Consider the following 230686-nt stretch of genomic DNA (forward strand, 5'->3'; position numbering starts at 1 on the left):
GCATGCGCCTTGTGGGGCGTTGAACGAGAACAGGCGCGGCTCGATCTCGGAGATGGTGAAGCCGCTGACCGGACAGGCGAATTTCTCGCTGAACACGATGCGACCGTCGGGGGCGTTGTTGCCGAGGATCTCGGACTTGGGGGTGTGCGGCTCGACCGGGTCGGCGGGGTCGACATAGGCGAGGCCGTCGGCGAGTTTCAGCGCGGTTTCGAACGATTCCGCGAGGCGCGTGGCGATCTCGCCGCCGACGACGAGGCGGTCGACGACGACTTCGATGTCGTGCTTGTACTTCTTGTCGAGCGCGGGGGCTTCGTCGATGTCGTGGATCGTGCCGTCGATCCGAACGCGCGCGAAGCCTGCCTTCTGCCACTCGGCGAGTTCCTTGCGGTACTCACCCTTGCGGCCGCGGACGACGGGGGCGAGCAGGTACAGGCGCGTGCCTTCGGGGAGCGCCATGACGCGGTCGACCATCTGGCTGACGGTCTGCGCCGCAATCGGTTCGCCGGTGGCGGGCGAGTACGGGATACCGACGCGCGCCCAGAGCAGGCGCATATAGTCGTAGATCTCGGTGACGGTGGCGACGGTCGAGCGCGGGTTGCGCGATGTCGTCTTCTGCTCGATCGAGATCGCGGGCGACAGGCCCTCGATGTGGTCGACGTCGGGCTTCTGCATCAGTTCGAGGAACTGGCGGGCATAGGCGCTGAGGCTCTCGACGTAGCGGCGCTGGCCCTCGGCGTAGATCGTGTCGAAGGCGAGGCTCGACTTGCCCGAACCCGAGAGGCCGGTGATCACCGTGAGCGTGTCGCGGGGGATGTCGATGTCGACGTCCTTGAGGTTGTGCTCGCGCGCGCCGCGTACGGAAATCTTTGTCAGCATGAGGCTGGTTCTACTTCTGTTCTGATCGGGAGACTAGTGGGAGAGATAGGAATGCATGAGGCCGGGTGCCAGTTCATCCGGGACGATCGATTGCGCGGCCGATTGCGCGGCGGGCGATCGAGGCGTCGACGCGGCTTGCAACCAGGCGGCGTATTTTGGAGAACCGGCAAACGTGACGGGGTGCAAGGGGATGATGCGATGACGAGTATTTCCGGATGCCGCTGATGCTGGGGCTGGCCGCCGCCGCGGCGCTGGCCGAGCCGACCGCGGCCGCGCCGTTGACGCCGGCGGGCAAGTGGAACATCGATTTTGGCGCGACCGCCTGCATGCTCGGCCGCACCTATGGCACCGGCAAGGCGGAGACGATTCTCGCGCTGCGTCGGCTGCCGCTGGCGTCCACGCTCGAGCTGATGGTCTACACCAACGATCGTGGCGTGACGATGCGGCTGGGCCAGGCGAAGATCGGCATAGTCGGCGGGGGATCGGATGACAGCCGGTACGAGAGCTATCCGACGCAGGCTTCAGGGAAGCGGATGACGCGCATGCAGGTCGATGCCACGCTGTTCGAAACGCTGCCCGCCGATGCCGTCCTGCGCATCGCCCCGGACAAGATGTCGGGCTGGGCGTTCGCGATGCCGAATGCGAAGGCGGCGTTCGAGGCCCTGGCCAAATGCAATGATTCGACGGCGAAGCAGTGGGGGATCGACCCGACCGAGCGTGCGCGGATCGCCCAGCCTGCCAAGGCGACGACGCGGCCCGAATACTGGATCGGGCCCGACGATTACCCGAGGACGATCGTCGGCAAGGGTGCGCAAGGGACCTCGACGGTCCTGTGGACGATCGGCCTCGATGGGCGGGTTGCGGATTGCCGGCCCGTGGTGACGAGCGGCGAGGTCGAACTCGACAAGGCGGCCTGCAGCGCGATCATGCGGCATGCGCGCTACACGCCGGCGCTTGGCTTCGACAGCAAGCCGATGGTCAGCCACGCGACGCAAAAGGTGACGTGGCGATTGCCGGGCGCGTGGTCCGGCAACTGAGCGACCGTCGCGGCTGGACGGGGCGAAGGCGCCGGGGTTGCACTCCGGTATCGGTGTATTATCTTGTTCGTACACACAGACGCGGAATGGCACAGAGGACGACATGGGCAAGAAGAAGGACGAGCGGAAGCGGCGCGAGCGCGAGGCCGAGATGGCGGCGGCTCAGGGGCACTCGGGTGCTGGGCATGAGGGCCATGAGGGCCATGCGCATGACGCGCACAAGCATGGCGCGCACAGGCATGAGGGCCGGAAGCACGAGGGTCGCAAGCATGAAGGCGGCGCGCCGTTCGCGGGGATCGCTGCTACCATCGCGCGGCAGATGGGGACGCCGGTCGGGCGGCAGATGATCGCGGCGGGGCTGATGGCTGCGGCGACGGCTATCTCGAAGCACGACGCGAAGTCGAGCGCCCGGCCTACGCCGCCGACGCCCCCTGCCCCGCCTTCCCCTGCCTCGTCCTCGGCACATGCTGAGCCTGCAGCGTCGAAGGTCGAGCCGGACGTGGCGACGGAGTCCACCAAGCCGCAGGGCAATGGTCCGTTCGCCGGGGAGACGCGGGAGCCGCCACGGAGCGACACGAACGCGCTGCCGCCGGAGTTCGCGAAGGTGCTGGACTCGGTTACGGTGGGGTTGGAGCGGTTGTTCGTCGGGTTCGGCAAGCCGACCGCGAAGAAGGACCCGCCTGCCGCTTGAGTGTGCAGGGCCGCGACGCCGCGCGTGGCGTTGCGGCCCTTTCGGGGCGATCCGAAACGCGCGGCTCAGGCTGCCTTTATGTAGATGGCCGGTTGGCGGCGGTCGCCCTTTGCGAGGTACATCGCGCGGTCTGCGCCTGCGATGAGGTCGACGATCGGCGTGTCGGGCTCGCCTTCGACGACGCCGATGCTGACGCCGAGCGTGCCATGCGTGGCCATGCGCGGTGCCATGGCCTGCGCGAACCGGGTGGCGATACGGTTGCCGATCATGGTGGCCTGCGCCGCCGGGATGTCGGGCAGCACGCAGACGAACTCGTCACCGCCCCAACGGATCAGGTGGCCTTGTCGGCCGACGGCGTCGTGGGCGATCTCTGCAAAGCTGCGGAGTGCGGCGTCGCCGGCGGCGTGGCCGAGCGTGTCGTTGAGCGTCTTGAAGCGATCGAGATCGAGCATCATCACCGTCAGCGTGCGTGGCGCATGGCGGCCGGCGAAGGTCTGCGCGATGCGGTCCAGGCCAGCGCGGTTGAACGCACCGGTGAGCCAGTCGCGCTCCATCTGATCGAGCAGCAGGTTCTGGCCACGCTCGGCCTGGAGGATCAGGAGCGAGAAGGCGCGGAAGATGATGAAGGCGATCTGGCCGGCCGCGAGCCAGGCGCCGAGATCGTCGTGACGGCCGGTCAACTGCGTGCCGATGCGGTCGCCGTAAGCGAGCCAGGCGCGGCCGAGGAACATCGGTATGGTGACCGCGAACAGCGCGGCGACGATCCAGCCGGTCTGTAGCGAGTCACGGCGCGCGAGACGGATGGCGACGATCACCACGACGAGGTCGAACCCGGCGCGGATGACGCTGAGATAGGCGACGCGGAGGTGGAAATGCGCCGGGTCGTGCGTGAACCACAGCGGCAGGCCAAGGACCGCGGCGATCGCGAGCATCGACGTGAGGCGCGCGTCGGGACGGCTGAACTTCACGACCGCACCGGCGATCAGCGCATAGCCCATCACCACCGCGGGGTTGCCGATGCTGGGCGCCCAGGGGAGGCCGATCCGATCGTTGAGCACCGCCATCAGCGCGCCGCAACCCGCGATCAGGTGGCCGGCGCCCCATAGCCCTGCCCACGATCCGAACCGACCGGTCGCGAGGGGGATGAGGTGGATGAACCCGGCGACCAGCATGCCGAAGCCTGCGACGACGTAGAGAGTGGAGAGATCGAGCGCCACGGAAACCTGCTTGTTCGTTCGTTGCGCGGACTAATAGGTTGGCTTTGCTAAGGATTGGTTCCGGTTGGGGGTGCGGGGGCGGAAGTTTGCGGGTTTTTGGTTTGGGTGGGTTTGCCTTGACGGGCCTCGCCGCGCGTTGCGCGCCACTCTGATCGCGCTCGGTTATTGCGTTCCTCTTCCCCGTCATCCCGGCGGACGCCGGGACCCATGGTCGCGGACCGGGCGATGGTGGGGCGATATCGCTGGGTCCGCCGTAACCGTGGGTCCCGGCGTTCGCCGGGATGACGGAAGGGGGTGTAGGTGGGTGAGTTTTAAAGGAAACCGGAGCTTAGGGCCTGGTGTGGGTGATGCCGTCAAAGACCTTGCAGATCGTGAGCTTGCGGCGGTTAACGTTGCCACTTGATCGCGCCCCTGCCCCCTAACCTCCTTCCCCTACCCCTCCTACCCCCCGTCATCCCGGCGGACGCCGGGACCCATGGTCGCGGACCGGATAGTGATGGGGGGATATCATTGGGTCCACCGTAACCGTGGGTCCCGGCGTTCGCCGGGATGACGGGAAGGGGTGAGTTGGGGTTTGCGGGTGGACGGGGCGTGGGCGAACTGGCGAACTGGCGAACTGGCGAACTGGCGAACTGGCGAACTGGCGAACTGGCGAACTGGCGAACTGGCGAACTGCGGCAACATCCATCCCCCCCGATCGAACTCAACCTTTGCCCCCTTGCCTTCGCCTTCGCCTTCGCCGCCCTCGCGCTGCACCTTCAACTCTCTCGCTGCAAACGCAAAGAGGGCGCCGGTGGATTGCCACCGACGCCCTCTCGAACTTACTTCACTCGCAGATGCGAAGCCCTGCTTGGCCGGACAGGGGCAAAGCCCCTGTCGTCGGACGGCGCTGGAGTGCCGCCGGCCGGGCACGCCCCTCAGATACGCATTTAGCTTTTGCTAAATGTGTATGGGCTTGCCTTGCACTGCCATCGCGGCTTCCTTGATCGCCTCGGCATGCGTGGGATGCGCATGACAGGTGTAGGCGATGTCCTCGCTGGTCGCGCCGAATTCCATTGCGATGGCGGCTTCGGCGATCAGCGTTCCCGCCAGCGACGACACGATCCAGACGCCGAGGACACGGTCGGTCTTGGCGTCGGCGATGATCTTGACGAACCCGTCGGTGTCGCGGTTGGTCTTGGCGCGGCTGTTCGCGGCGAACGGGAACTTGCCGACCTTGATCTCGGTCTTCGCCTTGGCGGCTTCTTCCGTGAGGCCGACGCCGGCGATCTCGGGCATCGTGTAGACGACGCTCGGGATGACGTCCTCGTTGACGATGCCGGTCTGGCCGGCGATGTTTTCCGCGACCGCGACGCCCTCGTCCTCGGCCTTGTGCGCGAGCATCAGGCCGGGAATGCAGTCGCCGATCGCCCAGACGCCGTCGACCTTGGTGCGGAACGAGTGGTCGGTTTCGATCTGGCCGCGCTTGTTGAGCTCGAGGCCGATGGCTTCGAGGTTGAGGCCGTCGACGTTCGCTTTCCGCCCGATCGAAACGAGCACCGCGTCGGCGGTCAGCGTCTCGGCCGCGCCACCCGCGGCGGGCTCGACGGTGACGGTCGCGACGCCGTCAGCGACGGTGACGCCGGTGACCTTGGTCGAGAGCTTCAGCTCCATGCCCTGCTTCTTGAAGAGCTTGGCGGTCTCGCGGCGGACTTCGCCGTCGAAGCCGGGGAGGATCTGGTCGACGAACTCGACGACCGTGACCTTCGCGCCGAGGCGACGCCAGACGCTGCCGAGTTCGAGACCGATCACGCCGCCGCCGATGACGACCATGTGCTCGGGGACCTTCGGAAGGGCGAGCGCGCCGGTGCTGTCGACGACCGTCGTCTGGTCGACCTCGACACCGGGGAGCGGCATCACGCTCGAGCCGGTGGCGATGACGATGTTCTTCGCGGTGACCTTCTGGCCGGCGATCTCGACGGTGTGCGCATCCTGGAACGCGGCCTTGCCCTTGAGCCAGGTCACCTTGTTCTTCTTGAACAGGAATTCGACGCCGCCGGTCAGTTCCTTGACGGCCTTGGCCTTCTCGGCGTGCATCTGGTCGAGGTTCAGCGTGACGCCCTGGAAGTCGATGCCGAACTTCGTCATGTGGCCGCCCTTGGCCTCCTCGTAGATCTCGGAGGCGTGGAGCAGTGCCTTGGACGGGATGCAGCCGACGTTGAGGCAGGTGCCGCCGAGCGTCTCGCGGGACTCGGCACAGGCGGTGCGCAGGCCGAGCTGCGCTGCACGGATCGCCGCGACGTAACCGCCGGGGCCCGCACCGATCACGAGGACGTCATAGTCGTAGTCAGCCATGTTATGCTCCAGCGGGGAACGGCTTCCTGCGTTCGCCGTCCTTGGTTATGGTAATGATGTGGCCTTCGAAGCCACCGCGTTCAACCAACGCGAGGAGACGATCGGCGGTGAGTTCGACCAGCAGATGCGCCAGCCTGACGTAGAAAATGGCGTTCGGTGACGGCATCCCGCCATTGAAGATCAGGTCGCCAAAATCGCTGTCGCCTGTAATCAACACCTGTTGCCCGATGTCCGGCCTCAGAAGAATGTGCCGATCGCTAACTCCGGGAGTCGAGTGACTGATCCATTCTACGTCGAGACCAGCGGCCCGAAGGCGCATCACAACGCCCTTGTGCATGTTCTCGTCGGCGAGAAACCGCACCGATCAGGCTGCTTCCCGGCGAGCCGCGGACGATTCCTTGACAAGCAAGTCGTGTGTAAAGGCGACCGCGGCTCGGATATCGGCTTCCGTAATATGGTCATACGCTTCGAGTATCTGCTCGAAGGATGCCCCTTCTGCGAAATATTCGAGGATCAGCTCGACCGATATCCGCGTCCCCTTCACCACGGGCTTGCCGCCGAGGATTTCAGGATCCGAATGGATATGGTCGCGCCAGTTCATCGCTACCTCACAGGTCGATCAGGATACGGGTCGGATCCTCGATAGCATTTTTCAGCGCCACCAGGAACGTCACGGCTTCGCGGCCGTCGATCAGGCGGTGGTCGTAGCTGAGCGCCAAGTACATCATCGGGCGGATGACGATCTGGCCGTTGACGACGACCGGGCGCTCCTCGATGCGGTGGAGGCCCAGCACGGCGGACTGCGGCGGGTTGATGATCGGGGTCGACATCAGCGATCCGAACACGCCGCCGTTGGAGATCGTGAAGGTGCCGCCCTTCATCTCGTCCATCTTGAGCGCGCCTTCCTTGGCGCGCTTGCCGAAGTCGCCGATCGTCTTCTCGATCGTCGCGACCGACATCTGGTCGGCATCGCGGATCACCGGGACGACGAGGCCGCCCGGCGACGAGACCGCGACCGAGATGTCGGCATAGTCGTGATAGACGATGTCGTCGCCGTCGATCGACGCGTTGACCGACGGGATGTCGCGCAGCGCCATCGTCGCGGCCTTCACGAAGAAGCCCATGAAGCCGAGGCGGACGCCGTGCTTCTTCTCGAACAGGTCCTTGTACTTGGCGCGTGCCTCGATCACTGCGGTCATGTCGACGTCGTTGAACGTCGTCAGCATGGCCGCCGTATTCTGCGCTTCCTTGAGGCGCTTGGCGATCGTCTGGCGGAGGCGCGTCATGCGCACGCGTTCCTCACCACGACCCGAAGCAGCGGCGGGGGCTGCTGCCGGGGCGGGCGCTGCGGCGGGCGCAGGCGCTGGCTTGCTCGACGCGGCGGCGGTCACGTCTTCCTTGGTGATGCGACCGTCGCGGCCGGTACCCTTGACGGTGCCGGGGTCGACGCCGTGCTCGAGCACCGCGCGGCGGACCGACGGGGAGAGCGCGGCGGGCGAGTCGCTCGTGCCTGCGCCGGGCTGGTCGCCGTAACCTGCGCCGGACTCGTCCTTGGCGGGAGCGGCTGGCGTTGCCGTCGCGGCGGGCTCGGGAGCCTTGGCAGGAGCAGCGGCGGCGCCGTCACCCGAGTCGATCGTGGCGAGCATCGCGCCGACCTGCACGGTGTCGCCGACGGCGACGGCGTGCTGGCCCATGACGCCGGCGACCGGCGACGGGACCTCGACCGAGACCTTGTCGGTCTCGAGGCTGGCGATCGGCTCGTCGACCGCGACGGGGTCGCCGGGCTGCTTCAGCCACTCGCCGAGGGTGGCTTCGGTGATCGATTCACCCAGGACGGGGACGGTGACTTCGGTTGCCATGTTTGCTTCTACCTTTTGTGCTCCTGCGGACGCAGGGGCCTAGGGTTACTCTGCCGCACCCTGGGTTCCTGCTTTCGCAGGAACCCAGGGTGCGGGTTCAATCAGTTTGCGCGGGTGCGGCGGATTTCGTCGCGGACGGAGTGGCCGAGCGCGTCGGCGACGAGCGCGCCCTGTTCGGCCTGGTGACGCTTCATCAGGCCGGTCGCGGGCGATGCCGAGGCGTTGCGCCCGGCGTAGCGCGCGCGCTTTACGCGGGAGTCGACCGTTGCCAGCGCCTCCTCGATCAGCGGCTCGACGAAGAACCAATAGCCGTTGTTTTTCGGCTCTTCCTGCGCCCAGACGATCTCTTCCAGGTTCGGCATCCGTGCGACGCGCTCGGCGATCGGGTTGCCGGGGAAGGGATAGAGCTGTTCGACGCGGACGATCTGCGTGTCGGTGTCACCCGCCGCATCGCGTGCCTCGATCAGGTCGTACGCGACCTTGCCGGTGCACAGGACCAGACGCTTCGTATCGACGTCGGCGGCCGGATTGGTATCCGACAGCAGACGGCGGAAGTGGCTGTCGCCCTGGAAATCCTCGGCATTCGAGACCGCCAGCTTGTGACGCAGCAACGACTTCGGCGTCATCACGATCAACGGCTTGCGGAAGTTGCGATGCATCTGCCGGCGAAGCAGGTGGAAATAGTTCGCCGGGCTGGTGCAGTTCGCGACCTGGATGTTGTCGTCCGCGCAGGACTGGAGGAAGCGCTCGGGACGTGCCGAGCTATGCTCTGGCCCCTGCCCTTCGTAGCCATGCGGGAGCAGCATCACGAGGCCGTTGGCGCGGAGCCACTTCGACTCGCCGGACGTGATGAACTGATCGATCATGATCTGCGCGCCGTTGACGAAATCGCCGAACTGCGCCTCCCAGAGGACCAAGGTCTTCGGGTCGGCGAGCGCGTAGCCGTACTCGAACCCGAGCACGCCGTATTCGGACAGCGGGCTGTCGAGCACCTCGAAATTGCCGTGTTCGATCTCCTGCAACGGCACGTACTTGTGCTCGTCGGTCTGGTCGACCCACACCGCGTGGCGCTGCGAGAAGGTGCCACGGCCCGAATCCTGACCCGAAAGACGGACGCCATAGCCTTCCGAGAGCAAGCCACCGAACGCGAGCGCTTCGCCGGTCGCCCAGTCGAAGCCCTTACCCGACTTGAACATCTCGCGCTTGGCATCGATCACACGCGCCAGCGTCTTGTGGATCTTCACGCTGTCCGGGACGGTCGTGAGCGTGCGGCCGAGCGAGTCGAACAGCTTCGTGCTGAGGCCGGTCTCGACGTTGCGCCGAGCCGACGCACCGTCGGTGGGCGCACTGAGGCCTGTCCAGCGACCGCCGAACCAGTCCGCCTTGTTCGGCTTGTACGAGGACCCGGCTTCGAACTCGCCCTCGAGACGGAGCGTGAACTGCTTCACGTTCTCGTCGATCCAGGGCTGGTCGATCACGCCTTCCTTGATCAGGCGATCGCCGTACACCGACGAGACGCCGGGGTGTTTGCGGATGATGTCGTACATCAGCGGCTGCGTGAAGGACGGCTCGTCGCCTTCGTTGTGACCGAAGCGGCGATAGCACCACATGTCGATGACGATGTCGCGGTGGAACTTCTGGCGGAATTCCATCGCCATCTTGGTCGCGAAGGTGACCGCTTCGGGATCGTCGCCGTTGACGTGGAAGACCGGCGCCTGGACGCCCTTGGCGACGTCCGACGGGTAAGGCGACGAGCGCGCGAACTGCGGCGAGGTCGTGAAGCCGACCTGGTTGTTGATGATGAAGTGGACGCAGCCGCCGGTGTTGTAGCCGCGGATGCCGGAGAAGCCGAGGCACTCCCAGACGATCCCCTGCCCGGCGAACGCCGCGTCGCCGTGGATCAGCACGGGCAACGCCGCGGTGTGATCCTTGAGATCGTTGTTGAGCGTCTGGATCGCGCGCGTCTTGCCGAGCACGACCGGGTCGGCGGCTTCGAGATGCGACGGGTTGGCGACCAGGCTCATGTGAACCTTGTGGCCGTCGAACTCGCGATCGGTGCTGGTGCCGAGGTGATACTTCACGTCGCCCGAACCACCGATGTCATCGGGGTTGGCCGAACCGCCGGCGAATTCGTGGAAGATCACGCGCAACGGCTTGGCCATCACGTTGGCCAGCACGTTGAGGCGACCGCGATGCGCCATGCCAATGACGAGCTCGCGCACGCCCATCTGGCCGCCATACTTGATGACGGACTCAAGCGCGGGGATCATCGATTCGCCGCCGTCGAGCCCGAAGCGCTTCGTGCCGACATACTTCTTGCCGAGGAATTTCTCCCATTGCTCGGCCTGGATCACCTTGGTGAGGATCGCCTTCTTGCCGTCGGTGGAGAATTCGATCGCCTTGTCCTGGCCCTCCATGCGCTCCTGGAGGAAGCGGCGCTCCTCGACGTCTGAGATGTGCATGTATTCGAGGCCGACATTGCCGCAGTAATTCTTGCGCAACGTGTCGACGAGCTCGCGGATCGAGACCCATTCGAAGCCCATCGTGCCGCCGAGATAGACCTTCCGGTCGATGTCGGCGTCGGAGAAGCCGTGATATTCGGTCTTCAGGTCCTCGGGCATCTCACGCTTGGACAGGCCGAGCGGATCGAGGTTGGCGGCGAGATGGCCACGGACGCGGTAGGTGCGGACGAGCAGCTGTGCGCGGATCGCGTCGGCAGCGGCCTTGGCGATCTCTTCCTTCGAGACGGGCGCGGGGGCCGCTGCGGCGGGGGCTGGTTTCCCCTTTGCGGGCTTGGGCGCGGGCTCCATCTGGGTCGGATCGAGCGCTGCGGTCAGGTCGTCGGTGGTGGTGAGCGGCCAGCGGGCGCTCTCCCAGCTCGGGCCCTGCGCGGAGCCTTCGAGACCCTCGAAGAACGCGCGCCAACCGGATTCGACCGAGGCCGGGTCCGCGTTGAACTTGGCGTAGAGCGTCTCCACGAACGCCGGGCTGACGCCGGCTGCGATATCGCTGAAATCCTGGCCTTCGTAGCCCATCGTTCTCGTCCTCAGTGTCCTTCTCCCCGCGGGGGAGAGGGAGGGGCCCACTCGCACTTGCGGGTGGGAGGGTGAGGGCACGGGCGGTCACGTGCCCTCACCCTTCCGCTGCCAAGAGGCAGCTCCTTCCCTCTCCCCGAACGGAAGAGGGGTAGTTAAATCAGCCCTTCAACACGCTCAGCAGCGTCTCGCCGAGCAGGCTGGGGCTTTCCGAGACCTTGATCCCGGCAGCTTCCATCGCCGCGATCTTGCTCTCCGCGTCACCCTTGCCGCCCGACACGATCGCGCCGGCATGGCCCATGCGACGGCCCGGAGGCGCCGTACGACCGGCGATGAAGCCTGCCATCGGCTTCGACCGACCGCGCTTGGCTTCGTCGCGGAGGAACTGTGCCGCCTGCTCCTCGGCGTCGCCGCCGATTTCGCCGATCATGATGATCGACTGCGTCTCGTCGTCGGCGAGGAACAGCTCGAGCACGTCGATGAAGTTCGTGCCGTTGACCGGATCGCCACCGATGCCGACCGCGGTCGTCTGACCAAGGCCTGCGTTCGACGTCTGGAACACCGCCTCATAGGTGAGCGTGCCTGAACGGCTGACAACGCCGACCGAGCCCTTCTTAAAGATCGAGCCGGGCATAATGCCGATCTTGCACTCGCCGGGGGTCAGCACGCCGGGGCAGTTCGGGCCGATGAGGCGCGACTTGGAGCCCGACAGCGCGCGCTTGACCTTGACCATGTCGAGCACGGGAATGCCCTCGGTGATCGCGACGATCAGCTCGATCTCGGCGTCGATCGCCTCGAGGATCGAATCGGCGGCGAAGGGGGGCGGCACGTAGATGACCGACGCCGTTGCGCCGGTCATCGCCTTGGCTTCGGCGACGGTGTTGTAGACCGGGAGGTCGAGGTGCGTGGTGCCGCCCTTGCCGGGCGTGACGCCGCCGACCATCTGCGTGCCGTATTCCAGCGCCATCTTGGTGTGGAAGCTGCCGGTTTCGCCGGTCATACCCTGGGTGATGACCTTGGTGTTCTTGTCGACGAGGATGCTCATCTAGTGCTCCTTGTGTCCCCGTTGGGGAACAGGATTAAAACAGTGACTCGAACAGGTCGTTCCAGTCGGGGTTCATTCGTTCGATCTCGGACAGTTTCCACTGCCGGTTCCACTTCTTCATCTGAAGTTCGCGCAGGCGCGCGTTGTCCAGATCGTCATGCACTTCATACCAAACTAGAAGTTTGCAGTGGTGCGTTTTCGTGAAACCGATGATCAGGCCGTTACGATGCTGGTAGGATCGTGCGGCGAGATCGCTGGTGACACCGAGATAAATCGTTCCGTTGCGCCGGCTCGCCATTATGTAGACGTAGCCGGCTGTATTCATGCGACCCGCGAGCCTCCTTGTTCACCCGCGAAGGCGGGTGCCCAGACTGGGTCCCCGCCTTCGCGGGGAAACAAGTTAGGCTCGCGACGCATTTTAATTCAGCGAACCGTCGATACCCTTGCAGGCGACGATCAGTTCCTTCACCGCATCGACCGACACGGTGAGGTTCTGCTTCGCTTCGTCGTCCAGCTTGATCTCGACGATCTTCTCGACGCCGCCGGCACCGATCACCACCGGCACGCCGACGTACAGATCGGTAAGGCCGTACTCGCCCGAAACATACGCCGCGGCCGGAAGCACGCGCTTCTGGTCGTACAGATACGCCTCGGCCATCGCGATGCCGCTGGTCGCCGGCGCGTAGTAGGCCGAGCCCGTCTTCAGCAGTGCGACGATTTCGCCGCCGCCGCCGCGCGTGCGCTTGACGATCGCGTCGATCTTTTCCTGGCTCGACATGCCCATCGCGATGAGATCGGGCACCGGGATGCCCGACACCGTCGAGTAGCTGATGACCGGGACCATCGTGTCGCCGTGGCCGCCGAGCACGAAGCTGGTGACGTCCTTGACCGAGACCTTGAACTCGTCGGCGAGGAAATGGCTGAAGCGCGCGCTGTCGAGCACGCCGGCCATGCCGACCACCATGTGGTGCGGCAGGCCCGAGAACTCACGGAGCGCCCACACCATCGCGTCGAGCGGGTTGGTGATGCAGATCACGAACGCGTTCGGGGCGTTGGCCTTGATGCCCTCGCCGACGGCCTTCATGACCTTCAGGTTGATGCCGAGCAGGTCGTCGCGGCTCATGCCGGGCTTGCGCGCGACACCGGCGGTGACGATGATGACGTCCGCGCCGGCGATGTCGGCATAGTCGTTCGAGCCGGTGATCTGCGAGTCGAAGCCTTCGACCGGGCCGCACTGCGACAGGTCGAGCGCCTTGCCCTGGGGGATGCCCTCGGCGACGTCGAACAGGACGATATCGCCAAGGCCCTTGAGTGCTGCGAGGTGCGCGAGCGTACCGCCGATGTTACCGGCGCCGATCAGCGCGATCTTCTTGCGAGCCATTCCAATCCGTCTCCGTCTGATGTGCGGGGTGATTGGTGACGCCGGTTACGCGCATTATCCCGCTACGGCAACCGCTAAAAGGACAAAAGCAGGTTGTTATTGCGAGTGGTTCGCATGCGCAATAAGATCGACTTGCCCAAACTGGCCCGCCCCGGCGGAGGCCGGGGCCCAGTTGGGAGACGGTACTAACAGCGCGCAGTTCATCGTTACGACGACCTTTCCAACTAGGCCCCGGCCTTCGCCGGGGTGGTGTGGATCGGATTAGAGGTGGCCTTCGGCGAGATAGTCCTCGGAGCGCATCTCTTCGAGGCGGCTGATCGTGCGGTCGAACTCGAACCTGCCGTCGCCGCTTTCGTAGAGGTCGCCGGGTTGCGCATCGGCGGCGGCGAGGAGCTTGACCTTGTGCTCGTACAGCGCGTCGATCAGCGCGACGAAGCGCGCCGCCTCGTTGCGGTTCTCGGGGCCGAGCTTGGGGATGCCGACGAGGATGACCGTGTGGAACTTCCGCGCGATGGCGAGATAGTCTGCCACCCCCCTCGCCTCTCCGCACAGCTTCTTGAAGCTGAACACCGCGACGCCCTTGAGCGACTTCGGCACCCGCAGCGTGCGGCCCTGGACGATCAGGTCTTCGGCCGGGACGTGCTCGCTGTCGTCGGTCGAGAAGTCGGTGAGGCGGAAGAATGCAGCGGAAAGCTGCGCGGTCGCCTCGGGGCCGTTGGGGACGAGCCATGTGTCCTGGCTGCCGAGACGGTCGCGGCGATAGTCGACCGGGCCGTTGAGCGGGAGCACGTCGAGGCGCTGCTCGATGGTCGCGATGAAGGGCAGGAAATGCTCGCGGTTGAGGCCGTTCTTGTAGAGATCGGCGGGCGGGCGGTTCGAGGTGGTGACGATCGTCACGCCGGAATCGAGCAGCGAGGTTACCAGTCGCGAGAGGATCATCGCGTCAGGGCTGTTGGTGACCATCATCTCGTCGAACGCGAGCAACCGCGTCTCGTCGGCGATCGCGGTGGCGACGGGGACGATCGGGTCGCCGACTTCCTTGCGACGTTCGGCGGCGATGCGCGCGTGCACCTCGAGCATGAACTCGCCGAAGTGAACGCGGCGCTTCTTCTCGACGGGGGCGTTGGCGAAGAACAGGTCCATCAGCATCGACTTGCCGCGGCCGACGCCGCCCCAGAGGTAGACGCCGCGGGGGTCTGGTTTCTTGGAGAAGCGGGCGAAGAAGCCGGTCGACTTGGGGGTGGCGAGTTCGGTGGCGAGGGTGTTCAGGCGCGCGGCGGCGGCGGACTGTTCGGGGTCGGGGCGGAGTTCGCCGGATGCGACCAGCGCCTCATAGGCTTTAAGTACCGTCACTTCCCCACCTCTTTACCACCCCGGCGGAGGCCGACGCCCAATTGGAAAGGTTTCGATAACGGAGCGGGACGCTTCAACACTGATCGTTTCCCAATTGGGCCCCGGCCTTCGCCGGGGTGGTGATAGCGGCCGGGGTCAGCCCTTTGGCGGCTTAGGCGACGGCTTGCGGATCGTGGCCGAGAAGGCGGCGATCTTCGTTTCGTCGTCCCCTTGCACCACGAGGCCCCGGAGGAACAAGAGGCGGCCGGTTTCCTTGAGCGCCTCGACCTGCGCCTCGATCGGCTCGCCGACGCGGCCGCCGCCGATGAACTGGGTGTTGAGATCGAGCGTGACCGCGGTGCCGGCGGTGATCAGGCCGAAGCCTCTGGCGGCCGCGAACAGGGCTACGTCGATGAATGCGAGCAGCGCGCCACCGTGGACGTTGTTCTGGAGGTTCGAGTGGCGATGCTCGGGGGTGATGCGGACGCGGACGGTGTGGCCGTCGACGCGGTAGAGCATGGGGCCGAGCAGGGTGTTGAAGCGGGTTGGGTCGGAGAGCGACCAGCTGCGCCAGCCTGGGTTGGCTGGGTCTTCGGCTTCGACGAAATGGGGTTGGGGAGCAGCAGTGGTCACGAACCTGTCCTTCGATCCCCACACCGTTCGCCCTGAGCGAAGTCGAAGAGCATTGGGAAATTCCATCCCCCGCCCCTGGCGTGTGCTTCGACTTCGCTCAGCACGAACGGGGGGAGCGGGACGGGAGAGCTGGACCGGCGGGAAAATCGGATTGGGGCGGGGAAGAGGGAGTGAAACACGCCCCCCCTCCCCAACCGGATCAGACGATCCGTTCGGCTTCCATCTTCTTGATCTCGGCGATCGCCTTGGCCGGGTTGAGCCCCTTGGGGCAGGCGTTCGCGCAGTTCATGATGGTGTGGCAGCGGTACAGGCGGAACGGATCCTCGAGTTCGTCGAGACGCTCGCCGGTCATCTCGTCGCGGCTGTCGGCGAGCCAGCGATAGGCCTGCAATAGGATCGCCGGCCCCAAGAACTTGTCGGCGTTCCACCAGTAGCTCGGGCACGAGGTCGAGCAGCAGGCGCACAGGATGCACTCGTACAGGCCGTCGAGCTTCGAGCGGTCTTCCGGCGACTGGAGGCGCTCCTTGCCCGAGGGCGGCGGGGTAACGGTCTGCAGCCACGGCTTGATCGACGAGTACTGCGCGTAGAAGTGCGTGAAGTCGGGGACCAGGTCCTTGATCACGTCCATGTGCGGCAGCGGGGTGATCTGGACCTCGCCCTTGCAATCCTCGATCGCGGTCGTGCAGGCGAGGCCGTTCTTGCCGTTGATGTTCATCGAGCACGAGCCGCAGATGCCCTCACGGCACGACCGGCGGAAGGTGAGCGAGGAATCCTGCTCGCTCTTCATCTTGATCAGCGCGTCGAGCACCATCGGGCCGGTATCGTCGAGATCGAGCGCAAACGTATCGTAGCGCGGGTTCTCGCCGCTGTCGGGATCGTAGCGGTAGACCTTGAACGATTTCAGACGCTTGCTGTCCCCCGAACCCTGGCTGGTCGAGGCGTGCTTGACGCCCTTCTTGACGACGCTGTTTTTCGGGAGCGAGAATTCGGCCATTGCGAGCGGTCCGTCCGTGGTGTGATTATAGGGTTACGAGAGCCGATACATGACAGGGGCCCTCCCCGCAAATCCTTAGCTTCGCGGGTGCAACATGCGTCACACCCGCTGTCGCGTTAGCGGCAGGTGCCGGGTCAGATGATGTCGAGGACGAGCCCGAGGTCGCGGGCTTCCTCGGCTTCGATGTACCAGTTGGAGGGGGCCTTCTTCTTCAATTCCTCGAGCGATACCTTCGAACCCTCGACGATCGCGCGGAAGCCTTCCTCCTGGATGTTGATCGAGTCCTCGATCTCGTGGAGCTTCGCCTTGAGCGTGTAGGAGAGCGTGTTGAGCGGGCCGTTGAGTTCGATCGTGCTCTGCATCTGGCGCTCGTGGACCATGATGCGGCTGTTGCGGGTGAGGAAGCGGCTGTCGACCGGGAAGGCGGACATAAACGTCGCGCCGGCGGAATAGACCGCGACCTTGCCGAGGAAGAGCGTCTCGCGGCCGGTGTATTCGCGGAGCAGGCGGATGTTGTCGCCCATCGCGCGCGCGACTTCAGGGTCGCCGCCAAGGGTGGTGATCGAGACGACCAGCGGGCCTTCGGTGGGCGCGGCGACGAGTTGAGACTTGAACGTGTCGTACATCGCGTCGTCGACGGGGCCGTGGAGGTGGATGTGGGGGGTGGCCAGCAAGGGGTAGTTGCGGGCGTTCGAAGCGGGGGATGTATCGGTCATGCGCGGCAAACTTTTGCGGGGGGAGTGGGTTCCGAGGTGGTTACCGGATATCAGCATATTCGCGGTTTCGTGGTAACATTGTTAGTACACATCATCGGTGGTATCGGTGTGGCGAAGAGGATGTGCGATGCGGACGTCGTTACGGAAAATGGGCAATTCGACGGGGATGATCGTACCGCGGTCGATCCTGGGGGCGATCGGCGTGACCACCGGCGCGGCAATGGATCTGCGCGTAGAAGATGGGAAGCTGATCGCGACTCCAGCCGAGCGTGTCCCTCGGGGCGGTTGGGCGGAGGCTGCGGCGGGGCTTGCCATGACAGGTGAGGAACAAGAGTGGCTTGGCGCGGGCGTGGCTGATGACGCGACACTGACGTGGTGAGGGACGCATGAAGCGGGGTGAGATCTGGCTGGCGGCGCTCGATCCCACGGTGGGGAGCGAGATCCAGAAGACACGACCGTGCCTTGTCGTTTCACCGGACGAGATGAACGATCATCTGCGGACCGCGATCGTCGCGCCGTTGACGACGGGGAGCCATCCGGCGCCGTTTCGGGTCGCGGTGACGTTCAAGGGGACGAGCGGGCTGGTACTTCCGGATCAGATGCGGACGATCGATCGGGGGCGGTTGATCAAGCGGATGGGGCGGATCGATGCGCAGACTCTGCGCGCGGTGCTGGAGGTGCTTGGGGAGATGTTCGCGGTCTGAAGTGTCCACGCCCGTTCTCCTGCGAACGCAGGAGTCCAGGGTTACGGAACGCGGCATTTGTGATCCTGGACTCCTGCGTTCGCAGGAGAACGGGCGTGGGTTCAACTAGCGTTAGTCGAGCGCTTGTACTGGAGGATCCAGCCTACCAAGCCGCCCGGCACGCCGCCTACTAGCGAGAAGAGCGCGTAGAAGGTGATCGCTATCTTCTGGGGTTCTTCGCCCACGCCGCGGGGTTCGATGCCGAAGACGTAGATCGCGGTCAGTAGTGCGACGACCACCGGCCATAGGAAGCCGGCGATCATCGGTTGGAAGCGCGTCAGCAGCCCCACCGCGACGGGCACGAGGAACCCGATCGCGATGATGGCCCAGGTCATTAATATACCCGCTTCTTGGGCTTGATGTAGTCGATGTCGTCGGTGAGCGTGTAGTCGTGGACCGGGCGGAAATCGATCTTGGTCTCGCCGCCCTTACCGCCCCAGCCGTTGAAGGTCGTGATGGTGTGCTTCATCCAGTTCGCGTCGTCGCGCTCGGGGAAATCCTCGTGCATGTGCGCGCCGCGCGACTCGGTGCGGTTGGCCGCCGAGTTCATCGTCACGACCGCCTGGCCGATCAGATTGTCGAGCTCCATCGTCTCGACCAGATCGGTGTTCCAGATCATGCTGCGATCCTTCACCGCGACGTCGGTCATCCGGCTGTAGATCCCGGCCATCTTCTCGACGCCCTGGTTGAGCAGCTCGGTGTCGCGGAACACCGCGCAATGCTTCTGCATGGTCTGCTGCATGTCGAGACGGATCTGCGCGGTCGGCGAACCGCCGCTCGCGTTGCGGAAATGGTCGAGACGCGTCAGCGCGAGATCTTCCGACCCCTTGGGCAGCGGCGCGTGCGCCGTACCGGGCTTCAGCGTGTCCTTGATCCGCAGGCCGGTCGCGCGGCCGAACACCACGAGATCGATCAGGCTGTTCGAACCAAGGCGGTTGGCGCCGTGGACCGAGACGCACGCGGCCTCGCCAACCGCGAACAGGCCGGGGACGACTGCGTCGGGGTTGCCGTCGACGAGGTTGACGACCTCACCGTGGAAGTTGGTCGGGATGCCGCCCATGTTGTAGTGCACGGTCGGCGTGACCGGCAGCGGCTGACGCGTGAGATCGACGCCGGCGAAGACTTTCCCAGTCTCGGTGATGCCCGGCAGGCGCTCGGCGAGCACCTTGGGATCGATGTGATCGAGGTGCAGGAAGATGTGGTCGCCGTTCTTGCCGACGCCGCGGCCTTCGCGCATTTCGAGCGCCATCGAGCGGCTGACGACGTCGCGCGAGGCGAGGTCCTTCGCCGACGGGGCATAGCGCTCCATGAAGCGCTCGCCCTCGGAGTTGGTCAGGTAACCGCCCTCACCGCGTGCGCCCTCGGTGATGAGAACGCCTGCGCCGTAGATGCCGGTCGGGTGGAACTGGACGAACTCCATGTCCTGCAACGGAAGCCCGGCACGAAGCACCATCGCGTTGCCGTCGCCGGTGCAGGTGTGCGCCGAGGTCGCCGAAAAATAGACGCGGCCGTAACCGCCGGTGGCGAGCACGGTCTGGTGGCTGCGGAAGCGGTGGATCGAGCCGTCTTCCATGCACAGCGCGATGACGCCGCGGCAGACGCCGTTTTCCATGATCAGGTCGAGCGCGAAATACTCGACGAAGAAGTCCGTGTTGTACTTCAGGCTCTGCTGATACAGCGCGTGGAGCATCGCGTGGCCGGTGCGATCGGCGGCGGCAGCGGTGCGCTGGACCGGAGGACCCTCGCCCATGTTCTGCATGTGACCGCCGAACGGACGCTGATAGATCGTGCCGTTCTCGTTACGGCTGAACGGCATGCCGGCGTGTTCGAGCTCGTAGACCGCCTGCGGGGCTTCGCGGCACAGATACTCGATCGCGTCCTGGTCGCCGAGCCAGTCGGAACCCTTGACGGTGTCGAACATGTGCCAGGTCCAGTGATCCGGCGAGTTGTTGCCGAGCGAGGCGGCGATGCCGCCCTGTGCGGCGACGGTGTGCGAACGGGTCGGGAAGACCTTGGTGATGCACGCGGTCTTCAGGCCGCTCTCGGCGATGCCCATCGTCGCGCGCAGGCCGGAGCCGCCGGCACCGACGACGACCGCATCATAGGTATGATCGATGATCTTGTAGGCAGACATCAGGCGGGGGCTCCGGAGAAGGCGACCTTCAGGATCGCGAACAGGGCGATGCCGCCCAGCGTGAAGGTGAACAGGTTGAGGAGGATCATCGTCACGACACGGCTCTCGCCATGCTGGTAATCCTCGATCACGACCTGCAGACCGAGACGGAAGTGATAGAACACCGACAGGATCAGCAGCGCCATCGGCACCGCGACCCAGGCCGACTGCAGCCAGAGGTGGACGGCGGCGTAATCATAGCCGGGCATCCGCGCGACCGAGATCATCAGCCAGAGCATGAGGAACAGGTTCGAGCCCGCCGTCAGGCGCTGCTGCCACCAGTGATGCGCGCCGTGCTTGGCGCTGCCCAGGCCGCGGACGCGACCGATTGCCGTACCCGAACCCATTACTTGATCCCCATGTAGAGCCAGAACACGACCGTCAGCGCGACCGAAGCGATCATCGTCGCGATCGCGCCCATCTTGTTGCGCTTCAGTTCGTAGCCGGCGCCGATATCGAGCACCATGTGCCGGATGCCGGTCATCATGTGCTGGAACAGCGACAGCGTCAGCCCGACCGCGACGACATAGCCGAGGATGTTGAGCCGGCCGGTGTCGGTGGTGAACACGTCGACAAAGGTCGCATAGGCCTGATCGCCCGCGGCGATCGCGGCGAGCCACCAGACGAGCAGGATGCTGCCGACGGTCGCCATCCCGCTGCCGGTCACGCGGTGCAGGATCGAGACCAGCATGTGCGGGCCCCATTTATAGACCTGCAGATGGGGAGAAAGCGGGCGTGCCGGGTTGCGCGATGCCAAGGGCGGAGTCCTCGAACCAGAAGATGACGAACCAAGAACAGCTTGGTCCAGAATATATAGATTGGGCGACCTATTAGCCACCGCGTGCTGCGATGCAACCCATTGGGGCCGGCCCGATAACCCATGACACCACGCGCGTGATGCCGTGCGGGACACGATGGCCATGCACGTGACGTGACGTCGATCCCTAACCAGCCCTTAAGACATGGCGTGTAGCGATGGCGTCGTACATTCGATCCGGAGTTCACCGTCTTGACCACCAACGACCTGCCGGCCCCCGGCTCGATCGCGGCTTCCGTCGACCTGATGGCGCGGCTGCGGGTGTTCGATTTCGACGGATCGCTGACCGGCGCGAGCCGCGAAGTCTGGGCCGCGCTGGCGCCCGAGATCACGCATGTGTCCAGGGCGTTCTGGGAACAGTGGCTGCAGTGTTTTTCCGACGAACGGATCTGGGCGCCGCACGAAACCGACCAGATGATCGAGATCGGTTGCACGTTCCTGCGCAATCGCTTCCTGGACACGAGTGGACGCGCCTGGATCGAATCGATCGAGCGGTCGGTCGCGACGGCGTATGTCGCCGACGTATCGCCGATGGCGCTGCTGTCGATGATCAGCGCGAGCGACCGCGCCGCGCTCGACGTGTTGATGCGGCGGGTCGATCGGTCGGATCCGAAGCTGCCGGTATTCATCGACACGCTGATGCGGCTGTCGGCGCTGGAGGGCGAGATCACCGTCGCGATCTATAACCGGTACCAGATGCATACCGCGCAGGTCGCGCGCGATACGCTGGCGGCGGAATTCCGCGACGGCATCGCGGCAATGGTCGAGACCGCGACCGACGAGGGGCATATGCTGCGCGAACAGGCGCTGCGCAGCTCGGCGTCGACCCGCGCGGTGCTTGGCAAGGCAAGCGAAGTCGCGGCCGCCGCAGAGCAATCCGCGGTGGCGATGCGCGAAGCGGCGCAGACCGCCGCCGGCCTGATCCGCGCGATCGAGGATGCGCGGACCGAAGTAGAGGCCGCGGCCGAGATCGCCAATCGGGCATCGGCACAGGCTGGCCAGGCGGTCGGCATGTCGGAAACGCTGAGCGATCATGCGAAGTCGATCGAGTCGATCCTGGGGCTGATCCGCGACATTGCCGGGCAGACCAACCTGCTCGCGCTGAACGCGACGATCGAGGCGGCGCGCGCGGGCGATGCCGGGCGCGGGTTCGCGGTGGTGGCGCAGGAGGTGAAGAGCCTCGCCAACCAGACCGCGCGGGCGACCGACGACATCGCCGCGAAAATCGCCGCGATTCAGTCGGCGACGCGCTCGACCGTGGAGACGAATGCGTCGATCAAGTCGACGGTGGCCGAGGTTCAGGAAAGCGCCGACCGCATTCGTTACGCGATGGAGGCGCAGGCGCAGACGGTGACCGCGATCACCGCGGCGGTAGACGAGACCGCGCTGGCGGCGGATTCGATGTCCAACACGATCGCCGCGATCCGCGAGGATACCGAGACGGTCGCGACCGAGATCGACGGGGTGGGTCGCGGGTTCGACGTGCTCGACGGGCGGCTCAGCAACCTGAAGAACAGCGCGGGCGATTTCGTCGCCAAAGTCGCCGCATAGGCGATCGAGCGATGACGAGTGTGACTAACGTTGTGGCCATGCCTGCGCGGGGCCGAACGCTGCGCGACCGGGTTCGCGATTACGACTGGGATGGGTTGATCGAGCCGGCGTGCGCGACGCTGAGCGCGCTGTTGGACGAGGACGATCACCGGCGGATCGGCGAGATGTTCTGGCGACACTATCTGTCTCTGGACGCGGTCCGCCACATCGCATCGCAGATCACGCCGGAGCGGCTCGAACGCCGGATCGCCCAGAGCGCGACCTATGCGCGGATGCGGTACCTGTCGCCCTACGACCAGACGTGGGAAGCGATGGCGATCGCCTATGCCGATGAATCGCGACGGTCGGGAATACCGTTGCCCGCTTTGCTGTCGGCGGCGGCGTTCGCGCACAGCGCGACGCTCCACCTGATCGTCGATCGCGCCGGCACCGATGCCGCGACGATGCGGATTGTCGCCGACGTGGTGCAGCGGATCGCGCTGATCGAGGCGGACATCATGGTCTCGCACCTGAGCGCGACCGATGCGGCGGCGGCGCAGGCGGAGCGCCGAACGCGCGCATCGGACTTTCGCGGCAGTATTGCCGAGTCGATCGAGCATACCGCGCTCTTGGGTACGCGCATCCACGTGCAGGCGGCGAGTGCAGCGGCCTCGACCCGCGGTATCCTCGGCAAGGCGAGCGAGGTCGCGGCGGCGGCGGAACAGTCCGCACTGGCGATGCGCGAGGCGGCACAGACCTCCGCGGGATTGATCCGAGCGATTGAGACCGCGCGCAACGAAGTCGAGGTGGCGGCCGGGATCGCCGATCGCGCCTGTGCACAGACCGGTGAGGCGGTCGGCATGTCGGCGGCGCTCAGCGAGCATGCGAAGTCGATCGAATCGATCCTCGGGCTGATCCGCAGCATCGCGGGACAGACCAACCTGCTTGCGCTGAACGCGACGATCGAAGCGGCGCGGGCCGGCCATGCCGGGCGCGGGTTCGCAGTGGTGGCGCAGGAAGTGAAGTCGCTCGCCAGCCAGACCGCGCGGGCGACCGACGACATCGCCGCGAAGATCGCCGCGATCCAGGCGGCGACGGCGGCGACGGTCGCGACCAACGCCGGGATCAAGGCGACCGTCGGCGAGGTAAGGGACAGCGCAGACCGCATACGGCATGCGATGGAGGTACAGGCGCACACCGTGACTGCGATCACCGCGGCCGTCGACGAGACCGCGCTGGCAGCGGACACGATGTCGTCCACGATCGCGACGATCCGCGCGGATACGGAGGCGGTGGCAATCGAGATCGACCGGCTGGGTTACGCGTTCGGCGAGGTGGACGACCAGCTGGGCGTGCTGCGCGGTGCCGCGGACGGGTTTTCGGCTAGCGTGGCGTGAGGGCGGTCTAAGGGAGAAAGCGTAGGGTGGTTCACGCGGAGGCGCGGAGACGCGGAGATGCGGAGATGCGGAGATGCGGAGATGCGGAGATGCGGAGATGCGGAGGGTCTGGCGGAACCGGAGGTTCTTCAAAACTCTCGTTGGGGGGGGCAGTTCGCCTGATCGACACGCACCCTCTCCGCGTCTCCGCGTCTCCGCGTGAACCATTCCTTCTCCGGCTTGGTGACGGATACGGCCTGCGGCGCTAGAGCACTGACATGACTATTCTTCTAACCGGCTCCAGTCGCGGTATCGGCGCGGCTATTCATGCGGCGCTGATCGACGTGGGCGCCTCCGTCATTGGGCATGGGACCGCCAGCGGTATCCCGGCCGACTTTAGCGATCCTGCGGGGCCGACTGCGTTGTGGAACGCGGCGCTGGAACAGGCTGGCGGTACGATCGATGTGTTGATCAACAATGCTGGCGTGTTCGAGGCGGCACCGCTCGCCGACGACGACTGGACCGCGCAGTGGGAGCGGACGATGCGGATCAACCTGACCGCGTCGGCCGAGCTTTGTCGGTTGGCGGTGCTGCACTGGCAGGCTCGGGGTGTCGGCGGGAGGATCGTCAATATCGCTAGCCGGGCGGCGTATCGCGGGGATTCGCCTGCGCATTGGCATTATGCCGCGTCGAAGGCGGGAATGGTGGCGATGACCAAGACGATCGCCCGGGGATATGCTCGGGAGGGCATCCTCGCGTTTGCCGTGTGTCCGGGGTTCACGATGACCGGGATGGCGGAGGACTATCTGTCGAGCCGGGGCGGAGATGCGTTGCTGGCGGACATTCCGCTCGGGCGGGTTGCGGCGCCTGACGAGATCGCGGCGGCGGCGAAGTTTTTGGCGCTGGAGGCGCCGGCTTCGATGACGGGGTCGGTGATCGACGTGAATGGGGCGAGCTATGTCCGATAGTTGGAAACTCACCCTGCCCTGCACGCGCGCGGAGGCGGAGGCGATCGATGCTGCCGACGACCTGACGATCGATGGCGTGTTGATGACCACCGAGGAGATCGAGGATGACGTCGAGTCGTGGCGGCTCGATGCGTATTTCGAGCATGAGCCGGCGGCCGACACGGTCGCGGCGGTGCGCGCGCTGGTGCCTAGTGCGGCCGGGGCCGAAATCGCGGTTGAGCGGTTGGGCGATGCGGACTGGGTGACGATGAGCCAGGCTGGGCTCGAGCCTTTGTTGGTCGGGCGGTTCTTTGTGCATACCGGCGCGCATGCGGGCGCGGTGCCGGCAGACAAGCAGGCGTTCCTGATCGAGGCAAGCCGGGCGTTCGGGACGGGGCATCATGAGACGACCAGCGGGTGTCTGGCGATGCTCGACGGGTTGGCGGATGCGTCGTTTGCCAACGTGATCGATATCGGGACGGGGACGGGGTTGCTGGCGTTTGCGGCGGCGCATCTCTGGCCTGGGGCCAAGGTGATGGGGACGGATATCGATCCGGTCTCGATCGACGTGACGGCGGAGAATGCGGCGCTCAACGGGGTCGAGGGGATCGATCTGGTCGTGGCGGACGGTACGCTGGACGATGCGATCGTGGTTCGGGCGCCGTATGATCTGGTGATCGCGAATATTCTTGCCGGGCCGCTGGTGTCTATGGCGCCGGAGATCGCGTCTATTTCCGATGTGGGGGCGACGATTGTTCTTGCCGGGTTGCTGGAGACTCAGCGGGCTGGGGTTGTCGCGGCGTATGAGGCTTGTGGGTGTTCGCTCGAGGCGGTCGACCGGCGGGGGGATTGGAGTGTGCTTCGGTTGCGCGCTGGGGCGGTGAGGTTCGTGGCGGAGGGGCCGTTCGACCCGAAGGGGCGCGATGGGTGGGCGTTGGATATTTGAGGTAGCGTTGCCCTCTTCCAGAAGGATGTTCCCCCGCGAAGGCGGGGGTCCAGTCTGGGCCCCCGCCTTCGCGGGGGAACAAGTTGGTGAGGGTTGTCTTCACCCCACCTCCGGCACCCCCCCGGCGGAGGCGGGGCCCAGTTAAGTGAACCCTTGAGATAGAACCGCACCGCTATCCCAACTGGGCCCCGGCCTTCGCCGGGGTGGTGGCCGCTCCTGGGTAGTGGCCTTTTTGAGCGAAGCTTATGCGGTCTCAGCGGACGCCTTCGACGTCGCGTACGCCTGCGTACCCTCGGTAATCACCACATCCCCCGGCTCGATCCGCGCGACGGGGATATCCGGAAGTGCCTTCAGCTCTTCGTACAGCGGCGCGAAGTCGGTCTCTACCGTCAGCCGCAACAGCTCCTCGAAGCTCGGAATGACGAAGTAGTTCTGCTGGAAATCGTCGATCCGGTACTCGGTCCGCATCACGCGGGCGAGGTCTAGCGCGATCCGGTTGGGGCTCGGATCGTCGAGCGCGAACCGCGTTTCCGCATAGCTGGAGACGATGCCCGACCCGTAGATGCGCAGGCCTTCGGGTTCGGCGATCAGGCCGAACTCGACTGTGTACCAGTAGAGCCGTCCCAAGTATTTCAGCGCGTCCAACCCCAGCGCACGCTGGCCGCCGCGGCCGTAGGCGGCGAGGTAATCCGCAAAGACCGGGTCCGCCAACATCGGGACGTGGCCGAACACGTCGTGGAAGACGTCGGGTTCCTGGAGGTAATCGAGCTGGTCGGGCCGGCGGATGAAATTGCCCGCGACGAACCGCCGGTTGGCCATGTGATCGAAGAACACGTCGTCGGGGACGAGGCCGGGGACCGCGACGACCGACCAGCCGGTGAGCTTGGTCAGGCGCTCGGACAGTTCCTCAAAATCGGGGATGCCGGGCTTCGACAGCTTCAGCACGTCGAGCCCGCGCAGCCATGCGTTCGAGGCGCGGCCGGGGAGCAGCTTCGACTGGCGCGCGAACAGCGTGTCCCAGGTCGCGTGATCCTCCGCGGTGTAATCCGCCCAGTTCTGCGGGATCGTCCAGTCGGGCGCGCCTTCGGGCGGGGTGCTCAGCACGTGTGTGTCATTGGCCATGCGGCTGGTCTAGCATGACGGAATGAAGACGGAAACGCGTTGGGTTACATGGATTTTATGGGCAGTCGCTTCGCTGTTCGGGGTGGTTGCGAGCTATGCGGTGGCGGGGCTGGTCGGCGGGTCGATCCCGAGCAACCGCGGCTGGCGGGCGCCGGTCGAGGGCGTGCATATCTTCGTCGAGAGCAACGGCGTGCATACCGGGATCATCGTGCCGAAGATCGCGGCCGGCGTGGACTGGCGCGGGGTGGCTCGGGCGGAGGATCTGCGTGATCCGCGGTTTGGCGCATTCGATCATGTGGCGTTCGGGTGGGGAGAGAAGACGTTTTATCTGGAGACGCCGACCTGGGCGGACGTGAAGCTGCGAACCGTGGTTGCTTCGGCGATCGGGAGCGATCGGACGTTGATGCATGTGGATCATCTGCCGAGGCCGCCTGCCGGGGATGGGGCTCGGGAGATCGTGGTGACGCCGGCGCAGTATCGGCGGCTGGCGGCGTATATCCGGGCTAGCTTTCGGGATGGGGGTGCGCGGTATCGGGGGTATGCTGGGTATGACGCGTTTTACGAGGCTGACGGGCGGTATAGCGCGGTGCGGACGTGTAATGCTTGGACGGGGGATGCGCTTCGGTTTGCGGGGGTTCGGGTTGGGCGGTGGACGCCGTTTCCGGTTACTGTGATGGGGTGGTTTTGAAGCTAAGCTTGTTCTCCCGCGAAGGCGGGAGTCCAGACTGGGCTCCCGCCTTCGCGGGAGAACAAGGGAGTCAGGGAACATTGGCGTGGGGCACCACCCCGGCGGAGGCCGGGGTCCAGTTGGGGGACGTTGCTGACTGAGCGCAGCGCTACATTACTTCTGTTTCCCAACTGGGCCCCGGCCTTCGCCGGGGTGGTAGAAGGGAGCTCAGTTTCCCGCGCGGTAGCCTTGGTACTGGCCGCATTCCGAACGCTGCGGGTCCTTCTTGCAACGTTTCGCCAGTTCCTTGCGCTGCTTGCCCTCTTCGGCTTCCTGCTTGCGCATCTTCTTGCCGTAGTTGCGATCCGATTCTTCCTGACTGGTCGTGGTCCAGTCGACCGCCTTGCCGGCGACCTGGAACGGTGCCTTCACGATCGAGGTTGCTGTGCTGATGCAGCCACTTACGAGGAACGGCAGGACCGCGAGTACGGGGAGGACTTTACGCATTTACTTCACTCCTGCGCGGGACCGATCGCGCGCTTGGGCCCCGTATAGCGGAAAGTCGGTGAAGAAACCGTCGATACCTTGCGCGAGGCCAGCGTCGATCTCCGCGGCGATGTCGCCGTGGGCGGCGGGGTCGGTGCCGCGGCGGAAGCGGGTCGGTTCGAAATAGTTCTCGGCGCGGTAGGTCCAGGGATGGACGCGTAGCCCTGCCGCGTGCGCGTCGGCGACCAGCGTGGTGGGGGTCGCGTCGGTCCAGAGCATGCTCTTGTTCGGGCCGATGCCGTAGGCGTAGGCGGCGACCGCCTTCAGGCCTTCGGGCGTGATCATCACCTTGTAGCTAGGCTGCGCGCCGTCGGCGGGACCGCCCTCCCCGTCCATGAGCTGGATCAGGCGGATTTTGGTCATCTTGTGGAGGCGCTGGAGATTGGCGACCTCGAACGACTGGATGAACACCGGCGCCTTCGCCGAATCCCAGCCGGCCTCGCGCAGTTCGGCGACCAGTTTCGCGTCGGTCGGGTGGCCGATCTTGACGAAATAGGTCGGATGCTTGGTCTCGGGATAGATGCCGATCGTCCGGCCCGTCTCGGTCGTGCGGCGCTTGGCGAGCGCGATGATCTCGGCGAGCGTCGGGATCTGGAACTGGCCGTCATAGGCGGTGTTCGCGGGTCGCAGCTTTGGCAGCCGCTCCTTCGCGCGCAACGTCTTCAGTTCGGCGAGCGTGAAGTCCTCGACGAACCAGCCGGTCATCGTCTGGCCGTCGATCGTCTTGGTGGTTTTCCGCGCGGCGAACTCGGGATGGTCGGCGACGTTGGTCGTCTCGGCGATATTGTTCTCGTGGCGCGCGACGAGGACGTCGTCCTTGGTCGGCACCAGATCGGGCTCGATGAAGTCCGCGCCCTGGTCGATCGCGAGCTCATAGGCCGCCAGCGTATGCTCGGGTCGAAGCCCGCTCGCACCGCGGTGCGCAATGACGATTGGGGGCGACAATCGGGGAGAAGCTGGCGTCATCGCAACAGCTTGCCCGCTCAGCGCTATGAACGCCAGCGTACCAACACGTGAGAGCTTGTCGCAATAGGAAACGATCGGTCGCATCGGCGTTGAGTCCTCGAAATCCGTACATTCCCGGCACATTCAACCAGGGGCACCGCCATGCATTTCACGATCAATGGTCAATCATATGACGCCGAGCCCGATATTCGCACGTCGGTGCTCGACCTGTGCCGCGAGCATCTCGGGCTGACGGGCTCGAAGAAGGGCTGCGATCATGGACAGTGCGGCGCGTGCACGGTGCTGATCAACGGGCGCCGCGTCAATTCCTGCCTGACGCTCGCGGTGATGCACCAGGACGACGAGATCACGACGATCGAGGGGATCGGCCAGCCGGGCAACCTCCACGCGTTGCAGGACGCGTTCGTGCGGCATGACGGGTATCAGTGCGGCTATTGCACGCCGGGGCAGATCTGTTCGGCGGTCGGCATGCTCGACGAGGTCAAGAAGGGTTGGGCCAGCCATGCTTCGGGCGACTTGACCGATCCGAAGTTCGACGATGCCGAGATTTCGGAGCGGATGAGCGGCAATCTGTGCCGCTGCGCCGCCTACCCGAACATCGTCGACGCGATCCGTGAAGTCGGTGGTGCCGAGCCCGCAGGCCGGACCGCGGATGAGAAGGACGCCGCGATGGAAGCCAATGCGCGTGGGGAGCTGGTGGCATGAAAACCTTCGCATACGAAAAGGCCGCGACGCCCGAGGCTGCGGTCAAGGATATCGATACCGTTGGTGCGAAGTTCATCGCGGGCGGTACGAACCTGCTCGACCTGATGAAGTTGCAGGTCGAGACGCCGGACAAGCTGGTCGACATCTCGCGGCTCGATCTCGCGAAGATCGAGGAGCGTGAGGATGGCGGGCTGACGATCGGTGCGCTGGTGCCGAACAGCGATCTCGCCGCCGACCGCCGCGTCGTCACCAAGTACGAAGTACTAAGCCGCGCGTTGCTGGCCGGTGCGTCTGGGCAGTTGCGCAACAAGGCGTCGACCGGGGGCAACCTGCTCCAGCGGACGCGGTGCTATTATTTCTACGACACCGCAGCGGCCTGCAACAAGCGCGAGCCGGGCAGCGGCTGTTCGGCGATCGGCGGGTTCAACCGTATCCTTGCCGTGCTGGGGACGAGCGAGCATTGCATCGCGACGCACCCGAGCGACATGGCGGTGGCGATGCGTGCGCTCGACGCGACGATCGTGACGCTGAAGGCGGACGGCGATCGTCGGCGGATCTCGATCCACGACTTCTATCGCCTGCCGGGCGACACGCCGCAGATCGAGAACGCGCTCGAGGCGGGTGAACTGATCACGCACATCGAGCTGCCGGCGCCGGTCAAGGGCAAGCAGGAATATCGCAAGGTGCGCGATCGTGCGTCGTATGCGTTCGCGCTCGTTTCGGTGGCAGCGATCGTCGATGTGCAGGACGGCGTGATCGCGTCGGCCTCGCTTGCGTTCGGCGGGCTTGGACCGATGCCGTGGCGCAACCCGGCGGTCGAGGCGGCACTGGTCGGCAAGGCGCCCTCCGATGCCGCGTTCGAGGCCGCGGCGACCGCGCTGCTGGCCGATGCCAAGGGCTATGGCTCGAACGACTTCAAGATCCCCCTCGCCCGTCGCACGCTGATCGCGACGCTGCGCAACGTCACGGGAGCATAAGCATGTTCGGTTTTGGCACCACCAACAGTCTCACGATGGACAAGCCGCATCCAGACAGTCTTCTGGATACGGGCGTCCAGGGCGTCATCGGCAAGCCGCTCGACCGAGTCGACGGGCCTCTGAAGGTCACCGGCACGGCGACCTATGCCGCGGAATACCAGTTCGCGAACATGGCGTATGGCGTGCTGGTCGGCACGAAGATCTCGGCGGGCAAGGTCGTTTCGATCGACGTCGACGCGGTGAAGAGCATTCCCGGCGTGATCGACGTCGTGACCGATTTCGATCGGTTCATCCGTGTGGCAGCGCAGGGCGGCGCGACCGATGCACCGACGCAGGGCGTGAAGGACATCGCGTTCTTCGGCCAGATCGTCGCGATCGTGCTCGCCGAGAGCTTCGAGGTCGCGCGTGACGCAGCGGCCCGGTTGCCGATCGAGTATCAGGCGAGCGAGGGGCAGTATGACTTCGCCGCGCATCGTGACGAGACTCGCAAGCCGGCCGACGATGCCACGCAGGCGCATTTCGCGCAGGGCGACGTCGACAAGGCGATGGACGACGCGCCGGTGACGATCGACGTTACCTACGTCACGCCGAGCCAGAACTCCGCGGCAATGGAGCCGCATGCCTCGATCGCGGTGTGGGAAGAGGATGGCTCGCTAGCGCTGTACGGCGCCTATCAGATGCCGACGTCAGATGCCCAGCAACTGGCGAAGTCGCTCGGCGTGTCCGAGAAGAAGGTGCGGATCATCGCGCGCTATATCGGCGGCGGGTTCGGATCAAAGCTCGGCATCGCGCCCGAGAGCGTCGCGGCGGCGATCGCAGCGAAGCAGCTTGGCCGGCCGGTCAAGGCGGTGATGGCGCGCCAGCAGGTGTTCGAGGCGACCGTGCGCCGCTCCAATACCGAGCAGCGCATCCGGCTTGCGGCCGATGCCACCGGCAAGCTCAGCGCGATCGGTCACGAGACGCTCACCTCGAACCAGTCGACCGAGGATTATTTCGAGCCCGCGGGGATCGGTACGCACATGCTGTACGGTGGCGAGAACCGGATCATCACGCATGATATCGTCGATGTGAATTTCGTCGTGTCGGGCTCGATGCGCGCGCCGGGTGAGGCTGTCGGCATGATGGCGCTGGAAGGCGCGATGGACGAGCTGGCCGAGAAGCTCGACATGGATCCGATCGAACTGCGCCGGATCAACGACCCGGCGGTCGATCCCGAGAAGGACGTACCGTATTCGTCGCGCAATCTGACGCGTGCACTGGACGAGGGCGCGGCCAAGTTCGGCTGGGACAAGCGCCAAAAGGCCGGGACGCGGCGCGAGGGCGAGTGGCTGATCGGGACGGGCGTGGCTGCGGCAGTGCGCGGGAACATGATGCAGGAATCGTCCGCGAAGGTGGAGATTCATCCGGATGGCTCGGCGACCGTGTCGTCGGCGATGACCGACATCGGCACGGGCAGCTACACGATCCTGGCGCAGATCGCGTCCGAGATCCTGGGTATTCCGGTCGAGAACATCACGATGTCCTTGGGCGATACCAACGATCCTCCGGCCGCCGGTTCGGGCGGTTCGTGGGGCGCGACGTCGTCGGGGACGGCGGTGTATCTCGCGTGCGAGATGCTGCGCGGGAAGCTGGCCAAGGCTATGGACGTCGACGAGGCTGACCTGACCTTGAAGGACGGCAAGGCGATCGGCGACAATCGTTCGACACCGATCGGCGAGCTGGTCGGCAAGGGTCTCGAGGCGACCGGGCACATCAAGCCGGGCAAGCAGGAAAAGGAAACGACCCAGGCGTCGTTCGGCGCGCATTTCGCCGAGGTCGCGGTGAACGCCGTGACTGGTGAAGTACGCGTGCGGCGGATGCTCGGGTCGTTCGCGGCGGGGCGCGTGCTCAACGCGAAGACCGCGCGGTCGCAGTGTCTTGGCGGGATGACGTTCGGGATCGGCGCGGCGCTGACCGAGGACCTGATCCACGACCTGCGTACCGGCAAGCTGGTGAACCACGACCTCGCGGAATATCACGTGCCGGTGAACGCCGACATTCCGCAGATGGACGTCCATTTCGTCGACGAGCGCGACATCCATGCGAATCCGATCCACGCGAAGGGGATTGGCGAGCTGGGGATTTCGGGCGCGGGTGCTGCGGTGGCGAACGCGGTGTATAATGCGACGGGGATCCGGGTGCGGGAGTTCCCGATTACGCTGGATAAGCTGCTGGATCAGTTGCCGGCTGTTTGAGGGCGGAAGCTGAGCCGTCTCCTTCTAGTTCCCCCGCGAAAGCGGGGGCCCAGGAGCCACGCAGGATAACGCCCGTAACCCTGGATCCCCGCCTTCGCGGGGAAACAGGAAATGTTGCGGGCGTTTTCTTTCAGGCGCGGAAGGGCGGTCCGTCTCGTCAAACGCCCCCAGCCTACCCATATCCTTCCCTCCACCCGAGGACCGCAGAATGAACGAACACGTGATGGATGCGGCGTTTCGGCCGGGTGGTCTCGACCGCGCCAAGCAGGGCGTTCTTGGGCTGGGGCTCGACCGGATCGAGGGGCCGGCGAAGGTCACCGGGGTGGCGGACTATGCGTATGAAGGCACGCCCGACGGCATAGCCTATGCCGCGATCGTCGGCACGCCGGTTGGCAGCGGGCGCATTCTCGGTATTGACGTCAGCGCCGCCGAAGCTTTGCCCGGTGTCATCGCCGTCATCCATAACGACCCGCGTATGCCCGCCGGCGAGTCCAATTCGCGCGCGATGCCACTGTTCGATACCGACGTCATTCTCCACCTCGGCCAGCCGGTCGCCATCGTCGTCGCGGAGGATCAGGCGATCGCGCGCGATGCCGCGGCGCTGGTCGTGGTTCGCACCGAGGCGGGCGAGGATCGGTTCGACGTCGAGGCGCAGCCGGTCGATACCGCGCCGAAGATCGGCTTCCTGCCGCCGATCGACAATGGCGATCTCGATGCGGTGATGGCGGACGCGGCGGTGACGTTCGACCGGACCTACACGACGCCCGTGCATTTCCCCGCCGCGTTGGAGCCGCATGCGACCACCGCGTGGTGGGAGGGCGACAAGCTGACCGTGCGGTCGAGCAACCAGGTGATTGGCGGGGCGCGGAAAACGATCGCCAAGGCGCTGAAGATCGATGCGGATAAGGTGCGTGTCCTCGCCCCGTATGTTGGCGGCGGGTTCGGGGGCAAGACTGGCGTGGGTCCGGAAGCGATCCTCGCGGCGATCGCGGCGGAGGTCGTCGGGCGGCCGGTCAAGGTCGCCCTGCCCCGTCGCCAAACTGCGTATATGGTCCACCACCGCTCGCACACGACGCAGCGGATCCGCATCGCGGCCGACGCAAACGGCGTGATCCTCGGCATGGGGCATGAGAGCGTCGTCGCGCAGAACGACGATGGCGAGTTTCTCGAGCCGGTGCCGTTCGGGACGCTGCCGCTGTACCGGGGCGACGCGCGGCGGTTCAAGACCGACCTGGTGCGGGTCAACCTGCCTGCGAGCGGTGCGGTCCGTGCGCCGGGCGAGGCGGTCGGGACGTTCGGGGTCGAGTGCGCGATGGACGAACTGGCCGAGCAGCTTGGGATCGACCCGATCGAACTGCGGCGGCGCAACGAGCCCGAGACCGATCCGATGAGCGGCAAGCCGTTCTCCACGCGGCGGATGCTCGATTGCTACACGCAGGGCGCCGAGCGATTCGGCTGGCCTGCTAAGGTGCCGGCGCCGGGCTCCGTCCGCGAGGGCGAATGGCTGGTCGGGATCGGCATGGCGGCGAGCCTGCGCGGCAACTTCACGGTCGAGGCGCAGGCGCGCGTACGGCTGGAGGCGGATGGCCGCGCGACGGTCGAATGCGACATGACCGATATCGGCACGGGGACGTACACCATCCTCGCGCAGACCGCGGGCGAGATGCTCGGGCTGCCGGTCGCCGAGGTCAATGTGCGGCTCGGCGATACCGACTTCCCGCCGAGCGCGGGGTCGGGCGGGTCGTTTGGCGCTGGCAGCGCGTGTTCGGCGGTGGTGCTCGCGTGCGAGGATATCCTTGGCGAACTGGCGTTGCGGATGAACGCGGCGCCAGAGGATCTGAGCCTGCACGACGGCTGCGTTAGCGCTGGAGGGCGGTCAGTGAAGCTGGCGGACCTCGTCCGCGGCGAACCGATCGTGGCGATGGGCAAGACCGGGCCGGGTGCCGAGAGCAAGCGCACCAGCCAGGCAAGCCACGGCGCGCACTTCGTCGAGGTCGCGGTGAACGCGGTGACCGGCGAGACGCGCGTGCGGCGGATGCTGGGCGTGTTCGATGTCGGGCGGGTGCTCAATCGCAAGACCGCGACGAGCCAGATCACCGGTGGGATGGCGTGGGGGATCGCCTATGCGCTGAGCGAGGAGGGCATCGTCGACACGCGGACGGGCGCGTTCGTGAACCCCGATTTCGGCGAATATCATGTCGCGGTGAATGCCGACATTCCACAGCTGGAGGTGCATTTCATCGAGGAGATCGACGACTCCGCGAACCCGGTGGGGGCGAAGGGCGTTGGCGAGCTTGGAATTTCCGGCGCGGGGGCTGCGGTGGCGAATGCCATCTACAACGCGACGGGGGTGCGGGTTCGGGACTTTCCGGTGACGCTCGACAAGCTGCTCGAAGGGTTGCCCTCGATTTAAGAGCTGTTCCCCCGCGAAGGCGGGGGTCCAGGGTTTCAAACGGAGCGTTCGTGGCTCCTGGGCTCCCGCCTTCGCGGGAGAACGAGAAGAGAGACAACATGGCCGAAAACGATAGCGTGCTCGCTGCTGCGAAGACCTGGAAGGGCGACAAGATGGCGATCGCCACGGTCGTGTCGACCTGGGGATCTGCGCCGCGACCTAAGGGTAGCCATATGCTCGTCCACGCCGATGGGCGGTTCGAGGGATCCGTCTCGGGCGGGTGCGTAGAGAGCGACATCCTGGCCACCGCCGCCGAGGTGATCGCCGGGGCGCCGTTCCAGGTGCGCAACTACGGTGTCGCGGATGCGGCGGCGTGGGAGGTCGGGCTGCCGTGCGGCGGCGAGATCGCGGTGATGGTGCAGCCGGTGTCGGCCGAAGGGTTCGATCCCGAACTGTTCGACCGGATCGCCGATGCGCGCGACCAGGGCGATGCGCTGACGGTGACGACCGACCTCGCGACCGGGCACAGCGACGCGCGACCGTTGGAAACGGGCGAGGTGTTCGTCAACCGCTACGATCCGCCGCGCCGGCTGCTGATCGTCGGCGCGGTGCAGATCGCGCAGGCTCTGGCTGGGCTCGCACGCGAACTCGGGATCGAGACGGTGGTGATCGATCCGCGAGCGCGCTTTCTGACCGAAGAGCGGTTTCCCGGCGTGACGCTCGACGACCGCTGGCCTGACGAGGCGATCGCCGCGCTCCGCCCCGGCCCCTCGACCGCGGTCGTGACGCTGAGCCACGACATCAAGATCGACGACCCCGCGCTGATCGCGGCGCTCGCGTCCGATGCCGCGTATGTCGGTGCGCTCGGCAGCCGCAAGAGCCATGCGGCGCGGCGCGAGCGGCTTGCCTCGGAGGGCGTTACGGCGGAGAACATCGACCGGATCGATGCGCCGGTCGGGCTCGACATCGGCGCGATCGGACCGTCGGAAATCGCGCTGTCGGTCGCGGCGGCGATGATAGGAGCGTTCAATGATCGCCGCTGAAAACGTCTTCCTCATCCTCCTCGCGGCCGGGCGCTCGGAGCGGTTCGGCATCCCCAACAAGCTCGAGGTGCCGTTCCTCAACAAGCCTTTGGGCATGCACGTCGTCACCGCGTTCGAGAACATTCCGTTCAAGCGGCGGCTGGTCGTCACCGACGGCTGCAAGCTCGACTTCATCAGCCATCATTTCGAAGTCGTGCACAACGACGATCCGTCGTCGGGGATGTCGCAGTCGGTGAAGCTGGGTGTGCAGTGTGCCAAGGACGAGGGCGCGGAGGCGGTGCTGATCGCGCTGGCCGACATGCCGCGCGTGACCGCGGCGCATATCTACCGGATGCTCGATGCCGCCGACAGCGCGGATGCGGTGGTCGCGTCGAGCGATGGCGAAAAGCCGAGCCCCCCTGCCCTGTTCGGGCGCGAGCGGTTCGATTTCCTGCTGACGCTGGACGGCGACGCGGGCGCGCGTGACCTGGTGAAGGCGGGGCGGCACGTCGTGACCGCGCCCGCCGAACTGATCGACATCGACACGCCGGAGGATCTGGACCGGCTGCAGGCGCTGGTCCGCGATCCCAAGGCGGCGATCACTCGTGCCTTAACGCGTCGATAGGGTTCATCGCCGCCGCGCGCCGGGCCGGGAAATAGCCGAAAACGACGCCGATCACTGCGGAGATCGCGAACGCGAAGATGTTGATCTCGGGCACGAACAGCCACTGAACCTTGATCAGCGGCGCGATGATCGCGATCGCGGCCTGCGCCACGATCAGCCCGATGACGCCGCCGAGGCACGACAGCGCGATCGCCTCGACGAGGAACTGCAACAGCACTTCGCGCGCGACTGCGCCGATGGCCAACCGTATGCCGATCTCGCGCGTGCGCTCGGTCACCGACACCAGCATGATGTTCATGATGCCGATCCCGCCGACCACCAGGCTGATCCCCGCGACCGCGGCGACGATGCCGGTGAGCAGGGTCGTGGTACCGGTCAGCGTGTCCGAAATCTGCTTGGTGTCGAATATATTGAAGTCGTCGGGCTTGTCGCCGGTGATGGTACGGCGTTCGCGGAGCAGGTCGGTGATCCCGGCCTGCACCGTGCTGGTCGAGAAGCGCTCGTCGACGCCGACCAGCATCAGGCGGATATCGCGGTTGCCGGTGAAGCGCCGCTGGACCGCCTTGATCGGCATGACCACGGTGTCGTCCTGATCGCCGCCGAAGCCGGCCTGGCCGCGGGTGGTCAGCACGCCGATCACGTCGCAGCTGATCGGTCCGATACGGAAACGGTGGCCGACCGGATCGCCGCCGGGGAACAGGTTTTTCGAGACGGTATTGCCGATGATGCAGACCGCGGCACCGGCGCTTTCCTCGACCGGCGTCCAGCGGCGGCCCGAGGCGAGCGGCCATGGCTGGACCTGGAAAATCGCGTCGGTGGTGCCGTTAATCGTGGTCGACCAGTTGGCGCCTTCGTAGATCGCGGTGGCTGTGGCGCTGGCTTGCGGCGCGACCGCGGTGACGCCGGCGATCTGGTTGGCGATCGCGGCGACGTCCTCGGGCTTGAAGTCGGGCGGGCGCGGGCCGCCACCGCCGCGACCGAAGCCCTGGCCGGGGCGGACCTGGAGGATGTTGGTGCCGAGCGCGGAGATCGACTGCTGCACGGCGGCGGTGGTCGCCTTGCCGAGCGTGACCATCGTCACGACCGCACCGACGCCGATGACGATGCCGAGGATGGTGAGGAACGACCGCAGGAGGTGGCGGCGGATCGAGCGGAGCGCGAGGACGAGGGTTGTGCCGAACATTAGCGCGTCGCTCCGTTGTCGAGAGCGCAGTCTTGCTGCTCCCCTTCCGCTTGCGGGAGGGGTCGGGGGAGGGGCTGATCAAATAGGCCGGACGCCAGTACGTACGTCGCGCCCTCCCCTGACCCCTCCCGCAAGCGGGAGGGGAATGCGTTTTGGGAGGCGCTCACGATTCCACGCTTTCGCCTTGGCGGTGCTGGCTTTCGATGCGTTCTACCAGGCCGTCCTTGAAGTGGACCACCGTCCTGGCGAAGGCGGCCATGTCGGGTTCGTGCGTGACCATCAGGACCGTGATGTTCTTCTCTGCGTTAAGCCGCGTGAGGAGTTGCATGATCTCCACCGAGCGTTCGCTGTCGAGGTTGCCGGTCGGTTCGTCGGCGAGCAGTACGTCGGGGCTTGTCACCAGCGCGCGGGCGATCGCGACGCGCTGTTGCTGGCCGCCGGAGAGCTCGGCCGGGGTGTGATCCCACCAGTCCGCGAGCCCGACCGTATCAAGGCTCGCCATTGCCGCGTCCCGGCGCGCGCGCTTTTCGTCGCCGCGGTAAAGCAAGGGGAGTTCGACATTCTCCAGCGCGGACGTGCGCGAGAGAAGGTTGAAGCCCTGGAACACGAAGCCGAGATATTTCCGCCGCAACAGCGCGCGCTGGTCGCGGTCGAGCGTCTCGACGTGGTGGCCGCGGAACAGGAATGTCCCGTCGCTCGGCACATCGAGGCAGCCGAGGATGTTCATCGTCGTCGACTTGCCCGACCCCGACGGCCCCATCACCGCGACGAAATCGCCCGCCGCGATGTCGAGGTCGACGCCCTTGAGCGCCTGGAACATCGTCGCGCCCTGCCCGTACGTCTTGGTGACGCCGCGCAAGGAGATGAGCGGTTCGGCGGTGAGCGGCGCGTTACTGGCCACCGCCCCCACCCTTGCTGGCGCTCCCTGCGCGACGTGCGCCGCCGCTGCGCTTGGCATCGTCGCCGCCGCTCGCCAACTGGCCAGTGATGACCTGCGCGCCAGGTTGGAGATTGCCCGACAGGACTTCGGTCATCGTGCCGTTGGTGTCGCCGGTGGTGATCTGCACCGGCTGCGGCGTGCCGTCCGCGCCCTTGACGTAGATCGTCTGCTGCGCGCCGCGAGCGACCGTCGCGGTGCGCTCCGCACCGCCGCCACGGCGCGGACGGAAGGTCAGCGAGCCGGCGATGCCGCCGCCTGCATCGCCGGACGCCGCGGTCGGCTTGAAGCGCAACGCGGCGTTGGGGACGAGCAGGACGTTGCGCTTGTCCGAGGTGACGATGTCCGCGGTCGCGGTCATGCCGGGGCGCAGCGTCAGCGACTGATTGCCCACCGTCAGGTCGGCCGCGTACGAGACGACCTGCCCGGTGGTCGAGGTCGCGGTGGTCGAGGTCGACGAGGTCGCCGAACTGACCGTCAGGTTCGAGCCGAGATCGACCCGGCTGATCGTCGCGGGGAAGGTCTGGCCGGGGAACGCATCGACCGTGAAGCTGGCCTTCTGGCCGATCTTGACCTCGCCGACGTCGGCTTCGTCGATCGCGACCTCGAGCTTCATCTTGGTGAGGTCTTCGGCGATCACGAACAGCGTCGGCGTGTTGAACGACGAGGCGACGGTCTGGCCGGGATCGATCTGGCGCGCGAGCACCACCCCCGTCACCGGCGAGCGGATGATCGCGCGGGCACGCTGAGTCTGGTTCTGCGCGAGGAGCGCGCGGCTGGCGACGACGTTGGCTTCGGCGACCTTCTGCGCGGCGACCGCACGCGCGTAATCGGCGCGGCCGGTCTGGAGCTCGGTCTTCGACGGCACGCGGCCACCCGAGAGGCGCGAGACCTCTTCGAGGCGGTTCAGCTGCGCGCGCGATTCGGCGACGGTGGCCTGAGCCTGCGCGACCTGCGCTTGGTTGGCCGCGAGCTGGGCGCTGGTCTGGCGGATCTGATCGTCGAGCTGTTCGGGGTCGATCAGCGCGAGCGGCTGGCCGGCGGTCACGCGGTCGTTGACGTCGACGACGACCTTGGTGACGAGGCCCGAAAGCTGCGAGCCGACGGTGACCTGCGTGGTCGGGGCGAGCTTGCCGGTTGCCGAGACGCTGACGGTCAGGTTGCCGCGCTGGGCGGCCTGCGTCGAATATTGCGTCTGCTCCTTCGCGCCGAAGCACTTGGCGAGCAGCAGGCACAGCAGGACCACGCCGACCGCGATCACGACCCACTTTACGTAGCGTTTCCAGGGGGCCTGCGGCTTTACGCCGAGGAAGTCGTCGATCGATGCGTCGGCCATCAGCGTGCCTCTGGATTGGATATGGGCGCTTCAGGGATCACGGTGGAATCCCAGCCGCCGCCGAGCGCGGCATAGAGTGCGATCAACGCGGTCGCGGCGTCGGCGCGCGCCTGCGTCGCCCCGTTGCGCGCGGACAGGAGCGCGGTTTCCTGCTGGTTGAGCGTGGTGAAATCGGTGAGGCCGGTGCGATACTGGCTGCGGCTGAGGATCGCGGAATTGTTCGACGCGTCGAGCGCGATCGCGAATTGCCGCTCGCGTTCCTGCGCGGTCTGGAGCGCGACGACGGCGTTCTCGACATCCTCCAGCGCGGTGAGGACGGTGGACTTGTAGAGCGCGAGCGCGCCGTCGGCGGCGGCTTCGCTGGTGCGGACCTGGCTGCGCAGACGGCCGCCGTTGAAGATCGCCTGGGTCAGCCCGGCGAACAGGCTGCCGGTGATCGCGTCGCCGATGTTGCCGATCGAGGTCGCGTTGGTGTTCAGGTTGCCGGTGATCGCGAGCGCGGGATAGAGCTGCGCCTTGGCGACGCCGATCCGCGCGGTGGCGGCGGCGAGCGCGCGTTCGGCCGAGCGGATGTCGGGGCGTTGGCGGAGCGTGTCGGCGGGAATGCCGAAGCCGACCGCGGCGGGGCCGGTCGGGATCGCCTTCGCGGGCGCCATCAGTGAGCGGAGCGCGCCGGGAGCTTGGCCGGTCAGCACGCCGATCCGCGCGACGGCGGCGGCATATTGCTGGTCGAGGCTGGGGATGGTCGCGGCGGTCTGCGCGCGCTGGGCTCGCGCCTGTTCGGCATCGACGCTGGAGACGAGCCCCGCCTGGACGCGGAAGCCGGCGATCTCGAGATTGTCGTCCTGGATCGCGAGCGAGGCGCGGGCGTTGGCGAGCTGCTGCTGATACGAGCGCGCCAGCACGTAGTTGCGCGCGACCTCGCTTTCGACGGAAATGAGCACGGTGGCGTAGTCGTAGCCGGACGCAGCATAGTCGGCGCGGCTCGCCTCGACGGTGCGGCGGATCTCGCCGAAGACGCCGACCTGATAGCTGGCGCTGGCGCCGACCGTGAAGCTGTTGGCGCCACCGCCGCCGGTATCGATGACGGTGCCGTCGGGCAGCGTGAACGAGCGCCCGCCGCCGCGGACGTTCTCGTTGCGCTGGTAGCCGGCCGAGCCGTTGACGGTCGGGAGAAGCGAGGCGCGGTTCTGGAGCAGGCTTTCGCGGGCCTGGCGGAGGCGGGCGACCGACTGTGCGAGGTCGAGGTTGGCGGCGGCGGCCTGCTCGACGAGCTGGCCGAGGACGGGGTCGTCGAACTTCTGCCACCAGCGGGTGAGGTCTTCGGGCTTGGTTTCGGGGGTGACCGAATACGCGTCGGGGACGCCCAGCTCTGCGGCGGCCTTGGGGTGGTAGTCCGGGCCGACGGTGCAGCCGGCTAGCAGGACGGCCGCGGAGACGGATGCGATGAGGAGGGCGCGGACGCGGGACATGGGCGGCAGGCATGACCAAGGGGCTGGGGCTAGTCCAGCGGTTTTGTGTCGCGAGGTGTCGCAGGTGGGGTGGATTGGAGGGGGGTGGTGGCTTCAACTGGCGCCGTCTGCACTGACTTGCTCGGCCGCTATCCTGATGGCACGTGCATACGCTGTTTAACGTGGGCCACCCCCTGCTACTTGTTCTCCCGCGAAGGCGGGAGTCCAGTCTGGGTCCCCGCCTTCGCGGGGAAACAAGGTTTGCTGGCCTTCCGTCACCCCGGACTTGTTCCGGGGTCCACCGGGCCGCATTCTCTTGAGGTGCTGGGAGTGCGGAACGGTGGATGCCGGAACGTGCCCGGCATGACGAAGAGAGGTCTCGTATCTACACCACCCCGGCGGAGGCCGGGGCCCAATTGGGCGGACCGGGCTCATGAATGCCCGTGGGCTATTACAACTGCCTTCCCTAGTGGGCCCCGGCCTTCGCCGGGGTGGTGGTGGGTGCGGCGATGTGAGTGGTGAAATTGTGCCACGTTAGAGCGTTCATGCCTGCTTCTCCCCTTATTGTTCCCCCGCGGAGGCGGGGGGCCAGGGTTACCGCCGCTGCGCTGCTTGGTCCTGGGCTCCCGCGTTCGCGGGAGAACAGTGAGGGACGGTCGCGCTCGCCAATCACTTCTCTCCCCACCCCGAAATTCGAACCGCACCCGTTCCAATTTTGCAGTGCAGCGGAACGGAGCGATGGCGCTAGGGGTTCAGGGATGATGCTAGCCGAACGCCAGCCCGCGACTGATGTCCTCGCGCCGCCCCTTGCCGTGCCCGACGCCGTGAGCCTGTTCTTCGATTTCGACGGGACGCTCGTCGACCTTGCCGCGACGCCCGACGCGGTCGTCGTCGAGCAGATCCTACTCGACACGCTCGATACGCTCGCCGAGCGCTTCCCCGGTCGGGTCGCGATCATCAGCGGGCGCTCGATCGCGCAGCTCGACGCGATGCTCGGGCGGCACGCGCATTTGTTCGCGGTCGCGGGCAGCCACGGCGCCGAGACGCGCACGCCCGACGACGGCCATGTCGCCGCCGAGCGCCCCGCCTCGCTCGAAGCCGCCGCCGCCTCGTTTCGCGACTTCGCCGACGCCAACGGCCTGGTCTACGAAGCCAAGAGCCTTGGCGCCGGGCTGCATTACCGGATGGCGCCGGACTTCGAACCCGCCGCGGTCCGCCTCGCCGAGGACCTCGCCGTCCGCCACGGCCTCACGCTCCAGCACGGCAAGATGATGGTCGAGCTGCGCACCCCCGGTGACAAGGGCGCCGCCCTCCGCGATCTGATCACCGCGCCGACGATGGTGGGCAGCGTGCCGTATTTCTTCGGCGACGACGTCACCGACGAGGACGGGTTCGAGGCCGCGCACGACCTTGGCGGGGCGGGCGTGCTGATCGGCGAGCAACGGCCTACCGCCGCCACCTACCGCCTGAACGACGTTGCCGCACTTCGCGACTGGATTGCTGCCATATTGGAAACACCCATGTTGGAAACACGATGACCGCACCTACCCAAAAAGCCGACATGAACCTGTGGCCGATCGGCAATTGCCAGGTCTCCGCGCTAATCGACAAGACCGGCACGTTCGTGTGGGGCTGCGTGCCCCGCGTCGACGGCGACCCCGCGTTCTGCGCGCTGCTCGGCGGCGATGCGCCCGAGACCGGGTTCTGGGCGATCGAACTGGAGGGCGGTGCGAAGACGACGCAGGCCTATATCCGCAACACGCCGATCCTGGTGACGCGGCATGAGGACGAGGCGGGCAACGCAGTCGAGGTGATCGATTTCTGCCCGCGCTTCGTGCGCGAAGGCCGCACCTATCGCCCGACCAGCTTCGTCCGGATCGTCAAGCCGGTCGCCGGCTCGCCGCGGATCCGCGTCCGCATGCGTGTCGCGACGAACTGGGGGAAGCCGACCGAGCACACGCAGGGCTCGAACCACATCCGCTTCCTGATGGACGACCAGACGCTGCGGCTGACCACCGATGCGCCGGTCGGGCATATCGTCGGCGAGAACTGGTTCCGGCTCGAACGCCAGATGCACCTGTTCCTCGGCCCCGACGAGAGTTTCGCGGGCGTGCTGCACGAGGCGGCAGAGGCGATGCTGTCGCGGACCAAGGACGAATGGCGCCACTGGGTGCGCGGGCTCGCGACGCCGGTCGAGTGGCAGGACGTCGTCATCCGCGCCGCGATCACACTGAAGCTGTGCCAGCACGAGGAGACCGGCGCGATCGTCGCCGCGCTCACCACTTCGATCCCCGAGCATGAGGGCTCGGAGCGCAACTGGGATTATCGCTACTGCTGGATCCGGGACGCCTATTATACCGTGCAGGCGCTCAACCGGCTGGGTGCACTCGACGTGCTTGAAGGGTATCTCGAATATCTGCGCAACATCGTCGACGCGTCGAAGGGCGGCCATGTCCAGCCGCTCTACGGCGTCGGTGGCGAGGCGACGCTGATCGAGCGGATCGAGAGCGACCTGCCCGGCTATCGCGGGATGGGCCCGGTACGCGTCGGCAACCAGGCGTACGAGCAGATCCAGCACGACGCGTACGGCCAGATCATCCTGTCCGACGTTCAGGCGTTCTTCGACAAGCGGCTGTTCCGGATGTCGAGCGAGGAGGATTTCAAGAGTCTCGAACTGGTCGGCGACCGCGCGTGGGAGACCTACGACAAGCCCGACGCGGGGCTGTGGGAGCTGCGCACCAAGGCGCACGTCCACACCTATTCGGCGGCGATGTGCTGGGCCGCGTGTGACCGGCTGGCCAATGCGGCGGAGGTTCTCGGGCTCGAGGATCGCCGGACGTTCTGGGAAGAGCGTGCGAACACGATCCGCAACGTGATCGAGCAGTCGGCGTGGCGCGAGGATACGCAGCGTATCTCGGCGACGTTCGGTGGCGACGATCTCGACGCGAGCCTGATCCAGCTGCTCGACCTGCGCTTCTTCGCGCCCGACGATCCGCGGTTCCAGTCGACGCTGAAGGCGGTCGAGGAGGGTCTGCGGCGCGGCAGCCACATGCTGCGCTATGCGACCGAGGATGATTTCGGCCTGCCGCACACCGCGTTCAACGTCTGCACGTTCTGGCTGATCGAGGCGCTGCACGCGACCGGCCGGACCGCCGACGCGCGCGCGCTGTTCTGCGAGATGGTCGCGCGGCGGACGCCGGCCGGGCTGCTGTCGGAGGATATCGATCCGAATACCGGCGAGCTGTGGGGCAATTATCCGCAAACCTATTCGCTGGTGGGGCTGATCAACTGCGCGGTCCTGCTCAGCAAGCCGTGGAGTGCCGTCCGATGAGCCGCCTCGTCGTCATCTCGAACCGCGTCCAGTCGGTCGATGCACCCTCCGGCAACCAGGGCGGCCTCGCGGTCGCGCTTCTCGCAGCACTCCGCGAAAAGGGCGGCGTGTGGTTCGGCTGGTCGGGATCGACCACCGAGACCTTCACCGGGCACATCAATTTCCAGCAGGGCAAGGGCGTCACCACCGCGACGATCGACCTCGAAGAGCAGGATTTCGACGAATATTACAACGGCTATGCGAACCGCACCTTGTGGCCGCTGTTCCATTACCGGATCGACCTGACCGAGTTCGAACGCGATTTCTCCAGCGGCTATGCTCGCGTGAACAAGCGGTTCGCGGAGACGGTGCTGCCGTTGATCGAGCCCGAGGATCTGGTGTGGGTCCACGACTATCATCACGTCCCGCTCGGCCAGGAACTGCGCAAGCTCGGCGTCGAGAACAAGATCGGGTTCTTCCTCCACATTCCGTGGCCGCCGATGGCGATGCTGCTGTCGCTGCCGAGCCACCGTGCGTTGGTTGAATCGATGTTCGCGTACGACGTGATCGGGTTCCAGACGCAGGACTGGCTCGACAGCTTCCTGCATTACGTGACGAGCCAGCTCGACGGCGTGGTCGGCGAGGATGGCTGGGTGACGGTCGGCGACCGCACGATCAAGGCGATCACGACGCCGATCGGGATCGAGACCGCGGACTTCGAAAAGTCGGCGAACAGCGACGCGGCGCGGCATGCCAAGGAGCGGATGTACATGTCCGCGACCGGGCGCAGCCTGATCGTCGGGGTCGACCGGCTCGATTATTCGAAAGGGCTCGCCGAGCGGTTTGCTGGGTACGAGCGGTTCCTCGGGTCGCATCCGGATCGGCGGGGCCTGGTCTACATGCTCCAGATCGCGCCGCCCTCGCGCGAGAAGGTGGATACCTACCAGGAGATTCGCGCGAACCTCGATTCGATGTCGGGGCGGATCAACGGCGAATATTCGGACATCGACTGGACGCCGATCCGCTACGTCAACCAGGGGTTTCCGCGCGACGTGCTGGCCGGGATTTACCGCGCCGCCCGGGTCGGGCTCGTGACGCCGTTGCGCGACGGGATGAACCTGGTCGCGAAGGAGTATGTCGCGGCGCAGGATCCTGAGGATCCGGGCGTGCTGGTGCTGTCGCACTTCGCGGGCGCGGCGACGCAGCTGAAGGACGCGGTGCTGGTCAATCCGTACAGCCCCGAGGAGATGTCCGACGCGATCGACCGCGCGCTGAAGATGCCACTGGCTGAGCGCAAGGCGCGCTGGGAGAAGCTGATCGACAACGTCCGCAAGGAGGACGTGATGTGGTGGTGCGAGTTGTTTATTACTGCGCTCGAGGCGGTGCCGGAGCACGTGGAGGCCTGACCTTCTTGCCCCCCTCCCCGGAAGGGAGGGGTTGGGGGTGGGTCGGCCAGTTTCAGTCAATACGCCCTGGGCTATGCGGAAGCCGACCCACCCCCGGCCCCTCCCTTCCAGGGAGGGGGGAAGTCAGGGGCGGCTCATCGGATCCGGCGCCATCAACAGGCGGTTGCGCGGGATCGCCTCGGGCATTTCATCGCGGATGTACTTCAACAACGCTTCCCGCACATCACACCGCAGGTCGAACGCGATCGCCGCATCCTTCGCCGTCATCAGCCCGCGCAGTTCGATGCAGTCGGTCTTCACGTCGGTCACCTGGAGATTGTAGAACCTCTTGTCCCAACGCGGATTCGACGTGACGATCTCACCCAGTTTCTCGCGCAGCCGCGGCACATCGGCGGACGGATCAAGATACCAGAACACCGACCCCATCAGCTGGCTCGTCTCGCGCGTCCAGTTCTGGAAGCTTTGTTCGAGGAACTTCGACACCGGCACGACGAGGCGGCGTTCGTCCCAGATCTTGATGACCACGAACGTCAGGTTGATCTGCTCCACGCGCCCCCATTCGCCGTCGACGATCAGCACGTCGTCGATCCGGATCGGCTCGGTGAACGCCATCTGCACGCCCGCGATCAGGTTCTTCAACGCCGGCTGTGCGGCCGCACCAACGACGAGGCCGGCGATACCCGCCGACGCCATCAGCGTGACGCCGATCGAGCGAATGCCGGGGACGCTCAGCAGCATCAGGCACACGCTGACGAAGATGATGAAGAACGTGCCTATCCGCCCGAGGATCGCCGCGCGCGTGCGTTTGCGGCGGGCGCGGAGATTGTCCTCGACCGAGATGTCCGCGCGGATCTCGATGACGTCCTGGAATGCGCGGAGCGCCGCGACCGCGAGCCAGCCTAGCAACCCAGGGACCAGAAAGCCGAGCAACTGCTTCCACAGATCCTCGATGTCGTTGTCCATCGGCAGGATCCGCGAGACGAAGGCGACCGCGACCGAGACGAACACCGCGCGCAACGGGCGGCGGACGCGAGCGAGGACGAGGCCGTCGGTCTTGGCGGTCGAGCGACGCTGAGCGTGGCCGCCGATCCGCATCGTCAGCCAATGCGCGACCAACGCGACGAGGACGGCTGCGGAGACGACGGCGACGCTCTCCAGCCAGACCCATTCGGGGGGTATGTGGAGCGATCTGAACATGCGCATCTTGGCGCAACGGCCGGGTGGGCATGAGAGTTCCGCTGCAGTGCAGCATAATCGCGCGATACATGGCAGCTTTTTTCCTGCCACACTTCGTGCGTAAGTCCGCGGCCATGAAGGCCATCATCCTTGCTGCCGGTCACGGATCGCGACTGCTGCCGTTGACGCTGACGACGCCGAAATGCCTCGTGCAGGTCGGTGGCCGCGCAATTCTCGATCATCAGCTCGACGCGGTGGCGGACGCCGGGTTCGAGGGGGCGGTGATCGTCGGCGGCTACCGGATCGAGCAGGTCGCGGCGCATCTGGCGGCGCGCGAAGGCGGCGTACCCACCGAACTCGTGTTCAACCCGTTCTGGGCGATCGCCAACAGCATCGGTAGCGTGTGGGCATCGCGCGGATTTCTCGAAGAGCCGTTTGCATTGATGAACGGCGACACGCTGTTCGATGCCGCGATTTTGCGCGCGGCGCTTGCCGATGAGGCATTCGGCGTGAAGCTGGTCATCGAGCCGCTGGTTACGCCGGGGCTCGACGACATGCTGGTCGAGGCGGACGGCGAGGCTGTCATCGCGGTCGGCAAGCATCTGGTCGGGCACCAGGCGACCGATCGATCGCTCGGGCTGATCGTGTCGACCGGCGGCGCCGCCTATGCCGAGGCGTTGCGCGCGGTGATCGGCGAGGAGGACGGCATCCACGCCTATCATCATGCCATCGTCCGCCGCGTCGCGGAGACCGTCGGCGTCCGCGCGGTGCGGATCGCAGGGAATGTCCGCTGGCAGGAGATCGACCGGCCGGAAGACATCGCGCTGTGGCAGCACGATCATGACGCGCCTGTGGGCGGCGCTTCGGGGTCATGACGCGGAAGGTCGCGTTCCTGTTTCTCGGCGAGACGCTGCTGATTCCGCATCTGTATCCGATCGTCGAGGCGCTCGGCGCGAAGTCGGACGTGCCGATCGAGCTTTGGGTGAGCACGTCGGTGCACGAGACGCTGCTGACGCGGTGGACGGCGCCCTTCCCTACCGTTCGAATCCGGCGGGCACCGGGTTTTCGCGCGGTTGCGGACGACGGCAGTGGGCGCAATCCGGTGCTGCCGGCGAAGATGCCGATGCTGCTGCGGCTGCTGCCGTATCTGCGCAGCGCGGCGGTCGTCGTGTGTGCCGAGCAGACGAGCCTGTGGCTGCCGCGGCTGTTTCCGATGCGCGCGAAGTTCGTGAAGACGTCGCACGGAGTCGGTTCGATGAGCGCGCGCGACGATCCAAGGCGGCGGGCGGCGGCGCTGACCTTGGTGCCGAGCGAACTGGAGCGGCGGACCTATCTCGACCGCGGGTTCGCGGCCGATCGGTTCGTCGCGACGGGGTATGTGAAGGCCGACTTCACGCACCGGACGCATGCCGCGCCGCCGTTCGCGGATACGCGGCCGGTCGTCCTGTATACGCCGCACTGGCAGCAGCATCGCTCGTCGTGGTGGCGCTGGGGGGCGGAGGTGGTGCGGCGCATCGTTGCGGACGGGCGCTACAATCTGATCTTCGCGCCGCACCAGCGACTGGTCGAGCGCGCGCCCGAGGTGGCGGATCTGATGCGCGAGATAGGCGACTTGCCGCATGTTCACTGCGACATCGACGGGTTCGCGATGGTCGACGGGAGCTATACCGGCGTGGCGGACGTGTATCTGGGCGATACGTCGAGCCAGGTGATCGAGTTTCTCATGCGGCCGCGGCCTTGCGTGTTCCTGAATGCGGGGGGAGCTGCTTGGGCGGGCGATCCGAATTACGCGATGTGGGCTTGTGGGGAGGTTGTTGGCGACGTTGCGGATGTTGTCGTGGCGTTGGATCGGTCGGCGTTGCGGCATGCGGGGTTTGTGGCGGTTCAGGCTGAGTTTGCCGGGCGGTCGCTCGGGGCGGTCGAGGGTGGCGCGGTGAGAGCGGCGGGGGAAATCGTTCGATTGCTGGAGGCCACGCCCGCCCGCTAAACCTCCACCACCCCGGCGAAGGCCGGGGCCCAATTGGGGGACGTTGCCAACGAAGGACTGCGCGAGGTTACGCCGGTCATTCCAATTGGGCCCCGGCCTCCGCCGGGGTGGTGGCCCTGGGGCAGTGTCCTTCACTTACCCCACCCCTCTCGCTTTCACGACCAGATCGGGTAACGGGTGCGGCATGGTAGATTCGACAGCCCCTACGCCAGCGCTCCGGACCGTCCGGGCGAACGACACGCTGCTCTGGGGCATGACCAATGCCGAGCGGATCCGGCGGATCGGCGTCGCGCAGGGTCTGGCCACCGATGGCGACGGCGACACCGGCCCGGTGATCCTCGCCAACCTCGCCTATGCGTTCGATCCGATGTGGATCGCGTATCTGAAGACGCGGCCGGGCACCGTCGTGACTCGCACCGGCGTGCCCGTGCTCGCGCATGTCCGGGGTGCCGACGAGCGTGCGCGGATGACCGCGGCGATGCTCGGCGAGGCGCCGCTGGTGACCGGGCTGACGGTGATCGCCGCCGAAGCCGAGGAAGGCATCTTCAACGAGGCGTTGCGCAAGCGCGAACGCCCGTTCGCGGAATTGCTGACCCCCGCCGCCGTGTCTGCCATCGAGCGTGCGAGCTATGTCGGCGCGTACAAGGGCGTCACCGACCTACTGACCAAGTATCTGTGGCCGGAATGGGCGCTGGCGATCACGCGGGTTTGCGCGCGCGCCGGGATCACGCCGAACCAGGTGACCGCGCTCGGTTCGGTGCTGTGCATCGTCGCGACCGTGGCGTTCTGGTATGGCTGGTTCTGGACGGGCCTCGCGACCGGGCTCGTGTTCATGGTGCTCGATACCGTCGACGGGAAGCTGGCGCGTTGCACGATCACCTCGTCGAAGCTGGGGAATGCGTGGGATCACGGGGTCGACCTGGTGCACCCGCCGTTCTGGTGGTGGGCCTGGGCGGCGGGGTGCGCGCCGTACGGGCGGCCGCTCGAGGACGGCGTGTTCTGGGCGGTGATCGGGACGATGTTGTTCGGCTATGTCGCGCAGCGGCTGATCGAGGGGGCGTTCATCGTTCGGTTCGGGATGCACATCCATGTGTGGGAGCGGTTCGACAGCTGGTTCCGTCTGATCACCGCGCGGCGCAATCCGAACATGGTGATTTTGTTTGCGGGATTGCTGGTGATGCGGCCGGACTGGGGGATCATCGGAGTCGCCGCGTGGACCGCGATCTCGTTGGTGGTGCATCTGGTGCGGCTGGTTCAGGCGATGGTGCGCAAGGCCAGGGGTGAGGTGCTGACGAGTTGGCTGGCTTGAGCGCTTCGCGGGGTCGCATACCCGTTAACGCCGACTTCCCTCCCCTCCGTTCGTCCTGAGTAGCCATCGAGTAGCTGCTCTTGCAGCGTATGGAGAGGGCGTATCGAAGGACAGGTTGGCGCTCGGAACCCATGCTTCGATACGCGCCCTCGATACGCTTCTGCGAAGCTACTCGGTCGCTACTCAGCACGAACGGAAAGAGGGGTGGGCCGCCCGATCCACCAGAGGCAGTAGATCGCCAGCGCGTACAAAAAGCGGCTGTGATCGCGCTTGCCCGCACGGTGATCGGCGAACACCTGGTCGACCGCGCCGGCGCGCCAGATGCCTTGCTCGCGGACGCCGCTGTCGCGCCAGAGTTGCTCCGCATACGCACCGAAATCGCCGGCGAACCACGCGGCGAGCGGCATCTGGAAGCCTTGTTTGCGGCGGTCTAGAATCCCTTCCGGCAACCACGGCGCGATGGCCTGGCGGATGACGTATTTGCCGACCTTGCCGTGCAGCTTCATGTCGGCGGGCATCGACAGCGCGAGGTCGACCATGCCCTGCCCCAGCATCGGTACGCGCACCTCCAATGAATGCGCCATGCTCGCGCGGTCGACCTTGGTGAGCATCGCGCCGGGGAGGTTGAGCGCGAGGTCGGCGAGGCCGAACTGTTCGAGCGTGTCGGTCGAGATCGCCGCGGGATCGGGGAAATATTCCGCGACCAGCGCGGCGATCCCGCCTTCCTCCTCGGCGATGAACTCCGCCGAGAAGATTTCGCGGCGGAAGGCTTCGTTGGTGATCTGCGTCTTGGCGAAGAACCGCGCGATGCCGTTCGGGAGCGCGGCGCTGCCGGTGGTTTTCCGCCAGCGTTGCAATACCGCGTTCGCATGGCGCGACGGCAACGTCGGCACCGCATCCAGCGCGCGCGCGAGCCTGCGCAGCGGCGCCGGCAGCGCCCCGATCCGCCGCTCGGTCGCGTGGCGCTTGTAGCCGAAGAACAGCTCGTCGCCGCCATCGCCCGACAGCGCGACCTTCACCTCCTGCGCGGCGATCTGGCTGACGTACCAGGTCGGCACCGCGGAGGGATCGGCGAACGGCTCGTCATAGCAATGCTGGACCTCGGGGAGCATCGCCTGCGCATCCGCCAACTCCAGCGTGCGCGTGACGTGGTGGCAGCCGAGATGCCGCGCGATCGCCTCGGCATGCGGCGATTCGTCGAAGCGCGGGTCGGGGAAGCCGATCGTGAAGGTGCGCACCGGCCGATCCGAGACCTGCGCCATCGCCGCGACTACCGCGGAGGAGTCTACGCCGCCGGACAGAAATGCGCCGACATCGACATCCGCGACCATCTGCTTGCCGATCGTGTCGAGCCATTCGTCGCGGAAACGTTGGATCCACTCCGCCTCGGACCGGGGTTCAGAGGGATGATAAGCGGGCGTCCAATACGCGCGCATCGTCGGCGGTCCGCTCGCCTCGATCGTCATCACATGGCCCGGCGGCAGCGTGCGGACCTGCGCGTAGATCGAGCGCGGGGTGCGGACATGGCCGAAGCTGAAATAATCGTGGAGTGCGCGGCGATCGACGTCGAACGCCATCCCCGGCAGCAACGTCAGCGTCTTCAGCTCGGAGCCGAACGCGAACCCGGCGGCCTGGTCGGTGTAGTAAAGCGGCTTGATCCCGATCGGGTCGCGCGCGAGCGTCAGGCGGCGGGCGTGCGTATCCCACACCGCGACCGCGAACATGCCGTCGAGCCTTGCCCAGACGTCGTCGCCCCAGCGTTCGTAGCCGGCGAGGATGACCTCGGTATCGCCCGCGCTCTCGAACACGCGGCCGAGCGCCTGCAACTCGCGGCGCAATTCGCGGAAATTGTAGATCTCGCCGTTGAAGACGAGCGCATAGCGGTGGTCGGGCGAATGGAACGGTTGGTGCCCACCCTCGATGTCGATGATGCTCAGCCGGCGCATGCCGAAGCCGAAATCGCCATCGGTCATCACACCCTGGTCGTCGGGTCCGCGGTGCAGGATCGTGTCGCACTGCGCCGTGACGAGGCGGGGCGAGACGACACCGCCACCTCGTGCGTAAAGGCCGGCAATTCCGCAGATGACGAACGATCCCTCGCATGACGGCAGCACCGCCGCCCGATCGCGCGGTCTAGGAGCCGACCGCCGCTTTGTCACCTCCGGGCCACCCTAGTACCGCCGGGCATCTTGCCGCCCTCGCCATCGCGCTCTAGGGGCCGGTCGCAGATGGTTCAGGACCCCGCGCCCATTCCGGTTACCACCGGCTCGACCGGGATTTTCCGGGCGGCGGCGCGCAACCTCGGCTGGCTGCTCGCCAGTCGCAGCGTGCTGGCGATCCTGTCGCTGTTCTATCTCGGCTTTGCGACGCGCACGCTGGGGGTGGTCGATTTCGGCCGGTTCGCGCTGATCTCGGGCGCAGCGCAGGCGCTGGCGACCTTCGTCGGCTTCCAGACCTGGCAGATCATCGTCCAGTACGGCGTCGAGCCGATCCAGCACGGCGACACGCCCAGGCTCGCGCGGCTGCTCCGGTTGTCGGCGATCCTCGACATGTGCAGCGCGCTGGTCGGTGCCGCGCTGACCGTGGCGATCCTGTTCGCGTGGAGCGACGGGTTCGGCATCCCGCCCGACCTGATGCGCGACACGCTGATGTTCGCGGTGGTGCAGCTGATCACGATCCGCTCGACCCCGCTCGGCATCCTGCGGCTCCGCGACAAATTCTCGTTGTCGGCGGTGGCGGACAGCATGACGCCGATCATGCGCTTCGTCGGCGCGGGCGCGGCGATGATCTTCGAACCGACGATCCGTGGCTTCATGCTCGCCTGGGCGGTCGCCGAGATCGTCACCGCCGCGACCTACTGGATCATGGTTGCGAAAAGCGGTGACCTGCGCCTGCTCGCGAGCGGCCGGGGCAGCTGGCAGCAGGTGCGCGACGAAAATCCGGGCATCGTCCGCTTCTCGCTGAGCACCAACGCCAGCGCGACCCTGGGCCTGTCGAGCAAGCAGATCCCGCTGCTGCTGGTCGGTGCGTCGATCGGCCCGGCGGCGGCGGGTGCGTTCCGGCTAGCCACGCAACTTGCGCAGGCGCTCGCGAAACTGTCGCAGATGCTGTCGCGCGCCGCCTTCCCCGAGATCGTCCGCGCGGTGCGCACTGCCGAGCCGTCGCGCCTGCGCCGCATCCTGATCCGGACGATGCTCGCCAGCACGGCGGCTGCACTCGTCATCCTCGCCATCGTCGCGCTGGTCGGCGAGCCGATCCTGAAGGTCGTCGGCGGCAAGTCGTTCGTCGGCGCGTACCCGGTGCTGTTGTGGCTCGCCGCCGCCGGGTGCTTCGACCTCGCCACCGTCAGCCTCGACACGGTGATGACCGCGCTGCACCGCGCCGGCACGGTGTTCGCGATTCGCGCGGTCGGGGTGCTGTTGCTGTTCGTCACCGCGTTCGCGCTGATGCCGACCTATGATTCGACCGGAGTCGCAGCCGCGGTCGCGGTCGGTTCGGTCGCGGTGGCGATCCTGCTCGGATTCGCCGCCGCGCGGATGACGCGTACACCCTCCGGGCCGCAGGCGATCGACGGAGCGTAGCGCGCGAACGACGAACGCCCCGTTCGCGTCGCAAATGTCATCTGTGCGCCGCGCTCCGGCCATCTTTTCCGCGCTTAAGTCCTGCCATGAAGACTGTGGTTTCCCTTAGCCTGGGCGCGGCGGCGCTGCTGATGCCCGTCTCGGCGCAGGCAGCCGAGGCGTGCGAAGGCACGCCCGGCGGCGGCAACGCCAAGCTGATCGTCGAAGCGACGGCGATGCACAACGCCGTCGGCGAGGTTGCGTTCACCGTCTATCCCGATGACAAGAAACGGTTTTTGGCGAAGGGCGGCAAGCTGGTGCGGGCGCGTGTGGCGGCAAGCAGCCCGCGTGCGTGCTTCTGGCTGAAGCCCGGCCACTATGCGGTCGCGCAATATCACGACGAGAATAGCGACCATGATTTCAATCGGACGCTGTTTGCGCCGAAAGAGGGATTCGGCTTTTCCAACGATGCGCCGACCTCGATCGGGTTGCCGTCTTTCGAAGCAGCACGCACGGCCTTGGCCCCATCCGGGACCGTCGTGCGTATGAAAATGCGGTATCGCCGGTGATCCCAAATCCGCTGGTCGAAGCGGAACGGAAATCTTCCTGACACAAATTTGTAGCGGTTATGTACCGCGACGGGTATCTTATATCGTGGCCGATGCTGTTTCGAACTTCCATGCCTTTGGCGGGCACCCTCTTTCGCCACCGGCGCCGCCGGCGTGGCTGCCCGAAGGCATGTTCGATCCGTCCGCATCCGAGCGGTACGGCGTGAGCCCGCGCGACGCGGCGGCGAAGATCCGTACCGGCATCATCTGCAACCCGAAAAGTCACCGCAACCGCAGCAGCGTCGAGGCGACCAAGCCGTTCCTGTCGGGGACCGTGCTGGCCGTGACGCCGCGCACGCAGGCCGAACTCGCCGAGGTGCTGACCGATTTCGCGCGCCACGGCATCGAGTTGCTGGTGATCGACGGCGGCGACGGCACGATCCGCGACGTGATGACCGCCGCCGCGCGCGTGTGGACCGGCGCCGCGCCCCGCGTCGCGATCGTGCCCTCGGGCAAGACCAACGCGCTCGCGCTCGATCTCGGGATCCCCGACGACTGGACGCTCGACCAGGCGCTGACCGCAGCGCGCGCGGGCAACGTCAAGATCCGCAGCCCGATCGAGGTCGTCCGCAAGGATACCGGTGCGCGGCTGCACGGCTTCCTGCTGGGTGCGGGCGCGTTCGTCGACGCGACCGCACTGGCGCAGCGCACCCACCGCGCCGGCGCCTTCAACGGCGTCGCGGTCGGTCTCGCGCTGTGCTGGGCGATCCTCCAGACGCTGTTCGGGGGCGCGAACAGTTCGTGGCGCGCCGGTAACCGAATGCGGATCCGGTTCGAATCGCGCGGCAACGAAGGCGTTCATGCCGCGGGTCGGAATACGGACAGCGATCGCGCGCGCTACATCCTTCTCGCCTCGACTCTCAAGCGGATGCCGATCGGCATTCGACCGTTCGGCGTGCCGCGCGCCGGACTGAAGACCTTGCTGGTCGATGCGCCGCCGCGCTGGCTCGCCGCCGCGACGCCGCTGATCGTCGCCGGATCGCCGGCCGCGTGGCTCGATCGTGCAGGATATCACCGGATCGATTCGCCAAGCTTCGACCTGTCGATGGACTCGGGCTTCATCCTCGACGGCGAAGTCTATCCGGGCGGCGACCTGACCATCCGCGAGGCACGCGCGCTGCGTTTCGTCGTCCCGTGATCACGCTCGGCGACGTCGTCCGCCGCCAGTTGCATGTCCCGACCATCGCCCCCGTCCGTGACGTCGCGGCGATACTTGCAGGGGATGCGCCCGAGACCGCGGCGGTGCTGTTCTACGGTTCGAACCTGCGCACCGGCGAGACCGAGGGCGTACTCGATTTCTACGTGCTGACCGCCGGCCCGCCCGAGCGCGGCCTGTGGCCGACCGTCAGCTACCGCGAGTTCGACCTGCACGGCGAGACGTTGCGCGCGAAGATCGCGACGATGCGGCTGGCGACGTTCGCCAAGGCGGCCGCCGCGCAGACGCTCGACACGACGATCTGGACGCGTTTCGTCCAACCCTCCGCACTCGTCTGGGTGCGCGATCCCGCCACCGCGACGAAGGTCGCCGTGGCGATCGGCGATGCGGCGAAGTCCGCCGCACGCTTTGCCGCGGCGCTCGGCCCCCAGACCGGTACCGCCGACGATTATTGGCGGGCGCTGTTCCGCCAGACCTATGCCGCCGAGCTCCGCGTCGAGCGCAAGGGCCGCGAGGGCCAGATCCTCGGCTTCGATCCGGGTCGCTACGCCGAACTCCTGCCGCTCGCCTGGACCGCCGACGGGATCGCCTATCGCGACGAAGCCGGCATGTTGAAACCCGACCTGTCGCCAGCGCGACGAAACGCGTTGCTGCGCGCGTGGGGCCGTCGCCGTCGTGCGGGCAAGCCGCTCAACGTCGCACGATTGGTGCGGGCGGCGTTCACCTTCGAAGGTGCCGCGCGCTACGGGGTGTGGAAGGTCGAGCGGCATACCGGCGTTGCGGTGCCGCTGACCCCGTGGCGCGAAAAGCATCCGATCCTCGCCGCGCCCGGCGTGTTCTGGCGAGTCTGGCGGGCGCGTGCGCAAACCGGGCCGAAGACGGTATGAGCGCGGATGTTCGCGGTTTCAACGCGCTGATCCTCGCCGGCTCGCGCGGCGGCGTCGATCCGGTCGCGGCCTATGCGGGCGTGTCGCACAAGGCGCTGATCGTGCTCAACGGAGAGACGTTGCTGGCCCGTGTAGCGCAGGCGTTGCGGGAAGCCGGCGCGCTCACGATCGCCGTATCGGTGTCGGACGACGCAGTCCGTGCCGCGGCAAATGCGCTCGGCCTCATCGTGCTCGACGCGGCATCCGGTCCCAGCCGCAGCGTCCGCGACGGAATCGAAGCGCTCGGCGCCCCCCTGCTGGTCACGACCGCCGACCACGCGCTGTTGCAGCCCGAATGGGTGACGCGCTTCCTCGCCGACATCCCCGTACAGGCCGATGTCGGCGCGCTCCTAGCACGCCAGGACGTCATCGAGGCCGCTGCACCGGGCACGCGCCGCACCTATCTGCGCTTTGCCGACGGAGCGTGGTCGGGGTGCAACCTGTTCTACTTCGCAACGCCGCGCTCGGTCGCCGCACTCGATCTCTGGGCGGAGGTCGAGGCGGACCGCAAGCGGCCGTGGCGGATCGTCCGCCGGCTCGGAATCGGCACGCTGCTGCGGTATCTGTCGGGTCGCCTGACGCTGGTCGCGGCGATCTCGCATCTCGGTCGCCTTGCCGGTCTCGACGCCGCGGCGGTCGCTAGCCCGTTCGGTCTGGCCGCGGTCGACGTCGACAAGCCCGCCGATCTCGACCTCGTCCGGACGCTCGTCGAAAAGGCTTGAGCCGCCAACCGCCTGCGCCAATTCCGCGAAGAAATAACTCGGCCTGCCGTTCGCCCCTGTCCCCAAAGGCCGGGTTGGTGCAAAGCGCCGCGCATGCAAACGCTCGCGCCCCAACCCGCCCCATCCGCCATCACGACGACCGCGATCGGCATCTATGGTAGCGCAGGACGCATGGGCCGCGCGATCGTCGAGGCGATCGAAGCGGCCGGCGCATCGCTCGCCGGCGGCGTCGATGCGCGCGAAGACCCGAACCCGCTCGCCCGGACCGCCGACGTGCTGGTCGATTTCTCGACGCCCTCCGCAGTCGAGGCGCATCTCACCGCCGCGCGCGCCGCTGGTACCGCTATCGTAATCGGCACGACCGGCCTGTCGCCACAGCACCAGTCGATGATCGACGACGCGGCCAAGGACATCGCGATCCTGCAGACCGGCAACACCTCGCTCGGCGTCACCCTGCTCGGCATCCTGGTCCGCGAGGCTGCCGCGCGCCTCGGGTCCGACTGGGACGTCGAGATCGTCGAGATGCATCACAAGCACAAGGTCGACGCGCCGTCGGGGACCGCGCTGCTGCTCGGCGATGCGGCTGCGAAGGGCCGCGGTACGACTCTCGCCGAACTCCGCGTCGACAGCCGCGCGGGGCTCGTCGGCGCGCGCACCGAGGGCACGATCGGCTTTGCGTCACTGCGCGGCGGATCGGTGATCGGCGACCACAGCGTGATCTTCGCCGGCGAAGGCGAGCGGATCGAACTCAACCACCGCGGCGACGATCGCTCGATCTTCGCGCGCGGTGCCGTGCGTGCGGCGATCTGGCTCGCCGGGCAGCCCGCCGGACGCTACCGGATGGGCGACGTGCTCGGGCTGTGAAGAAGGCTGACGTCATCGAGTTCTACGCGCGTCTGGCGGAAGCCGACCCGCACCCCGAGACCGAGCTGGAATTCGTCAATCCCTACACGCTGGTCGTCGCGGTCGCGTTGTCGGCGCAGGCGACCGACGTCGGCGTGAACAAGGCGACGCGTGCGCTGTTCCGCGAGGTCGACACGCCCGAAAAGATGGTCGCGCTCGGGCTCGAAGACCTGAAGCGCCACATCAAGACGATCGGGCTCTACAACACCAAGGCGAAGAACGTCATCGCGCTCTCGCAGATGCTGATCGACGACTATGGCGGCGAGGTGCCCAACGACCGCGCCGCACTCGAGCGCCTGCCCGGCGTCGGGCGGAAAACCGCGAACGTCGTCCTCAACGTCGCATTCGGTGCGGAGACGTTCGCGGTCGACACGCACATCTTCCGCGTCGGCAACCGCACCGGCCTCGCCCGCGGCAAGACCCCGCTCGCGGTCGAACTGAAGCTCGACAAGGCGACCCCGCAACCGTTTCGCTTGCACGCGCATCACTGGCTGATCCTGCACGGCCGCTACGTCTGCAAGGCGCGGACGCCCGAATGCTGGCGCTGCATCGTCAGCGATCTGTGCGCGTACAAACCCAAGACCCCGGCGCCGAAGGGTAGATCGCTTGCGAGTCCGTCACCGGAGCCGGACATCGATCCGGCAACCGGCGAGGCCTGATCGCGAAAACGTCTGGCGCACCCCGGTTTGCTTTGCTAGGCGGACCGTCCGGCACCCGTAGCTCAGCTGGATAGAGCGCTGCCCTCCGAAGGCAGAGGCCACTGGTTCGAATCCAGTCGGGTGCACCAAACTTCAATTCAGGTTAGCTAAAAGACCTGTCGCTGCGATGTCGGCAGGCGTGCGCTGGTCGACTGCCGCGCGGTGTACCGCGCAACCTCGCTTTGGGTCGTATGCGCGGTCCACACGTTGATCGCTCGGTTCAAACAGCGGGTTTCTATGGATCGTCGTGCAGCGGCTTTTCGGGACCTGCTAGCGGAGCTCCGTCTTGACGAAGATCGGGCCGGCCGTGGGGGTCGCGGGAATCGGCTCTGCCAGACCCGGCGCTTGCGCTGGCACAGGTCGTCGGATCATGCGGTGGCCTAGTCGCACCATCGGCTCTTCGACGGCATGATACACGACTGCCGCAATGAGTATCGTGGCGCTCAGCACGACCGCGGCGTAGCGTAATGCCGAACCCGGATCGCCCGCGATCAGGATCGTGCCGCACGCCAGAATCACCGGTCCGTGGAACAGGTAGACGGAATACGAGATGGTCCCGAACCACTTTGCCACACGCCGGTAAACCGAACGGCCGTCGATCGTGCGGATGCTATCCGAGCCAGCGCCGACGACTCCCACGAACAGCAGCAGCGCACCAATATACCCTAAAGTCGGTGCCAGGTTGAAACCTGCGGCGCCGACCGGCGGGACCGTCATGAACTGGACGACCGGCACGATCGCCAGGAAAAGCCCGCAGAGAATCCCCGCCAGACGCACCGCGATCGCATTACGCTCCAGCATCGCCAGTCGCAGCATCGTTCCCAGCAACATCAGCCCCAAATTCAGCGGCAGGTCGGCGGGCAGCCGCTTGTCGACCAGATGCGATGCCAGTGCGAGCGACAGCGCTGCACCGAAGAGCGCTACGATTCCTCCGGCCAAGACGAACGGCGCACGCAGCACGCCCCAGGCAACGAGGCAGGCCGCCAGCACGTAGAACGCCAGCTCCGTTGCGAGCGTCCAATAGGCGACGACGATATCGTGCTGACCGACATAATGCTGGACCATGGCCACATTGGCCACGATCGTTACCGGCGCAGGGGCGGGCGCGCCTGTCATATGCAGCACCAGCAGCGCGACGCCCAGCGACAGCCAATAGGCGGGATACAGGCGAAATGCGCGGCTGATCGCGAATCCGCGGACCGGACGATCGGTGCGAAAACTGAACGGGATGACGAACCCGCTGATCAGAAAGAACAGCGCGACGCCAAACCGCCCGAAGTGGAAGATGCCGTCGAACAGCAGCACGCCGGCCTGTTCGATCGGAAGGGGAAGCGCGTGCGTCGCTATGATGGTCTCGGCAAGGTGCTGAAACAGAACGAGCAACGCGGCAAATCCGCGCAGCATATCAAGCGTTTCGATCCGGCCTGAGCGAGGAAGGCGCGAGCCGTCTAAGGGGATGTGCCCCATGCCAGCTGCTGTCATTGCTCCCCCGCTTCCATGACACTTGTACGCGGCGAAACTTTTTCTAGCAAACTCGGTATCTTACAATGGCCCCAAAATGGGTCAATCAGTTCAGCTTACCGCTGCCCTTCATTGCATTTGGGCATCCTCACGAGCTTCCCGGTCGTCACTACTGACGCGACCGGTTAGCCAGTTTGTCGGAAGCCCGCAGGTTTGTGTGGCCGGCCACTATTTTCGTTCGGACCTGATTTTACCGCTTGGGGGGGCAGGTTTTTGGTTGAGTCGCTTGTTGGCAACGACGGCTGATAGGATAGCGGACCGGGCTCGATCCACCCACGCCCGCTCCCCGTCCTGCCCCCGCGGAATGCCGTTAGAAGCGGATCATGCGTTCCAGTTCGTTGGCGCGGGTTGCGGTTTTCGTAACGAGACAGGCGGTGTCGATCGTTTCTCCATCGATCTTGCACTCATAGTCGCGCGCCTTGAGCCAGGATCGCTGTTCGTCGCGCAGCGCGATACGTTGGGCAGGTCGGCTCGCGAGTTGCCGCATGACCTGCTGATAGGCCTTGTTCAGCCGCGCGTCCTGCGACGCCATTTCGGTCTGCGCGCAGATACCGCCCTGCACCGTGTTGCCGCGGGCCCGCGCCTGGCACGCCGTGTACCGGTCGGATATCCCGGCGGGTGCCACCTGTGCCAGTAGAGGCGCCCCGGCCGAAACCACAACCGCCGCCACCGCCGCCAACATCTTCCACTGCATCGCACTCTCCCCCTGCCGCATGATCGGTGCCGGGAGTGTAGCGACGGGCCAGCCGCTCTGTCTACGCTCCGGCTAGCGGCGCTTGAGCCGGACCAGCGCGGCATCGAGCGCGGAGAGGAAGCTCGAGCGGTCGGTCTTGGAGAAGGGTGCGGGGCCGCCGATGATATCGCCGCCCGCGCGCAGGTCCGCCATGATCGCGCGCGTCGCGATCGCGCCGCCGATCGAGCTGGTGGTGAACGGCTTGCCGGTGTTGGCGAGCACGGTCGCGCCGGCCTTTACGCAGCGATCGGCGAGCAGGATGTCGGCGGTGATCACGACCGACTTCGCATCGGCCTGTTCGGCGATCCAGTCGTCGGCGGCGTCGAAGCCGTCGCTGACCACGACGCGCGAGATCAGCGGGTGGACGGGGATGCGGAAATGGCTGTTGGCGACGATCGTCACGGGGACTTCGTGGCGCCACGCCACCTTGTAGATCTCGTCTTTGACGGGACATGCGTCGGCGTCGACGAGAATACGGATCGCGCTGGAAGATACGTTCGTCATCGTACACATCCCAAACCGCCCCACTCACTCCCGTCATCCTGACGAAAGTCAGGATCCAGGATCAAGCAGGGCGGCGTTCGTTACTCTGGATCCTGACTTTCGTCAGGATGACGGAGTTCTGGAGGGCGACGCGCTCTCCCCTAGTGGGAAGCACGCGCCAGGTCCTCAGCTCCGCTCGCGATTACCGCGGTACGGAGGCTTCCGCGCGGGAGCCGGACCGCCACGCGGGGCCGCACGGTGCAGCGTCGAGCGGGGGCCGCTCGCATTGCTGCGACCACCGCCGCCACCGTCATGCCGTGCACCGCTCTCCGGCGCACCCTGCATCGCCTCGATCGCCACGCCGCTCTCTTCCTCGCCAGCCTGTGCCGTGCGCTGGATTGCCGCCGAGAACCGCGACGCCACCGCGCGAGGAATCTCGAACGCCGTCTCGTTCGGCCCAATCCGGATCGCACCGATCTCAGACTTGGTGATGTGCCCACGACGGCAGATCAGCGGCAGGATCCAGCGAGGATCGGCGTTCTGGCGACGACCGATGTCCATGCGGAACCAAACGGTGTCCTCGAAACCTGCGCGCGGCCCCTGCGAGCGCTCGTCCTGCGTCGGCTGCTTGCTCTGGTCGATCAGGTCCTCGGCCTGCGGCATCGTCGCACGGTGCATGTGCACCAGCGCCGCGGCGATATCCTCCGGCGTCTTCTCGGCCATCAGGCGGACGGCGAGTGCGCGATCCTCCTCCTCGACCTCGACCGGCTGCAGCAGCATGCCGATCAGCCGCTCGTGATCGTTCTTGCGGATGTCCTCCGCGGTCGGGGCGTTGACCCACTCCGCGTTGATCTTCGCACCACGGAGCATCATCTCGACGCGACGGCGACGCGGGAACGGCACGATCAGGACGGCGGTGCCCTTCTTGCCCGCACGACCGGTACGACCCGAGCGATGCTGGAGTGTCTCGGCGTCACGTGGCAGCTCGACATGAACGACCAGCGACAGCGTCGGCAGATCGATACCGCGTGCGGCAACGTCCGTGGCGACGCAGACGCGGGCGCGACGGTCACGCAAAGCCTGAAGCGCAGCGTTACGCTCGTTCTGCGAATGCTCGCCCGACAGCGCGACGGCGGCAAAGCCACGCTCGACCAGGCTCGCGTGCAGGTGACGCACATTGTCACGCGTGGCACAGAACAGCATCGCCGTCTCCGCCTCGTGGAAGCGCAGCAGGTTGATCACCGCATGCTCGATCTCGGACGGCGAGACCGTGACGGCCTGGTACGAGATATCGCCATGACCGCGATCCTCGCCGACGGTCGAAATCCGCAGCGCATCCTTCTGGTAGCGCTTGGCGAGCGCGACGATCGGCCGCGGCATCGTCGCCGAGAACAGCAGCGTGCGACGCGCTTCGGGCGACGCGTCGAGGATCTGCTCGAGGTCTTCGCGGAAGCCCATGTCGAGCATCTCGTCGGCTTCGTCGAGCACGGCGACCTTGAGGGCCGACAGATCGAGCGCGCCACGCTCGAGGTGATCGCGCAGACGGCCCGGCGTGCCGACGACGATATGCGCGCCGTGTGCGAGCGAACGACGCTCCTTCGAGGCGTCCATCCCGCCGACGCAGGTCGAGATCCGCGCACCGGCCTTGGCATAGAGCCACATCAGCTCGCGGCTGACCTGGAGCGCCAACTCGCGAGTCGGCGCGATGCAGAGCACGAGCGGCTTGTGCGGCGCGGGCAGGCGCTGGACGCCGTCCTCGCCGGCTTCACCAAGCAGTTCGCCGGCCATCGCCAGGCCGAACGCGACGGTCTTGCCCGAGCCGGTCTGCGCCGACACGACGAGATCGCGACCGATCGCATTGTCCTCGATCACATGAGCCTGGACGGGGGTGAGCGCGGTATAGCCGCGCGCTTCGAGCGCCTCGGAAAGAAGCGACGGAATATTTGTAAAAGGCATGTACGTCCTAATTGGTGGCCGGCTTACGCAACGGCAAGGCACTGGCGTGGTGGTCCCTACAGGACTTGACCCGCGGCCCACCCGCTCGCCCATGCCCATTGGAAGTTGTAGCCGCCGAGCCACCCTGTGACATCGACCGCTTCGCCGACTGCATACAGCATTGGTACGCGTTTGGCTTGCATTGTTTGCGATGACAGTTCCGCAGTGCTGATTCCACCCGCGGTGACCTCGGCCTTGGCATAGCCTTCGGAGCCGTTTGGCGTGAATTGCCAATGGCTTAGCGCACGCTCGGCGTCCTGGAGCTTGCGGTCGGTGATCGTGGAAATCTCGCTCGTCATGCCCAAACGCTCGCTCAAAGTCTCCGCGAGTCGGTCCGGGAGCGTGCTTCCGAGCAGTTTTCGGAGAGTCGCGCGCGGCGTGGTACGCTTGGCCGCGGGGAGCCAGCCGGACTCGCGATCGGGGAGGAAATCGACCCCGACGGGCTGGCCGTTGCGCCAATAGGACGAAACTTGGAGGATCGCGGGGCCGGACAGGCCGCGGTGCGTGAACAGCGCGGCTTCGCGGAATGCGGTCTTGCCGGCGGTGGCGACAACTTCGGCCGCGACACCGGACAGTTCGCGGAACAGCGTCTCGTCGCCGCCAAGCGTCAGCGGGACGAGCGCGGGGCGCGGCTCGACGACCTTCAACCCGAACTGGCGCGCGAGATCATAGGCGAACCCGGTCGCGCCCATCTTCGGGATCGATGGGCCACCGGTGGCAATGACCAGCGCTGGGGCAATGACGGTGCGGCCATCGAGCGACACGCGGTAGCGACCGTCCGCGTGATCGACTCCGGTGACCGCGCGGCCGAGCGACAGATCGACGCGGCCCTTGTCGCATTCGTCGAGCAGCATCTCGACGATCTGTTTCGCGGAGCCATCGCAGAAGAGTTGGCCGAGCGTCTTCTCGTGCCAGGCGATGCCGTAGGACTCGACGAGCGCGATAAAGTCCTGCGCGGTGTAGCGGCCGAGCGCGGACTTGGCGAAATGCGGGTTGGCGGAGATGTAGCGGTCGGCGGCGGTGTGGACGTTGGTGAAATTGCACCGCCCGCCGCCGGAGATGAGGATCTTCTTGCCCGCCTGGTCGGCGTGATCGACGAGCAGGATCTTCCGCCCGCGCTGGCCGGCGACCGCGGCGCACATGAGGCCGGCGGCGCCTGCACCGAGGATTATGGCGTCGTAATCGGACAAGGGTCGCTCCGTGCGGCTTGGTTGGGCGAGCCGCTAGTCAAGAATGTTTCCCCGCTAAGGCGGGGACCCAGACTGGGCTCCCGCCTTCGCGGGAGAACAAGGGGTGGCTGCTGTAGCGTGTTCGGGAGTGGCCACATAGGTGGTGATCTGCAGATCGGGCGACCACTCTATCACACCAATACCGACACCACCCCGGCGAAGGCCGGGCCCAATCGGGGCACGGTAGTGATGTAAGTTGCGCCCCGTTACTCCGACCTTCCCAATTGGGCCCCGGCCTCCGCCGGGGTGATGCATAAGAAAGGGCAATAGTATCCGTCGGTGCAGCAGGGTCAGCGCCAGCCCCTTCTGCTCCCTCTCCCCTCCGGGGAGAGGGTCGGGGTGAGGGGCCGCCAAGCAGCGCATCGCCCGGAACAGCCCCTCACCCAAACCCTCTCCCCGAAGGGGAGAGGGATTCTAGCAACAAGCCTATCGCAACTTCGCGATATTCAGCGAGTCTTCCTTCGCCCGAACCTTGACCGACTCCTCACTCCGAGTCAGTGCCTTGGCGATCGCCTTCAACGCCATGCCCTTCTTCGCCAGCGTGTGCAGCTTCTGGATCTCGTCCTGCGTCCACGCCTGACGGTGCCGTTCGAATTTTGCTTCAGCCATCAGCCGTCATCCTTGTCGATCGCCAGCACCTCGATCGCGTCCGCCTTATCCGCGAACGCGACCGTCTCGCCAACCGCCGCGCCCATCAGTGCACGCGCCAACGGTGCCGAGAACGCCAGCCGGTCCTCGCCGGGCTCTGCCTCGTCACCACCGACGATCGCGATAACCCGCTCCGCCCCGTTCATCCGAACGCGAACGCGCGAACCGATCCCAACCTCATCCTCTTCCGGCGAAGGCGCGAGCTCGGCGGTCGTCTGCCGCGTGTGCCAATAGCGCAAGTCTCGCAGAAGCAGCTTGCGCGCCTCCTCGTCGGTCTCCGCCGCGACCGCGGCCTCGATCTCGGTCACCCGCTCACCGAGCAACCGCAGGCCTCGCGCCGTGACCAGATTAGGCCCCGGCGCGATCGGCTGTTCGAACTTCGGCTCGAGATGTTCCTCGTCACTCTCGCGACGGAAGGCGACGCTCATGCGCTTACTTCAGGCACGCGACGATCCCAGCGATCGCCGCCAGCGTGCCATCGACGTTCTTCACCTTCACGACGTCGAGCCCAAGCTGCTCCGCCGGATAGTCGTTCCCGCCCGGGAAGATCGCGTCGCCGATGAACATCATCTTGTCGAGCGCAATGCCGCTCGCCTCGTTGAGCTTCTTCAGGCCATACGCCTTGTCGACACCCTCGCGCGTGATGTCGATCGACGTCGCGCCGCCCATGTTGATCGACAGCCCCGGCAGGCGCTTCTGCAGATCGGCCTGGATGACCTTGCGCTTGGCGAAGTCCGGATCCCAGCTGTGCTTCGCATCGATCGGCGCTTCCTGGCCAAGCGCGGAGAACGTGATCTGGCTACCACGATCCTCGATCCGCTCGCCCCAGGTCTTTTCGGGCACGAAACCGGTCGCCTCCAAAGACTCGTCGAACGCCTTGAGGATCTTCTGCTTCTCGTCGTCCTCGAACAGCTCGGCATACACCGCGCGCCATTCGCCATCGAACCGGTACAGCTTGGTGCCGGTCGTCGGCATCAGCCACAGCTTGGTGCGATCGGCGCGCTCGGGCAGGCGCGACGCGACCTGCTTTTCGAACTGCGGCCAGTCGCCGCCCGAGATCACCGCAACATGCGCGACGTCGAGCAGGTTCGCCAGCGCCTCGCCCATCGGCTCCTGCAAGGGCTGCTTGCTTTCGGCCAGGGTTCCGTCGAGGTCGAAGGCAACGAGGTCTTTCATGCGGGCACTCCGGTGAGGATGAACGTGTCGATCGCGTGAGCGACGCCATCGGCATCGTTCGCGCTGGTAATCTCGTGCGCGACGTCGCGAACGGCTTGCGGTGCGTTGCCCATCGCGATCGCCAGCTTGGCGCGCCTGAGCATCGCGATGTCGTTGGCCTGATCGCCGATCGCCGCGGTCTGCGTCAAGCTTATGCCGAACGCGTCCGCCAGTTCCTCGATCCCGCTGCCCTTGTTGCCGGCGACGGGCGTGATGTCGAGGTAATAGGTCTGCGACTGGACGATCGTCGCCTGCGTATCGAACTTGGCGGCGACCTTTGCGTGCAGGTCGCGCAACAGGTCTTCGTCATCGCTGACGAAGGTCACCTTGTCCGCCTTGGCGAGCAGGTCGGTGAAGTCGGAGACGATCACCGGGTCATGCGCGGAGGCCTTCTTCTCGCTGCCGACATGCCCGCCCTGGTCTGTGCTGGCGTACCAGACATCGTCCGCGAAGAACCACGTGTCGACCGGCGCGTCGCCGATGATCTCCATCGCGCCGCGGACGACGTCGACGTCGATCATGTGGTGCTCGATCACGGTGCCATCGCGCTTGAAGACGATGCCGCCATTGAACGCGCCCATCGGCTCGTCGATGCCGAGCAGGTCCGCGATCGGCATCATTCCCGACCGCGGCCGTGCGCTGATGATCGTGAAGCCGAGGCCGGCCGCCTTCAGCCGCTTGACCGCGTCGATGGTCGCGGGCGTGACCTTCTTCTCCTTGTCGACGAGCGTGCCGTCGACATCGGAGACGAGGAGTTTGATACCAGAACTCACTGGGGCATCTCGACATGCCCGCCAAAGCCATAGCGCATCGCCGACAACAGCTTGTCGCCGAACGTGTGGTCCACACGGCTGCGATAGCGCGCATACAGCGCCGCGCTCAGCACGTTGGCGGGCACCTTCTCCTCCATCGCCGCGTCGATCGTCCACTGGCCCTCGCCCGAGTCCGCGACGCTGCCGCTGAAGCCTTCGAGCGTGCCGTCCTTCGCCAGCGCGATCGCCGACAGGTCGAGCAGCCACGACGAGATCACGCTGCCGCGACGCCAGACTTCGGCGACGTCGGTCAGGTTGATGTCGAAGCGTTCCTCCTCGACGACATGCTCGCCCGACTTCCCCTTGAGGATGTCGAAGCCCTCGGCATAGGCCTGCATCAGGCCGTATTCGATGCCGTTATGGACCATCTTGACGAAGTGCCCGGCGCCCGAGGGGCCTGCGTGGATATAGCCCTTCTCGGCGCGCGGATCGGCCTGGCCCTCGATGCGGCCCGGGGTGCGGACGATCGTTCCCATGCCCGGCGCCAGCGTCTCGAAGATCGGATCGAGCAGGTCGACCGTCTCCTTGTCGCCGCCGATCATCATGCAATAGCCGCGCTCGAGACCCCACACGCCGCCCGACGTGCCGACGTCGACATAGTGGATGCCCTTCTCGGCCAGTTCCTTCGCGCGGCGGACGTCGTCCTTGTAGAAGCTGTTGCCGCCGTCGATGATGATATCGCCCGAATTCGACTTCGCGGCGATCGCCTGGACGGTGCTCTCGGTCGGCTCGCCGGCGGGGACCATGACCCACCAGATCGCCGGCGTGTCGAGCTTCGCATGCATGTCGTCGAGCGAGTCCGCACCGATCGCACCATCGGCGGCGAGCTTCTTCACGGCTTCGGCATCGCGGTCGAACGCGACGACTTCGTGGCCGTTCTTCATCAACCGGCGCGCGATATTGCCGCCCATCCGGCCGAGGCCGATCAGTCCGATCTTCATGTAAAAAATCCTTGTCTTCTCCCTCTCCCCTCCGGGGAGAGGGTCGGGGTGAGGGGCAGTTCCAGGCGGGGGCGCATGTGGCAGCCCCTCACCCCAGCCCTCTCCCCGAAGGGGAGAGGGAGCATTTTGCTACGCCGTTGCGGGCTGCTTCTTGGCGATCGCGCCAAGCAGGTCGTCGAACGCCTTCACGAACGAGGCGACGCCCTCTTCGACCAGCTTGCCGGTCACGCCATTGAGGTCGAGACCCAGCCGCTCGGCTTCGGCGAGCGTGTGCTTCGCGCCCTCGACGTCCTGCGTGATCGTCTCCGCCGCGGTGCCATGGTCGCGGAATGCGTCCATCGTCTTCGGCGGCATGGTATTGACCGTATCCTTGCCGATCAGCGTGTCGATGTAGAGCGTGTCGGGATAGCTCGGGTCCTTCACGCCGGTCGATGCCCACAGCAGACGCTGCGGCTGCGCGCCCTTGGCGGCCAGCGCCCGCCAGCGATCCGACTTCAGGAAGTCGAGATACCATTGATACGCCATCTTCGCGTTGGCGATCGCGACCTTGCCGCGAACCGCCTTCAGCGCGTCGGCCTCGGCATCGCCCTTTTCCAGTCGCGCATCGATCTCCTTGTCGATCGACGAATCGATCCGGCTCACGAAGAAGCTCGCGACGCTGGCGATCTTGTCGATCGGCTGCCCCTGCTTGACGCGCTCTTCCAGACCAGCCGCATACGCCTCCGCAACGCGGATATACGCGTCGAGCGCGAACAGCAGCGTGACGTTGACGTTGATCCCGCTCGCGATCGTCGACGAGATCGCCGGACCGCCCGCGAGCGTCCCCGGGATCTTGATCATCAGGTTCGGCCGGTCAACCATCCCCCACAGCTTCTTCGCCTCGGCGATCGTCGCGTCGGTATCGTCCGAAATATACGGCGACACCTCAAGGCTGACATAGCCGTCCTTCGCGTCGAGCTTGTCATAGACGGGCTTCAACGTCTCCGCCGCCGCCTTGATGTCCTGGATCGCGAGATGCTCGTAGCGATCGATCGTCGCCGCGCCGGCATGCTGCTTGTCGTATTCGGCCAGCGTCGAGTCATAGGCATCGCCGTGACCCATCGCCTTTTCGAAGATCGACGGGTTCGACGTGACGCCGGTCAGGCCGTCCTCGTCGACCAGCTTCTGGAGACCACCGGCCTCCAGGAACTTCCGGTCGACGAAATCGAGCCATACCGCCTGGCCGAAGCCTTCGAGATCGTTGAGCGCACCCATCACTTGGTCTCCATCACTTGGCGGGCGACCTTGACGACATTGTCGACGGTGAACCCGAACTTGTCCTGCAGCTTGGCGAGCGGTGCCGAAGCCCCGAAGGTCGACATCGTCACGGTCGCGCCGTCGAGCCCGACATAGCGGTCCCAACCGATCGACCCGGCCATCTCGACCGCCACGCGCGCCCGCACTTCGCGCGGCAACACGCTTTCCTTGTACGCGGCGTCCTGCAGTTCGTAGCGATACCAGCTCGGCATCGACACGACCCGGCTCTTGACGCCGTCCGCGAGCAGCTTCTCATGCGCCTCGACGACCAGCGACACTTCGCTGCCGGTCGCGATCAGGATCACGTCGGGCGTGCCCCCATCTCCATTGGCGCTATCCGCGAGGACATAGCCGCCCTTCTCGAGCCCATCGGCGCTTGCGTACTTGGTCCGGTCGAGCGTCGGCAGAGCCTGGCGCGACATGATCAGCGCGGCGGGCGTGCTGGCATCCTTCAGGACCGCCTTCCATGCGGCGACGACTTCGTTCGCATCGCTCGGACGGATCGTGTCAAGGCCGGGGATCGCGCGCAGCGTGGCGAGATGCTCGATCGGCTGGTGCGTCGGGCCGTCCTCGCCGACACCGATCGAGTCGTGCGTGAAGACCCAGATCGCGCCGACCTGCATGATCGCCGACAGGCGCACCGGCGCGCGCATGTAATCCGCGAATACCAGGAAGGTGGAGCCGTAGGAGCGCAAATGCGACAGCGCCATGCCGTTGACGATCGCGCCCATGCCGTGTTCGCGGATGCCGAAATGGAAGTTCCGGCCGGCGTAATTCTCCGCCTCGAACGAGGGCTGACCCTTGATGTCGGTCTTGGTCGACGGCGCGAGATCGGCCGAACCACCGATCAGCCACGGCACCTTGGCCGCGATCGCGTTGAGCACCTTGCCACCGGAGTCACGGCTGGCGACGCCCTTGGCATCCGCCTCGAAGGTCGGGATATCGGCATCCCAGCCCTCGGGCAGCTCGTCCTTGAGCAACAGATCGAGCTCTGCGGACAGCTCGGGATAGGCGCCTCGATACTTGTCGGTCAGCGCGACCCACTCGTCACGCAGCTTGGCGCCACGCTCGGCGATCGCCCCGTTGAAATGCTCGATCACGCCGTCGGGCACGTAAAACGACTTGTCCTCGGGCCAGCCATACGCCTGCTTGGTGAGACGGATATTCTCTTCGCCGAGCGGCTCGCCGTGGGCCTTCTCACTGCCCGCCTTGGGGCTGCCGTAGCCGATCACCGAATGCACGACGATGAAGGTCGGCTTGTCGTTGGTCGCCTTGAACGTCTCGATCGCGCGGCTGAGCGCGGCGGTGTCGTTCGCGTCGTCGATATGGATGACGTTCCAGCCATAGGCGTCGAAGCGCAGGCCGACATCCTCGTCGAACGCGAGATCGGTCGCGCCCTCGATCGAAATGTGGTTGCTGTCGTAGATCCAGCACAGGTTGCTGAGCTTGAGGTGACCGGCGAGGCTCGCAGCCTCGGCCGAAACGCCCTCCATCATGTCGCCGTCGCCACAGATCGTGTAGACGTCATGGTCGAACAGCGTGAAGCCGTCCTTGTTGTAGCGCGCCGCGAGCCAGCGCTCGGCGATCACCATGCCGACCGAATTGCCGCAGCCCTGACCGAGCGGACCCGTCGTGGTCTCGACACCGGTGGTGTGGCGATATTCGGGGTGGCCGGGGGTTTTCGACGACAGTTGGCGGAACTGCTCGATGTCGGCGAGGCTGACGGCCTCCTTGCCGGTCTTGTTGCCGTCCGCGTCGATCTCCTCGATCTTGGCGAGGTGAATCAGCGAATAGAGCAGCATCGACGCATGGCCGACCGACAGCACGAAACGGTCGCGATTGGGCCAGTCGGCGTGCTTGGGATCATAGCGCAGGAACTTCGACCAGAGCGTGTAGCCGACCGGCGCGAGCGCCATGGGGGTGCCGGGATGGCCCGAATTGGCCTTCTGCACCGCGTCCATCGACAGCGTGCGGATGGTATCGATCGCCAGACGCTCGGGGGAGCCATCCTCGTGCAGCTTGGGGTCCGCCTTGGTGGGGGCGGTTGCGGTATCGGTCATGGAAGAAGCCTCGCTCTAGACGGTGACCGAACGCCGCGCATCCGATCTGGTTGCCAACATAGGATGCCTTTAGTCGGATGCACCCATTCGTTCCAGTCGCGTAACGACGCCGTTCGTTGCAATATACGCGGCATCGACCTCGTCGAGGAACAGGCCGTGGCCGAGAATGCCGGGGATCGCGGCGAGCGTGACGGCGGTTGCACGGGGGTCGTCGAGGGTGGCGAAGTGGCAGTCGATGACGAGATTGCCTTGGTCCGTCCGGTAGTTGTCGCGGATCTTTGGGGCGGCGCTCATGTCGGTGAGGATGCGCATGACGTAGGCGCTGGCGAAGGGGAGTACCTCGACCGGCAGCTTGGCGGCGCCGATTCGGTCGACGCGCTTGGAGCCGTCGGCGATCACGACCATCCGTGCCGAGCTTGCGGCGACGATCTTCTCGCGCAACATCGCCCCGCCTGCGCCCTTAATGGCGAAACACTGCGAGTCGATCTCGTCCGCGCCGTCTATGGTTAGGTCGACGTGGGCGATGGTGGCGAAGTCGAGGATCTCGATGCCGAGTTCGCAGGCGAGTTTGCCGGAGGCTTCGGAGGTGACGACGGCGTGGATTTGCAAGCCTTGGGCCACGCGATCGCCGAGCGCTCTGATCGCGAACGCTGCGGTTGATCCGGTGCCGAGTCCGACAAGCATCCCTTCCCGCACCTCGGCCACAGCCGCAATGGCAGCCGCATTCTTGTCATCATCGATCGACGCCATCAGCCCACCCCATCCGTCATGCCGGGCTCGTTCCGGCAACCACTGCTCAACGCCCTCGCGACAATTTGGTTTGAAGGACTCCCACACAAAGCACCACCCCGGCGGAGGCCGGGGCCCAGTTGGAAAGGTCGCAGTAACGACGGACCGCGCTCCGTTAGCAGTGTCCCCCAACTGGGCCCCGGCCTCCGCCGGGGTGGTGCGGTGGCTCAGGGGCGGCGCGGCGGTTCTCGAGTGCGGTGGCTGCTGGAGGTGCGTGTGGATAGGGGCGCCCGCCCGCCCCTTGTTCTCCCGCGAAGGCGGGAGCCCAGTCTGGGTCCCCGCCTTCGCGGGGAAACAATCTTCTTGGTTTGACTCGCGCCTCACCCCCAAACAATCAAACAGGTTACTCTTTCTTCCCTATTTCTCACCCGCGCTTTTCAACTGACATACTTCTGGTACATCCTCGTGGTTTAGGTCGACCAACAGCTGCCACCACCGATCGCGAGCGGATACCAAACTTGATAGCCACACGATTTTCTGCGCGGCAGTGCGCCATCCTGCTGGTGCCCGCACTGGTGCTCGCGGCCTGCTCCGGCGGTGGCGACAAGGCTCAAGGCAAGGCCGGCCGCGGTGGCCAACCGGGCCAAGGCACGCCAACCGTCGGCTATGTCGTCGTCCAGCCGACCAGCGTCGCGATGACCACCGAACTCAGCGGTCGCACCACCGCGTTCGAAAGCTCGGACGTCCGTCCCCAGGTCACCGGCATCATCCGCCGCCGCTTCTTTACCGAGGGTACGCTCGTCAAGAAGGGCCAGCCGCTCTACGAGATTGACCCGCGCCTCTATCGCGCCGCCGCCAACGAGGCGCAGGCCAACCTCCAGAGCGCGCGCGCCAACCAGCAGGCGCAGACCATCCTCGCACAGCGCTACAAGCCGCTCGCGGAGATGGAGGCGATCAGCAAGCAGGACTATACCAACGCGGTCGCCACCTCGCGTCAGGCCACTGCCTCGGTCGCGCAGACCCGCGCGGCGCTCGAAACCGCGCAGATCAACCTCAAGTTTACGACCGTCCCCGCGCCGATCACCGGGCGCATCGGCCGGTCGCTGTTCACCGTCGGCGCGCTCGTCTCGGCGACGCAGGCCGATCCGCTCGCGCAGATCCAGCGACTCGATCCGATGTTCGTCGACATCCAGCAGTCGTCCGGCGACCTGCTCGCGCTGCGTCGCTCGCTCGGCCAGAACGGTATCGTCGCGACCCGCGCCGAAGTCCGCCTGACGCTCGAGGACGGCAGCGAATACGGCGCCACCGGCAGCGTCGAGTTCGCCGAGGCGCTGGTCAACACCGAGACCGGCACCGTGACGCTGCGCGCGCGCTTCCCCAATCCGCAGGGGCTGTTGTTGCCCGGCATGTTCGTCCAGGCGAAGTTCGCGCAGGCGATTAACCAGCGCGCGTTCCTCGTGCCGCAGGCGGGCGTGTCGCGCGATGCGAAGGGCAATGCGACGGTCTATGTCGTCGGTGCGAACAACAAGGCGGTCCAGAAGAAGATCAAAGCGGATCGCACCCAGGGCGCGTTCTGGGTGGTCACCAGCGGGCTCAACCCCGGCGACAAGATCATCACGCAGGGCCTGTCGAAGATCGCCCCCAACCAGGGCGTGAAGCCGGTGCCGGAAAACACCGCGCAGAAGATCGAAGCGCCCAAGGGTGACTCCTCCGGTGGCGACTCCAGCCAGAAAAAGGCCGGCTAAGCCCTTATGTTGTCCCGTGTCTTCATCGATCGCCCGATCTTCGCCTGGGTGCTCGCGATCATCGTGATGCTTGGCGGCATCGGCGCGATCATGAGCTTGCCGATCGCGCAATATCCCGACGTCGCACCGCCGCAGGTGACCGTCCGCGCGTCCTTCCCAGGCGCCAACGCGCAGACGATCCAGAACAGCGTGACGCAGGTCGTCGAGCAGTCGCTGACCGGCATCGACGGGCTGATCTATTTCAGCTCGTCGTCGTCGTCGCGCGGCTCGGTGAATATCACGGTGACGTTCGAGAAGGGCACCGATCCCGACATCGCGCAGGTCCAGGTCCAGAACCAGGTCCAGCAGACGCTGTCCCGCCTGCCGCAACAGGTCCAGCAGCAGGGCCTCGTCGTCCGCAAATCGAACCCGGACAATTTGCTGATCGTCGGCGTCTATGACGAGACCGACAAGCTGACCAACCAGGACGTCTCGGACTATCTCGTCTCGAACCTGCAGGACCCGCTCGGCCGTATTCCGGGGATCGGCGACAGCAACGTTTTCGGCGCGCAGTACGCGATGCGGATCTGGCTGAACCCCAACAAGCTCGCCAGCTACCAGCTCATCCCGAGCGACGTGACGACCGCGATCCAGGCGCAGAACACCGAAGTCGCCGCCGGCGAACTCGGCGGGCAGCCCCAGCCCGACACGCAGATGCTGAACGCGACCGTCACCGCACAGTCGCGCCTCCAGACGCCCGAGCAGTTCGCCAACATCATCCTGAAGACCACCAACGACAGCGCCGTGGTCAAGCTGCGCGACGTCGCCCGGATCGAGCTGGGCGCGGAGAACTACAACGCGCGCAGCCGCGTCAACGCGCATCCCGGCGCCGGTATCGCGGTGCTGCTCGCGCCGGGCGCCGACGCGCTCAAGACCGCCGAACTGGTCAAGGCGTTCGTCGCCAAATCCGCCAAGAGCTTCCCGCCCGGCCTGAAGTTCGCCTACGCCAACGACACCACCGACTTTATCAAGCTGTCGATCGACGAGGTCGTCAAGACGCTGATCGAGGCCGTCATCCTCGTCGTCATCGTCATGTTCGTGTTCCTGCAAAGCTGGCGCGCGACGCTGATCCCGACGATCGCGGTCCCGGTCGTGCTGCTCGGGACGTTCGGCGTGTTCTATCTCGCCGGCTTCTCGATCAACACGTTGACGCTGTTCGGCCTCGTGCTCGCGATCGGCCTGCTGGTCGACGACGCGATCGTCGTGGTCGAGAACGTCGAGCGCCTGATGGAGGAAAATCCCGAGATGACGCCTCGGGAGGCGACGATCGAGTCGATGAACGAGATCACCGTCGCGCTGGTCGCGATCGCGCTCGTGTTGTCGGCGGTGTTCCTGCCGATGGCGTTCTTCGGCGGATCGACCGGCGTGATCTATCGCCAGTTCTCGCTGACGATGGTCTCGGCAATGGTGCTGTCGGTGCTGGTCGCGCTGATCCTCTCCCCCGCCCTCACCGCGACGCTGCTCAAGCAGAAGAAGAAGGACGCCGACGGCAACACCGAGAAGAGCTGGGGCGAACGCAAATTCCCCAAGGTGGCGCACTTTTTCACGCGCGCGGGCGACAAGTTCAATGACGGGTTCGAGAAGGGCACGCAGAAATACACCAGTGCGGTCCAGTCGGTAATCGACCGCAAGTGGCTGTTCCTGCTGATCTACGCGGTGATCGTCGCGGTGCTCGCGGTGCTGTTCCTGCGGCTGCCGACGGGCTTCCTGCCGACCGAGGACCAGGGCTCGGGCATCGTCCAGTTCCAGCTCCCCGCGGGCGCCACGCAAGGCCGCACCTTCGCGCTGCAGAAGCAGATCGAGCAATATTACTACACCAACGAGAAGGCCAACGTCGGCACGATGTTCACCGTCAGCGGTGGCGGCGGTGGCGGCGCAAGCGGCCAGAACACGGGCCAGGGCTTCATCGCGTTCGCGCCGTGGGACGATCGCAAGGGCAAGGAAAACACCGCGGAGGCGATCACCGGTCGCGCCTCGAAGGCGTTTGCCGGCTTCCGTGACGCGCAGGTCTATTCGCTGGTACCGCCGGCCGTCCGCGGCCTCGGCTCGTCGAACGGCTTCACGATGGAGTTGCAGAACGCCGGTGGCCTCAGCCAGGTCGAGTTCAACGCCGCGCGCGACAAGCTGCTCGCGCTTGCCCGCGCCGACTCGTCGCTGACCGCGATCCGCCTGACTGAACTGCCCGACGTCGCCACGCTCCGCGTCGATGCCGACCAGCAGAAGCTGTCCACGCTCGGCCTGACGCAGGCCAACGTGAACTCGACGCTGTCGACCGCTTGGGGTGGCCAGTACGTCAACGACTTCATCGACCGTGGCCGCGTCAAGCGCGTCTATGTCCAGGGCGACGCGCAGTTCCGCGCGCAGCCGTCCGACCTGAGCCAGTGGTTCGTGCGCGGATCGAACGGCCAGATGGCGCCGTTCTCGTCGTTCGCGAAGACGAGCTGGGGCCAGGCGCCGACGACGCTGTCGCGCTTCAACGGCATCGCCTCGTACGAGATCCAGGGGTCGGGCGCGGCCGGCGTCAGCTCGGGCGATGCGATGAACCGGATTGCCGAGCTTGCGGGGCAGATCCCTGGCACCTCGGTCGCCTGGTCCGGCCTGTCGTATCAGGAACGCCTGTCCTCGGGTCAGGCGCCGATCCTCTACGGGCTGTCGCTGCTGGTCGTGTTCCTGTGCCTCGCCGCGCTGTACGAGAGTTGGTCGATCCCGATCGCGGTGCTGCTCGTGATCCCGCTCGGCCTCGTCGGCGCGATCCTCGCGGTGACGCTGCGTGGCCTGATCAACGACGTGTATCTCCAGATCGGCCTGCTGACGACGATGGGCCTGGCCGCCAAGAACGCGATCCTGATGATCGAGTTCGCCGAGCAGGAGGAAAAAAAGGGCAAGCGCGTCATCGAGGCGGCCCTGTCCGCAGCAAAGATCCGGTTGCGCCCGATCCTGATGACCTCGTTCGCGTTCATCCTCGGCGTGTTGCCGCTCGCGCTGTCGACCGGTGCGGGCGCGAACAGCCGCATCGCGATCGGCACGGCGGTGGTTGGCGGCATGCTGACCGCAACGATCTTGGCCATTTTCTACATCCCGCTGTTCTTCGTCCTCGTCCGCCGTGGCGCGCGTGACGGCATCGCCAAGCTGCGTGGCAAGCCGACTGGCTTCCAGGGCCATGACGACCATGGATCCGATGGCGACCACAACGAACCATTGGGCCTGCCCGAACCACAGGGCCCTCACCGGCCGGAGCCCGCATGATGCGCTCGCTAGTCCTGATCCTCGCCGCATCGACCGCGCTCGCCGGCTGCTCGCTTGCGTCCAAATATGCGCGGACCGAACTCCCGGTGCCGCCGTCGCTCCCGGTCGGTGACGCGTACCTGCGCCAGTCCGAGGCGGCGTTGCCCGCGATCACCTACCGCGACGTCTTCAAGGACCAGCGGCTCCAGCAGATCATCGTCCAGGCACTGGCGAACAACCGCGATCTCCGCGTCGCCGCCGCCAACATCGCGTCGACTCGCGCGCAATACCGCATCCAGCGCGCCGACCTGTTGCCGCAGGTCGATGCCAGCGGCCGCTACAGTTATTCCGGCGGCGGCAGAGGTACGCGCAACACCGTAACGAGCGGCGGAACGGGCGGTAACACTGGCACTGGAACGGGAACGGGAACGGGAACCGGCAATACGGGAACCGGTACCGGCACGGGCGGCATCGGTACGGGCGGGACAGGCACCGGCACCGGCACCGGATCGGTCGTCAGTTCTTCCAGCTCGAACAGCGCCTTCTCGGTCGATCTCGGTACGACCGCGTTCGAGCTCGACCTGTTCGGCCGCATCCGTTCGCTCACCAGCGCCGCGCTCGATCGCTATTTCGCGACCGAAGCCGCCGCGCGCGCCACCCGCCTGACGCTCGTCGGCGACATCGCCGATGCGTGGCTCACCTACGCGTCGGACCAAAGCCTGCTCAAGATCGCGCAGGACACCGTGACGAGTTCGCAGCGCAGCGTCACGCTGACCAACGCGCGACTTCGCGGCGGCGTCGCCCCGCGCACCGATCTCCGTCAGGCGCAGCAGATCCTGTTCACCGCGCAGTCCGACCTCGCGCAGCAACGCACCGCGCTCGCGCAGGACGTCAACGCGCTGCAACTCCTCGTCGGCGCGCCGGTCGACGCCAGCCTGCTGCCCACGTCGATCGAGCAGGCCCTACCGACCGTCGCCACGCTGCCGGCCGGGCTCGACAGCAGCATCCTCCTGCGCCGGCCCGACGTCGTCGAATCCGAATACCAGCTCCGCGCCACCAACGCCGAGATCGGCGCAGCACGCGCGGAACTGTTCCCGAAGATCTCGCTGACCGGCATCCTCGGCTTTGCGAGCACGTCGCTGACCTCGTTGTTCAGCGGCGGCGCGTTCAACTATTCGGTCGCGCCCTCGGTCAGCTACCCGATCTTCCGCGCCGGTGCAGGGATCGCCGGGGTCGCCTATTCGAAGGCGCAACGCGACGCCGCGCTCGCGACCTATGAGAAGACGATCCAGACCGCGTTCCAGGAAACCGCCGACGCGCTCGCACGCCAAGGCACGATCGCCGACCAGTTGAAGGCGAACCAGAACTTCTCCGAAGCGGCGCTGGACACGTATCGCCTGTCCGACGCGCGCTATCGCGGCGGCATCGACACCTTCCTCAACTCGCTCGACGCGCAACGCTCGCTCTACACCGCGCAACGCAACCTCGTCGCGACGCAGCTCGTCGGCGCGAGCAACCGCGTGACGCTGTACCGGGTGCTGGGCGGGGATTCGACGCTCGAAGCCACCGCCGGCGGGCCACAACCGGTGACGATGAGCGGCGCACCGCGGCCGGAAACGGACTGACGCGTCGGAGGGGGCGGAAGAGCCAGACGCAACTCCATCACCTCCGCCTTTATAACGCACTGAGCGGACGATGTTTTTTTCGCGTTCCGCCAATCTTACCGTATCAGCAAGATATTCCAGTCAGAACGGTTGGATGTACGCCCCCCTCCCCGTCGCGGATCGCCGCGCGCGCGATCGATCGCCAGCCCCCGCCGTGTTTGGGCTTGGCGAGGATGCGCGCGAACAGGTTGCCGAACTCCTCGATCGCAAGCTCGCGCAAGTCGCGGAAACATGGCCGATCGCGGTTGCCACGCAGATGGTCGGCTGTGCCCTCCTCGTCGCGCTTGCGCTGATCGCATCGCCTGCCGCCGGTCTTGGCACCATCGTCCCGTCGATCGGCATCCATGCCGCGATCCTGGCCGCGTTGTCCGCAGGCGTGTTCGGCGTGTTGCGGCTGCCGGGATTGCGCGAATGGCCTGCCTATAAGCGCAACCGCGCGCTTACCGTCGGCGTCGCCGGAGTCGCAGCGCTGTCCCTGTCACTATTGTGGGCCGTTGCGCGCGCGCCGTCGGGGTCGCTGCAACTCGCCTGCTGCGTCGCGGTGCTGGGGATGATCGCGGTGACCGCGGTTAGCGTCCATGCGGTCCGCGCTGCGACGCTCGGGCTCGGCGTTGGGATCGTCGTCATGCTCGCGGTATGCGCGGGGATCGGTATGCCGCTGGTGGTCGCGATCGTGTTCCTCGGCAGCTTGGGGATCGTCGCGCATCGACTCGCGCGGATCGACGTCGCGCAGGAACTGCACCGCGCTGAGAACGCGAACGAAGGCCGCCTCGCGATCCGGATGGTCGCCGAATTCGAGGACCAGGGTACCGGCTGGTTCTGGGAAGCAGACCGCCAGGGCCGCCTCACCTACCTGTCCGCCAAGGTCACCGACGAACTCGGCCTCGCCGACGACGCGGTCGGGCAACCGCTCACCGACCTGTTTCGCATGGACAACGACGCGCCGGGCACCGAACGTACGCTCGCCTTCCACATCGCCTCGCGCACATCTTTCTCGGACTATTCGGTGTGCGCCGCGACCTCGCCAGAATGCGAACGCTGGTGGTCGATCTCGGGCCGGCCGGTGGTCGACGACCTCGGGCGCTTCCAGGGCTTCATCGGCTCGGGCCGTGATCTGACCGAACAGCGCAAGTCGGAAGCCGAGATCACGCGGCTGGCACTGTTCGACGGGCTCACCGGGCTCGCCAACCGCCAGCGGATGCGCTCGTCGCTCGACAAGACGCTCGCGCAGAAGACCGGTCCGTACCGCGCGACGTCGCTGTTCCTGATGGATCTCGATCGGTTCAAGGCGGTCAACGATACGCTGGGCCACCAGGCGGGCGACACGCTGTTGAAGCAGGTCGCGCAGCGGCTCCAGCGCGGGATCGCCGATGCAGGGCTGGTCGGGCGGCTGGGCGGCGACGAGTTCCAGGTCGTGCTGCCCGGCATCGCCGACCGCGACACGCTCGCCGCGCTGTCCCGCGAAGTCATCGCCTCGCTGTCCGAACCCTATTTCATCAGCGGGACGTCGGTCACGATCGGCTGCTCGATCGGCATCGCAATCGCACCCGACGACGGCGACGATGCCGAGACGCTCGTCCGTAACGCCGATCTCGCGCTGTACGCCGCCAAGGCCGATGGCCGCGGCGTCCACCGTTTCTATTCGGACGACATGCTGACCGGCGCGCGCACGCGGAAACTGCTCGAGGACGATCTGCGCGCGGCGATCTCCGACGGCGCCTTCCACCTCTGCTACCAGCCGATCGTCAGCACGAAGTCGGCGCAGATCGTCGGCTACGAAGCGCTGATCCGCTGGAACCACCCGACGCGGGGGCTCGTCTCGCCCGCCGACTTCATCCCGGTCGCGGAGGAATGCGGGCTGATCGAGGCGATCGGCGAATGGGTGCTGCGGACCGCGTGCCTGGAGGCGGCGCGCTGGCCCGGCTCGGTCCGCGTCGCGGTCAACGTCTCGCCGATCCAGTTCGCCAACCCCGCTCTGCCCGCGCTCGTCACCAGCGCGCTCGCCCAGTCTGGCATCGCCGCAGGCAGACTCGAACTGGAGATCACCGAAGGCGTATTCCTCGACGAGACGCGCTCGTCGGAACAGATGTTCAAGGCGCTGAAGGGGATCGGCGTGCGGCTTGCGTTGGACGATTTCGGCACCGGTTATTCGTCGCTCGGCTATCTGCGCAACGCCCCGTTCGACAAGATCAAGATCGACCAGTCGTTCGTGCGCGGTGCGGCCGAGCCGGGCAACCGCAACGCCGCGATCATCAAGGCTATCGTCACGCTCGCCGACACGCTCGGCATGGAGACGACCGCCGAGGGGGTCGAGGTGCAGGACGAGATCGACCTGATCCGCGACCTCGGGTGCAGCCATATCCAGGGCTATGTCTATGGCCGCCCGGTCCGCGCGGACGAGGCTTTGCGGCAATTGGGGGTCGAGAACGGCACCGCCGCCGCGAGCGGCTTCAAGGTGAGCCGCGCGCCACGCACCAAGATGCTGCGCTCCGCCCGGATCGCGATCGACGGGGTCCGCGGCGACGTCCGCATCCGCGATATCTCGACCTCGGGCGCGATGCTCGACGGGCTGCGGATCGACGGCAACCCCGATGGCGTCGAGATGCAGATCGAACTGGTCGAGGACCAGATGTTCGGCGCCCGCATCCGCTGGGCCCGCGCCGGCAAGGCGGGCATCGAGTTCCACGAGGCGTTCAACCTGGAACGGCTGAACCAGGGCCACTCCGCGCGTCTTCGCCGGACTGGGTGAGTTAGGCGGGCCGAGCGGCAGTCAGTCCGACTTTGCGGGAGACCGGTAAAAGGCCACCACCCCGGCGGAGGCCGGGGCCCAATTGGAGAGGTCGTCGTAACAGCAGACGGCGTTCGCCAATCCACGTTTCCCAATTGGGCCCCGGCCTCCGCCGGGGTGGTGTGTAATCTCCTAGGATGGTGGGATAAATTGCCGAGTTCCCCGCTCAACCACGGCCTGCGCAAAGGCCCGGAAGCCCCCCATTCCCGGGAACCAACCGCCGCCTCCCACCGTCTCACCCTCATGGTACATCGCGCTCCGATCAAAGCCCTCGCGTTCGACGTGTTCGGCACCGTGGTCGACTGGCGCTCGGGCATCGCGCGCGATGCCGCGCCTGTGCTCGCGCGCCTGGGCCGCACCGATATCGACCCGCACCGCTTCGCCGACGGCTGGCGCAAACGCTATCAGCCGGCGCTCGAGGAGGTCCGCAGCGGACGGCGGCCGTTCGTCATTCTCGACACGCTCCACCGCGAGGCGCTCGAAGACCTGCTCCGTCACCACGACATCGACCCCGCCACGCTAGGCGACGCCACGCTCACCGACCTGACTCACGCCTGGCACCGGCTCGATCCCTGGCCCGACTCGGTCGAGGGCCTCACCCGCCTCAAGACCCGCTACCCGGTCGTCACGCTCAGCAACGGCAACATCGCACTGATGCTGGAGATGGCGCGCCGCGGTGGCCTGCCCTGGGACGCGATCCTTGGGGCGGAAGTCAGCCGCGTCTACAAGCCGCTCCCCGAATCCTACCTCGCCACCGCACGGTTTCTCGGCATTGCTCCCGGCGAACTCTGCCTCGTCGCCGCGCATCACAGCGACCTTGCCGCGGCGCGCGCCGCCGGCCTGCAGACCGTCTATGTCGATCGTCCGCAAGAATATGGCGGCCAGCGCGCACCCGATGCAGATGCCGTCCAGGATTGGGACCATAGCGTCGACAGCCTGACGCGATTGGCGGACGAACTGTGCCGATGACCCGGCGACCTGCCCGCGAACCGGTAGAAACCTACGATGCGTCGCCGTATCGAACGCGCACCGGCGTAAAATTCGGCCCGGCGTGCGACCCGGCAGGACTTTGAGATGACCACACAGACGGCCGAGGCCGATTTCCTGACCGGTGGCGGCGAGATGGCCGCGATGATCCGCGCGCACGACTGGTCGTCGTCGCCGCTGGGGCCGATCGAGCACTGGCCGCAGTCGCTCCGATCGATCGTGTCGCTGATGCTGGCCTCCGAATTCGCGATGTGCCTTGCATGGGGGCCCGAGCTCGGCTTCCTCTACAACGACCATTATGCGCGGATCCTGCACGACAAGCATCCCGCGGCACTCGGCGACCGGCTGCCCGACATCTGGGCCGAACTCTGGCCCGACATCAGTCCGCTCGTCGACAAGGCGCTGGCGGGAGAAGCCTCGTTCTTCGAGAATCTGCCGCTCGTCACCAACCGCAAGGGCTATGACGAGCGCACCTGGTTCACCTTCTCCTACTCGCCAGTCCGCGACGAAAGCGGTGCGATCGCTGGCATGTTCTGCTCGACCTATGAGAGCACCGATCAGGTCCAGACCGAACGCGCGCTGCGTGACGAGCGCGAGCGGATGAGCCAGATGTTCGCGCAGGCGCCGACCTTCATGGCGATGCTGCGCGGGCCCGAACACCGGGTCGAGTTGACCAACCCCGGATACGACAAGCTGATCGGCCACCGCGAGGTGCTCGGCCGCACCGTTGCGGAGGCTTTGCCCGACGCGGTCGAACAGGGGTTTGTCGACCTGCTTGATCGTGTGTTCGCGAGCGGCGATGCGTTCACCGCGAGTGGGATGCTGTATGCGGTCCAGGCGGAGCCTGGCGGCGCGGTCCACGATCGCTACGTCGATTTCGTTTTCCAGCCGATCCGAGACGCAACCGGGACGGTGGTCGGCATTTTCGTCGAGGGCGCCGACGTCACCGATCGCAAGCGGCTCGAACGCGATCTGCAATCGCTCAACGCCGACCTCGAACAGCGCGTGCGCGATCGCACGCAGGAGCTGGTCGAGGCGCAGGAGGCCCTCCGCCAGGCGCAGAAGATGGAAGCGGTCGGCCAGCTGACCGGCGGCATCGCGCACGATTTCAACAATCTGTTGCAAGGCATCACCGGCAGCCTGGAGATCGTCCAGCGTCGCGTCGCGCAAGGGCGTGTCGGCGAGCTCGATCGCTTCATCACCGGCGCGACCACCGCCGCGAACCGCGCCGCGTCGCTTACCCACCGCCTGCTGGCGTTCTCCCGCCGCCAGCCGCTCGATCCGCGCCCGGTCAAGGTCAACCCGCTCGTCACCTCGCTCGAGGACCTGCTCCGCCGCACGACTGGCGAGCAGATCGAACTCGAGACGGTGCTTGGGGCCGGTCTGTGGACGACGTTGTGCGATCCCAACCAGCTCGAGAATTCGCTACTCAACCTCGTCATCAACGCGCGCGACGCGATGCCGCATGGTGGCAAGCTCACGATCGAGACCTGCAACGCGCACCTCGACGACCATTTCGCCGCCAGCCAGCGCGACGTCCGGCCGGGCCATTACGTGTGCGTCTGCGTGTCCGATACCGGCACCGGCATGTCCGCCGACACGATCGCCAAGGCGTTCGAACCGTTCTTCACGACCAAGCCGATCGGCCAGGGTACCGGGCTCGGCCTGTCGATGATCTACGGCTTCGCGCGCCAGTCGGAGGGCTATGCGCGGATCTATAGCGAGCTTGGCCAGGGCACGACGATCAAGCTGTATCTCCCACGCCATTACGGCGAGGCGGAAGCGGACGAGGCGTTGCCCGGGCTGACGCAGGACCACGTCACCGATGCTGGCGAGATCGTGCTGGTGGTCGAGGACGATTCGGTCGTCCGCGCGCTGATCGTCGAGGTATTGGGCGAGCTCGGTTACCGGGCGGTCGAGGCACATGACGGTCCCGCCGGGCTTGAAAGGTTGCGGACGATGGAGCGGATCGACCTGCTCGTCACCGACATCGGCCTGCCCGGACTGAACGGTCGTCAGGTCGCCGATGCGGGTCGTGCGCTGCGGCCGGGGCTCCGCGTGCTGTTCATGACGGGCTATGCGGAGAATGCCGCGCTGGCGTCGGGCTTCCTGAAGCCGGGTATGTCGATGATCACCAAGCCGTTTGCGATGGAGGCGTTGGCGACGCAGATCCGGACGATGATCGAGGGCTGAGGCAGGCCACCCCCCGTCCAATTGCTACCACCCCGGCGAAGGCCGGGGCCCAAGTGGAAAGGTCGCAGTAACGACGGACATCGCTCAGTTGGCAACGTCCCCCAATTGGGCCCCGGCCTTCGCCGGGGTGGTGTGGTGGTAATGGCTTGCTCGGATTATTCGCAGCCCAGTCTTTCGATCCTCCCCCGCCAGGGGGAGGTGGCGCGAAGCGACGGAGGGGAGGACACGCAGCAGGGGTTACGCCTTACCTCCCCCTCCGTCTGGCAAGTGCCCGCCACCTCCCCCTTGCGGGGGAGGATCGTCAGGCCGCCCTACATCTAGCCCCCACACCTTCCCCTCAAACCAAAGCAACATTTGCCACCTTCCGCGCTTAAATAATTTTTCGTTCCCGCTTCGCCCCCTTGCGCTTCACGAACCCCGCAGAAGTCCACGCGTCGCGAATATCCCGCTCGTCCAACCCGCGCCCGAACGCGACGAACCGAGGCCCCGACCACCCCCGCACCCCCTTGCGTCTCTTCGCGCTTTGGCACAATCTCTTGGGGTTGCGTTCGGGGGCGGACCCAATCGCTGGTAGAACAACCCTCGCATAGCCATATGCGATATGACCGTAAGCGCGCCTTCCACCGCCGCGATGGTCACTTTTTGTTCTCCCGTTAGGGGCCGTCCGATGGTAGCATGGCGACATGACGCCGATTCGAACGAATACAGAACACTAGGAGCGGTTTCGATGGATTTCAGAGACAGCAGCCGGGATAGCGACATGACCACAGACACGATCGAACAGACCACCGCCGCGCCCGCCGCCGAGGCGCCCAAGGCCCCGCGCCAGGCGCAGGACAGCCACTCCGTGCGCGCGCAGATCTACCCGGTCGAGGTCGATCACAGTCGCGACGCGCTGCTGACCGAATTCGGCAAGGATACGCTCAAGGATCGCTACCTGCTTCCGGGCGAGAGCTACCAGGACCTGTTCGTCCGCGTCGCCTCCGCATACGCCGACGACGCCGGCCACGCGCAGCGCCTCTACGACGCGATCTCGAAGCTGTGGTTCATGCCCGCCACCCCCGTTCTCTCGAACGGCGGCACCGGCCGCGGCCTGCCGATCTCGTGCTATCTCAACTCGGTCCCCGACAGCCTCGGCGGGATCGTCGACACCTGGAACGAGAATGTCTGGCTCGCCTCGCGCGGTGGCGGCATCGGCACCTATTGGGGCAACGTCCGTGGCATCGGCGAGCCGGTCGGCCTCAATGGCAAGACCAGCGGCATCATCCCGTTCGTCCGCGTCATGGATTCGCTCACGCTGGCGATCAGCCAGGGCTCGCTGCGCCGTGGTTCGGCCGCGGTCTATCTCGATGTCTCGCACCCCGAGATCGAGGAATTCCTCGAGATCCGCAAACCCTCGGGCGATTTCAACCGCAAGGCGCTCAACCTCCACCACGGCGTGCTGATCACCGACGACTTCATGGAAGCCGTGCGCAACGGTGAGGAATGGCATCTCCGCTCGCCGAAGGACCAGGCGATCCGCGCCACCGTCGACGCGCGCTCGCTGTTCCAGAAGCTCGTCGAGACCCGCCTCCAGACCGGCGAGCCGTACATCGTCTTCGCCGATCACGTGAACAAGGCGATGCCGAAGCATCACCGCGAACTCGGCCTCAAGGTCTCGACGTCGAACCTGTGTTCGGAAATCACGCTGCCGACCGGCAAGGATCACCTCGGCAACGAGCGGACGGCCGTGTGCTGCCTGTCATCGCTGAACCTCGAGACATGGGATCAGTGGAAGGACGAGAAGGGCCTGATCGAGGACGTGATGCGCTTCCTCGACAACGTCCTGCAGGACTATATCGACCGCCACGAACCCGGCATGGAACGCGCCGCCTACAGCGCCGGCCGCGAGCGCTCGGTCGGTCTTGGCGTGATGGGCTTCCACAGCTTCCTCCAGGCACGCGGCATCCCGTTCGAGGGCGCGATGGCGAAGTCGTGGAATCTCCGCATGTTCAAGCACATCAGCAGCCAGGCCAACGAAGCCTCGATGCAGCTCGCGATCGAGCGTGGCCCCTGCCCCGATGCCGCCGACGTCGGCGCGATGGAGCGGTTCAGCTGCAAGATGGCGATCGCGCCCACGGCGTCGATCTCGATCATCTGCGGCGGCACGTCGGCGTGCATCGAGCCGATCCCGGCGAACATCTACACGCACAAGACGCTCTCGGGCAGCTTCTCGATCAAGAACCCGTATCTCGAAAAGATGCTGAGCGAGAAGTCGAAGAACTCGGACGCGGTGTGGAACTCGATCCTCGAGCAGGGTGGCTCGGTCCAGCATCTCGACTTCCTCTCGGTCGAGGAAAAGGACTGCTACAAGACGAGCTTCGAGATCGACCAGCGCTGGCTGCTCGAACTCGCCGCGGATCGCACGCCCTATATCGACCAGGCGCAGTCGCTGAACCTGTTCATCCCCGCTGACGTCGAGAAGTGGGATCTGCTCATGCTCCACTTCCGCGCATGGGAGCTCGGCATCAAGTCGCTCTATTACCTGCGTTCGAAGTCGGTCCAGCGCGCGGGCTTCGCCGGCGGCGTCGAGGCGGACAACACGATCGACCTGCGCCAGATCGACGTCGAGTCGAAGGACTACGATGAGTGCCTTGCCTGCCAGTAAGGCCTCTCGGCGTTCAAGCGTGACCCCGGCCCGTGCATCACGGACCGGGGCGCGCCTGACGCAAAAAACCCCGGCCCGCGCGAAGCGGACCGGGGTTCGGGCAGGCTATGCGGCGCGTGTCGAATGCACCGCGTTCGCGTCAGGCCTCTTCTTCGAACGTCACCGCCACGTCGGCGTTGGCGGAAAGCCGGACCTTGCCGTCCTCGATATCCGCGACCAGCCCGAGCGAGATGAAGTGATGATGCCCTTCATGGCTGCCCGTGCCCTCGACGACCTGCGCGCCCGAGTCCTTCTTGGTCAGCTTGATGCGGTTGCCTTCGACCTTGTCGACGGTACCGACATGGACGCCGTCCGCGCCGATGACTTCGGCATGTTCCTGGATCTTGGTTGCATCGACCATGGTCGTTCTCCTGTGTTGGGTTCGGGTGCTGAACGCGCGCCGGGCGAGTTGGTCGCATGACGTATGGTTCAGCTATCATGTTCGTGGTCGCAGGCGTGCTCGGAATCGTCGGCACCGCGATGCTGCTCCGTTTGCGCAGCCCGAGCATCACCGAGCAACAGACCTACGCGTTCCGCATGATCGGCATCATGCTCACCTCCGCCGCGATCGTCCTCGCGATGTCCGCCGCCGCGATGTGGCAATGGAGCACCGAGACATGAAACACGCGACCTGATCCCACCAGTTTCCCGATATAAAACCAATTCCCCGAAAGGCTTACCCCATGTCCCTCCTTCACGCCTCCAAGCAGTACAAGCCGTTCGAATACCCCTGGGCGTTCGAGTTCTGGAAGCGCCAGCAGCAGCTCCACTGGCTCCCCGAGGAAGTGCCCCTGGGCGAGGATTGCCGCGATTGGGCGCAGAAGCTCAGCGATCACGAGCGCAACCTGCTCACGCAGATCTTCCGCTTCTTCACGCAGGCCGACGTCGAGGTGCAGGATTGCTACCACGAGAAATACGGCCGCGTGTTCAAGCCGACCGAGATCAAGATGATGCTGACCTCGTTCAGCAACATGGAGACGGTCCACATCGCCGCCTACAGCCACCTGCTCGACACCATCGGCATGCCCGAGAGCGAGTATGGCGCCTTCCTCGAATATGCCGAGATGAAGGAAAAGCATGACTACATGCAGCAGTTCACCGTCGACAACGACGAGGACATCGCGCGCACTTTGGCCATGTTCGGCGGCTTCACCGAGGGCGTCCAGCTGTTCGCGTCGTTCGCGATGCTGATGAACTTCCCGCGCTTCAACAAGATGAAGGGCATGGGCCAGATCGTCACCTGGTCGATCCGCGACGAGTCCTTGCACTGCGAGGGCATCATCAAGATGTTCCACACCTTCTGTCAGGAGCGCCAGTGCCTGACCAAGGCGGTCAAGGACGACATCGCCGACGTCTGCCAGACGACGATCCGCCTCGAGGACAATTTCATCGATCTCGCTTTCGAGATGGGCCCGGTCAACGGCATGACCCCCAAGGAGATCAAGAAGTACATCCGCTTCATCGCCGACTGGCGCATGACGCAGCTCGGCCTGAAGCCGATCTACATGATCGACGAGCACCCGCTGCCCTGGCTCGCCCCGATGCTCAACGGCGTCGAGCACGCCAACTTCTTCGAACAGCGCGCGACCGAATATTCGAAGGCCGCGACCAAGGGCCAGTGGAACGACGTCTGGGACTCGTTCGACAAGCGCCAGACCGCGAAGAAGGGGCCGGCGGCCAATGTGGACCTGAGTGAAGTCCGGGACATGTTCTCACTCGATGGCGTGGCAGCTGAGTGACAGCCATGAAAGTCATCACGCTCTATAATCACAAAGGCGGGGTGTCTAAGACGACCACGACCTTCAACCTCGCCTATCTGATTGCAGAACGGGGAAAGAAGGTTCTGGTCATCGACGCCGATCCTCAGTGCAATATAACCGAGCTGATGATATCGGACACAATTCAGGCAGCTGACGAAAAAGAAGCTGATACAGGCATTCCTCAAGATTTGCCGGGAACGACAATTCTAGAGGCACTCAAGCCGCGGATCGACGGTGATGTTCCCGAAGTAAACGTTGATGCGGTTGGCATAATTCATATTAACGACAATCTCTCTCTTCTGCGCGGAGATGTGAATCTTAGCGACATTGAGGACTCGCTTGCAGAGGCGCATACGCAGCGCTTTTCGAACAAGACTCACGAAAAGAGGACATACGTAGCGCTTGGATCGTTTATCGAGAGATTGGCTGAAAAATACGGCTTTGATTTCGTGTTGATCGATGTCGGACCCAGCTCGGGCGCGCTGACAAGAGCATGCTTTCTGACGTGTGATGGCTTTTTCGTCCCATCGATGCCGGACCGCTTCAACGTTCAAGCAATCGGAACATTATCCACTATTTTAAATAGGTGGATTTCTGAGCATCAACAAATCTATCAGAGTTTTGTTGACCAAGGATTAGCGATAAGGCCGGGGACTCCCGAATTTCTAGGAATCATATCTCAGAATTTTAAGATGATGAGTGGAAAGCCCAAAAAAAGTTACGAACTGTGGATATCGCGAATGCCAGGTCGCTTTTCAGAGAAATTAAAACCTGTGTTGGACAGCGTTGTTAAAGGAAAGCCGCTTTCGGGCGGACTAAAAGCTGATGATTGTATAGTTGCCAAAATTCCTGACTTTGTTGGACTCGCACCGTTGATGCAAGAGACGGGTAAGCCTGTTTTCGGCATTGAGAAAGACGACACGCGTATCGTCAACGAAGGCCAGCCGTGGCAAGGAAAGGTTTGGGATCAGGCAGTTGAACGTATGGAAAAATACAAGTCCGAACTTACGCATTTGGCGGTAAGGTGTGAAGGCTTAGCTAATTGATTGGTCTAAGCTTTGTCGCGTTTGTTGATATACTCGGCTTCGGCGAAATGGTTGTCGCAGACTGCGAGAGTGCGACCCCGGGTGAACTGTACCTTCCCAAGCTCAAGTCCGCGATCCACGAAGCATTAGCACACGCTCAGTCTGTAGATGCAAAGATATCGCAATTCTCAGACAGCATTGTTGTGTCGTCACCCTTTAAAGCAGATCCCGAAGCCTTTTCAGAGTTTTTAAGCTTAGTCCGAGGCTTTCAATCGCTTCTTTACAAAAACGGCATGCTGTGTCGCGGAGGAGTTAGTCACGGCCGCCATTTTCACGATGAAACACTGCTCTTTAGCCAGGCTTTGATCGAAGCCTACAAACTTGAGAGCCAGATCGCACCCGACCCGCGAATTATTATTTCTCCAGAGACTATATCCCTTCTTTTTCCAAGTGATATTGACCTTGAAGGAGTTCTCAGGTATTCTGATGGGCAGTTTTTTATTGACTACCTCCAAAATCTTGATTTGGAAACTATCCAATCAATTATGCATACACATCGGCCGATGCTGAACTCTTCAAACTCTAACGTCCGTGCAAAGATAGCTTGGCTGTTCAAGTATGCAAACTTTAGCTTTCCGGATTTTCCGATTCCCGACGAAATATCGATTCGTAAATGCTCAAACAAACCGCTTTGATGTAAAAAGGGAGCTACCGATCTGGTCAACGCCACGGCGAGCGGTTTCCCCGACACCTCGTCGCGCCCTACGATCCGCAGCTAGCGACGATACCGGTCGACGTCGCGCTTGATCGGGGTAAGCGTGAGGGGGCTGCGTTCAGCAGCGCCTGCATCTTCAGCGTTGCCGCCGGCCCGAGGCGCGCTTCGCGGACGGAGCGGGGCGGGTGGGTCTCCGGCGTGTCGGTGTCGGCGATGCGGATCTTGGTGCCCCGTCCGGAACGTGTCGCCGTCGACCATGCAGTCGATCCGCGTGGCGTGGCCGTAGATCGTGAAGCGCGCGGGGACCGCCTTTCCCCCGACAGCGCGGACGCCGCTGCCGCCATCGTCGACGCCGCACGGGCAACACTCGCTGCGAGTGATAGTTCGTCGCCGATCCCACGTACGAACTCCACACGACCACACATTATCCCGCACTCTCAACCGCCGCGGAGCAGGCGCATCACCAGTGTTCGGATACGCCCGTAATTCTCCTTCGACGCGCTGAGCACGCCGTGGCGTTCGGGCGAGAGGAACGCGAGCGGGTGGCCGTCGGGGCGGAACACGTAATGATCGAACCACGCGCGCCACGCTGCGCGCTCGGCCGGCGGGCGTTCGGCGATCGTCAGCAGCGATAGCAGCATCGCGGTGTAGGGCTGGTCCGGTCCTGCGCTGAACCCGTCCCACCAGAAATTGACCAGCACGTTGACGTCGCCGACCGCCTCGACCTGATGCCACCAGAGTTTCGGCACGTAGAGCGCGTCGCCGGGCTCCAGTTCGACGACCAGCGCGCGGTCGCGGGCGTTTTCGAAGCGGGGGAAGCGCGGGTCGCCGGGCTCGCTGCCGACCGCGAGGCTGATCGGCTGGCCGGCGAGCGTGTGGTCGATCGGTCCGACATACAGGTCGCGGATCGCGTCGGGCGGGAACAGCGTGAAGCGCCGCCGCCCCGCCGCGACGCACGCGACATTGTCCATCGTGTCGTAGTGGCAGGCGACCGTCGATGCGTGCCCGACCCAGAACCGGGGGCGCACCGCGGGCGGGACGAACGGCAGGCAGGTGGTCTCCTCGATACCGGGGAAATACGTCTCTGCGGTCATCGATCCCATGTACATGCTGGTCCGGCCGGGGTCCGCCGCACTGTCGAGAATCCGCGTCAGCGCCTCGCCGAACGGCACCGAACTGCGCTCGAAATTGAACCCGGCGAGCGTCGCGTCGTAATTATAGCGTGCGCCGATCTCCGGCTGGCCGACGAACACTTCCGCGAGCTTGCCGATGTCGAAGCGGCGAAGCTGCGCCACCACGCCGTCCAGCGCAGCACTTGGCGTCGTCGCGCCCGACAGCATCGGCCAATCCCGCGCCGCGCCGCGCAATACCGCGGGCTCGCACCGCGCCATCACCTCGGCCTGGAAAATTTCCGGATCGCGCAGCGCGTCGGCGGGCGGCTCGTGCAACATCAGCCGATGTCCGCCAACCGGTTGTTGCGGATTCGGCCGAGCGTTCGGAGATGGCGGATCGATCCGGCCTGCGCATAGGCGAGTTGCAGGTCGCCGCGGCGAAACAGGTCGAGCACCGCGGCATCGGGCAACGCGTGCAGCGCGTCGAGGCTGATCGTGTAGAGCCCTTCGAGCGTCAGATGTTCGCCGTCGTCGAAGCTCATCGTCACGTCGATCGGCTCGAGCAGGCGATGCGCGAGAAAACGCTCGATCAGCGCATCGGTTTCGGGAATGCCCGACTGGAGGACGTGCAGCGCCTGCTGGATGCGCTTGAGTGGTAGCGCTGCCTCACCGTTCATGTCGAACAAAAGCTGGCCGTCTGGCTCCGCAAAGACACCGTGTTCGCGGTCGACGACCAGCTGCCCGTCGGTGATGTAGAAGCCTTGGCGTTCGAGGTCGGCGGGTCGATAGTCGGGCAACGCCCCCTTCACCGCCATCAGGTTGTGGCCCGGTTCCAGGCCCATGACGACCCCTGCGTAGAAGGCGCCGGTTTCCGGGTGTTTCGTGAACAAAATCGCATAATACGGTGCGGCTTGGAGAAATTCGTCCGCGACGATCTGCGCGAATTGCCGCTCGCCATCGCGCGCGCGCGATACGCGCAACGCCGCGTGCTGCGCATGGCTCAGCATCTCCCAGATCGGCATCCATCTCTCTCCGTACAGTCTTCTTGCCCGAGAGATCGCACATGGCGCCCCGGTTGCAAAGCCTCGCCTCGACCACTCATACAAATGCTTGCATTGATTGTTAGCCTGACTATTGTGAGCGCTACCGTAGATGATCGAGACGGTGCGGAAACGCGCATGATTCGATCATCCAAGTAACTCTGTCGTGAACGCCTCTCACAAGAAGGGCGGTGCGGCGCCGCATGAGGGGATGTTTGACCGTGACCACCACTACGCGCGCTTTCGGCTTTCGAGGACTGGCCCACCCATCGAGCGCACTCGCCTGCGCGACCAGCGTACTGGCGATGATGTGGTCGATCCCGGCAATGGCGCAGGATCAGGGCAATCTTCAGAACAGCACGACCACGCAGCCGTCCGCGCCGCAGCCAGCCGTACCGACGACCGCGAACACCACGACCGCGTCGGAAGCCGGACAGCCGCAGGACGCAGCGACCGCGCCAGACGTGTCGCAGGGTAACACGGTGCAAGGCAGCGCACCGCAGAGCGACGACATCATCGTCACCGGTCTGCGCGGATCGCTCCAGCGCAACCTCGACCTGAAGCGCACCTCGTCGGGCGTCGTCGACGTCATCTCGGCGGAAGACATCGGCAAGTTCCCGGACTCCAACGTCGCGGCGTCGCTGCAGCGCCTGCCGGGCGTGTCGATCCAGCGTTCCGGTTCGCGCGGCGAGCCGATCGGCATCACGGTTCGCGGTTTCGGCGGCGATTTCAACACCACGTTGTACGATGGCCGCCGCATCTCGACCGCAACCGGCAATCGCCAGATCGACTTCAGCACCGTCGGCGTGGATTTCATCGGCCAGTTGAGCGTCTTCAAGACGCCCGACGTCACCGTCGCATCCAGCTCGATTGGCGCGACGGTCGATATCGCGTTCCCCAAGCCGTTCGACCATCCCGGTTTCCGCCTTGCCGCGACCGGATCGGGGGCGATCCAGGACCGTTCGGGCAAGATCGTGCCGACTGCCGGCCTACTCATCAGCAGCACGAACAATGACGAGACGTTCGGCGTACTAGCCGACGCGATCTACACGCGGCGCGATACCGAGACCAATCGCGTCTACGTGTCGGGTTGGCCGGGCGGCAATTTCGCGCCGTGCCAGCTGACCGGTAACGCCGGGGCGGCAAACTGTGCGCCGACCAGCGATCCGAAGTCGGCAAACTACGCCAATCCCAACAACCGCCAGAACCTGCCCGGCTGGTTCCCGCAGCAATATGGCGCCGAGCAACAGCGCGTGAAGGACGAGCGCGTAGATGCACGCGTCGCATTCCAATATCATCCGACCGACGACCTGATGGTCACGCTGGACAACAACTTCTCGCGCCAGACGATCAACCAGGACAATTACGCGTTCGGCGTGTGGTTCAGCCAGGGCGATCTGCGCAACGTCACGGTCGACAAGAACGGCACCGCGGTCGACTTCACGCAGGCCGGCAGCCCAACCGATTTCACGGCTGCGGAAAACAAGCAGATCCTTCAGACCAACCAGACCGGCCTGAACGTCAAGTATGACGTGACGGAAAATCTGACGCTGGAAGCAGACGGCTCGTATGCGAAAAGCTGGCTGAACCCCGGCAACGTGATCGGCAGCAAGAACGGCGACATCGGGTACGGCAACGCGCTGGGCAACGTCCTGCGCTTCAAGGTCGACGGCAAGAGCAGCGACGCCTTCCCGACGATCAGCAACTTCGGTCCTGCGGGCGATGGCGCACGCTGGGCCGATCAATCGGTGATCGGTACGCACGTCACGGTCAACCAGACGCAGCACAATACCGATGAACTCGCCCAGTTCCGCGGCAACGCCACCTGGAAGCAGGACAATTTGACGCTCAAGGCCGGTGGCCAATATTATCAGGACACGTTCAACTTCCGCAACCAGAGCACGTTCACCAACAACTTCTGGCAGGCCTATGCCGGTTATGGCGGACCATCGGGGCGGACGACGGGCGTTTCGCCGGTCCCCGCAAATATCTACCAAGGCTCGGTCAGCCTCGACAACTTCATCCCTGGCTTCAACGGCAGCCTGCCGCCGTCGGTGTTCGTGTTCAGCCCGACCGCGTACCAGAACTACCTGACGGGCCTGGGCAATCCGTACGCGAAGAACATCCCGGGCTTCAATTATCCGAGCCCGACGAGCGGCGACGGCCTGCTCGGTTTCCGCGGTGCGTTCGACGAGGCGGTCGATCCGGGCAGCGTCCTGAACGTGCGCGAGCGGACCTGGTCGCTCTACTTCAGCGCGAACTTCAAGGCGGACGTCGGCGGCATGCCGTTCACGATGAACGCAGGCGTCCGCAACGAAACGACGAACCTGCGCGCGACTGGGCAAGGTCGCCTGCCGACCTCGATCACGACGAGCACCGCCGATCCGTCGTTGCTCGGCATCCCGACCTACACCGCGATCGTGCCGAACACGACCAACAGCTCGTATTCCTACCTGTTGCCCAGCCTTGATGCGAAGCTGGAAATCACCAACACGCTGCTGGTGCGCTTCGACGCGTCACGTACGCTGACCCGTCCGAGCCTCAGCGTGCTCAACCCGGTGCTGAACGTCGGCAACGGCCAGCGCGTCGGCGCCCTGACGGCCAGCGGCGGCAACCCGAATTTGAAGCCGTATCTGGCGGACAATTTCGACATCGCCGCCGAATGGTATTATCAGCGCAACTCGTATTTGTCGGTCGACTTCTTCCTGAAGAACGTCAGCAACTTCATCATCGGCGGCGTGACGCGGCAGTCGATCAACGGGCTGATCGATCCGACGACGGGCATCCTGGCGAGCTTCGCCGTATCGCAGCAGGTCAACGGACCCAACGCGACCGTCCGCGGTGTCGAACTGGCGTGGCAGCAGGTGTTCGGCAACTCGGGCTTCGGGTTCCAGGCCAACGCAACCTTCGTCAACACCAACCGGCCCTACGACGACAAGAACATCTCGCAGACCGGCTTCGCGGTCACCGGGTTGGCAAATTCGGCGAACTTCGTCGGCTTCTATGACAAGGGTGGGTTCCAGTTCCGCACCGCGCTCAACTGGCGCGACAAGTATCTGCTTCAGTTCGGCCAGAACCAGAACACCGGCGCCTTCGGGTCGGAGCCGACCTTCGTCGACCAGAGCTTCCAGGTCGATCTGTCGACGAGCTACGACGTCAACAAGCAGTTCAGCGTCTTTGCCGAAGCGTTGAACGTCAACAACAACCAGCAGAGCACGCACGGGCGCTTCGACAATCAGTTGCTCGACGTGTTCGATTACGGCCGCCGCTACACCGCAGGCGTCCGCTTCCACTTCTGATCCCCCTCCCACTGGCGGAGCACGACCTGTTCGTGCTCCGCCTTTTTTCGATTACGCTGCACCATGCACGAAATTCAGAACATCGTTATCGTCGGCGGCGGCACCGCAGGGTGGCTGACCGCGGGCGTGATCGCGGCCAAGCACCAGGCCCGGCGCCAGCACGGCTTCACCGTCACTTTGGTCGAATCGCCCAACGTGCCGACGATCGGCGTCGGCGAAGGGACGTGGCCGACGCTGCGTTCGACGCTCAAGAAGATGGGCGTGTCGGAGACCGAGTTGTTCCGGCAATGCGACGCGTCGTTCAAGCAGGGCGCGCGGTTCAATCGCTGGACCACCGGTGCACCGGACGACGGCTATTACCACCCGCTGATGCTGCCGCAGCACTTCGGGCAGGTGAACCTCGCACCGCACTGGCTGGCGGACGAGGGCAGCGCGACGTTCTGCGACACGGTCACGCCGCAGGGCCGGATCTGCGACGAAGGGCTCGGCCCCAAGACGATCGCGACGCCCGAATATGACGGCCATGCGAACTACGCCTATCACCTCGACGCGGGCAAATTCTCGCACTTTCTCCAGCGGAATTGCTGCGACACGCTCGGCGTCCGCCATGTGAAGGCCGACGTCACCGAGGTGCATCTCGACGATAGCGGCGACATCGCCACCCTTGATACCGAACAGGGCGTTTCGATCGCGGGCGACCTGTTCATCGACTGCACCGGCTTTGCCGCGCTGCTGATCGGCGGCGCGATGAAGGTACCGTTCCGCAGCTGCACGGACGTCCTGTTCTGCGACACCGCGCTGGCGATGCAGGTGCCCTATGACCAGCCCGACGCGCCGATCGCGAGCCACACGATCTCGACCGCGCAATCGGCCGGCTGGATCTGGGACATCGGCCTGCCGACGCGGCGCGGGGTCGGCCATGTCTTTTCGAGCAGTCACATCAGCGCGGACGCCGCCGAGCAGGAATTGCGCGACTATATCGGGCCCGCGGCGCGCGACCTGACCGCGCGCCGGCTGGCGATCCGTGCCGGCCACCGAGAACAGTTCTGGGTGCGCAACTGCGTCGCGGTCGGGCTCGCCGCGGGGTTTCTCGAACCGCTGGAGGCCTCCGCGATCGTCCTGATCGAGCTGTCCGCGAAGATGATCGCCGAGCAGATGCCCGCGTGTCGCGAAGTGATGGACGTGGTCGCGCACCGCTTCAACGACACGGCCCATTATCGCTGGGGGCGGATCATCGACTTCCTCAAGCTGCATTATGCGCTGACGAAGCGGACCGACACCGCGTTCTGGCGCGACAATGTCCGCCCGGAGTCGATCCCTGACCGGCTCGCGGGCCTGATGGAACTCTGGCGGTTCCAGTCGCCCTGGGTCCATGACGAATTCGACCGCGCCGAGGAAGTCTTCCCGTCGGCCAGCTATCAATATGTGCTGTACGGCATGGGCGCGCGGACCGCGGTGATGCCGGGGTCGATCGACGACGATGTCGCGTTGGCTCGGCGCGCGCGGCACGACAACCAGGTGCAGACACAGCGGCTGGTGAGCAGCCTGCCCGGCCACCGCGAGCTTATCGACCGTATCAAGCGCCACGGCCTCCAGCCGATCTAGCCGTCAGAGGAATACAACATGCGGACCGTCACAGCGTGCCTGGCCATCGGCGCGATCCTAACCATCGGCGCGACCGCCGCGTCGGCGGCCCCGCGCCTCGACGGCGTGATGGGCGATCACGCGGTGATCCAGCGCGGGCAGCCGATCGTCCTGACCGGACAGGCCGCAGCCGGCGAAACCGTGATGATCACGCTGGCGGGGCGCAGCGTCACTGCCAAGGCCGCGCGCGACGGCAGCTTTTCGGCGAGCCTGCCCGCGCTCCCCGCCGGCGGTCCGTACGACCTGACGATCGCGGCGCCGAGCGGTGCGGCCGTCCTGCGCGATATCCTGGTCGGCGACGTGTTCCTGTGTTCGGGCCAGAGCAACATGGAACTCCGCGTCGAGCAGGGACAAGGCCTGTTTCCTGATGCGCATCCGGAGGTCGACGACAAGCTCCGCCTGCTGACGATCGCCAAGGTCTCTGCGGCGGTGCCGGTCGCGCGGTTTGCCGAGCAGCCCCGCTGGGCAGTGTCCGGCCCGACCACTGCGCCCGCATTCTCGGCCGCGTGTTTCTACATGGTCCAGGCGCTGCGCCGTACGTCGGGCGTACCGATCGGTGCGGTGCATTCGAGCTGGGGCGGGTCGCGGATCAGCGCGTGGATGAGCGACACCGCGCTGCGTCAGGCCGGGCTCGGCGCCCCCGCCGACCTGCTCGCGCTCTATGCCCGCGATCCCGCCGCCGCCAACCGGCAGGCATCGACGATCTGGGAAAGCTGGTGGCGCGACGGTTCGGGCGACGCCGCCGGCCGCGAACCGTGGCAATCGGAGGCCGCGCTCGACTGGCATCCAGTGCCCGCGATGACCAATTTCGAGACCTGGGGCGTCCCCGCACTCGCCGATTACAACGGCATGATCTGGTATCAGCACGAGGTCCAGCTCACCGCCGAACAGGCACGCGGCCCGGCGACGTTGGTGCTGGGCATGATCGACGATGCGGACCGTACCTGGGTCAACGGCGTAGGCGTCGGTGGCAGCAGCCTCGCGTCGCAATCGCGCGTCTACGCGCTGCCCGCCGGCAGCCTGAAGGCCGGGCGCAACGTCATCACGGTCAACGACGACGACGTCTATGCCTATGGCGGGATGACTGGCCACGCGGATTCGATGCGGCTGTCGTTCGCCGACGGGACCAGCGTGCCGCTCGGTACCGGCTGGCGCTATGCGATCGCCAAGCGGCTCGCTGGCGCCGCACCGCGCGTGCCGTGGGACGACATCAACGGTGCTGGCACGCTCTACAATGCGATGATCGCGCCGCTGGGTGCTACGAAGTTCGCCGGCATGGCCTGGTACCAGGGCGAGTCCGACACCGGCATCCCCGGGTACGACCGCCGGATGACCGCGCTGATCGCCGACTGGCGCCACCGCTTCGGCACGCCCGAAACCGGGTTCGGCATCGTCCAGCTCGCCAATTACGGCAGCCCTGCGATCGCGCCGAGCGAGAGCGGTTGGGGCGACGTCCGCGATGCGCAGCGACGCGTGGCGGCGGCGGACCCGCATGCCGGTATCGCCGTCGCGCTCGACCTCGGCGATGCGCTCGACATTCATCCCGGTGAGAAGCGCGAGGTCGGGCAAAGGCTCGCGCGTGTGATGCGTGCTGCGGTGTACGGCGAGAAAATCGCGCCGTCCGGCCCTGCGGTCGCCGATGCGCGGCATAGTGCGGATGGCGGCGTCACGGTGCGGTTCAGCGGTGTGACGGGTGCGCTGCATGCCCGCAGTGCCGCGCAGGCGATCGGCTTCGAACTGTGCGGCGCCGCGGTCGGTACCTGCCGCTACGCTCCGGGCAAGGTCGCGGGGTCCGAGGTCATGCTGCCTGGCGATGGCCAACCCGTCACACGTGTCCGCTACGCGTGGGCCGACGCCCCGGCGACCAACCTTGCCGACGACGCACCGCTGCCCGTCGGCACGTTCGAAGTGCCGATCCTGCCGGCGCGATAAGCCCCGAACGGGTGCGAAGAACAAGAACGGCCGCCAACGCGCGCCGCAACGGGAGAGACTGACGATGCGCATGACCAAGAGGGCGAAAGCCCTGGCGACCGCCGGGCTCGCGCTCGCATTCTCCCCGGCAATCTCGCGCGAGCCCGCCGCCGCGCCGAGCCAGCGGACCGCGACCGATCCCGCCGAGCAGATGGCGCGGACGATGGTGTCGCGGATGACGCTCGACGAGAAATTGCCGCAGTTGCTCAACGTCGCGCCCGCGATCCCGCGGCTCGGCGTGCCCGCGTACAACTGGTGGACCGAGTCGCTGCACGGCGCGCTGGGACCGCTCGCGACCACCAATTTCCCCGAGCCAATCGGCCTCGCCGCAAGCTTCGACGCGCCGATCGTCCACGACGTCGCGGGCGCGATCAGCGAGGAGGTGCGCGGGCTGCACACGCTCGGCCGCGAGACCGGCAGGAACGGGCATATCGGCACCGGGCTCGACACCTGGTCGCCCAACATCAACATCTTCCGCGATCCGCGCTGGGGTCGCGGGCAGGAGACGTACGGCGAGGATCCGTTCCTGACCGCGACGATGGGCGTCGCGTTCGTGACCGGGATGCAGGGCCCCAACCCCGATCGCCCGCAGGTGATCGCCACGCCCAAGCATTTCGCGGTGCACAGCGGGCCCGAGGGCACGCGTCACCAGGCCAACGTCTACATCTCCGCACACGATCTGGAGGACACCTACCTCCCCGCCTTCCGTGCGGCTCTCGTCGACGGGCATGCAGGCTCGGTGATGTGCGCGTACAACCGCATCGACGGCCAGCCGGCCTGCGCCAGCGACCTGTTGCTCAAGGAGCATTTGCGCGGCGCGTGGGGCTTCAAGGGCTATGTCGTGTCCGATTGCGACGCGGTGAAGGACATCGCCGACAACCATAAATACGCACCCGACAGCGCCGCCGCGGTCGCCGCCGCAATGCGCGCCGGCGTCGACAACGAATGCAACGGCGAGACGCTGGGCGATACCGCGGGCCTGGAGACCCGGTACCGCGAGGCGCTCGGTCGCGACCTGATCACCGAGGCGGACGTCGACCAGAGCCTCGTCCGCCTGTTCACCGCGCGGTACCGCAACGGCGACCTGCCCGGACTCGCCGGCGCCCCCAAGGCGTTGCCGACCAGCGTCGTCGGTGCCCCCGAGCATCGGCGACTGGCGCTGGCCGCGGCTGAGCGATCGATGGTGCTGCTCAAGAACGACGGCATTCTGCCGCTCAAACCCGGCGTGAAGCTCGCCGTGATCGGCCCGCTCGGCGATGCGACGCGCGTGTTGCGTGGGAATTACTCGTCGCCGCTGTCGGGCCAGCCGGTATCGGTGCTGGAGGGGCTGAAAACCGCGCTCGGTGCGAGCCAGGTCACGCTCGTGCCGTTCGGCGAGTCCGTCACGGACGGCGACCGCGTGCCAACGTCCGCGCTGCTCACGCCCGACGGCAAGCCCGGCCTGCTCGCGCGCTACTATAATCCGACCACGCCGATGCCCGCGCAATATGCCCGCGGCACGCGCGAGAAGCTCGTCGCCGCCGCCAGGTATCAGGCGCAGCCGGTGGTCACGCGGATCGAGCCCGACGTCGGCAATCGCAACCTCGATCTCGCACGCGTCACCGACGTCCATCGCACCGAATGGACCGGCTTCCTGGTGCCCCCCGAAAGCGGCACCTACCGCGTCGGCCTGTCGGGGTCGGGCGGCACGCTGACGCTCGACGGCAAGATGATCTCCGACCGACGCAAGACGCGCTGGAACGACCTGCCGGGCATGACGACGCTGAAACTCGAAGGCGGCAGGCGCTATGCGATCCGCGCGGAGGGCAGCGGCATCGACCTGGTGTGGAAGCGCGTGTCGGATGCGCCGTCCGCCGAGCTTCGTCGCGCCGCTGCCGCGGCTGACGTGCTGGTAGCGGTGGTAGGCCTCACCTCCGACCTCGAAGCCGAGGAGACCGGCGTGACGGTGCCGGGCTTCTCGGGCGGCGACAAGACGACGCTCGACCTCCCCGCTGACCAGATCGCGATGCTCGAACAGGCCAAGGCCACCGGCAAGCCGATCGTGCTCGTCACGATGAACGGCAGCCCGATCAACCTCGCCTGGGCGAAGGACAACGCCGCCGCCGTGCTGGAGGCCTGGTATCCGGGCGAGACCGGGGGCACGGCTGCGGCGAACATCCTGACCGGCCGCACCAACCCGTCGGGCCGCCTGCCGCTCACCTTCTATCGTAGCGTCGGCGACCTGCCGCCGTTCGGCGATTACGCGATGAAGGGCCGCACCTATCGCTATTTCGCGGGCACGCCGGTCTATCCGTTCGGCCACGGACTCAGCTACACGAAGTTCGGCTATGCACCGCTGACCGTCACGCCGGCACGCGGCGGCGCCGAGAACGGCCTGCGCGTCACCACGAGACTGACCAACCAGGGCGATCGACCCGGCGAGGAGGTCGCGCAACTCTATCTCGATTTCCCCGACCGACCCGGCACCCCGCGGATCGCACTGCGCGGGTTCCAGCGTATCGCACTCCGCCCCGGCGAAGCGCGCAGTTTGACGTTCGACCTGTCGCCGCGCGATCTGAGCTCGGTCGCGCTGGACGGCGCGCGCTCGGTGGCCGCCGGCACCTACCGCGTGACGGTGGGCGCAGGACAGCCCGGTACGGGGGTCGCCGGGCAGACCGCGAGCTTCACCGCGCGCCAGTCGGCGGAGCTGCCGAAGTGAGCAGCATCCGGACACTCGCGACGCTCGGCACCGCGCTGGTCGCGCTCTGCACACCGATCGCGGCACTGGCGGATCCGCTGACCCCGACCGGTAGATGGAGCGCCAATACCGATGGCTCAGCCCCGGTGCCGCCGATGGGCTGGAGCTCGTGGAACGCCTTCAACAGCGACGTCGACGAGGAGAAGGTTCTCGCCTCGGCGCAAGCGCTGATCGACACCAAGTTGCGCGACATCGGCTATCGCTACGTCAACATCGACGATGGCTGGTGGCTGAAGCGTCGCCAGCCCGACGGCCGGCTACTGATCCGCACCAGCCAATTCCCGTCCGCCGCGACCGGCGCGGACACCAGCTTCCGCCCGTTCACCGACCGGCTCCACGCGATGGGTCTCAAGGTCGGCATCTATTCGGAAATCGGCCGCAATAGCTGCGGTCAGATCTACACGCCCGATTTCAAGAACCAGCCCGAGGGCAGCGTCGCCGAGCGCGAGGTCGGGCTGTACGGCCATGTCGACCAGGATATCCGGCTGTTCTTCGCCGAATGGAACTTCGATTTCCTGAAGGTCGACGGCTGCGGTGCGCGCGGCCTGCCAGCGGACGCACCGCGCGTGAAGTCCGGCCTGTACCGCGCCCTCACGCCACTCGTCGACATGCAGTCGCTCGGCGGATCGGACATCGCCGGCATCCGCGGCCTCTACGAACAGGTTCGCACGGCGCTGCACACGCACGCGGGCGACCGGCCGTACGTCTATTCGCTGTGCCTGTGGGGCGCGGGCGACGTGCGCGCCTGGGGCAAGGACGTCGGCAACACGTCGCGCACCAGCGACGACATTCAGCCGGTCTGGCCGCGGATGCTGACCAACCTCGACACCGTCACGCACCGCGCGCTCTATGCGCATCCGGGATCGTGGAACGACCCCGACATGCTGTTCGTCGGCACCGGCGATTTCGACGCGGTACACAGCGCGGAGGCACGCTCGCACTTCGCATTGTGGGCGATGCTCAACGCGCCGCTGATCATCGGCTACGATCTCCGGAAACTGACACCGGACCTGCTCGCGATCTTCGGCAACGCGGACATCGTTGCGCTGAACCAGGATTCGGCGGGCAACCAGGCGGTGCTGGCCTATGACTCGTCGGAGGTGCAGACCTTCGTCAAGACGCTCGCGGACGGCAGCAAGGGCGTCGCACTGTCCAACCGCACCGCGTCGCCCGCCAAGGCCGTGCTGACCGCCGAGCAGCTCAAGATGCTGCCGACCGCCGATGTGCGCCTGAAGGACCTCTGGACCAAGAAGGAGCAGAGCTTCCGCAAGGAGATCGCGGTGACGCTCGCGCCGCACGAGACGCTGATCTTCCGCGCGACCGGCAAGCGGCGGTTGCCGGGCGGGCTGTACCTTTCGGAGCAGACCGGCCGCGTCAATCCGGCGACCGACGGCGTGGTCGTGCCGCAGCCGGATCCGACGATCTACCAGTCGATCACGCCGTGGACGGGCACGCGCGGCGGCGGCGAGCACCCGCAATATGGCGGCTGGGGCGGCGCCGAAGCCGACCGCGCGCCGTATGGCAAGCTGTTGCGCGTGGCCGGCACCGACTTCGACACGGGGATCGGCGTGCTCGCAAACTCCCGCCTCGAAGTGCGCAACCAGGGCTATGCGCGGTTCGCCGCCAAGGTCGGCATCAACGATTCCGGCCAGCCGCGCTCGGGCACGACGGTGTTCGAAATCTGGGGCGACGGTCGCCTGCTCGCCAAGTCCCGGCCGATGGGGTTTGGTGAGGCGGCGGTACCGCTGGAGGCGAAGCTCGCGGGTGTTCGGATCGTCGAACTTGTGGCGCGGGGGAGTGGTGCGGCGGCGAATGCTGGCGCGCCCCAACCTGCAATCTGGGCGGACGCTGCGCTCTACAAATAGCGATGGGAGAGGCCCCCTCTCCCGTTCGCCCTGAGCGCAGTCGAAGGGTATTTTTCCACAGGCGTGAACGCCCGTTGAGAGCAGTGCTTCGACTTCGCTCAGCACGAACGGAGAGGTGTGGACAGTCCAAATGCCAGCACACCTTAACCAGCAGCTTCGGCGGACGTCACGCTCAGCAAACAGTGATGAGAAGCCCCCCTCCCGTTCGCCCTGAGCATAGTCGAAGGGTCCCTTTCCACAGGCGTAACACCCGTTGAGGGCAGTGCTTCGACTTCGCTCAGCACGAACGGGAGGGTGTGAAAGGACCCTAACGCACCCGCTCCGGCTTGCCCGGCGGTAACGCAGAAAGCGTGAACCGGTCGACATCCAGCCACCCCCGGCTCGTCGTCGGCGCATAGCAGAACACCGCAAGCTGCTCGCCCTGGAACGTCCCCGTCCGCCACGCGAACGCGAGCGGGAAGTCGCCGCCCAGCCCGGTCCAGCGCCGTCCGTCCACACTATACGCCACGCGCGCCCGGTCGGTCGTGAAGTCCATGTCGGTCCGCAACCACAGCGCCTCGGTCCGCGGCAAAGGCGCGGTGACGCGAACCTCGGTCCGGGCACCGGCGACCGTGTCCTCGGTCACCTCCATCGCCAGCGTCGCCTTGCCGCCCGCCGCGCCCTGCACCGTGAGATTCCCGCTGAACTGCCCGAACGTCCCGAACCCGCAGCGATCGCCCTGCGCCAGATGGCGGATGTCGAGCTTCACCTCGCCGCGGCTCGCAGGCCCCTGCCCCTTCTGCACCAGCGTATTGCGCGCGCTCCAGAACCCGCTCGCGAAGGTCGGCTTCAGCCGCAACCACCCCGGACGCTCGGACAAGGACCAGCGCGAAGGCTCGGGATTGTGGTTCCACTGCCACTGCAATCCGAGCGTCGGCTTCCCGAAATCGTCCGACGTCGCCGGCTCCGCGAACGCCGCACCCAGGATCGGTTTCGCCGCACGCCGCCGCACGCGACCGGGTGCCTCGCGCGTGCCCCATACCGGCCAGTCATCCTGCCAGAACACCGGGCTCAGGTTCGTCATCCGCCCGATCGCGCCGCTATCCTCCATCACGAAGCCGAACCAGCGGCCATCTGGCAGGTCGACAAGCGCGCCCTGGTGCCCGCCGGTCTTGTCGTCGATCTGGTCGCGCGTTTCCCACGGTCCGAACAGGCTGCGCGACCGCGACACGGTCAGCCCCAGCCGCGGCGGCAGCGCGTTGAAGAGATAGTAATATGCACCGCGCCGAATGATCTTCGACCCCTCCGCGCCCTTGATATAATGGACTTTCTGCGACGCGGTGACGTGCGCCAATTGCTTGTCGAGCGTCAGCAGCGTGATCGTGCCGTCCGCGGTGCTCGCGGTCGCCAGATACGCGCGCCCGTCGGGCTCGATGAACAGCCCCGGATCGAACGCCTCGCGCTCCAGTTCGTGATAGCGCCAAGGCCCGCGCACGTCCTTCGCGTACCAGATCCGCGTCTTCTGCCCGACCGGCGTATTGGCGAGATAATAGGTGCCGGCATGATAGCGCAAGGAGGAGGCATAGAGCCCGTGCCGGTACGCGTTGCCGCCCTTCAGGTCGTATTCGGGCTTGCCCTCCAGCCGATCGACGAGATGCGAGGCGAGCGTCCAGTTGACCAGATCGCGGCTGTGCAGGATCGTGATGCCGGGCGTGTTCGCGAACGTCGTCGTCGCGAAATAATAGTCGTTGCCGACGCGGATGATGTCGGGATCGGGATAGTCCGCGAACAGCACCGGATTGCGGAAGCTCCCGTCGCCCTGGTCCGATCGCCACACCTGTGCGGACGCGGCGGTCGCCAGCAGCCCCAGCGCGACCGCCACCGCGACCCTCATTTGCCGAACGCCAGCGCGTGCGAGAAGAACGGCATCATCCTGTCCTGCACGCGGCCGGCGACGCCGCTGGTATGATCGCCCGGATACACCTCGAAGCTGTTCGCGATCCCGTAGCTGTCGAGCGCGGCGTGAAGCTTGCCGGCATCGTCCTTCAGCCCGTCGCGGTCGCCGACGTCGATCCCGATCGCTGCATAGCGCCGGAGATTGCCGACATATTGGTCGAGCATCGCCAGCGGCGCGTTGGCGGCCCAGCGCGCCACCACGTCGGGTTGCGGCACGCCGTCCTTGACCGGCAGATCGAGGTACAGCGGCGGCGCCTTGGGGTTGGGCGACCATGCCGCGGCGGTCGCGAGTTGCGCGCGCTGCCCCCATGACAGGGTCGCGCTGTCCGCGGGCGATCGCAGCGCGCGGATCGCCGTTTCGGTCGCCGCATCGGGCGTGCCGAGCGCGCGCGTCGACAGGCAGCACGGGCTCATCATGTAGAGCGCACCGAACGTCTCGGGATGCTTCATGCCGATCCGCGCGGTGCCGTAGCCGCCCATCGAATGCCCCGCGAGCCCGCGGCTGCGACGTTCCGCGATCGTCCGGTAATGGCCATCGACATAGCTGACCAGGTCGCGCGCGACGAACGTCTCGAAATCGCCGACCGTCACCGAACTCGAATAGAAGGACCCGTTATGCGCGGTCTTGCTGTCGGGGATCACGACGATCATCTCGCGCGCGCCCTTCGCGAACGCGCCCTCGATCGTCTGCGGCACGTGGATCTCGCCGATCCACTGCTCCGCGCCGATCGAATAACCGTGGAGGGCGTAGACAACGGGATAGCGCCGCGTCGGGCTGGCCCGATAGCTCGGCGGCAGGACCACCAGCACCGCGCGGTCGGGGCTCTCGCCTTCCAGATTACCCTCGATCGCGGGCGAATGGACGGTGATCCGCTCGATCGTTACCGGCTTCGCACCCGAAACCGGCGGCGGTCCGGGCGTCTTGACCTGCGCCGAAGCAGGGCCGGTCGACAGCATCAACGCAGTGCCGAGCGCGACGAGAAGCTTGTTCACGGACATCCCCTTTTGCTGTTCACGCGCGCACGAGGCCATTGCCGCGAAGCCTCACCGCTTTCCCCGGGGTCAGCACGACCTCGACCCGCCGCGCGCCGAGCCGGATCACGCGCCGCCCCGACATCTCGCCTCGGACCACCGCCTCGACCAGTTCGCCGCCCTGCCAACGCAGGTCGACCGAACACCGTCCGCGCGCGCGCAACCCTGTGACGGACCCGGTCGGCCAAGCGCCCGGCAGCGCGGGCAGGAACAGGATCTCGTCGCCCCGGCTCTGCATCAGCATTTCCGCGATCGCCCTCGTGCCGCCGAAATTGCCATCGATCTGGAACGGCGGATGCGCGTCGAACAGATTGGGATAGGTCCGCTCGGGGCCCAGCAGGAAGGCGAGGATGCGGTGCGCGTGATCGCCGTCGCGCAGCCGCGCCCACAGGTTCGCGCGCCACGCGGTCGCCCAGCCGGTCGACTCGTCGCCGCGCAGTTCGAGTGACCGCCGTGCCGCCTGTGCCAGCGCAGGCGTTCGGTCGAGATCGATCTGGTCGCTCGGGAACAGGCCATACAGATGCGAGACATGGCGATGATGCGGCTCGGGCGCCGCCGCGTCCCAGTCGCGCTGCCATTCCTGAAGCTGGCCCTGCGCACCGATATGATCGAGCGCCAAACGCGCGCGCGCCGCCGCGACTTCGGCCGCAAACGGTGCATCGATCTTGAGCAACGCCGCCGCCTGCCCGACCTGGTCGAACAGGTCGCGCAGGATCTGCATGTCCATCGCCGGCCCCGCGCAGATCGATGCGCCCGCGGGATGGATGTTCTCGGGCGACAGCGACGGATTGGTCACCAGCGTGCCGGTCGCCGGATCGGTCTGGAGCGTGTCGAGGAAGAACAACGCCGCCCCGCGCATCAGCGGATAGACCGACCGCAGATAGGCGAGGTCGCGCCCGTAATCGTAGCGATCCCACAGATGCGTGCACAGCCACGCGCCGCCGGTCGGCCACAGCCCCCATTGCGCCCCGTCGATCGGCGCCGTCGCGCGCCACAGATCGGTGTTGTGATGACACACCCACCCACGCGCACCGTACATCGTCCGCGCCGTGCGTTCTCCGGTGACAGCCAGTTCGCGCACCATCTGCACCAGCGGCGCGGTACATTCGGCCAGCGCGGTCACCTCCGCCGGCCAGTAATTCATCTCGGTGTTGATATTGACGGTGTATTTGGATTCCCACGGCGGCTTGATCGCGTCGTTCCAGATACCCTGCAAGTTCGCCGGCTGCGTCCCCGGTCGCGACGACGCGATCAGCAGATAGCGGCCATAGTCGAAATACAGCGTCACCAGCGCCGGATCGTCACCGGCGCGATTGGCACGGACGCGCTCGTCGGTCGGCTTGTCCGCCGCCGCCGTGCGTCCGAGATCGAGGGTCACCCGGCGGAACAGCGCACGGTGCGCGGCGCTCGTCTCCGCGCGGATCCGCTCGACTCCGCGCCGGCTCGCGCGATCGAGCGTGGCAAGCGTCGCCGCTTCCGGGTCGCCGCTCACATCGTCGAACCGGCGATAGCTGGTCGCCATCGCCACCAGCACCGTGACCGCACGCGCTCCCGTGACGCGAACCCGGCCGCCATCCTTCGAGACGACACCGCCCACCGTCGAAACCCGCGCCCGCGCCGCAAACCGCAACCGGCCCGCAATCCCCGCCCGCTCGCCATTATGCCCGGCCAGCGTCACCGTCGCACCGTCGACCGAGACGCTCGCGCCAAGCTGCGGCGACTGGAGCCCGACCAGCAGGTCGAACGGCCGATCGCCGACGAGGTGCACCGCGATCACCTGATCCCCGGGCGACGCGAACACGTCGCGCCGAAATCGCGTGCCGCCCATCGTGAAACTGGTGGTCGCCACCGCCGCGTCGAGATCGAGCTGCCGGACATAGTCGCCGACCGCCCCCGACACGCCGGGCATCTCCAGCATCAGGTCGCCGACCGGCTGGTACGCCATCTGAGTCTTGGGCAGCCCCATGACCTGCGCATTGGCGAGCGCCTGCGCCTCGGCGAACTTGCCCGCATCGATCAACCGCCGAACCTCGGGCAGCGCCGCGTGCGCCGCCGGGTTGACCGGATCGTACGGCCCGCCGGACCACAGCGTATCCTCGTTCAGCTGCAACCGCTCGCTGGCGGTCCCACCGAACACCATCGCGCCGAGCCGACCATTGCCGACCGGCAACGCCTCGGTCCAGGCGACCGCGGGCTGCCGATACCAGAGCCGCGGACCATCTGCCGGTGCCGCCGCCCAAGCCTGACTCGGTCCGGCACCGGGTCCGGCAAGCGCAGCGACGGCGACCGCCGCTGCGCCTTCCAGCATGTCGCGACGCGTGGGTTCGACGGTCATCGCCCGATCAGCGCAGGTCGAGCACCAGGACCGACTTTGCCGGCACCGTCAGCGTCAGATTGCCCCCCGTCACCTGAGCGCCCGTGAACGGCTGCGGTACGACCGTATCCGGCGCGTCGAAGCTGTTATGCGCGTCCATCGCGGTGCCGGTGATGATCCGTCCGCTCGCCTGCGTCGCTTGCAATCCGGCGAGCGCGACCGACACCGGCATCGCGCGGTTCGGATCAAGGTTGACCAGCGCGACATGCACCTGCCCCGCCGCATCGCGCACCGCCGACGCACTGACGGCCGGTACCGCCACCTCGTCCTTATGATACCAGGGCGAGGTCACCTGGATCGGCAACGACGTCGCGCCCTGCCACGGCTTGTAGAGGTCGAACACCCAATAGGTCGGCGTCTTCACCATCTTGGCGCCGTCGGTGAGCAGCATCGCCTGCAACACGTTCACCATCTGCGCGATCGCCGCCATCCGGACCCGGTCGGCATGATGCGCGAAGATGTTGAGGTTGAGCCCGGCGACCACCGCATCGCGCAACGAATTCTGCTGCTCGAGGAAACCGGGATTGCTGCCCGGCGTCGGATCGTACCACGTGCCCCATTCGTCGACCGCGAGCATCACGCGCTTGGCCGGATCATATTTGTCCATGATCGCCGAATGCTTGGTGATGAACGCCTCCATCTCCAGCGTGTGCGACATGGTGGACGCCCATTCGCGCTCGGGAAAGCCGATCGCGGCGCCCTTGTCCTTCCAGTCCTTGTCGCGCGGGCGGGTGTAGTAATGCAGCCCCAGCCCATCGATGTTCTTGCCGGCGATCCGCATCATCGCCTCGGTCCACTCATAGTTCGAGTCGCTCGGGCCGCTCGCGATCTTGAGCATCGGACCGTTCGCGGACTTGGCGAACTGCGCATAGCGGTTGGTCAGGTCGGCGGCATATTCGGCGCGCATGTTGCCGCCGCAGCCCCACAGCTCGTTGCCGATGCCGAGATACTGGATCTTCCACGGCGCGGCGTGGCCGTTGCGCTCACGCTCCTTGGCCAGCACGGTCGTGCCTTTCGCGGCGGTCATGTACTCGACCCATTGCGCGGTCTCGGACGGCGGTGCGCTGCCGATGTTGGCGGAGACGTAGGTGCTCGCGCCGAGGCGGTCCATCAACCCGAAATATTCGTGCGTGCCGAACGCGTTGTCCTCGTTGACGCCGCCCCAGTTGGTATTGACCTTGGTCGGGCGCGCCTTGGTCGCACCGATCCCGTCACGCCAATGATATTCGTCGCCGAAACACCCGCCGGGCCAGCGCACCATCGGCACGTTGATCGCCTTCAACGCGTCCAGCACGTCGCGACGATAGCCGCCGTCGTTCGGGATACGCGAGCCCTTGCCGACCCAGATCCCGCCATAGATGCCGTGGCCGAGATGCTCGGCGAACTGCCCGAACACGTCGCGGTGGACGACCGCACCCGGCTTGTCCGCCTGCAACGTCGCCGTCACGGTCGGTGCCGCGGCGTCCTGCGCAATGGTCGGCGTCGCGAGAAATGCGCCCGCAAGCATCAGCGGCGCGAACGTCAGCGCGGTAAGCGCGCGCGTCAGGCCGGAACCCGACTTTGAAGTGCGGTGCGTCAACAGGTCCATACTCTCCCTTTCGGCCACCGTTGAGCGGCCCCATCTCTTCGATACTTGTAGGAGTAGTTTAATCTCGGCCGGCGTCAACGTCGGCCGGGATCAACTACGGCCGCTTGAAGGTCCAGCGCCCGGCGGGGCTGGCCGGATCGAACGCGGCGAGCGTCGGGGTGCTCGCGCCGATCGCGACGAGCGCCAGGTTTGCGCGGCCACCCGGTACGGACTTCGGCATGATGCGGTAGGTGCCGTCCGTGAGTTGGTCGATCCGCCACATCTGCTCGGTCGCGCCCGTGAACGCAGGCACCGTCTCGACCTCGCCCTGCGCGGTCGCCGCGAGCACGCGCGCGGTCCCGGCGATCGTGATCGTGTAATAGGGCGCACCGAAATACCCGCCGCCGCCCGGCGCCGGCGCAATCGTCCACAATTGGTGCGGGCGGTTCATATAGTCGGCGAGGTCGACGCGGATGCGGCCCTGCGGCCAACCCGCCGAATCCTGCGCCAATGTCTGGTCGGGGATGGGGCTGACGGGGTCGGTCGGCTTGGCCATGAAGGCGCGGCGCGGGTCGAACGCAATCCTGACGACATCGGTGGCGAGACCGAGCGCGTAGCCGCTGCGTTCGGACGCGACTTCATAGGTGCCGGGGACGACGTTCTCGCCCGCGACCGGCCAGCCGTCGGCCCAGCGGAGCGGCTCGATCCCCAGCACGCTGCGGCCGCTGCGATCCATGTCCGCCTCGTAATGCATCGAGAATTTCTCGACGCCGCCGTCGAGTTCGATCAGCCCGAAATGACCGGGACCGACGTTGCGATCGCGTGCGCTGACGACCAGCTTGCCGCCGCCGCGCAGCAACGGCGTCCCCATGTGATCGATATACGGCCCGAGCGGACTGCGCGATCGGCCGACGCGGATATGGTAGGTCGAATTGGGCCCGTCGCAGCACGTCCCGTGCGTGCCGAGCAAATAATACCAGCCGTCGCGGTGCATCATCGCGGTGGCTTCCATGTCGATCGCGACGTCGACCGGCTGATTGCCTGCGACGCGTAAGCCCGTCTTCGGATCGAGTTCGATAATGCGGATCGGCCCGAAATAGGTGCCGTAGGTCAGCCACAAATGGCCGTCGACGTACAGGAATGCGGGGTCGATCGCGTCGGCGGTCTCCACCCCATCGCTCGACGCGACCACGCCGACGTCGTGATACTTGAACCGCGGCGATTTTGGATCGAGCGACAGCGTCCACGTGATCTTGACCTGGCTCGCATGCCCGCCGGACATGCCCCCGCCGCCAACCGCATAGGCGACGTAATAGCGATCGCCGATCTTGATCACGTCGGGCGCGACGCCGCCGCCGGGACGCTCGGGGCCGCTGCGCCACGTCCAGCCATCGTCCGAGACTAGCCCCCCGCCGCGCGTGCCGAATGTGTAGTATTTGCCGTCGGACTCGGTCACTGTCGACGGATCGTGGATGAACGTCTCGCCCTGCAACTGCGCGGCGGCGGGCGACGCGCCGGCGGCGAGGATCGCGGACAGCCCGAGAGCGGCGGCGGCAAGACGCGTCATGAGGGTTTCCATGCTAGCGGACATCGGTCTTGAGGTCGGTGATCGGGCGGCCGGCCTCATCGACGAAGCGCACGCAGAAGTCGCTCAGGCCGGGTCCGTTGATCACCGCGCCGCGCAGGACGTTGCGGCCCTTGCGCAGCGTCACGCGGTCCGACAGCACGTCGTCCATCACCATGCGGCGATCGTTGAACAGCCCGGCCGCCTCCTTGCCGTTCAGCCACCAGATCGACGCCGAGTTCGACCCGACTGCCAGCCGCACGTCGCGCATCTCGCGCGGGCTGTCGACGATCGTCACCGCCCAGAAGATCACGCCGTAGGTCGGCTTGCCGAGCCCCTTGGCGAAGCTGAACAGCTTGACGTCGAACGCGCCGGAATCAAGCGCGTGCCAGCGCAGCGGTTGCGCCGCTTTCACGACCTGGCCGTCGCGCGGGATCGCCGTGAACTGGCCGGGGAAATACTCCGTGGTCAGCGCCTGCCGGACATAGGTGGCGGTAAAGCCCGTATTGCTGCGGTTGGGCTTGTCGATCGGCTCGAGCAACAGCCAGCGACGCAGGAACCCGTCGCTGTCGGGCGTCGTGGCGCCTTGCGTCACCGGCTGGAAATACGGCGCGAGACCGGCCGCCGGTGGCAGCGCCGTATCCTGTCCGTTCGCGCCGGACGACATCCCGGCCAGCGCACCCAACGCCAGCAGCGGCGCGGCGCGCAGCCCGATCGCCCGAACCCTCGTGAAGCGCATCATACCCGTCTCCCCCTGCATCAATGTCATCGCCGTACGAGCATGCCGTTGGCGTCGAGCCAGTGCATGAAATCCTCGAACCAGCCGGTGCTGGTCGTGCCCTTCTTGCCCAGCCCGAAGCCGTGCCCGCCCGCCTGGTACAGGTGGAACTCGACCGGCTTCCCCGCCTTCTGCCAGGAGTCGATCAGGCCGAATCCCTTGTTGGCGAACAGCGGGTCGTTGGCGGCGAGCACCGCGAACAGCGGCGGGGCGTCGGCCGGCACCTTCACCGCCTCCATCGATCCATAGATCGGCGCGATGAAGGCGAGATGCGTGTCGGGCGCGGCCAGTGCGGTCGCCATCGTCGTCATCGCCCCCGCTGAGAAGCCCACCATGCCGACACGGGCGGGGTCGACCTTCCACTCGGTCGCGCGCGTCCGCACCAAAGCGACAGCCGCGCGTGCATCGGCGATCTGGTCGCTAAGCCCGGCGATCGCCTCGTCCGGGCTCATCCGTCGCTGCGGTTGCGCGGCGCCCGCGAACATGGCCGTGACCGACTGCTCGAACCCGCCCATGTCCGCCGGCGTCGGCTTCAGCCGGTATTTCAGCACGAACGCCGCGATGCCGCGGTCGGCGAGCGCCTTCGCCACGCGCCAGCCCTCGTTCTCCATCGACAGCATGAGAAAACCGCCGCCCGGCGCGACGATCACAGCCGCGCCGGTCGCCTTGGCCGGATCTGGCAGGAACGGCGTCAGCGTCGCGGACGTGACGTTGCGCGTCATCGCGACGCCGTACTGGCTGAACCACGCCTCGGGTGCGGCCTGCCCCTTCACGCCGCCGGTGTTGAGCGGGATCGCACTCGGCTCGGCCGGAGCCGCCGTCGCGGTCATCCGCGCGTCCTGCGCCAACACCGGCGTCGCCAGTGCCAGCGCGCTCGCCAACAACCCAAATCTGATCGACCAACGCATCGCCTTCTCCCCCCTTATTATTCGTCACACGCTCACGACAGCAGGATTCGCCGAGCCGCACCCTCGGGATCGTCGACCATGCGGCTCGTGGTATCGAACACCATCGTCTGGCAGCGCTGCGGATCGGTCGGCGTCCAGGTTAGCCCCGGCTGGCTCGGATTGCCGGTCCGCGCGAAGTTCGCCCATGCGGTCGACATCGTCCGTGCGACGCGCTGTGCTTCGGGCGTATTGCCGGTGCCCTGGTCGCAGAGCGCGGTGTTGTCGAAGCAAAAGGCGAGGTCGGCGGTATGCCATGCGCCCGCGACGCCGCCGAGTTGCGGCGACTGCCACTGGAACAGATATTGGTACACCGGCGCGCCGCGCTGCGCATGTTTCAGGCGGACCATGTCCTGCACGCGGTTGCGGTTCTGCAGGCCCTGCACGCCGTACGCCAGCGTCCGCACCGCCTTTTCGGGATGCGCCTGCTTCATCGCCGCGATCAGCCGCCCGGCCTTGTCGCCCCCCATCTGCGTGGTGAGATCGGTCCGCCACTGCGCCTCGCTAGGGTTATAGCCCCAGCGCATGCCCTCCTCGCTGACATTGCCGATCATCACCGGCACGTCGCGCGACACCGCAGGCCCAATGTCCGAGTAGGAGCGGACGTCGATCACCTTGCCGTCGAGCGTCGGGTTCCAGCCCACGCGCGGTGTCAGCGAAGGCCCCATCGGCCCGCGCGGACCATTGATCTCGGTCGCGACCTTGTTGCCGGCGTCGAACAGCGGCTTCCACGCGATCCGCTGGAGCGCGCCCAGATCCTTCGGCCCGATGTTCAGTTCACGCAGCACGCGCCGCGAGAAATCGCGCGACTGTTCGGCGGTCGGCAGCGACCCGCCCCCGCCCGACTGCACCGCGGCACGGTGGATCAGGCCCTTGCCGGTCGCCATGCCGAGCAACGTCGTCACCTTCGATCCGCCGCCCGATTGGCCGTAGATCATCACGGCGTCGGGATCGCCGCCGAACCGCGCGATGTTCTCCTGCACCCAGCGCAACGCCGCGACGCAATCGTTCATGCTGACGTTGACCGACGTATCGTACGCGGCGCCGCCGACCTCGGTCAGGTCGAGGAACCCGAGTACGTTCAGCCGGTGGTTGATCGATACCTGCACCACGTCGTGATGCCGCGCCATCTGCGCGCCGTCATGCGAGGCGAGTTCGTACGACGATCCGAACGCGAAACCGCCGCCGTGGAAATACACCATCACCGGCCGCTTGCCCGACAGCGACGGCGTCCAGACGTTCAGCTTCAGCATGTCCTCGCCAATGAACCCGTCGGTCCATTGCTGGAGGAACGTGTGCTCTACGGCACTAAAGTCGTGGAGCGTCTGCGGGCAGTTCGCGCCGTAGGACAGCGTGTCGCGCGTCTCGGTCCAGCGCTGCGGCGGCTTGGCAGGCAGCCAGCGGTTCTCGCCGCCGGTATCTGCACCGTAAGGCACGCCCTTGAAGGTGTAGATGCCGTCCGAGACATAGCCGCGGACCGGACCGTATTGCGTCCGCGCAATCGCCGATTGCGGCGTGGAACAGGTGCCGGCGCGCGATGCGGACGATCCGGACGCAGCACGCGCGTGACCGATACCGGGCAGCATCAGCCCCGCCCCGGTGGCGATCGATGCAAGCATCGCACGACGACGATCGACGGTTGGCCCGGTCATCCTCTTCTCCCTATCGGTTGCGTGCAGGCTGTTCTCCGACGTCCCGAAACCGGAACCGTCGCGTGCCCTTTGCAACCTTGTATGAGTATTAGGGTGATACCGCTATCCTGTCCATATGCGAACAGTGACAGCGGGTGGCGTATGCGATTGTTAGCGCTATAGTCACCGGAATAGCAGGCGAATCCAACGCCGCATGACAATACCGGAGAGGAAAACCATGGCGGCCAAATCCGCATTCTGCCTGATCGCGACCCTGCTCGCGAGCGCCGCGCCCGCAATCGCTCAGACAAGCCCGCGCGCCGCGTCGACCGACCTGACGCTCAACGCCGCCGGCTATTACGAGGCGCCGGCCGCCAACGTGCTCGTCTTCTCCAACTGGTATGACGGCCTGTTCGCCGATTCGAAGATCAGTGGCGTCGAGATCATCCAGCAGGGCGAACGCATCGCCACCAACGGCGACGTCCGCCTGTCCTCCACGCCCGGCCAATGGGACGCGATCGGACGCCTGGTAGACCGCAAGATCGACGCCGCGACCGGCGCGATCACCGTTACGCTCGAATATCCCGACTATAAATGGCGCTACCGCGTGCGCTCGGAAAAGCGTGGCGGGGCGGTCGCCGTTTCGGTGATCCTCGACCAGCCCGTGCCGGCTGCGCTCGCGGGGAAGGCCGGGTTCAACCTCGAATTTCTCCCCGCCGCCTATTTCCACCACAGCTACATGGCGGACGGCGTCAGCGGTGCGTTCCCGGTCTATCCGGCCGACGCGATGATCCGGACGCCGCAGCGCAACGCGGCGAGCGGGCGCGCGGAAGGCCCCGGCGCCGAACCGACCGCGATCGCCAGGGGCAGCCGCTTCGTGCTCGCACCCGAGGATCCGGCACGCCGGGTGACGATCCGCTCGACCGCCGAGGTGCAATTGTTCGACGGTCGCAACCAGGCGCAGAATGGCTGGTTCGTACTCCGCTCGCTGCTACCGGTCGGGCGCACCGGCACCGTGCTCGAATGGACGATCCAGCCCAACAGCGTACCGGGCTGGCTCCGTCCCCCGGTGATCGCGCATTCGCAACTCGGCTACACGCCCGACGCGCGGAAGGTCGCGACGATCGAACTCGACCGCAACGATCGCCGCCTGCTGCCCGCGCGCCTGCTCCGCGTCGGCGAGGATGGCAGCATGACGCCGGTGCCGACCGCGCCCGCCAAGCGCTGGGGCGACTATCTGCGCTACAGCTATCTGCAACTCGATTTCAGCGCGGTCCGCCAGCCCGGCACCTATGTGCTCGACTACGGCACCACGCGCACCGCACCGTTCCGGATCGCCGCCGACGCCTATGCCGGCGCGTGGCATCCGACGCTCGACGTCTATTTCCCGGTCGCGATGGACCATATGTTCGTCAACGAAGGCTACCGCGTCTGGCACGGCGACGCGCACCGCGACGATGCCCGCCAAGCGCCGACCGACCACGAGCATATCGACCTTTATGCGCAGGGGCCGACCACCGACACGAAGTTCAAGTCCGGCGAACACATCCCCGGTCTCGCGGTCGGCGGATGGTTCGACGCGGGCGACTACGACATCCGCACCCAGTCGCAATATCAGGTGATCCGCTCGCTGGTCGACAGCTGGGAGCGCTGGCACCCGATGCGCGATACCACCGCGATCGACTGGACCCGGCGCAAGACCGAGATCCACGTGCCCGACGGTACGCCCGATCTCGTCCAGCAGATCCGCCACGGCACGCTGCAACTCGTCGCGCAGTTCGACGCGGTCGGCCACGCGATCCACGGCATCGTCGAGCCCGACGTCGCGCAATACACGCATCTCGGCGACGCCTCGACCAAGACCGACGGGCTGGTCTACGATCCCGCGCTAAAGCTCGGCGAGGAAAAGAACGGCCGCAGCGGCACGCCCGACGATCGCTGGGCATTCACGACCAAGGCTTCCGCGCTGAACTACGGCTCGATCGCCGGGCTGGCGGCGGCATCGCGCGCGCTTGCCGAGGTCGATCCCGCGCTGTCGAAGAAGGCGCTCGGCATCGCAACGCGGACCTGGGCGGAGGAACAGTCGCACGCGCCCGATCTGTACCAGCACGGCAACACCACCGGCGGGCCGCTCGATGCCGAGCGCTTCTCCGCCGCGGTCGAACTGCTCCGCACGACGCGCGATCCTCGCTATGCCGATGCGGTCCAGTCGCTGTGGCCGGCGATGGAAAAGACGTTCGCCTTTACCCTGCGCGATGCGGTGGCGGCGATTCCGTTCATGCCGCCGACCTATCGCGCGGCGATGATCCCGGCGGTGCGCGCCTATGCCGCCGCCGCCGAGACCGCGGCCAAGGCCAATCCGTTCGGCGTGCCGATCACCACCGGCGGATGGGCGGGCAGCGGCACCGTGCTCGGCTATGCGATGAACGCGTACACGCTGCACAAGGCGTTCCCGGAAATCATGCCTGCCGACGCGGTGTTCCGCGGGCTCGAGTTTCTGGTCGGCAACCACCCCGCGTCCGACGTGTCGTTCGTCTCCGCGGTCGGCACCGTCTCGAAGGAGGTCGCCTACGGCAACAACCGCGCCGACTTCTCGTTCATCGCCGGCGGCGTCGTGCCGGGCGTGCTCATCATCAAGCCGGACTTCCCCGAGAACCATGAAGACTGGCCGTTCTTCTGGGGCGAGAACGAATACGTCATCCCCGAAGGCGCGATGTGGATCGAACTCGCGCAAGCCGCGCAGGAGCTCGCCGTGGCGGCTGGGTCCAAGCCAACCCAGACAGCGAACGCAACCAAGTGAGAATTGCCATGAAAATCCAGACATTAGGACTGCTCGCAGGTCTCGCCTTAGGAACGCCCGCCTTCGCCAGCGACGCACCGCGGTTCAGCAGCTTCAGCTATGACGGGCACACGCAGGAAAAGGTCAGCGTCGGCCCCGGCCAATATCGTAACCCGATCCTGTCGGGCTATTATCCCGATCCGTCGGTGACGCGCGTCGGCGACGACTATTACCTCGTCCTTTCCTCGTTCGCGCACTTCCCCGGCCTGCCGATCTTCAAATCGAAGGACCTGGTGAACTGGACGCAGATCGGCAACGCGATCGACCGGCCGGAGCAACTCGACTTCACCGGGATGCGCACGTCGCAGGCGGTGTTCGCGCCCGACATCTCGTATCACGACGGCGTCTTCTACATCGTCAACACGTGCGTCGAGTGCAAAGGCAATTTCGTCATCACCGCGAAGGACCCGGCGGGGCCGTGGTCGAACCCGATCTGGCTGCCGTTCGAAGGCATCGACCCGTCGATCTACTGGGAAGGCGACAAGGCGTATATCGTCAACAACCGCGCGCCCGCCGAGCCGCCGCGCTACGACGGCCACCGCGCAATCTGGATCCAGGAATATGACTGGCGCGCGGGAAAAATGGTCGGCGACAGCACGCAGCTGATCAACGGCGGCGTCGACATCGCCAAGAAGCCGGTCTGGATCGAGGGCCCGCATATCTTCCGCAAGGACGGCTATTATTACCTGACCGCGGCAGAAGGAGGCACCAGCGTCAACCACTCGCAGGTCGCACTTCGCTCGAAATCACTCCGCGGGCCCTATGTCCCGTTCGCCGGCAATCCGATCCTGACGCAACGCGACCTCGACCCAGCGCGTCCCAACCCGGTTACCTCGACCGGCCATGCGAAGCTCGTCGAGACGCAGAACGGCGACTGGTACGCAACCTTCCTCGGCGTCCGTCCGTACGAGGGCGACTCGTACAACATCGGCCGCGAGACATTCATGTTAGCGGTAACGTGGAAGGATGGCTGGCCGATCATTCTGCCCAAGAGCCAGCCGGTCCCGTTCGTTGGCACCAAGCCCAGGCTGCCCGCGAGTCCGCCGAGCCGCATCCCAACCAGCGGCGATTTCGGCTATGTCGACAGCTTCGACGGCAGCAAGCTGGCGATGCAATGGGTCGGCGTACGCACGCCCAAGACGCCCTTCTACCGGCTCGACCACGGCGACCTGATCCTCGACCGCGGCGGACGCATCGGCGATCTTTCCAAGGTGCCGTCGTTCGTCGGACGCCGCCAACAGCATCACGTCGCGACGATGTCGACCACCGTCCGCTTCGCCCCCGACACCGATGGCGATCGCGCAGGCCTTGTCGCGATGCAGAGCGACGCGAACTATGTGTTCTTCGGCATCACCCGGATTGCCGGCATGCCCGTCGTCGCGCTCTACACCACCGACAAGGGTAAGGAACAACTGGTCGCCTCCGCACCCGTCACCGGCACGGGCCCCGTCACGCTGACGATCCGCGCCAACGGCGGCACGATGGCGTTCGATTACGACGGCACCGGCGGCAAGAAGACCCTCGCGCACGACGTCGATGCGCGCATTCTCAGCACCAAGACCGCAGGCGGCTTCGTCGGCACGCTGGTCGGTCCCTATGCGTGGAGGAAGTGAGCCGAGTAGGTCCACAGGCGACTAAGGTCATGTCGACAGTCGTCCGCCCGGCGTGCTAAGAGTTGACACGTTTCGTACGGTAGCGCTACCCAAACACATCGAAGCTCGACACCACATCAGATGGTGAACATTAGGAAGGACCACGGACCGATGCGTTTCAGCCTCGCGCCTACGCTCGTCATTGCCGCACTTGCCGCAACCGGGACGATCGCCCTCGCCCAGACCAATGGGGGAAGTGCCCCCTCGACGCCCGGGGCGAAAACCACGTCCGTCGGCAAGGAGCCGCGCAGCCCCGACGGCAAGCGCTATCTGTCGCAGCCGCTGGTCACTAGCATCTACACCGCCGATCCGTCGGCGCACGTCTTCGGCGGCAAGATCTACGTCTATCCGAGCCACGACATCGACGTGAAGATCGCCGACGACGACCTCGGCAACCAATATGCGATGCGCGACTACCGCGTCCTGAGCATGGACCGCATCGGCGGCCCGGTGAAGGTCAACGGCGTCGCGCTCGACGTGAAGGACGTGCCCTGGGCGTCGCGGCAGATGTGGGCCCCTGATGCCGCCTACAAGAACGGCACCTATTACCTGTACTTCCCGGCGCGCGACAAACAGCTCGACAAGAACGGCCTCGGCACGTTCCGCATCGGCGTCGCCACCTCGAAGAGCCCGGTGGGTCCGTTCAAGGCCGATCCCAAGCCGATCACCGGCAGCTTCTCGATGGACCCCGCAGTGTTCACCGACGCGAACGGCGCGAGCTACATGTATTTCGGCGGTATCTGGGGCGGCCAGCTCCAGCGCTGGAAGGATGGGAAGTTCGACGCCAACGGTTCGGACACCGATCTCGGTAAGGACGACCAGCCGGCGCTGTCGGGCAAGATCGCCAAGCTCAACCCCGACATGAAGAGCTTTGCGGAGATCCCGCGCGACGTCCAGATCCTCGACGAAGCCGGCAAGCCCGTGCTCGGCGGCGACCATGAACGCCGCTTCTTCGAGGCGTCCTGGGTCTTCACGCGCGGCGGCAAATATTACTACACCTACTCGACCGGCGACACGCACTTCCTGAACTACGCGACCGGCGACAACCCGTACGGCCCGTTCACCTATCGCGGCCATATCCTCAAGCCGGTGCAGGGCTGGACGAGCCACCATTCGATCGTCGAATGGAACAAGAAATGGTGGCTGTTCTATGCGGATACGCAGATGAGCAACAAGAACCACCTGCGCAACGTCAAGGTGACCGAACTGAAGTTCGCGCCCGACGGCTCGATCCCGACCATCGATCCGTTCGTCAACTGATGTTCCTCGGAATCGATATCGGCACCTCGGGTGTCAAGGCCGTGGTGCTCGACCAGCATGGCAGCGTGGTCGGTCAGGGCACCGCCGCGCTGACCGTGCAGCGGCCGCACCCGCTCTGGTCCGAACAGGATCCGGATGCGTGGTGGAAGGCGACCATCGCCGCGGTCCAGGCGATCGACCCGAGCGTCCGCCGTTCGGTGCGCGGCGTTGGGCTTGCGGGCCAGATGCACGGCGCGACCTTGCTCGACGCCGACGACCGGCCGCTGCGCCCCGCGATCCTGTGGAACGACGGCCGCTGCTTCGCCGAGTGCGAGGCACTGGAGCGCGCCGTTCCCAACCTGCGCACGATCTCTGGCAACATCGCGATGCCCGGCTTCACTGCGCCAAAACTGCTGTGGGTCCGCGAGCATGAGCCCGAGGTCTTCGCAAAGATCGCCACGGTGTTGCTGCCCAAGGACTATGTCCGGCTGCTGATGACCGGCGACAAGGCGTCAGACCTATCCGACAGCGCGGGCACGCTGTGGCTCGACGTCGGCGGCCGCTGCTGGAGCGACGAGATCCTCGCCGCCTGCGGATTGACACAGGCGCAGATGCCGGCGCTGTACGAGGGCACGGAGATCACCGGCACGCTCACCGCCGAGGTCGCCGAGCTGTGGGGCATGCCGCAGGTCCCGGTCGCGGCAGGTGGCAGCGACAATGCGGCGGGCGCGGTCGGCGTCGGTGTCGTCAAGGACGGCGATGCGCTGCTGTCGCTCGGCACGTCGGGCGTCATCTTCGTCGCGACCAACGACTTCCGCCCCAATCCGGCGCGTGCGGTCCACGCCTTCTGTCATGCGCTACCCGGCATGTGGCACCAGATGTCGGTCCATTTGTCGGCTGCGTCGTGCATCGATTGGGTCGCGCGGATCACCGGCGCCGCCGGTGCCGCCGACCTGTTCGCGCGCGCCGAGGCAGCCGGCCCCGCCAGTGGCCCCGAGATCTTCCTCCCCTACCTGTCGGGCGAGCGCACACCGCACAACGACCCGGAGGTGCGTGGCGCGTTCCTCCGCCTCGACAACGACACAGACGCCGGCCGCCTGTCGCAGGCGGTGCTGGAAGGCGTGGCGTTCGCGCTCGCCGACGGTCTCGACGTGTTGCGTGAGGCCGGCACGACGGTCGAGCGCCTCGCGGTGATCGGCGGCGGTGCCCGCTCGCGCTATTGGGGCCAGGTGATCGCCGCGGCGATGGAGGTCGAACTCGTCTATCTCCAGGGCGGCGAGGTCGGTCCCGCGCTCGGTGCCGCGCGCCTTGCCCAGCTTGGCGTCGACGGCGGCGACCCTGCCGAGATCTGCGTCGCGCCTCCCGTCTCGCACACCATCGTCCCCGACCCTGCCCTCGTCTCGGCGCTCGCCGAGAAGAAGGCCGCGTTCCGCCAAGCCTATTCCCGCATCACCCCAAAATCGTAGGAAGCTTTGATGTCCGACTTCTTCGCCGATATCCCCCAGATCAAATATGAGGGCCCCGACAGCACCAACGAGCTGGCCTACCGCTTCTACGACAAGGACAAGATGGTCCTCGGCAAGCGCATGGAAGATCACCTCCGCTTCGCCGCGTGCTTCTGGCACACCTTCTGCTGGCCCGGCTCCGACGTGTTCGGCGGCGGCACGTTCGATCGCCCGTGGCACCGCGGTGCCAACGACAGCGCCGCCGCGGCGATGAAGCGCGAGGTCGCGTTCGAGTTCTTCAAGACGCTCGACGTGCCCTATTATTGCTTCCACGACGTCGACGTGATGGCCGACGCCGCCAACATCACCGAGCACCGCAAGTTCTTCGCCGAAGCCGTCGACCATCTCGAACAGCTCCAGGCTGCATCGGGCCGCAAGCTGCTCTGGGGCACCGCCAACCTGTTCAGCCACCCGCGCTTTGCCGCCGGCGGCGCGACCAACCCCGATCCGGAAGTGTTCGCGTTCGGCGCGATGCAGGTCCGCGATGCGCTCGAGGCGACACACCGTCTCGGTGGCCAGAACTACGTGCTGTGGGGCGGTCGCGAGGGCTACGAGACGCTGCTCAACACTGACATGAAGCGCGAGCTCGACAATTTCGGCCGCTTCCTGAGCCTGGTCGTCGAGCACAAGCACAAGATCGGCTTCACGGGCACGATCCTGATCGAGCCGAAGCCGTTCGAGCCGACCAAGCACCAGTACGACTTCGACACCGCGACGGTGTATGGCTTCCTCAAGCGCTATGGCCTGGAGAACGAGGTCAAGGTCAACATCGAGGCGAACCACGCCACCCTCGCCAGCCACACGTTCGAGCATGAGATCGCGACCGCCGCTGCGCTCGGCATCTTCGGCTCGATCGATGCCAATCGCGGCGATCCGCAGAACGGCTGGGATACCGATCAATTCCCGAACTCGGTCGAGGAACTGACGCTCGCCAATCTCGAGATCATCCGCGCGGGCGGGTTCACCACCGGCGGCTTCAACTTCGACGCCAAGGTGCGGCGCCAGAGCATGGACCCGGCCGACCTGTTCTACGGTCATGTCGGCGCGATCGACGTCGTCGCGAAGGGCCTGCTCAACGCCGCCAAGCTGATCGAAGACGGCCGGATCGATGCGATCAAGACCAAGCGCTATGCCGGCTGGGACGGCGAGTTCGGTGGCGCGATCGGTGGGCTCGACCTCGCCGGGATCGCCGACCTCGCAATCGAGCGCGGCATCGATCCCAAGCCGGTCTCGGGCCAGCAGGAGCGGATCGAGAACCTCATCAACCGCGTCCTCTGATCGACGACCGCCCGATCCTGCGCTCTGGCGTGGGATCGGGCATGTCCCGAGAGGGCGGAAATGCGCGTCGGCTGCCGGCGCTCGCGGCACGATGTATCATTCGCCGACCGATCCGGGTCCGCTGATCGACCGCAACTATGTTGCGGATGCCAAATGCGCGGCAGGATTAAGATCCCGAAATCTTCAGGGATTATAGGTCGACTGTCTGAACAGCCGATCGGTCGATTATATCGAGAACGATGACTGGCCAGCCGCGCGTCATCGAACGCAGGGGCATCCAGCCGACCTACCAGCGGCCCCGACGACCGCAGCACGCCCGACTCGCATACCGTATGCAGCCTGTATCAGGGCGTTCCGACCCCCAGGACAGAAAATCTCTTATCGTCTCGCGATTGTCACGCGGCTATCACCCCGGTGATGGGAGCTTACCAATGACGAACTTCAATCCCGATCAGACGAGCCCGTCGTCGGATACGCCAATCGTGTCCGATGCGGCGATACCGTCGGAAAGCGCTACGCCGCCACGCCCGCCCCGCGGTACAGGACGGCGGCTGCACGGCGCGATCGCGCACAAGCTGGGCACCGCGATCCTGTCGGGCGAGTATCTCCCGGGCGATACATTGTCGGGCGAAGTCGCGTTTTCGGAGGCGCTGGACGTGTCGCGCAGCGCCTACCGCGAGGCGGTCCAGGTGCTGATGGCAAAGGGATTGGTCGAAAGTCGACCCAAAACCGGTACCCGCGTGTTACCGCGCAGTCGCTGGAACCTGCTCGATCCCGACGTGCTCGCCTGGGCCTTTGCCGGCGAACCCGACATCGACTTCGTCCGCGGCCTGTTCGAGTTGCGCGCGATCGTCGAGCCAGCCGCCGCCGCGCTGGCCGCCGAGCGACGCGATCGTGCTGACCTTGCCGTGATGAAGGAATCGCTCGCCGCGATGCGCCGCCACACGCTGGCCACCGAAGCCGGCCGTGCCGCGGACCGCGAGTTCCACAACGCGGTGTTGCAGGCGACCCGCAACGACGCGCTCGTCGTGCTGAGCGCGAGCATCGGCGCGGCGGTCAGCTGGACGACGCAGTTCAAGCAGCGCACCCGCTCGCTGCCGCGCAACCCGATCCCCGATCACGTCCGCGTGTACGAGGCGATCGCAGCTAGCGACCCCGCCGCCGCCAACGCGGCGATGCGCAAGCTGGTGGACCTGGCGCTCGACGATACGCAACTGGCGATGACGCGCTAGGCTCGGTTCCTACGCAGCGTCCCGGCCATGCGCGATACCCGTTTCCAGCCCGCGCAGTTCCGCCAGCCCGCGCAACCGCCCGATCAGTGAATAGCCGGGGTTGGTCCGCTTGTTGAGGTCGTCCACCATCTGGTGCCCGTGATCGGGGCGCATCGGCAGCGACCGCCCGGTGCGCGCCTGCAACGCGACCAGCTCGGTCATGATCGCGGGCATGTTCGCATCGCCCTCCAGATGCGCCGCCTCGTGAAACGCGCCACCGGGTTCACGCTGCACCGATCGCAGATGCACGAAGCCGATGCGTTCGCCGAGCCGACGAACCATCCCCGGCAGGTCGTTGTCCGCGCGCACGCCGAACGATCCGCTGCAAAAGCACAGCCCGTTGGCGACCGACGGCACCGCCGCGAACAGCGCGCTGACGTCCGCCTCGGTGCTCACCACGCGCGGCAGGCCGAAGATCGGGAACGGCGGATCGTCGGGGTGCACTACCAGCCGGATGCCCTCCGCCTCGGCGACTGGACACACCGCCTCCAGGAACGCGACGTGGTTCTCGCGCAGCCGCGACGCGTCGATGTCGGCGTAGGTCTCGATTTGCTCGAGCAACTGCGGCGAACTGAAGCTCTCCTCGCTCCCCGGCAGCCCGGCGATGATCGTCCGCTCCAGTGTCGCGCGCGCGGCATCGTCCATCGCCGCGAACCGCTCGGCGGCGATGGCGACGACATCGGGGGTGTAGTCCTGCTCGGCGCCCGGGCGGCGCAGGATATGGATGTCGTACGCGGCGAGCGCATGCAGCTCGAAGCGCAACGCGCGCGCGCCGTCCGGCAACGCCCAGCTCAGGTCGGTCCGCGTCCAGTCGAGCAACGGCATGAAATTATAGGTCACCACCTCGATGCCCTGCCCCGCCAGATTCCGCAGGCTGGTAACATAGGCCTCGATCAGCCGATCCCAGTCGCCCGAGCGCCGCTTCAGATCCTCGACGACGGGCAGGCTCTCGACCACTTTCCAGTCGAGCCCAGCGTCCTCGATTATCACGCGACGCGCGGCGATGGCGTCGACGGTCCACACGTCGCCATTGGCGACCTCGTGCAGTGCCGTGACGATCCCGGTCGCGCCGGCCTGGCGGATGGCGTCGAGCGGCACCGGGTCGTTCGGGCCAAACCAGCGCATGGTCTGGGTCATCTTCATCGGCCGCTCATCCCCGTTTTTCCATGGCGGTGCAGCCACATGCTCTCAATGTCGATAGCAACGATCGAATTGGTCTGACAACCTATAAGCGCTTGGTCACCATATGGATCAAATGGTCGGAACGCCGCCGTAACGCTGGCGAGTCGTCGCGAGCGCCAGTCGAGCCTGTTCCATTGCCATCTCTTCGGTCTGGAACAAGAGGTGGTCCATCACCGACGTCAGGTGTGCGCGCATCGCGCCACGCGCCGCCGCCGCGTCGCGCGCGCGCAAAGCATCAACGATTGCAGCATGTTCGGCGACGACCGGCCGCACTTTGGCGTTGCGCGCCTTGGCATGGAGAAGCGCGCATTCGGGCGACGTCGAGCGTAAATGCCACAGATCCTCGATCGTCCGAACCACGCCCGAATTCCGCGTCGCCTTGGCGATCGCCATGTGGAAGTCGCGATCGGCGATCTCGGTGACTTCGGTCAGCAAATTCTCGGTCGTCATCGCCTCGACCAGTCCGTCGAGCAGGTCGATCTCGGCATCGGAGATCTGCACCGCTGCGAGCGCTGCCGCCTCTCCCTCGAACATGATCCGCGCTTCGGTCAGTTCGAACGCGGTGATCGCGAAACCCGGCTCTTCGCCCTGCCCCGGCAGCCGGCAGACATACGCCCCGGAGCCGACACGGACTTCGATAAAACCCTGCACTTCCAGCGCGATGAGAGCTTCACGCACCGCCGGGCGACTGGCGCCGTAGTCGATCGCCAGCTCGCGTTCGGCGGGCAGCCGGTCGCCGATCGCATAAGTGCCCGCGACCAGTTCCTCGAACAGCCGCCGCGCCAGCCGCTGATACAAGCGATCGTTCGCGGGAGCGTCGTATTTTCCGACCGCGAACAGCGCGTTCTGGGAGGCGGGCTTTGCCACTGGACTTACCAATCTAATGTCTGCGTATTGATGCTACTACGTCGCCCTTCCCAAGGAAACTGGCATCGTTAAATCCCCTAAGGGATCGCTGCGCGGTGCGTTCCGTCAGGCGACGGGAACCGCGCCAAGATAGGACATCGGTACCGGGATGGTCGCCAGTACCAGCTTCTGGAGCACCATGTTGTCGTCCAGCCGCCAGATCTTGATCGTATGACGGCCGCTAGCAACGTCACCAAGGCCTGTCGACACTCGTACGCCATTGTCACGCACCGCATCCGCCCAGCGCGCCTTGGCAATATTGTCCGTATCGCCTCCGGTAGGCTCGAGCACCGCGCGCAGGACTTGAACCGCACCGCCGTCGATCGACACGCCGATCCGCGATCCGTCATGACCGAACGTGTCGAGCGTCGGTACGAGGTACAGCGTCACGGTCGCCGGTCCCGCCTTCGCCACGGTGACGTCGTATTCCAGACAGACGCCGTCACTCGCCAGCGTTGCCGGTCGACCTTGCGGCATCGCGATCATCGCACCTGCCGTACGACCCAGATGCGGGATCGTCGTCCAGCGCAGCCCCTTGCCGTCGCGTGCCCGACTGAACGCGGGTGCTTCGAGGGCAACGATACCGGCCTGCGTCGCGGGCGTCGGAACGAAGATCGGCTGCTGCCGGCGCTTTGCTTCGGGCGTATCGGCGCCGACCCGGACGATGCTCGGCATGGTCTGTTTGGTGGGATCGTTCCAGATGACATAGCTCATATGGACCTGCGCCATCATGCCGTCCCACTTGCCGCCGTTGATACTGTGGTACCGCTGCGTCAGTTCGCCGTCGCGCCGGAAAGCGGTTTCGACCTGATCGGCAAAATAATTGGCGCGGGCGTCGTTCTTCGCCGCCAGCAGCCGGTTCCACGCGGTGCCGTAATACATCCGGTACAGGTTCGCGACGGCTGCCACGGGAAACTCGACCAACTGGTAATAGGCGTCGCGCTGATCCGGCCGCAGCGTGGCGCGAACCGTAAGCATCCGTGCCTCCAGCGCGTCCCACTGCGCAACCATCGCGCCGAACTCGCCGCCATCGAGGCCCTTGGGATTGACTCCGCCTAGCGGGAAGCTGTCCTGGTCGATCAGTTCGGGCTTTCGGCGTGCGACATACTGGCTGTACTGAGTAACGATCTCGCCGATCGCGCGCGCCTGGTCCGGGCCGAACGTCGCCGTCGCCCATGCGCGCGGATAGTCGGCAACCGCGGCTGGGGTCATCGCATCCGGGTTCCAGGCCTGCGCCAGGAAGAACCCCAGCGGATATTCCATCGGCTTGATATCGCCGACGTTGACGATCCAGATCTGCGCCGCACCACGCCGGTACGCGAGGTCCATCTGCTGCCAGGTCTTCTCGATCTGGTTGGTGTTGATCCACTTGTAGTTGCGTGGACCGCCGACATAATCGAAGTGATAATAGATGCCGTACCCACCTTTGCGCGCCGGTGCGGCGGGATCGGGCAGGCGCCGGATCTGGCCCCAGTTGTCGTCCGAGAACAGCAACGTGACGTCGTCCGGCACCTTCATGCCGTGGTCGTAATAATCCTGTACTTCCTTGTAGAGCGCCCAGACCTGCGGCGTGTCGGTCGCCGGTTTGCCGGTGACGTCGGCGATGATCTGACGCTGGTCGGCGACGACGCGTTCGAGCAGCCCGGTCGCGGTGCCCTCGGCCATCGCCTCGTCGCCGTCTCCGCGCATGCCGACGGTCACGACGGAGTCGTAATGCTGGCCGCCGCCCTTCGCCATCATGCGCTCGATCCCGCCGCGCCAGAATTTCCGCAGGTTGGCGCCGTTCTTGTCGTAATCCCACGCACCGCCGGTGACGCCGCCATCTTCGTGACGATGCCATTCGGCCTGCGCGCGTAGCATCGGCTCGTGGTGCGAATTGCTCATCACCACGCCCATCGCGTCGGCCAGCACCATGCTCGCGGGGTCGTCATCCGCGAACGCCTTGCCCCACATGGCGGGCCACAGATAATTGCCCTTCATCCGTAGCAGCAGTTCGAAGACGTGCACGTACATCGCTGCGTTCACGCCGCCGAACGCCTTCTTCGCCCAGCCGCTGAGGCAAGGATCCTCGTCGTTGATGAAGAACCCGCGATAGCGGACCTTGGGCTGGTCGCGCCTGGAGCCCGCAGGGATCAGCACGTCGCGCTGACGACGGACGGGCACGTCCGCGAACCAGTGCCACGGCGAAACGCCGATCCGCTCGGATACGTCATAGGTACCGAACACCGCGCCCCGCCGGTCCGACCCGACGATCACCAGCGCGCGCGACACGCCCGGCATCGGGTCGTCGACGACGATCTGCCGAAACGCTTCCCATTCGCCGTGCAGGTCGGCGGCGGCTATCTTGCCGGCCGCCACGAGACGATCGATGACCGCGCTGTGGCCAAGGACGCCAATGATGACCACCGGCCCCTGCGCAACGCCGCTCGCGCCATCGGTCAGTCGCGCAGCGGTGCCGCTGACCCTCTCCAAATCGGCCGTGAAATTGGTCGCGACATGCCGAACCGCGCTGTCGGCGTCGGCATCGATCATGACGGCTGCCGGAATGCCCTTTTCGATCAAGGCAAACGCGGTCCGCGGGTCGGGCGCCGCATGTGCCTCGACAGCGAGCAAAGGCAGCGTCGCGAGCGCAGCGCCGCAAGCGGCACCACCCATCAGCGTACGGCGTGATACGGCCTGTGACATCGTCGTCTCTCCTGTCATGAGCAGTCGAACAGCCCCATGGAGAACCCGCTGACTGCGCTTGGCGGACCTCGCACCGGTTATCCGTAGCCCGACCGCGCCCCCGTCGGGTCTTCCCTGCGAAATCTCGCCGGCCTGCGCTAGTATCGTCGAACCGATCTTGCCGATCGTCGGTCGGCTGGTGCGATAGTAGACCCGGTCGCGACCACGTCTTGAGCAAAATACCGACGGTGCGGTCGCATCACGACCGCACCGTCGGGTCTACTAGAAGGTCCCGCGCAGACCGACCAGGAACTGACGACCCGGCTTGTACTGCGTGAAGGTCGCATTCTCGAACTGGAAGTACGACCGCAACGTTGCATTGGTGAAGTTGGCAACGTTCACTGTCAGCTGAGGTGCGCCAGCAAAACCGAAGATCTTGTCCAGATCGAACGACGACGAGAAGTCGTAGGTCGTATAATCCGTGCCGAACAATGCCGCTGCCGGAATGCCGTTCTGCGCCGCACCGCTGTTCTGCGAGCCCTCGCGCGAGGTGGTCGACACCCGCAGCATCACGCCGTGCTTTTCGTAATAGCCCGTGATGTTGTAGGTAAACGGCGCCACGCCGAACGCGGTTGCCGCACCCTTGCTGGTCTGATCGACGACCGTCGCATTGGCGTTGAAGCCGAACCCGGTGATGCCGATATTCTTGGTCAGGAAGTCGAGTGGCTGGACCCACTGGAATTCGAGCCCGTTGATGGTCAGCTTGTCCGCCACGTTGACCTGCGACGTGACCTGGACCTGCGCGGTGCCGGGGCCGCCGCGCGAGTTGATCGCGATCTGCTGCGTCGGGTTCAGCGTGTCGTAGGTGATCCCGTATTGCGACAGGTTCGAGAACGGAACCGTGCTGATCGCAGTGTTCGTAAAGCCCTTGATCGACTTGCGGAACGCATTGAAGCTGACCACGCCTTCGCGGCCGGTATAATATTCGAAGCCCAGATCGATGTTCGTCGACATGTACGGCTCGAGCGCCGGGTTGCCGATCGACGCCTGATCCGCCGATGGCGCGCCGAAGTTCACGCCCGGCAACTGCGCCGACGGGTCGGGACGCGTCATGGTACGCGATCCGGCAACGCGGACTACCGCGTGCTCGCTGACGTCGTAGGCGAAGGTCGCTGCGGGCAGCCACTTCGAATAGACGTTGCGCGTCGACACGATGCTGACGAGGTTCGGATAGCGGCTACCGTCCGGCAACGCGACGCCGGTCGCGGTCGTATTGCGGGGATCAGGCAACGAGACGCGCCCCGTGATCGTCTGGATCGTATTGACGTAGCGCACGCCGACGTTGAACCGCAGCATGTTGCCGCCAAGGTCCTGCTCGCCGTTCACCGTGGCGAACGCGGACTTCACCACTTCGCGAATGCCGCCGCCGCTTGCGCCCGTGGTGGACGCACCGCTTTCCGGCGAGTTGTCGTGGTAGAAGTCATAGTTGGTTGCGGCTGCGAACTTTGGCCAGTCGACCGTCACGAAACCGGCCGGCCCTGGTGTCAGGTAGCTTGGGGCCGCCGAGTTGGGAACGAGCGAGCCACCATAGGTCACCGGGCCAGTCATGCCCGCGGTCGATCCGGTGCCGAAGCCCGGATAGGTCGGGTAGCCGGCTGGGATAACGCCCGGCGCATTCAGGCCTTCGCACGGCGGCTGCGAATTCGGCGAGGCGACGAACACGCTGGGATTATTGCCGCAGACCGCGTTCTGGTACGCCTGGCTGTTGTCGTTGCTGCTGATCCGGCGCGACACGTCGTCGAACGCGCCGCCGATCTTCAGGTTGAGGGCCGGCTTGCCCCAGGTCAGGTCGCCGCGCGCGCCCTTGCTCTTGTTGAGCCGGCGTTCGTCGGAGATGTTGACGCGGCTGCCGGGATTCCAGCCGAAATTCGCCGGATCGTTCAGGTCCAGCGCGCTCTGGATCATCGGGATGCCGCTGCCGTCGTTCGAATAGGTCACGGTGTTGCCGACACCCAGCGGGGTCGTCAGGCCGACCGACGGGTTCTCGCGATGGAAGGTCGAGCGCGCGTAATTGCCCTGCAGGTTCAGCTTGAGCGTGTCGGAGATTTCCCACTCGCCGCCGGGGTTGATGCTGAAAAGCTTCGTCGTCTCGGTGTACGGGCGGAATTCGTTGAAGAACTGCGCGTTGGCGAACGTCCCGCCGGTGACGACGCAGCCGATCGTGCAGTCGGCCTTGTCGAACGTCAGGTTGGTCGGGATGATCGCGCCGTTGCGGACGATCCACGCCATGTTCTCACGCGTCAGGTCGTTCTTCTTGTAGCCGTACAGGCCATCCACGTAGAAGTGCAGCGTATCGGACGGCTGCCATTCCGCACTGACGATCGCGTTGATACGGTCACGCGGACCGCGAATGCTGGTCGAACGCCCAAGCCGCGGCAGCAATGCGTTGTCGATCTGCTGGATCGTCGCACCCGGGTTGTTCGCGAGCAGGAACGCGCTGGTGATCGGCGTACCAGCTACCAGCCCTGCACCAGCGCCGACAGGCACCACGGTCGGGATCGTCCAGTTGCCGCCACCCGTCGTGTTGCAGCCCGAAGCAGCACCGCACTGCGCGGCCGTCAGCGCCGGATTGGTATAGCCAATCGTCTCGAATCCGCGCGTGTCGGTGAAAAGGCGCTGGGCAGACACGCCTGCGAGGATACCGACCTTGTCACCGCGCCAGCTGCCGATCAACGACCCGCGGGCACCGATCCGGTCCTCGGGCGACTGCTTCGTCCCTTGTACGTTGTAGGCGAGGAACGAGGTCGCGCGATCGAACGGCCGCGCCGAACGGAGATCGATGTTACCTGCCGCACCACCTTCGAGCAGGTCCGCGGTATAGCTCTTGTTGACCGTCAGCTTGGTGAACAGGTCGGTCGGGAAAAAGCTCAAATCGACCGAGCGATCGGTACCCTGCGCATCGGTCGCGCCCGACGACGCCACCGCGATCGTCGCGCCGTTGAGCGTGACGTTCGTGAAGTTCGATCCGAGGCCGCGGATCGCGACGTTCGTGCCTTCGCCGGTCACGTCGCGCGTGATGGTGATGCCGGGGATGCGGTTGAAGGATTCGGCGATGTTGGTGTCGGGAAACTTGCCGATGTCTTCGGCGAAGATCGAATCCGTGAAACCGGTTGCCGCGCGCTTCGCGTTCGTCGACTTGGCCAGGCTCGAACGATAGCCGGTAACGACGATGTCGCCGCTGTCGGCCGCATCGATCGTGCCCGGGGTCTGGTCGGAGTCCGGCAGGGCCGCGGCTGGCGACGCGGCAGGCGCGGTCGGCCCAGCGGTGGCGGGCGCGGCACCTTGCGACGCGGCTGGTGCCGGGTCCTGCGTCGGCGGAATGGTCTGCGCCGCCGCAACGGTCGACGACAGCGCTACCATCGTTGTCGCGCACAAGAGCGCAGCGCGCGTAAGACGAGGGGCCATTTTGAAAGGCGTCATGTTCAGGATCCTCTTGGAACCTCGCTGTCCGACTGGCGGCAGGAAGCGTCTCGTTGTTATGAAAGCTTGAAAAACGTCAGGTGCCGGGCGCTAGGTACTGCGCGACGTACTCCACCGGCTCGACCAACTGGTCGACGGGCATGCGACATCAATAGCGTTAAAAGCCATCCCCATTCCTCGTCACGCCCGTCTATGCGGGTCCGTTGATAGCGCTATCTCAACGCTATTGGTCGACGAGTCAAGATGGTTCGGTTAGGCCAATATTACGGGTCGGCTCTACCGGTTTGAGATCTAGGATGGTCTCATCGGCTTTTCAGCGAGTTGAGCAGTATTATGGCCGCCGAACTCGCATCGTTATCCCGTAGCGAAATCACAAATCGCTTCCGTCGTCGGTCTGCGGACGAAGCGTCATAGAGAACGGCTCAGTCCAATCGGGGCACATCCGTCAGACAGCCGTCGTTCAATAGCGAGATCACGCGATCGCTACCGGTACACAAGGCGCTGAACCCTCAGTCGGAGGCAGACAGAACCCGCTGGAACAATGCGAACATCCACCCGGTCGCCTGCGCGAACAGCGCCGCGTCGTACCGTGGTCCCTCGTCGCGCAGGAACGCGTGCGCGGCGTTGACCTCATGCCATTCATAGCGCGCACCGACCTCTTCCAGGCGTGCGCGGATGAGTGCCCGGCCGGCAAACGGCACATGCGGATCGGCGCGACCGAAGACGAACAGCGTCTCCGCCTTCAGGTCCGCCATCCGCGCGAGGCTGTCGTCATCCTTGCCGAGCCCGAGCGATCCCGCATGGATATCGGTCGGATAAAAGCATGCCGCCGCCAGCACGCGCGGATCTAGCGCGGCGCGGTACGCCAGATGCCCGCCCAGGCACACGCCCACCGTCGCGAGCCGCCCCGTACAGGCCGCGTGCCCGGCCAAAAAATCCAGCCCGGCGGTCGCATCGGCATCGAACGCCGCAACCGGCTTGGCGATCTTCAAGGCGTTACCGCGATCCGTACCGGCGGTGTCGTACGCCAGCACGGTCCCGGGCGCTTCATACTCGTGATACACCTCGGGAACCGCGACACAGTAGCCGTGCCCCGCGATATACGCCGCCAGTCGCCGGATCGGCGCGGTCACCTGATAGATTTCCGAGAACAGCAAAACTCCGGGAAACCGCCCCTCGATCGCCGGGCGAAACACATGGACCCGCATCACGCCGCCATCGGACGAGGGCAGGTCGACGAATTCGTCGCTGGAGATGATCATGGCACGGTATCCCGATAGAGCTGCCCAGCCGCGCTACCGCATCGCCGGGGCTCGTTCACGGGAAATTCGGCGTACGCCGCCAATGCACGCGGCCAGTGTCGATGCCTCGATCGGAATTTGGCGAGATGGGTCCGGTCGATACCGGCCATGCCACGCATCTGGTGTCAAGGCGTAACGCCTGCTCCGCCACCGCTTCACCACGATGCCCGTTACAGCAGCGCGAGCATCTGCTATTCGGTCGGCGATGCGTAGGCTCCTGCCCTTCCTTGCCTGTCTGATGCTCGTGCTGACCACTTGGGTCGGGGTGGCGCATGCGGCCGAGGTTGGCGGTTGCATCGAGACCAGCCAGTACGAAGCTGCTTTGCATATCGACAGCGATGGCGATCAGGTCGCGGCCGATGCCGACAAGGGCTATCCGCATCATCACGGCAGCTGCCACGCGCACCATAAGAGCGCGCCGGACTCCGACGCATTGGACGGCATAACCGGTCCAACCGGCGCCACGCTCGCGTCCTCCAACGGCGCGGCGCTGGTCGGCCGGAACGCCGACACCGCGCTGAGACCGCCCCGGGCCTGACACGTCGATCGGGTGCGCCGTGCGCGCCTGCGTCTACTTCGTCAGGAGCATTCCCATGCATCGTATTTTCGCGGCTATCGTGGCCGCAGGCGCCTGCGCATCGTCGCTGCAGGCCCAGACCCGTCCGCCGGTTTTAGCGGAACCGGTCCTTACGCTCGCCGACGCGCTTGGCCGCGCCGGCGCGATATCGCCTTTCCAGGACGCCGCGTCCGCCGGCGTTCGAGCGGCCGAGGCGCAGCGCAGGGTCGCGGCGCTTCGGCCGAACCCGTCGATCGTCGCCGAGACCGAGAACGTCGCGGGGTCCGGGATCTATCGCGGCCTGCGCTCGTCCGAAACGACGCTGGGGTTGGCGCTGCCCCTGGAACGCGGCGGCAAGCGGCAGGCCCGGATGGCACTTGCCGACGCGCAGATCGGCCGCGCAGGTATCGCAGCAGAGATTGCGCGCGCCGACCTCCGACTGCGGGTCACTCAGGCGTATGTCGTCGGGGTGGCCGCGCAACGTCGTGTAGCGGTCGCGCGCGATCAAGTCGGGATTGCCGCCGAAGTGCTTCGCGCCGCCAAGGTGCGGGTGCAGGCAGGGCGCGCCTCACCGCTTGAGGAACAGCGCGCAGACGTAGCGCGCCTTGCCGCCGGGGGCGCCTTGGAACGTGCGGACCGTTCAGCCACCGTCGCCGCGACGAACCTTGCCCGGCTTATTGGAATGCCGGTCGGCTCGCTCGATGATTCCTGGTTCCAGCTAGTGGACGCGCTCGGCCCCCTCCAGCCATCCCGTTCGACGAGCACACTCATCGCCGCGGCAGCCCGCGCGGATCTCGACACCGCGACCGCGCAGGTGCGGCTTGCGCGAAGCCAGCGGGTGCCGGACCTGACGCTCAGCGCTAGCGCTCGTCGGCTAGAGCAAACCAACGACACTGCCGCCGTCTTTGGCGTCTCGATCCCGCTGACCGTTTTCAACGGCGGCCGATCGGCTATCGCCGTCGTCGATGCGCAGCGCGACCAGTCGGACGCGCTCCGCCGCGTGGCATTGCTCGATGCCGAGCAGGACATCGCCACCACGCAGGCTGAGGCGGCAAACGCCGCGACGACTGCGCGCAACGCGACCGGGCCAGCGCTCACAGCCGCCTTGGAAGCCGCGCGGATCGCGCGCATCGGTTACCGCGAAGGCAAGTTCGGGCAGCTCGACCTGCTCGACGCGGAGCGGACGCTTCTCGACACACGGACGGCCGCGATCGACGCGCTTGCCGCCTATCACGACGCACGTGCGCGCCTCGAACGGCTGACTGCCGAAGCGCCGATTGCCAGGGACACCGACCGATGAACCGCACGATCTTGCGCGCGATCGCGCCTGCCGCTGCCGCCTTGGCATTCGCAGGCTGTGGCCCCTCCCCCGACCCGGCGCCCGCTGCCAACGCGGTGGCGAACGAGGACCCCGAGAAGGCTTCCGGCGATCCCACGGTCGCGACCCTGACGGCACAGCAGATCGCCGACGCCGGTATCGAGGTCACGCGCCCTACCGTCGGCGGCGTCGCCGGCGCGATCGAATTGCCCGCGACGATCGAGGGCGATCCGCAGGGCGTCCAGGTCGTGGCAGCGCCGATCGGCGGCCGGCTGGTCTCGCTCACCCGCAACCTGGGCCAGTCCATCGGTCGCGGCGAGACGCTGGCGATCATCGAGAGCCGCGAGGCAGCGTCTCTCAACGCCGAGGTCGAGGCGGCCGGTGCGCGGTCCGCGCTCGCCCAATCGAACCTACACCGCGAACAGCGATTGTTCGCCGAACGCGTATCACCCGAGCAGGACCTGGTCGCCGCCCGCACCGCCGCGACCGAAGCCAACATCGCACTTCGTCTCGCGCGGCAGCAGTTGTCGGCCACGGGTGGCGGAGGCGGTGCACTCAACCGGATCGCAGTACGCGCGCCGATCGCGGGCCAGGTGATCGCCCGGTCGGCTACGCTCGGGCAGCAGGTCGCCGCCGATGCCGAAATCTTCCGCGTCGCCAACCTCGCCAAGGTGTCGGTGACGATGTCGCTCGTGCCAGCTGACGCGGGCCGAGTAAGGCCGGGTGCACGCGTCGAAGTCACGTCCGCCGGCCGCCGCCAGGATGGCCGCGTGACCTTCGTCTCGCCGATCCTCGACGAGACCACGCGGCTCGTCCCCGTGATCGCGACGATCGACAACACGGGCGGCGTCTGGCGCGTCGGCGAGAATGTCGGCGTGTCGGTGCTGCTTCCCGCCAGCGGGGACCGCGGCGTCGCCGTGCCGTCGGCCGCCGTGCAGATGATCGGTGACCGGCCGCATGTCTTCGTCCGTACTGCGAGCGGGTTCCGTGCGACGCCGGTGACGTTCGGACGCACCAATGGGGGCGCCGTCACCGTGACAGCCGGCCTGACCGGCGAGGAGCGCATCGCCTCCACCAACTCGTTCACGCTCAAGGCCGAACTCGGCAAGGGCGCGGCGAAGGACGAGGACTAGGCCATGCTCTCGCGTATCGTAACGCTCGCCGTCGAGAAGCGCTGGCTCGTCCTGCTGCTGACGCTCGCCGCCGCGCTCGCCGGGGTCTTCGCGATCCAGCGGCTGCCGATCGACGCCGTCCCGGACATCACCAACAACCAGGTCCAGATCAACGTCCGCGCGCCTGCGCTCTCGCCCGACCAGATCGAGAAGCAGGTCGCCTTCACCGTCGAGACCGCGCTCGCCGGCATCCCCGGCCTAGACTACACGCGCTCGCTCAGCCGCAACGGCTTCGCGCAGGTCACTGCGGTGTTCGACGAGAAGACCGATATCTACTTCGCGCGGTCGCAGGTGGCGGAGCGGCTGCGGACCGCCGAGGAGGACCTGCCGGACAACGTGGTGCCCGAGATGGGGCCCATCGCCACCGGGCTCGGCGACATCTTCATGTGGACAGTCGAATATCGCGAGCTCGACCAGGTCCGCCACCGCAACGGCGAGCCCGGCTTGCAGAAGGACGGCAGCTATATAACGCCGGAAGGCGACCACCTCGTCAGCGAACCCGACAAGGCGACGTATCTGCGCACCGTGCAGGACTGGATCGTCACCCCGCAGCTGAAAAGCACCGCCGGTCTTGCGGGAGTCGACAGCCTCGGCGGCTATACCAAGCAGTATCTCGTCGTCCCCGATATCCAGCGGATGGCGGCAATGAAGATCACGCTCCAGGATCTCGCCACCGCGCTCGAACGCAACAACACCAGCGCAGGCGCCGGCATCGTCGACCGCAACGGCGAGGGCCTTGCGGTCCGAGCTGACGGCCGGATCCGCAACGCCGACGAGCTCGCGCGCACCGTGGTCGCGACGCGCGAGAGCGTGCCGATCCTGCTCAGCCAGATCGCCACCGTCCGCACGGGCCAGGCATTGCGGATGGGTTCGGCGTCGGAGAACGGCCACGAGGTCGTCGTCGGCACCGCGGTCATGCGGATCGGCGAGAACAGCCGCACCGTCTCTACGGGCGTCGACATGCGGCTGGGGGAGATCGGCCGGGCGCTTCCCATCGACGTCGTGGTGAAGCCAGTGCTCAACCGCACCGAGCTCGTCAATTCGACGATCGCGACCGTCGCCCGCAACCTCGCCGAGGGCGCGGTGCTGGTCATCGTCGTGCTGTTCGTGCTGCTCGGCAATTTCCGCGCGGCGTTGATCGCCGCGCTGGTGATCCCGATCACGATGCTACTGACGAGCATCGGCATGCTGAAGGCCGGGGTGTCGGCGAACCTGATGAGTCTCGGCGCGCTCGACTTCGGGCTGATCGTCGACGGGGCCGTGATCATCGTCGAGAACGCGCTTCGCCGCCTGAGCGACGCGCAACATGGCCGTAGCGAGCCATTGCCCCTGCGACAAAGGCTCGACCTCGTCACGGCATCGGCGCGCGAGATGATCCGCCCTTCGGTCTACGGCCAGGCGATCATCATCCTCGTCTACGCGCCGCTGCTCACCTTCACCGGCGTCGAGGGCAAGATGTTCGAGCCGATGGCGCTGACCGTCATCATCGCGCTCGTCTTCGCCTTCATCCTGTCGATGACGTTTGTCCCCGCAGCGATCGCGGTCACGCTCAGCCGGCGCGTCGACGAGAAGGAAAGCCGGATCATCGGCTGGCTGCGTCGGCACTACGAACCGGGTCTCGGCAACGCGATGCGCCGCCCGAGCATCACGCTGGGCATCGCCGTCGGCGCGCTCGCGCTGGCGGGCGTCGGCTTCACCACGCTCGGGCAGGAGTTCCTGCCGCAGCTCGACGAGGGCAACATCCTCGTCCAGGCGGTCCGCATCCCCGGCACCTCGGTCGACCAGAGCCAGGCGATGCAGTTCCAGGTCGAGAAGGTCCTTGCCCGCCATCCCGAAGTCCGCTTCGCCTTCTCGCGCACCGGCACGTCCGAGATCGCGAGCGATCCGATGCCGCCCAACGCCACCGACACCTTCGTCATCCTCAAGCCGAGGGTCGAGTGGCCAGACCCGAGCCTCCCGAAGGAAAAGCTGGTCGCAAGGATGGAGAAGCAGCTCTCGACGCTGCCCGGCAACGCGTACGAGATCACGCAGCCGATCCAGATGCGCTTCAACGAACTGATCGCGGGCGTGCGCGGCGACATTGCGGTCAAGGTGTTCGGCGACGACTTCGGCGGCATGAACGCCGCCGCCGACCGTATCGCCGACATCCTGCGCAAGACCCGCGGCGCGGTCGACGTCCGCGTCGAGCAGACAGAAGGCCTGCCGATGCTCGACATCCGCCCGAACCGCATGGCAATGTCACGCATCGGCGTCACCGCGGGCGACGTGCAGGACACCGTCGCCGCCGCAATCGGCGGGCGCGAGGCCGGCATGATCTTCGAGGGCGATCGACGTTTCCCCGTCGTGATCCGCCTGTCCGAAGCGTCGCGATCGGACCTTACCCAGGTCGCGCAAATCCCCGTCCCGACCTCGGCAGGCGGGTTCGTGCCGCTGTCGACCGTCGCCGACATCGCCGTCGTCGATGGACCCAACCAGATCAGCCGTGAGAACGGCAAGCGCCGCGTGGTCGTCCAGGCCAACGTCCGCGACCGTGACGTCGCCGGCGTGGTCGCCGACGCACGCGCCGCGATCGACGCGCAGGTGACGATGCCGCCCGGAACCTATGTCGAATGGGGCGGACAATTCGAGAACCTAGCCTCCGCGCGCGACCGCCTGATGCTCGTCGTGCCGGTCTGCTTCGCGGTTATTATGCTGCTGCTCTACGGCGCGCTCGGCTCGGTCCGCGATGCGGCGATCGTGTTCACCGGCGTGCCGCTCGCGCTCGTCGGCGGCGTGCTTGCGCTCGTGGCTCGCGGGATGCCGTTCTCCGTCTCGGCTGCGGTCGGGTTCATCGCGCTCTCGGGGATCGCCGTGCTCAACGGGCTGGTGATGGTCTCGTCGATCCACGACCTGATGGCACGCGGCATGGACAGGGCACGCGCCGCGCACGAAGGTGCGTTGGCACGGCTGCGGCCGGTCGCGATGACCGCGCTCGTCGCCAGCCTCGGTTTCGTACCGATGGCTCTGGGACATGGAGCTGGCGCCGAGGTTCAGAAACCGCTGGCGACCGTGGTTATCGGCGGCCTGATCTCGGCCACGTTGCTGACGCTGTTCGTCCTGCCGACGCTCTATGCCCGCTTCGGCGGCTGGACGGCGAGATTAAAAGGTTCGGATGCTCCGACGGTGCGAACGCAGACATCATCGGGATAGCTCTGCTCGCAATCTAGTCGCCGAGTTGCGGGATGAGGTCGGGCTCGGCGACGACGAGATCGCGGTAGACGCCGAACTGCGCCTGTTCCCGACACTGGCACGACGTCACCGCCGCGTTCCAGCGTGTAAAGTACCGTCCGCACTCGCGCGCCTGGCCAACGCACAATGCCTGCGCAATTCTCGGCGGACAAAGTCTTCGTGCGGTCTGATCCAGACCAAATGGAAGGCGTTCGATGAAGATCACATACCTGGTCACGAGCATATGCGCGGCGATATCTCTACCTGCCGTGGCGCAAGTCCAGCAGCACGCACCGGAACCAACACAGATGGAGTCCCAGGACACGCCTGCTGAGCCGACATTCAGCGGCTTCAAGATCGGTGCTGATACCGACTGGAGACGAACGACGGTTCACTATGACCTGCCGCTCATCTCCTCGGCCATCGATCGCAGGAAAGACGACGTTGGGTATAGCCTGCATTTGGGCTACGATAACCAAATGAGTCAACGCTTCGTCGTAGGGTCCGAAGTTGCGATTGGACGCAGCGATACCAATCTGTCGGCAGACGGTGCATTGGGCGTCTACACGCTGAAACCGCGCTGGTCGCTCGATGTTTCGAGCCGTGCAGGATTCCTCGTCGAACCACAGATACTGCTGTACGGCCGCGTCGGCTATAGTTTGCTCCGGGTTCGCGAAAAGACCGATTTTCGCGCCGTCACGACCAGCGACGTGAAAGCCAAAGGTACCGAGAATGGCTTCCTGTTTGGCGGCGGCATCGAGACGGCCGTGTATTCCGGACTGTTCTTGCGGGCCGAATATGACAAGATCGACTATGGAAATGGTCTGACGACATCGAAGGTCTTGTTCGGCATCAACGCCGGCTTCTGATCCTCGTGCAACTACCCGTCGGCCATTGGTGACGCTGTTTCAATCACCAATGGCCGACGGAAGAGGCTCATCGTGGCGGATCAGGCACACGTCCTTCGTCGCGCGCCGGGGCGGTCATGCTTCCGCTGACGCTCGCAGTTCCGGATCCGGCTGTCGGTCATGTCCTGCATCGTCTTGTTGATCTCGGTGGCGAGGCGAGCCCGTTCCAAGGCCTCGACACCCTGCGCGTCACGGCGTTGCTGTTGAGTCAGCATGCACCCCGTATAGTCCGGGGACCCATACGCCGCGCCAAAGCTGGCACAGGTATCGATATCCTGCGCCAGAGATACACGGCGCCGCTCCTCGAGCGTTGCACAACCGTTCAAGCCGACGACCAGTAAAATACTGGTCACGATCGGCACCAATATGCGCAGGATTGGCGTCAGAAAATACAATGTCACCATAGATACCCCGGATGTCTGCCGACGGCGTGTCCAGATCAGGTCTGATCTTGCCGATGCGGTCAGATGCGGGGCGAACATTGCGTGTGTATGGCTCGGCCAAGCACCGTTATCGATCGAGAAACTCGACCCGCACCACCGTGCCGTTCACCGGTGCCGCGAGGATCGACACGCGTCCGCCGTGCAGTTCGACCACCTGCCGCACCAGGTTCAGGCCGAGGCCTGCGCCCGTGGATCTCGGCTTCAGGCGGTGGAAGGGCTCGAACACGCGCTCGCGTTCCTCGATCGGTATGCCGATGCCGTCGTCCTCGACTTCGAACCCATGGCCCAGCACGCGGACGATCACGTGACGGCCACCATGCTCGATCGCATTCTGCACCAAATTCGTCAGCACGCGCTCGATCGGCCCCGCGTCGCCGCAGATCGTGCACGGTCCGACGACCACCACTTCGATCGTGCGATCGGCGGCGATCAGTAGCGGCGCGAGTTCGGCGGCGGCTCGTCTCACCAGAGATACGAGATCGACATCGGCCTGCTCGCGGGCGACATCCAGCCGCTGGAGATCGAGCAGTTGCTCGGCAAGATTGGCGAGCCGGTGCACGTCGTTGCCAAGATTGCGCGTCGCCGCCTCCTCCGCGCCGTCGACCTTGATCCGCAGGATGGCGATCGGCGTGCGCAACTCATGTGCGGCCGAGGCGATAAACCGCCGTTGCCGCTCATATCCTTCGTCGAGGCGTCGCAGAACGTCGTTGACCGCGCGAACCAGCGGCAGGATCTCGATCGGCACCTGGTGTTCCCCCAGCCGCCAGCCGCGGCGATGGGCATCGATCCGTCCCGCCTCCTCTGCGATCCGGTTCACCCCCGCGAGCGATCGCCTGACGATCCACGGCGTGACCACCAGCGAGACCAGCGCCAGCAGGACGATGACCAGGATGCTGAAGAGATTGAACGCGACAAGTAGCGAGACCGTCAGCTCGGTCAGCTTGCCGTGCGCAAGGATCGTCAGCTTGCCCGCCGGCGAAACCTCCTGTCGAATGACCGCGGACAACCCATAGGGTGGCGCCCGGTCCCGGATCTGCATGTAGGAAAGCCGGTGCAGCGCACCACCGAAATGCGCGTATGGCGGCGGTATCTGGCCAAGCGTGACGTTGCGCCCGCGATCGTCTTCAGCGACGAACCAGAGACCGGGCGTTTCCGCGCGCAATCGCGCCAGTTCCGGTGTCGGGCGCACCGTCATTCGGCCATCGGCGTGGCGAACGATCGACTGCGCGATGACGCCGGTGATCGTCTCCTCGGTATACGCGACGTTGCTGCTCATCCGCATGAACACGAGGAGGATCACCGAGAGCGTGATGGTCAGCGTCGCGAACTGGATCAGCATCGGTTTGACGATCAGCGCGCGCTTCAGCGACGGTGGCCGCGCGTTCACGACGCCGCCTTCAACAAATAGCCGACGCCTCTGATCGCGTGGATCTCGACTCCCGCACCCGCTTCGGCCAGCTTTCGACGGAGACGCGATACGTGGGAGTCGAGCGTGTTCGACTGTACCTCGTCATCGAACCCGTAGACCGCGTGCTCCAGCGTCTCCCGCAGCACCGTTCTGCCGCGACGCTTGACCAAGGTCGCAAGGACGCGAAGTTCGCGCCGGACGAGGTCGAGCCTGACGCCTGCAACGACGGCCTCGTCGTTGGCGACATCGAAGAAGAGCCCGCCCACCCGGATTTCCTCAGCGGCCAAGTCCGCGGGGCGACGCCTGACCGCGCGAATGCGTGCGAACATTTCATCGAGTGCGAACGGCTTGATGAGATTTCCCCGCGCGCACTCAGCACGATGATGGAAAGTCCGGGATTGCCGGCTCGCAGCGACGGGACCAGCGAGAGCCCGTCGCCGTCCGGCAGGGTCCTGTCCAGCAGGATCAGATCATACGCAACCGACCGCGCCGCCTCCCGGGCCATCGTCAACCGATCGACGTGATCGACGACAAAACGTTCTCGGGTGAGAGAACGACACAATGCCGCAGCGAATTCAGCCTCGTCTTCGACGATCAGGATTCTCACCAAGGGACCTTATGAAGACGGGCTGCGACGCCGAACCGCCGCTCTACGCGTTCCCACCAGAAGATCGCGCATCAACCTCCGATATGGTCCTGGTGTATTGCAGCAGCATTGCGCTCGCCGTGACGGCCCGGTTCAAACAACATCAGGCAACAAACCCGTTTCAGGAGGTCTCGACATACCCCTTGCGCGTCTTTTCCAGCGTCAGCTTGTTCGCTTCCCGGGCCGCGCGTTCGGGCGTCTCGTAGGTCTTGACGACGGAACTGCCCTTGGTGCCGCGACGACCATAGACGACGGTGACTTCGGTGCCGTTCACCGCGATCTTCCAGAACTTGTCGGACGACCCTTGCGTGAACTCGAACGTGGTGAAGCCCTCCACCGACGCCTCTGCCGCAGACGCTTCCGAGACAGGGGACGGTACGGGTACGACGGGTAGCGGCAATCCCGATCCCGGCTCGAACGGATCGTCATCGACGGCGTTCTCGTCGCCGCGCAACGCCGCCTCGATCTGCGCGATCACCGCCTCGGGTTGGCGGAGCCAGGCATGCGAGGGGATATCGATCACCCGCCAGCCGAAGCGCCGCAGGATCGTCGGCTGGAACACGTAGCGATCGGCGATCGCTTCGCCGGCGTCTCCATCGAGCAGGATGGCGAGCGCGTGGCTCCTGCCGTCCGGCGCGACGATCGCGAGGTCGCAGCGGAAGCTGGCGCTGCCGACGTATTCCTGGACGACATGGCCACGCGCGCGCAGCGCCGCGGCAAGGGCATCGCGCAGCGGGTCCGGTGCCGGCGCGCGGGAAAAGATGCGCTGCGCTTCGGGATTGAGCGTGGCGAGAATGGCCTGGCCGTGCGGTCCGTCGCCTCGCGCCTGCGCTTCGGCGAACGACAGGAACGTCCGGAGCGCACGCGCGCCGTCGTTGTGCGTGTTCGTGATCGCCTCCGCGCGGATGGTGGACACGATTGCCATGTGATGCCGCGCGCGGCTGAAGATGACGTTAAGGCGCTTTTCGCCGCCGCGCTGGTTGATCGGGCCGAAATTCATCGCCATCCGCCCGGCGCGATCGGGCGCGTAGCAGATGCTCAGCAGGATCACGTCGCGCTCGTCGCCCTGGACGTTTTCCAGATTCTTCACGAACAGCCCGTTCACCTGGCCGTCGTCTTCCCGGACATATTCCGCCTCGATCAGCGCGGCGAACGCCGGATCCTCCGCGGCAAGCGCGTCGAGCGCGTTTTCGATTTCGGTCTGCTGCGCCTCGGAAAACGCGACGATGCCGATGCTAAGCCCGGTTTCGCGGCCGAGCAGGTCGCGGACCATCGCCGCGATCAAGCGCGCCTCGGGAAGGTTCGCGCGCTTGTCGTACAGCCCGTCGGAGACCGGGTGATAACTGATCGCGCGCGCCAGCAGTCGATCGACGCTTTCGATCGGCGCGCCCTCGTCGTCCGATCGCATCGCCGTCGGCGACGCGCCGGTCTCGGCGATCGTCCGGTCGGGAATGGTGACCAGCCGGCCATCGTAGAACGCCGCATTGGAGAAGCTGATCAGCGCTTCGGAGCGACTGCGATAATGCCAGGCAAGCAACGTCGCGGGCAGGCTTCGCGCCGCCTGGGCGAGCAGGCTGGCTGCATCGAGCAGGATCGCCATCGTCTGGCCGTCTTCTTCCGCCGTGACCTGCATCTCGTCCTCGTCGCGCGCGGCGGCGAAGAAGCTGGTGGGCGGCAGCTGCATCTCATCGCCGACGACCACGATCTGCGGCGCGCGGCTGAGCGCCGGCACCGCCTCCTCGATCGGGATCTGGCTGGCCTCGTCGAAGATCACGACGTCGAACAGGTCCGCCTGTAGCGGCAGCGTGTCCGATACCGATAGCGGGCTCATCAGCCATACCGGCTTCAGGTCGTTGACCACCACGCCGGTCTCGTCATCGGACAGGTCGCGGATCGAACGATAGCGCATGGTCTTGCCGAACTCGTGTTCCAGCTCGCGCCGCCCGGTCGCGTATATCTTCTTGGCCTCGCGCCCGGCGCCATCGAGCTGCGTCACCGACAGCGTCGATTGGCGGACGTGATCGCGGAACGTGCGCTGCGCGCTGGCGCGGATGCAGGCGGCGTTGTCGTCCTGAAGGATCTCGCCGGCGCGCGCGGCCCGGCGCGCGCTCGACGCGAGTTGCGCGGCGTCGAACCGGTGTAGGGCCGGCTCCGCCCGCAACGCGCGGCTGATCGCCTCGTCGAGCACGAGCGCTTCGATACGCGCCGGATCGAGCGTCATCGTTCGCAGGGCAAAGGCCACCCGCGGCCCCGCCTGGTCCGCCGCCCGCAGCAGTGGCAACAGGTCGGGCAGGTCGTCGAGGCCCTCGCGCATGTCGCGCATCGCCTCGGCCAGCGCGCTCAACGTCATGGCCTGGCCATCGACGAGATGACGATCGCACAGTGCGGCAAGCGCTTCGATAGCGGTGGTAGCGCGCGCTTCCCGTACGAGCGTTGCGGCCGGATCCGCGGAAGCCTGCGCATGAACGACCAGGCGGCGGACGAGTACCGGCGCAGCATCGTCCGACCACCTGTCACGCAGTGCGGCCAACGCATCGGCATCGTCGGTTCCGAACCGCGCGTTCAGCGCCGCGCGCGCAGCGGCGTCTTCCGCCGCCGCGGCTTGGCGTGCCACCAGCCGTTCGAGCACGACGGTAATGCTGGGTTCGACGGCGTGCGCGGAGAAATCGTAGCGTTCGTGGATCGTGCGCTTGAGGCGGTTCCAGCTTCCGCTCAGGAATTTGAAAAAGCCCGGCTCCTGTCGACGCGCCTGATCGAGCGCGGCATCCGCGTCCTCGGGGGATAGCGGATTGGTCCAATGCCCTGCCGCGTCCGCCGCCGCGGCATGTTTCGACGCAGCTGCGGCACACACGGCGCTAGCGTCGCGAAACTCGCGCGAGGCGGCCGAGGTCGGGTCGAGCAGATCGAGGTTGCCCGCAAGGTTCGTCTGCACCGCCGCCGATGCCGATCGCGCCACGACGAGCGCATCCGCCAGGCTGGTATCCCCCGACACCAGGGTGCCGTCGCCCTCCAGCATCGGATCGATCCGGTCGAACAGCTGCTCGCCGTCTGCGACCATCGCCGACACCTGCGCATAGCATCGCTCGTCGGCGATCGTCGCCGGGGACAGTCTGGCGAAAGGGTGTTCGGCGAGGCTGTCGAGACCAAACGCGTCGCTGACCGTCCGGTGGATACGATCCGCCAACGCACGATGTGCGTCCCATTCCGCCAATGTCGGCAGGCGCTCGCGGGTCACGGGATCGGCCTCGGTCGGCTCGGGCAGCGCGAGCATTCGTCGGATCATCGCCCGCAGCGTGACCGTCGAGTCCGTCGGCAGATGCGCCATCGCCCGATCGAACGCCGCAATCCGGCCGAGATGCTGCGACAGCGCCGCGACCGTCCGATCGCGGGTGGCGCGATGATGGTCGATCGCATCGTCGACCTTGTTCCAGCTTTCGTAGCAATCCTTCAGATCGAGGACGAAGCTCTTCTTGTCCTCCTGCGAATCGTGGATCAGGCACGCCAACCGATCGAGCCCGGCCTGTTTCAACCGGTTGAACACGACGTCGAGCGCGGCGCGCTTCTCGCACACGAACAGCACGCGTTTGCCGCGCGCGGCATAGTCCGCGATCAGGTTGGTGATGGTCTGAGACTTGCCGGTGCCGGGCGGCCCCTGGATGATGAAGCTGCGCCCGGTCCGCGCCATCGAGACCGCCGCCTCCTGCGTCGCATCGGCAGGCACCACGCTCCACAGGTCGGACGGTGCGAGCGGTGGCGGCGGCGAGGCCTCGATCGGGCGCGGCTCGATCGAGAACACCGTGTCGAACGACGGCGGCGTGACCCGGTCGTCGATCAACTGGGTATAGTCGCGCACCAGCGACATCTTCTTGTAGTTGAAATTCGCCAGCGTGACCTGCGTCAGGTCGATCTCCCATGAGAACCGGTGACCTTCGCCGCCGGCCAGCGCGAAGGACGTCGCTTCGGCCTCCGCCGCCATGCGATCGGGCCGTGGCGGCATCGCCGCCCCCACCGCAATCCGTTGGGGCAGCGGGCTCGGCTTCACGTATTTCTCGAACAAGGCGAGCCCGAGCGGCCGGTAATCGTCGCGATCGTAGCTGAATTCGGGTCGCGTGATCCCCTGGCTGCCGGACGTTGCGCCGCGACGACGCTGGAACACACGCAACCGCTGGACGGCCTTCTGGTGGATCAGCTGGATTTCCGGCTTGGTCTTCAACGCGAGCGCCACGCCGGGCTCGGTGCGCTGGATCTGCGCGAGCAGGTCCGCCTGGATTTCCGCAATCGACGTCTGCGACAGGTCAACCCGCTCGGGCAGCTGGATATCGTAGAGTTGCCGCAGGTAATGGCGGAGCGCGGGGTTGAACTCGGCCTCGGTGTCGGCAATCTGCAGCGAATATTGATCGCGCACGCCCTTCTGCTTGGCGACCTCGACCGGTAGCCACAGCAACGGCGACTGGATGCGCTCGTCCGGCGACTCCTTCAGATTGTGCCAGTGCAGATAGGCGACGACGAGCCGGAGATGGCTGAAGCCATATTCGGCGCGATCACGGCGCGTCTCCTGAATGACCCGGTCGAACGCCGACGGCAGATAGGGCTGGTCCTCGAACCGCAACCATTTCGCGAGGCTTACCTTGCCGCCGCCCAGCACCTCGGCGGCGAACTTGCCATCCCAGGTGCAGAGTTGCTCGGCACGGATCGATTCGAGGCGTATCACCATCGGTACGCTGGCGACGGTCAGGTTCACCGTCGCCTGGGTCGGGCGGAAATGGATCAGGCGGTTGCGGCGCGAGAGGTCGAACAGACGATCGCGCAGATGCGCGAGGACAGCCGCGCGGCGGCTCGGTACGCCGGTCGCGCCCGCCAGAACGCGGTTCACATCCAGCCCGACCGGCTGATCGCGATAGTCTTCCAGCCGGCTTGCCGCCGCCATCAGGTCGCTGGCGCGTTCGTGCCGGTTGAGCGCGGTCATCTCGCCGATCAGCGACGCGATCACCGGATGCAACGCGCCGTTGAGCCTGAACAGATTGCCCTGGTCGGCGGAGAAGCGCCTGACGTCGGTCTCGTCGTTGAAGTCGAACCCGCACGCGAGGCTGGCAAGGATCAGTCCGATCGAGAAGATATCGGTTTGCTCGTCGTGATGACCGACCTGCTCCTCCCAACTCCGATAGCCGATTTGGTATGCGGGGTTCACCGCGTCCGACGGTTCCGCACCAGATCTTTCCCCATCCGGGCTGCCGGCGCGCAGATCGTCGACTTGCGATCCCGTCTCGATGTCGGTGGTCACGCGGTATTCGCCGATCACCCGCAGCGCCGACGAGACGCGCGGCTGCGCAGCACGGATGCCCGCTTCGTTCAGTTGCGGCGGACACCCATCGGGGCGGGCGAGCGCGAGTTCGCCATCGCGATCGACCACCGCCTCGTCGCCGAGCTCCGCGACCAGTCCGCGCGCGTGCAGCGCGCCGACCTCGCGCATCAACGGCAGCACCGCGCGCAACAGATCCTCGGAGGGCACGCTACCGCCATCGGCCGCCAGACGCTGGCGCAGCGTAACGACGGGCTGCATCGAGACGGGCTGGGTCATGCGGAAACCTTGTCGAGCGGCACGAGGAGGCGGGTGATCGCTTGGCGGTTCATCTTGAGATCGCGCTTGAGCGCCTCGCGAAACGCAGCGAGCCCGTCATAGTCCTGGGCGAGCCGGGCACCGGCCACCAGCATCGCATCGCGGTCGTCGGGATCGGCCATCGCCAGATCGAAGCTGAGCGCGATCAGATACTCGCGCGTTGCCGCATCGATCCTCGCCGGTGCCAGCGCGGCGGTGTCGATCGGTGTCTCGTCGGGTCCCCAGTCTGGGAAGTAGCGCCGCAGTTGCGCCGCTACTGCCTCGCCCCCCGCCGCCGGGTCCTTAGCAAGCTTGGCAAGAACGGCGCGCGTCATCGCGGTCATGTCCTGCTGTCGCAGTAGGTCCAGCGTCGCGATCGACAGCGGCCCGCGGATACGATCGGTCAGCCAATCCTCCAGGTCGACGTCCGCCCGCCACCATTTGTCGAGCGCCTGCGCGCGCAGGAAAATCTCCGGATGCGTGACGCCCTCCGCCACCGGCTTGGTCGCCTCGAGTTCGGCCGCCTGTCGCAGATACGCCTCGGCGTCGACGCTCAGCAAGCCGGTCATCGTCTTGACCAACGTCGCGATCGCCGGCGCTGTGGCGTTTGCGGCAACCGCTCCGCCGCGATCGGCATAGAGTTCGGTGGTGAGCCGGTAGATCCGCGCTGTCTCCGCATGGCTGGGGGCCGCGTTCGGATAGGCCAGTACATGATAGAGAACCGTGGTGGCGACGTGATAGATACCGCCGTCGATCGACCAAAGCTTGTAGTGCGCCAGTTCATGACCGAACAACGCGACACGCTCCGCGCGCGACAGTTTTTCGAGCACGGGGCCGTACAGCACGAGGTGGATTTCACCGGGCACATACCAGAGCGCCGCGTTCATCGTGCTGTCGGGCGCCTGATAGATCGTCACCGGCGCCTCGACCGCCAGCGCCGCCAGCACGGCGCGACAATCCTCGTAGATCTCGGGATGCGCCGCAACGTCGAGCCGGTAATTCTGCCGCAACAACGTCGCCCGCACCTCTTCGACCTGCTCCCCACGCGTCTCCTGCGCCATCGCCCACGCCCAGATCTCAGGCTCCGACGTGGTCAGGTATCCGACCACCGCACGATGATACGCAAGCGGCTCGAGTGTTGGTACAACGGTCAAATTCAGTCCCCCGGCTGCCGCCACCCTAGGTTCCTGCGAACGTTCGTCCAGCCACGTCTTTCCCGGAACGGACGTTTCCGGTTGGTAAGGGATCTGCGGGAGCCATCGGCTTTTACCTTCGGTTAGATTTAGCGCGCTGATTTGCCGCCTCAGCGTCGTTCCTCACAACGATGCATGGTTCGAAGAAATCTGCGTCTGGAACCGTCCGGCAGTGCCGATCCCTCGACGAGGCAGCACCGTCAACGTAATCGTCGAGTAGCGCGAAAACGTTCAAGAGCGAGTCAGCCAACAGCCGCCGTCTGATCACCAGCGCTGACAAACGTACCTGACCGACATCCGCCATCTGTCCTCGGCAATAAGTCGATCCAGTTACGGACATGCAACGTCGGAAAACGGAGTGGACCAGTATAGGTGTACGCCGCAAAGCGATAACAGCCCGCAATACGTGGCGTTACCAATAGCCGCCACCGCAGCATTCGAGGCTCGGCGAGATCGCCAGCTAGCAGGGTCGATGCGTTGGCAAAAATGGCGGAGACGGAGGGATTCGAACCCTCGGTACCAGTAAACCCGGTACGGCGGTTTAGCAAACCGCTGGTTTCAGCCACTCACCCACGTCTCCGGCTGCAGCAGATGCGGGGCTATAGCGAGGGTGGGCGGAAGGGGCAACGCCTGTAATGGCGTCCAGCGCGTTATTCGTCATTCTCTGGATTCAGCCACCTCTTTGTCCCGGCCTAGCCGGCCATTCACTCGAATTAGCCCGAATTCGACAGCCTCGCGCCCATCGTTCATTGCACGGCAAGCCCTGCGCTGGTTAACTCGTCGCTTAGGGGTTAACCCGTGGCGCAGCGGTTGACGGCCCTGCGTCGGGGCGCCTTCTGTGTTTGCGATGGGTTTGGGGATCGACATGCGTAGCTTCTGGCTTGGCCTTGGTGCCATTGCGACGGCCGTTTGCGGGTGTGCCGTGGGTGGCGCGGCGAGCGCGTCCGCGCAGGTCCGCACGATCGATCCCAACCAGGCGATCGATGGCGATCTCGCGCCGCGCGCCTATCAGCCCCCCTCGCGTCCGCAGGCGACCACGCAGCCGTCGCGCCCGGCCGCGCCTGACCCCGCCTATCCGGAGACCCCGGTCCAGGACTCCGCGCCGCCCGTCACGACGACCACCACCCGCCCCCCGGAAACGCGCGCCGAGGCGACGATGCAGGCCGCCGACACCTATGAGCGCGACGATCTGCTCGCGGCAGGCGAAGGCGTGTTCGGCAAGGGCGCCGCCGGGCTGGGCGGCCTCCTCGAAAAGATTCTCAAGGACCAGGGTCAGCCCAACGCGTACATCGCCGGGCGAGAGGCATCGGGCGCGTTCATCCTCGGCGTCCGCTACGGCTCGGGGATCATGAGCCACAAGGTCGAGGGGCAGCAGCCGGTCTACTGGACCGGTCCTTCGGTCGGCTTCGACGTCGGCGGCGACGCGAACAAGGTCTTCGTGCTGGTCTACAACCTCTACGACACCGAAGAACTCTACAAACGCTTCCCCGCGGTCGAAGGCCGGCTGTACCTCGTCGGCGGTTTCGCCGCGACCTATCTCCGCCGCGGCAACGTCGTCCTGATCCCGATCCGTCTGGGCGTCGGCTGGCGCGCGGGCGTCAACGTCGGGTATATGAACATCACGCACAAGAGCAGGTGGCTGCCGTTTTAGGCGCAGTCGGGCAGCCGGCCACGCCCGGCTGACTCCGACAAGCCCGGCCGGCGGGTCCAGCCCGTCCGACGACGTGGGCTTTGCCCACGGCGCGCGCCCAAACAGCGACTTCGCTCGTGGAACAACGCCAACGCCAACCCCGCGAGTTGACGCCCCAACCAGGCACGCTACGCCCAACAGATGGCAAAACCAGACCGCCTCGCCCGTCTAGACGCCCAGCGCGAAGACCTCGAAACCGACTACCGCGACACCCTCCTCGCAGCACTCGAGAAAACCGCCGCCGGTTCGCTGGGCCTGTTCGACCGCACCCCCGATCGCCGCGTCCGCGCCGCGATCGCGCCGACCATCGACGCGCTCACCGAGATGGGCAGCGACATCGATTCGATGCGCGAACGCCTGATGCTGGAGCCCTTCGCCCTCCACCGAGACTTCTTCGCCGCCCGAGGCCCGGTCAGCGCCAGCGCAGTCGGCGAGCAGAAGGAAGCGCGGCTGTGGCTCGACCGGCTGAAGGCGAGCCTGCAGCCGTAGATCCCAGCCGCCCGTCATCCTGACGAAGTCAGGATCCAGAGCTACAAACGTCGACATGCAGGGTTCTGGATCCTGGGTCGAGCCCAGGATGAAGAAACGTTGGGGGCATACTGCGATCGAAGGTAATTTTACCCCTCGAACCGCCACCCGACATTGGTCCCCGCGAGAAACGGCACCACCGCCGTATCCCCCGCACCAATCGACGCAGGCACCTCGACGTCGCCGCGCACCAACGTCACGGTCCCCTCGTTCAGCGGCAATCCGTAGAACCGCGCGCCATGCTCCGACGCGAACCCCTCGAACTTGTCGAGCGCGCCCTCCTCGTCGAACACGCGCAGATACGCCTCCAGCGCGAACGGTGCGTTGAAGATTCCCGCACATCCACACCCGGACTCCTTCGCCCCGACGACATGCGGCGCGCTGTCCGTCCCCAGGAAGAACCGCGGCGACCCCGATACCGCCGCCCGCCGCACGGCCAACCGATGCGTCTCGCGCTTCAGCACCGGCAGGCAATAGGCATGCGGACGAAGCCCGCCGTCGAACAGCGCATTACGGTTGATCAGCAGATGCTGCGGCGTGATCGTCGCCGCGATCGGATGATCCGCCTCGGCCACGAACGAAGCCGCCTCGGCCGTCGTGATATGCTCCAGCACGATCTTCAGCCCCGGATAGTCGCGCACCAGCGGCGTCAGCACGCGCTCGACGAACACCGCCTCGCGGTCGAAAATGTCGATCGACTTGTCGGTCACCTCACCGTGGATCAACAGCGGCATGCCGATCCGCTGCAACGTCTCCAGCACAGCCGTCAGCGCGCGAATATTGGTGACGCCGTGCGCGGAGTTGGTCGTCGCATGCGCGGGGTACAGCTTGCACGCGGTGAACACGCCCTCGGCATAGCCGCGTTCCAGCTCCGCCGGATCGGTGCCGTCGGTGAGGTAGCACGTCATCAGCGGCGTGAACGCGACACCGCCAACCGCCGCCATGATCCGACCGCGATACGCCTGCGCCGCCTCGATCGAGGTCACCGGCGGGGTCAGGTTCGGCATGATGATCGCACGCGCGAACTGCCGCGCGGTATGCGCCGCGACCGCCTCCAGCATCGCGCCATCGCGCAGGTGGACGTGCCAGTCATCGGGGCGGCGGATCGTGAGGCGGTCGGTCATGCCGCCTTCCTATCGGCGCACGTGCCCCGACGCCAGACGGACGGGCGCGGGTTTTCGTCGCATGGGCGGATGCGGCCTTCGGTCGGGATCATACCTTGGTTGGAAATCGCCGCGCACGCACTAGGTGGTACGGATGAACACTGACCTCCCCGGAACGATGCTCGCCGACCGCAGCGTGATCCGCGTCGCCGGCGAAGACGTACGCGGCTTCCTGCAGGGGCTGGTCACCGCCGACACAGCGCTGCTCACGCCGGACGCACCCGCCTGGGCGGCGTTGCTGTCGCCGCAAGGCAAGGTGTTGTTCGACTTCATCCTGTGGGCCGACGGCACCGACGTGCTGATCGACGTCGAGGCCGCGCAAGCCGACGCGTTGACCAAGCGCCTCTCGCTCTACCGCCTGCGCCGCGCGATCACACTCGTTCCCGACGATCGCGCGGTCCATTGGGCACCGGAAGGCGATCGCGGCGTCCCCGACCCTCGCCTTGCGGACCTGGGCCGCCGGTGGCTAGGACCGCTCGCCGAGCCGGCAACCGACTGGCACGCGCACCGACTGTCGCTCGGCGTGACCGAAGGCGTCGGCGAACTAGGCGCGGGCGAAACACTCTGGCTCGAATGCAACGCGCGCGAACTGAACGGCGTCAGCTTCACCAAGGGGTGTTACGTCGGCCAGGAGAACACCGCGCGGATGCACCACCGCTCGAAGGTCAACCGCCGGCTGATCGTCGCGCCGTTCACCGAACCGAGCGGACGGACACGCGTGACCTATCCCGAACTCGGTCTGATGGTGGAGCATCGCCGTGTCGAGGCACTTGGCGACGCCATCGTTCCGCCCTGGCTGGCCACTGCGCTAACGGAAACGTCGACCGGCTGACTCGCTCACGGATGCGCGCGAGCCCAGTCCGCAGCGTCCGTTACCTGAGCCGGTGACGGCGTCACGCCCGTATACAGCACGAACTGCTGCAACGCCTGGAGCGTGGCCACCTCCGCCCCGGTGATGCAACGCTTACCCGCCTCGCCCGCAGCTTTCAGAAACGGCGTCGCGACCGGATATTGCACCACGTCGAACGCTACGGTGCAGGCCGCGATCGTGGCGTGCGGAAAGGCCAGTACGTCGGCATCCGACCCATTCATCCCGCGCGGTGTGGCATTGACGAGCAACGCCGCCTCACCCTCCGGTTCCGCCGCCCAGGCAAAACCATAGCGATCCGTGATCGCGCGTCCGGCTGCTTCGTTCCGCGCGACGATGGTGCCAGCGCGAAACCCGCTGTCGCCGAGCGCCGCCACGACCGCCTTCGCCATCCCGCCGGATCCCCGCACCACGAACGGCATCGTCCGGTCGAACTCCGCGACCAGATCGACGACCGCGCCATAATCAGTGTTGTGGCCGGTCAGCACGCCATCGTCGTTGACGATCGTGTTCACGCTGTCGATCGCGCTTGCCGACTGCGCCAACCCGTCGAGCAGCGGGATCACCGCCTCCTTGAACGGCATCGAGATCGCGCACCCGCGAATGTCGAGCGCCCTGATCCCGCCAATCGCCGCTCCCAGGTCGGTGGTCGAGAACGACTTGTAGACGAAATCGAGCCCGGTCAGTTCGTAGAGCCGGTTATGAAACCGCGACCCGAAATTCCCCGGTCGCGCCGACAACGACATGCACAGCCGCGTGTCGCGTCCAATCAGCGGTTTCATCTGCATCTCCTCGCTAAGTCCGCTCTCACTATAGTCGCGAGCCGCCACGGTGAAGCGTCGATAGATGTGTTCACGCGAAGGCGCGAAGGCGCAAAGATGTCGGCCCCAAGCGCTCCGCCTCCCGCGCCCGCGGCAGCACTGAAGATTACGTAAGAGAGCGACCAACGCCGCCACCGGCAAACCCTCTTCGCGCCTTTGCGCCTTCGCGTGAATACATCGACGTTCCGCCAAACACCGCCGTCGCGAAAGGCCCAGGCGTTGATTTTGTTCGCGCGGAGGCGCGGAGCCGCGGAGAGTAAGAAGCCGGCTTGGTTAGCGCGTTCCACCATCGCCCCGCCTTGGCGAAGCTGATCATCCAAAGCCGCATTCGCGGATGCGCTTACCCGGAACGATTCATCTCCGCCCTTACTCTCCGCGGCTCCGCGCCTCCGCGCGAACAGAATCGACACTCGCCAATCCACGAACCCTCGCAACTGGCCGCTGCGCCGAATGCACAAAAGAAAAGGGAGGCCAGCTTGCGCCGACCTCCCCGATCTTCATTCCGTAACCGACCCGAGAGCCGATTGGCGAAAGTCTTACTGGCCCGAACCCGGACCGTAGGTGACTTCCACGCGACGGTTCTGCACTTCGCGAACGCCATCGGCGGTCTCGACGCGCGGACGGCTCTCGCCGAATGCTTCCGTCGAGATGACGCTGTCCGGGATGGCATGCGAAGACAGGTATGCCTTCACGCCATCTGCGCGGCGCTGCGACAGACCGACGTTGTACGATGCCGAACCCGACTTATCGGCGTGACCTGCCAGCATGACCTGTGCGTTGCCGCACGACTGGTACTGCGTAACGGCGTTGTCGAGGATCGACGCTGCCTCAGGCGTGATGTCCGACTTGTCCCATTCGAAGAACACGATGAACGGACCAGGCGAGCAGACGACTTCGACCGGCGCAGGCGGCGGAGGAGGAGCGACTGGCTCAGGCGGCGGCGGCGGCGGCGGCGGCGGCGGAGCCGCAGGCTCGCCGAAGTTGTACGTCACACCACCAAGGATGCTGTGCGAACGATAGCGACCGTCGAACACGCGGTTCGAAACGTCGACCAGCTTGACGTTCTCGGCGTTGAAGAAACGATACTTCAGCGTCGCGTCGATGTGGTCGGTCAGCGGTGCGCGGATACCGGCCAGGCCCTGATATGCGAACACGGTGTCCGAATCGTTCAGGAAGTCGCCGTTGTTGTTGAGAGCGTACTGCGCCTTGACGCGAGCAACACCAACACCGCCGCCGACGAAGCCCTGGATGCCATCGTCCGGACCGAAGTCCAGAAGGCCGTTCAGCATGAAGCTGAGAGCCGACGACGAACCACCAGCGTAGTCGTAGCTGTTTGCGCCGGCGTTGCCGCGAACGCCGGTTGCACCGAACACAGGCGTGGTCGTCGACGACGAGTAGCCATCCACGGTTGCCTTACGGTAGCCGACTTCGGTTTCCAGACGGAAACCACCAAAGTCGTAACCCATGACCGCATCGACGTCATAACCATAGTCATGATCGACCGAACCGGCTTTATTCAGGTTGCCGATATCATAATCGATATCTTCAACGATCATCGCACCGCCTTCGACGCCAACGTACCACGACTTGTCGCGGGCGAGGGCGGGAGTGGCAAGTGCGGTGGAGGCGAGTGCCAGAACGACGGCAAGCTTCCGCATATAAATCCCCTTTCATGAGTGTCACACGGACATCGCAAACTCCCTATCCTCGGGCTTGTTTCCACGCAAGCTGACAAAAGTTAGAAGTGTTGCTGGAACGACACAGTTTTCGGGGTGTTCTAGACGGAAATCAATCCGTGCCCTCGCAATGCTGCCAATATGGCACCAATCGCCGCTCTCGACTGCCCATCGACGACGGTGCCGCCGGCCGGGTCGGGAACCGCCGGACGACGCGGCCCCACCACGTCGACTCCGCCGATCGAGACCTTGGTTCCGGCCAGCACCCCCAGCGTCCACGCGCCCGCACCGAACCGCGCCGACTGTCCATCGGCAATGCTCCACACCGCCATGCCCTCGCGCGGCACCAGGAACCGCCACCCGCTTGCCGTCCACCCGGCGATCGCTCGCGCCTGCCCCGCCCAGCCACCGGTGGGCGCGGTCCCGACGATCCACGCGCTGCCCGCGGTCGGTGCGGCGGGCGGCACATTGGTTCCCACCGCCGTCACACTCGCCTGCACCGCGAGATCCAACAATGTCAGCGCCTCGTTATGCGTCGTTTCCTTCTGCGCCTGGCCCGGCTGCAACAATGGCAATGCCAGACGCGCTGTGCGGTCGTCGCTCATAATTCATTCCCCCGTTGGTGAATCACGCCGGTACGATCAGGGGCGGTACGATCAGGTTGGCCGCGAGCGACTCCCCGAACACGCCACGCTGCCGGACTGCGATGCTCACGGAACCGACACGTTCCGCCGCCGTGACCGAAACCAACGGTTCCGCCACATCGACATCACGCGAGGTTCCGCCCGCCGTCACGGTCACCCGGTACGCCTCGACCTCTTCGGCCAGCGGCGCATCGACCCCGTCGATCCAGCGCCACCCCGCCCTGCTCCGCCGCGTCCAGCGCACCGCCGCACTGCCATCGGCTTCCTCGGAGAACCGCAGATGCACAGGCGAAGGCGGCACCACCGAAGCCCCGCGCATCACGCACCGCGCCTCGACCGGCGCATCATCGCCGACCCCGGACGCGATCACGCGAACCTCACGCCCTAGCACCGACACCGGCAAGTCGAAGGCCCGAGCCGCCCCCGCCTCGAGCAACACGAACCGCTCCCCAACCTTCTGCACGCCAGCCGCCGCCTCGGTTCCCCGCCGCCCACGCAGCAACTGGCTCAACCGCCACCGCGCGCCGCCCAGCGGTTCCGCCCGCCCGAACTGCACCAGCTCGTCCCCCAGCAGTGCCAGGTTCACGCCCCGATCGAGCGCCGCCGCATCCGCATCGCCCAGCGCCATCTCCGCATGCGCAAGAACCACCTCGAACGCCCCACGCAGATCGACAAGCGTCGCCGGTGCACTGGATGCCACAACCGCAATCGTCCCGAGCACCCCAGGCGCAGCCGTCGCCCCGGCCGCCACCCAACTCACCCCATCATCGACACTGTAAAGCAAAGCCGCCTGCCGCCACGCCGCCCCCGTACCGCCCGCAACCACCGTCATCCGCGGCGCGCTCAACGGAGCCTCCTCCAACCCAGGAACCTCGAACGCGCGCACGATCGTAGCTCCGACGACCGCATCCACCGCCCCCGAAACCCGCCCGCTCGTCGCAGTCGCCGGCAGCGAAGCCGCCACCAGCGGCACGAGGCCCAGCGTCGTCACCATCCCCTCGATGCTGACATCGGACACCCGCCAGACGCCACCCTCGCCAGCAATCGTCACGCAAGCCCCCGGCGCGATCGCCATCGCCCCAAACCCCGCCGCAACTGTCCGCCGCACCCGCCTAGCCTCGGCCCGCGCGAGCATCGCCTCCGCCACAGTCTTAGCCGCGCCCGCCTCCAGCACCGCCGGCACCTCGACGCGATCGTCACGCACGCCAGCCCCCGGCCGCCGCGCCCGCTGCACGCCCGCCTGATAATCCCGCGCCGCATCATAATACCCGACGGTCACCGTCCGCGGCACCGTCTCGATCGCCGCCACAGCCCGAGCCCGCCGCACGCCCCTCCGCGCAACGCTTCCGGCGCCTCCGCCGAATACGCATAGGCCTTCGCACCATTGCCGAAATGCACTTCGCCGACCGCACTGCGCCACGTCAGCGCCTCGTTGTCGTGCGCCACCGCGATCAGGCCGCTCTCGCCCTGCACCATCACGCGCCGCACATCGTCGATCGTCGCGCCGACCAGCGCGATCCGCGCGGTCGGATCGTCGCGCGCGATCTGGCTCACCCACTCCGCGCCCGCCCGCGTCTTGCCAAATCCGCGCCCCGCCCGGATCAGCCAGATCCGCCAGTCACCCTCGGGTGGATATTGCCCGTCATGCGCCCAGTGCCGCCACCGATCGCGCAGCTCGTTGCGTTGACCTACCGAAAGCTTCCGCATGATCCCGGCACGGTGCACCACCGGCAGGTCGGCCAGCTCCGCCACCAGGTCGCGTTCGACCGTGGCCACCGGCGCCGGGTCGACCGCCCCCGGATCGCCTTCGCCGCTTCCCGAGCGCGTCAAGAGACAAGCGCCTGGCGCCGCGCCAGCGAATCCAGCAGCTTCAGCAATGCGGCATCGGTCTCCACCGACGTGGCCCGGCAGGTCTGGCTGGACTGGCGGCCCCGCGCCTCTCGCGCGCGATGCTGGTTCAGCATAGCCAGCGCGAACTGGATCGCCGTCACGCTCGACAGCTTGATCAGCCCCGCACCGGGCACCGCAGCCCCGCCCCAGATCTTTTCGCCGCCCCCTTCTTCGACGGCACCCACGTCTTCGACGGCACCAGCGTCGCCGACCGCCGCCGTCTCGTTGCGGGGCGCCTCCACACCCCCATCGCGAGGGTCGTCGTCGCCCTGCCCGCCAAGACGCCCATCATCGCGATCCAGAGAGGCGAGCGACGTCGCCAACAGCAGTTCCTCCAACCGGTCATACCCGCGCGACAACGCCGCCTGCCATGCTGCGGCAAACGCAGGATCGTGCGAGCGGCGGTGATAGGCTCCACCGAGCGACATCCCTACCACGACGACAGACGTGGTCACGTTGCCGGTCATCGCCAATTCCTCGAGAAACGTGGCTTGCCGCTCGAGTGTCCATTCCTTCGCCCGGGGTTTCCGGGCCACAAGAACCCGGTTCTTCCCACCCGTGACGACTAACCCGCCGACCTTCGCGTTCCCGGCCGCCTTGCTCTTGATCCCCATGCCGCGCCCCCGCTTGCCTGCACCGCACCGCCAAACGCAGAAAGCCGGCGACGACAAAGGCTCCCGCCCCGATCGTCCCGGCTTCCCGAAAGCCAGACCGCCCGGCCCGACTCGCTAGTTTTCGATGTTCCCGTTATGTGCCAGATGAGCGTGACGATGTCAAGGTAATTAACCCGTTTGGTTACTCGCCCACGGGTAGATCGACCAGAGGCACGACACGATCCACCGCAGCCGCCCCCCACTCACCAAGCACGCCCTGATCGCCCTCGTCCGCCAGCCGACGTCCGCGCTCGCTGCCCCAGCGCGCGCTATCCAGTCGCCGCAATGCCCATATCGCCGCGCCCCGGACGACCGGCGAGTAGTCGCCCAACAGTCCGACGACGGCCTCGACGAGGCCAGGATCGCCACTGTTCCCCGCTGCAATCAAGGCATTGCGGATCATCTTGGCGCGACCGACGCGCTTGATCGGCGAGCCCGCGAACACCGTGCGGAAGCTCGCATCGTCCAGCGCCAGGATGTCGGCGAGTTCGGGCGCGACCAACTCCGCGCGAGGATGAAATGCCAGGTTCGCGTTGGCGGCGGCGGCGAACTTGTTCCAGGGGCACACCGCCAAGCAATCGTCGCAGCCATAGATGCGGTTGCCGATCGCGGCGCGGAACTCGTGCGGGATCGGGCCGGCATGCTCGATCGTCAGGTACGAGATGCAGCGGCGGGCATCGAGCTGGTACGGCCGTGGAAACGCCGCGGTCGGGCATGCGGTCTGGCACGCGTCGCAACTGCCGCAAGTGTCGACGCCGCCCTTGTCCGACTCCAGATCGAGCGTGGTGTAGATCGCGCCGAGGAACAGCCAGCTGCCATGCTCGCGACTGACGAGGTTGGTGTGCTTGCCCTGCCAGCCAAGCCCGGCGGCTTCGGCAAGCGGCTTCTCCATCACCGGCGCAGTGTCGACGAACACCTTCAGGTCGAACGGCGGCAAGTCGCGCCCGGCCTCCGCCGCCAGCCACCGCCCAAGTGCCTTCAACTGCCGCTTCACGACATCGTGATAATCCGGACCCTGCGCATAGACCGAGATGCGGCCCACCCCGCCCTCGTCCGCCAAGCGCAACGGATCGTCCTTCGGCGCATAGCTCATGCCGAGCGCGATGACGCTGCGCACCTCAGGCCAGAGGCCGGCGGGGCTCTCGCGGTGGTGCTTGCGCTCCTCCATCCAGATCATGTCGCCGTGGCGGCCGTCCGCGAGCCACTGGTGCAGCCGTTCGCCCGCGCGCGGTGCCGCACCCGCATGCGCGATCCCGCACGCGACGAAGCCCAGTTCCGCCGCTTTGGCTTTCAGCCTGTGTTCCAGCTTGTCTTGCGCCACGTCCGCCCGCTACCACGACGCCACCCTCGGGAGGAAGATTGCGCGTGAACGATGAATGGGCGGTCACCGCGAGCGGGATCGTGAAGCGGTTCGGCGATCGGCGCGTGGTCGACGGGGTGGACATGATGGTGCCACGCGGCTCGGTGTACGGCGTACTCGGGCCCAACGGCGCGGGCAAGACGACGACGCTGCGCATGCTGCTCGGGATCATCGAGCCCGACGAGGGCTCGCGCACGCTGCTCGGCTACGACAATCCGCGCGATGCAAGCGACCGGGTCGGGTATCTTCCGGAGGAGCGCGGGCTGTATCCGGCGATGAAGGCGCGCGAGGCGATCGCGTTCCTGGGGGCTCTGCGCGGGCTCGACTGGAAGACCGGGCGCGAGCGTGCGGTGGTCCTGATGGAAGCCGCCGGCCTTGGCCATGCGGTCGACGAGAAGATCCGCAAACTGTCGAAGGGCATGGCACAGCTGGTGCAGTTGCTCGGCTCGGTAGTGCACCAGCCCGACCTGCTGGTGCTCGACGAGCCGTTTTCGGGGCTCGACCCGGTCAACCAGGAGCGGCTCGAGAAGCTGATCCTCAACGAGCGCGATCGCGGCGCGACGATCCTGTTCTCGACACATATCATGAGCCACGCCGAACGGCTGTGCGACCGCCTCGCGATCATCGCCGGCGGGAAGCGGCGGTTCGAGGGCACGGTGGCGGACGCGCGGGGAATTTTACCGCAACGCGTCCACTATACGCCGCACCGCCCCGATCCGGCGATCCGCGGCGTGCTCCCGTCGGATGCGGTAGCGGACGGGGATAGCTGGCGGTTCGAGCTGCCGAACGAAGGAATCGAGAGCTTGCTCGTGAGACTGATCGACGCGGGATACGGGATTTCGGGGCTGTCGATCGAGCGGCCCGGCCTGCACGAAGCGTTCGTAAGGATCGTTGGGCAGCATGCCGACGTCGCGAAGGAGGACGCGGCATGAGCCGTTTCCGTCGCACCGTCCGCCAGACCTTCACGATCGCGCGACGCGACTTCATCGCCACGGTGTTCACCCCGATCTTCCTGCTGTTCCTGTTCGCGCCGCTGATCATGGGTTCGTTCGGCGCAATCGGCGGACTGGGCGCGGCGAGCGTCACTGATGGTGCCCAGGACAAGACGCGGATCATCGCGATCGTCCCCGCCACCACCGCGCGGCCCATCGACGAGGCCGACACCCGTCTGCGCGCCATGTTCCGCAGCGACGAAGCGCCCCCCGAACTGTCGATCGTAGCGCCGGCCACGGATCCCGCGGCGCAGGCACGCGCGGCGTTCGAGACCAAGGACGTCGACGCCTCCGCAGTGCTGTACGGCCCGCTCGACGCGCCGCAAATCCTGTACGGACCGCGCGGCAAACGCTCGGCCGATTACCTCGGGCTGCTTGCGCAGACGACGCTGGCGGCGGAGAAGCTTGGCGGTACGTTGCCGACGATCGCCGCGACCAAGACGCAGATCACGCGCTCGACCACCTCGGTCGGCGGCCAGCACCAATCCGCCTTCTTCGCAGTGTTCGGCATCTTCTTCCTGACGCTGTTCCTCTCCGGCCAGGTCGTCGGCACGATGGCCGAGGAGCGCAACAACAAGGTGATCGAGGTGCTCGCCGCCGCGGTGCCCTTGGAGTCCGTATTCTTCGGCAAGCTGATCGGGATGTTCGGAGTCGCGGTGCTGTTCGTCGCGTTCTGGGGCACCGTCGTCACGCAGATCACGTCGCTGATGCCCGCCGCCGCGGCGGTGGCGCTTGGCGACCTGACGCCCGCGGTCGGCGCACCGATGTTCGCGCTGCTGTTCGCCGCGTATTTCAGCATGGCGTATCTGCTGCTCGGATCGGTGTTCCTCGGCGTCGGCGCGCAGGCGTCGACGATGCGCGAGATCCAGATGCTGTCGCTACCGATCACCATCCTGCAGGTCGCGATGTTCGGACTGTCCTCCGCGGCGGTCTCCCACCCCGGCAGCTGGCTCGCCACCGCCGCCGAACTGTTCCCGCTCTCCTCGCCATTCGCAATGGCCGGCCGCGCGGCGAACTCGCCCGAACTCTGGCCACACGTCGCCGCACTCGCGTGGCAGGCGTTGTGGGTGACGATTTTTATAACGGTGGGGGCCCGCCTCTTCCGCCGCGGCGTGCTGCAATCGGGAAGTGCCAGGCCGTTCTGGCGGCGCAAAGCCAAGGCAGTCGCTTAACTGTTCTCCTGCGAACGCAGGAGCCCAGGGTAACGAACGCCATCCCTCGCGGTCCTGGACTCCTGCGTTCGCAGGAGAACGGAGCCTATTGACATAAGTGTCAGCAAAGCCTCTCCTGCGGCAAAACACGGGAGAGAAACGATGGCGACTCTGGTAAGAGACGTAGCGCAACAGACGGTCGATCCGCTCGACGTGAGCCGCGCCGAACTCTACCGCGACGACCTCTGGCAGGCGCCGTTCGCGCAACTCCGCGCCGAGGCCCCCGTCCACTATGTCGAGCAGTCGGACTACGGCCCCTATTGGTCGGTCTCCTCCTACAAGGGCATCGTCGAGGTCGAGTCGCTACCCGATCTCTACTCCTCCGAAGCCGGTGGGATCACGATCGCCGATTTCGTCGCCGAACGCGATGTCCGCATGCCGATGTTCATCGCGCGCGACCGCCCCGTGCATACCGGCCAGCGCCGCACGGTCGCGCCCGCCTTCACGCCAAGCGAGATGACCCGGATGTCGGGCGATATCCGCAGGCGGACCGCGGAGATGCTCGACAGCCTGTCGTGGAACACACCGTTCGACTGGGTCGATACCGTCGCGATCGAACTCACCACGCAGATGCTGGCGATCCTGTTCGACTTCCCTTGGGCGGACCGACGCAAACTGACCTTATGGTCGGATTGGGCGGGCGATATCGAGATCGTGAAGAACGAGGAACTGCGCGGTCAGCGGCTCGCGTACATGTTCGAATGCGGGTCGTATTTCAAAGGCTTGTGGGATGCGAAGATCGACAAGGCGCCGACGCCCGACCTGATCTCGATGATGATTCATTCGGATGCGATGAGCCACATGGATCACAACGAGTTCATCGGGAACCTCATCCTGCTGATCGTCGGCGGCAACGACACGACGCGTAATTCGATGTCGGCGCTCGCCTACGGCCTCGACAAGTTCCCGGACGCGCGGGCAAAGCTGGAGGCGGATCCGGCGCTGATCCCGAATGCGGTGAGCGAGATCCTGCGGTGGCAGACGCCGCTTGCGCATATGCGGCGGACTGCCACCGCGGACGCGGAGTTGATGGGGCAGCAGATCAGGGCGGGTGACAAGCTGGCGCTCTGGTACATCTCGGCGAACCGCGACGAGAGCGTGTTCGGCGAGGATGCGGACGACATCGTTGTCGATCGGCCGAACGCGCGGCGGCATCTGGCATTCGGGCACGGCATCCACCGCTGCGTCGGCGCGCGGCTGGCGGAAATGCAGATCGCGATCCTGCTCGAGGAGATGGCGAAACGGCGCATGCGGATCAACGTGCTGGGCGAGCCTACGCGGGTCGCGGCGTGCTTCGTGCATGGGTATCGCTCGCTGCCGGTGGAAATCAGTAAATACTGAGGCTTGGCGTCACCTTTCGGTTGGGTCGCCCGTACCTATATCCGAACCATGGAGACGAACATGACCCAGGACCGCCGCACTTTCCTTACACTTGCCGGGGCGGGCGTCGCCGGCTTTGCTTTATGGGGGTGCTCGTCGCAACCAGCCCAGGCCGCCGAGCGGTTCGAGGTAACGCTGACCGATGCGCAGTGGCGCAAGAAGTTGTCGCCGGACGCCTATAACACGCTGCGCAAGGAAGGCACCGAGGCGCCGTATTCGAGCCCGCTGAACGGCGAGCATCGGGCGGGGATTTTCTCGTGCGGCGGCTGTGCGCTCCCGAATTATTCGTCGAAGACCAAGTTCGAGAGCGGGACGGGTTGGCCAAGCTTCTGGCAACCGTTGCCGAACGCGGTGCGGACGCGGGTGGATTCGACTCTGGGTATGGCGCGGACCGAGGTGCATTGCCGTCGGTGCGGCGGGCATCTGGGCCATGTGTTCGACGATGGGCCGAAGCCAACGGGCAAGCGCTATTGCATGAATGGCGATGCGCTGACGTTTAGGGCGGCCTGAGGGTGAGCGCTGGGCGGGGTTGAAGGGCCAGCCTAGGGATCATCCGCGATTTCTGCCACTGCCCCCCCTTCTTGTTCCCCCGCGAAGGCGGGGGTCCAGACTGGGCTCCCGCCTTCGCGGGAGAACAAGGGAGAGGCGGATGTGCGGTGTTGCGCCTCGACCACCCTACCTGTTGCGTATCCGCACTTCCGCAAACGCACCTCCCCGGCGAAGGCCGGGGTCCAGTCGGGTGACGTCGCTAACGAAGGTAGCGCGCCGTTACCGCGACCTTTCCAACTGGGCCCCGGCCTTCGCCGGGGAGGTGCTCTTCTTGATAGAGTCTGACGGGCTGCACGGTGTGGGGGGAGGTCAGCGGCGGAAGGCTAGACTGTGAAACGTGCAGGAACGTGCGGCGATACCGGAACCAGCCCAGCATCACATCGCATAAACGAGGCTCAGTTCGCCTCGTTCACCAGCGTGAAGATGCCACGCGGGTCGGTCGGGCCATGCTGGATCGTCGCAAGCTGGGCGGCGTTGGCGCGCTGCGTTGCGGTGACGGTGTGGGTGGTGCTGGCCATCTGGAACGAGGACTGCTCAGCTGCGTCGAGCCTGTCCTTGGGTGCGTGGCCCGAGTAGATGAAGCCCTTGGTCGGGTAGGCCGAGGTGCCGAGGCCGCCTTGCGGGCCGTACCAGACCTTAACCATGCTCCAGTCGCCGGCGGGCGAGACGTCGATCGCGCGGACGTTGGTCTCGATGGCGCCGGGACGCGACCAGTTGGCGTGGGTGAGCAGGACTTCGTGATCGTTGATGACTTGGCTGACCATGGCGACATGGCCGACACGCATCCGCGAGGTTGCGGCGAAGGCGAGGACCGAACCGGCCTTCGGGGTGTGGCCACGCTCGTAGCGACCCTCAGCCTGGCTCCACCAAGTGTTTGCGTTGCCACGGATTTCGATGCCCGACACCGAACGCGCGAACGTCACGCACTGCCAGAACTGGGCTGCTGCCGGTGTGGCCGTCATCAGGCCGCACGATACCACCAGCGCAAAACGCGCTGCTAACGCCTTGAAATTCATCGAGACCCCCCGGCCAAAACCCGTTCGTCACAGTCTGGCTACGGGAGGTTCGATTTAATTGAAACCCGGCCGGGAACCTTATCCGACGAAGCGTGTTATCGCGCCGACGAGCTCCCAAAAGCGTAAGCCAGGCTGCCTCAGTTCATGAGTTTCCAGCCGGTTATGCGGTCCACCGTGACCTGCGTAACCGCATGATAGCCCGGCCGCGCCTTGCCGTAGATGTCCATCGCCAGCTTGTGGCCCCAGTCGCCCGAACCCATCATCTGCTGGAACAGCGGCGCGACGAACTTCCGGCGGCCCTGCGAGGTCAGGAACTGCTCGGCCGAAGCATCAGCAGGCGCATAGTGGTTGGCGAGCGCGAGTTGCAGCCAGGCGAAGCGGATCTCGGCATTGCCGGTGGCGTTCCAACCGAATGTTGAATCGAGCGTCTTCAACCGCTCGGCCGGAAGCTTGCGCGGGAGTTGCGTGATGAAGCGCGTGATCTCCTGCGTGGTCGCCTTGCCCGGAACGGCCGATACCGGCCCGCCGGCCGCATACGCCTTCGCCGCCGCATCGACTGCGGGGAAGGCGACGGAGGTCACATGCACTGCGTTCGCGGGGATGCCGGGGCTGTAGACCCAGGTATCGACGCCGATCGTCCTGGCTTCGGCGGGAGTCAGCAGCTTCGACTTGAGGTCGGCGAGGAAGCCGGCGCTGGTCTGCGGCTGGAAGGCGTGGCGGTCGAAATAGCTGCGGAGATAGGCGTCGAAGCGCGCGCGGCCGACCTGGCGTTCGATCGTGCGAAGGAACGTCGCTCCCTTGTCGTACGCGATCTGGGTCATGCCGTCGTCGGGATCGCGCGATGCGTCGAGATCGAGGTGAAGCTGCGTGTCCTTCGCGGCCGGGCCGCCGGCGTCCTTCACCGCGTCCTGCATGTCGGTCCAGGAGAGATCCGCCTCCATGTCGGCGCGGCGCTTGCCATAGAGCGCCTCCATGATCCGGTTTTCGAAATAGCTCGTAAAGCCTTCGTTGAGCCAGAAATCGTCCCACGTCGCGTTCGTCACGAGGTTGCCCGACCAGCTGTGCGCGAGTTCGTGCGCGATCAGCGAGACGAGGCTGCGGTCGCCGGCGATCGCGGTCGGCGTGGCGAAGGTGAGCGTCGGATTCTCCATGCCGCCGAACGGGAACGACGGCGGCAGGACCAGCACATCATAGCGACCCCAGCGATACGGGCCGTACAGCCCCTCCGCCGCGGCGACGAACTTCTCGAGCTCGCCGAACTCGTACGCGGCCTTGGGCAAGGTCGCGGGTTCGGCCCAGATGCCGGTGCGTGAGCCGGTCGACTTGAACGCGATGTCGCCGACCGCGAGCGCGATCAGGTAGGGCGCGACCGGCTTGTCCATCTTGTACTCGAACGTGCAACGGTCGGCGACGCAGACGGGCTTGCCTGCCGATAGCCCGCTCATCACCGCGGTGAGTTGCTTGGGGACGGCGATCTTCGCCTCCCACGTCTGGCGGATGCCAGGGGAGTCCTGCGTCGGGATCCAGCTTCGGTTGAGGATCGCCTCGCCCTGGCTGAACAGGAACGGCTGCTTCTTGCCAGCAGTCTGCGCAGGGGTCAGCCATTGCAGCGCCTTGGCGTCGGGCGACGAGGCGTAGGCGATGCGGATTCTCCTGGCGCCGTTGAGCGTGACAGTCAGCGGCGCGCCGTGGATCTTGTCGACCGCGCCGACTTCGTAGGGAAGCGGCTTGCCGTTGGCGTCGGTGATGTTGACGATCTTCAAGCCGTTGTCGTCGAGCACAAGTTTCGCGCCTGGTTTCGCCAGGATGTCGAGCGTGGCGATGCCGCGGATGACGTGCGTGTCGAAGTCGGCGGCAAGATCGAGCGCGACATGCGTGACGCGCGCCTGGGCGGGGCGGGCGTAGCTGTGCGGGTCGCGCGCGTCGGCTGTTGTGAGGACGGGTGCGATTGTCTGTGCGACGGCGGGCGATGCTAAGACGAGACCGAGGGCGGTGGCTAGGGCGGGGATACGCATGGGAACTCCGATGTCGCCGTTCCCCAAGTTCGGGAAGGCCAAGCCTGAGTCCTAACGTGCGGGCCCTGTTGCTGGAAGGGCGGGACGATCGCAGTTTTGCACCTTCCCCCGCAAGGGGGAGGTGTCGCCGTAGGTGACGGAGGGGGAGGACACGAAACCGACGTTCCTTTGCCTCCCCCTCCGTCTAGCGAGAGCCAGCCACCTCCCCCTGGCGGGGAAGGATCGTACGAGGTGGCATCGTCAGTCGTTGCGAACTGGTGTCGTTGCAAGTCTCGCCAGCCGTGCCTCGTGTTCGACGCGGCCGAAGGGGAAGCGGGAGAAGAAGTACGCCGAGACGCACGCCAGCACGATGTAGAGGCCGGCGTAGATCAGCGTGAGGCGGTCGATCGTGGCGATCGGGACCGTCCCCGGCGTCGCCTTGGCGGGGAACCCCGCCACGGCGAGGATCATGCCGGCGAAGAAGATGCCGATCCCGCTCGTGCATTTCTGGACGAAGAACGAGCCGGCGAAGAACACGCCTTCCGACCGCCTGCCCGTCTTTGCTTCCGAGTCCTCGACCACGTCCGCCATCATCGATGCGCCGAGGATGAACCCGGTGACGTTCGACGCGGTGCCGAGGATGAAGAACCCGAACAGCATCGGCAGCAATGCGGGCTCGCCGACGTCCGGAAACACGCTGAGCATCCGCAGCCAATAGGGCGAGGTGTTGAGCGCCGCGCCCAGCAGCACCGCGCCCATCGCCGCCTTGGGCTTGCTCCCCGTCCTGCCGAGCCGGGGCGCGGCCAGGAACGCGAGGAACACGCCCGAGAACAGCGCGATCGTCAGGTAGACGAACACCGGACCCTTGAAGCCCCACACATAGGTATAGAGGTAGTTCGACATCGCGTAGCTAATGCCCTGGATCGTGTACGCGCAGACTCCCGCCGCCATCAGGATCGCGAACGCGCGGTTCCTCACGGTCTGGCGCAGTTCGGCGAAGGACTCGCGCAAGGTCTGGCGGACGATCGGCGGGTTCGGCAGATGCCTGATCTCGTGATGTGTCCCAAGCGCGGAGACGAGGATCGCGACGCCGATGAAGATCGCCCCCGCCAGCGCAAAACCGCCGTATCCGGCTCGGTTGAGCAGCCCGTTCGGGAACGCCGCCGTCGGCGCGAGGAAATACTGGTACGCCGACAGCAGCATCAGCAACCCGCCAACCCAGCCGAACAGGTAACGATACGCCATGATCCGCGTGCGCTCGTCATAGCCCGACGTCAGCTCGGGCGTCAGCGCCACCGACGGCACCTCGTAGCAACTCACCGCGCTGCGCACGATTACCGCCATGACGAACAGCCAGACGAGCGTCTGCGGCTCCGACATGATCGAGGGCGGGTTCCACAGCAGCAGCCAGCCGACCATGATCGGCAGCGCGGACGCGTACATCCACGGATGCCGCCGGCCCCATTTCGTCCGCGTGCGATCAGAGAAGAAGCCCACCGCCGGATCGACGAACGCGTCGATCATCAGCGCCATCATGATGACGAGCCCGACGGTCGCGGACGGCAGCCCGACGACCTGGTTGTAGAACAGCAGTAGGAACGTGCCGAACCCGGCGTCCTTTACCCCGTACGCGACCGCGCCGAAGCCGTAGCTCGCCATCGTTCCGTTGGAGAGGCGGCGGGCGGGTGCCATCACTTCAGTTTGTCGAGCAGCGCGAACAGCGAGGGTTGCGCGGGGTCCCAGCTTGGCCGCGTGCCGATCGTCATGCCGCCATCCACGAGGATGTGCGTGCCGGTGATGAAGCTGGCATCGTCGCTGGCGAGGAACGCGACCGCGGCGGCGATGTCCTCGCTGGTGCCGGGGCGGCGGATCGGCTGTGCGTCGGCGGCGATATGCGCGATCATCGCATCGGCCTGCGACGTCTTGGCGGCGTCGAGTTCGAGCGTGCGCGTGAAGATGTTGGTGACGATGAAGCCGGGCACGACGGCGTTCACGCGGATCTTGTGCTGCGCGAGGTCGGCGGCGGCCTGCTTGGTGAGGTGGAGCACGCCGGCCTTGGCGGTGGAATAGGCGGTCGGCGCGTAACCGGTGCCAAGCGCAGATACCGACGAGGTGTTGACGATCGCGCCGCCGCCGCGTTTCGCCATCAGCGGTGCGGCATAGCGGATGCCGAGCGCGACCGAGCGGAGGAGGAGCGCCTGCGTTCGGTCCCAGTCCTCAGGCGAAATCTCGCCGATCGGGTCGCGCGAGCCGCCCGCGCCGGCGTTGTTGAACAGGATGTCGAGCCCGCCCGCGTCGTCGGCGGTCTGCATCAGCGCCTCGATATCGCCGGCCTGGAGCACGTCGGTACGCTGGAACAGGATGCGGCCGCCGGATGCGTCGGCGATCGCGTGGCCGCCGGTCTCGTCGATGTCGCCGATCAGGACGGTCACCCCTTCGTCGGCGAGTCGCAGTGCGGTCGCCCGGCCGATGCCGGACGCGCCGCCGGTCACGACGGCACGCTTGCCTGAAAACCTCACACGCTCTCTCCTAGTTTTTGGCGAGCCCATTTTTTTGCAAGCATAGTACGGGCTTTGCACTCGTCAATGACGCCTCGTTCGAAAAACGGGTTTGCGGCAAGCGGCGCTCGGCGATACCAAGCGGCCAAACATTCGGAGGATGCGTGATGGATACGACCAACCTGTTCCGGCTCGACGGCCGCGTCGCGCTGATCACCGGCGGCAGCCGCGGGATCGGCAAGATGATCGCCGCCGGCTTCATCGCGCAGGGGGCCAAGGTGTATATCTCGTCGCGGAAAGCCGATGTGTGCGAGGCGGCGGCGGCGGAACTCGGGCCGAACTGCATCGCGTTGCCGCAGGATGTCTCGACGGTGGCGGGGTGCAAGGCGCTCGCCGCGCAGTTCGCCGAGCATGAGTCGCAGCTCGATATCCTCGTGAACAACGCGGGCGCGGCGTGGGGCGTGCCGTTCGAGGAGTTTTCGGAGGTCGGCTGGGACAAGGTCATGGACCTGAACGTCAAGTCGCCGTTCTTCCTGACGCAGGCTCTGCATGCAGCGTTGAAGGCTTCCGGGTCGCGGGAGAAGCCTGCGAAGGTAATCAACATCACGTCGATCGACGGGCAGCGGCTGAACCCTTGGGAGACGTACAGCTATCATGCGTCGAAATCGGCGCTGATCTACCTGACGAAGCGGATGGCGGCGCGGCTGGTGACGGATTCGATCAACGTGACGTCGATCGCACCGGGGGCGTTCGCGAGCGACATGAACAAGGCGGCGCGGGATCATGGGGATGCGGTGGCGCAGGGGATCCCGGCCAAGCGCGTCGGGGTGGACGAGGATATGGCGGGCGCGGCGATTTATCTCGCCAGCCGCGCGGGGGATTACGTGATCGGCGAGACGATCACGGTGGACGGCGGGCTGGTGCATGCGTCACTCGGCACAAGCATCGACGCCTGAGCTAATTCCCTCGCCCCTCCGGGGAGAGGGAGGGAGCAGCCGCTTGGCTGCGGAAGGGAGAGGGGCGTTGGGATGAACCGTCCCGAGCCTCAAGCCCCTCTCCCTTCCCACGGCAAGCGCCGCGGGCCCCTTCCCTCTCCCCGGAGGGGCGAGGGAGATTAGCGCGCGATACCACCTGCCGCGAGAACGGCCAGGGTCACCAGTTCGCTAGCCGTCGACGTCATCGGCGCCACCTGGACCGGCTTCTCCATGCCGATCAGCATCGGGCCGATGACCGAATCCCCGCCCAGTTCCCGCAACAACTTCGCCGAGATATGCGCCGACTGAAGCCCCGGCATGATCAGCACGTTCGCCGGCCCCGACAGCCGCGCAAACGGATAGTTCGCCAACTGCTTCGGGTTCAGCGCTACGTCCGGCGCCATCTCGCCCTCATATTCGAACCCGACTTTCCGCCCGTCGAGCACCGTCACCGCATCACGGATATTGTCGAGCCATTCGCCCTTCGGATTGCCGAAGTTCGAATAGCTGAGGAACGCCACGCGAGGCTCATGCCCCATCCGCCGCGCGACCGCCGCCGTCTGCTCGGCGAAGTCGGCCAGCTGCTCGGCAGTCGGGCGCTCGTTGACCGTGGTATCGGCGATGAACACCGTGTGGCTCTGGCCGACCAGCAGGTGGATGCCGAACGGCGTCTTTCCCGCCGCCGGATCGATCACGCGGTAGATCTGGCGCATCGTCTCGCCGTACGTCCGCGTGATGCCGGTGATCATCGCGTCGCCTTCGCCGAGCTGAAGCAGCAGCGCGCCGAAGATGTTTCGGTCCTGGTTGACCATCCGCTCGCAATCGCGGCGCAGGTAACCGCGCCGCTGGAGCCGCGAATAGAGGAAGTCGACCATCCGGGGGACTAGCGGCGAGACGCGGCTGTTGTGGAGTTCGAAGCTCTCGGGGTCGGTGACGCCGAGCGCGCGCAAGCGGTCGGGCACGTCGTCGCGGCCGACGAGGACGGGCGTGCCGTAGCCGCCTTCCTTGAAGGCGATGGCGGCGCGGAGGACGACTTCTTCCTCGCCTTCCGCGAAGATCACGCGCTTGGGATGTGCGCGGGCGCCTTCGTACGCCATCGACAGCACCGACGTGGTCGGGTTGAGGCGGGCACGCAGCGAATGGCGGTAGGCTTCGATGTCGAGGATCGGCTTGGTCGCGACGCCCGAGGCCATTGCCGCCTTGGCGACCGCGACGGGGACGACTTCCATCAGGCGCGGATCGAACGGGGCTGGGATGATGTAGGCCGGGCCGAAGCTGTGGCTGACGCCGTATGCGGCGGCGACTTCCTCCGGCACGCGTTCGCGGGCGAGTTCGGCGATCGCGTTGGCGGCGGCGATCTTCATCGCGTCGTTGATGCCGGTCGCGCGGACGTCGAGCGCACCGCGGAAGATGAAGGGGAAGCCGAGCACGTTGTTGACCTGGTTCGGATAATCCGAGCGCCCGGTCGCGACGATCGCATCGGGACGCGCGGCCATCGCCAGTTCCGGGCGGATCTCCGGCTCGGGGTTGGCCATCGCGAAGATGATCGGCGCGGGCGCCATGTCCTTGACCATCTCCGGCGTCAGCGAGCCCGCCGCGGACAGCCCCAGGAACACGTCGGCGCCAACCAGCGCCTCGGTCAGCGTGCGCGTCTCTGTGATCGCGGCGTGTGCCGACTTCCACTGGTCGACTCCGTCGCGGCCCTGGTAGATCACGCCCTTGCGGTCGCAGAGGATGACGTTGTCGCCGCGCACGCCCATCGCTTTCACGAGTTCGGTGCAGGCGATCGCCGCCGCGCCGGCGCCGTTGACGACGATCTTGACCTCGGACAGTTTCCGCCCGGTGAGCAGGCACGCGTTGATCAGGCCGGCGGCGGTGATGATCGCGGTGCCGTGCTGGTCGTCATGGAAGACGGGGATGTTCATCCGCTCGCGCAGGGCCTGCTCGATGATGAAGCATTCGGGCGCCTTGATGTCCTCGAGGTTGATCCCGCCGAAGGTCGGCTCCATCAGTTCGACCGCGTCGATGAAGCGGTTCACGTCCTCGGTCTTCAGCTCGATATCGATCGCGTCGACATCGGCGAAGCGCTTGAACAGCACCGCCTTGCCTTCCATCACCGGCTTGCTGGCGAGCGGGCCGAGATTGCCCATGCCGAGGATCGCGGTGCCGTTCGAGATGACCGCGACGAGGTTACCCTTCGCGGTATAGTCGTAGACGGTCGCGGGATCATCGTAGATCGCCTGCACCGGCACCGCGACGCCGGGCGAGTAGGCGAGCGCGAGATCCCGCTGCGTCGCCATCGGCTTCGACGCGATGATTTCGATCTTCCCCGGGCGACCTTCCGAGTGGAAGAGCAAGGCTTCGCGTTCGGAGAATTGCAGCGTTTCGTCGGACATGGGCGGGGCCTCGCACGGTCGTTAGGTTTGGAGTACCTTCTAGGCAGGTGGTCGCCGTTCGTCACCCCGGACACTTCGCCCGAGGCTGGGTGGCGCCGCCAACCAACACCACCCCGGCGAAGGCCGGGGCCCAAGTGGCAAGGCCGGAGTAACGACGGACTGCGCTTCGTTATTACCGTCCCCCAATTGGGCCCCGGCCTTCGCCGGGGTGGTGAGGGTGCGGTAACAACTCCTTCTCCCCCTCGGGGAGAAGGTGGCGCGCCTGCGCCGGATGAGGGGCGGTTGGGGTGAGTGCCCGAGCCTCACTCCCCCTCACCCTCCCACGCTATGCGCGGGCCCCTCCCTCTCCCCGAGGGGAGAGGGGTTTTATGGGACGCGGCTTTTCGCTACCCGCCCCTGATGTCGAACCCCGCCCCCACCCCCATGATGACGCAGTATCTCGGCCTGAAGGCGGAAGCGCAGGATTGCCTGTTGTTCTACCGGATGGGCGATTTCTTCGAATTGTTCATGGACGATGCGCGGATCGCGGCGGGGGTCCTCGACATCGCGCTGACCGCGCGCGGCGAGCATGAGGGCAAGCCGATTCCGATGTGCGGCGTGCCCGTCCACGCGGCGACGGTGTACCTGCAACGGCTGATCAAGGCGGGGCACCGGGTGGCAATCGCCGAGCAGGTCGAGAGTCCGGCGGAAGCCAAGGCGCGCGGCGGATCGAAGGCGCTCGTCGCGCGAGCGATCGTCCGCGTGGTGACGGCGGGCACGCTGACCGAGGAGGCGCTGCTCGACGCACGGTCGGATAACTGGTGCGTGGCGATCGGCGAGGCTGGCGGATCGGTGGCGATCGCCGCCGCGGACGTGTCGACCGGGCGGTTCGAGATCGTCGAGGTTGCGGGCGATGCGGTCGAGGCGGAACTCGCGCGGCTCGGCGCGGCCGAGGTTGTCGCTTCGGAGGCCAGCGTCTTCGAGGAAGCCGCTACCACGTTGCGCCCGAAGATCGACTTCGACAGCGGCGCGGGCGAAGCTCGGCTGAAGCGGCTATACGGCGTGGCAACGCTCGACGGATTCGGTCAGTTCGGTCGCGCAGGGCTCGCCGCAGCCGGAGGCCTGGTCGCGTATCTGGAGCATAATGCGAAGGGCACGATGCCCTTCCTCCGCCCCCCGCGGATCGGCCGCGCGGCGGAGACGATGGCGATCGACGCCGCCACCCGCGAGAGCCTCGAGCTGACCTGCACCACCGGCGGCGTGCGTAAAGGCAGCCTGCTCGACGCGGTCGACCGGACCGTGACCGGCGCTGGCGCGCGGTTGCTCGGCGCGGATCTCGGCGCGCCGTTGATGGACAAGGCGGCGATCGATGCGCGGCTCGATCTGGTGCGGCTGTTCCATGACGACCAGGCGGCGCGCGAGCGGTTGCGGTCGACGTTGCGCGCGCTGCCCGACATCGGCCGCGCGCTCGGGCGCCTCGCGGCAGGGCGTGGTGGTCCGCGCGATCTCGGGCAGTTGCGCGACGGGCTCGACGGCGCCTGGAGCCTCGGCGAGCGGATGGATGCGATCGTCGATCCGCCGGTGCTGCTCCGGGATATCGCGCCAAGATTGCGCGGGCACGGCGCGCTGATCGACCTGCTCAAGCGCGCGCTGGTGCCGTCGCCACCGATCGAGGCATCGGACGGCGGCTATATCGCGGCAGGTTATGACGCCGCGCTCGACGACCTGCGCGATGCCGGCGCTGGCGGGCGGCGGGCGATCGCGGCGCTGGAGGCGGAGTTCCGCACCGCGACCGGCGTCACCGCGCTGAAGATCCGCCACAACGGCGTGCTCGGCTATCATGTCGAAGTCCCCGCGCGGGCGGCGGATCCTTTGATGAAACCCGAGAGCGGCTTCACGCATCGCCAGACGCTCGCGGGCGTGGTCCGCTTCAATACGCCTGCGCTGCACGAAGTCGCGGCGAAGGTGTCGCAGGCCGGCGCGCACGGGCTGGCGGCGGAAGCGGCGCATCTCGAGGAACTTACCGCACAGGCCCTCGCCGGTCGCGATGCGATTGCCGCTACCGCGGATGCGCTCGCGCGGCTGGACGTCGCGGCAGGGCTGGCCGAGCGCGCGGCGGAAGGCGCCTGGGCGCGGCCTTCGCTGGTCGATCACGCGTGCTTCGAGATCGAAGGCGGCCGGCATCCGGTGGTCGAGGCGGCGGTGGCCAAGTCGGGCGACCGGTTCGTCGCCAACGACTGCAATCTGTCGGAGGCGTCGCGGCTGTGGCTCGTCACCGGCCCGAACATGGGCGGTAAATCGACCTTCCTCCGCCAGAACGCCCTGATCGCAGTCCTCGCGCAGGCCGGGTCGTACGTGCCCGCGACCAAGGCCACCCTGGGCATGGTCGACCGCCTGTTCAGCCGCGTCGGCGCGTCGGACAACCTCGCGCGCGGGCGGTCGACGTTCATGGTCGAGATGGTCGAGACCGCGGCGATCCTCGCGCAGGCGACGCCCCGGTCGTTCGTGATCCTCGACGAGGTCGGCCGCGGCACCTCGACCTATGACGGGCTCGCGATCGCCTGGGCGGTGGTCGAGGCGATCCACGAGGACAATCGCTGCCGCTGCCTGTTCGCGACACATTACCACGAACTGACGCGGCTGGCGGAGCGGTGCGAGGCGCTGTCGCTGCATCACGTCCGCGCGCGCGAGTGGAAGGGGGAGCTGGTGCTGCTCCACGAACTCGCCGACGGCCCGGCGGATCGGAGCTACGGGCTGGCGGTCGCGCGGCTGGCGGGGATGTCGCCGGTCACGGTGGCGCGCGCGAAGGCGGTGCTGGCGAAGCTCGAGGCCGGACGCGCGAAGACGGGGGGGCTGGCGGCCGGGCTGGACGACCTGCCATTGTTCGCCGCCGCGGCGCAGGTCGAGGAGGCTGCGTGCGACGTGCTGCGCGAGGATCTCGCCAAGCTGGATATCGACGCGATGAGCCCCCGCGATGCGCTGGACGCACTGTACCGGCTGAAGGCGCTCGCGACCGAGGGGTAGCCTCCCCCGTCATGCCGGGCTCGTTCCGGCATCCACCGTTCCGCGCATTCGAGAGAATTGAGTGCGCGGGACGGTGGGCCCCGGCCTCCGCCGGGGTGACGGGGTGGGTTGGTAGCAGGGTAAACTGCTCCCCTCCCTGGAAGGGAGGGGTTGGGGGTGGGTCGGGTCCCGCATGTCCTTACGGTTGCGGCAAAAAAGCGCCAACCCACCCCCTGCCCCTCCCTTCCAGGGAGGGGAGTCCGTCGTATTTCGGGCGGGCGGGAGAATGCCCGCTCACGTCCTAGTATCTCACGATACGTCGATGCTAGGCGGCGGCCGGATTTAGCGGAGCGCGGGCTTTGGGCGGACATCATCACGGACATGACCATTCGCATGGTCACTCACACAGCCACGGCCACAGCCACGGCGGCCACAGCCACGCCCCGGCCTCGTTCGACCGCGCCTTCGCGATCGGCATCGGCCTCAACATCGTCTTCGTCGTCGTCGAAGCGATCGTCGGCCTGCGGATCGACTCGGTGGCGCTGCTCGCCGACGCGGGCCACAATCTGTGCGACGTACTCGGCCTCGTCGTCGCCTGGGGCGGCACGATGCTCGCGCGCACGGCACCAACCAAGCGCTACACCTACGGGCTGAAGGGCTCGACGATCCTCGCCGCGCTGGCCAACGCACTGCTGTTGCTGGTCGCGCTCGGTGCGATCGTGCTGGAGGCGTCGCAGCGCTTCTCGGACCCTGCCCCGACCGCCGGCCTGACCGTGTCGATGGTCGCGGGCATCGGCATCGCCGTCAACGCGTTCACCGCCTGGATGTTCGCACGCGGTCGAAAGGGCGACGTCAACATCCGCGGCGCGTACCTCCACATGGCCGCCGACGCGCTCGTCTCGGCCGGCGTGGTGATCGCCGGCTTCGTGATCTGGCGCACCGGCCTCACCTGGATCGACCCCGCGGTCAGCATCGTCATCGCGGTCCTGATCTTCTGGCAGACCTGGGGCCTGCTCCGCGAAACCGTCGAGATGTCGCTGTCCGCCGTCCCCCGCGGGATCGAGTTCGACCATGTCGACGACGCGTTGTGCAGCCTGCCCGGCGTCACCGAGATCCATGATCTTCACATCTGGCCGATGAGCACCACCGAACCCGTCCTCACCGCGCACCTCGTAATGCCCGCCGGCCACCCCGGCGACCGGTTCCTCAGCGACGCCAGGACGATGCTCCACGACAAATTCGGCATCGGCCACGCCACGTTACAGGTCGAGACCGGCAACGGCCACGACTGCTCAATGGCCAGCCCCGACAAGGTCTGACGCGCGTCAGATGAAGTGGAAGTCGGCCTTCGCGCGGCTGGTTTCGCCTTCCAGCGCCTGATCGCGGTAGGGCCCGTCGCGGTCGACCCAGTGCAGGAAAAGATGCGCCGACCAGCCGTTCGGGTTCGGCGTCATCCGGCCGTGGCGGTGGTGCACGCCCTGGTACAGGACCGCATCGCCGACCTCCATCGCGATCGCCGCATATGGCTCCGCGCCAAAGTCGTCCGTAACGCGCGAGCTTGGCTCGGTTCGTACGGTGCCGACCTCCAGATCCCAGGGCGCACCGTCGCTGTAATCGAGCGTCAACGACAGGCTGTGCTCGCACGCCTGGCGGTCCGAATGCACCATGCAGACGTCGCCCTCGCGGTAGATCCGGAAATAATCATAGGTCGGCAACAGGTCGCGCCCGACGAGCTGGCTGACGATCGGCGTCAGTCCCCAAAGGAATTGCAACATCGGCGGATATTGCCGACCGTAAACCTCGAACGCGGCACGTTTCAGCAGATTGGGATGCTGCGTGACCTTGCTTAGATCCACCCGGTCCAGCGCCAGATCCTGCTTGAGCCGGCGCAGGAAAGCATCGGTCACCTCGACCGGTATCAGTCCGCGAAGATGCGCGAACCCGTTGTCACGATAGCTGCCTTCGACCTTCATCGCTCGATTGCTATCGGCCGGTGCAAACCGGTGCAAGCCCTCCGCCATCCGCACGAAAGCCGAAGAATGAACTTTTACGGAGTGGCGCAAGTTACACCGGCATAGCTCAGGAGATTATCCCATGAAGAAGCATCTTATCGCAGCATTGATGTCGGTCGCCGTTGCCGCGCCGGCGATGCTGCCGACCGCCGCGACCGCACAGCGTTACGACGATCGCCGCGACAACAACGACCGTCGCGATCGTGACGATCGCCGTTTCAACAACGACCGTCGCGGCAACGATCGCAATTGGCGTGGCGACGACCGCAACTGGGATCCGTCGAACAGCTACCGTGACGGCAAGTATCGCGAGCGCCGCCTCGGCCGCAACGACCGCATCTATCGTGGTCGCGACGGCCGCGCCTATTGCAAGCGCAACGACGGCACGACCGGCCTCGTGATTGGCGCCCTCGGCGGCGGCGCGTTGGCCAACCTGATCGGTGGCGGCACGCTCGGTACGCTGGCGGGTGCCGGTGGCGGCGCACTGCTCGGCCGCTCGGTCGACCGCGGCAACGTGAAGTGCCGTTGAGCTTCAGCCGAAGCTAGAAACGACGAGACGGCGGCCGAGCGATCGGCCGCCGTTTTCGTATTTACAGCATGCCGTAGAGCAAAGTGCCGTTCAGCCCGATGATCACCGCGGCGATCACCCAGGCGAGAACCTTCAGCCACGCCGGGCTGACCAGTTCGCCCATGATCGTGCGGTCGCCGGTGAACTTGACGAGCGGCACGACGGCGAACGGAAGTTGCAGGCTCAGCACGACTTGGCTGAGCACCAGCAGCTTGGTCGCCCCCGCATCACCCGAAGCACCGACCACGAACACCGCCGGCACGATCGCCAGCAGCCGCGTCACCAGCCGCCGCGCCCAGACCGGCATGCGCAGGTTGAGGAAGCCCTCCATCACGATCTGACCCGCGAGCGTTCCCGTCACCGTCGAGTTCTGACCCGACGCGAGCAGCGCGACCGCGAAGAGCACACTCGCCGCACCCATCCCCAGCATCGGTGCAAGCAGCTGGTACGCCTGATCGATCTCGGCAACGTCGGTCCGCCCGGCGACGTGGAAGGTCGCCGCCGCGAGGATCAGGATCGCCGCGTTGATGAAGAACGCGAGGCCCAGCGCGACCGTGCCGTCGATCGTCGCCATCGTGATCGCGTCGCGCTTGCCCGCAGTGTCCTTGGCGAAGGCACGCGTCTGGACGATCGACGAGTGGAGGTAGAGATTGTGCGGCATCACGGTCGCGCCGAGGATGCCGATCGCGATGTAGAGCATCGCCGGGTTCGTCACGATCTGCGTCGTCGGAACGAGCCCGCCAAGCACGCCCGCCCATTCGGGCCGCGCCAGGAACAGCTCGAAGATGAAGCACCCCGCGATGATCACGAGCAAGGCGACGACGAACGCCTCCAGCTTGCGGAACCCGAAGCGTTGCAGCGCGAGGATCAGGAACACGTCGAGTGCGGTGAGGACGACGCCGTAGACCAACGGCAGGCCAAACAGCAGCTTCAGCGCGATCGCCGTGCCGAGCACCTCGGCAAGGTCGCACGCGATGATCGCGATCTCGCATAGGAACCAGAGCGCGACGGAGACCGGCTTCGAATAATGCGCGCGACAGGCCTGCGCGAGATCGAGTCCTGCGACGATGCCAAGGCGTGCGGAGAGCGCTTGCAGGACCATCGCCATCAGGTTCGACAGCAGGACGACCGACAGCAACGTGTACCCGAACGCGGAGCCGCCGGCGATGTCGGTCGCCCAGTTGCCCGGATCCATATAGCCGACTGCGACGAGATACCCCGGCCCCACGAACGCGAACAGCCGCCGCCAGAACGACGCGCCTTCGGGGACGACGACGGTGCGGTGGCTCTCGGCGAGCGAGTTGGCGAAGTCGGACGCGGGGAGATTGGGGGCTGACATCGGGGGGTGCTTTGCCGGAACGAGGGGAAGGGGACAAGGCGTGGCCGGCGAGTCGGGCGACAATGCGCTGACCCGCTTCCGTCACCCCAGCGAACGCTGGGGTATTCTGATTGGCGGGTGTAGCCATTCAAATGGAGAGATCTCGGCTTTCGCCGGGCCGACGTGTGCGGGTGTACGCGAGCAATATATGGGAAGCGCCTCCCCTCCCTGAAAGGGAGGGGCTGGGGGTGGGTAGGCCTGCTCGAGCCACCACCGTCCAAACATGCGGAAACCGACCCACCCCCGCCCCTCCCTTCCAGGGAGGGGAGCAAGGAGGTCAGATGACCTTCATGTCCGCCTGGTAATGATGCCACGCGAAGATCGCCGCCGCGCCGCGGTGGGGGCGCCAGGCCTCCGCCACCTCGCGAGTCAGTTTCTCGCTCGGCCGGGTCTCGTGGCCAAGGATCCGCCCGACCTCGATCTGGATCGCGAGGTCGCCCGCTGGCCAGATGTCCGTCCGCCCTTCCGCGAACAGCAGGTAGATCTCAGCCGACCAGCGGCCGATCCCCTTCACGCGGACCAGCGCGGCGATCGCCTCCTCGTCGTCCTCGGGCAGGTTGGTCAGATCGAGCCGCCCGCTCGTCACCTCGTCGGCGAGGCTGCGCGCATAGCCGAGCTTCTGGCGCGACAGTCCCGCGCTCTTCAGCAACTCGTCGCTGGCGGCGACGATCTTCGCCGGATCGCCTGCGCCGCCGACCACCGCGTCGAGCTTGTTCCACACCGCCGCGGCCGAGGCGACACTTACCTGCTGGCCGACGATCGTGCGCAGCAACGTCGCAAAGCCGCGCTCGCTGATCCGGGGCGCGGGGTGACCCGCATTGCCCACCGCGACCGCGAACGCCGGCTCGATCTCGCACAACGCCGCCATCGCGGTTTCGAGTTGCTCTGCGCTCAGGCCCATGATGCTTGATCCCTGGCTCGCGCAACGGCATGAACGCACGAAGATTTTTCGGAGAATGACATGCCCAAGCTTATCGTCGTGACGCGCGAAGGGGAAGAACGCGAGATCATCGGCGAGGCGGGCCTTTCGGTGATGGAAGTCATCCGCGACGCCGGGATCGACGAGATCCTGGCGCTGTGCGGCGGCTGTTGCTCGTGCGCCACCTGCCACGTCCATGTCGACCCGGACTTTGCGGCCAAACTGAAGCCGATGGGGCCGGACGAGGATGACCTGCTCGACTCGACGAATGACCGCGATGAGTTTTCACGGCTGTCGTGCCAGATCGAGCTGACCGACGGGCTGGATGGCCTGAAGATAAAGATCGCAGCGGAGGACTGATTCCCCTGTCCCTCGCCCCTTCGGGGAGAGGGAGGGAGGCGCGCTTGCGCCGGAAGGGAGAGGGGCTGTTGGGATCCAGGTCCCGAGCCTCACGCCCCTCTCCCTTCCCACCGCAAGGGCGGCGGGCCCCTTCCCTCTCCCCGTAGGGGCGAGGGAGTTCGGGTCACCGCGTCGTCACCGCATACAGCGCGATCGCCGCGGCGTTCGACACGTTGAGGCTCTCCACCTTCTCCGAGATCGGCAGTTTCGCCAGCTCGTCGCAATGCTGCTCGGTATTCTGCCGCATGCCCTCGCCTTCTGCGCCGAGTACGATCGCAATCCGCTGCGTGCCCATCGCTTCCGACAGCGTCTGCGTCGCATGGCCCGTCAGCCCGATCCGCCAGAACCCCGCCGCGGCGATCTCTTCCAGAGCGCGCGCGAGGTTCACCACCCGAATCCAAGGCACGCTCTCAAGCGCACCAGACGCAGCCCGAGCGATCGTCCCCGATTCCGGCGGCGCATTCCGATCAGGCGTAATGATCCCAAGCGCATCGAACGCCGCAGCCGAGCGCAGTATCGCGCCGACGTTATGCGGATCGGTCACGCCGTCCAGGATCACCAGCGGGCGATTGTCGTCCTTGCCGTGCTCGAGCAGGTCGGCGAGCCACATGTCCTCGAGCGGCTCGACCTCGATCACCACGCCCTGGTGTGGCGCGTCGCCCGGCACCAGCCGCGCCAGATCCATCGCCTCGGCATAGGTCACCGGCACGTCGGCCGGCAGGTCGAACCCGGCCAGCGCCTCGCGGGTGCCGAGGATCTTTCGCACCGTGCGCTCCGGATTGGCGAGCGCAGCGCCCACCGCGTGCTTGCCCCAGAAGCGGGGGCGGCCTGCCGGTGCCTTGCTCGGCCTGTGTCCCTTGCGTGCCATATTCGCTCTCTATCGTGTCTGTGTATGCCGCGTCCTTGTCGGCATTCCGCGCCCGCGGCAACTATGAACCACGAAACTTCGCAAAACCCGCGTTGACAGGCGGGGCGCGCTTCGCCATTGAGCCGCCTCGCTTGAAAGAGCGGCGCTTGCAAAAGCGGCCTGGACAGGTGGCCGAGTGGTTAAAGGCAGCAGACTGTAAATCTGCCGGAGTTTCTCCTACGTAGGTTCGAACCCTACCCTGTCCACCACCGCCCCAGCGCGGTGATGGATCATCCCAAATTCAAAGCATTGATCGGCAACCTTCTTTTCCATCACGGGAAGGAAGTCCGCGTGACATCGGCTCGCGGACGGCTAGGATCGCCGCGACCGTAACGATTTCGGAAACCGCGTGACCTCAGATCCTGCCGTACAGCCGCCCGTTCAAGCACCCGTCATCCAGGATCTGGCCGACTCGATCCTCGACACGCTGGTCCACCGCATCGGCAAGGACGCGCAGGCCGCCCGCCCGCACGACTGGCTCGCCGCGACGATCCTGACCGTCCGCAACGACATCGTCGAACGCTGGATGGCCTCGACCAAGGCGGCGCACGCGGCCGGTGCCAAGCGCGTCTATTATCTCAGCCTCGAATTCCTAATCGGCCGGCTGCTGCGCGACGCGGTGACCAACCTCCAGCGCAACGACGAAGTCACGCAGGCGCTGAAGCTCCACGGCGTCGACCTCGCCGAACTCGAAGAGATCGAGCCCGACGCAGCGCTCGGCAACGGTGGACTCGGCCGCCTCGCCGCCTGCTTCATGGAGAGCATGGCGAGCCTCGCACTGCCCGCCTATGGCTACGGCATCCGCTACGTGAACGGCATGTTCCGCCAGCGGATCGACGATGGCTGGCAGGTCGAGATGCCCGAGAACTGGCTCGCGCACGGCAATCCCTGGGAATTCGAACGCCGCGAGAGCGCCTATTTCGTCGGCTTCGGCGGTGAAGTGACGGCGGCGGACAACGGTCAGGTCCATTGGAGTCCGTCCGAGGCGGTCGAGGCGACGGCCGTCGACACGCCCGTCGTCGGCTGGCGCGGCAAGCACGTCAACACGCTCCGCCTCTGGACCGCCAGCGCGTTCGACCCGATCAAGCTCGACCGCTTCAACGCCGGCGATTTCTCGGGCGCGCTTGCCGATCAGACGCGCGCCGAGACACTTACCCGCGTCCTCTACCCCAACGACTCAACCGCCGCCGGCCAGGAACTCCGCCTCCGCCAGGAGTATTTCTTCTCGTCCGCGTCGATCCAGGACATCGTCCGCCGCCACATCCAGTATTTCGGCGACATCCGCACTCTGCCGGACAAGGCCGCGATCCAGCTCAATGACACGCATCCCGCGGTGTCGGTCGCCGAACTCATGCGGCTGTTGATCGACCATCACGAATTCGCGTTCGACGAGGCGTGGAAGATCACGCGTGCCACCTTCGGCTACACCAACCACACGCTGTTGCCCGAGGCGTTGGAGAGCTGGCCGCTGCCGCTGTTCGAGCGCCTGCTCCCACGCCACATGCAGATCGTCTACGCAATCAACGCCAAGCTGTTGCGTGAAGCTCGCGGCGCGGAAGGCATCGACGACCGCGCAATCTCGGCGATCAGCCTGATCGACGAAGGCGGCGAGCGGCGCGTGCGGATGGCGAACCTCGCCTTTGCCGGCTCGCACAGCGTCAACGGCGTCGCCGCGCTGCACACGCAGTTGATGAAGAAGACGGTCTTCGCCGATCTGCACAAGCTCTACCCGACGCGGATCAACAACAAGACGAATGGCATCACGCCGCGCCGCTGGCTCCAGCAATGCAACCCCGGCCTGACCGCGCTGATCCGCGATGCGATCGGCAACGGCTTCCTCGACGACGCCGAAAAGCTCGTCGATCTGGATGTTTTCGCGGACGATTCCGGTTTCAGGGAGCGCTTTTCGAGCGTGAAGCGTTCGAACAAGGTGGCACTGGCTAATCATATCAAGGAGACGATGGGGCTCCGCGTCGATCCGGATGCGATGTTCGACGTCCAGATCAAGCGCATCCACGAATACAAGCGCCAGCTGCTCAACATCATCGAGACGGTCGCGCTCTACGACCAGATCCGCAGCCATCCCGAGCGGGACTGGACGCCCCGCGTGAAGCTGTTCGCGGGCAAGGCGGCGTCGAGCTATCACAACGCGAAGCTCGTCATCAAGCTGGCGAACGACGTCGCCCGCCGGATCAACGCCGATCCGTCGGTCGGTGGCCTGCTCAAAGTCGCGTTCCTGCCCAACTACAACGTGTCGCTGGCGGAGAAGATCATCCCCGCCGCCGACCTCAGCGAACAGATCTCGACCGCAGGGCTCGAGGCATCGGGTACCGGCAACATGAAGTTCGCGATGAACGGCGCGCTGACGATCGGCACGCTCGACGGCGCGAATATCGAGATCAAGGACCGCGTCGGCGACGACAACATCTTCATCTTCGGCATGACCGCGGACGAGGTCGAGGCGAAGCGCGCCAACGGCTATGATCCGCGCAGCGTCATCGACGGTTCGAACGAACTGCGCCAGGCAGTGTCGGCGATCGCATCCGGCGTGTTCTCGCCCGATGACAAGACGCGCTATGCCGGGCTGATGGGCGGGCTGTACGAGGGCGACTGGTTCATGCTCGCCGCCGACTTCGACAGTTACGCCACTGCGCAGCGCGCCGTCGACACGCGCTGGAACGACCGCGACGCGTGGGTCGCCTCGACCGTCCGCAACGTCGCGCGCGTCGGCTGGTTCTCGTCCGACCGCACGATCCGCGAATATGCGCGGGAAATCTGGACGGTGATGTGAAGCCACCCGAAGGCGCCATCGTTGCCCTCCTCGAAGGGCGTCACGACGATCCGTTCTCGCTGCTCGGCGTCCACAGCGGCCCGACCGGCGTGTTCGCACGCGTCTGGCTGCCCGGCGCGGACACCGCGGAGGCACACGCACTCGACGGCACCGCGCTCGGCACCCTCCCCCGGATCGACGATCGCGGCCTGTTCGAGGGTCCGATCGACGGCACGCAACAGCCGGTGAAATACCACGCCGAGGCGGGCGACACCTCGTGGTGGGTCACCGACCCGTACAGCTTCGGCCCCGTGCTCGGCCCGATCGACGACCTGCTGATGGCGGAGGGCACGCACCGCCGCCTCCATGACAAGATGGGCGCACACCTGATCGAGCACGAAGGCGCGCATGGCGTCCACTTCGCGCTCTGGGCCCCCAATGCGCAGCGCGTATCCGTGGTCGGCGACTTCAACGACTGGGACGGCCGCCGCCACGCGATGCGCAAGCGCGGCGACGTCGGCGTGTGGGAGATCTTCATTCCCGACATCGCCGAATACCGCGCCTACAAGTTCGAGATCGTCGGCCCCGACGGCCAGCTACAGCCGCTCAAGGCCGACCCGTTCGCGTTCGCGTCCGAACTCCGCCCCGCCAACGCCTCGATCACGCGGAAACTTGCGCACGAATGGGCCGACACCGATCACCGCAAGCATTGGTCGTCGGTCGATCCGCGCCGCGTGCCGATCAGCATCTATGAGGTCCATGCCGGATCGTGGGACCGCGACGCCGACGGCTGGTTCCTGACCTGGGACGCGCTCGCCGACCGCCTGATCCCGTACGTGGTCGAGATGGGCTTCACGCACATCGAATTCCTGCCGATCAGCGAACACCCGTACGACCCGAGCTGGGGGTACCAGACCACCGGCCTCTACGCGCCGTCCGCGCGCTTCGGCGATGTCGATGGCTTTGCGCGGTTCGTCGATGGCGCACATCTCGCCGGGATCGGCGTGCTGCTCGACTGGGTCCCCGCGCATTTCCCGACCGACGCATTCGGGCTCGCCAAGTTCGACGGCACCGCGCTGTACGAACACGAGGATCCGCGGCTCGGCTTCCACCCCGACTGGAACACCGCGATCTACAATTTCGGGCGGCGCGAAGTCACGTCGTTCCTCGTCAACAACGCGCTGTTCTGGGCCGAGCGCTATCATATTGACGGCCTGCGCGTGGATGCGGTCGCGTCGATGCTGTACCGCGATTACTCGCGCAAGAGCGGCGAATGGATCCCCAACGCAGACGGCGGCCGCGAGAATTGGGAAGCCGTCGCGTTCCTCCGCGACATGAACCGCGAAATCTACGGCCAGCACCCCGGCGTCTTCACGATCGCCGAGGAATCGACCTCATGGCCCGGCGTATCCGCGCCTGTGAGCGACGACGGCAAGAGCGGGGGACTCGGCTTCGGGTTCAAGTGGAACATGGGCTTCATGCACGACACGCTCCAGTACATGGCGCGCGATCCGCTGCACCGGAAGCACCACCACGGCGAGATCAATTTCGGGCTCGTCTACGCGTTCAGCGAGAACTTCGTCCTGCCCTTGAGCCATGACGAGGTCGTCCACGGCAAGGGCTCGCTGCTGACCAAGATGCCCGGCGACGACTGGCAGCAATTCGCCAATCTGCGCGCCTATTACGCATTCATGTGGGGCTATCCGGGCAAGAAACTGCTCTTCATGGGGCAGGAATTTGCACAGCGTCGCGAATGGTCGGAAGCGCGCGCGCTCGACTGGGACCTGCGCAACGCCCGCAGTCATGAGGGCATCCGCAACCTCGTCCGCGACTTGAACACCGTCTACCGCGAGAAGCCGGCGCTGCACGCCCGCGACTGCGAGGCGGAGGGCTTCGAATGGCTGGTCGCCGACGACGCCACCAATTCGGTGTTCGCCTGGTTGCGCAAGGCCCCCGGCGCGAAGCCGATCGCGATCGTCGCCAACATGACGCCGATCGCCCGCGCGCCCTACCGCGTGCCGCTGCCACTCGATGGCCGCTGGTGCGAGATCATCAACAGCGACGCGCACGACTATTGGGGCAGTGGGCTCGGCAATCTCGGCGGCGTCGTCGCGAAGGACGGCGCGGCCTGGGTCACGCTGCCGCCGCTGGCGACGATAATGCTCGAATATGAAGGCTGATCGAGTTCGAAGACCGATCCGGCGCAACGACGGAACAACCGGCGGGTGACGGCGCGTTATACTGCTGAATATTAGGGAGAGACGGACATGGTGGAACGGCGGGGACAGCCATTGGCGCGCGACGCGATGGCGTATGTGCTGGCCGGCGGCCGCGGCAGTCGCCTAATGGAGCTGACCGATACGCGCGCGAAACCCGCGGTGTATTTCGGCGGCAAGGCGCGCATCATCGATTTCGCACTGTCCAACGCGATCAACTCGGGCATCCGCCGGATCGGCGTCGCGACGCAGTACAAGGCGCATTCGCTGATCCGCCATCTCCAGAGCGGCTGGAACTTCCTGCGCTCGGAACGCAACGAGAGCTTCGACATCCTGCCCGCGTCGCAGCGGATCAGCGAGTTCCAATGGTACGAGGGCACCGCCGACGCGGTCTACCAGAACATCGACATCATCGAGAGCCACGCGCCCGAATACATGGTCATCCTGGCCGGCGACCACATCTACAAGATGGATTACGAGCTGATCCTGCAACAGCATTGCGAGACCGGCGCGGACGTCACGATCGCCTGCCTCGAAGTGCCGCGGATGGAGGCGGTCGGCTTCGGCGTGATGGCCGTCGACGAGCACGACAACGTCACCGCGTTCGTCGAGAAGCCCGCCGATCCGCCTGCGATCCCTGGCAATCCTGACATCGCGCTGGCGTCGATGGGGATCTATGTCTTCCACACGAAACTGCTGTTCGACGAACTCCGTCGCGATGCCGAGACGCCAGGATCGTCGCGCGATTTCGGCAAGGACATCATCCCGTACCTCGTCAAGCACGGCAAGGCAGTCGCGCACCGCTTCTCCGACAGCTGCGTCCGCTCGGGCAGCGAAGTCGACGCATATTGGCGCGATGTCGGCACGGTCGACGCCTATTGGGAGGCCAACATCGACCTTACCGACGTCGTGCCCAAGCTCGACCTCTACGATCGCAGCTGGCCGCTCTGGACCTATTCGGAGGTCACGCCACCCGCGAAGTTCGTCCACGCCGACGACGGCCGCCGCGGCGAGGCTGTGTCGAGCCTCGTGTCGGGCGATTGCATCATCTCCGGCTCATCGATCCACCGCAGCCTGATCTTCACCGGCACACGCGCGCACAGCTACTCGATGCTCGATCAAGCGGTGATCCTCCCGCACTGCGTGATCGGCCGCGGCGCCCGCCTGTCGAAAGTGGTGGTCGATCGCGGCGTCGAAATCCCCGACGGCCTGATCGTAGGCGAGGACGCAGAATCCGACGCCCAACGCTTCCGCCGCACCGACAACGGCGTCGTACTGGTAACCAAATCCATGATCGACCGACTGACGGCATGAGGACCAACGCAAATCCTCCCCGGCACGGGGAGGGGGACCATGCATCGCATGGTGGAGGGGGGCTTCCACAAGCGATACGTTGGCGGCGAGCCCCCTCCACCATTCGCCAGTGGCGAACGGTCCCCCTCCCCGTGCCGGGGAGGATTTGATGCGCGTCCTCTCCGTCGCCTCGGAAGCCTACCCCCTCATAAAAACCGGCGGTCTCGCAGACGTCGTCGGCGCGCTCCCAGCCGCATTGGCGCCGCATAACGTCGCGCTCACGACCTTCCTCCCCGGCTACCCAGCCCTCGCCGCCGTCACCAAGCGCGTGAAAGTCGTCCACCGCTACACCGACCTTCTCGGCACCGAAGCCCGCATCCTGAAAGCTAAGATCGGCGACCACGCGCTGCTGGTCCTCGACGCCCCCGCGCTATTCGCCCGAGGCGGCGGCCCCTACGGCGACGCGACCGGCGCGGACTGGTCCGACAACTGGCGCCGCTTCGCCGCGTTCAGCCGCGCCGCCGCCGACCTCGCCTCGGGCGCAATCCCCGGCTACGACTTCGACATCCTCCACGCGCACGACTGGCAGGCGGCGATGGCCCCCGCCTATCTCCGCTATGCCCCCGGCCCCGGCGCCCCCGCCAAGACCGTCGTCACGATCCACAACATCGCGTTCCAGGGACGCTACGGCCACGACATCTTCGCCGACCTCGCACTCCCCGACGAAGCCTTCGCGCTCGACGGCGTCGAATATTACGGCGGCGTCGGCTTCCTCAAGGCCGGTCTCGAAGCCGCCGACGCGATCACCACCGTCAGCCCGACCTACGCCGCCGAGATCCGCCGCGGCGAATTCGGCATGGGCCTCGAAGGCCTGATCAACGACCGCGCCGGCCGCGTCACCGGGATCGTCAACGGCATCGACCCCGCCGTCTGGAACCCGGAGACCGACGCGTCCCTCCCCGCCCGCTACACCGCGCGCACGCTCTCCCGCCGCCGCATCAACAAGCGCGCGATCGAGACCTTGTTCGGCCTCGACACCGGCGACGGCCCGATCTTCACCGTCATCAGCCGCCTCACCTGGCAGAAGGGCATGGACGTCCTCGCCGGCGCGCTTGATGAACTCGTCGCGCTCGGCGGCCGTCTTGCGCTGCTCGGCTCGGGTGACACCGTCCTGGAACTCGCTTTTCTCGCTGCCGCCGAACGCCACCCAGGCCGGATCGGCGTCCGCATCGGCTATGACGAACCCGTGTCGCACCTGCTGCAAGGCGGCGCCGACGCGATCCTGATCCCGTCGCGGTTCGAACCCTGCGGCCTGACCCAACTCTACGGCCTGGCTTACGGCTGCATCCCCGTCGTCGCGCGCACCGGGGGCCTCGCCGACACCGTGATCGACGCCAACGAAGCCGCGATCGCCGCGGGCGTCGCCACCGGCATCCAGCACGACGGCGTCACGCCCGAAGCGCTCAGCCACGCGCTACGCCGAACGATGGCCCTCTATGCACGCCCCGATCGCTGGTCCATGTTGCAGCGCAACGCGATGCGCGCGGACTTCTCGTGGGACGAGAGCGGTCGCCGCTACGCAGACCTTTACGCAAGCCTGACGGGGACCGCATGATCCGCACCGTATCGACCACGCCGTACACCGACCAGAAGCCCGGCACGTCGGGCCTGCGCAAGAAGGTAAAGGTTTTCCAGCAGCCGAACTACGCCGAGAACTTCGTCCAGAGCGTGTTCGACGTCGTCGCGGACAAGGCCAGCGCGACGCTGGTCATCGGCGGCGATGGCCGCTTCCTCAACCGCGAAGTGATCCAGGTCGCGATCCGCATGGCGGCAGCTAACGGCTTCGGCCGCGTGATCGTCGGCCGCGGCGGCATCCTCTCGACCCCGGCGGCCAGCCACATGATCCGCAAGCGTCGCGCGATCGGTGGCCTCGTCCTCTCGGCGAGCCACAACCCCGGCGGTCCCGACGAGGATTTCGGGATCAAGTACAACATCGCCAATGGCGGCCCCGCCCCTGAGTCCGTCACCGACGCGATCAACGCACGGACGCTCGAGATCGACCGCTGGCTGACCGTCGACGCCGAAGACATCGACCTCGACACCGACGGCGAAGTCACGGTCGGCACGATGCCCGTCGAGGTCGTTGACCCGGTCGAGAACTACGCCGCGCTCATGGAAACGCTGTTCGACTTCGACGCCATTCGCGCGGCGAAACTGACGATGGCGTTCGACGCGATGAGCGCGGTCACCGGGCCCTACGCGACCGAGATCCTCGAACGCCGCCTCGGCTTCGCGCCCGGCACCGTCCGCAACGGCGAGCCCCTTCCCGATTTCGGCGGTCATCACCCCGACCCCAACCTCGTCCACGCGCACGCCTTGTACGAGACGATGATGGCGCCCGACGCACCCGATTTCGGCGCAGCATCGGACGGCGACGGCGACCGCAACCTGATCATCGGCAAGCACCGCTTCGTCACCCCCTCGGACAGCCTCGCGATGCTGGCCGCCAATGCGCACCTCGCGCCCGGTTACGCAGGTGGTCTCAAGGGCATCGCCCGCTCGATGCCGACCAGCGCCGCCGCCGACCGCGTGGCCGAAGCGCTCGGCATCCCGGCTTACGAGACCCCAACCGGCTGGAAATTCTTCGGCAATCTGCTCGACGCTGGCATGGCGACGATCTGCGGCGAAGAAAGCGCCGGCACCGGCTCCGACCATGTCCGCGAGAAGGACGGCCTGTGGGCAGTCCTCCTGTGGCTCAACATCCTCGCGGTGCGCGGTGAAAGCGTCGACGCGATCGCCCGCGATCACTGGACGAAGTTCGGCCGCAACTATTATGCCCGCCACGATTACGAAGGCGTCGAGACCCCGCGCGCCGACGCGTTGATGGCAGCGTTGCGCGCCAGCCTCGCCACCCTCCCCGGCCAGCAATTCGGCGACCTCACCGTCGAGACCGCGGACGAGTTCGCCTATACCGACCCGACCGACGGCTCGATTAGCCGCAACCAGGGCGTCCGCATCCTGTTCGAAGGCGGCAGCCGCGTCGTGTTCCGCCTCTCGGGCACCGGCACCACCGGCGCGACCTTGCGCGTGTATCTCGAACGCTACGAGCCGATAGGCGGCAACCTCGACCGCGATACCGGCGAGATGCTCGCCAGCATCGTCGCCGCCGCGGAGTCGATTGCGAGCATCGCCCAGCACACCGGCCGCACCGCGCCCGACGTCGTCACCTGATCCGCAACGGCCGCTAGCATGACGATCAGACGCCGCCGCAGCGCGCTCTACATGCCCGCCTCGAACGCCCGCGCCATCGCCAAAGCGCGGACGCTCGATTGCGACGTCGTCATCCTCGACCTGGAAGACGCCGTCGCCCCCGACGAGAAGGCCGCAGCACGGGACCGCGTCATCGAGGCGGTCCGCGAAGGCGGCTTCGGCGAGCGCGAACTGGTAGTCAGGGTCAACGGCCTCGACACCCCCTGGTATGCCGACGACATCGCCGCGATCCGCACGACAGGCGTCGCCGCGGTGCTCGTCCCCAAGGTCTCGTCGGTCGCCGACCTGATCGCGGTCCGCGCATCCCTCGGCGAAGACGGCCCACCAATCTGGGCAATGATCGAGACCTGCGCCGCGATCCTTTCGCTGCCCGCACTCTCCGCAGCGGCAGCCGAAACGCACCTCACCGCACTGATCGCCGGCACCAACGACCTTGCCAAGGAGATGCGCTGCCGCCTCGGCCCAGACCGCATGCCGCTGATCCCCGCTCTCACCGCGACGATCATGGCCGCCCGTGCTGCCGGGATCGTGGCGCTGGACGGCGTCTGCAACGCCCTCGACGACCCGCCCCGCTTCGCCGCCGAGTGCACGCAAGGCGCAATGCTCGGGTTCGACGGCAAGACGCTGATCCACCCCTCCCAGATCGATGCGGCCAACGCCGGTTTTGGCCCCAATGAGGAGGAGTTGGCATGGGCGCGCACGATCGTCGCCGCCTTTTCCGAGCCCGAGAATGCCGACAAGGGTGCAATCCGCCTCAATGGCCAGATGGTGGAACGCCTGCATCTAGCCGAAGCTGAAGCGACGCTAGCGGGTTGAGGCAGACTTCATTCCTCCCCTGCAAGGGGAGGTGGCAGTCCGAAGGACTGACGGAGGGGTAGCCGCGCTATTGAGAGGACGTCACCCCTCCGTCTGGCAAGCGCCAGCCACCTCCCCTTGCAGGGGAGGATCAAAGTCCTGTCAGCCGTTCGCCTTCTTCCGCCGGGTCTCCCAACCCTTCTTCGCCGCCGCAGACTTCGCCGCCGCGCTACGCCCAGCAGCCTGCTTCCCGCCCTCATGCGAAGACGCATGCGTATCGGGCTTACCGCGGCCCGAGCCGGACAGATTACCCCCACCCGAATCCTTGTTCACCGCAGCCCACGCCCGAGCCTCGGCTTCCTTCTCCGAAACGCCGCGCTCTTCATAGCCGTCGGCGATATGCGCGGCCTTGCGCTTTTGCTTGTCGGTGTACGCGCTCTTGTCGCCCTGTGGCATCGTCGCTCTCCTCGTCAGAGAGAGTCAACGCTCAGACCGACGCCGCGTTCAGAACGACGCCGCGTTCAGAACGAAGCGGCGTTCACCGACCGATCCAGTCCGCCACCTGCGTCGCGACCTGGTTCGCCGCCTGGTTGATCCCGGCCGCTGCCGAAGGTGCGTCGATCGCCGACACCGGCACGCGTGCCTCGAAGCGATGCTTCTCGACCGTCGTCTTGCCGACGCGGGTCAGCGACGCATCGAACGTCACGACCGCCTCGCGCGTCGTAGCATCGAGACCGAACGACCGCAGCTCGCCACCGAGCAACCCGCCGGGATCGCCGACCGACTGCGCCGTCGACAGCACCACCAGCCCGGTCCGCGCCGCAACCGTATCCGACACCAACCGCGAGAACAGCCGCGCCGGGGGCTCGGCCCACTGCGCGTTAGTCACGTACGCGATCGAGGTCGGCGTCGCCTGCACCGGTACGCGTGCGGTCGCCAGCGACTGCGGCACGACCGGGACCTGGATCGTGATCGACTTCGCGGTCGCCGAGTCCTGGTTCTGGCCGACCGGCACCGACGATGCACTCGTCAGCGTCAGCAGCGTGGGGGGCGGTTTCGCGCCGAAGCTGATGCACCCGGCGAGTGGCAGCATCGCGATCAGGATGAGTGGTGTCTTCATGGCGTGCCTCACTTACCCTTGTAATCCGGGAGCTTCTGCTGCCCGATCAGCGAACTCGCACCCTGCTGGTCGACCTTCTCGGCGACCGACGACAGCGCTGCGGCGGTCGTGCGGAGGTCGCGGACCAGACGGTTTGCCTCGGGGATCGTCGTCTTGGAGAAGGCCTGCAAGCCTGGCCGTGCATCGCCGATCGCAGCGTTCAACGTCTCCGCGCTCTGCTGTGCGGAGGTGATCGCCTTGTTCAGGTTCGCCATCGCCGGCTTCACGTCCTCGGACAGCACGCCGTTGGTGGTCTTGGCGAGCACACCGAACTGCTGCGCGGCATCGCCGGCCTGCTGGATCGCAACCCGCGTCTGCGCAAGCGTCGCGGCAATCTCAGGCCCACGATCCGCGAGCGCATCCGTCAGGCGATTGGTGTTCTCGAGGATACCCGCGATCGATGCCTGGTTACGGTCGGTCAGCAAGCCCGTAAGGCGCTCGGTCAGCGTCGACAGACGCTCGAGCAACTGCGGCGCCGAGTTCAGGATCGCGCCCAGGCCACCGAGCTTGGTCGGGATCACCGGCACGCCGTACGGGCATTCGGTCGGCGTCTTCGTGTCGGGGCAGCCGATCGCGGGCGCACCCTTGCGCGCGCCATCGAGCGAGATCTGGCTGACGCCCGTGAAGCCGACGCCCGAGATCGACGCGGTCGTGCCCTGCAGCACCGGCGTCTCGTCGTTGACGCTGATCCGGACGCGGACGAACTGCGGATCGTTCTTCCACAGCGAGATCGTCTTCACCTGCCCCGACGGTACGCCCGAGAACACCACGGCAGAGCCGCGCGCGAGTCCGTCGACCGACTGGCGGAAGAAGATGTCGTATTCCTTCTCTTCCTTGCCACCGATCCGCGCGATCCACACGGTGAACAGCGCCAGCAGGGCCAGCAGGATCAGCACGACGGCGCCGACTAGGACGTGGTTCGAACGGGTTTCCATCAGCGCGTCCTTGCTTCTTTCTCGGCGTATGTCGCGTCGGCGTCGTCCGGCGCGGACTGCTTGGACTGGACTTCGGTAGGGTGTCGGGCTGCTTGCTCGTCGGCGCGCTCGTGCGCCTCCTGAGTCGCGACCGCGGCACGGCCGCGTGGCCCCTTGAAATATTCTTCGATCCACGGATGATCGAGCGCGATCAGTTCGTCGATCGTGCCGACCGCGATAACCTTCTTGTCGGCCAGCACCGCAACCCGGTCGCAGATCGCATACAGCGTATCGAGATCGTGCGTGATCAGGAACACCGTCAGCCCGAGCGTCTTCTGCAACGACTGCGTCAGCCCGTCGAACGCCGCCGCACCGATCGGATCGAGCCCCGCGGTCGGCTCGTCGAGGAACAGCAACTCAGGGTCGAGCGCCAGCGCACGGGCAAGACCGGCACGCTTCTTCATGCCACCCGACAGTTCGGCGGGAAACTTGTTCGCGGCGTCAGCGGGGAGGCCCGTCATCACCACCTTGTACGACGCGATCTCCGCGAGCAGCGCCGGCGACAGGTCCGGATAGAATTCGCGCAACGGCACTTCGACGTTCTCGGCCACCGTCAGCGTCGAGAACAGCGCACCGCCCTGGAACAGCACGCCCCAGCGCTTGCGGATCTCGGTCGCCTCGGTTTCCTCGCGGCCGATATTGGGCTCGCCGAACACCGTGATCTCACCCGCGACCGGCGTCTGCAGCCCGATGATCGAGCGCATCAGCACCGACTTGCCGGTACCCGACCCGCCGACCACGCCGAGGATCTCGCCGCGCCGCACGTCGAGGTCCAGCCCCTCGTGCACCACCGAATCGCCGAACGCGTTCTTCAGCCCCTTCACGGAGATGATGAAATCGTCTGTCTTGTTGTCCGTCTTGCGGGGCATCAGTCCCAACCCAACCAGGTGAAGAACACCGCGAAGAACGCGTCGAGCACGATCACCAGGAAGATGCCCTGGACGACCGCCGACGTGGTGCGCAAGCCGACCTGCTCGGCGTCCGATTCGACCTGCATCCCCTGGAAACAGCCGGCGATCGCGATGATCGCGCCGAACACCGGTGCCTTGATCAGCGAGATATACAGATCGGTGATCGGCACGACTTCACGGATGCGCGCGATGAACGTCACCGGCGGAATGCCGAGCTGCACCCAGCACAGCAGCCCACCGCCGATGATCGCGATGATCGACGCGTAGAAACCGAGCAGCGGCATCATCACGATCGCCGCAAGCACGCGGGGCAGCACCAACGCCTCCATCGGCGACACGCCGATCGTCCGCATCGCGTCGATCTCTTCGGTGAGCTTCATCGTGCCCAACTGCGCCGCGAACGCCGAACCCGAGCGCCCCGCGACCATGATCGCAGTCATCAGCAGGCCGAGTTCGCGGATCGTCAGGCGACCGACCAGGTTGATCGTGAACACCTCCGCGCCGAACTGCCGCAGCTGGACCGCGCCCTGTTGCGCGATGACCATGCCGATCAGGAAGCTCATCAGCCCGACGATGCCGAGCGCGGCAACGCCGACTACCTCGAATCGCTGGACCACGGCGTTGAACCGGAAGCGGCGCGGGTGGCGGATGACGCTGCCGAACGCGATCGTCGTCGCACCGAGAAACCCGAGCAGGCCGAGCATCGTCTTGCCCGACAGCACGACCGCGTCGCCGATCTCGCCGACCACGCGGGACAGCGCGCCGACCTTCGCAGGCCTGGCGGCGATCGGCTGGTCGGAGGCGACGACCTGGTCGAACAACGCCTGGTCGTTCTCGTCGAGCCCGTCGATCGTCGCATCGTTGCGCGCCGCGAACCGGTGGACGACCCATGCGCCGATCGTGTCGATCCGGTCGACCCCGCTGAGGTCGACATGCTTTACCGAAGCCGCGTCGATCGCCTCGAGCCGATCGGGCAGATTGCCGATCTTCGCGAGCGACAGATCGCCGGTAAAGCGAAGCGTGCCGGTATCGGCACCGTCCTGCTGGAAATCGGCCATCGCGCTCATCGGGGGCACCTTTGCGGCAAAGTGACTGGATCGGCAAGATGAATGCGGCGTAAGCGACGACGATGATCGAAAAGCCTTCCGCCTCCCCGCCCGTTCGTCTCGCGATCTACGACATGGACAAGACGATCACGCACGCGCCGACCTGGACGCCGTTCCTGCTCCACACCGCGAAGAAAGGCGGCGCACCGTGGCGGCTGGCGCTCGTCCCGTTCGCCGGAGTCGCCGCACTCGGCTATGTCGGCAAGCTGATCAGCCGCGGCCGGCTCAAATACCTGATGCAGCGGATGATGCTCGGCAAGCGCATGACGCCCGCCGAAGAACGCCGAGCCGCCGAAGCCTTCGCCGACCGCGTCATGCGCGACGGCGTCTTCACCAGCGCCCGCGCGCAGATCGAAACCGACCGCGCCGCCGGCTACCGACTGGTCATGGCGACCGCGTCGTACCGATTCTACGTCGAGGCGATCGCGCAGCGACTGGGCTTCGACGCAGTGATCGGCACCGAGAGCCTGCGCGACCGCGACGGCGTGCTGCTTGCCGGGATCGAAGGCGAGAATTGCTACGGCCCGGCAAAACTGCGGATGATCCAGGCCTGGATGGACCGCGAAGGCATCCCCCGAGACCACGCCCACATCCGCTTCTATTCCGACCATGTTTCGGATGCACCGACCTTCGAATGGGCCGACGAACCCTTCGCGGTGAACGCGCACGGGCCCTTGCGGTTGTTGGCGAAGGCTAAAGGCTGGCCGATGCCGGATTGGGAGCGGTAGCTCCATTGGCGACACGAATTCGCGATTAGCAAACTCGGACGGTAACTATCGCCCAATTGCAGACCTTCGCTTACCGCTCTAGGCTGTGCCTATGCGCTGGATAATTGCTTTCGTCCTCGGGGCATTGCTCGCCTTCGCCGTTCAAGCTGCTACTGGGTTTCCCGAGAGTGTGCTGGTCCCTGTTGCCCTTAGTTTTGGATACGGTTTCGCCAGCTTACTTGGTTCCGAACGGCTCCGCCTGTGGTGGAATGGAAAAGCCTAACAGCGAACGGCGGCTATCCTTCCCATTTCGGCCATTCCGCTATCGCCCAAAGCCGGTCGTTCAGGCTGGCGATCCGGGCTCCCGATTTCAGCCATTCGTTCATTTGGATCGGTAAATGGGTCAAACCTTATCCATCGGCACGATCCTCGAGGGAAGGTTTCAGCAACCACTATGAGGTAGGGGCGTTCATGAACGCCGAAAACCGTGCCGTGACGCTCAAGGCAAGCAGGCTGAAGCTTGTGCCGCAAGCTATTGTGCTCGTAGCATTTCTGCTTCCCTTTGCGCTCCTGGCTATAAGTTATGGCTATGCGCTGGTCAGAAAAAATCACGTAGAACTAGCCGATCTTGCTATTCTCGCAATTTTTGCAGCTATTGCACTTCTCTTCGTATGGCTTCAGGTGCGCACGCTTCGTCGTTTAGCTCGTCCTGATTTGCTAAGCGTGACCACCGGTGGCGTAGAACTGACCTTCCAGGGCAGGACGCTTTACCATTCTTGGTCGGCCTTGGGGGAGCCCGTATTGCGGCGTTTAAATGGTAAAAGCGCTGCGCGTTCGATAGTCATGCCCCAACGCAGCGGCGGCAAGCTGGTCATAGCGGCCGAGGACTATGCGCATGAGCCCGATGATATATTGGTAATCCTCAAACAGGCTAAGGCCGGTTTTGTAACAGAACCGGCTCAAAAGCCCTCGAACGCACTATATGCGTTTCTGGCAATTCCGGCTTCGTGCATCACGCTTGGCATTTCCATTATCGGCCTAGTGTGGATTGTTTTTGGATAACCGATCAACCCGGACCTAGTTATCCAAATCATGGTGCCGGAAGAGGCCGGTTCGCTCTTCTGCCCATCTCAGACATTCCCGACCGTCCCTCATGCCATCTGCCCCAGCTCGCCCTCACAGTCGCCAACCGGGCACCGCAGGACGCCGTGGTCGATATGCTTGGCAGTCACGCGGGCCGTCCAGTCGGCCATTGGGAGATCGCAGGGAGCGCTCTTGGGTCGGGGGGGCTGAACGCGACGACAAGTAATCGCAGGGCTTTGCAGCGTCTAAAACTGACTTACGTTAATGTCCGTGGAGAGCGAAGACTCACTGATAGCGTTCTTGCACGGGGAGGGCATCGAAGCTGCCCATGAGGCCGAGCCGTCCCATTGAAGTGCCCGTTACCCATTGATTTGTGGGAAGAAACTATTGCGTGGTTCGCTGGCTACAGCTTGGGCGCTCTTACCCGTGGTCGACCTAAGTATCGGCAGCGCTCAGCTAGATGAGGGGGAGAGGTCTGGCTTGGCCTCTTGGTCGTCCGCAAGACGCTCTAGGGCCATCGCGGTCTCCAGTAGCGCCTGCTGCAACGAGGCACCCTTAAAGGTCTCTGCAAGTTCGCGGTATTCGGTAGCCTCGGCCCGAAGCTCTCGGGCGGTCTTAGTCATGGCGACCTGATAACGACGCGGGGGACGATCGGCTAGACCGTGGGCACCGTAGTGCTTAGTGCGTATACCAACTGGCGTTCCTTTTCGAGAAGGGCGAGGCCGGCAGAAAAAACGCCCAGAATAGGGCATTCGGAGTGGCTGTTGCGCTTCCTGATTGCGGACGTTCATTAGGAGGGTTAGCTAACGCTCATGCGAACCGCCATGAACGCGCCGGCTGAGGCACTAGATGATCCCGAGCGAGCGTTTGTAGCAAAAGTCCGAGAGCATGGCTGGTTCGACACCGCAGTGTTTGGCGACGTCGAAGGGCCAGGTTTCTCATTTACCACGGGGTTATGGGTTAACACGGGTCAGCCAGAGTTGATCATGTTCGGCATGAAGCGTGAGGTAGCTCATGACGTGTTCTGCGAGTTGTTCCGAGAGGCTAAGGCGGGATTACCGCTGCCAGTAGGCGAGCCAACGGATAGAGCGTTCGAAAACCTTCTTGCCTATGCATTTCCGGTGGCGAAGCGGTTCTACCGCAATCACTTGGGCTGGAGCCGATGGTTTTACGGCGGCGACGAGTTCCCATGCCTTCAAATTGTCTGGCCGGATCGGAGTGGCGTTTTCCCATGGGAGCACGGGTTCGACACAGCTTTCGCAGCCGACCAGATCGACCTGACAGAAAATGGTTGGGAGTCAGCGCTTACGCGGTGAGTCCGCTTTCAATTGAACTGGCCTTCAAAGCCGCCAGTCCGCTTTCCTTCCCAACCCAGACATTCCCGAATTCGATTGGTTGTGGGAACGCTCGCGCGAAGATCGACAATCCCGCGATCTGATCGCTACGAAGGGCTATGTCCGTGCCCAGCCACTATAAGAGGCAGCGCCCGTCGTCATATCGATCACAAAGGTGTCACCGCCGATCCGGCTTGCATAAAATCGTCCTTCGATATTGCTGATGGCGGAGAAGGTGTCGGTCGCGGGGCGGGTCGCATCGAACTTCCGGTGCATGTCGTCCGTCGCGCCTGGTTCCGGTGCGATCTGCCAAACGGGCCGGTTGCCGGCGTCGAACAAGAACACCTCTCGCCCCCAGATTTCGCGGTGAATGACATCCCTCGTCGGATACGCTTCGAATAGAACCAGACGCCCCGAGCCGGGCACCGGTAAGATCATGCCGATAGGGTAAGACTGCACAGCCTGATCCTATATTCTTGTTCCACACACCACAATACGAGGCAGCGGTTAATTCCTCAAACTCGATCCTTTTCGGGAAAAGCTGAGCCCCGCAATGTCGGCTAATGCCACCTGCCTTCCCGAAAGCTGCCGTTCCGCTCCCCTTCCCAAACCAGACATTCGATATAATGAAACGATGCCGCGTCTTGATACTTCGTAGGCAAGCTAATCACCTCCACCTCAAGACTAACAACACAAACTACCGGACGATATTTGGAACCTGCCTCCCGGGAGCGATCTAAACGATCCCCATCACAACAGCACATCGACGCTGTGGATCACCAGCCCAACCAGGCCGCCGACGATCGTCCCGTTCACGCGGATATATTGCAGGTCGCGGCCGACGGCGTTTTCCAGGCGGCGGGTGATCGTGTCGGCGTCCCAGCTGCGGACCGTTTCCGAGACCAGCTTGACGATGCCGTCACCATAATCCGCCGCCGCGCCGACCGCCGCACGCCGCACGAACCGGTTGATCGTCCGCGACATGCGCGGATCGTGCTGCAATGTCTCGCCTAATTGGCGCAGGATGTCGCCGAGCTTGCCCGCCATGGCGCGCTCCGGATCGCGCGCGATCGCGAGTAAAGCACCGCGTGCCTGCTCCCACAGCCCGTCGAGCCAGCGCTGCATTGCCGGATTGTCGAGCAGGTCGTTCTTCATCGTCTCGACGCGCTCGCGCATGCGGCGGTCATATTGCAGGTCCCAGGCGAGCCGATCGAGCCCCTCCTCCGCCTTCAGGCGCAGCGGATGCTCGGGGTCCTCCGCCATCTCCGCGAGCAGCTTGTCGAATCCGCTGATGAGCTTGTCCGCGACGGTCGTGTCGAGCCCGGTCCAGCGCAGGATCGAGCCGGCCTTGTCGTGGACCATCGCGCGGACGAGGTGGTCGTTTGCGGCCAGCGTCTTCGCCGCCCAGCGGATCGCGCTTTCCAGCAGCGGCGCGTGGCGGCGCTCGGCGATCGCGGCCTTCAGCAACTGGCCAAGGATCGGCGACACCTCCGTCGCGCGCAGGCGGGCGCCGATCCCGGCCTTGACCATCCCGCCGAGCCGCGCCGGATCGAGACCCTCGAGCACCTGCGCGACCAGCTTCGACGCGCCCTGGCGAAAGCGCCCCCCGGCCCCCTCGGGCGGATCGGTCAGCCAGCGTGCGATCGCGCCCGCCACGTCGAGACGACGGGTTCGCCTTGCGATGACGACGGGGATCAGGAAATTCGCGCGGAGGAACTGCGCGAGTGTGTCGCCGATGCGGTCCTTGTTGTGCGGCACGATGGCTGTGTGCGGGATCGGCAGGCCGAGCGGATGGCGGAACAGCGCGGTCACCGCGAACCAGTCCGCGAGGCCGCCGACCATCGCCGCCTCGGCGAACGCGCGGACGAACGCGAAGGCGGGGTGGACGGGGACGAGCGCGCGGCTGACGAAGAAGGTCGCGGCCATGAACACGAGCAGCCCGGTCGCAACGATCCGCATGCGGACGAGGGCGGGCGGCGTTGCTTCGCTCGCCGGGCGCGTGCGGGTTGAAACTGTCATGCCCGAAACAATCCCCCAGCGCGGGGATAGTTCACGAACGCCGCCGACGATCCGGCTTTCGCCCGGCGTGCGCTCGATTCAGGTGCGCTCGGCTGGTGGAATTTGGCCACCCCCGCGCTTGGTTGGCTGGGTCCCGAGCGGTCCGCGCTCGACTGCCACCCGGCTTCAGACCGATGCCGGCGTGACCGGCCCACGCTCAACCGCCGCGTGTGTGATTCGCCCGTGCTCGACCAGACGGCTCGCGCTGGTGACCTTCGTGCCGTATTCCTCGACGCCAGGCCGACGCGCGATGCTTCTGACCCGCCCGCGCTCGGCTGGCCCAAGCCCGACCGCCCGGCTTTCGACTGAGTCCGGCATGACCGGTCTACGCTCGACCGGCGCGCGCTCGACCTCCCCATGCTCGACCCGACGGCGCGTGCAGGCGCCGTTCGTGCCGTATTCCGCGACGCCCCGCCATCACGCGGAACTCCGGCGTCGCTCAACACGAGGGGCGCGATGGCGTCACTCGGCTGGCTGTGTGCCATCGCCGAGCTTGGGGGTTGCCGGTCCGAGCCGTGGCCCCGACGGTCCGGCGAGCCCGATGACTTCGCTGCCGTCGTCGCCGGGGCGATAGGTGAGCAGGCTGCGGCCGAGGCGTGGGCCGATATACCGCTCGATCCCGACCGCGAGGCTGAACGCCGCGGGGACGATCAACAGCGTCAGGATGGTCGACAGGACGAGCCCGCCGATCACGACGATGCCCATCGGCGCGCGCCACGATCCGTCGCCGCCAAGCGACAGCGCGGTCGGGATCATGCCCGCGACCATCGCGACCGTGGTCATCACGATCGGCTGCGCGCGCTTGTGGCCGGCATCGACCACCGCGGTCCAGACGTCGACGCCCTTGCCCATCTCCTCCAGCGCGAAGTCGATCAGCAGAATCGAGTTCTTCGCGACGATGCCGAGCAGCATGAGGATACCGATGAACACCGGCATCGACACCGGATTGCCCGTCGCCCACAACGCGATCAATCCGCCAAGCGGCGCCAGCAACAGCGACCCCATGTTGACGAACGGCGGCAGCGCACGGCGGTACAGCAGCACCAGCACCGCAAACACGAGGAACGTCCCCGCGATCACCGCCAGGATGAAGTTGTTGATCATCTCCGCCTGAAACTTGGACTGCCCGAGCACGAGTTTGTTCACGCCAGTGGGCAGGTTCGCCATCGTCGGCAGCGCGTCGATCTGCTTCTGCGCTACGCCCGAGACGATACCGGGGGCGAGATCGGCGCCGATCGTCAGCTGACGCTGTTGATTGACGCGGTCGATCTTGGTCGGGCCGGAGCCGAGCGTAATCTCCGCCACGAGGTTGAGCGGAACCGAACCACCCGAGGCGGTCGACACCGGCAGGTTCTGGATCGTCGAGAGCTCGCTGCGCGCGCCCTGATCTAGCGCGACGCGGATCGGGATCTGGCGATCGGACAGCGAGAAGCGTGCGGAGTTCTGGTCGATATCGCCCAAGGTCGCGATCCGGATCGCCGACGACAGTGCCTGCGTCGTCACGCCGAGATTGGCGGCAAGATCGAAGCGCGGCTTGATGACGATTTCCGGGCGCTGCATGTTGCCGGCGACGCGCGGCGCGACCAGCGTCGGCAGGCGCGACATCTCGGTCACGATCTTCTGCGCGGTCGCATCGAGCAGTTTGGGATCGTCGCCACCCAGCGTCACGCTCATGTCGCGCGTGCTGCCGCCCCAGCCATTCTGCGACCGGAACGAAACGCGCGCATCGGGGATCGCCGCAAGCTGGGGTGCGAGGCTGCGCTCGAACTCCGTGCTCTTCATCTTTCGATCGTCCTTGAGCGTCGCGGTGACGCGGCCGGCATTGACCGAACCATTGGCGCCGCTGCGCGCATAGACCGACTGCACGTCCGGCTGCGATCCGATCAACGCCGCGACCTTGGTCACCACCGCTTCGGTTTGCGCCAACGTCGTCCCCGGCACCATGTCGATCACCGCCATCGAGGTGTCGTTGTCCTGCGCGGGCTGGAACGTCATCGGCAGCACCGCGAACATAACGATCGTCATGAGGAACGCGAACACGCCGAGCCCGAGCACCCAGAAGCGGTGATCGCGGAAGCGGCTGGTCAGGCGGTGGAAGCCGCCACGGGCGGCCGAGGCCTTCGCCTTGCCGGTCTCCAGCGTCCATTTCAGCGTCGCCATATAGCCGTCCATCAGGACGCCCTCGCCGTGCACCGCGGGGCCGGCGGATTTGAGGAAATACGCCGCGAGCATCGGCGTGACGAGGCGTGCGACCGCGAGGCTCATCAGCACCGAGGCAACCACCGTCAGGCCAAAATTCTTGAAGAACTGACCCGAGATACCCGGCATCAGGCCGACCGGCAGGAACACCGCGACGATCGCCATCGTCGTCGCCAGCACGGCGAGACCGATCTCGTCGGCGGCGTCGATCGAGGCCTGATAGGCGGACTTGCCCATCCGCATGTGCCGGACGATGTTCTCGATCTCGACGATCGCATCGTCGACCAGCACGCCCGCGACGAGGCTGAGCGCGAGCAGCGTCATCTGGTTCAGGTTGAAGCCGAGCAGGTCCATGAACCAGAAGGCCGGGATCGCCGACAGCGGGATCGCCAGCGACGAGATCACCGTGGCGCGCCAGTCGCGCAGGAACAGGAACACCACGATCACCGCGAGCACCGCGCCCTCGATCATCGCGTGTATCGCGCTCTCATACTGCATTTCGGTATATTTGACGCTGTTCGAGCGCAGCACGAAATGCACGTTCGGGTTGCGCTTTTCCATCGCCGCGAGCTTCTTCACCGCCTCGTTGAAGACGGTGACGTCGGACGAACCCTTGGAGCGCTGAAAATCGAAACTGATCGTCTGGCGGCCGTCGATTGCCGCGCGACTGCGCTGTTCCGCGTAGAGATCGCGGACCTGCGCGATGTCGGCCAATCGTACCGTGCGGCCATTGCCGACACTGATTTGAGTCTGGGCGAGTGCGACCGCGTCCTTAGCGTTGCCGAGCACGCGGACCGACTGCTCGGATCCGGCGATCTCGGCGCGACCGCCCGCCGCGTTCAGATTGACCTGCCGGAGTTGAGCGTTGACCTGGCTCGCGGTCAGCCCCTGGCTTTGCAGCTTGAGCGGGTCGAGGATGATGCGGATCTCGCGACTGACGCCGCCGTTGCGGTTGACCGCGGCCATGCCGGGGACCGACAGCAATTCCTTCGCGACGTTGTTGTCGATGTACCAGCTGAGCTGTTCGACCGTCATGTCCTTGGCGATCACCGAATAGCTGGCGAGATCGTTGTCGGTGGTATTCGCGCGGAACACCTGCGGCTCGAGGATACCCTCGGGCAGGTCGCTACGGATCTGGGCGATCGCGTCGCGGACGTCGGTGACGGCGCGATCGATCGGCGTGCCGATGCTGAGTTGGACGACGGTCTGCGACTGGCCCTCGGTCACGGTCGAGGTGATCTCGTCGATGCCCTGGAGCGAGCGGACTGCGGCCTCGACGCGCTGCGTGACCTGCGTCTCGAGCTCGGTCGGCGCGGCACCCGGCTGGTTGATGACGACGATCGCGATCGGGAAATCGATGTCCGGATCGTTGTTCACGTCCATCCGCATGAAGCTGACGATGCCCGCCAGCGTCAGTGCGATGAACAGAACGATCGGCGGCACCGGGTTGCGGATCGCCCAGGCCGAGATGTTGCGAAAGTTCATGAGCTCAGCTCGCTTTCTTCGTGACCGGCTTCACCTTCTGCCCGGGCGCCAGGAACCCGCCTGCAGACAACACTACTCGCTCGGTTCCATCGAGTCCGCTGAGAATCGTCACGCCCGCATCGGAGACCTGACCGATCTTGATATCGCGGCGCACGGCCTTGTTATCGGCGCCGATGATATAGACGAAGCTGCCCTTCTCGTCGCTCTGCAGCGCCGAATCAGGGAGCAACGGCGCCTGGGTCGCACCGCCGACGATCGTCGCCGCGGCGAAACCACCCGGCCGCAGCGCTGGGTCATAGGCGACCGCGATCCGCGCAATGCCCTGGCGGCTCTGCGGGTCGATCACCGGCGAGACCTGCCATACCTGACCGGGGAAGCCCTGAGTCGTGCCGACCGGAACGACGGTCGCACGCGCGCCAGCATGGAGCCCGGCGAGATCCGCTTCGCTCAACTGCGCGCGCATTTCCATCTGGCCGTCCGCAGCCATGCGGAACAGTACGCCGGTACCCGCGCCGACGACCTGGCCGGATTCGACGCCGCGCGTCAGCACGAGGCCGGCGGCGGGCGCACGGATATCGAGCCGTCCGTTGCGCGCACGCGCCTCGCCGAGCGTGGCCTGCGCCACCTTCACGCGTGCGGCTGCGGCGTCGCGCGTCGCGGCCTTGCGCTGGAGATCGGCCTTCGAGATGAAGCCGCGATCGACGAGCTGCTTGGCGCGATCGAGTTCGGCTTGCGCGATCGTCTCGTCGGAGCGCGCGACGCTGACAGAGGCGGCGAGCGAGGCGGCGGTCTCGGTCTGGACCGAGCGATCGACCGTCGCCAGCACCTGGCCAGCCGCGACCCACTGGCCCGGCTCGACCAGCACGCGCGTGATCATCCCGCCCTCGCCCGCGACGCCGACCGGCATTTCGCGACGCGCGGCGATCGTGCCGGTCGCGGAAATCGTGCGATCGACGGTCTTGCGCCCCGGCACCATGACCGAGACGGTCGGCACCTGTTCGACGACCGGACCGGCGGCGGCGTCCTTCTTGCCGCCCTTGAACGCGAAGACGGCGCCGACGATCGCCAGCACGACGACGACCGCGATGATGATGTTGCGGCGGCGGTGCGACGGTGCGGTGTACTCGGAGAGCACGAGCTGGTCCTCGGTCTCGCCACCGTCAATCTGACCGACGGTCTTCGTCTCGTAGTTCATGCGCGTCACAATCCCAATTTCGACCGGTCTTGTCTCGACCCGCTTCGCCATTCACCGGCTGTGTTATATGAATAGGTCACCGCGCTCAAGCCCTTTGGCTCATGCGGACCGCAGACATGCTTCGATTCCGATCTATCCGCAATGCCGTTCAGCTTGCGTTGAACTGTGTAGGACGACAGGCAGGTCGTGTTCTACCGGAGAGAAACAATGAAGACAGCATCGTTCCTGAGCGCCCTCGCTACCGTCGCGATCAGCTTGCCTGCCGTCGCTGCCAACGCCCAGGCCGCGCCGACGACCGTCGAGCCCATGGTGCCTGCCGCCGGGACCGTTCTGGACGTGACCGCCGAGGGGCGGACAACTCGAGTGCCCGATCTGGCGACAATCCGCGCCGGCGTCGTATCCCAGTCGACGACCGCGGCGGCTGCGCTCACCGACAATGCGCAGCGGATGGCGAAGGTGCTGGCATCGCTCAGGCGCGCAGGCGTTGTGCCGCGCGACATCGCTACCTCGAACGTCCAGCTTGCGCCGCAATATCGCTATGCGGACAACCAGCCGCCGGTCATCACCGGGTATCAGGCGACCAACACCGTCTCGATCCGCTTCCGCGACGTCGCGAAGTCGGGGACGGTCCTCGATGCGCTGGTGGCTGAGGGTGCGAACCAGATCGACGGGCCGAACCTGACGATCGACAAGCCCGACGCGGCGCTGGACGAGGCACGGACCGACGCGATCGCGCAGGCCAAGCGCCGCGCGGATCTGTATGCCAAGGCGGCGGGGCTGCGCGTGTCGCGGATCGTCTCGATCGCGGAATCGGGCCAGGATACGGGTGGTCCGGCGCAACCGATGTTCATGGCGCGTGCGGCGATGGCCAAGGACAGCACGCAGATCGCACCCGGCGAGAAGGACGTGACGGTCACGCTGTCGGTGCGCTTCCTGCTGAACTGACGTCTCTCACTTATCCTCCCCCGCAAGGGGGAGGTGTCGCCGAAGGTGACGGAGGGGGAGGACACGGAACAGCGGTGATCGCTTTCCTGCCCCTCCGTCTGGCAAGGACCAGCCACCTCCCCCTGGCGGGGGAGGATTACGAGAGGTGCGGCGGGTCCAAGCATCCGCACGCACGAAAAAAGGGCCGCCCGGTTGCCCGGACGGCCCTTCTTCAACTTCGCGTGACGAAGCGAACTCTTAGCGGACGCTACCGCGACGCACGAGATTCACGATCGCGAGCAGGACGATGGCGCCCAGCAGCGACACGATGAACGAGGTCAGCGTGAGCGGTGCGTTGTTGATCGAACCACCCGACAGGATCAGGCCACCGATGAACGCGCCGACGATGCCGACGATGATGTTCAGGAAGATGCCCTGCTGCGCATCGGTGCGCATGATCATGCTAGCGATCCAGCCGATGACGCCGCCGATGATCAGCCAAAGAATGAGACCCATGATATTTTCCCTCCGTTGAACCCGTATCCGGGCGATGGCGGAAAGACGTGCGAACGGCGTTTTTTGTTCCGCTCGCGTTTTGAGTTTTGCCGCTCAATACTTTTGTTGGCGCTCGTACAACGACTTATAGTGCTGGATCCGCGTCACGCGCAGTCCGGGCATTCCCGACCGATCGATCGCCCGCTGCCATCCGGCGAACTCCTCGACCGTCAGGCCATAGCGCGCGCAGACATCGTCGACACTCAGCAGCCCGCCATTCACCGCAGCAACGACTTCGGCCTTGCGCCGCACGACCCAGCGCGTGGTGCTGGGCGGTGGCAGGCTGTCCAGCGTCAGCTGCTCGCCCAATGGCCCGATGACCTTGCCGGGACGGATTTTCTGGTTCTCGATCATTTGAAACCTCTGATCGGGGCGGGGGGCCCCCTCTCGATACGCACACACGACCTGTAATCGCAGGTCTTGAAGATCGGCTGAAACGCCGCGGTAAACAGCATCTTCATTCCTCCTTCCAACGGGTCAACGCCGCGGCCATCGGCCCGTTGAACGCACCGTGGAGCGGCGCAAACAACTTCGGATCGATCGTGGCGCGAGCAAATCCCGCCTGCACCGCCGCTGTCGGGCTCGCTGCCTGTCGGGCGGCGATACCGACGATCAGGACGGCCAGGTCACCCGGAAGAACGGTGACCTCTGCGTCGCGATCGAAACGGGGAAAACTCAGGTCCAACGGGATACTCGCTTCATTCTCGGAAGCCCCTGTCTAGGCCAAGGGGATGAAGACTGCGTAAAACACCCGCCACGCAGTGGCCGATTTGTTGCATTGCGACGTTCGCCGGTCGCATTTTTCACTCGCTTTGGCCTGATCGAGGTTAATCGACGCATCTTTTTGCAACGGAGTGCCTCCGCGCTTATGTAGCGCCGCATGGATCAGACCGATTTTCAGCTCGGGGCCAGCGCGGATACGGGCATGGCCGGTAAGCGCATCGTCGTGGCGATGTCGGGCGGCGTCGACAGTTCGGTCGTCGCCGCGCTCGCGCATGCTACCGGCGCCGAGACGATCGGCGTGACGCTCCAGCTCTACGATCACGGCGAGGCGGTCGGCCGCGCAGGTTCGTGCTGCGCGGGCCGCGATATCCGCGACGCCCGCGCGGTCTGCGATCGGCTGGGGATCGCGCATTACGTGTTCGATCACGAAACCAGCTTCCGTGAGCAGGTCGTCGACAAGTTCGCCGACGAGTATCTCGCCGGTCGCACGCCGATCCCGTGTGTCCAGTGCAACATGGGGCCGAAGTTCACCGACCTACTGAAGCTCGCGCGCGATCTCGGCGCGGATTGCCTCGCGACCGGGCATTATGTCCGCCGGGTCGAAGGCGTGAACGGCGCCGAACTCCACCGCGGCGCCGATCCCGCCCGCGACCAGAGCTATTTCCTGTTCGCGACCACGCAGACACAGCTCGATTATCTCCGATTTCCGCTCGGCGGCTTACCCAAGGCACGAGTGCGGGAGATCGCGGCGGAACTCGGGCTCGGCGTCGCGGCCAAGCCCGATAGCCAGGACATCTGCTTCGTTCCCGACGGCGACTACGCCGGTCTCGTCAAAAAACTGCGCCCCGAGGCGGCAGAGACCGCGGGCGACATCGTCGATCTCGGCGGCGCGAAGCTCGGCGAACATCGTGGGCTGATCCACTTCACCGTCGGCCAACGCCGCGGGCTGGAGATCGGCGGCAGTCCCGAGCCGCTCTACGTCGTGCGAGTCGAGCCTGAGACGAAGCGCGTCGTCGTCGGCCCCCGTCGCGCGCTCGCGGTGCAGGCGGCGCGGATGACCGACATCAACTGGTTGGGCGGGGACTTCACCGGGCCGCTGACCGCCAAGGTGCGATCAATGGCGAAACCCGTCCCTGCCCGTCTAATCGGCAACCGCGTGGTGTTCGATGCGCCCGAATACGGCGTCGCGCCCGGTCAGGCGGCAGTACTCTATGCGGACGAGCGCGTGCTCGGCGGCGGCTGGATCGCGGAAACCGAAGCGGCACTCGTCGCCGCCTGACGCGTTCAGGGCGGATGGATATCGAAGATCTACGCCGCCAGATGGAAGCCGCCGCCGCGGCGATGGACTTCGAAACCGCGGGCAAGTTGCGCGATCAGATCAGTGTGTTGCGCGGCGGTGGTGAGGTGGCGGACACCGCCGGGCTAACGCGCCAACAGCCGGGGGCAATGGGGCTCGGCACCAGCCAGCAACGCATGACGCCGCCGCCGGGGTGGGTAAAGCCAAAAAAGCCCGATCCGATGACCAAGGGGCGGAAGCGGTAGCTCTTATTCGCTCCCCTCCCTGAAAGGGAGGGGTTGGGGGTGGGTAGGCCGGCTTGAGTCACGCGCGTTCCGAGAACGCGGAAGCCGACCCACCCCCGGCCCCTCCCTTCCAGGGATGGGGGAAGCAACAGGAAGATCACCACGATGATCCCCCCGGGGCATTGTCAGCCGCACCTAAATCACGGCAGCAGGAACGTACCTTCGATCGTCGTCACGCACGATCCGCCGAGCACCACGCGGTCGCCGTCGAGCCGACACGTCAGCTTCCCGCCCCGCGCACTCGCCTGATACGCGGTGAAGCTGTTCCCCAAAGTTGGCGCCCAGTACGGCACCATCACCGCATGCGCCGAGCCCGTCACCGGATCCTCATCGATCGCATAATACGGCGTGAACACGCGGCTGACGATGTCAGTCGCCTCCCCGCGCGCTGCCACGATCGCGACGATGGGGAATCTCGCCAGTGCTGCGTAGTCCGGCTTCAGGTCACGCACGATGGCCTCGTCGCCCACAATGACGAGTGCATAGCCCTTCTCATGCCACAGCGTCTCGACGGGCGACTCGATGTTCAACGCGGCGACGATCTCCGGGATCGCCTTCGGGCTTGGTCCCCAAGCCGGGAGTTCCAGCGTGTACCCGTTGGCCGACCGAGCGACCTCGAGCATCCCAGCCTGCCGCGTCCGGAACCGCACCCGGTCGAGCGCGGTGTCCGACGACAGCACGAAATGCCCGCTCGCCAGCGTCGCGTGGCCGCACAGTGCAACCTCGGCCCCCGGCGTGAACCAGCGCAAGTCGAAATCCACGCCCTCGTCATCAGACGCGACGATGAACGCCGTCTCGCTAAGGTTGTTCTCCTGCGCGATGTTCAGCAGCACGTCGTCGTCGAGCCATGCGGACAGCGGCATCACCGCTGCCTGGTTGCCGCCGAACGGCGTGTCGGAAAACGCATCGATCTGCGCGAACGGTATTCTCATGCCTGAATCCTTAAACCCGCTTGCCGAACCAATGCGGCGTCACGTCCGCCTCGACCAGCGGATTGTCGGTATCGACATGCCCCTCCGGATCGAGATGGATCAGTACCTCGACCTTGGGGAACGCGGTGCGCAGGTTCCGCTCGACCGCCTCGACGATGTCGTGCGCGTGTTCCACGGTCAGGTCGCGCGCGACCTCCATGTGGAACTGCGCGAAGTCGTGGCTCCCCGAACGACGCGTGCGGAAATCATGGATGCCGCGAATGCCGGGCTGGCGCGCGGCGACGTCGAGGAATTGCGCCCGAAAATCCTCGGGCCATTCCTTGTCCATCAACTGGTCGATCGCGTTCGACGACGCCTGGAACGCACCCCAGGCAAGCCACAGCGCGATGACGATGCCGAAGATCGGATCCGCGCCGCTCCGCCCGACATATTGATCGAGCACCAGCGCGACGATCACAGAGCCGTTGAGCAGCACGTCCGACTGGTAATGGACGTTGTCGGCCAGGATAGCGACCGAGCCCGTCTGGCGGATGATCTTGCGCTGATAGGCGAGCAGGAACACCGTCGCCGCGATCGCGATCACCGACACGCCGATGCCGAACTCGGCGCCCGTCGTCGGCTGGGGATCGCCGAACGCGAGGATCGCGCGCCACGCGATGCCGACCGCCGACGCGGTGATCAGCATGACCTGGAACAGCGCGGCCAGCGCCTCCGCCTTGCCGTGGCCGAAGCGGTGGTCGTGGTCCGCCGGCGTCGCCGCGAGCCGCACGCCGTACAGCGTGACCAGCGACGCGAGCAGGTCGAGCGCGGTATCGGCGAGCGAGCCGAGCATCGCCACCGAGCCCGTCGACCATGCCGCAAAGCCCTTCAGCAGCAGCAGGAAACACGCCATCGCGACGCTGGCGAGCGCCGCGCGGGTTGCGAGGGGTATGACCTTGCGCCGTTCGTCCTGCGTCATGGGAACAACAGCCCCTCGCTCCAGTTGCCGTCTTCGCGTGTGAACAGCCGGCGTTCGTGGAGACGATGCGCGCGGTCCTGCCACAGTTCGATGCGGTCGGGCGCGATCCGGTAGCCACCCCAATGCGGCGGGCGGGGCACGTCGCCACCCTCGAACCGCGCCTGCATTTCGGCGAAACGATGTTCGAACGTCTCGCGCGAATCCAGCGGGCGCGACTGGTCCGACGCCCAGGCGCCAAGCTGCGAATCACGACCGCGCGATGCGAAATAGGCGTCCGACTCGACGTCGCTGACCAGGGTCACGCTGCCCTCGATCCGGACCTGGCGGCGCAGCGACTTCCAATGGAAGAGCAGCGCAGCATAGGTGTTCACCGCGAGGTCGCCTGCCTTGCGGCTTTCGCGATTGGTGTAGATCACGAAACCATCGGGACCGTGGCCCTTGAGCAGCACCATGCGCACCGAAGGCCGGCCCTCCGCATCCGCGGTGGCGAGTGCTACCGCGTTGGAGTCGTTGATTTCTGTCTTGCGCGCCTCGGCGTACCAGGCGTCGAACAGCGCGATCGGATCTTCGGACATGGCTGCGCCATAGCGAAACTTCGGCCTGAGCGAAACCGCATCAGGGAACGACTCTGCCCCGCCGACGATTGATGGATAATCGAATCGTTTCCGCAACGAAGGAACACGCAAGGTGGCAGCGCGCGCGTATTGGCAGGGGCAGATCCGGCTGGCCCTCGTCTCGATCCCGGTCGAGATCTATTCCGCGACGAAATCCGGCGCGGCGGTGTCGTTCAAGCAGATCCACGAGCCGTCGGGCCAGCCGATCCACTACGACAAGGTCGTCACCGGCGTCGGCCCGGTCGACGCCGACGAGATCATGAAGGGCTATGAGGTCTCGAAGGGCGAATATGTCCTGTTGGAGCAGGACGAGATCGACGCGGTGAAGCTCGAGTCGAAGAAAACGCTGGAACTCACGCAGTTCGTCGACGCAAGCGAGATCGACGTGCTCTATTACGAGAAGCCGTATTTCGTGGTGCCCGCGGACGATCTCGCGGAGGAGGCTTTCATCGTTCTGCGCGAGGCGTTGAAGCGGACCAAGAAGGTCGGACTCGGCCAGCTTGCGATGCGCGGCCGCGAATATGTCGTCAGCCTCAAGCCATGCGGGCGCGGAATGGTGCTGGAGACGCTGCGCTATGCCGACGAGGTGCACAAGGCGCAGGGCTATTTCCGCGAGATCCCGGACGACAAGCCGTCCGAGGAACTGCTCGAACTCGCCGAAGCGCTGATCGAGAAGCGCAGCGCCGACTTCCACCCGCAGGAATTCCACGATCGCTATGTCGACGCGCTGAAGGACCTGATCGAGCGCAAGCGCAAGTCGAACGGGAAGAAGATCATCGAGGACAAGGATACCGGCGGGAAGACGGGATCGAACGTGGTCGATTTGATGGCGGCGTTGAAGAAGTCGATGGAGAAGAGTGGGGGCGCGGCAGAGAAGGCGCCGGCGAAGAAGGCCCCCGCCAAGCGCGCGCCGGCTAAGACGGCGGCCAAAGCGCCAGCCAAAAAACGTGCTTAAGCTCCCATCCCTGAAAGGGAGGGGTTGGGGGTGGGTCGCTCACCGTAATAGCGCCCCGCCCGCCAAGCGGCCGACCCACCCCCGGCCCCTCCCTTCCAGGGAGGGGTGAAGATGGTCGACGATCCCCTCGCCCTCTACAATTCCAAGCGAAACTTCACCAAGACCGCCGAACCCGCCGGCACGCTGACCCCCGGCAACGGCAACAGCTTCATGGTCCAGAAGCACGACGCGACCCGCCTCCACTGGGATTTCCGCCTCGAAATCGACGGCGTCCTGAAAAGCTGGGCGGTCACCCGCGGCCCCAGCCTCGACCCCAACGAAAAGCGCCTCGCCGTCCGCACCGAGGACCACCCGCTCAGCTACGCCACCTTCGAAGGCACGATCCCCGCGGGCGAATATGGCGGCGGCACGGTGATGCTGTGGGACCGCGGCACATGGTCCCCGATCAAGGGCAAGTCCGCCAAGGACCTCGACAAGGGCCACCTCCACTTCGTCCTCGATGGCGAGCGGATGAAGGGCGAATGGCTGCTCATCCGCCTTAAGCCCCGCGCGAAGGAGAAACGCGAGAACTGGCTGCTGCGCAAGATCGACGATGCGGCAGCCGGCGGCACGGACACGCTGGTAGAAGAAGCGCTGACCAGCGTCTCGACCGGCCGCACGATGGTCGAGATCGAGGAGGGCAAATCCTCCCCGGCACGGGGAGGGGGACCAGCGAAGCTGGTGGAGGGGGCGGCCCGCAAGAGTAACGCCAGCCGTAAAGCCATCGCCAGCGCCAAGCCCCCCTCCACCACCGCAAAAGCTAACGGCGGTCCCCCTCCCCGTGCCGGGGAGGAATTTCAGGACTTGCAACTCTGCACCCTCGTCGACGCCGTCCCGACCGGCTCCGCTTGGCTCCACGAAGTAAAATACGACGGCTACCGCGCGCTAATCTCCGTCGCCAATGGCAAGGCGAAGGTCTTCACCCGCACCGGCCTCGACTGGACCGACAAGTTCGCCGCGATCGCGAACGCCGCCGCCAAACTCCCCGTAAAATCCGCGCTGATCGACGGCGAGATCGTCGCGTTCAAGGACGGCCATCCCGATTTCTCGACGCTGAAGGACGCGATCTCCACCGGCGGCGACATGACATTTTTCGCGTTCGACCTGCTCGCCCTCGACGGCGAAGACCTGACCGGCCTCTCCAACCTCGACCGCAAGGCGCGCCTGCGACCGCTGATCCCCGAGGACGAGGACCGCCTCCGCTATTCCGACCACGTGATCGGCGCGGGCGAGCAACTGTTCGAGACGATGTGCCGCGAAGGCCTCGAAGGCATCGTCTCGAAACGCGCCGACGCGCCTTACGCGGGCAAGCGGACCAAGGCGTGGCTCAAGGTCAAATGCACGCACCGCCAGGAGTTCGTGATCGTCGGTTGGCTCCCGTCCGACAAGAAACGCGGGTTCAAGTCGCTGCTGCTCGGCGTCCGCGAGGGCAAAGGCTTTAAGTATGCCGGGAAGGTCGGCACCGGGTTCGACCAGGCGTTAATGGACGACATCCGCGACAAGCTCGACGCGATCGACCGAAAGACGCCGACGGTCGAGGCCCCCAAGGCGGCAGTCCGCGGCGCGAAATGGGTCACGCCCAAACTGGTCGCCGAGGTCGCCTTCGCCGAAGTCACCCCGGACGGCGTGCTCCGCCATTCGAGCTTCATCGGCCTGCGCGAGGACAAGGCGGCGAAGGACGTCGTCGCCGAGACGCCCGCCCCGCTACCGGATGTGGAGGAAGCCGCGGCGCCCGCGACCAGCATAAAGGTCAGCAGCCGCGACCGCGTAATCTTCGACAAGTCGGACGTCACCAAGGGCGATCTCGCGGATTATTACGTCGCGGTCTCGGGCATCATGCTGCCGGTCGCAGGCAACCGCCCGATCAGCCTCGTGCGGTGTCCTCAAGGTCGATCGCGCGCGTGCTTCTTCCAGAAACATGACGCGGGGAGCTTCGGCGACGCGGTCCACAAAGTGCCGATTCGCGAGAAGGACGGCTCGACCGAGGACTATCTGTATGTCGACGATGCGGACGGGCTGGTCGCGTGCGTGCAGATGGGGACGATAGAGTTCCACGGCTGGGGATCGTCGAACGCCGCGCTGGAGAAGCCCGACCGCCTCGTGTTCGATCTCGATCCCGACGAGGGGCTCGATTTCGGCGACACCAAGAAGGCGGCGGAGCATCTGAAGAACCAGTTGGCCGAACTGGGGCTGGTCAGCTTCCCGATGCTGTCTGGGGGCAAGGGCGTGCACGTAGTGGTGCCGCTGACTCCGGAGGCGGAATGGCCGGCGGTGAAGGACTTCGCCGACCGCTTCGCGCGGGCGATGGCGGGGGCCGATCCCGAGCGCTTCGTTGCGACAATGGCCAAGGCGAAGCGGAAGGGGCGGATCTTTATCGACTGGCTGCGCAACCAGCGCGGGGCGACGGCGGTGATGCCGTATTCGGCGCGGGCGAGAGCGGGCGCGCCGGTGGCGGCACCGGTGTCGTGGACCGAGTTACGCGATATCGAGACGGCGGCATGCTGGGGAGTGAAGGATGGGACCGAGTTGATCGCCCGGGCCGGGTCACGGGCGTTGGCGGGATGGGGTGTAGCGGATCAGGTTCTGCCGGATTTGTGAGCCATTCCCCCTCCCCACAACCACAACCACAACCATAACCACCCCGGCAAAGGCCGGGGCCCAATTGGAAAGGTGGCGGTAACGGCGCGATGCCCGTCATTAGCGCCGTCCCCCAATTGGGCCCCGGCCTCCGCCGGGGTGGTGGTTTGTGGAGGCGACAGCTCGCCCCCCTTACTGTTCCCTCGCGAACGCGGGGGGCCAGGGTAACTGCACGCAGCGCTTGGAATTCCGGGACCCCGCGTTCGCGAGAGAACAGGAGTAACGCGCGGCCTCCGCGACAATTTATGTTGCACCGCCGCGTCGAAAGGTGAAACACCGCCGCCTGTATTCGGGGGCTTGAGGCATTGGACACGGCGACGCACACCGCGCCCCTTTTCGACGCGATGATCCATGCCGAGCGCTGGATCGCCGACTATTGCGCGCGCACCCCCGGCGCCGACGTGCTGTGCCCCGCTGAAGACGGTAGCGCCCATCCCGCCTGGGCGGCGATGTTCGCCGAACTCGCGATGGTCGCCTCGGACGACCTTGGCCACATCCGCGAACGCGTCCAGCGGCATGCGGTCGACATCGGCACCGGCTTCCGGATCGCCGACGAGCCCGACGAGCGTCCCTGGCCCGTCTCGCCCGTCCCGCTGCTGATCGAAGCCGGCGAATGGGCTGGCATCGAGCGCGGCGTGATCCAGCGCGCGACGTTGATGGAGACGGTGATCGCCGACCTCTACGGCGCGGGAAAGCTGGTCGCCGACGGCCATATCCCCGCCGCGCTCGTCACCGGCAGTCCGTTCTTCCTGCGACCGATGGTCGGGCTCGACCCGCCCGGCGGCCGCCATCTCGATTTCATCGCGATCGACCTCGGTCGCGGGCCGACCGGCGAATGGCGCGTGCTCGCCGATCACCTCCGCGCGCCCGCCGGCGCCGGATACGCGCTGGAGAACCGCATCGCCGTCAGCCGCACGCTCGGCGGGTTGCAGGATCGGCTCAACGTGCAGCGCCACGCGCCGTTCTTTGCAGCCTTCCGCGCCGGGATCGCGGCGATGTGCAAGCGGACCGACCCGCGGATAGGGCTGCTCACGCCTGGTCGGTTCAACCCGAGCTACCCGGAGCAAGCGCATCTCGCGCGCTATCTCGGGCTGCTGCTAGTCGAGGGCGCCGATCTCGCCGCACTTGAGGACAAGGTGTATGTCCGCACGATCGGCGGGCTCAAGCGGATCGACGCGCTGTGGCGACGGCTCGACCCGCGGCTGCTCGATCCGCTGGCGTTCGACACGCATTCGCAGATCGGCGTGCCCGGGCTGATCGACGCGTACGCGGCCGGCAACGTCGTGCTGTCGAACGCGCCGGGGTCCGCCGTGCTGGAAGCGCCGGCGTTCTCGGCGTTCCTGCCGCAGCTCGCGAAGTCGCTGCTCGGCGAAGATCTGCTGCTCCCCAACATCGCGACATGGTGGTGTGGGCAGGACGGCGCGCGGGCCCAGGTCGAGGCGAATTTCGATCGCCTGCTGATCGGTCCGGCATTCCATTCGCGGCCTCTCGGCATGACCGGCGGCCCGGTCACGGGTGCCGACATCGCTGGCGAAGACCGGACGCGCCTGCTCGCCGACATGGCAAATCGGCCGCAGGATTATGTCGGGCAGGAACTCGTCCAGCTCTCGACCATGCCGGTCGTGGTCGGCGATGCGCTCGTCCCCCGCCCCTTCACCCTGCGCGTCTTCGCGGCGCGTAACGGCGACGGCGAATGGACCGTCCTACCCGGCGGGTTCGCGCGGATCGGCGAGCATCCCGACGCGCGGGCGGCGGTGATGGGCGAAGGCATCTGGTCCGCCGACGTTTGTATCTACGGCGCCGATCCGGTCGCGCCGGTGTCGCTGCTGACCGCCGCGGACTCGCTTCAGGTCCGCCGCAATCCGGGGACGTTGCCGAGCCGGGTGGCGGACAATTTCTACTGGCTCGGGCGCTATCTGGAACGCGGCGAGGCTCTGCTCGGCGCGATCCGCGTGATGCTCGGCAATTCGATCGACGTCGACGGGGGGGCCGTCTTGTCCCCCACCACGGTCGGCAAGCTGGTGGGGCTGATCGTCGGGGCAGGCAGCGCGCCGCACCCGCCATCGCTGCGCCGCGCCGACTTGACCGCGCTCGCCCGCACGGCGATGGAAGACGAACGCTGGCAGTCGATCCTGACGCTCAACCGCCACGCGCGCGAGATCGGCGAAGGCTCGCGCGATCGGTTGTCGGCGGACATGGTGCGGCTGCTCGAGGCGCCCTTCCCCACGCATCGCGGAATGCTGGAGCGGGCCGGGTCGCTGCAACGGCGCTATGCAGCGATCGCGGGTCTTTCGGCGGAGCATATGGGACGGACGGCGGCGTGGCGCTTTCACGATCTGGGGCGGCGGATCGAGCGGGCGATGGCGATGGCGCGCGCGATCCGCTTGTTCGGGATGCCGGGCGCGTCGCCCGACGATCTGTCGGTGCTGCTCGACCTCGCCGACAGCCAGATCAGTTACCGGCAGCGCTATCCGACGGGGATCGCGCGGGTGCCGGTGATGGATCTGGTGGCGCTCGATCCGGGCAACCCTCGGTCGCTGGCGTTTTCGGCGGAGCGGATCGCGGCGCGGTTGGCGGAACTGCCGGTGCTGAGCGACGACGAGATGGCGGAGCCGCAACAGGCGCAAGCGACCGGGTTGCTGGCGATCGTGATGACCGCGACGGCCGCGGAGTTGGATGCGGAGACGCTGGGGGATATCGAGCGGCGTCTCGGGGCGGTGTCCGATGCGCTGGCGCGGCGGTATTTTCTGCAGGGTGCGGAGCCGTTACGGACCAGTGGGCTGACGTTGGCGTGAGGGTACTGAACCAACTCCCTCTCCCCTCCGGGGAGAGGGTCGGGGTGAGGGGCAGCCAAGCAATGCTGCGCCCGGAACAGCCCCTCACCCCAGCCCTCTCCCCGGAGGGAAGAGGGAGCAAGAAGATAACAGCTCTCCCCCTGCGGCGGCCGGAACTTTCATGATCTACGATATCCGCCACGTCACGACGTTCGATTACGGCGCGAGCGTGAAGTTCGCGCGGTGCAATCTGCGGTTGAAGCCGATCGACTGGCCGGGTCAGCGGCTGGATAGCTACGCGCTTTCGGTGCATCCGGCGGGGCGGACCAGCGCCGCGCGCGCCGAAGCCGGGCTCGCCAATGTCACGCGGCTGGTGGTCGACAGTCCGGTCCGGCACCTAACGATCGAGAGCCGGTCGCGGATGACGGTCGACCGACTCGTGCCCGTCCCCGACGCGAGCGACCCTACCCTCGCAGAGATCGCGACGATGGCGCGGGCCAGCACCGACCTCTCCGCGGCGAGCCCGGCGAATTATATCTATCCCTCGCCGCTGATCCCGCTCGACCAGGCGATCGCCGACTATTGTGCGGTCGATCTCGATCCTTCGCGGGGCGCGCTGGAGGCCGGGATCGCGCTCGCGCGGCGGATCCAGGAGGAGTTCGAGTTCGACGCCGACGCGACGCTGGTCGATACGCCGCCGCATGAGGCGTTCCTCCAGCGCAAGGGCGTGTGCCAGGATTTCGCGCAGATCATGATCACCGGCCTGCGCGCGGCCGGTCTCCCCGCGGCGTACGCGTCCGGATATATCCGGACGATCCCGCCCGAGGGCCAGCCGCGGTTGGTCGGGGCGGATGCGACGCATGCGTGGGTGCTGCTGTGGTGCGGGCCGGTGCGCGGTTGGGTCGGGGTCGATCCGACCAACGGGATCTGGATGGCGAGCGACCATATCGTGATGGCGGTCGGGCGTGATTACGCCGAGATCGCGCCGGTCGACGGCGTGGTGCTCGGGTCCGGGGCGCAGAACATGGACGTCAGTGTCGACGTCGCGCCTTTGGATGAGGCTGCTCAGGCCTGACACGTCCAAGGCCCGTTCTCCCGCGAAAGCGGGAGTCCAGGAGCCGCGAACGTCTTCCTTTGTTACCCTGGGCTCCCGCTTTCGCGGGAGAACACGGTGGGCAGGACGGACCCTACTTTTTCTCGTCGTCGTGCGGACTCGGATACGAGCCCCCGCCGCTCTCGCCGCCCTTGTCCTTGGCCGGCGCGTCGTTGACGCCGTCCTTTTCCTTCGCTCCGTCGTCATTCTTCGGCACGCCCTGCATCGGTTGTTTGTCGGTCATGATCGTTCCTCTCGTGCAACCAAACACCCCGCGCGCAATTGCGTTGCGCGGCGCACCGCCCCACATAGACGCGCAAGGTATAATGGGGACGTAAGTGGCCGATCCGTACAAGACTCTGGGTGTAGCGCGCGACGCGACCGAAGCCGACATCAAGAAGGCGTACCGCAAGCTCGCGAAGGAGCTTCATCCCGATCGCAACAAGGACAATCCGAAGGCGTCGGAGCGGTTCAGCACGGTCACCAACGCGTACGACCTGCTGAACGACAAGGACAAGCGCGCCCGGTTCGATCGCGGCGAGATCGACGGCGACGGCAATCCCGCGTCGCCGTTCGGGTTCGGCGGTGGTGGCGGCGGACGACCGCAGCCCGGCGGCGGCTTCCGCAGCGAGGGCTATGAGACCGGCGCCGGTGGGGCCGACATGAGCGACATCTTCGAAGGCCTGTTCGGCGGCGCGCAGCGGGGCGGCGGCGGCGGGTTCTCCGGCGGCTTCGGTCGGCGACCACAGCCCAAGGGCGAGAATGCCGCGTATCGCCTGCAAGTCCCGTTCGTCGAGGCCGCGACGCTGGAGCCGCAACGCGTCACGCTCGCAGACGGCAAGACGCTTGACCTCAAGCTCCCTGCCGGGGTCGAGACCGGCACGCAGATGAAGCTTGCCGGCAAGGGCGAGCAGGGTCCGGGCGGCGCGGGCGATGCGATCCTCACGATCGAGGTCCAGCCGCACAAGTTCTTCACACGCGACGGCGACGACGTCCGCCTCGACCTGCCAATCACGCTGGCCGAAGCCGTGCTAGGCGGCTCGGTCAAGGCGCCGACGGTCGACAAGCCGGTGATGCTGACGATTCCCAAGGGCACGACCTCGGGCAAGACGCTGCGCCTCAAGGGCAAGGGCTTCCACAAGAAGGGCGGCACGCGGGGCGACCAGTTGGTCACGCTGATGATCGACATTCCCGCCAGCGATGCGGCGCTGACCGCGTTCGTCGAAAGCTGGGATGGTCGCGAAGGCGGGAACCCGCGGGGGGCCATGGGCGTCTGAACCCGTTGTGAATGACAATACCCTAACGCCCGAAGCGCGCGCGCACGATCATGGTGCGACGCGCGCCCGTCTCACCCGCGGCATGGCGAAGGTCAGGCCAGGCAGTTACGCGTTCGAGATCGTCAAGCGGGCGGCCGTCGGCGTCTTCAACGACGGCTTCATCCATGCGGGGAACCTCGCTTATCTCGCGTTGATGACGGTGTTTCCGTTCTTCATCGTCGCGGCCGCGATCCTGTCGATCTTCGGCCAGAGCGTCGAGACGGTGCGCGCGGTCGAGTCGTTCCTCAACGTCCTGCCGCCCAATGTCGGCGACCTGTTGCGCAAGCCGATCGCCGACGTGCTCGCCGCGCGGACCGGGTCGCTATTGTGGCTCGGCGCGCTCGTCGGGTTGTGGACGGTCGGCAGCTTCGTCGAGACGATCCGCGATATCTTTCACCGCGCCTACGGGATCAAGGCCACCGCGCCGTTCTGGAAATCGCGGCTGGGGTCGTCAGCGGTGATCATCCTGTCCGTGGTGATCGCGCTGCTGTCGTTCCTCGTCCAGGGTATCCTGACCGCGGCCGAGCAGTTCATCTACCGCCTTGTCCCCTTCGCGCAGGACGCCGCCGGCTGGGTCGGGCTGTCGCGGCTCATCCCCGGCCTGCTCATGTTCGGCGCGCTGTACCTGCTGTTCTATTCGGTGACGCCATCGCGCTATCGCTATTCGAAGTGCCGCAAATGGCCGGGCGCGCTCTTCACGACCGCCTGGTGGGTCAGCGCGACCGCGCTGCTGCCGGTGATCCTGTCGCGTCTCGGCGGCTACGACCTTACCTATGGCAGCTTGGCCGGTGTCGTCATCATGCTGTTATTTTTCTATGTCATCGGGCTCGGGCTCGTATTTGGCGCTCATCTGAACGCAGCACTGGCGGAACCACCCGAAACAACGCTAGAGCAGCCTGCTACGGATATGCAGGTATAGGCGGGGACGGCGTGAACGGTTTGATGGCGGGCAAGCGTGGGCTGATCATGGGCTTGGCGAACGACAAGTCGCTGGCCTGGGGGATTGCCAAGAAGCTGTCCGAGGCGGGCGCGGAACTCGCGTTCAGCTACCAGGGCGAGACGATGGAGAAGCGCGTCCGCCCGCTCGCCGAGCAGCTGGGCGTGGCGCGGCTGTTCGATTGCGACGTGTCGGACATGGGTGCGCTCGATGCGACCTTCGACACGCTGGCCGAGGAATGGCCGACGATCGACTTCGTCGTCCACGCGATCGGCTTTTCGGACAAGAACGAGCTGCGCGGGCGGTTCGTCGACACTAGCCTCGACAATTTCCTGATGACGATGAACATCTCGGTCTATTCGTTCGTCGCGGTGGCGCAGCGTGCGGCCAAGATGATGACCGAGGGCGGCGCGATGCTGACGCTCAGCTATTACGGCGCGGAGAAGGTCATCCCGCATTACAACGTCATGGGCGTGGCGAAGGCAGCGCTGGAGACCAGCGTGCAGTATCTCGCAGTCGATCTTGGTCGCGACAATATCCGCGTGAATGCGATCTCGGCGGGGCCGATCAAGACGCTGGCCGCAAGCGGCATCGGCGATTTCCGCCTCATCCTGAAGTGGAACGAGCTGAACTCGCCGCTGAAGCGCAACGTGACGATCGACGATGTCGGCGGCGCGGGGCTGTACCTGCTGAGCGATCTGGCTTCGGGCGTCACGGGCGAAACGCACCACGTCGACGCCGGCTACAACGTGATCGGCATGAAGGCCGAAGACGCCCCCGATATCGCGCTGGTCTAAGCCCCTTTCCCCCTCCGGGGAGAGGGAGGGGCCCATGCAAGGCATGGGAGGGTGAGGGCAAGGTGAGGCAACACGACGGCACCGAAGCACTGAACCGAGCCCGAGAGCTACGTCGCGATGCGACCGAAGCGGAGGACCGGCTGTTGTACCGTCTCCGCAGTCGTCGTCTCGGCAACTTCAAGTTTCGCCGCCAAGTCGAGGTCGGCCCCTTCATCGCGGACTTTCTCTGCATGGACGCCATGCTGGTCGTCGAGGTAGACGGTAGCCAACACATCGACGAAGCGGCGTACGACGACGATAGAACCGCCTTCCTCGCGACCAAGGGATATCGTGTGATCCGTGTCTGGAACAACGACGTGATGCAGCGGATGGACGGCGTGCTCGCCGCGATCCTTGATGGACTCACGGGCGTGCCCTCAGCCTCCCATGCTTCGCGCGAGCCCCTCCCTCTCCCCGTTGGGGAGAGGGGCAAGTGAGCTTCAATACGTTCGGGCGGCTGTTCCGCTTCACCACCTGGGGCGAGTCCCATGGGCCCGCGCTGGGAGCGATCGTCGACGGGTGCCCGCCTGGCATTCCGCTGACCGAGGACGACATTCAGCCCTGGCTCGATAAGCGCCGCCCGGGCACCTCGCGCTTCACGACGCAGCGGCGCGAGCCGGACGCGGTTCGTATTCTCTCGGGCGTATTCGAGGGGCGCACGACGGGCACGCCGATCAGCCTGATGATCGAGAACGTCGACCAGCGCTCGAAGGACTATTCGGACGTCGCCAAGGCCTATCGCCCCGGCCACGCCGACTATGCCTATGACGCGAAATACGGGTTCCGCGATTTCCGTGGTGGGGGCCGCTCCTCCGCCCGCGAAACGGCCGCGCGCGTTGCTGCCGGGGCGGTCGCGCGGCTCGTCGTGCCGCAGGTCCGTGTCCGCGCCTGGGTCGAGGCGATCGGTGGCGATGCGATCGATCCGGCCAACTTCGACGATGCGCAGATCGACCAGAACCCGTTCTTCTGCCCCGACGCCGAGGCAGCACTCCGCTGGGAAGTGCTCGTCGACACCGCGCGGAAATCCGGCTCGTCGCTCGGCGCGGTGATCGCGTGCGAGGCGACTGGCGTGCCGGCCGGCTGGGGGGCGCCGCTCTATGCCAAGCTCGATTCCGAACTCGCCTCCGCCTGCATGAGCATCAACGCCGTCAAGGGCATCGAGATCGGCGACGGGTTCGCGGCTGCCGCGCTGTCGGGCGAGGCGAATGCCGATCCGATGCGGCCGGGCGTCGATGGCCCGGAGTTTCTCGCCAACCATGCCGGCGGTATTGCTGGAGGCATCGCGACCGGCCAGCCGATCACCTTGCGCGTCGCGTTCAAGCCGACCAGTTCCATCCTCACCCCGGTCGAGACGATCAGCCCGACCGGCGAGGCCGCGACGATCGCCACCAAGGGTCGTCACGACCCGTGCGTGGGTATCCGCGGAGTCCCCGTGGTCGAGGCGATGGTGGCGCTCGTGCTGGCCGACCAGGCGTTGCTGCATCGGGGCCAGTGCGGCTGAGGTCGGAACATAAGCAGGACTTAAGCGCTTGCTCTTCAATAACATAGGAGAGCGAAATGCGTATTCTGACTTCGATAGCAGCGGCAGCGCTGATCATCCCGGGCATGGCAATGGCACAGACGGGCACCGGCGGCTCGATGGGCGGCACCACGGGTGGCGCGATGAGCGGCGGCACCATGGGCGGTTCGACCGCAGGCAGCACGACTGGCGGCATGTCGACCGGCACGATGGATCAGGCCAACCCCTCGACCAGCACCCGTTCGACCACGACGACCCGCACGCAGCGTGGCACCAAGGCTCGCAGCCGTACGCGGGGCACGACGTCGGGCACAATGAGCGGCACCGGTACGACGGGCAGCACGATGTCGGGCACGACCGGTAGCACGATGGGCGCCGACACGATGGGCGGCACGACTGGTACGATGGGTACCACCGGCACGATGGGCGGCTCGACCGGAACCATGGGCACCACGGGCACGATGGGTGGCACGACCACCGGCACGATGGGTTCGACCACGGGCGGGACGACCGGCACGACCACCCCGCGCTGATCCGACCTCGCTACAGCAAATAAAAAGCCGGGCGAGCGATCGCCCGGCTTTTTAGTGTCCGCTCAGTCCGAAAATGGATCGCGGACGAGGATCGTGTCGGCACGCTGCGGGCTGGTCGACACCAACGTCACCGGGCAGCGGATCAGCTCTTCGATCCGGCGAATGTACTTGATCGCCTGCGCCGGCAGGTCGGCCCAGCTCCGCGCACCGGCAGTCGTCTCCTGCCAGCCTTCCATCGTCTCGTAGATCGGCTCGACCAGCGCCTGGTCCGCCGCATGCGCCGGGAAATAATCGAGCGTCTCTCCCCGCAGCTTGTAGCCGGTGCAGATCGACACGGTCTCGAACCCGTCGAGCACGTCGATCTTGGTCAGCGCGATCCCGGTGA

187 protein-coding genes, 3 tRNA genes and 1 pseudogene (2 of these 191 running past the window's edge) are annotated in these 230686 nt (G+C 66.1%); 91 read left to right on the forward strand and 100 right to left on the reverse strand.

The window, feature by feature from the left end; translation table 11 throughout:
- Positions 1-876, reverse strand: partial view of an excinuclease ABC subunit UvrA gene (gene uvrA, locus C8J39_RS04135; RefSeq protein WP_120299354.1) — the 5' end (the start) only. It extends 2019 nt beyond the left edge of the window; 876 of the gene's 2895 nt are visible here — the first part of the coding sequence; the start codon lies at positions 874-876; the stop codon falls past the left edge of the window.
- A 215-nt stretch (positions 877-1091) separates the two neighbouring features.
- Here uvrA and C8J39_RS04140 point away from each other — a divergent pair, with 215 nt between their 5' ends.
- The gene (locus C8J39_RS04140) at positions 1092-1913 is read left to right on the forward strand and encodes an energy transducer TonB (RefSeq protein ID WP_120299355.1); all 822 of its coding nucleotides are present in this window, start codon (positions 1092-1094) and stop codon (positions 1911-1913) included.
- A gap of 103 nt (positions 1914-2016) precedes the next feature.
- On the forward strand, positions 2017-2604 hold the full coding sequence (locus C8J39_RS04145; protein WP_120299356.1) for a hypothetical protein: 588 nt from the start codon (positions 2017-2019) through the stop codon (positions 2602-2604).
- Between the two features lie 65 nt (positions 2605-2669).
- Here the strand turns inward: C8J39_RS04145 and C8J39_RS04150 are convergent, their stop codons facing one another.
- From C8J39_RS04150 to C8J39_RS04210, 13 genes are all read right to left on the reverse strand, one after another.
- The gene (locus tag C8J39_RS04150) at positions 2670-3821 is read right to left on the reverse strand and encodes a GGDEF domain-containing protein (RefSeq protein WP_120299357.1); all 1152 of its coding nucleotides are present in this window, start codon (positions 3819-3821) and stop codon (positions 2670-2672) included.
- A 939-nt stretch (positions 3822-4760) separates the two neighbouring features.
- Complete coding sequence (gene lpdA, locus C8J39_RS04155; protein WP_120299358.1) at positions 4761-6155, reverse strand: dihydrolipoyl dehydrogenase; 1395 nt, start codon at positions 6153-6155, stop codon at positions 4761-4763.
- Position 6156: 1 nt separating this feature from the next.
- A complete protein-coding gene (locus tag C8J39_RS04160) occupies positions 6157-6516 on the reverse strand; it encodes a DUF5615 family PIN-like protein (RefSeq protein WP_120299359.1) in 360 nt (119 codons plus the stop codon).
- Positions 6517-6519: 3 nt separating this feature from the next.
- Positions 6520-6756 (reverse strand): DUF433 domain-containing protein, encoded by a 237-nt coding sequence (locus tag C8J39_RS04165; protein ID WP_056484551.1) that lies wholly within the window; start codon positions 6754-6756, stop codon positions 6520-6522.
- A gap of 7 nt (positions 6757-6763) precedes the next feature.
- The gene (odhB, locus tag C8J39_RS04170; RefSeq protein WP_060524044.1) at positions 6764-8014 is read right to left on the reverse strand and encodes a 2-oxoglutarate dehydrogenase complex dihydrolipoyllysine-residue succinyltransferase; all 1251 of its coding nucleotides are present in this window, start codon (positions 8012-8014) and stop codon (positions 6764-6766) included.
- A gap of 101 nt (positions 8015-8115) precedes the next feature.
- Entirely contained in the window at positions 8116-11049 is a 2934-nt protein-coding gene (locus C8J39_RS04175; protein ID WP_120299360.1) for a 2-oxoglutarate dehydrogenase E1 component, read from the reverse strand.
- Positions 11050-11209: 160 nt separating this feature from the next.
- Positions 11210-12094 (reverse strand): succinate--CoA ligase subunit alpha, encoded by an 885-nt coding sequence (gene sucD / locus C8J39_RS04180; RefSeq protein WP_056047458.1) that lies wholly within the window; start codon positions 12092-12094, stop codon positions 11210-11212.
- Between the two features lie 34 nt (positions 12095-12128).
- Positions 12129-12419, reverse strand: coding sequence for a GIY-YIG nuclease family protein (locus C8J39_RS04185; protein ID WP_120299361.1), 291 nt, complete (start codon positions 12417-12419; stop codon positions 12129-12131).
- Between the two features lie 93 nt (positions 12420-12512).
- Positions 12513-13475: a malate dehydrogenase gene (gene mdh / locus C8J39_RS04190; RefSeq protein ID WP_056047455.1), complete on the reverse strand. Its 963-nt coding sequence runs from the start codon at positions 13473-13475 to the stop codon at positions 12513-12515.
- A gap of 261 nt (positions 13476-13736) precedes the next feature.
- Positions 13737-14828 carry a cell division protein ZapE gene (gene zapE, locus C8J39_RS04195; RefSeq protein WP_120299362.1) on the reverse strand — a complete coding sequence of 364 codons (1092 nt, stop codon included), beginning with the start codon at positions 14826-14828 and terminating at the stop codon, positions 13737-13739.
- 135 nt (positions 14829-14963) lie between these two features.
- Positions 14964-15440 (reverse strand): PaaI family thioesterase, encoded by a 477-nt coding sequence (locus C8J39_RS04200; RefSeq protein WP_243649716.1) that lies wholly within the window; start codon positions 15438-15440, stop codon positions 14964-14966.
- A 199-nt stretch (positions 15441-15639) separates the two neighbouring features.
- Positions 15640-16434, reverse strand: coding sequence for a succinate dehydrogenase iron-sulfur subunit (locus C8J39_RS04205; RefSeq protein ID WP_056484561.1), 795 nt, complete (start codon positions 16432-16434; stop codon positions 15640-15642).
- Positions 16435-16568: 134 nt separating this feature from the next.
- Entirely contained in the window at positions 16569-17150 is a 582-nt protein-coding gene (locus C8J39_RS04210) for a ClpP family protease (protein WP_120299364.1), read from the reverse strand.
- 127 nt (positions 17151-17277) lie between these two features.
- Here C8J39_RS04210 and C8J39_RS04215 point away from each other — a divergent pair, with 127 nt between their 5' ends.
- Together C8J39_RS04215 and C8J39_RS04220 are read left to right on the forward strand one after the other, a co-directional pair.
- Positions 17278-17529: a hypothetical protein gene (locus C8J39_RS04215; RefSeq protein WP_120299365.1), complete on the forward strand. Its 252-nt coding sequence runs from the start codon at positions 17278-17280 to the stop codon at positions 17527-17529.
- A gap of 7 nt (positions 17530-17536) precedes the next feature.
- The gene (locus tag C8J39_RS04220) at positions 17537-17854 is read left to right on the forward strand and encodes a type II toxin-antitoxin system PemK/MazF family toxin (protein ID WP_120299366.1); all 318 of its coding nucleotides are present in this window, start codon (positions 17537-17539) and stop codon (positions 17852-17854) included.
- 101 nt (positions 17855-17955) lie between these two features.
- On the opposite strand, the gene C8J39_RS04225 is transcribed toward C8J39_RS04220, so the two are convergent.
- Genes C8J39_RS04225 through sdhC form a run of 4 tightly spaced genes read right to left on the reverse strand, consistent with a single transcriptional unit; the run spans position 17956 to position 20823 of the window.
- The gene (locus tag C8J39_RS04225; RefSeq protein WP_120299367.1) at positions 17956-18228 is read right to left on the reverse strand and encodes a hypothetical protein; all 273 of its coding nucleotides are present in this window, start codon (positions 18226-18228) and stop codon (positions 17956-17958) included.
- Positions 18228-20030 carry a succinate dehydrogenase flavoprotein subunit gene (gene sdhA / locus C8J39_RS04230; RefSeq protein WP_120299368.1) on the reverse strand — a complete coding sequence of 601 codons (1803 nt, stop codon included), beginning with the start codon at positions 20028-20030 and terminating at the stop codon, positions 18228-18230. The genes C8J39_RS04225 and sdhA overlap by 1 nt, the downstream gene beginning before the upstream one ends.
- Positions 20027-20413 carry a succinate dehydrogenase, hydrophobic membrane anchor protein gene (sdhD, locus tag C8J39_RS04235; RefSeq protein WP_120299369.1) on the reverse strand — a complete coding sequence of 129 codons (387 nt, stop codon included), beginning with the start codon at positions 20411-20413 and terminating at the stop codon, positions 20027-20029. Before sdhD ends, sdhA begins: the two co-directional genes overlap by 4 nt.
- Positions 20413-20823, reverse strand: coding sequence for a succinate dehydrogenase, cytochrome b556 subunit (gene sdhC, locus C8J39_RS04240; RefSeq protein ID WP_120299370.1), 411 nt, complete (start codon positions 20821-20823; stop codon positions 20413-20415). The genes sdhD and sdhC overlap by 1 nt, the downstream gene beginning before the upstream one ends.
- A gap of 267 nt (positions 20824-21090) precedes the next feature.
- Here sdhC and C8J39_RS04245 point away from each other — a divergent pair, with 267 nt between their 5' ends.
- The 4 genes from C8J39_RS04245 to C8J39_RS04260 all read left to right on the forward strand — a co-directional run bounded on the left by C8J39_RS04245 (position 21091) and on the right by C8J39_RS04260 (position 25682).
- Positions 21091-22434 (forward strand): methyl-accepting chemotaxis protein, encoded by a 1344-nt coding sequence (locus C8J39_RS04245; RefSeq protein ID WP_056061736.1) that lies wholly within the window; start codon positions 21091-21093, stop codon positions 22432-22434.
- Positions 22435-22472: 38 nt separating this feature from the next.
- Entirely contained in the window at positions 22473-23810 is a 1338-nt protein-coding gene (locus tag C8J39_RS04250; RefSeq protein ID WP_120299371.1) for a methyl-accepting chemotaxis protein, read from the forward strand.
- 257 nt (positions 23811-24067) lie between these two features.
- Positions 24068-24757: an SDR family NAD(P)-dependent oxidoreductase gene (locus tag C8J39_RS04255; protein ID WP_120299372.1), complete on the forward strand. Its 690-nt coding sequence runs from the start codon at positions 24068-24070 to the stop codon at positions 24755-24757.
- Entirely contained in the window at positions 24747-25682 is a 936-nt protein-coding gene (locus tag C8J39_RS04260; protein WP_120299373.1) for a 50S ribosomal protein L11 methyltransferase, read from the forward strand. The genes C8J39_RS04255 and C8J39_RS04260 overlap by 11 nt, the downstream gene beginning before the upstream one ends.
- 243 nt (positions 25683-25925) lie before the next feature.
- Here the strand turns inward: C8J39_RS04260 and phhA are convergent, their stop codons facing one another.
- Positions 25926-26804, reverse strand: coding sequence for a phenylalanine 4-monooxygenase (phhA, locus tag C8J39_RS04265; RefSeq protein ID WP_120299374.1), 879 nt, complete (start codon positions 26802-26804; stop codon positions 25926-25928).
- 22 nt (positions 26805-26826) lie between these two features.
- Here phhA and C8J39_RS04270 point away from each other — a divergent pair, with 22 nt between their 5' ends.
- Positions 26827-27492 carry a TIGR02117 family protein gene (locus C8J39_RS04270; protein ID WP_120299375.1) on the forward strand — a complete coding sequence of 222 codons (666 nt, stop codon included), beginning with the start codon at positions 26827-26829 and terminating at the stop codon, positions 27490-27492.
- 207 nt (positions 27493-27699) lie between these two features.
- Here the strand turns inward: C8J39_RS04270 and C8J39_RS04275 are convergent, their stop codons facing one another.
- Together C8J39_RS04275 and C8J39_RS04280 are read right to left on the reverse strand one after the other, a co-directional pair.
- Complete coding sequence (locus C8J39_RS04275) at positions 27700-27978, reverse strand: hypothetical protein (protein WP_120299376.1); 279 nt, start codon at positions 27976-27978, stop codon at positions 27700-27702.
- Positions 27979-28983, reverse strand: a complete 1005-nt coding sequence (locus C8J39_RS04280; RefSeq protein WP_120299720.1) for a glycerophosphodiester phosphodiesterase — start codon at positions 28981-28983, stop codon at positions 27979-27981.
- Positions 28984-29124: 141 nt separating this feature from the next.
- On the opposite strand from C8J39_RS04280, the gene C8J39_RS04285 reads away from it, so the two are divergent.
- The 6 genes from C8J39_RS04285 to C8J39_RS04310 all read left to right on the forward strand — a co-directional run bounded on the left by C8J39_RS04285 (position 29125) and on the right by C8J39_RS04310 (position 36938).
- The gene (locus C8J39_RS04285; RefSeq protein WP_082441359.1) at positions 29125-29688 is read left to right on the forward strand and encodes a 2Fe-2S iron-sulfur cluster-binding protein; all 564 of its coding nucleotides are present in this window, start codon (positions 29125-29127) and stop codon (positions 29686-29688) included.
- The gene (locus tag C8J39_RS04290; RefSeq protein ID WP_120299377.1) at positions 29685-30665 is read left to right on the forward strand and encodes a xanthine dehydrogenase family protein subunit M; all 981 of its coding nucleotides are present in this window, start codon (positions 29685-29687) and stop codon (positions 30663-30665) included. The genes C8J39_RS04285 and C8J39_RS04290 overlap by 4 nt, the downstream gene beginning before the upstream one ends.
- Before the next feature lie 2 nt (positions 30666-30667).
- Positions 30668-32899, forward strand: a complete 2232-nt coding sequence (locus C8J39_RS04295; protein ID WP_120299378.1) for a xanthine dehydrogenase family protein molybdopterin-binding subunit — start codon at positions 30668-30670, stop codon at positions 32897-32899.
- A 208-nt stretch (positions 32900-33107) separates the two neighbouring features.
- Positions 33108-35312 (forward strand): xanthine dehydrogenase family protein molybdopterin-binding subunit, encoded by a 2205-nt coding sequence (locus C8J39_RS04300; RefSeq protein ID WP_120299379.1) that lies wholly within the window; start codon positions 33108-33110, stop codon positions 35310-35312.
- A 98-nt stretch (positions 35313-35410) separates the two neighbouring features.
- Positions 35411-36334 (forward strand): XdhC family protein, encoded by a 924-nt coding sequence (locus tag C8J39_RS04305; protein ID WP_120299380.1) that lies wholly within the window; start codon positions 35411-35413, stop codon positions 36332-36334.
- Positions 36321-36938, forward strand: coding sequence for a nucleotidyltransferase family protein (locus tag C8J39_RS04310; protein WP_093396750.1), 618 nt, complete (start codon positions 36321-36323; stop codon positions 36936-36938). Before C8J39_RS04305 ends, C8J39_RS04310 begins: the two co-directional genes overlap by 14 nt.
- Here the strand turns inward: C8J39_RS04310 and C8J39_RS04315 are convergent.
- From C8J39_RS04315 to C8J39_RS04335, 4 genes are all read right to left on the reverse strand, one after another.
- On the reverse strand, positions 36913-38121 hold the full coding sequence (locus C8J39_RS04315; protein WP_056060727.1) for an ABC transporter permease: 1209 nt from the start codon (positions 38119-38121) through the stop codon (positions 36913-36915). The genes C8J39_RS04310 and C8J39_RS04315 overlap by 26 nt on opposite strands.
- Before the next feature lie 163 nt (positions 38122-38284).
- Positions 38285-38941, reverse strand: a complete 657-nt coding sequence (locus C8J39_RS04325; RefSeq protein WP_243643425.1) for an ABC transporter ATP-binding protein — start codon at positions 38939-38941, stop codon at positions 38285-38287.
- Between the two features lie 70 nt (positions 38942-39011).
- Positions 39012-40394 (reverse strand): efflux RND transporter periplasmic adaptor subunit, encoded by a 1383-nt coding sequence (locus C8J39_RS04330; RefSeq protein ID WP_120299382.1) that lies wholly within the window; start codon positions 40392-40394, stop codon positions 39012-39014.
- The gene (locus C8J39_RS04335) at positions 40394-41866 is read right to left on the reverse strand and encodes an efflux transporter outer membrane subunit (protein WP_120299383.1); all 1473 of its coding nucleotides are present in this window, start codon (positions 41864-41866) and stop codon (positions 40394-40396) included. Before C8J39_RS04335 ends, C8J39_RS04330 begins: the two co-directional genes overlap by 1 nt.
- Positions 41867-42603: 737 nt before the next feature.
- On the opposite strand from C8J39_RS04335, the gene otsB reads away from it, so the two are divergent.
- Genes otsB through C8J39_RS04350 form a run of 3 tightly spaced genes read left to right on the forward strand, consistent with a single transcriptional unit; the run spans position 42604 to position 46561 of the window.
- Positions 42604-43383 (forward strand): trehalose-phosphatase, encoded by a 780-nt coding sequence (gene otsB / locus C8J39_RS04340; protein ID WP_243649717.1) that lies wholly within the window; start codon positions 42604-42606, stop codon positions 43381-43383.
- Positions 43380-45176: a glycoside hydrolase family 15 protein gene (locus tag C8J39_RS04345; RefSeq protein WP_120299384.1), complete on the forward strand. Its 1797-nt coding sequence runs from the start codon at positions 43380-43382 to the stop codon at positions 45174-45176. Before otsB ends, C8J39_RS04345 begins: the two co-directional genes overlap by 4 nt.
- The gene (locus C8J39_RS04350) at positions 45173-46561 is read left to right on the forward strand and encodes a trehalose-6-phosphate synthase (RefSeq protein ID WP_056060743.1); all 1389 of its coding nucleotides are present in this window, start codon (positions 45173-45175) and stop codon (positions 46559-46561) included. Before C8J39_RS04345 ends, C8J39_RS04350 begins: the two co-directional genes overlap by 4 nt.
- A 123-nt stretch (positions 46562-46684) precedes the next feature.
- Here C8J39_RS04350 and C8J39_RS04355 read toward each other — a convergent pair whose 3' ends face one another.
- Complete coding sequence (locus C8J39_RS04355) at positions 46685-47758, reverse strand: mechanosensitive ion channel family protein (protein WP_165895118.1); 1074 nt, start codon at positions 47756-47758, stop codon at positions 46685-46687.
- A gap of 113 nt (positions 47759-47871) precedes the next feature.
- Here C8J39_RS04355 and C8J39_RS04360 point away from each other — a divergent pair, with 113 nt between their 5' ends.
- The 3 genes from C8J39_RS04360 to C8J39_RS04370 all read left to right on the forward strand — a co-directional run bounded on the left by C8J39_RS04360 (position 47872) and on the right by C8J39_RS04370 (position 51033).
- Entirely contained in the window at positions 47872-48612 is a 741-nt protein-coding gene (locus tag C8J39_RS04360; protein WP_120299386.1) for a sugar phosphate nucleotidyltransferase, read from the forward strand.
- Positions 48609-49724 carry a hypothetical protein gene (locus tag C8J39_RS04365; RefSeq protein WP_120299387.1) on the forward strand — a complete coding sequence of 372 codons (1116 nt, stop codon included), beginning with the start codon at positions 48609-48611 and terminating at the stop codon, positions 49722-49724. The genes C8J39_RS04360 and C8J39_RS04365 overlap by 4 nt, the downstream gene beginning before the upstream one ends.
- Positions 49725-49908: 184 nt before the next feature.
- Entirely contained in the window at positions 49909-51033 is a 1125-nt protein-coding gene (locus C8J39_RS04370; protein WP_120299388.1) for a CDP-alcohol phosphatidyltransferase family protein, read from the forward strand.
- Positions 51034-51212: 179 nt separating this feature from the next.
- Here the strand turns inward: C8J39_RS04370 and asnB are convergent, their stop codons facing one another.
- Positions 51213-53147 (reverse strand): asparagine synthase (glutamine-hydrolyzing), encoded by a 1935-nt coding sequence (gene asnB, locus C8J39_RS04375; protein WP_243649719.1) that lies wholly within the window; start codon positions 53145-53147, stop codon positions 51213-51215.
- A gap of 114 nt (positions 53148-53261) precedes the next feature.
- Between asnB and C8J39_RS04380 the strand changes: the two genes are divergently transcribed.
- From C8J39_RS04380 to C8J39_RS04415, 8 genes are all read left to right on the forward strand, one after another.
- Positions 53262-54614, forward strand: coding sequence for a lipopolysaccharide biosynthesis protein (locus tag C8J39_RS04380; protein WP_120299389.1), 1353 nt, complete (start codon positions 53262-53264; stop codon positions 54612-54614).
- An 86-nt stretch (positions 54615-54700) separates the two neighbouring features.
- Entirely contained in the window at positions 54701-55162 is a 462-nt protein-coding gene (locus C8J39_RS04385) for a DUF2141 domain-containing protein (protein ID WP_120299390.1), read from the forward strand.
- A gap of 85 nt (positions 55163-55247) precedes the next feature.
- On the forward strand, positions 55248-56339 hold the full coding sequence (locus tag C8J39_RS04390) for a diacylglycerol kinase family protein (RefSeq protein WP_132833310.1): 1092 nt from the start codon (positions 55248-55250) through the stop codon (positions 56337-56339).
- Positions 56336-57244, forward strand: a complete 909-nt coding sequence (locus C8J39_RS04395) for a hypothetical protein (RefSeq protein WP_120299392.1) — start codon at positions 56336-56338, stop codon at positions 57242-57244. Before C8J39_RS04390 ends, C8J39_RS04395 begins: the two co-directional genes overlap by 4 nt.
- A complete protein-coding gene (locus tag C8J39_RS04400; RefSeq protein WP_120299393.1) occupies positions 57241-58005 on the forward strand; it encodes a nucleotidyltransferase family protein in 765 nt (254 codons plus the stop codon). Before C8J39_RS04395 ends, C8J39_RS04400 begins: the two co-directional genes overlap by 4 nt.
- A 93-nt stretch (positions 58006-58098) precedes the next feature.
- Positions 58099-58869, forward strand: coding sequence for a 4-hydroxy-tetrahydrodipicolinate reductase (gene dapB / locus C8J39_RS04405; protein WP_120299394.1), 771 nt, complete (start codon positions 58099-58101; stop codon positions 58867-58869).
- Entirely contained in the window at positions 58866-59567 is a 702-nt protein-coding gene (gene nth / locus C8J39_RS04410; protein ID WP_120299395.1) for an endonuclease III, read from the forward strand. The genes dapB and nth overlap by 4 nt, the downstream gene beginning before the upstream one ends.
- A gap of 51 nt (positions 59568-59618) precedes the next feature.
- Positions 59619-59695 (forward strand) — tRNA-Arg (locus C8J39_RS04415).
- A 181-nt stretch (positions 59696-59876) separates the two neighbouring features.
- On the opposite strand, the gene C8J39_RS04420 is transcribed toward C8J39_RS04415, so the two are convergent.
- From C8J39_RS04420 to rpiA, 13 genes are all read right to left on the reverse strand, one after another.
- Positions 59877-61010, reverse strand: coding sequence for an acyltransferase (locus tag C8J39_RS04420; RefSeq protein WP_165895119.1), 1134 nt, complete (start codon positions 61008-61010; stop codon positions 59877-59879).
- A gap of 427 nt (positions 61011-61437) precedes the next feature.
- Positions 61438-61821: a lysozyme inhibitor LprI family protein gene (locus tag C8J39_RS04425; protein WP_165895120.1), complete on the reverse strand. Its 384-nt coding sequence runs from the start codon at positions 61819-61821 to the stop codon at positions 61438-61440.
- A gap of 72 nt (positions 61822-61893) precedes the next feature.
- Complete coding sequence (locus C8J39_RS04430) at positions 61894-62364, reverse strand: YaiI/YqxD family protein (RefSeq protein ID WP_120299723.1); 471 nt, start codon at positions 62362-62364, stop codon at positions 61894-61896.
- A gap of 165 nt (positions 62365-62529) precedes the next feature.
- Positions 62530-64299 (reverse strand): DEAD/DEAH box helicase, encoded by a 1770-nt coding sequence (locus tag C8J39_RS04435; protein ID WP_056055171.1) that lies wholly within the window; start codon positions 64297-64299, stop codon positions 62530-62532.
- Between the two features lie 56 nt (positions 64300-64355).
- Positions 64356-65528, reverse strand: coding sequence for an NAD(P)/FAD-dependent oxidoreductase (locus tag C8J39_RS04440; RefSeq protein ID WP_259457493.1), 1173 nt, complete (start codon positions 65526-65528; stop codon positions 64356-64358).
- Positions 65529-65993: 465 nt separating this feature from the next.
- Positions 65994-66176 carry a hypothetical protein gene (locus C8J39_RS04450; RefSeq protein WP_055881387.1) on the reverse strand — a complete coding sequence of 61 codons (183 nt, stop codon included), beginning with the start codon at positions 66174-66176 and terminating at the stop codon, positions 65994-65996.
- Positions 66176-66643, reverse strand: a complete 468-nt coding sequence (locus C8J39_RS04455) for a GreA/GreB family elongation factor (RefSeq protein WP_120299399.1) — start codon at positions 66641-66643, stop codon at positions 66176-66178. Before C8J39_RS04455 ends, C8J39_RS04450 begins: the two co-directional genes overlap by 1 nt.
- A 4-nt stretch (positions 66644-66647) precedes the next feature.
- Entirely contained in the window at positions 66648-67391 is a 744-nt protein-coding gene (locus C8J39_RS04460) for an HAD-IIB family hydrolase (RefSeq protein WP_056055166.1), read from the reverse strand.
- Positions 67388-68203, reverse strand: coding sequence for a Cof-type HAD-IIB family hydrolase (locus C8J39_RS04465; protein ID WP_120299400.1), 816 nt, complete (start codon positions 68201-68203; stop codon positions 67388-67390). The genes C8J39_RS04460 and C8J39_RS04465 overlap by 4 nt, the downstream gene beginning before the upstream one ends.
- A complete protein-coding gene (gene gnd, locus C8J39_RS04470) occupies positions 68200-69192 on the reverse strand; it encodes a phosphogluconate dehydrogenase (NAD(+)-dependent, decarboxylating) (RefSeq protein ID WP_259457508.1) in 993 nt (330 codons plus the stop codon). Before gnd ends, C8J39_RS04465 begins: the two co-directional genes overlap by 4 nt.
- A gap of 120 nt (positions 69193-69312) precedes the next feature.
- The gene (gene tal, locus C8J39_RS04475) at positions 69313-70437 is read right to left on the reverse strand and encodes a transaldolase (protein WP_120299401.1); all 1125 of its coding nucleotides are present in this window, start codon (positions 70435-70437) and stop codon (positions 69313-69315) included.
- A complete protein-coding gene (gene tkt, locus C8J39_RS04480) occupies positions 70437-72539 on the reverse strand; it encodes a transketolase (RefSeq protein WP_120299402.1) in 2103 nt (700 codons plus the stop codon). Before tkt ends, tal begins: the two co-directional genes overlap by 1 nt.
- A gap of 69 nt (positions 72540-72608) precedes the next feature.
- Positions 72609-73289, reverse strand: coding sequence for a ribose-5-phosphate isomerase RpiA (gene rpiA / locus C8J39_RS04485; protein WP_120299403.1), 681 nt, complete (start codon positions 73287-73289; stop codon positions 72609-72611).
- Between the two features lie 500 nt (positions 73290-73789).
- On the opposite strand from rpiA, the gene C8J39_RS04490 reads away from it, so the two are divergent.
- From C8J39_RS04490 to C8J39_RS04525, 7 genes are all read left to right on the forward strand, one after another.
- On the forward strand, positions 73790-75013 hold the full coding sequence (locus C8J39_RS04490; RefSeq protein WP_404969314.1) for an efflux RND transporter periplasmic adaptor subunit: 1224 nt from the start codon (positions 73790-73792) through the stop codon (positions 75011-75013).
- A gap of 6 nt (positions 75014-75019) precedes the next feature.
- Positions 75020-78298 (forward strand): multidrug efflux RND transporter permease subunit, encoded by a 3279-nt coding sequence (locus C8J39_RS04495; protein ID WP_120299405.1) that lies wholly within the window; start codon positions 75020-75022, stop codon positions 78296-78298.
- On the forward strand, positions 78295-79902 hold the full coding sequence (locus tag C8J39_RS04500) for an efflux transporter outer membrane subunit (protein ID WP_120299406.1): 1608 nt from the start codon (positions 78295-78297) through the stop codon (positions 79900-79902). Before C8J39_RS04495 ends, C8J39_RS04500 begins: the two co-directional genes overlap by 4 nt.
- Before the next feature lie 133 nt (positions 79903-80035).
- The gene (locus C8J39_RS04505; RefSeq protein WP_243649720.1) at positions 80036-82690 is read left to right on the forward strand and encodes an EAL domain-containing protein; all 2655 of its coding nucleotides are present in this window, start codon (positions 80036-80038) and stop codon (positions 82688-82690) included.
- Positions 82691-82972: 282 nt separating this feature from the next.
- Positions 82973-83698: a haloacid dehalogenase type II gene (locus C8J39_RS04510; protein ID WP_120299407.1), complete on the forward strand. Its 726-nt coding sequence runs from the start codon at positions 82973-82975 to the stop codon at positions 83696-83698.
- A 105-nt stretch (positions 83699-83803) separates the two neighbouring features.
- Positions 83804-85909, forward strand: coding sequence for a PAS domain-containing sensor histidine kinase (locus tag C8J39_RS04515; protein WP_207896925.1), 2106 nt, complete (start codon positions 83804-83806; stop codon positions 85907-85909).
- Between the two features lie 727 nt (positions 85910-86636).
- Positions 86637-88556: a ribonucleoside-diphosphate reductase subunit alpha gene (locus C8J39_RS04525; protein WP_120299409.1), complete on the forward strand. Its 1920-nt coding sequence runs from the start codon at positions 86637-86639 to the stop codon at positions 88554-88556.
- 139 nt (positions 88557-88695) lie between these two features.
- On the opposite strand, the gene C8J39_RS04530 is transcribed toward C8J39_RS04525, so the two are convergent.
- The gene (locus C8J39_RS04530; protein ID WP_056055125.1) at positions 88696-88956 is read right to left on the reverse strand and encodes a DUF2171 domain-containing protein; all 261 of its coding nucleotides are present in this window, start codon (positions 88954-88956) and stop codon (positions 88696-88698) included.
- Positions 88957-89012: 56 nt separating this feature from the next.
- Here C8J39_RS04530 and C8J39_RS04535 point away from each other — a divergent pair, with 56 nt between their 5' ends.
- The 4 genes from C8J39_RS04535 (at position 89013) to C8J39_RS18460 (ending at position 92075) form a co-directional block, all read left to right on the forward strand.
- Positions 89013-89216, forward strand: coding sequence for a hypothetical protein (locus tag C8J39_RS04535; protein ID WP_056484646.1), 204 nt, complete (start codon positions 89013-89015; stop codon positions 89214-89216).
- Positions 89217-89278: 62 nt separating this feature from the next.
- Entirely contained in the window at positions 89279-90334 is a 1056-nt protein-coding gene (locus tag C8J39_RS04540; RefSeq protein ID WP_120299410.1) for a ribonucleotide-diphosphate reductase subunit beta, read from the forward strand.
- Positions 90335-90339: 5 nt separating this feature from the next.
- Positions 90340-91401, forward strand: coding sequence for a ParA family protein (locus C8J39_RS04545; protein WP_120299411.1), 1062 nt, complete (start codon positions 90340-90342; stop codon positions 91399-91401).
- Positions 91398-92075, forward strand: a complete 678-nt coding sequence (locus C8J39_RS18460) for a hypothetical protein (protein ID WP_132833312.1) — start codon at positions 91398-91400, stop codon at positions 92073-92075. Before C8J39_RS04545 ends, C8J39_RS18460 begins: the two co-directional genes overlap by 4 nt.
- Positions 92076-92532: 457 nt before the next feature.
- Here the strand turns inward: C8J39_RS18460 and C8J39_RS04555 are convergent, their stop codons facing one another.
- Positions 92533-93546, reverse strand: coding sequence for a cupin-like domain-containing protein (locus tag C8J39_RS04555; protein ID WP_120299413.1), 1014 nt, complete (start codon positions 93544-93546; stop codon positions 92533-92535).
- The gene (locus tag C8J39_RS04560) at positions 93546-94229 is read right to left on the reverse strand and encodes a SapC family protein (RefSeq protein WP_120299414.1); all 684 of its coding nucleotides are present in this window, start codon (positions 94227-94229) and stop codon (positions 93546-93548) included. The genes C8J39_RS04555 and C8J39_RS04560 overlap by 1 nt, the downstream gene beginning before the upstream one ends.
- A 323-nt stretch (positions 94230-94552) precedes the next feature.
- Here C8J39_RS04560 and C8J39_RS04565 point away from each other — a divergent pair, with 323 nt between their 5' ends.
- The 5 genes from C8J39_RS04565 (at position 94553) to C8J39_RS04585 (ending at position 105763) form a co-directional block, all read left to right on the forward strand.
- Positions 94553-97546 (forward strand): TonB-dependent receptor, encoded by a 2994-nt coding sequence (locus tag C8J39_RS04565; protein ID WP_183037940.1) that lies wholly within the window; start codon positions 94553-94555, stop codon positions 97544-97546.
- A gap of 63 nt (positions 97547-97609) precedes the next feature.
- Positions 97610-99151: a tryptophan halogenase family protein gene (locus C8J39_RS04570; protein WP_120299415.1), complete on the forward strand. Its 1542-nt coding sequence runs from the start codon at positions 97610-97612 to the stop codon at positions 99149-99151.
- Between the two features lie 18 nt (positions 99152-99169).
- Entirely contained in the window at positions 99170-101122 is a 1953-nt protein-coding gene (locus tag C8J39_RS04575) for a sialate O-acetylesterase (RefSeq protein ID WP_120299416.1), read from the forward strand.
- Positions 101123-101186: 64 nt separating this feature from the next.
- Positions 101187-103859 carry a glycoside hydrolase family 3 C-terminal domain-containing protein gene (locus C8J39_RS04580; RefSeq protein ID WP_120299417.1) on the forward strand — a complete coding sequence of 891 codons (2673 nt, stop codon included), beginning with the start codon at positions 101187-101189 and terminating at the stop codon, positions 103857-103859.
- Entirely contained in the window at positions 103856-105763 is a 1908-nt protein-coding gene (locus C8J39_RS04585) for an NPCBM/NEW2 domain-containing protein (protein WP_310793801.1), read from the forward strand. The genes C8J39_RS04580 and C8J39_RS04585 overlap by 4 nt, the downstream gene beginning before the upstream one ends.
- A 307-nt stretch (positions 105764-106070) precedes the next feature.
- Here the strand turns inward: C8J39_RS04585 and C8J39_RS04590 are convergent, their stop codons facing one another.
- The 8 genes from C8J39_RS04590 to C8J39_RS04625 form a co-directional block, all read right to left on the reverse strand.
- On the reverse strand, positions 106071-107636 hold the full coding sequence (locus tag C8J39_RS04590; RefSeq protein ID WP_120299418.1) for a glycoside hydrolase 43 family protein: 1566 nt from the start codon (positions 107634-107636) through the stop codon (positions 106071-106073).
- Positions 107633-108655: an alpha/beta hydrolase gene (locus C8J39_RS04595; protein ID WP_404969315.1), complete on the reverse strand. Its 1023-nt coding sequence runs from the start codon at positions 108653-108655 to the stop codon at positions 107633-107635. Before C8J39_RS04595 ends, C8J39_RS04590 begins: the two co-directional genes overlap by 4 nt.
- A 55-nt stretch (positions 108656-108710) precedes the next feature.
- Positions 108711-111065, reverse strand: a complete 2355-nt coding sequence (locus C8J39_RS04600; RefSeq protein WP_120299419.1) for a glycosyl hydrolase family 95 catalytic domain-containing protein — start codon at positions 111063-111065, stop codon at positions 108711-108713.
- Positions 111066-111072: 7 nt separating this feature from the next.
- Positions 111073-112611, reverse strand: coding sequence for an alpha-N-arabinofuranosidase (locus tag C8J39_RS04605; protein WP_120299730.1), 1539 nt, complete (start codon positions 112609-112611; stop codon positions 111073-111075).
- A gap of 175 nt (positions 112612-112786) precedes the next feature.
- On the reverse strand, positions 112787-114250 hold the full coding sequence (locus tag C8J39_RS04610) for a family 43 glycosylhydrolase (RefSeq protein ID WP_120299420.1): 1464 nt from the start codon (positions 114248-114250) through the stop codon (positions 112787-112789).
- A gap of 1 nt (position 114251) precedes the next feature.
- Positions 114252-114977, reverse strand: coding sequence for an acetylxylan esterase (locus C8J39_RS04615; RefSeq protein WP_165895121.1), 726 nt, complete (start codon positions 114975-114977; stop codon positions 114252-114254).
- A gap of 23 nt (positions 114978-115000) precedes the next feature.
- The gene (locus tag C8J39_RS04620; protein ID WP_120299421.1) at positions 115001-115921 is read right to left on the reverse strand and encodes an alpha/beta hydrolase; all 921 of its coding nucleotides are present in this window, start codon (positions 115919-115921) and stop codon (positions 115001-115003) included.
- A 32-nt stretch (positions 115922-115953) separates the two neighbouring features.
- Positions 115954-117609 (reverse strand): carboxylesterase/lipase family protein, encoded by a 1656-nt coding sequence (locus C8J39_RS04625; protein ID WP_120299422.1) that lies wholly within the window; start codon positions 117607-117609, stop codon positions 115954-115956.
- Between the two features lie 217 nt (positions 117610-117826).
- On the opposite strand from C8J39_RS04625, the gene C8J39_RS04630 reads away from it, so the two are divergent.
- The 6 genes from C8J39_RS04630 (at position 117827) to C8J39_RS04655 (ending at position 127333) form a co-directional block, all read left to right on the forward strand.
- A complete protein-coding gene (locus tag C8J39_RS04630; protein WP_120299423.1) occupies positions 117827-120388 on the forward strand; it encodes a glycoside hydrolase family 9 protein in 2562 nt (853 codons plus the stop codon).
- 8 nt (positions 120389-120396) lie between these two features.
- A complete protein-coding gene (locus C8J39_RS04635; RefSeq protein WP_120299424.1) occupies positions 120397-122040 on the forward strand; it encodes a glycoside hydrolase family 43 protein in 1644 nt (547 codons plus the stop codon).
- Positions 122041-122190: 150 nt separating this feature from the next.
- The gene (locus C8J39_RS04640) at positions 122191-123339 is read left to right on the forward strand and encodes a glycoside hydrolase family 43 protein (protein ID WP_120299732.1); all 1149 of its coding nucleotides are present in this window, start codon (positions 122191-122193) and stop codon (positions 123337-123339) included.
- Positions 123339-124784 carry a xylulokinase gene (xylB, locus tag C8J39_RS04645; protein WP_120299425.1) on the forward strand — a complete coding sequence of 482 codons (1446 nt, stop codon included), beginning with the start codon at positions 123339-123341 and terminating at the stop codon, positions 124782-124784. The genes C8J39_RS04640 and xylB overlap by 1 nt, the downstream gene beginning before the upstream one ends.
- Before the next feature lie 6 nt (positions 124785-124790).
- Entirely contained in the window at positions 124791-126101 is a 1311-nt protein-coding gene (xylA, locus tag C8J39_RS04650) for a xylose isomerase (protein WP_107951986.1), read from the forward strand.
- A gap of 431 nt (positions 126102-126532) precedes the next feature.
- A complete protein-coding gene (locus C8J39_RS04655) occupies positions 126533-127333 on the forward strand; it encodes a FadR/GntR family transcriptional regulator (protein ID WP_120299426.1) in 801 nt (266 codons plus the stop codon).
- Between the two features lie 9 nt (positions 127334-127342).
- Here the strand turns inward: C8J39_RS04655 and uxuA are convergent, their stop codons facing one another.
- The 5 genes from uxuA to C8J39_RS04680 form a co-directional block, all read right to left on the reverse strand.
- Positions 127343-128515, reverse strand: a complete 1173-nt coding sequence (gene uxuA / locus C8J39_RS04660) for a mannonate dehydratase (RefSeq protein ID WP_120299427.1) — start codon at positions 128513-128515, stop codon at positions 127343-127345.
- A 108-nt stretch (positions 128516-128623) separates the two neighbouring features.
- Positions 128624-129421, reverse strand: coding sequence for a FadR/GntR family transcriptional regulator (locus tag C8J39_RS04665; RefSeq protein ID WP_404969309.1), 798 nt, complete (start codon positions 129419-129421; stop codon positions 128624-128626).
- Between the two features lie 105 nt (positions 129422-129526).
- Positions 129527-132145 carry a glycosyl hydrolase 115 family protein gene (locus tag C8J39_RS04670; protein ID WP_243649721.1) on the reverse strand — a complete coding sequence of 873 codons (2619 nt, stop codon included), beginning with the start codon at positions 132143-132145 and terminating at the stop codon, positions 129527-129529.
- Positions 132146-132406: 261 nt separating this feature from the next.
- A complete protein-coding gene (locus tag C8J39_RS04675; protein WP_120299429.1) occupies positions 132407-135604 on the reverse strand; it encodes a TonB-dependent receptor in 3198 nt (1065 codons plus the stop codon).
- Positions 135605-136113: 509 nt separating this feature from the next.
- The gene (locus tag C8J39_RS04680) at positions 136114-136866 is read right to left on the reverse strand and encodes a dienelactone hydrolase family protein (protein ID WP_120299430.1); all 753 of its coding nucleotides are present in this window, start codon (positions 136864-136866) and stop codon (positions 136114-136116) included.
- A 244-nt stretch (positions 136867-137110) separates the two neighbouring features.
- Here C8J39_RS04680 and C8J39_RS04685 point away from each other — a divergent pair, with 244 nt between their 5' ends.
- From C8J39_RS04685 to C8J39_RS04700, 4 genes are read left to right on the forward strand one after another with little or no spacing between them, the layout of a single operon-like run.
- Complete coding sequence (locus tag C8J39_RS04685; protein WP_147420651.1) at positions 137111-137443, forward strand: hypothetical protein; 333 nt, start codon at positions 137111-137113, stop codon at positions 137441-137443.
- A gap of 55 nt (positions 137444-137498) precedes the next feature.
- Positions 137499-138761, forward strand: a complete 1263-nt coding sequence (locus C8J39_RS04690) for a TolC family protein (protein ID WP_120299432.1) — start codon at positions 137499-137501, stop codon at positions 138759-138761.
- Positions 138758-139912 (forward strand): efflux RND transporter periplasmic adaptor subunit, encoded by a 1155-nt coding sequence (locus C8J39_RS04695; RefSeq protein ID WP_120299433.1) that lies wholly within the window; start codon positions 138758-138760, stop codon positions 139910-139912. The genes C8J39_RS04690 and C8J39_RS04695 overlap by 4 nt, the downstream gene beginning before the upstream one ends.
- A gap of 3 nt (positions 139913-139915) precedes the next feature.
- Positions 139916-143140, forward strand: a complete 3225-nt coding sequence (locus tag C8J39_RS04700; protein ID WP_120299434.1) for an efflux RND transporter permease subunit — start codon at positions 139916-139918, stop codon at positions 143138-143140.
- 13 nt (positions 143141-143153) lie between these two features.
- Here the strand turns inward: C8J39_RS04700 and C8J39_RS18650 are convergent, their stop codons facing one another.
- Complete coding sequence (locus C8J39_RS18650) at positions 143154-143306, reverse strand: hypothetical protein (protein WP_165895123.1); 153 nt, start codon at positions 143304-143306, stop codon at positions 143154-143156.
- 67 nt (positions 143307-143373) lie between these two features.
- Between C8J39_RS18650 and C8J39_RS04705 the strand changes: the two genes are divergently transcribed.
- The gene (locus C8J39_RS04705) at positions 143374-144027 is read left to right on the forward strand and encodes an outer membrane protein (protein ID WP_120299435.1); all 654 of its coding nucleotides are present in this window, start codon (positions 143374-143376) and stop codon (positions 144025-144027) included.
- 80 nt (positions 144028-144107) lie between these two features.
- Here C8J39_RS04705 and C8J39_RS04710 read toward each other — a convergent pair whose 3' ends face one another.
- The 7 genes and pseudogenes from C8J39_RS04710 to C8J39_RS04735 form a co-directional block, all read right to left on the reverse strand.
- Positions 144108-144548 carry a hypothetical protein gene (locus tag C8J39_RS04710; RefSeq protein ID WP_183037928.1) on the reverse strand — a complete coding sequence of 147 codons (441 nt, stop codon included), beginning with the start codon at positions 144546-144548 and terminating at the stop codon, positions 144108-144110.
- Between the two features lie 28 nt (positions 144549-144576).
- Positions 144577-145896: a HAMP domain-containing sensor histidine kinase gene (locus C8J39_RS04715; protein ID WP_207896927.1), complete on the reverse strand. Its 1320-nt coding sequence runs from the start codon at positions 145894-145896 to the stop codon at positions 144577-144579.
- Positions 145893-146183 carry a winged helix-turn-helix domain-containing protein gene (locus tag C8J39_RS18910; protein ID WP_220669825.1) on the reverse strand — a complete coding sequence of 97 codons (291 nt, stop codon included), beginning with the start codon at positions 146181-146183 and terminating at the stop codon, positions 145893-145895. Before C8J39_RS18910 ends, C8J39_RS04715 begins: the two co-directional genes overlap by 4 nt.
- 98 nt (positions 146184-146281) lie before the next feature.
- Positions 146282-146524: pseudogene (locus tag C8J39_RS19280) on the reverse strand (response regulator transcription factor); the annotation flags it as partial.
- Positions 146525-146684: 160 nt separating this feature from the next.
- Positions 146685-152141 (reverse strand): AAA domain-containing protein, encoded by a 5457-nt coding sequence (locus tag C8J39_RS04725; protein WP_120299436.1) that lies wholly within the window; start codon positions 152139-152141, stop codon positions 146685-146687.
- Positions 152138-153313, reverse strand: coding sequence for a M48 family metalloprotease (locus C8J39_RS04730; RefSeq protein WP_132833315.1), 1176 nt, complete (start codon positions 153311-153313; stop codon positions 152138-152140). The genes C8J39_RS04725 and C8J39_RS04730 overlap by 4 nt, the downstream gene beginning before the upstream one ends.
- Positions 153314-153839: 526 nt before the next feature.
- Positions 153840-153932: transfer RNA gene (locus C8J39_RS04735), tRNA-Ser, on the reverse strand.
- A 285-nt stretch (positions 153933-154217) separates the two neighbouring features.
- Between C8J39_RS04735 and C8J39_RS04740 the strand changes: the two genes are divergently transcribed.
- Both C8J39_RS04740 and C8J39_RS04745 read left to right on the forward strand, forming a co-directional pair.
- Entirely contained in the window at positions 154218-155003 is a 786-nt protein-coding gene (locus C8J39_RS04740) for a DUF1134 domain-containing protein (protein WP_120299735.1), read from the forward strand.
- Between the two features lie 180 nt (positions 155004-155183).
- A complete protein-coding gene (locus C8J39_RS04745) occupies positions 155184-155531 on the forward strand; it encodes a hypothetical protein (RefSeq protein WP_120299438.1) in 348 nt (115 codons plus the stop codon).
- 128 nt (positions 155532-155659) lie between these two features.
- On the opposite strand, the gene pyrC is transcribed toward C8J39_RS04745, so the two are convergent.
- Complete coding sequence (gene pyrC / locus C8J39_RS04750) at positions 155660-156694, reverse strand: dihydroorotase (protein WP_120299439.1); 1035 nt, start codon at positions 156692-156694, stop codon at positions 155660-155662.
- Positions 156695-156827: 133 nt separating this feature from the next.
- Between pyrC and C8J39_RS04755 the strand changes: the two genes are divergently transcribed.
- The gene (locus tag C8J39_RS04755) at positions 156828-157565 is read left to right on the forward strand and encodes a folate-binding protein YgfZ (RefSeq protein ID WP_243649722.1); all 738 of its coding nucleotides are present in this window, start codon (positions 156828-156830) and stop codon (positions 157563-157565) included.
- A gap of 5 nt (positions 157566-157570) precedes the next feature.
- Here the strand turns inward: C8J39_RS04755 and C8J39_RS04760 are convergent, their stop codons facing one another.
- From C8J39_RS04760 to queG, 7 genes are all read right to left on the reverse strand, one after another.
- Entirely contained in the window at positions 157571-158389 is an 819-nt protein-coding gene (locus tag C8J39_RS04760; RefSeq protein WP_120299440.1) for a shikimate 5-dehydrogenase, read from the reverse strand.
- 569 nt (positions 158390-158958) lie between these two features.
- Entirely contained in the window at positions 158959-160080 is a 1122-nt protein-coding gene (locus C8J39_RS04765) for an OmpA family protein (protein ID WP_056060954.1), read from the reverse strand.
- Positions 160081-160199: 119 nt separating this feature from the next.
- Positions 160200-160703: a DUF2793 domain-containing protein gene (locus C8J39_RS04770; protein ID WP_120299441.1), complete on the reverse strand. Its 504-nt coding sequence runs from the start codon at positions 160701-160703 to the stop codon at positions 160200-160202.
- 22 nt (positions 160704-160725) lie between these two features.
- Positions 160726-162069, reverse strand: coding sequence for a phage tail protein (locus tag C8J39_RS04775; protein ID WP_165895124.1), 1344 nt, complete (start codon positions 162067-162069; stop codon positions 160726-160728).
- Entirely contained in the window at positions 162018-162572 is a 555-nt protein-coding gene (locus C8J39_RS04780; protein ID WP_243649723.1) for a terminase large subunit domain-containing protein, read from the reverse strand. The genes C8J39_RS04775 and C8J39_RS04780 overlap by 52 nt, the downstream gene beginning before the upstream one ends.
- On the reverse strand, positions 162569-163246 hold the full coding sequence (locus C8J39_RS04790; RefSeq protein WP_056060995.1) for a hypothetical protein: 678 nt from the start codon (positions 163244-163246) through the stop codon (positions 162569-162571). The genes C8J39_RS04780 and C8J39_RS04790 overlap by 4 nt, the downstream gene beginning before the upstream one ends.
- A 181-nt stretch (positions 163247-163427) precedes the next feature.
- Entirely contained in the window at positions 163428-164606 is a 1179-nt protein-coding gene (gene queG / locus C8J39_RS04795) for a tRNA epoxyqueuosine(34) reductase QueG (protein WP_120299444.1), read from the reverse strand.
- Between the two features lie 44 nt (positions 164607-164650).
- Between queG and C8J39_RS04800 the strand changes: the two genes are divergently transcribed.
- The 4 genes from C8J39_RS04800 to msrB all read left to right on the forward strand — a co-directional run bounded on the left by C8J39_RS04800 (position 164651) and on the right by msrB (position 168738).
- Complete coding sequence (locus C8J39_RS04800; protein WP_120299445.1) at positions 164651-165577, forward strand: ABC transporter ATP-binding protein; 927 nt, start codon at positions 164651-164653, stop codon at positions 165575-165577.
- Entirely contained in the window at positions 165574-166809 is a 1236-nt protein-coding gene (locus C8J39_RS04805) for an ABC transporter permease (protein ID WP_120299446.1), read from the forward strand. The genes C8J39_RS04800 and C8J39_RS04805 overlap by 4 nt, the downstream gene beginning before the upstream one ends.
- 141 nt (positions 166810-166950) lie before the next feature.
- Positions 166951-168189 carry a cytochrome P450 gene (locus C8J39_RS04810; RefSeq protein WP_120299447.1) on the forward strand — a complete coding sequence of 413 codons (1239 nt, stop codon included), beginning with the start codon at positions 166951-166953 and terminating at the stop codon, positions 168187-168189.
- Positions 168190-168237: 48 nt separating this feature from the next.
- A complete protein-coding gene (gene msrB / locus C8J39_RS04815) occupies positions 168238-168738 on the forward strand; it encodes a peptide-methionine (R)-S-oxide reductase MsrB (RefSeq protein ID WP_120299448.1) in 501 nt (166 codons plus the stop codon).
- A gap of 434 nt (positions 168739-169172) precedes the next feature.
- On the opposite strand, the gene C8J39_RS04820 is transcribed toward msrB, so the two are convergent.
- From C8J39_RS04820 to C8J39_RS04835, 4 genes are all read right to left on the reverse strand, one after another.
- Positions 169173-169793, reverse strand: a complete 621-nt coding sequence (locus C8J39_RS04820; RefSeq protein ID WP_120299449.1) for a CHAP domain-containing protein — start codon at positions 169791-169793, stop codon at positions 169173-169175.
- Between the two features lie 137 nt (positions 169794-169930).
- Complete coding sequence (locus tag C8J39_RS04825; protein WP_120299450.1) at positions 169931-171808, reverse strand: M1 family metallopeptidase; 1878 nt, start codon at positions 171806-171808, stop codon at positions 169931-169933.
- Positions 171809-172048: 240 nt separating this feature from the next.
- A complete protein-coding gene (locus tag C8J39_RS04830) occupies positions 172049-173479 on the reverse strand; it encodes an MFS transporter (protein WP_243649724.1) in 1431 nt (476 codons plus the stop codon).
- Positions 173479-174306 (reverse strand): SDR family NAD(P)-dependent oxidoreductase, encoded by an 828-nt coding sequence (locus C8J39_RS04835; protein ID WP_120299451.1) that lies wholly within the window; start codon positions 174304-174306, stop codon positions 173479-173481. Before C8J39_RS04835 ends, C8J39_RS04830 begins: the two co-directional genes overlap by 1 nt.
- Before the next feature lie 146 nt (positions 174307-174452).
- Here C8J39_RS04835 and C8J39_RS04840 point away from each other — a divergent pair, with 146 nt between their 5' ends.
- The gene (locus C8J39_RS04840) at positions 174453-175241 is read left to right on the forward strand and encodes an SDR family oxidoreductase (RefSeq protein WP_107963835.1); all 789 of its coding nucleotides are present in this window, start codon (positions 174453-174455) and stop codon (positions 175239-175241) included.
- Between the two features lie 158 nt (positions 175242-175399).
- Here the strand turns inward: C8J39_RS04840 and C8J39_RS04845 are convergent, their stop codons facing one another.
- Positions 175400-177655, reverse strand: coding sequence for an NADP-dependent malic enzyme (locus C8J39_RS04845; protein WP_120299452.1), 2256 nt, complete (start codon positions 177653-177655; stop codon positions 175400-175402).
- A 423-nt stretch (positions 177656-178078) separates the two neighbouring features.
- Here C8J39_RS04845 and mutS point away from each other — a divergent pair, with 423 nt between their 5' ends.
- Both mutS and C8J39_RS04855 read left to right on the forward strand, forming a co-directional pair.
- Positions 178079-180658: a DNA mismatch repair protein MutS gene (gene mutS / locus C8J39_RS04850; protein WP_120299738.1), complete on the forward strand. Its 2580-nt coding sequence runs from the start codon at positions 178079-178081 to the stop codon at positions 180656-180658.
- 338 nt (positions 180659-180996) lie between these two features.
- Entirely contained in the window at positions 180997-181956 is a 960-nt protein-coding gene (locus C8J39_RS04855; protein ID WP_120299453.1) for a cation diffusion facilitator family transporter, read from the forward strand.
- Positions 181957-181962: 6 nt separating this feature from the next.
- On the opposite strand, the gene C8J39_RS04860 is transcribed toward C8J39_RS04855, so the two are convergent.
- A complete protein-coding gene (locus tag C8J39_RS04860; protein ID WP_120299739.1) occupies positions 181963-182610 on the reverse strand; it encodes a hypothetical protein in 648 nt (215 codons plus the stop codon).
- A 121-nt stretch (positions 182611-182731) separates the two neighbouring features.
- Here C8J39_RS04860 and C8J39_RS04865 point away from each other — a divergent pair, with 121 nt between their 5' ends.
- On the forward strand, positions 182732-183178 hold the full coding sequence (locus C8J39_RS04865) for a hypothetical protein (RefSeq protein ID WP_120299454.1): 447 nt from the start codon (positions 182732-182734) through the stop codon (positions 183176-183178).
- 61 nt (positions 183179-183239) lie between these two features.
- Here C8J39_RS04865 and C8J39_RS04870 read toward each other — a convergent pair whose 3' ends face one another.
- Together C8J39_RS04870 and C8J39_RS04875 are read right to left on the reverse strand one after the other, a co-directional pair.
- On the reverse strand, positions 183240-184556 hold the full coding sequence (locus C8J39_RS04870; protein ID WP_120299455.1) for an Nramp family divalent metal transporter: 1317 nt from the start codon (positions 184554-184556) through the stop codon (positions 183240-183242).
- 316 nt (positions 184557-184872) lie between these two features.
- The gene (locus C8J39_RS04875; protein WP_120299456.1) at positions 184873-185496 is read right to left on the reverse strand and encodes a DNA-3-methyladenine glycosylase; all 624 of its coding nucleotides are present in this window, start codon (positions 185494-185496) and stop codon (positions 184873-184875) included.
- Between the two features lie 60 nt (positions 185497-185556).
- Here C8J39_RS04875 and C8J39_RS04880 point away from each other — a divergent pair, with 60 nt between their 5' ends.
- Complete coding sequence (locus C8J39_RS04880) at positions 185557-185874, forward strand: 2Fe-2S iron-sulfur cluster-binding protein (RefSeq protein WP_120299457.1); 318 nt, start codon at positions 185557-185559, stop codon at positions 185872-185874.
- A gap of 163 nt (positions 185875-186037) precedes the next feature.
- Here the strand turns inward: C8J39_RS04880 and rlmB are convergent, their stop codons facing one another.
- Complete coding sequence (gene rlmB, locus C8J39_RS04885) at positions 186038-186781, reverse strand: 23S rRNA (guanosine(2251)-2'-O)-methyltransferase RlmB (RefSeq protein WP_060527267.1); 744 nt, start codon at positions 186779-186781, stop codon at positions 186038-186040.
- Between the two features lie 161 nt (positions 186782-186942).
- Between rlmB and C8J39_RS04890 the strand changes: the two genes are divergently transcribed.
- The 7 genes from C8J39_RS04890 (at position 186943) to C8J39_RS04920 (ending at position 197185) form a co-directional block, all read left to right on the forward strand.
- Positions 186943-187029 (forward strand) — tRNA-Tyr (locus C8J39_RS04890).
- Positions 187030-187214: 185 nt separating this feature from the next.
- Positions 187215-189611, forward strand: coding sequence for a glycogen/starch/alpha-glucan phosphorylase (locus C8J39_RS04895; protein ID WP_207896940.1), 2397 nt, complete (start codon positions 187215-187217; stop codon positions 189609-189611).
- Entirely contained in the window at positions 189608-191770 is a 2163-nt protein-coding gene (gene glgB / locus C8J39_RS04900) for a 1,4-alpha-glucan branching protein GlgB (RefSeq protein WP_120299459.1), read from the forward strand. Before C8J39_RS04895 ends, glgB begins: the two co-directional genes overlap by 4 nt.
- A gap of 90 nt (positions 191771-191860) precedes the next feature.
- Positions 191861-193120, forward strand: a complete 1260-nt coding sequence (glgC, locus tag C8J39_RS04905) for a glucose-1-phosphate adenylyltransferase (RefSeq protein WP_404969316.1) — start codon at positions 191861-191863, stop codon at positions 193118-193120.
- A gap of 148 nt (positions 193121-193268) precedes the next feature.
- Positions 193269-194714 (forward strand): glycogen synthase GlgA, encoded by a 1446-nt coding sequence (gene glgA / locus C8J39_RS04910; RefSeq protein ID WP_120299461.1) that lies wholly within the window; start codon positions 193269-193271, stop codon positions 194712-194714.
- The gene (locus C8J39_RS04915; RefSeq protein ID WP_120299462.1) at positions 194711-196330 is read left to right on the forward strand and encodes an alpha-D-glucose phosphate-specific phosphoglucomutase; all 1620 of its coding nucleotides are present in this window, start codon (positions 194711-194713) and stop codon (positions 196328-196330) included. Before glgA ends, C8J39_RS04915 begins: the two co-directional genes overlap by 4 nt.
- An 18-nt stretch (positions 196331-196348) precedes the next feature.
- Positions 196349-197185, forward strand: coding sequence for a CoA ester lyase (locus C8J39_RS04920; RefSeq protein ID WP_120299463.1), 837 nt, complete (start codon positions 196349-196351; stop codon positions 197183-197185).
- A gap of 141 nt (positions 197186-197326) precedes the next feature.
- Here the strand turns inward: C8J39_RS04920 and C8J39_RS04925 are convergent, their stop codons facing one another.
- The 5 genes from C8J39_RS04925 to C8J39_RS04945 form a co-directional block, all read right to left on the reverse strand.
- Positions 197327-197620 (reverse strand): plasmid stabilization protein, encoded by a 294-nt coding sequence (locus tag C8J39_RS04925; protein WP_120299464.1) that lies wholly within the window; start codon positions 197618-197620, stop codon positions 197327-197329.
- A gap of 82 nt (positions 197621-197702) precedes the next feature.
- On the reverse strand, positions 197703-198284 hold the full coding sequence (locus C8J39_RS04930) for an ABC-type transport auxiliary lipoprotein family protein (protein ID WP_120299465.1): 582 nt from the start codon (positions 198282-198284) through the stop codon (positions 197703-197705).
- An 8-nt stretch (positions 198285-198292) separates the two neighbouring features.
- On the reverse strand, positions 198293-199258 hold the full coding sequence (locus tag C8J39_RS04935) for an MlaD family protein (protein WP_056484780.1): 966 nt from the start codon (positions 199256-199258) through the stop codon (positions 198293-198295).
- Positions 199258-200166: an ABC transporter ATP-binding protein gene (locus C8J39_RS04940; protein WP_056484782.1), complete on the reverse strand. Its 909-nt coding sequence runs from the start codon at positions 200164-200166 to the stop codon at positions 199258-199260. Before C8J39_RS04940 ends, C8J39_RS04935 begins: the two co-directional genes overlap by 1 nt.
- A complete protein-coding gene (locus tag C8J39_RS04945) occupies positions 200166-201275 on the reverse strand; it encodes an ABC transporter permease (RefSeq protein ID WP_056061063.1) in 1110 nt (369 codons plus the stop codon). Before C8J39_RS04945 ends, C8J39_RS04940 begins: the two co-directional genes overlap by 1 nt.
- A gap of 62 nt (positions 201276-201337) precedes the next feature.
- Here C8J39_RS04945 and C8J39_RS04950 point away from each other — a divergent pair, with 62 nt between their 5' ends.
- Both C8J39_RS04950 and C8J39_RS18465 read left to right on the forward strand, forming a co-directional pair.
- Positions 201338-202042: an HAD family phosphatase gene (locus C8J39_RS04950; RefSeq protein WP_243649727.1), complete on the forward strand. Its 705-nt coding sequence runs from the start codon at positions 201338-201340 to the stop codon at positions 202040-202042.
- Positions 202043-202492: 450 nt separating this feature from the next.
- Positions 202493-203083, forward strand: coding sequence for a hypothetical protein (locus C8J39_RS18465; RefSeq protein WP_147420652.1), 591 nt, complete (start codon positions 202493-202495; stop codon positions 203081-203083).
- A 473-nt stretch (positions 203084-203556) separates the two neighbouring features.
- On the opposite strand, the gene C8J39_RS18655 is transcribed toward C8J39_RS18465, so the two are convergent.
- Positions 203557-203727 carry a hypothetical protein gene (locus C8J39_RS18655; RefSeq protein WP_165895130.1) on the reverse strand — a complete coding sequence of 57 codons (171 nt, stop codon included), beginning with the start codon at positions 203725-203727 and terminating at the stop codon, positions 203557-203559.
- A 189-nt stretch (positions 203728-203916) separates the two neighbouring features.
- Here C8J39_RS18655 and C8J39_RS04955 point away from each other — a divergent pair, with 189 nt between their 5' ends.
- On the forward strand, positions 203917-204420 hold the full coding sequence (locus C8J39_RS04955; RefSeq protein ID WP_120299466.1) for a DUF4262 domain-containing protein: 504 nt from the start codon (positions 203917-203919) through the stop codon (positions 204418-204420).
- A 135-nt stretch (positions 204421-204555) separates the two neighbouring features.
- On the opposite strand, the gene C8J39_RS04960 is transcribed toward C8J39_RS04955, so the two are convergent.
- From C8J39_RS04960 to C8J39_RS04975, 5 genes are all read right to left on the reverse strand, one after another.
- Positions 204556-204876, reverse strand: coding sequence for a hypothetical protein (locus tag C8J39_RS04960; protein WP_055879890.1), 321 nt, complete (start codon positions 204874-204876; stop codon positions 204556-204558).
- A 312-nt stretch (positions 204877-205188) separates the two neighbouring features.
- Complete coding sequence (locus C8J39_RS04965) at positions 205189-206457, reverse strand: DUF445 domain-containing protein (protein WP_243649728.1); 1269 nt, start codon at positions 206455-206457, stop codon at positions 205189-205191.
- A gap of 165 nt (positions 206458-206622) precedes the next feature.
- Positions 206623-206814, reverse strand: coding sequence for a hypothetical protein (locus C8J39_RS18470; RefSeq protein ID WP_132833365.1), 192 nt, complete (start codon positions 206812-206814; stop codon positions 206623-206625).
- Positions 206815-206958: 144 nt separating this feature from the next.
- Complete coding sequence (locus tag C8J39_RS04970; RefSeq protein WP_056484794.1) at positions 206959-210180, reverse strand: efflux RND transporter permease subunit; 3222 nt, start codon at positions 210178-210180, stop codon at positions 206959-206961.
- Between the two features lie 4 nt (positions 210181-210184).
- Complete coding sequence (locus C8J39_RS04975; RefSeq protein WP_120299467.1) at positions 210185-211375, reverse strand: efflux RND transporter periplasmic adaptor subunit; 1191 nt, start codon at positions 211373-211375, stop codon at positions 210185-210187.
- A 207-nt stretch (positions 211376-211582) separates the two neighbouring features.
- Here C8J39_RS04975 and C8J39_RS04980 point away from each other — a divergent pair, with 207 nt between their 5' ends.
- Entirely contained in the window at positions 211583-212320 is a 738-nt protein-coding gene (locus tag C8J39_RS04980; RefSeq protein ID WP_120299468.1) for an SIMPL domain-containing protein, read from the forward strand.
- Between the two features lie 237 nt (positions 212321-212557).
- Here the strand turns inward: C8J39_RS04980 and C8J39_RS04985 are convergent, their stop codons facing one another.
- From C8J39_RS04985 to C8J39_RS04995, 3 genes are all read right to left on the reverse strand, one after another.
- The gene (locus C8J39_RS04985) at positions 212558-212815 is read right to left on the reverse strand and encodes a GlsB/YeaQ/YmgE family stress response membrane protein (protein ID WP_056484797.1); all 258 of its coding nucleotides are present in this window, start codon (positions 212813-212815) and stop codon (positions 212558-212560) included.
- A gap of 93 nt (positions 212816-212908) precedes the next feature.
- Positions 212909-213208, reverse strand: coding sequence for a DUF1153 domain-containing protein (locus C8J39_RS04990; RefSeq protein ID WP_056061087.1), 300 nt, complete (start codon positions 213206-213208; stop codon positions 212909-212911).
- 103 nt (positions 213209-213311) lie between these two features.
- Positions 213312-213539 carry a hypothetical protein gene (locus tag C8J39_RS04995; protein WP_056061089.1) on the reverse strand — a complete coding sequence of 76 codons (228 nt, stop codon included), beginning with the start codon at positions 213537-213539 and terminating at the stop codon, positions 213312-213314.
- A 195-nt stretch (positions 213540-213734) separates the two neighbouring features.
- Between C8J39_RS04995 and mnmA the strand changes: the two genes are divergently transcribed.
- The gene (gene mnmA, locus C8J39_RS05000; RefSeq protein WP_120299469.1) at positions 213735-214856 is read left to right on the forward strand and encodes a tRNA 2-thiouridine(34) synthase MnmA; all 1122 of its coding nucleotides are present in this window, start codon (positions 213735-213737) and stop codon (positions 214854-214856) included.
- Positions 214857-214870: 14 nt separating this feature from the next.
- Positions 214871-215119, forward strand: a complete 249-nt coding sequence (locus C8J39_RS05005) for a UvrB/UvrC motif-containing protein (RefSeq protein WP_056061094.1) — start codon at positions 214871-214873, stop codon at positions 215117-215119.
- A gap of 179 nt (positions 215120-215298) precedes the next feature.
- Here the strand turns inward: C8J39_RS05005 and C8J39_RS05010 are convergent, their stop codons facing one another.
- The 3 genes from C8J39_RS05010 to pdxH are packed head-to-tail and all read right to left on the reverse strand — an operon-like array spanning position 215299 to position 217623.
- The gene (locus C8J39_RS05010; RefSeq protein ID WP_120299470.1) at positions 215299-216090 is read right to left on the reverse strand and encodes a PhzF family phenazine biosynthesis protein; all 792 of its coding nucleotides are present in this window, start codon (positions 216088-216090) and stop codon (positions 215299-215301) included.
- A gap of 10 nt (positions 216091-216100) precedes the next feature.
- Complete coding sequence (locus C8J39_RS05015) at positions 216101-217048, reverse strand: cation diffusion facilitator family transporter (RefSeq protein WP_120299471.1); 948 nt, start codon at positions 217046-217048, stop codon at positions 216101-216103.
- Positions 217045-217623, reverse strand: coding sequence for a pyridoxamine 5'-phosphate oxidase (gene pdxH, locus C8J39_RS05020; RefSeq protein ID WP_120299472.1), 579 nt, complete (start codon positions 217621-217623; stop codon positions 217045-217047). The genes C8J39_RS05015 and pdxH overlap by 4 nt, the downstream gene beginning before the upstream one ends.
- 112 nt (positions 217624-217735) lie before the next feature.
- On the opposite strand from pdxH, the gene C8J39_RS05025 reads away from it, so the two are divergent.
- The 4 genes from C8J39_RS05025 to C8J39_RS05040 all read left to right on the forward strand — a co-directional run bounded on the left by C8J39_RS05025 (position 217736) and on the right by C8J39_RS05040 (position 225142).
- Complete coding sequence (locus C8J39_RS05025; protein WP_120299473.1) at positions 217736-218617, forward strand: Ku protein; 882 nt, start codon at positions 217736-217738, stop codon at positions 218615-218617.
- A 111-nt stretch (positions 218618-218728) separates the two neighbouring features.
- On the forward strand, positions 218729-221254 hold the full coding sequence (gene ligD / locus C8J39_RS05030) for a DNA ligase D (protein ID WP_120299474.1): 2526 nt from the start codon (positions 218729-218731) through the stop codon (positions 221252-221254).
- A gap of 383 nt (positions 221255-221637) precedes the next feature.
- Positions 221638-224088 carry a circularly permuted type 2 ATP-grasp protein gene (locus C8J39_RS05035; RefSeq protein ID WP_120299742.1) on the forward strand — a complete coding sequence of 817 codons (2451 nt, stop codon included), beginning with the start codon at positions 221638-221640 and terminating at the stop codon, positions 224086-224088.
- Positions 224089-224248: 160 nt separating this feature from the next.
- Entirely contained in the window at positions 224249-225142 is an 894-nt protein-coding gene (locus tag C8J39_RS05040; protein WP_120299475.1) for a transglutaminase family protein, read from the forward strand.
- A gap of 112 nt (positions 225143-225254) precedes the next feature.
- Here C8J39_RS05040 and C8J39_RS18660 read toward each other — a convergent pair whose 3' ends face one another.
- Complete coding sequence (locus C8J39_RS18660; protein WP_165895131.1) at positions 225255-225404, reverse strand: hypothetical protein; 150 nt, start codon at positions 225402-225404, stop codon at positions 225255-225257.
- Between the two features lie 94 nt (positions 225405-225498).
- Here C8J39_RS18660 and C8J39_RS05045 point away from each other — a divergent pair, with 94 nt between their 5' ends.
- From C8J39_RS05045 to C8J39_RS05070, 6 genes are all read left to right on the forward strand, one after another.
- Positions 225499-226437: a DnaJ C-terminal domain-containing protein gene (locus C8J39_RS05045; RefSeq protein WP_120299476.1), complete on the forward strand. Its 939-nt coding sequence runs from the start codon at positions 225499-225501 to the stop codon at positions 226435-226437.
- An 82-nt stretch (positions 226438-226519) separates the two neighbouring features.
- Positions 226520-227395 carry a YihY/virulence factor BrkB family protein gene (locus C8J39_RS05050; protein ID WP_235518308.1) on the forward strand — a complete coding sequence of 292 codons (876 nt, stop codon included), beginning with the start codon at positions 226520-226522 and terminating at the stop codon, positions 227393-227395.
- A 23-nt stretch (positions 227396-227418) separates the two neighbouring features.
- Positions 227419-228210: an enoyl-ACP reductase FabI gene (gene fabI / locus C8J39_RS05055; protein ID WP_183037942.1), complete on the forward strand. Its 792-nt coding sequence runs from the start codon at positions 227419-227421 to the stop codon at positions 228208-228210.
- A 62-nt stretch (positions 228211-228272) separates the two neighbouring features.
- Positions 228273-228686, forward strand: coding sequence for an endonuclease domain-containing protein (locus C8J39_RS05060; RefSeq protein WP_120299479.1), 414 nt, complete (start codon positions 228273-228275; stop codon positions 228684-228686).
- Positions 228683-229750: a chorismate synthase gene (aroC, locus tag C8J39_RS05065; protein WP_120299480.1), complete on the forward strand. Its 1068-nt coding sequence runs from the start codon at positions 228683-228685 to the stop codon at positions 229748-229750. The genes C8J39_RS05060 and aroC overlap by 4 nt, the downstream gene beginning before the upstream one ends.
- Positions 229751-229806: 56 nt before the next feature.
- Positions 229807-230301 carry a hypothetical protein gene (locus C8J39_RS05070; RefSeq protein ID WP_120299481.1) on the forward strand — a complete coding sequence of 165 codons (495 nt, stop codon included), beginning with the start codon at positions 229807-229809 and terminating at the stop codon, positions 230299-230301.
- Between the two features lie 62 nt (positions 230302-230363).
- Here C8J39_RS05070 and C8J39_RS05075 read toward each other — a convergent pair whose 3' ends face one another.
- Positions 230364-230686, reverse strand: the end of a protein-coding gene (locus C8J39_RS05075; RefSeq protein ID WP_056061123.1) for an adenylosuccinate synthase. It continues 967 nt past the right edge of the window; 323 of the gene's 1290 nt are visible here — the last part of the coding sequence; its start codon lies beyond the right edge, outside the window — the gene reads right to left on this strand; the stop codon is at positions 230364-230366.

The organism is Sphingomonas sp. PP-CC-1A-547, assembly GCF_003610375.1.
Taxonomy (GTDB): domain Bacteria; phylum Pseudomonadota; class Alphaproteobacteria; order Sphingomonadales; family Sphingomonadaceae; genus Sphingomonas.

Coding starts and splice junctions, on each gene's coding strand:
- C8J39_RS04140 (WP_120299355.1), top strand. CDS start 1,092: ATGCCGCTGATGCTGGGGCTGGCCGCCGCCGCGGCGCTGGCCGAGCCG.
- C8J39_RS04145 (WP_120299356.1), top strand. CDS start 2,017: ATGGGCAAGAAGAAGGACGAGCGGAAGCGGCGCGAGCGCGAGGCCGAG.
- lpdA (WP_120299358.1), bottom strand. CDS start 6,155: ATGGCTGACTACGACTATGACGTCCTCGTGATCGGTGCGGGCCCCGGC.
- C8J39_RS04165 (WP_056484551.1), bottom strand. CDS start 6,756: ATGAACTGGCGCGACCATATCCATTCGGATCCTGAAATCCTCGGCGGC.
- odhB (WP_060524044.1), bottom strand. CDS start 8,014: ATGGCAACCGAAGTCACCGTCCCCGTCCTGGGTGAATCGATCACCGAA.
- C8J39_RS04175 (WP_120299360.1), bottom strand. CDS start 11,049: ATGGGCTACGAAGGCCAGGATTTCAGCGATATCGCAGCCGGCGTCAGC.
- sucD (WP_056047458.1), bottom strand. CDS start 12,094: ATGAGCATCCTCGTCGACAAGAACACCAAGGTCATCACCCAGGGTATG.
- C8J39_RS04185 (WP_120299361.1), bottom strand. CDS start 12,419: ATGAATACAGCCGGCTACGTCTACATAATGGCGAGCCGGCGCAACGGA.
- mdh (WP_056047455.1), bottom strand. CDS start 13,475: ATGGCTCGCAAGAAGATCGCGCTGATCGGCGCCGGTAACATCGGCGGT.
- C8J39_RS04205 (WP_056484561.1), bottom strand. CDS start 16,434: ATGGCCGAATTCTCGCTCCCGAAAAACAGCGTCGTCAAGAAGGGCGTC.
- C8J39_RS04210 (WP_120299364.1), bottom strand. CDS start 17,150: ATGACCGATACATCCCCCGCTTCGAACGCCCGCAACTACCCCTTGCTG.
- C8J39_RS04215 (WP_120299365.1), top strand. CDS start 17,278: ATGCGGACGTCGTTACGGAAAATGGGCAATTCGACGGGGATGATCGTA.
- C8J39_RS04220 (WP_120299366.1), top strand. CDS start 17,537: ATGAAGCGGGGTGAGATCTGGCTGGCGGCGCTCGATCCCACGGTGGGG.
- C8J39_RS04225 (WP_120299367.1), bottom strand. CDS start 18,228: ATGACCTGGGCCATCATCGCGATCGGGTTCCTCGTGCCCGTCGCGGTG.
- sdhD (WP_120299369.1), bottom strand. CDS start 20,413: ATGGGTTCGGGTACGGCAATCGGTCGCGTCCGCGGCCTGGGCAGCGCC.
- C8J39_RS04250 (WP_120299371.1), top strand. CDS start 22,473: ATGCCTGCGCGGGGCCGAACGCTGCGCGACCGGGTTCGCGATTACGAC.
- C8J39_RS04255 (WP_120299372.1), top strand. CDS start 24,068: ATGACTATTCTTCTAACCGGCTCCAGTCGCGGTATCGGCGCGGCTATT.
- C8J39_RS04260 (WP_120299373.1), top strand. CDS start 24,747: ATGTCCGATAGTTGGAAACTCACCCTGCCCTGCACGCGCGCGGAGGCG.
- phhA (WP_120299374.1), bottom strand. CDS start 26,804: ATGGCCAATGACACACACGTGCTGAGCACCCCGCCCGAAGGCGCGCCC.
- C8J39_RS04270 (WP_120299375.1), top strand. CDS start 26,827: ATGAAGACGGAAACGCGTTGGGTTACATGGATTTTATGGGCAGTCGCT.
- C8J39_RS04275 (WP_120299376.1), bottom strand. CDS start 27,978: ATGCGTAAAGTCCTCCCCGTACTCGCGGTCCTGCCGTTCCTCGTAAGT.
- C8J39_RS04280 (WP_120299720.1), bottom strand. CDS start 28,983: ATGACGCCAGCTTCTCCCCGATTGTCGCCCCCAATCGTCATTGCGCAC.
- C8J39_RS04285 (WP_082441359.1), top strand. CDS start 29,125: ATGCATTTCACGATCAATGGTCAATCATATGACGCCGAGCCCGATATT.
- C8J39_RS04290 (WP_120299377.1), top strand. CDS start 29,685: ATGAAAACCTTCGCATACGAAAAGGCCGCGACGCCCGAGGCTGCGGTC.
- C8J39_RS04295 (WP_120299378.1), top strand. CDS start 30,668: ATGTTCGGTTTTGGCACCACCAACAGTCTCACGATGGACAAGCCGCAT.
- C8J39_RS04300 (WP_120299379.1), top strand. CDS start 33,108: ATGAACGAACACGTGATGGATGCGGCGTTTCGGCCGGGTGGTCTCGAC.
- C8J39_RS04305 (WP_120299380.1), top strand. CDS start 35,411: ATGGCCGAAAACGATAGCGTGCTCGCTGCTGCGAAGACCTGGAAGGGC.
- C8J39_RS04310 (WP_093396750.1), top strand. CDS start 36,321: ATGATCGCCGCTGAAAACGTCTTCCTCATCCTCCTCGCGGCCGGGCGC.
- C8J39_RS04315 (WP_056060727.1), bottom strand. CDS start 38,121: ATGTTCGGCACAACCCTCGTCCTCGCGCTCCGCTCGATCCGCCGCCAC.
- C8J39_RS04325 (WP_243643425.1), bottom strand. CDS start 38,941: ATGTTCCAGGCGCTCAAGGGCGTCGACCTCGACATCGCGGCGGGCGAT.
- C8J39_RS04330 (WP_120299382.1), bottom strand. CDS start 40,394: ATGGCCGACGCATCGATCGACGACTTCCTCGGCGTAAAGCCGCAGGCC.
- C8J39_RS04335 (WP_120299383.1), bottom strand. CDS start 41,866: ATGTCCCGCGTCCGCGCCCTCCTCATCGCATCCGTCTCCGCGGCCGTC.
- otsB (WP_243649717.1), top strand. CDS start 42,604: ATGATGCTAGCCGAACGCCAGCCCGCGACTGATGTCCTCGCGCCGCCC.
- C8J39_RS04345 (WP_120299384.1), top strand. CDS start 43,380: ATGACCGCACCTACCCAAAAAGCCGACATGAACCTGTGGCCGATCGGC.
- C8J39_RS04350 (WP_056060743.1), top strand. CDS start 45,173: ATGAGCCGCCTCGTCGTCATCTCGAACCGCGTCCAGTCGGTCGATGCA.
- C8J39_RS04355 (WP_165895118.1), bottom strand. CDS start 47,758: ATGTTCAGATCGCTCCACATACCCCCCGAATGGGTCTGGCTGGAGAGC.
- C8J39_RS04360 (WP_120299386.1), top strand. CDS start 47,872: ATGAAGGCCATCATCCTTGCTGCCGGTCACGGATCGCGACTGCTGCCG.
- C8J39_RS04365 (WP_120299387.1), top strand. CDS start 48,609: ATGACGCGGAAGGTCGCGTTCCTGTTTCTCGGCGAGACGCTGCTGATT.
- C8J39_RS04370 (WP_120299388.1), top strand. CDS start 49,909: ATGGTAGATTCGACAGCCCCTACGCCAGCGCTCCGGACCGTCCGGGCG.
- C8J39_RS04380 (WP_120299389.1), top strand. CDS start 53,262: ATGGTTCAGGACCCCGCGCCCATTCCGGTTACCACCGGCTCGACCGGG.
- C8J39_RS04385 (WP_120299390.1), top strand. CDS start 54,701: ATGAAGACTGTGGTTTCCCTTAGCCTGGGCGCGGCGGCGCTGCTGATG.
- C8J39_RS04400 (WP_120299393.1), top strand. CDS start 57,241: ATGAGCGCGGATGTTCGCGGTTTCAACGCGCTGATCCTCGCCGGCTCG.
- dapB (WP_120299394.1), top strand. CDS start 58,099: ATGCAAACGCTCGCGCCCCAACCCGCCCCATCCGCCATCACGACGACC.
- C8J39_RS04420 (WP_165895119.1), bottom strand. CDS start 61,010: ATGCTGCGCGGATTTGCCGCGTTGCTCGTTCTGTTTCAGCACCTTGCC.
- C8J39_RS04425 (WP_165895120.1), bottom strand. CDS start 61,821: ATGCAGTGGAAGATGTTGGCGGCGGTGGCGGCGGTTGTGGTTTCGGCC.
- C8J39_RS04430 (WP_120299723.1), bottom strand. CDS start 62,364: ATGACGAACGTATCTTCCAGCGCGATCCGTATTCTCGTCGACGCCGAC.
- C8J39_RS04435 (WP_056055171.1), bottom strand. CDS start 64,299: ATGCCTTTTACAAATATTCCGTCGCTTCTTTCCGAGGCGCTCGAAGCG.
- C8J39_RS04450 (WP_055881387.1), bottom strand. CDS start 66,176: ATGGCTGAAGCAAAATTCGAACGGCACCGTCAGGCGTGGACGCAGGAC.
- C8J39_RS04455 (WP_120299399.1), bottom strand. CDS start 66,643: ATGAGCGTCGCCTTCCGTCGCGAGAGTGACGAGGAACATCTCGAGCCG.
- C8J39_RS04460 (WP_056055166.1), bottom strand. CDS start 67,391: ATGAAAGACCTCGTTGCCTTCGACCTCGACGGAACCCTGGCCGAAAGC.
- tal (WP_120299401.1), bottom strand. CDS start 70,437: ATGGGTGCGCTCAACGATCTCGAAGGCTTCGGCCAGGCGGTATGGCTC.
- tkt (WP_120299402.1), bottom strand. CDS start 72,539: ATGACCGATACCGCAACCGCCCCCACCAAGGCGGACCCCAAGCTGCAC.
- rpiA (WP_120299403.1), bottom strand. CDS start 73,289: ATGGCGTCGATCGATGATGACAAGAATGCGGCTGCCATTGCGGCTGTG.
- C8J39_RS04495 (WP_120299405.1), top strand. CDS start 75,020: ATGTTGTCCCGTGTCTTCATCGATCGCCCGATCTTCGCCTGGGTGCTC.
- C8J39_RS04500 (WP_120299406.1), top strand. CDS start 78,295: ATGATGCGCTCGCTAGTCCTGATCCTCGCCGCATCGACCGCGCTCGCC.
- C8J39_RS04505 (WP_243649720.1), top strand. CDS start 80,036: ATGTACGCCCCCCTCCCCGTCGCGGATCGCCGCGCGCGCGATCGATCG.
- C8J39_RS04510 (WP_120299407.1), top strand. CDS start 82,973: ATGGTACATCGCGCTCCGATCAAAGCCCTCGCGTTCGACGTGTTCGGC.
- C8J39_RS04515 (WP_207896925.1), top strand. CDS start 83,804: ATGACCACACAGACGGCCGAGGCCGATTTCCTGACCGGTGGCGGCGAG.
- C8J39_RS04525 (WP_120299409.1), top strand. CDS start 86,637: ATGGATTTCAGAGACAGCAGCCGGGATAGCGACATGACCACAGACACG.
- C8J39_RS04530 (WP_056055125.1), bottom strand. CDS start 88,956: ATGGTCGATGCAACCAAGATCCAGGAACATGCCGAAGTCATCGGCGCG.
- C8J39_RS04535 (WP_056484646.1), top strand. CDS start 89,013: ATGACGTATGGTTCAGCTATCATGTTCGTGGTCGCAGGCGTGCTCGGA.
- C8J39_RS04540 (WP_120299410.1), top strand. CDS start 89,279: ATGTCCCTCCTTCACGCCTCCAAGCAGTACAAGCCGTTCGAATACCCC.
- C8J39_RS04545 (WP_120299411.1), top strand. CDS start 90,340: ATGAAAGTCATCACGCTCTATAATCACAAAGGCGGGGTGTCTAAGACG.
- C8J39_RS04555 (WP_120299413.1), bottom strand. CDS start 93,546: ATGTTGCACGAGCCGCCCGCCGACGCGCTGCGCGATCCGGAAATTTTC.
- C8J39_RS04560 (WP_120299414.1), bottom strand. CDS start 94,229: ATGCCGATCTGGGAGATGCTGAGCCATGCGCAGCACGCGGCGTTGCGC.
- C8J39_RS04565 (WP_183037940.1), top strand. CDS start 94,553: ATGATGTGGTCGATCCCGGCAATGGCGCAGGATCAGGGCAATCTTCAG.
- C8J39_RS04570 (WP_120299415.1), top strand. CDS start 97,610: ATGCACGAAATTCAGAACATCGTTATCGTCGGCGGCGGCACCGCAGGG.
- C8J39_RS04575 (WP_120299416.1), top strand. CDS start 99,170: ATGCGGACCGTCACAGCGTGCCTGGCCATCGGCGCGATCCTAACCATC.
- C8J39_RS04580 (WP_120299417.1), top strand. CDS start 101,187: ATGCGCATGACCAAGAGGGCGAAAGCCCTGGCGACCGCCGGGCTCGCG.
- C8J39_RS04590 (WP_120299418.1), bottom strand. CDS start 107,636: ATGAGGGTCGCGGTGGCGGTCGCGCTGGGGCTGCTGGCGACCGCCGCG.
- C8J39_RS04595 (WP_404969315.1), bottom strand. CDS start 108,655: ATGCTGTCGACCGGCCCTGCTTCGGCGCAGGTCAAGACGCCCGGACCG.
- C8J39_RS04600 (WP_120299419.1), bottom strand. CDS start 111,065: ATGACCGTCGAACCCACGCGTCGCGACATGCTGGAAGGCGCAGCGGCG.
- C8J39_RS04605 (WP_120299730.1), bottom strand. CDS start 112,611: ATGCTTGCGGGCGCATTTCTCGCGACGCCGACCATTGCGCAGGACGCC.
- C8J39_RS04610 (WP_120299420.1), bottom strand. CDS start 114,250: ATGGAAACCCTCATGACGCGTCTTGCCGCCGCCGCTCTCGGGCTGTCC.
- C8J39_RS04615 (WP_165895121.1), bottom strand. CDS start 114,977: ATGATGCGCTTCACGAGGGTTCGGGCGATCGGGCTGCGCGCCGCGCCG.
- C8J39_RS04620 (WP_120299421.1), bottom strand. CDS start 115,921: ATGCGTTGGTCGATCAGATTTGGGTTGTTGGCGAGCGCGCTGGCACTG.
- C8J39_RS04625 (WP_120299422.1), bottom strand. CDS start 117,609: ATGACCGGGCCAACCGTCGATCGTCGTCGTGCGATGCTTGCATCGATC.
- C8J39_RS04630 (WP_120299423.1), top strand. CDS start 117,827: ATGGCGGCCAAATCCGCATTCTGCCTGATCGCGACCCTGCTCGCGAGC.
- C8J39_RS04635 (WP_120299424.1), top strand. CDS start 120,397: ATGAAAATCCAGACATTAGGACTGCTCGCAGGTCTCGCCTTAGGAACG.
- C8J39_RS04640 (WP_120299732.1), top strand. CDS start 122,191: ATGCGTTTCAGCCTCGCGCCTACGCTCGTCATTGCCGCACTTGCCGCA.
- xylB (WP_120299425.1), top strand. CDS start 123,339: ATGTTCCTCGGAATCGATATCGGCACCTCGGGTGTCAAGGCCGTGGTG.
- C8J39_RS04655 (WP_120299426.1), top strand. CDS start 126,533: ATGACGAACTTCAATCCCGATCAGACGAGCCCGTCGTCGGATACGCCA.
- uxuA (WP_120299427.1), bottom strand. CDS start 128,515: ATGAAGATGACCCAGACCATGCGCTGGTTTGGCCCGAACGACCCGGTG.
- C8J39_RS04670 (WP_243649721.1), bottom strand. CDS start 132,145: ATGTCACAGGCCGTATCACGCCGTACGCTGATGGGTGGTGCCGCTTGC.
- C8J39_RS04675 (WP_120299429.1), bottom strand. CDS start 135,604: ATGACGCCTTTCAAAATGGCCCCTCGTCTTACGCGCGCTGCGCTCTTG.
- C8J39_RS04680 (WP_120299430.1), bottom strand. CDS start 136,866: ATGATCATCTCCAGCGACGAATTCGTCGACCTGCCCTCGTCCGATGGC.
- C8J39_RS04685 (WP_147420651.1), top strand. CDS start 137,111: ATGCGTAGGCTCCTGCCCTTCCTTGCCTGTCTGATGCTCGTGCTGACC.
- C8J39_RS04690 (WP_120299432.1), top strand. CDS start 137,499: ATGCATCGTATTTTCGCGGCTATCGTGGCCGCAGGCGCCTGCGCATCG.
- C8J39_RS04695 (WP_120299433.1), top strand. CDS start 138,758: ATGAACCGCACGATCTTGCGCGCGATCGCGCCTGCCGCTGCCGCCTTG.
- C8J39_RS04700 (WP_120299434.1), top strand. CDS start 139,916: ATGCTCTCGCGTATCGTAACGCTCGCCGTCGAGAAGCGCTGGCTCGTC.
- C8J39_RS04705 (WP_120299435.1), top strand. CDS start 143,374: ATGAAGATCACATACCTGGTCACGAGCATATGCGCGGCGATATCTCTA.
- C8J39_RS04710 (WP_183037928.1), bottom strand. CDS start 144,548: ATGTTCGCCCCGCATCTGACCGCATCGGCAAGATCAGACCTGATCTGG.
- C8J39_RS04725 (WP_120299436.1), bottom strand. CDS start 152,141: ATGACCCAGCCCGTCTCGATGCAGCCCGTCGTTACGCTGCGCCAGCGT.
- C8J39_RS04740 (WP_120299735.1), top strand. CDS start 154,218: ATGCGTAGCTTCTGGCTTGGCCTTGGTGCCATTGCGACGGCCGTTTGC.
- C8J39_RS04745 (WP_120299438.1), top strand. CDS start 155,184: ATGGCAAAACCAGACCGCCTCGCCCGTCTAGACGCCCAGCGCGAAGAC.
- pyrC (WP_120299439.1), bottom strand. CDS start 156,694: ATGACCGACCGCCTCACGATCCGCCGCCCCGATGACTGGCACGTCCAC.
- C8J39_RS04755 (WP_243649722.1), top strand. CDS start 156,828: ATGAACACTGACCTCCCCGGAACGATGCTCGCCGACCGCAGCGTGATC.
- C8J39_RS04760 (WP_120299440.1), bottom strand. CDS start 158,389: ATGCAGATGAAACCGCTGATTGGACGCGACACGCGGCTGTGCATGTCG.
- C8J39_RS04765 (WP_056060954.1), bottom strand. CDS start 160,080: ATGCGGAAGCTTGCCGTCGTTCTGGCACTCGCCTCCACCGCACTTGCC.
- C8J39_RS04770 (WP_120299441.1), bottom strand. CDS start 160,703: ATGAGCGACGACCGCACAGCGCGTCTGGCATTGCCATTGTTGCAGCCG.
- C8J39_RS04790 (WP_056060995.1), bottom strand. CDS start 163,246: ATGGGGATCAAGAGCAAGGCGGCCGGGAACGCGAAGGTCGGCGGGTTA.
- C8J39_RS04805 (WP_120299446.1), top strand. CDS start 165,574: ATGAGCCGTTTCCGTCGCACCGTCCGCCAGACCTTCACGATCGCGCGA.
- C8J39_RS04810 (WP_120299447.1), top strand. CDS start 166,951: ATGGCGACTCTGGTAAGAGACGTAGCGCAACAGACGGTCGATCCGCTC.
- msrB (WP_120299448.1), top strand. CDS start 168,238: ATGGAGACGAACATGACCCAGGACCGCCGCACTTTCCTTACACTTGCC.
- C8J39_RS04820 (WP_120299449.1), bottom strand. CDS start 169,793: ATGAATTTCAAGGCGTTAGCAGCGCGTTTTGCGCTGGTGGTATCGTGC.
- C8J39_RS04825 (WP_120299450.1), bottom strand. CDS start 171,808: ATGCGTATCCCCGCCCTAGCCACCGCCCTCGGTCTCGTCTTAGCATCG.
- C8J39_RS04830 (WP_243649724.1), bottom strand. CDS start 173,479: ATGGCACCCGCCCGCCGCCTCTCCAACGGAACGATGGCGAGCTACGGC.
- C8J39_RS04840 (WP_107963835.1), top strand. CDS start 174,453: ATGGATACGACCAACCTGTTCCGGCTCGACGGCCGCGTCGCGCTGATC.
- C8J39_RS04845 (WP_120299452.1), bottom strand. CDS start 177,655: ATGTCCGACGAAACGCTGCAATTCTCCGAACGCGAAGCCTTGCTCTTC.
- mutS (WP_120299738.1), top strand. CDS start 178,079: ATGATGACGCAGTATCTCGGCCTGAAGGCGGAAGCGCAGGATTGCCTG.
- C8J39_RS04860 (WP_120299739.1), bottom strand. CDS start 182,610: ATGAAGGTCGAAGGCAGCTATCGTGACAACGGGTTCGCGCATCTTCGC.
- C8J39_RS04865 (WP_120299454.1), top strand. CDS start 182,732: ATGAAGAAGCATCTTATCGCAGCATTGATGTCGGTCGCCGTTGCCGCG.
- C8J39_RS04870 (WP_120299455.1), bottom strand. CDS start 184,556: ATGTCAGCCCCCAATCTCCCCGCGTCCGACTTCGCCAACTCGCTCGCC.
- C8J39_RS04875 (WP_120299456.1), bottom strand. CDS start 185,496: ATGGGCCTGAGCGCAGAGCAACTCGAAACCGCGATGGCGGCGTTGTGC.
- C8J39_RS04880 (WP_120299457.1), top strand. CDS start 185,557: ATGCCCAAGCTTATCGTCGTGACGCGCGAAGGGGAAGAACGCGAGATC.
- rlmB (WP_060527267.1), bottom strand. CDS start 186,781: ATGGCACGCAAGGGACACAGGCCGAGCAAGGCACCGGCAGGCCGCCCC.
- glgA (WP_120299461.1), top strand. CDS start 193,269: ATGCGCGTCCTCTCCGTCGCCTCGGAAGCCTACCCCCTCATAAAAACC.
- C8J39_RS04915 (WP_120299462.1), top strand. CDS start 194,711: ATGATCCGCACCGTATCGACCACGCCGTACACCGACCAGAAGCCCGGC.
- C8J39_RS04920 (WP_120299463.1), top strand. CDS start 196,349: ATGACGATCAGACGCCGCCGCAGCGCGCTCTACATGCCCGCCTCGAAC.
- C8J39_RS04925 (WP_120299464.1), bottom strand. CDS start 197,620: ATGCCACAGGGCGACAAGAGCGCGTACACCGACAAGCAAAAGCGCAAG.
- C8J39_RS04930 (WP_120299465.1), bottom strand. CDS start 198,284: ATGAAGACACCACTCATCCTGATCGCGATGCTGCCACTCGCCGGGTGC.
- C8J39_RS04935 (WP_056484780.1), bottom strand. CDS start 199,258: ATGGAAACCCGTTCGAACCACGTCCTAGTCGGCGCCGTCGTGCTGATC.
- C8J39_RS04940 (WP_056484782.1), bottom strand. CDS start 200,166: ATGCCCCGCAAGACGGACAACAAGACAGACGATTTCATCATCTCCGTG.
- C8J39_RS04945 (WP_056061063.1), bottom strand. CDS start 201,275: ATGAGCGCGATGGCCGATTTCCAGCAGGACGGTGCCGATACCGGCACG.
- C8J39_RS04950 (WP_243649727.1), top strand. CDS start 201,338: ATGATCGAAAAGCCTTCCGCCTCCCCGCCCGTTCGTCTCGCGATCTAC.
- C8J39_RS18465 (WP_147420652.1), top strand. CDS start 202,493: ATGAACGCCGAAAACCGTGCCGTGACGCTCAAGGCAAGCAGGCTGAAG.
- C8J39_RS18655 (WP_165895130.1), bottom strand. CDS start 203,727: ATGACTAAGACCGCCCGAGAGCTTCGGGCCGAGGCTACCGAATACCGC.
- C8J39_RS04955 (WP_120299466.1), top strand. CDS start 203,917: ATGCGAACCGCCATGAACGCGCCGGCTGAGGCACTAGATGATCCCGAG.
- C8J39_RS04960 (WP_055879890.1), bottom strand. CDS start 204,876: ATGATCTTACCGGTGCCCGGCTCGGGGCGTCTGGTTCTATTCGAAGCG.
- C8J39_RS04965 (WP_243649728.1), bottom strand. CDS start 206,457: ATGACAGTTTCAACCCGCACGCGCCCGGCGAGCGAAGCAACGCCGCCC.
- C8J39_RS18470 (WP_132833365.1), bottom strand. CDS start 206,814: ATGCCGGACTCAGTCGAAAGCCGGGCGGTCGGGCTTGGGCCAGCCGAG.
- C8J39_RS04970 (WP_056484794.1), bottom strand. CDS start 210,180: ATGAACTTTCGCAACATCTCGGCCTGGGCGATCCGCAACCCGGTGCCG.
- C8J39_RS04975 (WP_120299467.1), bottom strand. CDS start 211,375: ATGAACTACGAGACGAAGACCGTCGGTCAGATTGACGGTGGCGAGACC.
- C8J39_RS04980 (WP_120299468.1), top strand. CDS start 211,583: ATGAAGACAGCATCGTTCCTGAGCGCCCTCGCTACCGTCGCGATCAGC.
- C8J39_RS04985 (WP_056484797.1), bottom strand. CDS start 212,815: ATGGGTCTCATTCTTTGGCTGATCATCGGCGGCGTCATCGGCTGGATC.
- C8J39_RS04990 (WP_056061087.1), bottom strand. CDS start 213,208: ATGATCGAGAACCAGAAAATCCGTCCCGGCAAGGTCATCGGGCCATTG.
- mnmA (WP_120299469.1), top strand. CDS start 213,735: ATGGATCAGACCGATTTTCAGCTCGGGGCCAGCGCGGATACGGGCATG.
- C8J39_RS05005 (WP_056061094.1), top strand. CDS start 214,871: ATGGATATCGAAGATCTACGCCGCCAGATGGAAGCCGCCGCCGCGGCG.
- C8J39_RS05010 (WP_120299470.1), bottom strand. CDS start 216,090: ATGAGAATACCGTTCGCGCAGATCGATGCGTTTTCCGACACGCCGTTC.
- C8J39_RS05015 (WP_120299471.1), bottom strand. CDS start 217,048: ATGACGCAGGACGAACGGCGCAAGGTCATACCCCTCGCAACCCGCGCG.
- pdxH (WP_120299472.1), bottom strand. CDS start 217,623: ATGTCCGAAGATCCGATCGCGCTGTTCGACGCCTGGTACGCCGAGGCG.
- ligD (WP_120299474.1), top strand. CDS start 218,729: ATGGTCGACGATCCCCTCGCCCTCTACAATTCCAAGCGAAACTTCACC.
- C8J39_RS05035 (WP_120299742.1), top strand. CDS start 221,638: ATGATCCATGCCGAGCGCTGGATCGCCGACTATTGCGCGCGCACCCCC.
- C8J39_RS05040 (WP_120299475.1), top strand. CDS start 224,249: ATGATCTACGATATCCGCCACGTCACGACGTTCGATTACGGCGCGAGC.
- C8J39_RS18660 (WP_165895131.1), bottom strand. CDS start 225,404: ATGACCGACAAACAACCGATGCAGGGCGTGCCGAAGAATGACGACGGA.
- C8J39_RS05050 (WP_235518308.1), top strand. CDS start 226,520: ATGGCGAAGGTCAGGCCAGGCAGTTACGCGTTCGAGATCGTCAAGCGG.
- fabI (WP_183037942.1), top strand. CDS start 227,419: ATGGCGGGCAAGCGTGGGCTGATCATGGGCTTGGCGAACGACAAGTCG.
- C8J39_RS05070 (WP_120299481.1), top strand. CDS start 229,807: ATGCGTATTCTGACTTCGATAGCAGCGGCAGCGCTGATCATCCCGGGC.